General features: G+C 51.6%; 200 protein-coding genes, 2 tRNA genes and 1 riboswitch (2 of these 203 cut by a window edge). Of the genes, 114 read left to right on the top strand and 88 right to left on the bottom strand.

Annotated elements, in window-relative coordinates:
- The 7 genes from B0B12_RS09370 to B0B12_RS09400 all read right to left on the bottom strand — a co-directional run.
- On the bottom strand, positions 1–877 hold the 5' portion of the coding sequence (locus B0B12_RS09370) for a PorP/SprF family type IX secretion system membrane protein (RefSeq protein ID WP_076668206.1). It extends 77 nt beyond the left edge of the window; only the first 877 of its 954 coding nucleotides appear in the window; the start codon lies at positions 875–877; the stop codon falls past the left edge of the window.
- A 26-nt stretch (positions 878–903) separates the two neighbouring features.
- Complete coding sequence (locus B0B12_RS09375; protein ID WP_076668208.1) at positions 904–5100, bottom strand: ice-binding family protein; 4197 nt, start codon at positions 5098–5100, stop codon at positions 904–906.
- A 466-nt stretch (positions 5101–5566) separates the two neighbouring features.
- Positions 5567–6526, bottom strand: a complete 960-nt coding sequence (locus B0B12_RS09380) for a PorP/SprF family type IX secretion system membrane protein (protein WP_076670170.1) — start codon at positions 6524–6526, stop codon at positions 5567–5569.
- A 5-nt stretch (positions 6527–6531) separates the two neighbouring features.
- Complete coding sequence (locus B0B12_RS09385) at positions 6532–10176, bottom strand: Ig-like domain-containing protein (protein ID WP_244554722.1); 3645 nt, start codon at positions 10174–10176, stop codon at positions 6532–6534.
- A gap of 578 nt (positions 10177–10754) precedes the next feature.
- On the bottom strand, positions 10755–12161 hold the full coding sequence (locus tag B0B12_RS09390; RefSeq protein WP_076668211.1) for a T9SS type A sorting domain-containing protein: 1407 nt from the start codon (positions 12159–12161) through the stop codon (positions 10755–10757).
- A gap of 172 nt (positions 12162–12333) precedes the next feature.
- Positions 12334–12406 (bottom strand) — tRNA-Met (locus B0B12_RS09395).
- Between the two features lie 83 nt (positions 12407–12489).
- On the bottom strand, positions 12490–14292 hold the full coding sequence (locus B0B12_RS09400; protein ID WP_244554661.1) for a BamA/TamA family outer membrane protein: 1803 nt from the start codon (positions 14290–14292) through the stop codon (positions 12490–12492).
- 189 nt (positions 14293–14481) lie between these two features.
- On the opposite strand from B0B12_RS09400, the gene hemW reads away from it, so the two are divergent.
- The 3 genes from hemW (at position 14482) to B0B12_RS09415 (ending at position 16879) form a co-directional block, all read left to right on the top strand.
- Positions 14482–15609, top strand: coding sequence for a radical SAM family heme chaperone HemW (hemW, locus tag B0B12_RS09405; protein ID WP_076668213.1), 1128 nt, complete (start codon positions 14482–14484; stop codon positions 15607–15609).
- 76 nt (positions 15610–15685) lie between these two features.
- The gene (locus B0B12_RS09410) at positions 15686–16105 is read left to right on the top strand and encodes a hypothetical protein (RefSeq protein ID WP_076668215.1); all 420 of its coding nucleotides are present in this window, start codon (positions 15686–15688) and stop codon (positions 16103–16105) included.
- A 3-nt stretch (positions 16106–16108) separates the two neighbouring features.
- Positions 16109–16879 (top strand): cyclase family protein, encoded by a 771-nt coding sequence (locus B0B12_RS09415; RefSeq protein WP_076668218.1) that lies wholly within the window; start codon positions 16109–16111, stop codon positions 16877–16879.
- Positions 16880–17105: 226 nt separating this feature from the next.
- Here B0B12_RS09415 and metF read toward each other — a convergent pair whose 3' ends face one another.
- Complete coding sequence (gene metF, locus B0B12_RS09420; protein ID WP_076668221.1) at positions 17106–18062, bottom strand: methylenetetrahydrofolate reductase [NAD(P)H]; 957 nt, start codon at positions 18060–18062, stop codon at positions 17106–17108.
- 31 nt (positions 18063–18093) lie between these two features.
- Positions 18094–21804 (bottom strand): methionine synthase, encoded by a 3711-nt coding sequence (metH, locus tag B0B12_RS09425; RefSeq protein ID WP_076668223.1) that lies wholly within the window; start codon positions 21802–21804, stop codon positions 18094–18096.
- Positions 21805–21876: 72 nt separating this feature from the next.
- Positions 21877–21986, bottom strand: a riboswitch (SAM riboswitch).
- A gap of 393 nt (positions 21987–22379) precedes the next feature.
- Here metH and B0B12_RS09430 point away from each other — a divergent pair.
- Positions 22380–23003, top strand: coding sequence for a hypothetical protein (locus tag B0B12_RS09430; RefSeq protein ID WP_076668226.1), 624 nt, complete (start codon positions 22380–22382; stop codon positions 23001–23003).
- Between the two features lie 136 nt (positions 23004–23139).
- On the opposite strand, the gene rpmA is transcribed toward B0B12_RS09430, so the two are convergent.
- Complete coding sequence (gene rpmA, locus B0B12_RS09435; protein ID WP_076421363.1) at positions 23140–23409, bottom strand: 50S ribosomal protein L27; 270 nt, start codon at positions 23407–23409, stop codon at positions 23140–23142.
- A 71-nt stretch (positions 23410–23480) separates the two neighbouring features.
- Positions 23481–23789: a 50S ribosomal protein L21 gene (rplU, locus tag B0B12_RS09440; RefSeq protein WP_076670176.1), complete on the bottom strand. Its 309-nt coding sequence runs from the start codon at positions 23787–23789 to the stop codon at positions 23481–23483.
- 646 nt (positions 23790–24435) lie between these two features.
- On the opposite strand from rplU, the gene B0B12_RS09445 reads away from it, so the two are divergent.
- From B0B12_RS09445 to B0B12_RS09455, 3 genes are all read left to right on the top strand, one after another.
- A complete protein-coding gene (locus B0B12_RS09445) occupies positions 24436–25395 on the top strand; it encodes a ribonucleoside-diphosphate reductase small subunit (protein WP_076668228.1) in 960 nt (319 codons plus the stop codon).
- Between the two features lie 341 nt (positions 25396–25736).
- Complete coding sequence (locus B0B12_RS09450) at positions 25737–28118, top strand: ribonucleoside-diphosphate reductase subunit alpha (RefSeq protein WP_076668231.1); 2382 nt, start codon at positions 25737–25739, stop codon at positions 28116–28118.
- A 134-nt stretch (positions 28119–28252) separates the two neighbouring features.
- Positions 28253–29011 carry an abortive infection family protein gene (locus tag B0B12_RS09455; protein WP_076668233.1) on the top strand — a complete coding sequence of 253 codons (759 nt, stop codon included), beginning with the start codon at positions 28253–28255 and terminating at the stop codon, positions 29009–29011.
- A gap of 147 nt (positions 29012–29158) precedes the next feature.
- Here B0B12_RS09455 and B0B12_RS09460 read toward each other — a convergent pair whose 3' ends face one another.
- The 3 genes from B0B12_RS09460 to B0B12_RS19940 all read right to left on the bottom strand — a co-directional run bounded on the left by B0B12_RS09460 (position 29159) and on the right by B0B12_RS19940 (position 31924).
- On the bottom strand, positions 29159–29590 hold the full coding sequence (locus tag B0B12_RS09460) for a hypothetical protein (RefSeq protein ID WP_076668236.1): 432 nt from the start codon (positions 29588–29590) through the stop codon (positions 29159–29161).
- 81 nt (positions 29591–29671) lie between these two features.
- On the bottom strand, positions 29672–30094 hold the full coding sequence (locus B0B12_RS09465; protein ID WP_076668238.1) for a hypothetical protein: 423 nt from the start codon (positions 30092–30094) through the stop codon (positions 29672–29674).
- 426 nt (positions 30095–30520) lie between these two features.
- A complete protein-coding gene (locus B0B12_RS19940) occupies positions 30521–31924 on the bottom strand; it encodes a T9SS type A sorting domain-containing protein (protein WP_083704174.1) in 1404 nt (467 codons plus the stop codon).
- Between the two features lie 472 nt (positions 31925–32396).
- Here B0B12_RS19940 and B0B12_RS09475 point away from each other — a divergent pair, with 472 nt between their 5' ends.
- Positions 32397–32783 (top strand): Hsp20/alpha crystallin family protein, encoded by a 387-nt coding sequence (locus B0B12_RS09475; RefSeq protein WP_244554662.1) that lies wholly within the window; start codon positions 32397–32399, stop codon positions 32781–32783.
- Between the two features lie 5 nt (positions 32784–32788).
- On the opposite strand, the gene B0B12_RS20110 is transcribed toward B0B12_RS09475, so the two are convergent.
- Positions 32789–32968 (bottom strand): hypothetical protein, encoded by a 180-nt coding sequence (locus B0B12_RS20110; protein WP_139337789.1) that lies wholly within the window; start codon positions 32966–32968, stop codon positions 32789–32791.
- A 645-nt stretch (positions 32969–33613) separates the two neighbouring features.
- On the opposite strand from B0B12_RS20110, the gene B0B12_RS09485 reads away from it, so the two are divergent.
- The 5 genes from B0B12_RS09485 to B0B12_RS09505 all read left to right on the top strand — a co-directional run bounded on the left by B0B12_RS09485 (position 33614) and on the right by B0B12_RS09505 (position 36316).
- Positions 33614–33919: a hypothetical protein gene (locus tag B0B12_RS09485; protein WP_076668245.1), complete on the top strand. Its 306-nt coding sequence runs from the start codon at positions 33614–33616 to the stop codon at positions 33917–33919.
- A 41-nt stretch (positions 33920–33960) separates the two neighbouring features.
- Positions 33961–34710, top strand: a complete 750-nt coding sequence (locus B0B12_RS09490; protein WP_076668247.1) for a hypothetical protein — start codon at positions 33961–33963, stop codon at positions 34708–34710.
- 9 nt (positions 34711–34719) lie between these two features.
- Positions 34720–35418, top strand: a complete 699-nt coding sequence (locus B0B12_RS09495; RefSeq protein ID WP_076668250.1) for an alpha/beta fold hydrolase — start codon at positions 34720–34722, stop codon at positions 35416–35418.
- Positions 35419–35455: 37 nt separating this feature from the next.
- A complete protein-coding gene (locus tag B0B12_RS09500; RefSeq protein ID WP_076668252.1) occupies positions 35456–35860 on the top strand; it encodes a septal ring lytic transglycosylase RlpA family protein in 405 nt (134 codons plus the stop codon).
- A gap of 90 nt (positions 35861–35950) precedes the next feature.
- Positions 35951–36316 carry a hypothetical protein gene (locus B0B12_RS09505; protein WP_139337790.1) on the top strand — a complete coding sequence of 122 codons (366 nt, stop codon included), beginning with the start codon at positions 35951–35953 and terminating at the stop codon, positions 36314–36316.
- A 154-nt stretch (positions 36317–36470) separates the two neighbouring features.
- Here B0B12_RS09505 and B0B12_RS09510 read toward each other — a convergent pair whose 3' ends face one another.
- The 6 genes from B0B12_RS09510 to B0B12_RS09535 form a co-directional block, all read right to left on the bottom strand.
- On the bottom strand, positions 36471–37226 hold the full coding sequence (locus B0B12_RS09510) for a ZIP family metal transporter (RefSeq protein WP_076668256.1): 756 nt from the start codon (positions 37224–37226) through the stop codon (positions 36471–36473).
- Between the two features lie 6 nt (positions 37227–37232).
- The gene (locus tag B0B12_RS09515; protein WP_076668258.1) at positions 37233–37967 is read right to left on the bottom strand and encodes a class I SAM-dependent methyltransferase; all 735 of its coding nucleotides are present in this window, start codon (positions 37965–37967) and stop codon (positions 37233–37235) included.
- 157 nt (positions 37968–38124) lie between these two features.
- Complete coding sequence (locus tag B0B12_RS09520) at positions 38125–38430, bottom strand: hypothetical protein (protein ID WP_076668261.1); 306 nt, start codon at positions 38428–38430, stop codon at positions 38125–38127.
- Positions 38431–38532: 102 nt separating this feature from the next.
- Positions 38533–39114: a hypothetical protein gene (locus B0B12_RS09525; RefSeq protein WP_244554663.1), complete on the bottom strand. Its 582-nt coding sequence runs from the start codon at positions 39112–39114 to the stop codon at positions 38533–38535.
- 47 nt (positions 39115–39161) lie between these two features.
- Positions 39162–40019, bottom strand: a complete 858-nt coding sequence (nadC, locus tag B0B12_RS09530) for a carboxylating nicotinate-nucleotide diphosphorylase (RefSeq protein ID WP_076668265.1) — start codon at positions 40017–40019, stop codon at positions 39162–39164.
- A gap of 65 nt (positions 40020–40084) precedes the next feature.
- Positions 40085–40507 (bottom strand): DUF4783 domain-containing protein, encoded by a 423-nt coding sequence (locus B0B12_RS09535; RefSeq protein ID WP_076668267.1) that lies wholly within the window; start codon positions 40505–40507, stop codon positions 40085–40087.
- Between the two features lie 319 nt (positions 40508–40826).
- Here B0B12_RS09535 and gpmI point away from each other — a divergent pair, with 319 nt between their 5' ends.
- The 3 genes from gpmI (at position 40827) to B0B12_RS09550 (ending at position 44567) form a co-directional block, all read left to right on the top strand.
- Positions 40827–42359, top strand: a complete 1533-nt coding sequence (gpmI, locus tag B0B12_RS09540) for a 2,3-bisphosphoglycerate-independent phosphoglycerate mutase (RefSeq protein ID WP_076668269.1) — start codon at positions 40827–40829, stop codon at positions 42357–42359.
- A gap of 1 nt (position 42360) precedes the next feature.
- On the top strand, positions 42361–42936 hold the full coding sequence (locus B0B12_RS09545) for a hypothetical protein (RefSeq protein ID WP_076668271.1): 576 nt from the start codon (positions 42361–42363) through the stop codon (positions 42934–42936).
- A gap of 185 nt (positions 42937–43121) precedes the next feature.
- The gene (locus B0B12_RS09550; protein WP_244554664.1) at positions 43122–44567 is read left to right on the top strand and encodes a M43 family zinc metalloprotease; all 1446 of its coding nucleotides are present in this window, start codon (positions 43122–43124) and stop codon (positions 44565–44567) included.
- A gap of 10 nt (positions 44568–44577) precedes the next feature.
- Here B0B12_RS09550 and B0B12_RS09555 read toward each other — a convergent pair whose 3' ends face one another.
- The 4 genes from B0B12_RS09555 to prfA all read right to left on the bottom strand — a co-directional run bounded on the left by B0B12_RS09555 (position 44578) and on the right by prfA (position 48517).
- Positions 44578–45003 carry a secondary thiamine-phosphate synthase enzyme YjbQ gene (locus tag B0B12_RS09555; protein WP_076668276.1) on the bottom strand — a complete coding sequence of 142 codons (426 nt, stop codon included), beginning with the start codon at positions 45001–45003 and terminating at the stop codon, positions 44578–44580.
- Between the two features lie 279 nt (positions 45004–45282).
- Positions 45283–46653 carry a hypothetical protein gene (locus B0B12_RS09560; RefSeq protein ID WP_076668278.1) on the bottom strand — a complete coding sequence of 457 codons (1371 nt, stop codon included), beginning with the start codon at positions 46651–46653 and terminating at the stop codon, positions 45283–45285.
- A gap of 43 nt (positions 46654–46696) precedes the next feature.
- Positions 46697–47260, bottom strand: coding sequence for an LURP-one-related family protein (locus B0B12_RS09565; protein ID WP_076668281.1), 564 nt, complete (start codon positions 47258–47260; stop codon positions 46697–46699).
- A gap of 183 nt (positions 47261–47443) precedes the next feature.
- The gene (gene prfA / locus B0B12_RS09570; protein ID WP_076668283.1) at positions 47444–48517 is read right to left on the bottom strand and encodes a peptide chain release factor 1; all 1074 of its coding nucleotides are present in this window, start codon (positions 48515–48517) and stop codon (positions 47444–47446) included.
- 160 nt (positions 48518–48677) lie between these two features.
- Here prfA and B0B12_RS09575 point away from each other — a divergent pair, with 160 nt between their 5' ends.
- From B0B12_RS09575 to B0B12_RS09585, 3 genes are all read left to right on the top strand, one after another.
- On the top strand, positions 48678–49328 hold the full coding sequence (locus tag B0B12_RS09575; RefSeq protein ID WP_244554665.1) for a Tll0287-like domain-containing protein: 651 nt from the start codon (positions 48678–48680) through the stop codon (positions 49326–49328).
- A gap of 152 nt (positions 49329–49480) precedes the next feature.
- Complete coding sequence (locus tag B0B12_RS09580; RefSeq protein ID WP_076668286.1) at positions 49481–49801, top strand: thioredoxin family protein; 321 nt, start codon at positions 49481–49483, stop codon at positions 49799–49801.
- Between the two features lie 3 nt (positions 49802–49804).
- On the top strand, positions 49805–50047 hold the full coding sequence (locus B0B12_RS09585; RefSeq protein ID WP_076668289.1) for a DUF6952 family protein: 243 nt from the start codon (positions 49805–49807) through the stop codon (positions 50045–50047).
- An 84-nt stretch (positions 50048–50131) separates the two neighbouring features.
- On the opposite strand, the gene B0B12_RS09590 is transcribed toward B0B12_RS09585, so the two are convergent.
- The 9 genes from B0B12_RS09590 to rbfA all read right to left on the bottom strand — a co-directional run bounded on the left by B0B12_RS09590 (position 50132) and on the right by rbfA (position 60622).
- Entirely contained in the window at positions 50132–50740 is a 609-nt protein-coding gene (locus tag B0B12_RS09590) for a TetR/AcrR family transcriptional regulator (RefSeq protein WP_076668291.1), read from the bottom strand.
- A 162-nt stretch (positions 50741–50902) separates the two neighbouring features.
- Entirely contained in the window at positions 50903–51586 is a 684-nt protein-coding gene (locus B0B12_RS09595) for a carotenoid biosynthesis protein (protein WP_076670182.1), read from the bottom strand.
- Entirely contained in the window at positions 51579–53075 is a 1497-nt protein-coding gene (gene crtD / locus B0B12_RS09600) for a 1-hydroxycarotenoid 3,4-desaturase CrtD (protein WP_076668293.1), read from the bottom strand. Before crtD ends, B0B12_RS09595 begins: the two co-directional genes overlap by 8 nt.
- Positions 53076–53205: 130 nt before the next feature.
- A complete protein-coding gene (locus B0B12_RS09605; protein ID WP_076668295.1) occupies positions 53206–53652 on the bottom strand; it encodes an SRPBCC family protein in 447 nt (148 codons plus the stop codon).
- A gap of 500 nt (positions 53653–54152) precedes the next feature.
- Complete coding sequence (locus B0B12_RS09610; RefSeq protein ID WP_076668297.1) at positions 54153–57086, bottom strand: DEAD/DEAH box helicase; 2934 nt, start codon at positions 57084–57086, stop codon at positions 54153–54155.
- A 180-nt stretch (positions 57087–57266) separates the two neighbouring features.
- Positions 57267–57944, bottom strand: a complete 678-nt coding sequence (locus B0B12_RS09615) for a hypothetical protein (RefSeq protein ID WP_076668299.1) — start codon at positions 57942–57944, stop codon at positions 57267–57269.
- A 42-nt stretch (positions 57945–57986) separates the two neighbouring features.
- Positions 57987–59210, bottom strand: coding sequence for an ABC transporter permease (locus B0B12_RS09620; RefSeq protein ID WP_076668302.1), 1224 nt, complete (start codon positions 59208–59210; stop codon positions 57987–57989).
- Positions 59211–59399: 189 nt separating this feature from the next.
- Positions 59400–60209 (bottom strand): class I SAM-dependent methyltransferase, encoded by an 810-nt coding sequence (locus tag B0B12_RS09625; protein ID WP_076668304.1) that lies wholly within the window; start codon positions 60207–60209, stop codon positions 59400–59402.
- A gap of 17 nt (positions 60210–60226) precedes the next feature.
- Entirely contained in the window at positions 60227–60622 is a 396-nt protein-coding gene (rbfA, locus tag B0B12_RS09630) for a 30S ribosome-binding factor RbfA (RefSeq protein ID WP_076668307.1), read from the bottom strand.
- 145 nt (positions 60623–60767) lie between these two features.
- On the opposite strand from rbfA, the gene B0B12_RS09635 reads away from it, so the two are divergent.
- Positions 60768–62132 (top strand): hypothetical protein, encoded by a 1365-nt coding sequence (locus B0B12_RS09635; protein ID WP_076668310.1) that lies wholly within the window; start codon positions 60768–60770, stop codon positions 62130–62132.
- A 16-nt stretch (positions 62133–62148) separates the two neighbouring features.
- On the opposite strand, the gene rpiB is transcribed toward B0B12_RS09635, so the two are convergent.
- The 10 genes from rpiB to B0B12_RS09685 form a co-directional block, all read right to left on the bottom strand.
- Complete coding sequence (gene rpiB, locus B0B12_RS09640) at positions 62149–62586, bottom strand: ribose 5-phosphate isomerase B (RefSeq protein ID WP_076668312.1); 438 nt, start codon at positions 62584–62586, stop codon at positions 62149–62151.
- A 4-nt stretch (positions 62587–62590) separates the two neighbouring features.
- Positions 62591–63436 carry a twin-arginine translocase subunit TatC gene (tatC, locus tag B0B12_RS09645; RefSeq protein WP_076668315.1) on the bottom strand — a complete coding sequence of 282 codons (846 nt, stop codon included), beginning with the start codon at positions 63434–63436 and terminating at the stop codon, positions 62591–62593.
- Between the two features lie 33 nt (positions 63437–63469).
- The gene (locus B0B12_RS09650; RefSeq protein ID WP_076670184.1) at positions 63470–64744 is read right to left on the bottom strand and encodes a serine hydroxymethyltransferase; all 1275 of its coding nucleotides are present in this window, start codon (positions 64742–64744) and stop codon (positions 63470–63472) included.
- 235 nt (positions 64745–64979) lie between these two features.
- Complete coding sequence (locus B0B12_RS09655) at positions 64980–71123, bottom strand: IPT/TIG domain-containing protein (RefSeq protein ID WP_076668317.1); 6144 nt, start codon at positions 71121–71123, stop codon at positions 64980–64982.
- Positions 71124–71818: 695 nt separating this feature from the next.
- Positions 71819–74422 (bottom strand): Ig-like domain-containing protein, encoded by a 2604-nt coding sequence (locus tag B0B12_RS20580; RefSeq protein ID WP_244554666.1) that lies wholly within the window; start codon positions 74420–74422, stop codon positions 71819–71821.
- A gap of 728 nt (positions 74423–75150) precedes the next feature.
- On the bottom strand, positions 75151–76926 hold the full coding sequence (locus B0B12_RS20585; RefSeq protein WP_244554667.1) for a T9SS type A sorting domain-containing protein: 1776 nt from the start codon (positions 76924–76926) through the stop codon (positions 75151–75153).
- A gap of 419 nt (positions 76927–77345) precedes the next feature.
- Positions 77346–78041, bottom strand: a complete 696-nt coding sequence (locus B0B12_RS09670) for a metallophosphoesterase family protein (RefSeq protein ID WP_076668322.1) — start codon at positions 78039–78041, stop codon at positions 77346–77348.
- Positions 78042–78135: 94 nt separating this feature from the next.
- Positions 78136–78375: a hypothetical protein gene (locus B0B12_RS09675; RefSeq protein WP_076668324.1), complete on the bottom strand. Its 240-nt coding sequence runs from the start codon at positions 78373–78375 to the stop codon at positions 78136–78138.
- A 97-nt stretch (positions 78376–78472) separates the two neighbouring features.
- Positions 78473–78784: a hypothetical protein gene (locus B0B12_RS09680; RefSeq protein ID WP_076668326.1), complete on the bottom strand. Its 312-nt coding sequence runs from the start codon at positions 78782–78784 to the stop codon at positions 78473–78475.
- Positions 78785–78860: 76 nt separating this feature from the next.
- Positions 78861–79721, bottom strand: coding sequence for an SDR family oxidoreductase (locus B0B12_RS09685; RefSeq protein ID WP_076670188.1), 861 nt, complete (start codon positions 79719–79721; stop codon positions 78861–78863).
- A 116-nt stretch (positions 79722–79837) separates the two neighbouring features.
- Between B0B12_RS09685 and B0B12_RS09690 the strand changes: the two genes are divergently transcribed.
- The 6 genes from B0B12_RS09690 to B0B12_RS09715 all read left to right on the top strand — a co-directional run bounded on the left by B0B12_RS09690 (position 79838) and on the right by B0B12_RS09715 (position 83931).
- Entirely contained in the window at positions 79838–80083 is a 246-nt protein-coding gene (locus tag B0B12_RS09690; protein WP_076668328.1) for a 4a-hydroxytetrahydrobiopterin dehydratase, read from the top strand.
- Between the two features lie 93 nt (positions 80084–80176).
- Entirely contained in the window at positions 80177–80869 is a 693-nt protein-coding gene (gene rsmI / locus B0B12_RS09695; RefSeq protein WP_076668330.1) for a 16S rRNA (cytidine(1402)-2'-O)-methyltransferase, read from the top strand.
- A 170-nt stretch (positions 80870–81039) separates the two neighbouring features.
- Entirely contained in the window at positions 81040–82278 is a 1239-nt protein-coding gene (locus B0B12_RS09700) for an Lnb N-terminal periplasmic domain-containing protein (RefSeq protein ID WP_083704176.1), read from the top strand.
- Positions 82275–83078 (top strand): inositol monophosphatase family protein, encoded by an 804-nt coding sequence (locus tag B0B12_RS09705; RefSeq protein ID WP_076668332.1) that lies wholly within the window; start codon positions 82275–82277, stop codon positions 83076–83078. Before B0B12_RS09700 ends, B0B12_RS09705 begins: the two co-directional genes overlap by 4 nt.
- Positions 83079–83210: 132 nt before the next feature.
- Complete coding sequence (locus tag B0B12_RS09710; protein WP_076670193.1) at positions 83211–83387, top strand: FeoB-associated Cys-rich membrane protein; 177 nt, start codon at positions 83211–83213, stop codon at positions 83385–83387.
- Positions 83388–83592: 205 nt separating this feature from the next.
- A complete protein-coding gene (locus B0B12_RS09715; protein ID WP_076668334.1) occupies positions 83593–83931 on the top strand; it encodes a hypothetical protein in 339 nt (112 codons plus the stop codon).
- A 57-nt stretch (positions 83932–83988) separates the two neighbouring features.
- Here the strand turns inward: B0B12_RS09715 and B0B12_RS09720 are convergent, their stop codons facing one another.
- From B0B12_RS09720 to B0B12_RS09745, 6 genes are all read right to left on the bottom strand, one after another.
- Positions 83989–84912, bottom strand: coding sequence for a mechanosensitive ion channel family protein (locus tag B0B12_RS09720; RefSeq protein WP_076668336.1), 924 nt, complete (start codon positions 84910–84912; stop codon positions 83989–83991).
- Between the two features lie 36 nt (positions 84913–84948).
- Positions 84949–85971, bottom strand: coding sequence for an SPASM domain-containing protein (locus B0B12_RS09725; protein ID WP_076668338.1), 1023 nt, complete (start codon positions 85969–85971; stop codon positions 84949–84951).
- 89 nt (positions 85972–86060) lie between these two features.
- Positions 86061–87248, bottom strand: coding sequence for a baeRF7 domain-containing protein (locus tag B0B12_RS09730; protein ID WP_076668340.1), 1188 nt, complete (start codon positions 87246–87248; stop codon positions 86061–86063).
- Positions 87249–87442: 194 nt separating this feature from the next.
- On the bottom strand, positions 87443–88858 hold the full coding sequence (locus tag B0B12_RS09735) for a TlpA disulfide reductase family protein (RefSeq protein ID WP_076668341.1): 1416 nt from the start codon (positions 88856–88858) through the stop codon (positions 87443–87445).
- 195 nt (positions 88859–89053) lie between these two features.
- Positions 89054–90439, bottom strand: coding sequence for a DNA repair protein RadA (radA, locus tag B0B12_RS09740; protein ID WP_076668344.1), 1386 nt, complete (start codon positions 90437–90439; stop codon positions 89054–89056).
- 68 nt (positions 90440–90507) lie between these two features.
- A complete protein-coding gene (locus B0B12_RS09745) occupies positions 90508–93447 on the bottom strand; it encodes a CHASE domain-containing protein (protein WP_076670196.1) in 2940 nt (979 codons plus the stop codon).
- A gap of 267 nt (positions 93448–93714) precedes the next feature.
- On the opposite strand from B0B12_RS09745, the gene B0B12_RS09750 reads away from it, so the two are divergent.
- The 13 genes from B0B12_RS09750 (at position 93715) to B0B12_RS09810 (ending at position 103290) form a co-directional block, all read left to right on the top strand.
- Positions 93715–94431, top strand: coding sequence for a hypothetical protein (locus B0B12_RS09750; protein ID WP_076668346.1), 717 nt, complete (start codon positions 93715–93717; stop codon positions 94429–94431).
- 111 nt (positions 94432–94542) lie between these two features.
- Positions 94543–95940 carry a class II fumarate hydratase gene (fumC, locus tag B0B12_RS09755; RefSeq protein WP_076668348.1) on the top strand — a complete coding sequence of 466 codons (1398 nt, stop codon included), beginning with the start codon at positions 94543–94545 and terminating at the stop codon, positions 95938–95940.
- Positions 95941–96221: 281 nt separating this feature from the next.
- Positions 96222–97160 carry a TerC family protein gene (locus tag B0B12_RS09760; protein ID WP_076668350.1) on the top strand — a complete coding sequence of 313 codons (939 nt, stop codon included), beginning with the start codon at positions 96222–96224 and terminating at the stop codon, positions 97158–97160.
- Between the two features lie 452 nt (positions 97161–97612).
- Positions 97613–98635 (top strand): hypothetical protein, encoded by a 1023-nt coding sequence (locus B0B12_RS09765; RefSeq protein ID WP_076668352.1) that lies wholly within the window; start codon positions 97613–97615, stop codon positions 98633–98635.
- 150 nt (positions 98636–98785) lie between these two features.
- Complete coding sequence (locus tag B0B12_RS09770) at positions 98786–99286, top strand: GbsR/MarR family transcriptional regulator (RefSeq protein WP_076668354.1); 501 nt, start codon at positions 98786–98788, stop codon at positions 99284–99286.
- Positions 99287–99334: 48 nt separating this feature from the next.
- The gene (locus tag B0B12_RS20305; RefSeq protein ID WP_076668356.1) at positions 99335–99700 is read left to right on the top strand and encodes a hypothetical protein; all 366 of its coding nucleotides are present in this window, start codon (positions 99335–99337) and stop codon (positions 99698–99700) included.
- 21 nt (positions 99701–99721) lie between these two features.
- The gene (locus tag B0B12_RS09780; protein WP_076668358.1) at positions 99722–100093 is read left to right on the top strand and encodes a hypothetical protein; all 372 of its coding nucleotides are present in this window, start codon (positions 99722–99724) and stop codon (positions 100091–100093) included.
- A gap of 147 nt (positions 100094–100240) precedes the next feature.
- Entirely contained in the window at positions 100241–101017 is a 777-nt protein-coding gene (locus tag B0B12_RS09785; RefSeq protein WP_076668360.1) for an SDR family NAD(P)-dependent oxidoreductase, read from the top strand.
- Positions 101018–101112: 95 nt separating this feature from the next.
- Complete coding sequence (locus B0B12_RS09790; protein WP_076668362.1) at positions 101113–101508, top strand: methionine-R-sulfoxide reductase; 396 nt, start codon at positions 101113–101115, stop codon at positions 101506–101508.
- A gap of 23 nt (positions 101509–101531) precedes the next feature.
- Entirely contained in the window at positions 101532–101819 is a 288-nt protein-coding gene (locus B0B12_RS09795; RefSeq protein WP_076668364.1) for a peptide-methionine (R)-S-oxide reductase, read from the top strand.
- Positions 101779–102318: a diacylglycerol kinase family protein gene (locus B0B12_RS09800; protein WP_244554669.1), complete on the top strand. Its 540-nt coding sequence runs from the start codon at positions 101779–101781 to the stop codon at positions 102316–102318. Before B0B12_RS09795 ends, B0B12_RS09800 begins: the two co-directional genes overlap by 41 nt.
- Positions 102319–102414: 96 nt before the next feature.
- The gene (locus B0B12_RS09805) at positions 102415–102807 is read left to right on the top strand and encodes a DUF6970 domain-containing protein (RefSeq protein ID WP_076668369.1); all 393 of its coding nucleotides are present in this window, start codon (positions 102415–102417) and stop codon (positions 102805–102807) included.
- Between the two features lie 6 nt (positions 102808–102813).
- Positions 102814–103290, top strand: coding sequence for a DinB family protein (locus B0B12_RS09810; RefSeq protein ID WP_076670199.1), 477 nt, complete (start codon positions 102814–102816; stop codon positions 103288–103290).
- A 129-nt stretch (positions 103291–103419) separates the two neighbouring features.
- On the opposite strand, the gene B0B12_RS09815 is transcribed toward B0B12_RS09810, so the two are convergent.
- Together B0B12_RS09815 and B0B12_RS09820 are read right to left on the bottom strand one after the other, a co-directional pair.
- A complete protein-coding gene (locus tag B0B12_RS09815; RefSeq protein ID WP_076668372.1) occupies positions 103420–104214 on the bottom strand; it encodes a DUF4382 domain-containing protein in 795 nt (264 codons plus the stop codon).
- 154 nt (positions 104215–104368) lie between these two features.
- Positions 104369–107395: an AsmA family protein gene (locus B0B12_RS09820; protein ID WP_076668375.1), complete on the bottom strand. Its 3027-nt coding sequence runs from the start codon at positions 107393–107395 to the stop codon at positions 104369–104371.
- A gap of 106 nt (positions 107396–107501) precedes the next feature.
- Between B0B12_RS09820 and B0B12_RS09825 the strand changes: the two genes are divergently transcribed.
- Positions 107502–108515: a PorP/SprF family type IX secretion system membrane protein gene (locus B0B12_RS09825; RefSeq protein WP_076668378.1), complete on the top strand. Its 1014-nt coding sequence runs from the start codon at positions 107502–107504 to the stop codon at positions 108513–108515.
- A 63-nt stretch (positions 108516–108578) separates the two neighbouring features.
- A complete protein-coding gene (gene gldJ / locus B0B12_RS09830) occupies positions 108579–109814 on the top strand; it encodes a gliding motility lipoprotein GldJ (RefSeq protein ID WP_076668380.1) in 1236 nt (411 codons plus the stop codon).
- A gap of 64 nt (positions 109815–109878) precedes the next feature.
- Here the strand turns inward: gldJ and B0B12_RS09835 are convergent, their stop codons facing one another.
- A complete protein-coding gene (locus B0B12_RS09835; RefSeq protein WP_076668382.1) occupies positions 109879–110565 on the bottom strand; it encodes a ComF family protein in 687 nt (228 codons plus the stop codon).
- Between the two features lie 95 nt (positions 110566–110660).
- Here B0B12_RS09835 and B0B12_RS09840 point away from each other — a divergent pair, with 95 nt between their 5' ends.
- The 12 genes from B0B12_RS09840 to B0B12_RS09895 all read left to right on the top strand — a co-directional run bounded on the left by B0B12_RS09840 (position 110661) and on the right by B0B12_RS09895 (position 125930).
- The gene (locus B0B12_RS09840; RefSeq protein ID WP_076668384.1) at positions 110661–111014 is read left to right on the top strand and encodes a carboxymuconolactone decarboxylase family protein; all 354 of its coding nucleotides are present in this window, start codon (positions 110661–110663) and stop codon (positions 111012–111014) included.
- Positions 111015–111101: 87 nt separating this feature from the next.
- Positions 111102–111452: a hypothetical protein gene (locus tag B0B12_RS09845; protein ID WP_076668386.1), complete on the top strand. Its 351-nt coding sequence runs from the start codon at positions 111102–111104 to the stop codon at positions 111450–111452.
- A gap of 88 nt (positions 111453–111540) precedes the next feature.
- A complete protein-coding gene (locus B0B12_RS09850; RefSeq protein ID WP_076668388.1) occupies positions 111541–112302 on the top strand; it encodes an exodeoxyribonuclease III in 762 nt (253 codons plus the stop codon).
- A 184-nt stretch (positions 112303–112486) separates the two neighbouring features.
- The gene (locus tag B0B12_RS09855; RefSeq protein WP_083704177.1) at positions 112487–115795 is read left to right on the top strand and encodes a DUF4175 family protein; all 3309 of its coding nucleotides are present in this window, start codon (positions 112487–112489) and stop codon (positions 115793–115795) included.
- A 31-nt stretch (positions 115796–115826) separates the two neighbouring features.
- Complete coding sequence (locus B0B12_RS09860) at positions 115827–116252, top strand: ATP-binding protein (RefSeq protein ID WP_076668390.1); 426 nt, start codon at positions 115827–115829, stop codon at positions 116250–116252.
- Positions 116236–116664, top strand: a complete 429-nt coding sequence (gene ybeY / locus B0B12_RS09865; RefSeq protein WP_076668392.1) for an rRNA maturation RNase YbeY — start codon at positions 116236–116238, stop codon at positions 116662–116664. The genes B0B12_RS09860 and ybeY overlap by 17 nt, the downstream gene beginning before the upstream one ends.
- Positions 116665–116731: 67 nt before the next feature.
- Positions 116732–118594 (top strand): tRNA uridine-5-carboxymethylaminomethyl(34) synthesis enzyme MnmG, encoded by a 1863-nt coding sequence (gene mnmG / locus B0B12_RS09870; RefSeq protein WP_076668394.1) that lies wholly within the window; start codon positions 116732–116734, stop codon positions 118592–118594.
- A complete protein-coding gene (locus B0B12_RS09875) occupies positions 118595–119482 on the top strand; it encodes a class I SAM-dependent methyltransferase (protein ID WP_076668397.1) in 888 nt (295 codons plus the stop codon).
- 76 nt (positions 119483–119558) lie between these two features.
- On the top strand, positions 119559–121175 hold the full coding sequence (locus B0B12_RS09880) for an Ig-like domain-containing domain (protein WP_076668399.1): 1617 nt from the start codon (positions 119559–119561) through the stop codon (positions 121173–121175).
- A 1649-nt stretch (positions 121176–122824) separates the two neighbouring features.
- Positions 122825–124903 (top strand): cation:proton antiporter, encoded by a 2079-nt coding sequence (locus B0B12_RS09885; RefSeq protein WP_076668402.1) that lies wholly within the window; start codon positions 122825–122827, stop codon positions 124901–124903.
- Complete coding sequence (locus tag B0B12_RS09890) at positions 124875–125381, top strand: DUF4385 domain-containing protein (RefSeq protein WP_076668404.1); 507 nt, start codon at positions 124875–124877, stop codon at positions 125379–125381. Before B0B12_RS09885 ends, B0B12_RS09890 begins: the two co-directional genes overlap by 29 nt.
- Positions 125382–125471: 90 nt before the next feature.
- The gene (locus B0B12_RS09895; RefSeq protein WP_076668407.1) at positions 125472–125930 is read left to right on the top strand and encodes a hypothetical protein; all 459 of its coding nucleotides are present in this window, start codon (positions 125472–125474) and stop codon (positions 125928–125930) included.
- Positions 125931–126252: 322 nt separating this feature from the next.
- Here the strand turns inward: B0B12_RS09895 and B0B12_RS09900 are convergent, their stop codons facing one another.
- Positions 126253–127389 carry a hypothetical protein gene (locus B0B12_RS09900; RefSeq protein ID WP_076668410.1) on the bottom strand — a complete coding sequence of 379 codons (1137 nt, stop codon included), beginning with the start codon at positions 127387–127389 and terminating at the stop codon, positions 126253–126255.
- A 229-nt stretch (positions 127390–127618) separates the two neighbouring features.
- Here B0B12_RS09900 and B0B12_RS09905 point away from each other — a divergent pair, with 229 nt between their 5' ends.
- From B0B12_RS09905 to B0B12_RS09915, 3 genes are all read left to right on the top strand, one after another.
- Positions 127619–129121 (top strand): glycine--tRNA ligase, encoded by a 1503-nt coding sequence (locus B0B12_RS09905; RefSeq protein ID WP_076668412.1) that lies wholly within the window; start codon positions 127619–127621, stop codon positions 129119–129121.
- Positions 129122–129991: 870 nt separating this feature from the next.
- On the top strand, positions 129992–133345 hold the full coding sequence (gene ileS / locus B0B12_RS09910; protein WP_076668415.1) for an isoleucine--tRNA ligase: 3354 nt from the start codon (positions 129992–129994) through the stop codon (positions 133343–133345).
- A 97-nt stretch (positions 133346–133442) separates the two neighbouring features.
- Positions 133443–134063 carry a lipoprotein signal peptidase gene (locus B0B12_RS09915; RefSeq protein ID WP_076668417.1) on the top strand — a complete coding sequence of 207 codons (621 nt, stop codon included), beginning with the start codon at positions 133443–133445 and terminating at the stop codon, positions 134061–134063.
- 57 nt (positions 134064–134120) lie between these two features.
- Here the strand turns inward: B0B12_RS09915 and B0B12_RS09920 are convergent, their stop codons facing one another.
- Positions 134121–134783 carry an HAD family hydrolase gene (locus B0B12_RS09920; protein WP_083704178.1) on the bottom strand — a complete coding sequence of 221 codons (663 nt, stop codon included), beginning with the start codon at positions 134781–134783 and terminating at the stop codon, positions 134121–134123.
- Between the two features lie 105 nt (positions 134784–134888).
- Between B0B12_RS09920 and B0B12_RS09925 the strand changes: the two genes are divergently transcribed.
- The 9 genes from B0B12_RS09925 (at position 134889) to B0B12_RS09965 (ending at position 146720) form a co-directional block, all read left to right on the top strand.
- Positions 134889–136724, top strand: a complete 1836-nt coding sequence (locus B0B12_RS09925) for an ABC transporter ATP-binding protein (protein ID WP_076668419.1) — start codon at positions 134889–134891, stop codon at positions 136722–136724.
- Positions 136725–136896: 172 nt separating this feature from the next.
- Positions 136897–139155: a ribonuclease R gene (gene rnr / locus B0B12_RS09930; RefSeq protein ID WP_076670206.1), complete on the top strand. Its 2259-nt coding sequence runs from the start codon at positions 136897–136899 to the stop codon at positions 139153–139155.
- Between the two features lie 8 nt (positions 139156–139163).
- Positions 139164–140138, top strand: coding sequence for a polyprenyl synthetase family protein (locus tag B0B12_RS09935; RefSeq protein ID WP_076668422.1), 975 nt, complete (start codon positions 139164–139166; stop codon positions 140136–140138).
- 327 nt (positions 140139–140465) lie between these two features.
- Positions 140466–141092 carry a rhomboid family intramembrane serine protease gene (locus B0B12_RS09940; RefSeq protein ID WP_076668425.1) on the top strand — a complete coding sequence of 209 codons (627 nt, stop codon included), beginning with the start codon at positions 140466–140468 and terminating at the stop codon, positions 141090–141092.
- A 96-nt stretch (positions 141093–141188) separates the two neighbouring features.
- Positions 141189–141662 carry a fasciclin domain-containing protein gene (locus B0B12_RS09945; RefSeq protein WP_076668427.1) on the top strand — a complete coding sequence of 158 codons (474 nt, stop codon included), beginning with the start codon at positions 141189–141191 and terminating at the stop codon, positions 141660–141662.
- Between the two features lie 123 nt (positions 141663–141785).
- Positions 141786–142223 carry a hypothetical protein gene (locus tag B0B12_RS09950; protein ID WP_076668429.1) on the top strand — a complete coding sequence of 146 codons (438 nt, stop codon included), beginning with the start codon at positions 141786–141788 and terminating at the stop codon, positions 142221–142223.
- Between the two features lie 182 nt (positions 142224–142405).
- On the top strand, positions 142406–144184 hold the full coding sequence (locus B0B12_RS09955) for an SLC13 family permease (RefSeq protein ID WP_076668432.1): 1779 nt from the start codon (positions 142406–142408) through the stop codon (positions 144182–144184).
- 245 nt (positions 144185–144429) lie between these two features.
- Entirely contained in the window at positions 144430–145848 is a 1419-nt protein-coding gene (locus B0B12_RS09960; protein WP_076668435.1) for an FAD/NAD(P)-binding protein, read from the top strand.
- 206 nt (positions 145849–146054) lie between these two features.
- A complete protein-coding gene (locus tag B0B12_RS09965) occupies positions 146055–146720 on the top strand; it encodes a DUF2490 domain-containing protein (protein ID WP_280173752.1) in 666 nt (221 codons plus the stop codon).
- Between the two features lie 81 nt (positions 146721–146801).
- Here the strand turns inward: B0B12_RS09965 and B0B12_RS09970 are convergent, their stop codons facing one another.
- The gene (locus B0B12_RS09970; protein WP_076668441.1) at positions 146802–148652 is read right to left on the bottom strand and encodes an ABC transporter ATP-binding protein; all 1851 of its coding nucleotides are present in this window, start codon (positions 148650–148652) and stop codon (positions 146802–146804) included.
- A gap of 140 nt (positions 148653–148792) precedes the next feature.
- Between B0B12_RS09970 and B0B12_RS09975 the strand changes: the two genes are divergently transcribed.
- The 4 genes from B0B12_RS09975 (at position 148793) to B0B12_RS09995 (ending at position 152060) form a co-directional block, all read left to right on the top strand.
- Positions 148793–149620 (top strand): energy transducer TonB, encoded by an 828-nt coding sequence (locus B0B12_RS09975; RefSeq protein WP_076668444.1) that lies wholly within the window; start codon positions 148793–148795, stop codon positions 149618–149620.
- A gap of 66 nt (positions 149621–149686) precedes the next feature.
- A complete protein-coding gene (locus tag B0B12_RS19945; RefSeq protein WP_083704180.1) occupies positions 149687–150505 on the top strand; it encodes an energy transducer TonB in 819 nt (272 codons plus the stop codon).
- 139 nt (positions 150506–150644) lie between these two features.
- Positions 150645–151580 carry a hypothetical protein gene (locus B0B12_RS09990; RefSeq protein ID WP_076668447.1) on the top strand — a complete coding sequence of 312 codons (936 nt, stop codon included), beginning with the start codon at positions 150645–150647 and terminating at the stop codon, positions 151578–151580.
- A gap of 27 nt (positions 151581–151607) precedes the next feature.
- Positions 151608–152060, top strand: coding sequence for a hypothetical protein (locus B0B12_RS09995; protein ID WP_076668450.1), 453 nt, complete (start codon positions 151608–151610; stop codon positions 152058–152060).
- Between the two features lie 609 nt (positions 152061–152669).
- On the opposite strand, the gene B0B12_RS10000 is transcribed toward B0B12_RS09995, so the two are convergent.
- From B0B12_RS10000 to B0B12_RS10010, 3 genes are read right to left on the bottom strand one after another with little or no spacing between them, the layout of a single operon-like run.
- Positions 152670–153719 carry a glutathione synthetase gene (locus tag B0B12_RS10000; protein WP_076668453.1) on the bottom strand — a complete coding sequence of 350 codons (1050 nt, stop codon included), beginning with the start codon at positions 153717–153719 and terminating at the stop codon, positions 152670–152672.
- 25 nt (positions 153720–153744) lie between these two features.
- Positions 153745–155619 carry a peptidase MATCAP family protein gene (locus tag B0B12_RS10005; protein ID WP_083704181.1) on the bottom strand — a complete coding sequence of 625 codons (1875 nt, stop codon included), beginning with the start codon at positions 155617–155619 and terminating at the stop codon, positions 153745–153747.
- Positions 155598–156413, bottom strand: coding sequence for an N-formylglutamate amidohydrolase (locus tag B0B12_RS10010; protein WP_076668459.1), 816 nt, complete (start codon positions 156411–156413; stop codon positions 155598–155600). The genes B0B12_RS10005 and B0B12_RS10010 overlap by 22 nt, the downstream gene beginning before the upstream one ends.
- A gap of 232 nt (positions 156414–156645) precedes the next feature.
- On the opposite strand from B0B12_RS10010, the gene B0B12_RS10015 reads away from it, so the two are divergent.
- The 3 genes from B0B12_RS10015 to B0B12_RS10025 all read left to right on the top strand — a co-directional run bounded on the left by B0B12_RS10015 (position 156646) and on the right by B0B12_RS10025 (position 159729).
- Positions 156646–156828, top strand: a complete 183-nt coding sequence (locus B0B12_RS10015; RefSeq protein ID WP_076668461.1) for a hypothetical protein — start codon at positions 156646–156648, stop codon at positions 156826–156828.
- A gap of 65 nt (positions 156829–156893) precedes the next feature.
- Positions 156894–158471, top strand: coding sequence for a rhomboid family intramembrane serine protease (locus B0B12_RS10020; RefSeq protein ID WP_083704182.1), 1578 nt, complete (start codon positions 156894–156896; stop codon positions 158469–158471).
- A 526-nt stretch (positions 158472–158997) separates the two neighbouring features.
- Complete coding sequence (locus B0B12_RS10025) at positions 158998–159729, top strand: head GIN domain-containing protein (RefSeq protein ID WP_076668464.1); 732 nt, start codon at positions 158998–159000, stop codon at positions 159727–159729.
- Positions 159730–159806: 77 nt separating this feature from the next.
- On the opposite strand, the gene B0B12_RS10030 is transcribed toward B0B12_RS10025, so the two are convergent.
- From B0B12_RS10030 to recF, 6 genes are all read right to left on the bottom strand, one after another.
- The gene (locus tag B0B12_RS10030; protein ID WP_076668466.1) at positions 159807–161186 is read right to left on the bottom strand and encodes a M28 family metallopeptidase; all 1380 of its coding nucleotides are present in this window, start codon (positions 161184–161186) and stop codon (positions 159807–159809) included.
- Positions 161187–161348: 162 nt separating this feature from the next.
- The gene (locus B0B12_RS10035) at positions 161349–161906 is read right to left on the bottom strand and encodes an acyl-CoA thioesterase (RefSeq protein WP_076670214.1); all 558 of its coding nucleotides are present in this window, start codon (positions 161904–161906) and stop codon (positions 161349–161351) included.
- 56 nt (positions 161907–161962) lie between these two features.
- Positions 161963–162619, bottom strand: a complete 657-nt coding sequence (locus B0B12_RS10040; protein WP_139337791.1) for a hypothetical protein — start codon at positions 162617–162619, stop codon at positions 161963–161965.
- A 25-nt stretch (positions 162620–162644) separates the two neighbouring features.
- Complete coding sequence (locus B0B12_RS10045; protein WP_244554671.1) at positions 162645–163007, bottom strand: DciA family protein; 363 nt, start codon at positions 163005–163007, stop codon at positions 162645–162647.
- Between the two features lie 172 nt (positions 163008–163179).
- Positions 163180–163722 (bottom strand): sigma-70 family RNA polymerase sigma factor, encoded by a 543-nt coding sequence (locus B0B12_RS10050; protein ID WP_076668471.1) that lies wholly within the window; start codon positions 163720–163722, stop codon positions 163180–163182.
- 363 nt (positions 163723–164085) lie between these two features.
- On the bottom strand, positions 164086–165192 hold the full coding sequence (recF, locus tag B0B12_RS10055) for a DNA replication/repair protein RecF (RefSeq protein WP_076668474.1): 1107 nt from the start codon (positions 165190–165192) through the stop codon (positions 164086–164088).
- A gap of 131 nt (positions 165193–165323) precedes the next feature.
- Here recF and pdhA point away from each other — a divergent pair, with 131 nt between their 5' ends.
- The 3 genes from pdhA to ribH all read left to right on the top strand — a co-directional run bounded on the left by pdhA (position 165324) and on the right by ribH (position 167859).
- Complete coding sequence (pdhA, locus tag B0B12_RS10060) at positions 165324–166370, top strand: pyruvate dehydrogenase (acetyl-transferring) E1 component subunit alpha (protein WP_076668477.1); 1047 nt, start codon at positions 165324–165326, stop codon at positions 166368–166370.
- A 119-nt stretch (positions 166371–166489) separates the two neighbouring features.
- Positions 166490–167209: a tetratricopeptide repeat protein gene (locus B0B12_RS10065; RefSeq protein WP_076668480.1), complete on the top strand. Its 720-nt coding sequence runs from the start codon at positions 166490–166492 to the stop codon at positions 167207–167209.
- A 173-nt stretch (positions 167210–167382) separates the two neighbouring features.
- The gene (gene ribH / locus B0B12_RS10070; protein WP_076668483.1) at positions 167383–167859 is read left to right on the top strand and encodes a 6,7-dimethyl-8-ribityllumazine synthase; all 477 of its coding nucleotides are present in this window, start codon (positions 167383–167385) and stop codon (positions 167857–167859) included.
- A 112-nt stretch (positions 167860–167971) separates the two neighbouring features.
- Here ribH and B0B12_RS10075 read toward each other — a convergent pair whose 3' ends face one another.
- Positions 167972–168568 (bottom strand): DUF3575 domain-containing protein, encoded by a 597-nt coding sequence (locus tag B0B12_RS10075; protein WP_076670221.1) that lies wholly within the window; start codon positions 168566–168568, stop codon positions 167972–167974.
- Positions 168569–168914: 346 nt separating this feature from the next.
- On the opposite strand from B0B12_RS10075, the gene B0B12_RS10080 reads away from it, so the two are divergent.
- From B0B12_RS10080 to recJ, 11 genes are all read left to right on the top strand, one after another.
- The gene (locus B0B12_RS10080; RefSeq protein WP_076668486.1) at positions 168915–169304 is read left to right on the top strand and encodes a TraR/DksA family transcriptional regulator; all 390 of its coding nucleotides are present in this window, start codon (positions 168915–168917) and stop codon (positions 169302–169304) included.
- 12 nt (positions 169305–169316) lie between these two features.
- A complete protein-coding gene (gene scpB, locus B0B12_RS10085) occupies positions 169317–169877 on the top strand; it encodes an SMC-Scp complex subunit ScpB (RefSeq protein ID WP_076668488.1) in 561 nt (186 codons plus the stop codon).
- Between the two features lie 89 nt (positions 169878–169966).
- On the top strand, positions 169967–171733 hold the full coding sequence (locus B0B12_RS20675; RefSeq protein WP_076668491.1) for a pseudouridine synthase: 1767 nt from the start codon (positions 169967–169969) through the stop codon (positions 171731–171733).
- A 4-nt stretch (positions 171734–171737) separates the two neighbouring features.
- Positions 171738–172460, top strand: a complete 723-nt coding sequence (locus B0B12_RS10095) for a type III pantothenate kinase (protein WP_076668494.1) — start codon at positions 171738–171740, stop codon at positions 172458–172460.
- A complete protein-coding gene (gene bamG / locus B0B12_RS10100) occupies positions 172453–173748 on the top strand; it encodes a BamG family beta-barrel-assembly machinery protein (RefSeq protein ID WP_076668497.1) in 1296 nt (431 codons plus the stop codon). The genes B0B12_RS10095 and bamG overlap by 8 nt, the downstream gene beginning before the upstream one ends.
- A gap of 95 nt (positions 173749–173843) precedes the next feature.
- Positions 173844–174380 (top strand): LPS export ABC transporter periplasmic protein LptC, encoded by a 537-nt coding sequence (gene lptC / locus B0B12_RS10105; protein WP_076668500.1) that lies wholly within the window; start codon positions 173844–173846, stop codon positions 174378–174380.
- Positions 174380–174553, top strand: a complete 174-nt coding sequence (locus tag B0B12_RS20310; protein WP_170871846.1) for a hypothetical protein — start codon at positions 174380–174382, stop codon at positions 174551–174553. Before lptC ends, B0B12_RS20310 begins: the two co-directional genes overlap by 1 nt.
- A 13-nt stretch (positions 174554–174566) precedes the next feature.
- Positions 174567–175865, top strand: coding sequence for a hemolysin family protein (locus tag B0B12_RS10110; protein ID WP_076668503.1), 1299 nt, complete (start codon positions 174567–174569; stop codon positions 175863–175865).
- Positions 175866–175939: 74 nt separating this feature from the next.
- Positions 175940–178045: a peptidylprolyl isomerase gene (locus tag B0B12_RS10115; RefSeq protein WP_076668506.1), complete on the top strand. Its 2106-nt coding sequence runs from the start codon at positions 175940–175942 to the stop codon at positions 178043–178045.
- A 141-nt stretch (positions 178046–178186) separates the two neighbouring features.
- Positions 178187–180022, top strand: coding sequence for a tetratricopeptide repeat protein (locus tag B0B12_RS10120; protein WP_244554672.1), 1836 nt, complete (start codon positions 178187–178189; stop codon positions 180020–180022).
- Between the two features lie 561 nt (positions 180023–180583).
- Positions 180584–182299, top strand: a complete 1716-nt coding sequence (gene recJ / locus B0B12_RS10125) for a single-stranded-DNA-specific exonuclease RecJ (protein ID WP_076670227.1) — start codon at positions 180584–180586, stop codon at positions 182297–182299.
- A 50-nt stretch (positions 182300–182349) separates the two neighbouring features.
- On the opposite strand, the gene B0B12_RS10130 is transcribed toward recJ, so the two are convergent.
- Positions 182350–182634, bottom strand: coding sequence for a hypothetical protein (locus B0B12_RS10130; RefSeq protein WP_076668509.1), 285 nt, complete (start codon positions 182632–182634; stop codon positions 182350–182352).
- 87 nt (positions 182635–182721) lie between these two features.
- Positions 182722–183429 carry a glycoside hydrolase family 25 protein gene (locus B0B12_RS10135; RefSeq protein WP_244554673.1) on the bottom strand — a complete coding sequence of 236 codons (708 nt, stop codon included), beginning with the start codon at positions 183427–183429 and terminating at the stop codon, positions 182722–182724.
- A gap of 355 nt (positions 183430–183784) precedes the next feature.
- Here B0B12_RS10135 and lptB point away from each other — a divergent pair, with 355 nt between their 5' ends.
- From lptB to B0B12_RS10155, 4 genes are all read left to right on the top strand, one after another.
- Positions 183785–184516 (top strand): LPS export ABC transporter ATP-binding protein, encoded by a 732-nt coding sequence (gene lptB / locus B0B12_RS10140; RefSeq protein WP_076668514.1) that lies wholly within the window; start codon positions 183785–183787, stop codon positions 184514–184516.
- Between the two features lie 45 nt (positions 184517–184561).
- Positions 184562–184942, top strand: a complete 381-nt coding sequence (locus B0B12_RS10145) for a four helix bundle protein (protein ID WP_076668517.1) — start codon at positions 184562–184564, stop codon at positions 184940–184942.
- Positions 184943–185003: 61 nt separating this feature from the next.
- Positions 185004–186521, top strand: coding sequence for a GH3 auxin-responsive promoter family protein (locus B0B12_RS10150; RefSeq protein ID WP_076668520.1), 1518 nt, complete (start codon positions 185004–185006; stop codon positions 186519–186521).
- 141 nt (positions 186522–186662) lie between these two features.
- A complete protein-coding gene (locus tag B0B12_RS10155) occupies positions 186663–187175 on the top strand; it encodes a hypothetical protein (protein ID WP_076668523.1) in 513 nt (170 codons plus the stop codon).
- A 163-nt stretch (positions 187176–187338) separates the two neighbouring features.
- Here B0B12_RS10155 and B0B12_RS10160 read toward each other — a convergent pair whose 3' ends face one another.
- The 4 genes from B0B12_RS10160 to gltX form a co-directional block, all read right to left on the bottom strand.
- Entirely contained in the window at positions 187339–187542 is a 204-nt protein-coding gene (locus tag B0B12_RS10160) for a hypothetical protein (RefSeq protein WP_076668526.1), read from the bottom strand.
- Between the two features lie 107 nt (positions 187543–187649).
- The gene (locus tag B0B12_RS10165) at positions 187650–188417 is read right to left on the bottom strand and encodes a TIGR00266 family protein (protein WP_076668529.1); all 768 of its coding nucleotides are present in this window, start codon (positions 188415–188417) and stop codon (positions 187650–187652) included.
- 43 nt (positions 188418–188460) lie between these two features.
- Positions 188461–188829, bottom strand: coding sequence for a hypothetical protein (locus tag B0B12_RS10170; protein WP_076668531.1), 369 nt, complete (start codon positions 188827–188829; stop codon positions 188461–188463).
- Between the two features lie 132 nt (positions 188830–188961).
- Positions 188962–190503, bottom strand: a complete 1542-nt coding sequence (gene gltX, locus B0B12_RS10175; protein ID WP_076668533.1) for a glutamate--tRNA ligase — start codon at positions 190501–190503, stop codon at positions 188962–188964.
- 163 nt (positions 190504–190666) lie between these two features.
- Here gltX and B0B12_RS10180 point away from each other — a divergent pair, with 163 nt between their 5' ends.
- Positions 190667–191689, top strand: a complete 1023-nt coding sequence (locus B0B12_RS10180; RefSeq protein WP_076668536.1) for a YihY/virulence factor BrkB family protein — start codon at positions 190667–190669, stop codon at positions 191687–191689.
- A 60-nt stretch (positions 191690–191749) separates the two neighbouring features.
- On the opposite strand, the gene B0B12_RS10185 is transcribed toward B0B12_RS10180, so the two are convergent.
- From B0B12_RS10185 to B0B12_RS10200, 4 genes are all read right to left on the bottom strand, one after another.
- Positions 191750–192343: a hypothetical protein gene (locus B0B12_RS10185; RefSeq protein WP_076668538.1), complete on the bottom strand. Its 594-nt coding sequence runs from the start codon at positions 192341–192343 to the stop codon at positions 191750–191752.
- A 71-nt stretch (positions 192344–192414) separates the two neighbouring features.
- Complete coding sequence (locus B0B12_RS10190) at positions 192415–192714, bottom strand: HigA family addiction module antitoxin (protein WP_076668540.1); 300 nt, start codon at positions 192712–192714, stop codon at positions 192415–192417.
- An 11-nt stretch (positions 192715–192725) separates the two neighbouring features.
- The gene (locus B0B12_RS10195) at positions 192726–193007 is read right to left on the bottom strand and encodes a type II toxin-antitoxin system RelE/ParE family toxin (RefSeq protein ID WP_076670230.1); all 282 of its coding nucleotides are present in this window, start codon (positions 193005–193007) and stop codon (positions 192726–192728) included.
- Between the two features lie 243 nt (positions 193008–193250).
- On the bottom strand, positions 193251–193631 hold the full coding sequence (locus B0B12_RS10200; protein ID WP_076668542.1) for a RidA family protein: 381 nt from the start codon (positions 193629–193631) through the stop codon (positions 193251–193253).
- A 49-nt stretch (positions 193632–193680) separates the two neighbouring features.
- Between B0B12_RS10200 and B0B12_RS10205 the strand changes: the two genes are divergently transcribed.
- A complete protein-coding gene (locus B0B12_RS10205) occupies positions 193681–194364 on the top strand; it encodes a 3-hydroxyacyl-CoA dehydrogenase family protein (RefSeq protein ID WP_076668544.1) in 684 nt (227 codons plus the stop codon).
- A 420-nt stretch (positions 194365–194784) separates the two neighbouring features.
- Here B0B12_RS10205 and glmS read toward each other — a convergent pair whose 3' ends face one another.
- From glmS to B0B12_RS10220, 3 genes are all read right to left on the bottom strand, one after another.
- Positions 194785–196620: a glutamine--fructose-6-phosphate transaminase (isomerizing) gene (glmS, locus tag B0B12_RS10210; RefSeq protein ID WP_076668546.1), complete on the bottom strand. Its 1836-nt coding sequence runs from the start codon at positions 196618–196620 to the stop codon at positions 194785–194787.
- Positions 196621–196714: 94 nt separating this feature from the next.
- The gene (locus B0B12_RS10215) at positions 196715–198097 is read right to left on the bottom strand and encodes a DUF4270 domain-containing protein (protein ID WP_076668548.1); all 1383 of its coding nucleotides are present in this window, start codon (positions 198095–198097) and stop codon (positions 196715–196717) included.
- Positions 198081–198896 carry a glycogen/starch synthase gene (locus B0B12_RS10220; RefSeq protein ID WP_076668551.1) on the bottom strand — a complete coding sequence of 272 codons (816 nt, stop codon included), beginning with the start codon at positions 198894–198896 and terminating at the stop codon, positions 198081–198083. Before B0B12_RS10220 ends, B0B12_RS10215 begins: the two co-directional genes overlap by 17 nt.
- 137 nt (positions 198897–199033) lie before the next feature.
- Between B0B12_RS10220 and panC the strand changes: the two genes are divergently transcribed.
- Positions 199034–199888 (top strand): pantoate--beta-alanine ligase, encoded by an 855-nt coding sequence (gene panC / locus B0B12_RS10225; RefSeq protein WP_076668553.1) that lies wholly within the window; start codon positions 199034–199036, stop codon positions 199886–199888.
- A 314-nt stretch (positions 199889–200202) separates the two neighbouring features.
- Here the strand turns inward: panC and B0B12_RS10230 are convergent, their stop codons facing one another.
- A complete protein-coding gene (locus tag B0B12_RS10230) occupies positions 200203–200784 on the bottom strand; it encodes a hypothetical protein (protein ID WP_170871847.1) in 582 nt (193 codons plus the stop codon).
- 228 nt (positions 200785–201012) lie between these two features.
- On the opposite strand from B0B12_RS10230, the gene panD reads away from it, so the two are divergent.
- From panD to B0B12_RS10260, 6 genes are all read left to right on the top strand, one after another.
- Positions 201013–201360: an aspartate 1-decarboxylase gene (gene panD / locus B0B12_RS10235; RefSeq protein ID WP_007655433.1), complete on the top strand. Its 348-nt coding sequence runs from the start codon at positions 201013–201015 to the stop codon at positions 201358–201360.
- A 9-nt stretch (positions 201361–201369) separates the two neighbouring features.
- Complete coding sequence (locus B0B12_RS10240; protein ID WP_076668559.1) at positions 201370–202413, top strand: lysylphosphatidylglycerol synthase transmembrane domain-containing protein; 1044 nt, start codon at positions 201370–201372, stop codon at positions 202411–202413.
- A complete protein-coding gene (rfaE2, locus tag B0B12_RS10245; RefSeq protein ID WP_076668561.1) occupies positions 202397–202885 on the top strand; it encodes a D-glycero-beta-D-manno-heptose 1-phosphate adenylyltransferase in 489 nt (162 codons plus the stop codon). Before B0B12_RS10240 ends, rfaE2 begins: the two co-directional genes overlap by 17 nt.
- A 13-nt stretch (positions 202886–202898) precedes the next feature.
- Entirely contained in the window at positions 202899–203579 is a 681-nt protein-coding gene (locus B0B12_RS10250) for a zinc metallopeptidase (protein ID WP_076668563.1), read from the top strand.
- A gap of 129 nt (positions 203580–203708) precedes the next feature.
- Positions 203709–204848, top strand: coding sequence for an acyl-CoA dehydrogenase (locus tag B0B12_RS10255; protein WP_076668565.1), 1140 nt, complete (start codon positions 203709–203711; stop codon positions 204846–204848).
- Between the two features lie 158 nt (positions 204849–205006).
- A complete protein-coding gene (locus tag B0B12_RS10260; protein WP_076668568.1) occupies positions 205007–205930 on the top strand; it encodes an AraC family transcriptional regulator in 924 nt (307 codons plus the stop codon).
- On the opposite strand, the gene B0B12_RS10265 is transcribed toward B0B12_RS10260, so the two are convergent.
- From B0B12_RS10265 to B0B12_RS10275, 3 genes are read right to left on the bottom strand one after another with little or no spacing between them, the layout of a single operon-like run.
- Positions 205913–206677 (bottom strand): phosphoglycerol geranylgeranyltransferase, encoded by a 765-nt coding sequence (locus tag B0B12_RS10265; RefSeq protein ID WP_076668571.1) that lies wholly within the window; start codon positions 206675–206677, stop codon positions 205913–205915. The genes B0B12_RS10260 and B0B12_RS10265 overlap by 18 nt on opposite strands.
- Complete coding sequence (locus B0B12_RS10270; protein WP_076668573.1) at positions 206655–207290, bottom strand: hypothetical protein; 636 nt, start codon at positions 207288–207290, stop codon at positions 206655–206657. The genes B0B12_RS10265 and B0B12_RS10270 overlap by 23 nt, the downstream gene beginning before the upstream one ends.
- On the bottom strand, positions 207287–207661 hold the full coding sequence (locus B0B12_RS10275) for a phage holin family protein (RefSeq protein ID WP_076668577.1): 375 nt from the start codon (positions 207659–207661) through the stop codon (positions 207287–207289). Before B0B12_RS10275 ends, B0B12_RS10270 begins: the two co-directional genes overlap by 4 nt.
- A 151-nt stretch (positions 207662–207812) precedes the next feature.
- Between B0B12_RS10275 and B0B12_RS10280 the strand changes: the two genes are divergently transcribed.
- On the top strand, positions 207813–208910 hold the full coding sequence (locus B0B12_RS10280; protein ID WP_076668580.1) for a J domain-containing protein: 1098 nt from the start codon (positions 207813–207815) through the stop codon (positions 208908–208910).
- On the opposite strand, the gene B0B12_RS10285 is transcribed toward B0B12_RS10280, so the two are convergent.
- Complete coding sequence (locus B0B12_RS10285) at positions 208907–209413, bottom strand: TlpA family protein disulfide reductase (RefSeq protein ID WP_076668582.1); 507 nt, start codon at positions 209411–209413, stop codon at positions 208907–208909. The two genes, B0B12_RS10280 and B0B12_RS10285, sit on opposite strands and share 4 nt — an antisense overlap.
- 278 nt (positions 209414–209691) lie before the next feature.
- Positions 209692–209767: transfer RNA gene (locus tag B0B12_RS10290), tRNA-Phe, on the bottom strand.
- Between the two features lie 166 nt (positions 209768–209933).
- Between B0B12_RS10290 and B0B12_RS10295 the strand changes: the two genes are divergently transcribed.
- The 4 genes from B0B12_RS10295 (at position 209934) to B0B12_RS10310 (ending at position 214910) form a co-directional block, all read left to right on the top strand.
- Positions 209934–211307, top strand: coding sequence for a 4Fe-4S dicluster domain-containing protein (locus B0B12_RS10295; protein ID WP_076668584.1), 1374 nt, complete (start codon positions 209934–209936; stop codon positions 211305–211307).
- A gap of 160 nt (positions 211308–211467) precedes the next feature.
- Positions 211468–212286 carry a (Fe-S)-binding protein gene (locus B0B12_RS10300; RefSeq protein ID WP_076668586.1) on the top strand — a complete coding sequence of 273 codons (819 nt, stop codon included), beginning with the start codon at positions 211468–211470 and terminating at the stop codon, positions 212284–212286.
- 166 nt (positions 212287–212452) lie between these two features.
- Positions 212453–212935 (top strand): hypothetical protein, encoded by a 483-nt coding sequence (locus B0B12_RS10305; RefSeq protein WP_076668588.1) that lies wholly within the window; start codon positions 212453–212455, stop codon positions 212933–212935.
- 25 nt (positions 212936–212960) lie between these two features.
- Positions 212961–214910 carry a CHU_0125 family OmpA-like outer membrane integrity protein gene (locus B0B12_RS10310; RefSeq protein ID WP_076668590.1) on the top strand — a complete coding sequence of 650 codons (1950 nt, stop codon included), beginning with the start codon at positions 212961–212963 and terminating at the stop codon, positions 214908–214910.
- 100 nt (positions 214911–215010) lie between these two features.
- Here B0B12_RS10310 and B0B12_RS10315 read toward each other — a convergent pair whose 3' ends face one another.
- Positions 215011–215556: a hypothetical protein gene (locus tag B0B12_RS10315; RefSeq protein WP_076668592.1), complete on the bottom strand. Its 546-nt coding sequence runs from the start codon at positions 215554–215556 to the stop codon at positions 215011–215013.
- A gap of 223 nt (positions 215557–215779) precedes the next feature.
- On the opposite strand from B0B12_RS10315, the gene B0B12_RS10320 reads away from it, so the two are divergent.
- The 3 genes from B0B12_RS10320 to B0B12_RS10330 all read left to right on the top strand — a co-directional run bounded on the left by B0B12_RS10320 (position 215780) and on the right by B0B12_RS10330 (position 218690).
- A complete protein-coding gene (locus B0B12_RS10320; RefSeq protein WP_076668594.1) occupies positions 215780–216949 on the top strand; it encodes an AIR synthase related protein in 1170 nt (389 codons plus the stop codon).
- 153 nt (positions 216950–217102) lie between these two features.
- On the top strand, positions 217103–217777 hold the full coding sequence (locus B0B12_RS10325) for an outer membrane beta-barrel protein (RefSeq protein ID WP_076668596.1): 675 nt from the start codon (positions 217103–217105) through the stop codon (positions 217775–217777).
- Positions 217778–217958: 181 nt separating this feature from the next.
- Complete coding sequence (locus B0B12_RS10330; RefSeq protein ID WP_076668598.1) at positions 217959–218690, top strand: proline and serine-rich protein 1 family protein; 732 nt, start codon at positions 217959–217961, stop codon at positions 218688–218690.
- Between the two features lie 187 nt (positions 218691–218877).
- Here B0B12_RS10330 and B0B12_RS10335 read toward each other — a convergent pair whose 3' ends face one another.
- Positions 218878–219870: a helix-turn-helix transcriptional regulator gene (locus B0B12_RS10335; protein ID WP_244554674.1), complete on the bottom strand. Its 993-nt coding sequence runs from the start codon at positions 219868–219870 to the stop codon at positions 218878–218880.
- Positions 219871–220033: 163 nt separating this feature from the next.
- On the opposite strand from B0B12_RS10335, the gene B0B12_RS10340 reads away from it, so the two are divergent.
- The 3 genes from B0B12_RS10340 (at position 220034) to B0B12_RS10350 (ending at position 226037) form a co-directional block, all read left to right on the top strand.
- Positions 220034–223069: a SusC/RagA family TonB-linked outer membrane protein gene (locus B0B12_RS10340; RefSeq protein ID WP_076668600.1), complete on the top strand. Its 3036-nt coding sequence runs from the start codon at positions 220034–220036 to the stop codon at positions 223067–223069.
- A gap of 27 nt (positions 223070–223096) precedes the next feature.
- Complete coding sequence (locus B0B12_RS10345; protein WP_076668602.1) at positions 223097–224614, top strand: SusD/RagB family nutrient-binding outer membrane lipoprotein; 1518 nt, start codon at positions 223097–223099, stop codon at positions 224612–224614.
- A gap of 79 nt (positions 224615–224693) precedes the next feature.
- Positions 224694–226037 (top strand): PepSY-associated TM helix domain-containing protein, encoded by a 1344-nt coding sequence (locus tag B0B12_RS10350; RefSeq protein WP_076668604.1) that lies wholly within the window; start codon positions 224694–224696, stop codon positions 226035–226037.
- A gap of 162 nt (positions 226038–226199) precedes the next feature.
- Here B0B12_RS10350 and B0B12_RS10355 read toward each other — a convergent pair whose 3' ends face one another.
- Positions 226200–226697, bottom strand: coding sequence for a DUF4293 domain-containing protein (locus B0B12_RS10355; protein WP_076668606.1), 498 nt, complete (start codon positions 226695–226697; stop codon positions 226200–226202).
- A 64-nt stretch (positions 226698–226761) separates the two neighbouring features.
- On the opposite strand from B0B12_RS10355, the gene B0B12_RS10360 reads away from it, so the two are divergent.
- The 4 genes from B0B12_RS10360 to B0B12_RS10375 all read left to right on the top strand — a co-directional run.
- Positions 226762–227961, top strand: coding sequence for a thiolase family protein (locus tag B0B12_RS10360; RefSeq protein ID WP_076668609.1), 1200 nt, complete (start codon positions 226762–226764; stop codon positions 227959–227961).
- A 149-nt stretch (positions 227962–228110) separates the two neighbouring features.
- Positions 228111–228524 carry a hypothetical protein gene (locus tag B0B12_RS10365; RefSeq protein ID WP_076668612.1) on the top strand — a complete coding sequence of 138 codons (414 nt, stop codon included), beginning with the start codon at positions 228111–228113 and terminating at the stop codon, positions 228522–228524.
- A 106-nt stretch (positions 228525–228630) separates the two neighbouring features.
- Positions 228631–229398 (top strand): tRNA pseudouridine(38-40) synthase TruA, encoded by a 768-nt coding sequence (gene truA / locus B0B12_RS10370; protein WP_076668615.1) that lies wholly within the window; start codon positions 228631–228633, stop codon positions 229396–229398.
- A gap of 2 nt (positions 229399–229400) precedes the next feature.
- Positions 229401–230686, top strand: the 5' portion of a protein-coding gene (locus B0B12_RS10375) for a cystathionine gamma-synthase family protein (protein WP_076668618.1). It continues 22 nt past the right edge of the window; the window shows 1286 of its 1308 coding nt (coding positions 1–1286); its start codon is at positions 229401–229403; the stop codon falls past the right edge of the window.

A 230686-nucleotide genomic window follows, 5' to 3' on the forward strand; every position in this document is an offset into this window, starting at 1 on the left:
CGTGCTGGCGCAGCGAGTTGAGGCTCACGTCGTACGAATAGCCCAGTCGCAGCTTAGGCGTTACGTACAGCTGCGCGATGGCGGCCCAGGCGTTACGCTTGTCCAGTTCATACTCGTCGGAGTAGTTGCTGTGCACTTTCACGGCCGTGCGGTATGAGCCTCCGAGCCAGATGCGTTCCCCCAGCAGGAAAAAGGCGTTCAGGTCCAGGCTGGTCGGGCTGTTAAAGTCCTCCTTTACCAAAAAGCTCGGCTTGAAAATCAGCGTTGAGGAAAGGTCCATGACATAGCCCGCTGAAAGAAAATAATGACGGTTCGGCATAGTGACCTCCAGGTTGTCGCCTCCCGTATTGATCAGGTTGGCTACCGAGAGCCCCGTGTAGAAACGCTCGGTGTTAAAGAAGGCACCAATTCTGAAATCAGGCATCATCTCCGAAACTCTGCCCGGATTGAGCGCCTGGTCAGGCCTGGTGTTGCCTGTGTTAAGCTTGCTGCCATCGAGCGTATACTGTGCCATACCTGCTGCAAAGCCGAGTGCCAGTTTGGCCGTTTCGCTCATACGCAGGCGCACCGCCAGGTTGGCGTGCAGCCCCATCTGGCGCTGCGCGCCCAGCTCGTCGTTCATGGCATTGAGGCCAAAACCTAGCAGCCCACTGCGCGAGGAACCGTCTACACTCAGGGTCTGCGTGGTGGGTGCGCCCTCTATACCTACCCACTGGCTGCGGTGGGTCAGGTTGGCGTTGATAATCTCTTTACTCCCCGCATAGGCCGGGTTGATGATCAGCTCGTTGAAGATGTACTGTGTATATTGTGGTGCCTGCTGCGCATAGCCTTCCCAGGACAGCAGCAGTAACACCAGAAGTACCCCTAATTTTCGCATGGTAATCACTTAATTCGTTTGTTTTCTTATCGGACGATCATCACATAACCTTTGTAGGTCTTCTCAGAGCCATCGCACAGCGTGAGGCGGATCAGGTAGTAGTAAGTGCCCTCTGCCAGCTTGTCTCCGTTCCAGTTGTTCTGATAAGCTTTGCTCTTGTATACCTCGTTACCCCAACGGTTCACGACCACCACCTCGTTGTCCGGGTAGTTCGCCAGGTTTCCGATCATCCAGGTGTCGTTCTCCCCGTCGTTGTTCGGTGTAAACACGTTCGGCACTATGAGGTTGGCCTCGCGCAGACCAGGGTCCGAGACCATTGATACCGGGTCGCTCTTACACTCTCCGTTGTCGGCCACCACGGTGATCTCCCCTCTGTTGTTACCCTGCATTACTGTGATCACACTGGTACCCTGGCCTGACAGGATCTCCCAGCCAGCTGGTACTTCCCAGGTAAATAAAGCGCCTGGGCTGTTAGACTCCAGCTCGAAAGTGGCGATGTCGGAGCAGGCCAGCGTGCGGTCCACGATGCGGCTGATGACAGGAAGCGGTCTTGCCGAAACTGCCAGTTTAGTGGCAGCGCTTCTGTCGCAGTCGTTCACGGCTTCCACACTTATTTCTCCTGAGCCTGTGCCTATTTGCACGGTGATCTGCGTGCTGCCGTGCCCTGCAGTGATCGTCCAGCCAGTTGGCACCTTCCATGAGTAAGAGGACGCGTTCGCAACCGGATCGATGGAATAGGTAGTGGTGCGGCTTGCGCATGTCAGTGTTTCGCCCTTGATAGCAGTAGGGGCAAGCGGAGGAGATGTTACGACCTCTACCGTCAGCTTGGACTCGGCTGTGGTGCCGCAGGCATTTTTGGCGCTCACAAATACATCGCCTCTGCCTGTTATTTTCACTTTTATGCTGTTGGTACCTGCTCCTTCCAGTATTTCCCATCCAGTCGGCACTTTCCAAAGGTATGTCTCGGCACCGCTAATGGCAGGTATAGAGTAAACCGCGTCGGTTCTGCCCACACATGCCAGTTCCGGACCTTTGATGGCCTCCGGGTTCATGAGCGGACGCTGAGGCTCTGTCAGCAACTTAACGCTTTGGCTCTTTCCGCATGAGTTCACTGCCACTACTGTTACTTCACCGCCTGCTGTTCCGGCTGTCGCTTTGATCTGTGTAGTGCCTTGTCCGGATTCAATCTTCCAGCCTGCAGGCACCACCCACTCGTAGCTGGTAGCTGTTGGAACGGCTGCGATGCGGAAAGTAAGACCAGTGGCGTTGCCGCAGTAAGACTCGTTACCGCTGATGATGGCCGCTGGCGAAGGCGGAACGGACCCTACAGACTGTACCGTGAAGCCGGTAGCGGTGCTTCTGGTTCCGCAATTGTTCACGGTGGCCACTTTCACCTGACCCTGTGTTGCGCCAGCTTTTACGGTAACGCGTGTTGTGCCCTGGCCTTCTACGATCACCCAGTCGGCGCCCGGGAAGCTCCAGAAGTAAGAGCTTGCACCTGGTACTTCGGCTATCGAATACGTCTGGTTTAGACCGGCGCAGTACTGTGCATTTCCGGTTATAGGTCCTGCCTGCGGAGCTGGCACGTCCGGCACAGGTACCACGCGCAATTTGGCAGGTACGCTGTTACCACAAGGGTTAGAAGCTGTTACGGTAATGTCACCAGCCAATGTACCCACTTTCACCTTGATCTCTGTCGTACCCTGACCTGATATAATTGTCCAGCCCGACGGCACGGCCCAGATGTACTCCAAGGTATGGTCAACTGGCTCCAGCACATACACGGCCTCACTTTGCCCTATACATACTTCGGCAGGACCTTTAATGGCAATTGGGGAGGCAGGCACGGTTGGGAATGGTCTTACGGCCTTTGTTGCCGGGCTGCTCTGACCGCACGAGTTCGTCGCAATCACACTCACATTGCCTGACTGGCTTCCGATTGTCACTGTAATGCGGGTTGTGCCCTGTCCACTCACAATAGACCAGGTTGGAGGCAGCGTCCAGGTATAGCTTTGTGCACCGGCAACCGCGTCTATCTCATACACCGTGGTTTTGTCAGTACAACCAAACTCTACACCTTTTATAGCAACTGGAGCAGACGGTGCGCCGGTTGCAGTGGTTACGTCTTTTCGTGTGATGCCGCTTGCGCCGCATTCATTAAATGCCTGTACGCGCAGCTGGCCACCGCTGGCAGTCTCGCTCAGGGATACGGTGATTTCATTTGTACCCTGGCCTGCCGTAATGGTCCAGCCATCTGGCACATACCAGGTATAGCCGGTGGCTCCTGGCACTGGTGCTACGGAGTACTTTGTACCGACACTGTTCTGGCAAACCGGGAAGGCGCCTGAGATGTCGCCTGGGTTAACAGGGGGACCTGGAACAGGCACGACATTGAAAGTGCGGGATGGGCTGGTTCCGCAGGCGTTTATACCTTTCACGGTCACAGTACCGCCTACGCCGTTCGGGTTGAAGACAACCGTGTTGGTTCCCTGACCGCTGATAATCGTCCACTCAGTCGGGTACTCCCATACATACTCGGCTACATCGCCGCTGGCTGTCACACTGAACGTTACGCGATCTGTGGTCACGCAGAAAGGCAAGGTGCCTGACCCGGAAATGTTGGATGGCTGGTTTGGGGCCTGCAGGTAAGGCTTCACCTCCAGCTCGGCTGCGTTCGGACTCACGCCACAGACGTTCTTAGCCTTTACCGTTACCTTGCCGCCTGATTCCCCAACCGTTACAGAAATCTGTGTGGTACCTTGTCCAGTCACAATCTTCCAACCTGCTGGTACTGTCCAGATGTAAGAAGTGGCATCCTTTACTGGTTCAATGGAGTAGGTCGCGCCTTCTCCGGCGCAGACACCTTCATTAGCCGTAATTGGCCCAGGTGTGGCAGGAGGGTCGGGGTAGTTATTTACTTTCAGACGGCTGGGGGGGCTGGCGCCGCAGCTATTGTTTACGGATACCTGTATAAAGGCCTCATCGTTACGATTCGTTGCCTCTACTGTGATCTTGGTGGTTCCCTGGCCACTTGTGATTCTCCAACCGCTTGGCACGTTCCAGGTATAGCCAGTGGCTCCTACTACCGGCTCGATGCTGTACTCTCCAACAGTTCCCACGCAAAGCTCAACGGCTCCTGTGATCACACCAGCATCTGGCAGTACGGCGCAAAAGTTAATGTCAACTGTGTTGTTCTGCTGAATTTCGTCCTCGGCCGCTCCCGAAATTGTGCCGCGCACAAAGCCCGGTCCTGTTTCGTTGATGGTAGCCGTCAGCGTAAGCGTATAAGTTTGTCCTACTTTCAGGCTCCCTATGTTCCATGTCCAGTTGCCATTTACGAACGAAAAGGTGGCCCCGGGAGCGTCTGTTGTATAGGTATGGTTAGCGCCTGAGAAAAGAATGGGAGTTACCCGTACGTTTTCGTCGTCAACCGGGCCTTTGTTGGTGACGGTGAAGGTATAGGTGATCGTTTGACCGACAATGTAGCGGTCAACGCCGGCATTACCCTCTGTTTTCGTGATTTTGATCTCGAGGTCTGTTGGCAGAAAGAAGTTGTTGTTGTTCAGCCTGACCTCTCCTTGTAAGGAAGCCACACGTCCGCGAACAATTGAACCGTCGCCTATCGTAACAGCCTGTTTTGCCAGGTACTGGCCCTTAATCTCGGCACCATTGGCTACTGTGAGCTCATTTTCGACTACCCAGAATACGTTGCCAATCTTGGCATCCCGGATCAGTTCAATGTCTACTCCGGCTCCTATGTTCAGGCTGCCTTTGACGATGAAGATGAAAACCGCGTTTGGATTGTTGTTTCCGTCCAGTGTAATGTCGTTGGTGACAGTGGCATCGCCATTAAAAACATACACGCCGGAGGTATAGGTACGGCCGCCGAGCTCTGGATTGGTTAGTGTGGCGGTGGGGGCTGTGGCCGCTGCTGTGTTGTAAACCGAAGTGGCCGCGGCAAGTGCTGCGTTGGCTGCGGCATTCACGTTATCAATGCCACGCCAGACAGCACCAGGGCTAAAGTTTTGAGCGGGCCTGCTAACGGAGGCTGCTTTTGCGCGAACAACCGTATTTGTGTTGGCTTGATTGAAAACCCTGTCGCCACCTACAACGTTATAGTCGTAAAAGGCCCCCAGTGTGGGCGCTTGCTGTGCATTTACGCCAAATACAACCAGCCATAAGCCTAGCACTAAGAGCAGGGCTCTACTTGAGAAGCTTGTCATGAAATCAATGAGTATAAGTTTGTTATAGAACCTGGCGTTTAAGTATTCAACAATCTGCAGCTACGGGCGGCCATACCCGAAGCTCTTTTCCTTTCTTCTCACTTAGCCAAATAACCTGCAAGTATATACTTTAAAAAGTACATTGAGAAGCCTCAAAAGTATATTGCATATATTTGGGGTTATATTAAGCTCTAAAATTTAACAAAATTTGTAAAGCGCCAAATTTTAAGTTAAAGTTTAAACTTAATTACGGCAAAATCCTATCTTGCTTATTTAGTATAAAATCTGTGTCGGCACATAGCTGCGGGCATGCCTGATTGGGTCATCTAGGCCATACCTAAATTGTATTTTTCAGACTTGGGCACAAAAGTAGAAACAATTAGGCTTACTCTGTATCAGCAACATAAAAAAATTATTGCGACACAGCCCCGCCTTCATTTGTACTAAACCGAAACAAAATCCTGCTTTACCAAACCCATTGCGGGCAGATGATGCGGCGGTCGTTCAACAGTTTGAAACCGACTACTACCTCGTGGGTTCCGGCGCTTACCCGGTTGAGGCCTGACGTAGTGGCATCGTAGGAATAGGAAATGTCGATCAGCGGGCTCACGTAAACGCCCACCATGCCCACAATTGCGTCGTTGTGACGATAGGAGGCACCCACCCAGAAACGCTCATCGTAAAGGGCACGCAGGTTCACGTCCACCGACAGCGGACTCGGGGCGGCCAGCTTGAACATGACGGACGGGATCAGGTCAATTTTACCTCCTGGGGCAAAACGGTAACTGCCTGTCAGGAAATAATGCCGCTGCAGGTCGAGCGACACGTTGTTTTCTTCAGAAGAACGGAAAGTGCCGGCGTTTTCGAGCAGCTGCGCTCCGGCCAGGCCCACCGAGAAGTTACGGGAGTATACCCACAGCCCCAAGGAAAGGTCCAGCACATTCTGGTTAATCCGCCCGCCACCTATCAATGGCTCTGCCGGATTGGTGAACTCCAACTCTGCGCTGTTTACTGTATTGCGGATCAAACCGGCCGCCACTCCCGCCGACACATTGATGGTACGTGTTACAGGCAGGTGGTAGGCGTACGTACCCGACAGCCCTGTCCGGCGCAAGGGGCCTGTCTTATCGGTATGGAAAATGACGCCTGCCCCGTGATGCGCCAAAGCCTTGGCATACTTGGTACTGGCAGCGCCCTTGTTCAGAGGCATATGGGCAGAGGCGTAGTAGGTAACGGGCGCTCCGTCGAGGCCTACCCATTGTTGCCGGTTACTGATGCGTATGTCGGCGTAATCCTCTATACCTGACAGGGCGGGGTTAAGCAGAAAGTTATTGACCATGTACTGGCTGTACTGCGGACGCTGCTGTGCGAAAGCCTGCGCAGCAAAACCCACCAATACTACCAACAGGAGAGACAGCTTTTTCATAGTCATTATCTGATAATGGTCACGTGCCCTGAAATTGGTTTTTCGGAGCTGTTGAGATAAATGATGTAGTAATAGGTGGCCACCGGCAGCGACTCGCCATTGTAGGTGCCATCCCAAGGGGTGGCATAGCCGGTTGAGCTGAAAATCTGGTTACCCCAGCGGTTGAAGATCTCAATGCGGGCATCCGGATAATTCTGAATGTTTCCGATCTCCCACACATCGTTCACCCGGTCGCCGTTCGGTGAGAAGGCGTTCGGTGCCGTGATGGTAGGTATAACTGTTACGGTTACCTCATCGGTAGCCGTGCAGCCTTCTTCAGTCGTGACGGTCACGGTATAGGTGGTCGTCACGTCGGGCCTAGCCACTGGGTTAGCCACGTTAGCATTGCTCAGGCTTTCTGCAGGTTCCCACGCATACGTCACGCCGCCGGTGGCACGAAGCTCTGTAGGACGCCCCTGTATGATCTCCACATCCGGACCCGCATCTGCTACGGGCTCCACAATGGTCACATTAACGGCTGTGCGGGTAGCGTTGGTGCAATTGTTGTTGTTCCTGGCCTGCACATAGAATGTGGTGTTACCACTAAGTTCCGGCGTAACGAAGGTTGTACCCACAAAGAGCGGCGACCCGCCTGTAGGGGCATCGAACCACTCAATGGTGTTGCCATTGGCATTGGCCACTGTCAGGGTAGCAGAGCCGCCCACACAGGCGCGGGCGTCTTTCACTGTCAGGATAGGCGCGTTTGGCAATGGCAGCATCGAGATCAGCACGGCCTCTGAAGGATTCTCGCAGCCTGCCGAAATAGCCACCCGACGGAACCAGGTGTCGCGCGTCAGCACCGGAGGGGTATAGCCTGCACCTGTATTTTGGCCGGGTGCCGGATTGAAGCCCGCTGTTGGCCCGCTGATGCTGCTTTCCCATCGGTATGTAAAGCCGCCGCTGCCACCCGAAGGAGTCGTGCCCGTCAGTGCCGCCGGCTGTGTGCCTGAGCAGATTTCCTGGGCTGCTGAAATGGTGTTTCCTGTAATGGCAGGCCGTATACGAATTTCGACTACGTTGCTCTCGCTCGGGGTACACTGTCCCGCGCTGACAACACGCCTGAACCAAGTGGTTTGGGTAATGGATCCTGGGGTATAGCTCTGCTGGTTGTTGGTACCGGATGCCGGTGTAAAGTTACCGGTAGCCCCACTTGTGCTCACCTGCCATTGGTAGGTATAGTTGCCGTTGCCACCTGCTGGAGCAGAGCCGGTAATGGTAGCCGGAGCAGTACCTGAGCATTCGTCCTGTTGAGAAGCCGTGATTGCATTGCTGGTGATGGCCGGAGAGACCGTAATCCTGACAGCTTGTGATGGAGAGTCACAGCTCCCTGACGTGACTACTCGCCTGAACCAGCTGTTACCAGTTAGATTGGTAGGTGGCGTGTAGTTCTCTCCGTTGTTGTTGCCTGGCGCCGCCACAAAGCCTGCGTCAGGCTCGGTCGAGCTGACTTCCCAGCGATAGGTATAAGGACCACCAGCCCCGCCGTTAGGCTGTGAGCCCACCAACTGGGCTGGCACATCACCTGCACATATTTCCTGTAAAGCCGGTGTGACGACGTTTGCGCTAGGAGGCACCGGCTCTACGGCCACTACTTCCACCACATTACTCGAGTCGGGGGAACAGTTAGCCGAGCGAACGACACGCCTGAACCAGGTTGTGGCGTTAATGGGCTGTGTTGGGGTATAATTCTGATTATTGTTCACGCCTGGCGCTGCCGCAAAACCTCGGTCTGGCCCTGCTGTACTTACGAGCCAGGTATAGCTGTAAGGTGAAGTTTCATCGCCGCCGGAAGGTTTGGTACCCGTAAGCGCTGCAGATACACCACCCACGCACACACTTCCTGTCTCCTGTCCTCCAATATCAATCAGGTTATTTGTCACGCGTGGGTTAACGGTAACGGTCACTTGCCGGCGAGGGCCTGTGCAGAGTATGCCTTGCGCCGAATCGCGGGCAGCTACATAAAAATTGTTACTGCCAGCTGGCAGTGGTGGCGTCACGAAAGTATTACCTACAAAAATAGGAGTTGCGTTGGGGTCATCGGTATCGAACCAAGCAAAGGAGGGGGCCGTTGACGTTGGGGTTAGCTCCACAAAATCGCCCTCGCAGACAATGCCCGGGTTAGCAATGGTTGGCAGCCCTGGCTGCTGGAGTATGATGACTTGCACCGGCGGCTGTGGTTGCCCCTGGAAAATGGCATTGGAGCTGCCGCATTCGTTCACCGCTTCTACGGCGATGGTATAGGTGCCGGGCCGGTCAAAATCATAGGCATAGCTGAAGGTCTCCGAATTGAAGGTACGGGTTGTTGGTCCTTTCGGTCCGTTGATGGAGATGGTCACCGTGATTTCCTCCCCGAGGTTCTTGTCGATGAACAGACCACCGCCGCCACCTGGAACGCCCCCGCCACCGGTACCACTCAGGTCAATTCTGGTTGGTCCGCAAAATACGCCACCTGCCGGCGGCTGCACCTGTGGCCATCCAACTACAATACCTTGCGAGGCTGTGTCGGAGTCGCACCCGTTGGTGACGATCTGCTCAATGGTATACACCCCGGATTCTGTAAAACGGAAAACAGGATTCGCTTCTGTCAGGCTGCCCGATTCCAGCACGTAGCCCTGATCTGGCGTTACGGACCACACATAGCTTAGCCCTCCACCAGTGGCGGAGTCTTCGGGTGTGACGATGACGGGCACACAGGGGGGTTGTTGATTTTCATCCGCCCGCTTTTTGCCCAGCGAAAACCCGGCCTTGGGCTCTTTGCTGACACTGTATACCTGCGTGAAGGGTTCCGTACAACCATTGCCAGCTACAGCTGATATCGTGATGGTATAATCCCCAACGGCGGTGTATGGTCTCGGATTGGAGATCGGAAAATCAGAAGGGCGGTACTGCACCGGTGCACTGCCATCGCCCCAATCTACGGAGTAGCTGCGGATGTCACTCAGGTATGGCTCTTGCGTAGTGTTACTAATAATGGCTGTTACGCTAATTTCGTCATCTGCAACAGTATCAGGCAGACAGGTGAGAAAGCTGTTTTCTTCGGTGAAAGAGATTTCTGGAAGCGGGCGCACCTGCACTTCGCGCACTACTGGCTCAGATTCACAGCTCGTTTCGCGGCTTGTTGCAAAAACGGTTACATTATAGGGCTTTACACCTGTTTCTCGCAGGTCATACGCATATGTTACATTGGATCCTCGGGCCGTATTGCCATCCCCAAAATCCCAGGTATAAATAAAGAGTGCATCGTCTGCGTTATTTACTGAAAAAGCTAATGCAGTACCCGCACAGGCTGCAGTAGAGGGAGTAACGGTAAAGTTTGGCGCCGCCGGGCGGCTGTTAACAGTGATGGGGACCTCAGAGGAAACACTTACGTCACATGCAGTACCTGACACCTGCACTCTATACCTGCCCGTTTCAGTAACTTGCAGCTCTCTGGTTGTGACCCCAGTCTGAACGCCATCTTTAAACCATAGGTAGGAAAGCCCAGCACCTTCAGGAGCTCTTAAGATAGTTTCTTCACCTTCACACAGAACAGTACGTCCCTCAATCTGTACAGTGTTTGGACAGGGAGCTGCCCAAGCATGGACACTTGATAATAGCAGAAAAGCAAGCAAGCTAAAGAACAGATGCCTGGGTAGCAGTTGGCGCATCGGATCAGGTTTAAAGGGTGACATTTGGCTGTACTGAAACTATAACGATATAATCATTCATTATGATTTATCAGCGCACGACTTTAAAGCAAATATGGCTTAAATATAAGTAAAACAATCAAATAACAGTATATACACCTTATTTAGTGGATGACAAATTTGCCCCCATAATTGGCTTACAAACGAGAAGCTTTAATGTTTAGGATCTGCTCTGATAGTTACCTACAGTAGAAGACCCTTATGTACGGGAAAGGGTATAGTTCTGTTTAAATATAGTGGCGATTATATTTAAACTGCTATAGCCAGGAATTCGAAAGATGATCGGAGGCAGTGACGCGTCCCCCCAGGCTAAAGATAGAAGCCTTGAATCGTTTTTAGCGTGAATCAGCAATATAGCGATGGTCGCTACAGTTTGGAGAAAGAACTTAAGGGAAAGGCAACAGCAAGCGCACGAGCATACCTACGCTTGCTGTATATGATTTGTCGTCAGTTTTAAAGTAAATGCGCTAACCCCGTGTTATGCAGAAAACGCGCTGCTGCGTCTAGCGCTGGAGCAGTACTTTCTTTTTCAGGTATAGGTCTGGTGTTTGAAGCATGAGTACATAAATACCATCGGGCAGTTGGTCTAACGCGAGTGCCACGGGCTTGTTCAACTGCAGCATTTCTTTTCGGTATACCTGTCGCCCTTGCAGATCCGTTATCACCAGCAGTGCCATCGGGAGTGGCTCCTTGGAAGACAAGATCAGCTTCTTCTGGCCCGGGCGCAACGTAACGTTAACCCCAGGCGGAATGACTTCTTCCGGCTGCACCTCCTCCTTTTCTTCCTCCTGCACCACTTCCAGCGCATCTGATAAAACAGAGGAGCATCCCTCGGAATTTTGTACCCGCACCGTGTATGTACCCGCTTCCGTTATGGTGATGACCTGCGTATGCTGCTCCAGCAACACCCCATTGCGCCACCACTTATAGGCTGCTCCCGCCACAGATGTCTTCAATTCCTTTCCGCTCAGCTGCTCAATGGCCGGCTTGGCAGGTATAGGCAGCACCTTTACCATGATCGCGTCGCTAATGTGGTGGCAATCTGCTGACATTACCTTGCGTCTGAACCAGGTGGTTTCGGTTAAGGCTGCTGGTGTGTAATTCTGCTGGTTATGCACTCCATCCGCAGGTATAAACCCTTCGGTAGCACCGTGTGTGCTGCTCTCCCACAGATAGGTATAAGCACCTTCGCCACCGGCGGGGACACTGCCGGTTAGAGCCTGTGGTTGTTGGCCAGCACAAAGCGCCTGCTCTCCCTGTACCTGATTATTGCTCACAGGCGGGTAAACTGTTACAGCCAGTTGAGAAGCGGCACTCTGGCCACACGCGTTCGCGGCAGTTACCCGCACTACTCCTCCTACGTTTGCTGTCAGGATCTCTACCTCACTTGTTCCCTGACCTGATACAATCACCCATCCGGCCGGGATGCTCCATACATACGAACGGGCATCAGCTGTCGCCTCGACTTTGTACTTGGCGCGGCTACCAGCACACAAAGCGGAAAGCCCTGTTATGGCACCCGGCTGCACGGGAGGGTTATCCAGTTGAACTGCCAGCTCGCGGGCCCCGCTTACCCCGTCGTTATTCTCAGCCACTACGCTGATGACGCCACCTTTACTACCCGCTATAACCGATATTTGCCTGGTCGCTTGCCCGGCAGTAATCACCCAGCTGTCCGGAACGGACCATCTGTAAGAAATAGCCCCTGCAACGGCCTCAACACTATAGAAGGTATGATCCTGGCCCGGACAAACCTTTGCAGGCCCGGCTATAGCACCTGGGGTAGCGGGAGGAGCATACGCTATACCTGTCGGATTAGCAAAGGCGGCGTGACTCCGGCTACACCAAGGCAATGTAGAATTAAGAAGTAGTAGGGCAATTAAGAGGAACCGGAGTCGGGCTGGCGTCATGAGGTATAGCAATCATATATTCTTTCCCGAATATAGAAACTTTACTACATATAACGATGCTCCTTCGTTGAATATACCGGGGAAGTGATCGATAAAAGGATAGAAACAGGAATGCAAAGAGGCATAAAAAGCAAAAGCCTTGAACCGTTTTCGATCCAAGGCTTTTCTAAGGTAGCGGGAACAGGACTCGAACCTGTGACCTTTGGGTTATGAGCCCAACGAGCTACCAACTGCTCCATCCCGCACTGTTATTGTGTTACAAAAGTAGTATAAAGATACTTACTACGCAAGCTTTGGTTACTAAAAACCTCAAAAAAATTGCGCCAGCTTAGAATTTACTCGTGATGCCGAAGTGTATCTTCGAGGCTCTCAGCGACATAGGCTGTTGTCCTGATTTTCCGACAGAGTACACCAATTGAAAGATACCGGCACCCGTACTGAAGCTGATGCCTCCGCCAACCCCGAGCGGAAGGCCCTCCGCTTTGGATTGTTCCAGATCGCTGCGGTAATAGGCCTGGTCATAAAAGAGCAGCACATAAGAATCTTCGGCCGTGAACAGGCGGTACTCCAGCGTGCCGATGCCATAGGTAGAAGCGAAAAAGAAATACTCGTCAAAGCCCCGCAAGGAGGACAGCCCACCGATGCGGTACATGTCGTTCAGGAAGATCTGGTCGTTGAGGAGCGCTTCGCCCCGAAGCCTGGCCAGCAGGGCGCTGTTTTTGCCTACCCGGAAAAAGTTTTCAAGCCGCAGGCCCAGGCTGAGTTGGGTCGTGTTCACTTCCAGCGTATCATAAAATTCTTTTTCAAGGTTTGGGTTGCGCAGCAGCTTTTTGCGGCCTGCGGCCAGCTGCAGTTCCACCAGGCGCCCTTTACGCGGGAAATAGAAATCGTCGAGGTTGTTCCAGAGGTAGTTCAGGCCATAGGTGTTGGTGCGGGCATCGGCCAGGTCGAGGGCCCGAAGGCTTTGGGGACTGGCCGTGGAGAGGATGCGGGAGTTGCGCCACTCCGTGAACACACTAAAGCGTCCATACCGGATGGTATTGTAGGCCAGCTGCACCCGCGGCTGTATGGTGATGAAACTGGAATCCTGCTTCAGCAAACCGAAGCGCGTGCCCAGCTCGAAAGGGGTCCCGAAAAGGTTGGGGTGCAGGTACTCGCCGTTCAAGATCACAGAGCCTTTGTTAACCCGCCGCCACTGCAGCCCCAGTTGCTTGCCGCTGCCCTTTATGTTCCGGATGTTCATGTTGGCCTCGCCCGTAATCAGCAGTTTGTTACCCGAGCGACTTGGGTCCGGTAGAAAACCGACCACGCCATCAATCTGGTTTGTTTGGCGATCTTCGAGAAAATAAACGACCCTCGCCTTATCTCGGTAGAACTGCACCTGCGGCGGACGCGTCACTTTCAGGTATGGCAGGGTAGTGAGCATCCGCTGCGAGGCCTCGACCTGGTCCTGGTTATAGGGTTGGCCCGGGTATAGCTGCAGGTAGCGCATCAAAAACTTGGGCTGTGTTTTGCTGCCGCCCATTACCTGTAGGGTATCGTACGTCACCACAAAGGCCTTCTCGACCATCAGGGCTGCGGATATTCTGTTGTTTTTGATTTCGATGGAGTCGAGCCAGACGGAGGCGAAGGGGTAGCCGTTGCGCTCGGCGTAGTCGAGGATGCGCTGCTGCAGCCGGGCGTACTCGGCCGGCTTAAAAGGCACGTTGCGGTAAAACTTCTCACGGAAGCCAGATTCCACCAGAATGCCTTCACTCAGGTTGCCGTTGCGCAGCTCGGCCCAGTCGAAGCGCTTGCCTATGTGCAGTTTCACGTGGAGCGTGTCGTTGCGTTTGTAGGAGCTGTCAGCCGAGGCGAGCAGGTAGGCGTCCTGATGGAGACGGTGCACCAGCGCCGTTACCTCTTTGCGCGCCTCTAGGGTGTCGGCCAGTTGGGTGCGATAGCTATACTGCCGCAGCACTTGCCGGTCCGGGTCGGCCGTGTATACCCGGAGCGCGGCTTTTGCCTGACTGACCAGCTTGGGCGCCGGGGGCTGCACCTGCTGCGGTGGCACAGGCGGCTTGTCCTGCGCCTGCACCAACAGGGACAGCCACACGAATAAGCACCAGACTACGACAGCGATTTTGTACATTTGCGCAGGTAATGTGCTATTGATTTAATGGGTTCATGTGCTAATCTTTTAAGGATGCACTTAAGCAAAAGTAACGATAAAGCATTAAATGTTTCCTGCTTCTTCAGCATTCATGATTGAACAATTCAGCATCTTTATACATTCATTCATTAGCACATGATCATATTACCTTAATTAGCACATTAATAAATGTCCGGCATCTACCTCCATATACCTTTCTGCAAGCAGGCCTGTCACTACTGCGACTTCCACTTCAGCACATCCATGGGACACAAGGATGCCACCATACAGGCCATTGCGCAAGAGCTGAAGCTGCGCCGCGACTATTTGCAGGGGCAGGAGGTACGTACCATTTACTTTGGCGGCGGCACCCCTTCGCTGCTCACGCAAGCGGAGTTATACCTTCTCCTGCAAACTATCAAAGGTTTGTTTAAAGTTTCGGAGGAGGCGGAAATAACGCTGGAGGCCAATCCGGATGACCTGTCGCCGGAGAAACTGCAGGAGCTAAGAGCGGCCGGCATTAACCGGCTGAGCATTGGGCTACAGTCCTTCCACGAGCCGCACTTGCGTCTGATGAACCGCGCCCACAACGCCACCGAGAGCCTACAATGCGTGCGCGACGCGCAGGCAGCCGGCTTCGACAACATCACCGTGGACCTGATCTACAGCATACCTGCACCGGACCATAGCATCTGGCTCGAAGATCTCAAAACACTCTTCTCCCTGAACGTGCAGCACGTTTCCTGCTACGCCCTCACCATTGAGCCCGACACGGCCTTGGGGCGCTGGAGCAAGAAAGGCACGTTTAAGCCTTCGGAGGACGAGTTCACGGCGCAGCAGTTCGAGATCTTGCTGGAGCAGATGAAGGCGCATGAGTATGTGCAGTACGAGGTATCCAACTTCAGCAAGCCCGGCTATGAGTCGCGGCACAACAGCAATTACTGGCGTGGGGTGCACTACCTGGGCGTGGGCCCGAGTGCGCATTCCTTCAACGGGCACAGCCGGCAATACAATGTAGCCAACAACCGCAAGTACACCGCCGCCCTGGCCGAAGGCACTATACCTGCCGAGGAGGAAAAGCTCACCTCAGCCGACCAGGCCAACGACTACCTGCTCACCACGCTCCGCACCATTTGGGGCTGCGACCTCAGCCTGATGCGTGACAGGTATGGCTACGACCTGCCGGCGGAACACGCGCTATACCTGCAGCAGCTTCAGGAAAAAGGATTGGCCAGCGTAGAGGCAGACGTGCTATACCTGACTGACCAAGGCAAACTGTTGGCCGACCAGATTACATTGGATCTGATGGTAGAATAGCCTGTGTGCTTGTTATTTCGGATTTCTTTGTAGATTTGATAGCAGCCGGAACACAGCCCCGCGCTTACGCCACACCATGCAGCTATTGGAAACGCTTTACCAAAACGACATCAGCCGGATTGCCACCGACCCCGAGCACGGCATCCTGACAAATACCTGGCTACGCCCCGTAGAACACAACGAGATGCTCCAGACAGCCGAAAAACTAGCTCAGCTGGTGCAGGAGTCCGGGGCCGACAAGCTGCTGCTAAACGCGCTTGTCATCGGCAAGCTGCTGCCCCACACCAAGGAATGGTTGTCCACCACCTATTACAAATCGCTTTCAGAACTGGGGGTGAAAAAGCTCGCCCGCGTGCTGCCCGAAAATGTTTTTAACAGACTCTCGTTTGAGGCCGTGATAACCAGAGCCGAGGCCCTGGGGGCGGTGACTTTTGAGGTGAGAAACTTTACAAATGACATCGATGCCCTGCGCTGGCTGCGGGGTTATGACAGCTAAACTATGCAAGCCTCCATCACTTACCGCGACCAACCCTATACCTTCGACCCGCTGCAGCCGCTCGACATTTCGATGCCGCTGCACAACCGTCAGCCCCAACCAGAGTGCTTCTGGGCTGAGCCGGTGGCGTTTGATGTGATTCGGGTCGGAGACTTTGTGGGAAGCGTGGCGGAAGGAGGCAGCACCAATTACAAGCGGGTGCACCTGACGCCCCACGGCAATGGCACCCATACCGAGTGCTACGGCCACATTTCGGCCGACGAAAACGCCACCATCCACAACTGCCTGAAACGCTTCCTGTTTGTGGCGCAGCTGATCACGGTTACTCCCCAAAAGCAGGAGAACGGAGATGAGGTAGTGATGTTAGCGGATGTGAAAGCCAAGTTGCAAGGTATAAAGTGCGAAGCGCTCGTCCTCCGCACCTTGCCAAACACGGACGAGAAACTTACCCGCCACTACTCCGGCACCAACCCGCCTTACCTGGAGCACACCATCGGCCAATATCTGGCTGAGAAAGGTATACAGCACCTGCTGCTCGACCTGCCCTCTGTGGACCGGGAACTGGATGAAGGCAAACTGCTTTGTCACCATGCCTTCTGGCAGTACCCCACAAACACCCGCTGCGGCGCCACCATCACTGAGTTGATCTATGTGCCGGGCCAAGTAGAAGATGGGTTATATCTGCTCAACCTGCAAATCGCCAGCCTACAGCTCGACGCCAGCCCCAGCAAACCTGTTTTGTATAAGCTGTCGCCTGTTTTCCCGACTTTGTAAGGTAGGCTATACCTTACATCAGACCTCGCAGTGTGCGCTGCTCCTGCGAGCGTCTCGCCCAATAGCCGCGTCTATACCTATACCTGCTAGCCACCGCCGATGGTTTAGACACTCGCGGGTCTGAAGACACCGCGAGGTCATGCGCAGGTATAGCAAACCCTAAATAAAAAAAGCTGAAGCCAATGGCCCCAACCTTAAGGTTAGGTTTAGTTTAGTTGAGGTTTCTTTAGAATAATGCCTCCGCCACTTTCCGAACAGACTCTGATTTGCCCATCGAGTAGTAATGCAGGCAGGGCACGCCAAACTCCATCAGCTCTTTAGACTGCTGTATCGCCCACTCCACGCCTACCTGCGCTGCGGCTTTGTTGTCCGCACAGGACTCAATGGCATCGGCCAGTGCACACGGAATCTCGACATGGAACAAACTTGGCAATAAAGTCAGCTGCGTCTTGGTGGTCATCGGCTTTAGTCCCGGAATGATCGGCACGTTTATACCTTCGGCACGGCAGCGATTTACAAAGTCGAAGTACTTCTGGTTGTCGAAGAACATTTGCGTCACGATGTACTCTGCACCAAGCTCTACCTTCTTTTTGAGCCAGCGCAAGTCCGAGGTCAGGTTGGGCGCCTCGAAGTGCTTCTCCGGGTAACCCGCCACCCCGATGCAAAAATCGGTACCGTTGTGGTAGGCCTGCTCCTCATCCAGGTAACAGCCCTGGTTCATATTCACGACCTGCCCGATCAGCTCTGTGGCATAGGTATGGCCATCGGGCTCGGGCACAAAGCGCTGCTCGCTCTTCACGCAATCGCCGCGCAACACCAACACATTGTCTATACCCAGGAAGTGCAGGTCAATCAGGGCGTTCTCTGTTTCCTCCTTACTGAAGCCGCCGCAGATCAGGTGCGGCACCGTGTCCACCTTGTAGTGGTTCTGGATGGCCGCACAAATCCCCACCGTGCCCGGGCGCTTGCGTGTGCTGCGCTTCTCCAGCAGGCCGTTCTCGCGCTGCTTGTACACGTACTCCTCACGGTGATAGGTTACGTCGATAAAAGGCGGCTTGAACTCCATCAGCGGGTCGATGTGGTTGAACAGGGTCTTCATGTTCTCCCCCTTAAGCGGCGGCAGGATCTCAAAGGTGAACAGTGTCTTGCCATTGGCGTTCTGGAAATGCTCGGTTACTTTCAATTTATCTGTTAATGGTTAAATGGTTGGTCTTCTATACCTGTTGCGCCACTGGCTTCGGCTCGTAATTCAGGTTCGGTGACAGCCAGCGCTCCAGCTCCTCTTTGGCCATACCTTTCCGATCGGCAAGGTCGGCTACCTGGTCCTCGCCTATCTTGCCGAGGCCGAAGTAGCGTGAGTCGGGGTGTGAGAAGTAGAAGCCGCTCACCGAAGCCGCTGGGTACATGGCCAGGTTTTCCGTTAGTCTCACACCAGTCTCCTCGGCATTGAGCAGGTTGAATAGCGTGATCTTCTCGGTATGGTCAGGGCAGCCAGGATAGCCGGGAGCCGGGCGTATACCTTTGTACTGCTCCTTGATCAGTTCCTCGTTGTCCAATTGCTCGTCTGCCGCGTAGCCCCACAGTTCCTTGCGCACTTTCAGGTGCATCAGTTCGGCAAAGGCCTCGGCTAATCTATCCGCCAGCGCTTTCACCATGATGGACTTATAGTCGTCGTGCTCGGCATCGTACTGCTCCAGGAGCTTCTCGATGCCAAAGCCGGCTGACACTACAAAGCCGCCGATGTAATCTGCTATACCTGTCTCTTTCGGGGCCAGGAAATCGGAGAAGGCGAGGTTGGGCACGTTTGCTCCTTTCTTGCCCTGCTGGCGCAAGGTATGAAACTCGGTGAGCACGTTTTCACGTGAATCATCGGCGTATACCTCGATCGTGTCGTCGGCCTGCACATTGGCGGGGTAGAAGCCCACCACAGCGCGAGCCTCCAGCAGTTGCTTGTCCACGATCTCCTGCAGCATGGCCTGCGCATCGTTAAACAGCTTGGTAGCCTCCGTGCCCAGCTCCGGGTCGTTCAATATTTTCGGGTACTGGCGCTTGAGCTCCCAGGTATGGAAGAAAGGCGTCCAGTCGATGTAAGGCACAATCTCGTGCAGCGGATAATGGGTGTATACCTTGTTGCCAATAAAGTTCGGCTTGGTTGGCGTTGTGGCGGCCCATTCTACCTGATACTTGTTCGCTCGCGCTTCTTCTATGCTGGCAAAAGCACGGTCTTTGGTGCGGCCGAGGTGGTCTGCGCGCAGCTTTTCATACTCTGCCCTCACCTCCGCGATATAGCTGTCGCGCTCACTGCTGAGCAGGCTGCTCACCACCGTCACGCTTCGGGAGGCATCGTGCACGTGTATAACCGGCCCGCTGTACTGCGGCGCGATCTTCACAGCGGTATGTACCCGCGACGTGGTGGCGCCACCGATCAAAAGCGGTATTTTCATGCCGCGTCGCTCCATCTCCTGCGCCACGTACACCATCTCGTCCAGCGAAGGGGTGATCAGGCCGCTCAGGCCGATGATGTCTACCTGGTGTGCTTCGGCTTCAGTCAGGATCTTGTCCAGTTGCACCATCACGCCCAGGTCGATCACTTCGTAGTTGTTGCAGGCCAGCACCACGCCCACGATGTTCTTGCCGATGTCGTGCACGTCGCCTTTCACGGTCGCCATCAGGATCGTGCCCGCGGTTGATTTCGAGGTGTCGGAGGCCAGCTTTTCCTGCTCCATAAAGGGCAACAGGTAGGCCACGGACTTTTTCATCACGCGGGCGCTCTTCACGACCTGAGGCAGGAACATTTTGCCGGCACCGAACAAATCGCCTACCACGCCCATACCTGCCATTAGCGGCCCCTCGATCACGTCCAGCGTTTTAACAGCCTGCTGCCGCGCCTCTTCGGTGTCTTCGTCGATAAAGTCTACGATACCTTTCACCAGCGCATGCTTTAGGCGTTCCTCCACCGGCGCCTCACGCCAGGAGTTATCAGCAGCTGTGGCTGTTTTACCCTTGCCCTTGATGGTTTCCGCGTAGGTCACCAGCTTTTCGGTGGCATCCGGGTGGCGGTTGAAGAGCACATCCTCGATCAGGTCGCGCAGCTCCGTCGGAATTTCGCTGTACACGCCCAGCATGCCGGCGTTCACGATGCCCATGTCCATACCTGCCTGCACGGCGTGGTAGAGGAACACAGTGTGCATGGCCTCGCGCACCACATCGTTGCCGCGGAAGGAGAAGGAGAGGTTGCTCACGCCACCGCTCACCTGTGCATGCGGCAGGTTGGCCTTGATCCACTTCACCGCCTCGATGTAGTCCACCGCATAGTTGTTGTGCTCCTCTATACCTGTGGCGATGGCCAGGATGTTCGGGTCGAAAATGATGTCCTGCGGCGGGAAGCCCACTTCGTCCACCAGGATGCGGTAAGAGCGTTCGCAGATCTCGATTCTGCGCTCCAGCGTATCGGCCTGGCCTGTTTCATCGAATGCCATCACCACCACGGCGGCACCGTACTGGCGCACCTTGCGGGCCAGTCTTTTGAACTCCCCTTCGCCTTCCTTCAAAGAGATCGAGTTAACAATCGATTTGCCCTGCGTGCGCTTCAGGCCGGACTCGATCACGCTCCATTTCGAAGAGTCGATCATAATCGGCAGCTTGGCGATGTCGGGCTCGGAGGCGATCAGGTTGAGGAAGTCGGCCATGGCCTGCTCCGAGTCGAGCATGCCTTCGTCCATGTTCACGTCGATGATCTGGGCACCGCCCTCTACCTGCTGACGGGCCACCGAGAGCGCTTCTTCAAACTTGCCGTCGACGATCAGGCGGGAGAATTTTTTGGAGCCTGTCACGTTGGTGCGTTCGCCAACGTTCACGAAAAGGGTATCGGAGGTGATGGTGAGGGGCTCGAGGCCGCTGTAGCGGGGGAGCGGGGCTACAGGAGTGGGAACGTGCGGTTTATACCTGCGCACCAGGTCTGCAATGACTTTGGTGTGTACGGGCGTGGTGCCACAACAACCACCCAGTATGTTCACCAGCCCTTCTATCAGGTATTCCTCCACAATGGCGCCCATCTGCTCGGCTGTCTCGTCGTAGCCGCCAAAGGCGTTTGGCAGACCGGCATTCGGATAGGCACTGATGTAACAGTCCGAAATACGCGACAACTCCTGAATGTGCGTCTTGAGCTGACGCGCGCCCAGCGCACAGTTAAAGCCCACGCTCAGGATAGGGGCATGGGAGATGGAGTTCCAGAAAGCTTCCACCGTCTGGCCTGACAAGGTACGTCCGCTGGCGTCGGTGATGGTACCGGACACCATGATGGGGAGCTCTTTGCCGCCGTCATTTACAAACTGTTGTATCGCAAACAGAGCCGCCTTGCAATTCAGGGTGTCGAACACCGTTTCCACCAAAAGTAGATCAGCACCGCCGTCTACCAGTCCGCGCACCTGCTCGTAGTAAGCCTCCACCAACTGGTCGAAGGTAATAGCGCGGAAGCCGGGATTGTTGACATCCGGAGAAAGGGAGGCCGTGCGGTTCGTCGGGCCGATGGCGCCTGCCACGAAGCGCTTGTGCGCGGGATCCTTTACTTCTGCTTCATCCGCTGCCTCACGGGCTATTCTGGCCGACTCGTAGTTCATCTCGTACACTACATGCTCCAGCCCATAATCTGCCATGGCAATGCTGGTGCCGCTGAAGGTGTTCGTCTCGATGATATCGGCGCCGGCATCGAGGTACTCTGCATGAATGGCCTTGATGATGTCCGGGCGCGTGATGGAGAGCAGGTCGTTGTTGCCCTTCAGGTCCGAGGGATGATCCGCGAAGCGCTCGCCACGGAAATTGGCTTCGGAGAGTTTGTAGCGCTGGATCATGGTGCCCATGGCGCCGTCGAGCACGAGCACGCGCTCCTGCAGCAAGGTATAGATCGGATGTGATGATGTGATCATGTTCGGTGTTCCCCCTCTTGGTTAAGTCTACATACGCGCTTATCAAGAAGGACACCCAGAGGCAGGCATACTCTCTTATCTTTTCCCGGCCAAGGTATGGCAGAGAAGGGAATTAGCACCAAGCTGGTACAAGGTTGCTAAGACGTCATCGGGCCCTGTCCCTCGGTCTTTCTTGATAAGAACACTGCAAATATACGGCACATATTCGAAAAGAATAATTTTAATTCCCTCTGAATATGACTTTAACAAGTTTGTTTACGACAACAAATCAAAAAGAGCGAAAAGCGGTGGGCATAAAAACAGAAAGGGATACTAAAAAGTATCCCTTTCCTAAAAGAGTTTAATTGTTTTCACTCTATAACTCTTTCTATTTTAGGTATACGGAGGCCGTGTAGGCATGTTGCCCTTTTCTGAATAAAACTTTGCTTTAGAGCGATTTGCCCCGGGAGGCCGTTTCACTCTCAATTCAGGTATAGCCTAATCGTCTATTTAATCAGGCTGTTGGTCTAGTTCTTTGCCAATGTCTTATAAAAGACTATACCTTAATAGCTTAGAACCTCACGGCAGGTATAAACATGAACTACAGAACATTCACGCTCAACGGCATCAGCGTTTTTCTGGGCCTTATCTTCTTTACGTCAGGTATGGCGAAGATCTTCTACGAGCACCAGTTCCCGGGGCTGATCGGGCCGGTGTGGCTGGAGGAGAAACTGGCTGCGTTCAACCTGGGGCTCTTCGCCCGCTTTATCGCCTATTCCCAGATCGTCATCGGGTTCATGCTGCTCACCCTCCGCTACCGCACCCTGGGAGCCATCGCCTTGCTCCCCATGCTACTCAACATCTTTCTGATAACGGTATCGCAGAACTGGAAAGGCACGCCCTATGTGCTCGCCTTTTTCCTGCTGCTCAACCTGGTACTGCTGTTAGCTGAGGCTCCTAAACTGCTGCACCTGCTCGGCTTCAGAACCACCTTTATACCTGTGGTGCACAAGCCGCTGCGCTATGGACTGCTTTGGCTGGCGGGTCTGGGTCTGGTGCTGTGCAGCGTACCACTTTCCTTTCTTAGCCTGACTACTGCTTATGTGCTTTGTGTGGCAGGTATAGCTGTAGGTCTCTATACCTATTTCAAGGGCGGCCGCGCCGGAAGACAGGCCAAGGCACCATCGTCTATACCTGAAGGCACGCTTGTCTCGAAGTAAACATCCAGGCGAACGGTTGATATACCGAACAGGCAGCGGAAAGCATAACCAGGCAGGTATAAAAAAAGAGGGCGCCCGTTCGGGACGCCCTCTTTTTGTTTGTGCCACCCGCAGGTGACGGCATGCGTCTTAAAGCTTAGGCTTCTGCTTCTACTTTAGGAACTACAGAAACGAATGAACGGTTCTTCACGCCTTTTTTGAATTGAACAACACCGTCAACCATAGCAAACAGTGTGTGGTCTTTGCCCATACCCACGTTTTTGCCTGGGTGGTGTGCAGTACCTCTTTGTCTTACAATGATGTTGCCAGCGATGATGTCCTGGCCACCGTAAATCTTAACACCTAGTCGTTTGGAGTGTGACTCGCGGCCGTTGTTAGAACTACCAGCTCCTTTTTTGTGTGCCATTTTCTTTTACTATTTAATTCAGGATAGCGGGCTATACCTGAGAGATTTTACGATTAATTTCCTCTTACTGCTTAACCAATGCTCTCGATCAGGACCTTCGTGAAGTGCTGGCGGTGACCATTCTTCTTGCGGTATCCTTTTCTTCTCTTCTTTTTGAAAACGATTACTTTATCGCCTTTCACGTTGCCAAGGATTTTTCCAACCACTTTAACACCGCTAACGAAAGGAGCACCCAAAGTAACAGTGCCGTTATCATCAGTAAGAAGAACATTGGTGAACTCCACGGCGTCACCATCATTGCCGGAAAGCTTGTTAGCGTAGATGAACTTACCGCTCTCTACTTTGGTCTGTTGACCTGCGATTTCTACAATTGCGTACATCAGCTTCAATGTATGTTTTAAAAAATTTAAGTCTGCAAAATTAGCGGACTTAAATTTAATATGCAAATCATTGCTTCTTAATTCTTTCTGCTTTTCCAAGCCTTATGCACCACCATGTGGATAATGTTGTTGAAATCTACACTCCGTCTTTTTGCACCATTTAAAAACAGGCATAACACCCTAATCTGCAGCACCTTGCCAACCAAAACCAAAAACAACGTTTTCCACAATTACTGAGAAACTCGACCAAGAGCCTGCCGCTAAGAAGCCGACTTTAAGCCGAGCAGTTGGACTCTTCGACTCTCAAAACAGCCTTTACCCTCAATTAGGCGGCCTGTGGTTGCATTTTTCAGGACTCAGCCATGAATTAATATTTAATTTACTATATTTTGTCTTTTATATATGTTAACATCAACATGTTAATAGAGGTGTTGATTTCGGTTCAATTTTCAGAGGATCAAACACTTAGCAAAGTGTTAATAAATTGAACAACTTTAGCCCACCAATTCAAGTTCTTATCACTATATTTGAAATCCTGTTGTTTGAAGGTCGTTCCCATCAGGCGCATCGACCACTGAGTTTAACATCTGATAAAACAGCAACGAAGTGTCGCTGTTAGTTTAAATAATCATTAAAGTTTACGAGCATGGAGCCAATATTACAAGAAAACCCAAATCGCTTTGTTTTATTCCCGATACAGCACGACGAGGTGTGGCAAATGTATAAGAAGGCAGAAGCCAGCTTCTGGACTGCCGAGGAGATCGACCTGTCGCAGGACCAGAAGGACTGGGAGAACCTGAACGATGGCGAGCGCCACTTCATCAGCCACGTATTGGCATTCTTCGCCGCTTCTGACGGCATCGTAAACGAAAACCTGGCCATCAACTTCATGCAGGAGGTGCAGCTTCCGGAAGCCCGCTGTTTCTATGGCTTCCAGATCATGATGGAGAACATCCACTCGGAGACCTATTCCCTGCTAATAGATACTTATATAAAGAAGCAGTCGGAGAAGGACTACCTCTTCAACGCGCTGGAGACCGTGCCGTGCGTGAAGAAAAAGGGCGAGTGGGCCCTGAAGTGGATCAACAGCGAGAAGTTCGTGGAAAGACTGATCGCTTTTGCGGCCGTGGAAGGCATCTTCTTCTCCGGTTCTTTCTGCTCCATCTTCTGGCTGAAGAAGCGCGGTCTGATGCCGGGCCTGACCTTCTCGAACGAGCTGATCAGCCGCGACGAGGGCCTGCACTGCGATTTCGCCTGCCTGCTGTACTCCATGCTGAACAACAAGCTGCCTGAGAGCCGCGTGCACGAGATCATCCGCGATGCGGTGGAGATTGAGCAGGAGTTCGTGACAGACGCACTGCCGGTTGACCTGATCGGGATGAACGCCAAGCTGATGAGCCAGTACATCGAGTTTGTGGCCGACCGCCTGCTCGTATCGCTGGGCTGCAGCAAGATCTACAACGCCACCAACCCATTCGATTTTATGGAAATGATCTCGCTTCAGGGCAAGACCAACTTCTTCGAAAAGCGCGTGGGCGAGTACCAGAAGGCCGGCGTGATGGGCGACAAAGACAAAAACGTTTTTTCACTCGACGAAGACTTTTAACGAACAAAATTACTTTGTAAGTTTAGGAACCAAAGGCGCCGGGCGACAGGTCCGGCCCTTTCTGAATACCTTTATTATCCGGGTGCAGGTATAGCCGATTTGGCGCGCTCCGGCACCGGACTCAAACGCTGGCACCAGCTGCCAGACGGGGCGGCCGCTCCAAACTCTGACAAAGCATTTTGCTTTAGCTGTAATTAATAGCATTTCAACGGATTACGTATATATTCGCGTATTCCCCTATGATAATATTAGCATGTTTCAACCCGCTGCATCGGCAGTGGTTCTCTTATACCTATACCTTATAAAAAACCGGGCTTTGAACCCCGCTAAATGTATACGCTATGTTAGTAGTTAAACGAGACGGCAGACGCGAATCCGTCAAATTCGACAAAATTACAGCACGCATCGAGAAGCTGTGCTATGGCCTGAACATGGACTACGTGTCGCCGATTGAGGTGGCCAAGAAGGTGATTGACGGCATTTACGACGGCGTGACCACGATAGAGCTGGACAACCTGGCGGCAGAGACTGCTGCTTCGCTCACCACCAAGCACCCCGACTACGCGGTGCTGGCGGCCCGTGTGGCCATTTCGAGCCTGCACAAGGTGACGAGCAAGTCGTTCTCCAACACCATGAAGCGCCTCTATACCTACGAGGACCCGAAAACGGGCGAGAACGCATCGTTGCTGGCCAAGGATGTGTACGAGATCATCCGCAAGCACGCCAACACGCTGGACTCGACCATCATCTACGACCGCGATTACAACTACGATTACTTTGGATACAAAACGCTGGAGCGCTCATACCTGCTTCGCCTCGACGGCAAGATCGTGGAGCGCCCCCAGCATATGTTGATGCGTGTGGCCGTGGGTATCCACAAGGAGGACATCGAATCTGCCATTGAGACTTATAATCTCATGTCTGAGAAGTGGTTTACGCACGCCACACCAACATTATTCAATGCCGGCACGCCAAAGCCGCAGCTTTCCTCGTGCTTCCTGCTCACCATGCAGGACGACAGCATACCGGGCATCTACGACACGCTGAAGCAGTGCGCGCAGATCTCGCAGAGCGCCGGTGGTATCGGCTTGAGCATCCACAACGTGCGTGCGACGGGCTCTTACATCAAAGGCACTAATGGCACCTCCAACGGCATCATCCCGATGCTGAAGGTGTTCAACGACACGGCCCGCTACGTGGACCAGGGCGGCGGTAAGCGCAAAGGTGCTTTCGCGATCTACCTGGAGCCCTGGCATGCCGACATCTTCGAGTTCCTGGACCTGAGGAAGAACCACGGCAAGGAAGAGAACCGCGCCCGTGACTTGTTCTACGCCCTCTGGACGCCAGACTTGTTCATGAAGCGCGTGGAGCAAAATGGCGACTGGAGCCTGTTCTGCCCGAACGAAGCACCAGGACTTGGCGACAGCTGGGGACAGGAGTTTGAGCGCCTCTACGAGAAGTATGAGCGCGAAGGCCGTGCCCGCAAAACAGTGAAAGCACAGGACCTGTGGTTTGCTATTCTGGAGTCGCAGATCGAGACAGGCACGCCTTACATGCTCTATAAGGATGCGGCTAACAGCAAGAGCAACCAGCAGAACCTGGGCACAATCAAGAGCTCTAACCTCTGCACCGAGATCATGGAGTATACCAGCCAGGACGAGGTAGCAGTATGTAACCTGGCATCGCTAGCACTGCCACGCTTTGTGAAAGAAGAGAACGGCCATAAGGTGTTCGACCACCAGAAGCTGTTCGACGTGACCTACCACGTGACCAAGAACCTGAACAAGGTAATCGATATTAACTACTACCCAGTGCCGGAGGCGCGCAACTCCAACATGCGTCACCGCCCGATCGGTCTGGGTGTTCAAGGCTTGGCGGATACGTTCATCCACCTGCGTATGCCATTCGAGAGCGAGGAAGCACGCGGCCTAAACAAAGACATTTTCGAGACCATTTACTTCGCTGCCATGACGGCTTCTAAGGATCTGGCCAAGAAGAACGGTGCTTACGAAACGTTCAAAGGATCTCCGCTGTCAGAAGGCAAGTTCCAGTTCGATATGTGGGGTATAACACCAGATAGCGGTCGTTGGGATTGGGAAGAGCTGCGTCAGGAAGTGGTGAAGCACGGCGTGCGTAACTCCCTGCTGGTAGCGCCTATGCCGACTGCCTCTACTGCGCAGATCCTGGGCAACAACGAGTCGTTCGAGCCTTACACGTCTAACATTTATGTACGTCGTGTGCTGTCAGGCGAGTTCATGGTTGTGAACAAGCACCTGCTGAAAGACCTGATCAACCTGGGTCTGTGGAACGACAAGATGAAGAATGCCATTATCGCGGCCAACGGCTCGGTGCAGGACATCCCGAACATCCCGCAGAACATCAAAGACCTGTATAAGACGGTATGGGAGATCAGCCAGCGTACGGTGATCGACATGAGTGCTGACCGTGGCGCTTACATCTGCCAGAGCCAGTCGCTGAACCTGCACGTGATGAACGTGAACTTCGGCAAACTGACTTCGATGCACTTCCACGCCTGGAAGAAGGGCCTGAAGACAGGTATGTACTACCTGCGCACCAAAGCCGCTGTAGACGCTATCAAGTTCACGGTGGAGAAACAAGCCGCCGAAACCCTGCAGCCGGTTTACAATAGCCAGGACCAGAATCGCAACGATATGGCCTGCTCACTAGATAACCCAGACGCTTGCGAAGCTTGCGGATCGTAACTAACTGAATAAGGAGGACTTAGTGTCCTCCTTATTTTTTACCCAAACTAAGTACGTCCTATGTTACTGCTGACTCCCCATCAGCGGTTGGAATACTGATGCTTGTACTTTTAGCTTAGTTTTATTATAGGTTTATGCAAAACGATATGTTTAATAAAGCAATGAGTTTACGAGTACTCCTCACCAGACTAGCTACCGGAGAAGATAAAAGAGAAGATGGAGAAGAGTATGTTAATCTTCGAAACGAATTATTTGCGAACACTTTTACTAAAGCTCTATTACCGGAATTTGTGATTTCATGCAGGATACTGAGTGACTTTTGGCCCTATATCAAGTGTCGGTTCAGCACATATGCTGAAAGAAGAGAGTACATCAGAGAGGAATTTGAGCCTTTACTTGTACATTTAGAAAGTGACAGGCTGTACTCACATGATCATGTGATAAATTATTCAATAGAAAAATTTGATTGTGACTCTGTCAATTACATGTGGGGTAAAGCTCTTGGTAGAAGAGAGGATGACCCTGATGGAGCTATCACTGCTGCAAGATCCCTGATTGAATCAGTTTGCAAACAGATACTAAAAGAAAGAAATATTGAATATGATGATAGCTTTGACTTACCAAAGCTTTTCAAGACGACCGCTCGCAGCTTAAACCTTGCTCCCCAACTACACAATGAAAACATATTAAAGCAGATTCTCAGTGGGATTCAAACTACTGTTCATGGCTTTGCATCTTTACGAAACGAACTAAGCGATGCTCATGGTCAACCGAAAGGTGGATACAGAGTAAGCAAGAGACATTCAGAATTAGCTGTAAACTTGGCTGGATCAATAGCTTCATTCCTTATCCAGACACATCATGAGACATTGCTGAAAAGTACGAGTAATTAATAATCTCACCTCGCGGCGTCCTCACGACCCGTGAGAGTCCAGTACATTACAATACAAACAATTCAACCTAACCCTCAGCTACGGCAACAGCAAAAAAGCCCCTGACAAAGATCAGCGGCTTATGGGCAAGAAGTTAAAATACCAGATTTAAGCAAATTTGGCAGTAGGCGATACTTCCATTGACTCTAGCAGCCACTTCATCGCCTTCTCTTCATCTTCAAAGTCCTGTATTTCCAAGGACAGATCAAGCGTGTATCCCTTGTTAATCATGACTCCGACTGCGGCCTGATTTGATTCAAATTTTGAAGGTATACGAGCCATACGGCGCAAAGAGCTCTTCGCCATTTGCGGCACATGCACATCTAAGCTCCATTTTAGGTCCGCAGGCGATATGTTGCCCATCATGCGGTCATCAGCCAGCCACTTCGTCAGCGAAAAGCGGTTGATCATATCGTGGCAAAGCAGGTAGGCTTCTCTAAGCTCGGGGCCGTGCAGGCGGCCAAACCATTCGGCTTTCCCAAGCCTAAGCGTTCTGTCATATGAAAGCCTGACAAAGCTGTTTTGAAAGTAAAGTTGCATCAAGCGTATTCCCTGTTAGGTATAGTTAGTATTGTTTGTAAGGTATAGAGCGAGTAAAGTTTAAGGCAGCAGGCGTATAAGTTAGTTAAATTTTAGCACAGGCAAAGGTTCATGTAGCCAGGCCACAGCGGCTTCCACACTATCAAATTCTCTGAACGCCATATCTCCCAGAGGATCTGCGCGTTTGATAATCTGTTCAACCGCCATTCTATTAAACAGGTCCTCTGACATGACAGATGCATTGCGTCGAAGCGTGCCGACCGTGAGCCTGGGCACGATATGTTCGACAAACCAATCCTGGTCGGCTTTTCGGATAGCTCGCAGCTTGCGGTTGTCCCCAAGCCAACGCAGTAGCTTATGCTCATCCACCAAGTTGGTGCAGACTTCCGCCGCCTCCCGAAACTCTGAGCTGCTCAAAAAACCATTCCAAACAGCGGTACCAATCCGATGCTCTAGATCATAAGTGATCGTCACCACATCGCTTTGGAAATAAGTAGTCACCATCAGGCTATCCTTTTAACTGCATCTGTGTTGCAAATATAGTCAGTAACTCCATATGGGCAAGGCTAAAAATTGCACTTTAGCTTTAACATGAACTTGCAGGCATATACCATCGCTGTAACAATCCACATTGCAAAGCACTAAAAGCAGCTCTTTTGTGGCTATAGAGGGGCCTTTCCGCCCCGGAAGTTCATGAAAAAGGTGGGATTATTGCTCTGAAGAGGAGATAAGGGCTAAGACAAAGATAGACGCCAGAAGAGCGTTTTATATAACTATACCTGTATAATTTACAATTAACCTTGCGAAAGCCTGTTAGTGTATACCTTAAATAGTTTCTTTGGTGCAGAGCTTGTGGAAGTGCTCCTCAATAAAACAAAAGAGGCCCGCCTTGCGGGCGGGCCTCTTTCTTATCTGTCAGAAAAAATTTAATTAGCGCTTCACGAAGCGGATTACTTCTTTTTGTGTGCCGGATGTTACTGTTACGAAGTAAACACCTTGCTGTAGTTGCTGTACGGGCAACACTACCTGGCGATCCGCAGGGTTCTGAACAGCCAACAGCTGCTTGCCTGCCATATCCGCCACTGCAATTGTTACCTGATCGTCAGTAGAAGCCAGCCTCACAGTGATGTCAGTCGTGGCCAGAGTAGGGTAAACGGTTGCGGCAGATGCCAGTGTTATGTTAATCGCTACGGTTTTAGAATACTCAAATGCCCCGTCAAAGTCAATTTGCTTCAGGCGGTAGTAGTTAGCACCAGCAACAGCTCTTGTGTCGAGGAAACTGTAATGCTGCGTGAGTGAGGTAGTACCTACTTTGCTCTCCACGAAAGCCACTTTTCTGAAATTCTTGCCATCCGCAGATGCCTCCACTTCGAAACCTCTGTTGTCTAGCTCAGAAGCCGTCTTCCAGCTAAGCTGAACCCCCTCTTTCGTCGATTGCGCCTTGAAGGAAACTAGTTCTACAGGAAGGGAAACGATACCCTGCGTAGTGGCATAGAGCATGTATTCCTCGTAACACATGCCATCTATTGCAGTGATGAAAGCCTCATAATAAGTGTTCGCCTCTACATTTGGTACTTGGAATGAAGCTGACCCGCCTTTGGGTGCTTCAGTAAGACCCAGTACGTTTCTGGCACCCGTAACAAAGTTGTAGGCTTCCCAACGGATACTAGCACCGTGGCTTCGATCAAAAACTTCTGAATTTAACTGCAACACTGCTGGCTTACCTACAGTTACATCCTGTCTGGCAAATTCTGTGTTTGCGCTTAGCTGTGGCTTTACAGTGGCGTTAACTGGTACTCTGGCAGTTTCGCAGCCAGTAGCTGTTACAATGGAAACGGCATACTGCCCTGCTTGGGTCACAGACAGGCTCGCTGATGTTGCCCCATTAATGTACTGGCCAGCTGCATTATACCAACGGTAGCTCCCGTTGGCAGGTGCTCCTTGCGCCGTTAACGTAGTGCGGCCGCAGAAAGAAGTACTTGTAACTGAAAGAGGGCCTACAACAGATAGAACACTGCCTTGTGAAACACCACTTGCAGTGTTCGCAACTACTTGTACATTCCCAGCTGTGCTTATCAAATTGGCTGGAACTGCGATTTTTATTTGGGCTTTTGTTCGTTCAACGAAAACGCTAAAAACTTGACCGTTTATTGTTATGGTCGTGCTTCCATTAAAGTCATTACCTGTTAGTCTATAAATAGTAAGTTCAAAGTTTTGATTAGCCAACGTACACTTAGGTTGGATATCAATTGTAGTTTGACCTTGAGCAGCTGCTAATTGAGCAGATGCGATAAAAAGAATAAGGACGATAACTAATGTGTAAACGTATTTCATAACTTTCTTTCTTATATCACTATATATGAAAGAAGTATGCCAGCGTATTTTAAAGCTATTTATTTCCTATAAAGTCCAATCTATTGAGAAACCACAGCTATACGCTTTCCTATAATTTGCTTATAATTAATCATTTAATAGAAACCAACAGAAAAGTGATTTTCATCATATTTGATTATTAACGGCACAGGTAACAGGATACATGCTGGAATTATTCCATATATGGGAAAAATAGCACCGTTTTGGGAGAAAATGTTCGTTGCGAGGAGCTGTTTAATTGCACCAAGTTTATGTTAAAAGAAATACATTTCACAGAAATCAAAACTGAACATTGATTGAAGACTACAAGCCACGAAGGGCCATTTTGACATATACAGGGCGTCTTTAACAGGATTTATCGGTCATTTTGGCGGCTATACCTATTGGCACCTGTTTTGCATCCTTATTCTCTGAAAACTTAGAGGAGAAAGAGATGAAAATTATAAAAGATAAAGAGTTTTTACGATCCATTGCACATCAAATCGACTTACTAAATACAGTAGGCGGAGGCGTGAGTGAGACATACATTGATATTAAAAAGAAAAAGAAAGGTGCTGTAATTAATGTCTGGGCGGCTGGCGTCAATCCGGAGGCCTTTAAAGTAGTGCTGCACCAAAACCAGTTAACCATATTCTCTGTGCTGCAAAGCCAGGAAAACCCACAGATGGCAGTGCCGATGTTCAATCGCGTGTTTATGCTGCCGCCACAAGTTGATCTGGGCCGTATTGAAGCCATTTATAAGGATGGTGAGTTGCGGGTTAAACTGCCATACCATGATGCTGCGCTACATCCGCGCCAGATCGATATCAGACAGCTCTAAAACTGTTACCGGCGTGGATGTTCGTGGCGCCATCCAACCACGGCTATGATGCCCCACACCGCATAGAAGGAGGAGAAGGCTTTTACTAAATAGGGGTCTACTGCCACAGAGACAACTAGCTGGGCCACAAAAGTTACGATAGCGCCCCAAAAAGCAATCTTATAGTACTTGTTCCATTTATTCATAGCAGACTCAAAAAAAATACCCGGCGTTAGGGCCGGGTATTCATTAATCTGAACGCTTCCGCGCGCGATATCTTCTTTTCAACTATAAGCGGCGGATCATCTTCTTTCGATATTACTAACGTGTAGTTGTTGTTGTTATCCTGGTAGTAAATAAGCGTCGTGAGATCCTCATAGCCAATGCTAAAGATCTTACGGGTCTTACCACCGTAGTTAAAATAGTGATTGTCTAATTTAATATTCTTCAATAACCTCATAACCCTACATTCATCTGGTATTTTAACGGGGTCTTGCCCCAAATTTGTTTCATATTATTACTGATGTGCAACTAGATTCTTCTTATCTTACCATAAATTGCACTAAACAGACACAGATCTTTCGACCAATCAGCAATAATTTATATATATGTGCCTGTTAATTAGAAACAAACAGCATGCCAGAATGCATATATACTGTACTGGCAATATGCGATAATTCTACCGTTCCCCGCTCCTTAATTATACGTGTGATCCTAAAAAATGGCACGTATGGCAACATATCGGCATCCTGTTATTATATTTAAGTGAAGAAACGCTAGCCTAAGCAACAGAAACGGCATAGAGAGTCAACATCCGAGGGCGCTATCTTCGTTTATATAAATCCGGCAACATGGCTTCGCAAAAAAGCGACAGGCTCTATGGCTTGTTTTTCTTCCTGGTGTTCGAAGTGGTAGTGTTTTACCTACTGCGCTACCTGGTGTCAGGCATGGGCATGGACGACCAGTACCAGGCAGAGAATACAATTGTGCCGAATTGGGTAAAAGCCGTTACTTTTATACTATTGTATATATTATGCGTATTGATAGCCGTTGTATTGGTGAGCAATATGGTGCCCAGCAAACACAAAGGCCAACTGATGAGTTGGGTATACTTGGCCCTGGCCGGAATGCTCGTCATGCTCGTGGCTATTTTCTAAGCATAAGCCTATTTTGAACTACAGCTGAAATCACCCCATACATGAACAAGACAATCTTTGCACTTTTCGCCTGCCTGCTGCTAAGCTTTGGCCTGCAAGCGCAGGAGTATTCCCAGGAAAACTACCAGCCGCAACGCCAGAAGGGGCGGCATTTTCTGCAGTTGCGCAATGGCCAGGTGGTATACGGTAACAGGATACAGTATAAGTCGCCTATTTTCAAGCAGGACTTCTTCCTGGTTGACGATACGCTCAAGTACTCCCCTGAACTGGTAGATGTGTATCAGAACAACGACGGCTACTTTGCCAGGGTGGCCGCGGGCAACCGCTTCGACTCCTTTGCCAAGCGCATCATGGAAGGGCCGCGCATCTCGAAGTTCTATACCACCACCATCGACTATGCCGCCATGGGATACCATCCGTATGGGTATGGCATGCCGCGCACCAGCCGTCGCCGCATTTACTTCTTCTCCAAGGACAATGGACCGCTGATGACTTTCAACCAGCAAAACCTGGAGCAGGCACTGGCCGACAATGCCTCCAGCGTTGTGCTGATTCAGCGACACAAGCGCGAGAAAACTATTTCGACGGTGATGGGTATAGCGGGCGCAGGTCTGCTTACGTATGGCTTGCTCTCGTCTTCTCAGAGCTCTACCAACCCGAACTCTGTGGATGTCTCGCCTACCGTGTATGCGGGAGCCGGCCTTATAGCTGTGCCGCTGGTGATCCAGCTTTTCCGCAAAGACAAACTGAACCAGGCGGTGGATGTCTATAACTATCAGGTAAAGCAATAACAACAGCACATGCCTGACCTGCTCTTGCTCCATGGCGCTCTGGGCGCCGCCAGTACCCTGTACCCCCTTCAGCAGCTGCTCGCGGCAGACCATACCGTTCATACCCTGGATTTCAGTGGGCATGGCGGAAAAGCTTTGCCGCAAGCGCCTTTCCGGATAGAGCTGTTTGCAGAGGATGTACTGCGCTACCTGGACCAGCACCAACTCCAGCAGGTAGCTATATTCGGGTATAGCATGGGAGGCTATGTGGCGCTATACCTGGCGCTTCGCCACCCGGATCGGGTAAGCCGCATTTTCACGTTGGCCACCAAATTTGCCTGGAGCGCCGAGACAGCCGCAAAAGAGGTGAAAATGCTACAGCCTGAGAAGGTACAAGAGAAAGTGCCCGCCTTTGCCGCTGTGCTCGCCAACCGCCACCAGCCCCAGGATTGGCAGGAGGTCATGCGCCGCACAGCCGACATGATGCAGCACCTGGGCAGTCAGCCTCTGCTCACTGAAGAAACCCTCTCGCGCTTAGCCATACCTGTACGTGTGAGTGTGGGCGACCGCGATAACATGGTGAGTCTGCAGGAAACGGCCTGGGCTTATGAACATCTGCCTGATGCCGAACTACAGGTGTTCCCGGGCACGCAACATCCGTTGGAAAAGGTCGATCTGGGCCAACTGCAGCACGAGATCAGGCAATTCTTTGGTAGAGCTGCCGTTTAGAATTTATTACATTAAACCATCTTTGGTACGAGTACTTATGCGCTTACAACACAGTTGCGGCACCCTGCTTATAGCCTTCACCTTATTTACAGCAGGCGCCTGCACCAGTTCCAAACCTGCCGTAGGGCAGCGCGGCTATACCGAGGCCGGCAAGGCTTCTTACTACAGCAACAAGCTGCACGGCCGCAAAATGGCCAACGGGGAAGCCTACAACCGAAGGAAACTGACAGCAGCCCACCGCACGCTCCCGTTTGGCACCAAAGTAAAGGTCACCAACCTGCAGACGAACAAATCAGTAAAGGTAAGCATAACAGATAGAGGACCCTTTGTAAAGGGCCGGGTAATAGATCTGAGCGAGGCGGCAGCCAAACGACTGGACTATATCAGTGCAGGCATCGTGCCGGTAGAGGTGAAAGTGGTAAAGCCTGCCCCTGTACGTTGACCCACTTTAGAGTAGCTTTCGCTTTAATTTTAAATAAGTCTGCAAATACTCCTATTTATTTCTTGGAATACTGTATCTAAAAGTATAATTTTGGGCATGGTTAAAAAGTGGAAATCCCTTTCAGTGACAGCTCTACTTGCAACGCTACTGTTGCTAGGTGTAACAACTACGCCTAATGCTGCCGATCTGAACAATGGTAAAGCCACAACTGAAACCACTACAGTAGTAGCCCCTAATGCCGACACAACTGTTGCTACAGAAGAGGCAAAGCCCGCAACACCTAAAAAGCAAAAATCAGTTTTAGACGCTGAAGTGCTGGAAAGCCCACTTTCTTTCTTCAAAGACCTGAATTCCGGATCGGATGAGGAAGATTCTTCTGATGTTGCAGTAAAGTCAAGCACGATCGTGTTGGCTTTGAAGGCGCTCGCAGCCACTCTGCTCTCTACTATTATGTAGTTTCCTTTTTACTTCGATGACATAGGCTGATCAAGATCAGCCTTTTTTGTTTTTGGCCGATACCATACCTACCATATCTCTTAACAGAAGTACAAACCAACACCTAAACCGGTCAGGATTATAAGTGAAGTTAAAGGTATAGGACTAGCTATACCTACATCAGATCGGTGAGCAGGGCCAGGCCAAGTCCAAAGAGAGTTGCCAGCAGTTTGTTGCGGTTGAAACGGTGGTCGGGGCTTGTCTCGAAAAGGATGGTAGTGGAAATGTGCAGGAAGTTACCAGCCACCAGTCCGGTAAGCGCCGTGAAGACCAGGTCGCCTCCTACCTTATCCTTGATGATGTAGTTACTTACGAGTATCCCCAACGGTGCGCCGACCGCAAATATGAGCAGCCATAGGAAAGCTTTCCGGAAAGAGCCGATGCGTGACATCAGCACAGACATCAGTGCAAACGCAGCGGGTATATGGTGGATGGCTATACCTAGCAACACGGCGTAAAAGTTCTCTCCGGCATGGTGGTGCCCCGCATGGCGCTCGCCGCCCTCCACCAGTATACTTCCTTCCAGAAAAGAGTGGATGAACAGTGAGCCGAGCAGGAGAAAAGGCATGGAGCCAGCATGTGCGTGCCCGTTGTGGTGGGTGTGCATGTGCCCATGCTCCACCCCATGCGAGAAAAGCTCCAGCACCAGCTGCAGGAAAAAGCCGGCCAGCACCCAGTAACCCACGTGGTGCGGGTTCGGGTTGCCAATGAGCACATCGGGCAGCAGGTGCACGATGGTGATGGTGAACAGATAGGCACCACTGAAAGCGAGCGCCATTTTTAGCCAGCGGCTGTTGTCAGGCGGAAATATCTTAACGAGGAAGCTGGACAGCACCACCGTGAAGAAGAGCACGAGTATAGCTATGATCATATGGCGTTACTTCTTTAGCACGAAAATAATTCGTTCGCTTTTCTCCGGGTCGAAAGCCTGCAGCTTATAGTCGCCAAACACCTCGCCCAGGCGAAGCTGCGCAATGCGGAAGTACTCCAGGAAGTTCTCCTGGCGCAGGGCCCGCACCCGTTCTTCAAAGCAGTATTCTCGGCCTTTGTCCTCGAAGCGGATGGTCTTCACTATAAAATCGTGCTCCACTTTCCGGCTTATATCAAACAAAATGCCCTGCACCTCTTTCTGCTCATGCGACACCAGTCGCTCAATGGTACGGTCGGTGTTCATAAAGTCGATCACCAGTTTGCCGCCGTGCTTCAGGTTGGCGGCGGCGGCTTTCAGGGCCACCACATTCTCGGTTTCGCTCTCGAAATACCCAAAGCTCGTGAACAGGTTCAATACAAAGTCGAATGCCTCGGGTTGGTATACCTCCCGCATGTCGTGCACGTCGAAGCGCAGGCGCTCATTCTCGTACTGCCGGGCGTAGGCAATGCTTTTCTCCGACAGGTCTATACCTGTCACATCGTAGCCCAGTTGGTTCAGATAGCGGGAGTGGCGGCCTTTGCCACAGGCAAGGTCCAGTATTTTATGTTGGGGCTTGGGGTGCAGGTAGGTCAGCAGGTTATCCATAAACAGCCTTGCATCATGATCGTCGCGGTTGCTGTAAAGGATATGATAGTAAGGAGAGTTAAACCAAGTGCTGAACCATTCTTCCTGTTGCGTCATAGGAGCAATGAAAATGCAATAAGGGTGCAAATATACCTTTTATTTTCGGAACACGGGTATACGCAGCTTGCGCCGAGAGGTATAGCAACTCATAAAAAAGTCTGCCGCTACTGTAGCACACAGTAACGGCAGACTTTTTTAAAGGCGTAAGAGCCGCTTATTGCTTGTCGGCGCCAGCTGCTGAGTTCGTAACAGCACTTTCGCGAACGCTATCGCCTGGCTGTATTGTATTAGCTCCCTGGTCGTGATTAGGCATTATTTCCTGCTTTGCGTCATGGCCTTCTGCTCCGTGTGCAGTAGCTGTTTCGCCACCTGCGTCAGACACGTTGTTAGTGCCGCGCATCCCCGGAGGAACTGTGTCGTTAGATACCTTGGCACCTGGGCGCAAATCCTTTGGCGTATCGCACGAAATCATAAACAAACCACAAACTGCGGCGAATACTGCAAGTACGTTCTTATTCATCTCTATTTATAGGTTATAGGTCCTTTATTTTAAAACGCTACTACATAGCGCAGTAGCAAATCCTTTAGTACGACAGGTATACGGGTACGGGTTCTGAAACCACTATGCGATCAGCTCCTTGCGGCGCAGCATCGACTCCAGCAACTTGATGTCGTTCGGGTTGTTGAAGATGCGGAATGGCAGCATCACAAACACCGGTGCCTGGAAGTTTTTGGCCAGCCAGCCTCTCCAACCGCCGGGCAGTTGAGCATCCGTAGGAGGCTTCAGCCACAGCAGGTAGGCCTCTCCCTTGCGCTCCACCGATCCGATCATGTCCCAGGTCAGGGCCATGCCCTCACGGTCGTTACGCTTCAGCAGGATCTGGCGCGAGTCGATCTCATAACTCAGTTTCTCGAACAGCGGATTGCCCTGCTCCATCTGCGTTACCCCCATTACCTGGGCGGAGCGAAGCAGCACAAAGATGAGGGTTACCAAAATGGCACCCGCCACCCACCACCACGAGAAGCTAAATACGGCGGGCAGCATAAACAAAGCGAACGGAATAAGGGCCATCCACCAGTCTTTGCGCCATACCTTGCCCAGCGCTATACCTGTAAAAACATTCTTCTCCAGTTGGTACTTCTTGGTGCGAATGGCATTCGGCGCAGCACTTGACTGCATCCGGTAACGTTGATTTTGTTGCATAAAAAATAAAATAAGCGCCCGCCCTTTACCGGACAGGTATAAGTTCTTTAATAAGCCTTCAGGCTCAGGTCCATGCTCTTGATCGAGTGCGTCAGCGCACCCACGGATATAAAGTCGACCCCACACTTGGCTACTTCCGCGATTGTTGCCTCCGTGATGCCACCCGAAGCCTCGGTTTCGAAGCGACCGCCGATCAGGGCCACCGCCTCGCGCATCATCTCCGGCGTCATGTTGTCGAGCATGATGCGGTGGATGCCGCCTGTTGCCAGCGCCTCTTTCACTTCATCCAGGTTGCGTGTCTCCACCTCAATGCGCAGGTCTTTGCCTTTTGCCTTCAGATACTGCTGTGTCGCCTCAATGGCTTGGCGTATACCTCCGGCGTAGTCCACGTGGTTGTCTTTGAGAATGATCATGTCGAACAAGCCAAAGCGGTGGTTCACTCCGCCGCCGATCAATACCGCCCACTTCTCCATGATGCGGAAATTCGGGGTGGTCTTGCGCGTGTCCAGCAGCCTGGCCTTCGTGCCGGCGATCAGCGTATTCAGGTAATGGGTATAGGTCGCGATGCCACTCATACGCTGCATGCAGTTGAGCACCAGGCGTTCGGCCGTGAGAATGGACTGCGCCTTGCCCTTCACGGTCAGGGCCACGTCGCCATACTTCACTTCGGCACCGTCCTGCAGCAGCACGTCTACCTGCAGGGCAGGGTCTACTTGCTTGAAGATGTAGCCAGCCAGCTCCACGCCAGCCAGTATGCCGTCGCCCTTCACCAGCAGCCTTGCCTGGTTTTGGGCATCGTTCGGAATAGAAGCCAGCGACGAGTGGTCGCCATCGCCTACGTCCTCGGCCAGGGCCTGGGAAATAAAGGCAGCTATGCTTTTTTCTGTCAGGTATGATGCTTTCACGGTGCAAAAATAAAAAAAGGCCCGGTATATTCCCGGGCCTTGCTAAAAATCTCACTATTATCTGCTTAATCTTTTATGAAATCGATGGAATGTATCAGAAACTTGCCTCCTGCGTCCTTCACCCGGATCAAAGTAGTGTAGGATCCGTTGCGGTGCGTGTAGGTTCCGATCACGTAGCGCTTGTCTTTCCGCACGGACTCGCTCGGCGTCGGGAAGTTGTAGGCGAAACCGGTAGGCGGGTTTTTGCTGAAAAAGTTCTTCATCACGAACTCTGCCTGGGTCTTGCTGTAATCCGTGGCCTTCTCGTCGGCAAACGACAGACTCACCTTGCTGTCGAAGTACCTGGCCAAGTCCTTGGCAGAGCCCGCACGCAAGGCCGACTGCACACCATCAAACACATCTTTCTGGGCCACCGCCTGGTTGGAGGCAAGCAATGTGGTGACGAAAGCCAGGAAAAATACTACAGCAATGTTTTTAAAGTTTTTCATAAGGTGTATAAGTAATCTCGCCTCTCTATCAGCCAAAACTATGCCAACAAAAGTCGTTAGCAAGTACCTAAATATAACAGGAATAATCAATATATGCCGATGTAACGGTATAAATATTCCGGACGTTACAGCGGTATAGCTTGCGCAGTGCCCGGTCGCTCAGCCTGGAGAAAATCCCCCGGTCTCCGTCAGTTAACTATTACGTCATTCTCCGGCATCAGCTACAATTTAAGCATTTACAAGCCAGGCTTCTCATCGCGCAGGCACAAATCAGCTGCCGAGGCAGGAAAGGCACCACAGATTATCTTATATTTGCACCATGGACAAAAAGGTAATGCTCATGATTCTGGATGGCTGGGGAATCGCCACCAACCCAGAGGTTTCAGCCATTCACAAGGCACACACGCCCTTCTACGATCACATCATTCAGACGTACCAGCATACCACGCTGCAGGCTTCCGGTGAGGCGGTAGGGCTTCCGGAAGGGCAGATGGGCAACTCAGAGGTAGGACACATGAATCTCGGTGCCGGCCGTGTGGTGTACCAGGACCTGGTGCGCATCAACAAATCCATTGCGGAGCGCAAGCTAGCCTCCATGCCGGCCCTGGCAGGCGCCTATTCTTTCGCCAAAGAAAATAAAAAAGATGTGCACCTGATCGGCCTGCTCTCCGACGGTGGCGTGCATTCGCATATCGAGCACCTTAAGGCACTCTGTACCACCGCCTTCGACTATGGCCTGGACAAGGTATACATCCACGCCTTTATGGATGGCCGCGACACAGACCCGAAAGGCGGCGTGAAGTACATCAACGACCTGGAGCAGCACCTCGACAATACCACCGGCACCATTGCCTCGGTGATCGGGCGCTACTATGCCATGGACCGCGACAACCGCTGGGAACGCGTGAAACTGGCCTATGACCTGCTGGTGCACGGCAAAGGCACGCCTTCGCAGAACCTCATCAAGTCCGTGCTGGACTCTTACAATGCCGGTGTCACCGATGAGTTTATCCAGCCGATTGTAAAAGTAAACAACGAGCAGCAACCGATTGCTACAATCAAGGAGGGCGACGTGGTGATCTGCTTCAACTTCCGCACTGACCGAGGCCGCGAGATAACGCAGGCGCTCACCCAGCAGGACTTCCCGGAGCAGCACATGCACAAGCTCAACCTGCGCTATACCACCCTCACCAATTACGACGACACCTTTGTAGGTGTAGAGGCTATTTTTGATAAAGACAATCTCAACAATACGCTCGGCGAAGTCGTGGCCAAGGCCGGTCGCAAGCAGATACGCATTGCAGAGACAGAGAAATACCCGCACGTGACCTTCTTCTTTTCAGGAGGGCGTGAAGTGCCTTTTGATGGCGAGAAGCGCCTGCTGTGCCCATCGCCTAAGGTGGCCACTTACGACCTGAAGCCCGAGATGAGCGCCTACGACATTCGTGATGCCATTGTGCCCGAGCTGCAACAGCAAACCGCCGACTTCATCTGCCTCAACTTTGCTAACCCCGACATGGTGGGTCACACCGGCGTGTTCGAGGCTGCTGTGAAAGCCTGCGAGGCGGTGGACCGTTGCGCTGAGGCGGTGGTGAATACCGCCCTGGGAAGCAACTACGACGTGATCGTGATAGCCGACCATGGCAACGCCGACTACATGATCAATCCGGACGGTACGCCCAACACGGCCCATACCACCAACCTGGTACCTTGCATACTGGTGAGCAACGACTATACAGGCACCCTGCGACCAGGCAAGCTCGGCGACATTGCCCCGACCATACTGGAGCTGATGGGTATTGCGCAACCGCTTGAGATGACGGGCGAATCACTTCTTCAGAAAGCACAGTAAGTTGAGCAGCTATCGCATCATCGGACTATTGGCCCTGCTCGCGGGACTTGCAGCATGCGAGCGGCCAGCGCCACCGGCTTCTACAGGACAGGCAACGATCTTCGACCTGACGGGCTACCTCCAGGAGCAGACGGCCCGCCTGCAGCAGGAGCAACCGCCGGTACTGAAATCGGTTATCGCGAAAGGGCAGCCGACTGAAACCCTGCAGATGGAGGAGATGGACTGGGAAAAGGAGCTGGCCATTTTCCACGAGGTGGATTTGAGCCGCCCGGCCCTGCGTGACTTTTACAAGGAAGAGCGCCATACCTTGCCCAACGGCAGTACGGTCAGCGTTTTCACGAAAGACCCTGAAGCGGCCACCCCCGTTGACCGGCTGCAACTCACCGTGTCGCCTGCTCAGAAGCTGGAGCGCCTCGAAGCGGTGGTGCTAGAGGAGAATATGCTGTTCTACTCGAAACGAAACATCAGCCTGGATGCGGACGGTGCCTCAGGCAACCTGTCCGGCTACCGGGTGGAGGGCGTGCAGAAGCTTATTTTCGGGGATTCGCTCCGGTACCGTGTCGACGCTAATCTATAGGCAGGTTTTTGCAAGCAATCTCCAGCAGCCTTATTTCTTTCTGAAAGGTTAAATTGCGTATATTGCTCTACTAAGCCGCTCAGGTCATGTGGGTTATCCATACCTGAACGCCCCTGTTGCCTGTTTGATCTGTGCGTATGCGTGTCTATACCTTAGTCCTTTTTCTAGCTTTTGCCTTTGTTCGGTTGTCCTTTGCACAGACGTCGGGGCAGGGCCGTAGCTGCAGCACAGACGCTTACCTGGAAACACTAAAGCGACAGGACCCGGGCTTTGAGGAGCGAAGCATCAGGACCCAACAGGCAGTGCAGCAGCACATGCGCCAGCGCCCTGCCGGCCAGGCCTTGCAGCAGGCAACTATCACCATACCAGTGGTGTTTCATGTGGTGTACAGGGCCGGAAGTGAAAACATCAGCGATGCGCAGGTGCTCTCGCAGCTCGCCGTGCTGAACCAGGACTTTCGCCGCCTGAACGCCGACACTACCAACACGCCAGACTACTTCCAGCCTTTTGCCGCGGACAGCCGCATCGAGTTTTGTCTGGCTGTAGTAGATCCGGACGGCAACCCCACGACAGGCATCACCCGCACTCAGACAACCAAAGAGAGCTTCAGTTATTTTTCGGATCAGATTAAGTCCACGGCCAACGGCGGTGTAGACGCCTGGGACACCAGGCTATACCTGAACATCTGGATCGGCAACCTGGGCACCAGCAGCATTGGCTATGCCTCTTCACCCGACGTCTCGCCTAATCGCGATGGGGTGGTGCTGCACTACCGCACAGTGGGCGCCGCGCCGCTCAACAACAGCCTCTGGGCATACAACAAAGGCCGCACCGCTACCCACGAGGTAGGCCACTGGCTGGGCCTGAAGCACATCTGGGGCAACGGCATGACGTGCAACGACTCTGATGACATCGACGACACGCCCAACCAGTTCTCGCAGACGGACGGCTGCCCAGGCGGAATAGAACTCTCTTGCGACAACGGGCCCTATGGCAACATGTGGCAGAACTACATGGATTACTCTGACGACGCCTGCATGAACCTCTTCACCAAGGGCCAGGCTACCTATATGCAAAGTATACTGCAGACGACACGCCGTTACATGTCAGCGTCCTCGGTTTGCACAGGCGAGTTGCGCTCCCGTTTTAGCACGGCACAGCCGCAGGACACCCTGTTGGCTCCCGGCGACCAGATACAGTTCCTGGGCTCTTTCTCGGGCTTTAAGCCTACACAGTGGCAGTGGGAATTCGAGGGAGGGACACCTGCCACCTCCACAGCCCAGAACCCAACTGTCCGCTATAGCCGCCCGGGCAGGTATAGCGTCACGCTTACCACTTCTAATGGGAGCTCAAGCCACACCCTCACCAAAGAGGACTACATTTACGTGACCCCAGACAATGTGAAGGTATACCCGAATCCGGCGAAAGGCTACATCGTGCTGGAACAGGCAGCCCGTCAGCAGATTCAATCGGTGGAGTTGCTGAACCGCCACGGACAGGTAATGCTGCGCGGGGAAGTAGCGGATAGGGTGATCAGGCTGGATGTGCAGCACCTGCCGGCTGGCATGTATCTCTTGCGCACGACCAGCACCAACGGCACCGCCGTCACGAAAGTAAGTCTTGTAAGATAGTTGCTATACCTTAGTAGCCTTCGCCCTGCAACGTAACCACCACCGTGCGTTTGGAGGCATGGTTGCGGTGCTCGCACAGGTATACGCCCTGCCAGGTACCCATATTAAATTCCCCATCTGAGATCGGCACCATGACAGAACTTCCCAGCAAAGCCGCCTTCAGGTGTGCCGGCATATCGTCGGAGCCTTCCTGGGTGTGTCGGTAATAGGGCGCGTTCTCAGGCACCATCTGGTTGAAGTGACTCTCAAAGTCTTGCCGCACGGTAGGGTCTGCGTCTTCGTTGATGCACAGGCTGGCCGAGGTATGCTTGATAAAGATATGTGCCAGGCCCACTTTGTAGTTCTCCAGCTCAGGCAGCTGTGCCGTGAGCAAGTCTGTAATCAAATGAAAACCGCGTTTCACGGCCGGCAGGCGTATCTCTTTCTGAAACCACATGGGTGTTGGATTTTTGAGTTAGTAATGGAGTGAATGAGTGATTGGATTCTGATTTAGTGGCTGAGTGATCTTTGGTAGAGCGATTGAACAGTAAATTTTTGTGTGACTTTCTGAATGGCTCGATCGTTATGATTCATACGGAAATACACTACTTGAGTAAACTTAGATAAAATCTCCGTGCTTCTTCCGTTAATGTCTCATTGATTAAACACGTCCAACCAAAACTCACTCATTCACTCCATCACTAATTCAAAAATCAGAAATCGCTCATTCACTAACTCAGTCAATACCTCGCTCAAAAGCTCCGATGTCGGGTTTGGTGGAGTTGCGGTTTATACCTTTGAGGTCCTTGTTTATACCTAGGAGGGGTATAGCCGCGCTGGAGGCAGGGGAAAGGGTGTCGAGGCTGAAGTCCTGCTTGCGAATATCCTTGAACTTGGGGTCGATGTTGAGCAGGTTGCCGTTTATGTTGAGCGTGCTTTTGTAGGCATCTGTGCGCAGGATATTGTGTGCCACCTCTGCCGTCAGATCTCCTTCCAATAGCACCTCATTTATGTAGTTAGAGCCCTCGCTGTATACGATGCTGTTCACCAGCCGCAGTTGTGTAGGCTGGTCGCGGATATCAGTGCCAGGTATAAAATCGGCGACTACGAAAGCGGGTGTCTCGCGCTGCAACTGGTTCTGGTAGTTGACGATGGTGGAGTAGAGCACTTCATACTTGCCGCCACCCAGGCCGCCGAAGCTGTACTGCCCACAGTTATTGATCAGCGTATTCACCACTTTCACATCCGACGTGAAGGCCACAATGCCATCCAGAAAAGCATACTGAATCACACAGCCCTCCACCAACGTGCCGCCCTTGCCCGGGTTACCGATCCGGAGGCCACGTACTGTATTCCGAATATCGGCATAGCGGATGGTGTTGTTCTGGCTGGCCGTGAGGATGCGTACACCTTCCCATTGGCCGGGCGCATTGGCATAGGCAGGCTCGCGCCGTATACCTGAAAACGTCACCCGCTCCTCCGGCGTGCCTTTCACCTGCAGCGTCCCGTTTATCAGCAGCACGGCTTTGTTCGTGGCGAAGATGCGAGCGCCTTTCTCGATGGTGAGGGTGGATCCCTCACGCAGCAGCACCGTGTCGAGCAGCACGTGCGGTTTGCCCGCCGCCCAGGTCGTATTGCCGATCACTCCTTTTGGATGGAACACCGCATCCTGCCCATAGGCCACCAGCTTTACGTTCTGCTGGTTTCCGTTTGTCTGAAACAGGATGGAGTCTGCCACCAGAAAAGGCTGGTTCTGAGCCGTTGGGTTGATGTTCACGCGCACCAAAACGTAGAGGCTATCCTGACCGCGCAGCTCGAGGTTGTTGGCGATCGGAGTTTCCTGGCCGTTGATAGTCAATTTGTAAGGAGATGTATTGGCACCGCCCAGGCTAATGCTGCTGATGCGCACCGCTTTCTTTTGTGGGTTGTATACCTTCAGTCGCCGCGTTACGCTGCCCTGCGTCACAAGCACCGTATCGAAGAGCACTGTGTCCGCCGAGAAGCGCAGCACCGCATCTGGGTCGTTGGTCACGACTTCATCCTTGGGTTCGCAGCCCACCATCGAGAGCAGGAACAGGAGGGGCAGTATGGCGAGCAGGTATTTCAAAGGTGGATGATGGCTAAATGGTTGAATATTTATTTACTTCACTTTAATGAAGTTGCTTTGGTCTCCATGCATAATCGAACTTCCTAGCCTGTGGACCGATATTTCCAAAATCAATGGTTACTGTATTTCCGTTTTTGTTATTGCTGAACTGACTGTCAAGCATAAGACAGAAGCCAATGACTAGCTCATGGTTGCTATCGTCGTCAGCTACTATTTTGTAGTTGTCTCCTTCGAACCACGTTACCATCTCCTTATCCCACCAAGCTATCTGAACATCGTTTTTATACACGGAATGTTTATGCCCTTTGTGCCCGAAGATTTCATACAGGTCGGCTCCGTCCCGGCATTGGTAGTAAGACTTCCAGAGTGAGACCGTACCAAATTCGATTGTGTCTCCATCCCATAGCGTCACCTTATACTTCGGGCTGAACCATGACCACCTCTTTCCCATTGTGAGCTTTGCTCGAGAATTCTGATTGTCAAACAGGTGCAGCTTTGGCATAAAGCCTATCAGCTGGGATGAAGCGAAATACGTTTGTTCTCCGTTGATAAATATCCTGTACTTATCTCCGAAAGCGATTTTCTTCTGATTTATGTCAATTACCATCCTTTACTAATTCAAGTACATACCTAACTAATATATAGACGGTCGATGCGCCAATGGATAAACTCGTTCATGATACGATCGTCATTTAACGAGTTCACCAAGTTAAAACAAAAAAAGGAATGCAGCGCAGCTTTCGGCTGCACCACATTCCTAAATATACCTTGGTCAAGAGCGGGTTAGTTGTTACGCGGTGGCACCTTCTTTCAGGCGCTCGGCGTTTTCGGCTATACGCAGCTCTTCTACGAAGTCTTCAATACCGCCGTCCATTACGTTTGGCAGGTTGTATACCGTGTAGCCAATGCGGTGATCGGTTACGCGGCCCTGTGGGTAGTTGTAAGTACGGATCTTGTCAGAGCGGTCGCCGCCGCCTACCATGCTCTTACGCTGGGCTCCTTCGGCTTCCTGTTTCTTGGCCAGCTCCACCTCAAATATACGCGAGCGAAGCACCGCCAACGCCTTGTCGAAGTTCTTCAGCTGCGATTTCTGGTCCTGGCACTGGGCCACGATACCGGTCGGGATGTGTGTCAGGCGAACAGCAGAATAGGTCGTGTTCACCGACTGACCACCCGGGCCTGAAGAACAGAACAGGTCCTTGCGGATATCGTTCATGTCGAGCTCAATGTCGAATTCCTCCGCCTCTGGCAACACTACCACTGAAGCCACTGAGGTATGGATACGGCCCTGCGTTTCGGTGGCCGGTACACGCTGCACACGGTGCACACCCGACTCAAACTTGAGCTTGCCATACACGTCCTCACCGGATACGCCCACAATAATTTCTTTATAACCGCCGGATGTACCTTCGGTGGCATCCATCAGTTCCATGCGCCAGCCCATCTTCTCAGCGAAGCGGCTGTACATGCGGTACAGGTCACCGGCAAAGATAGAGGCCTCGTCACCACCAGCTCCTGCACGGATCTCCATGATGATGTCTTTGCTGTCGTTCGGATCTTTCGGGATAAGCAGCTCTTTCAGCGTGTCTTCCATCGCATCGCGCTGTGGAATCAGCTCGTCGAGCTCTTCCTTGGCCATCTCGCGGAAATCCTCGTCCTTCTCCGTCGCAATCACCTGCTTGGCGTTGTCGATGTTGCTCAGGATGTTGAGGTACTTCTTATACTCTACTACTATCTTGTCAAGGTCCTTGTACTCTTTATTCAGCGATTTGAATTTCTTCATATCGCTGGCCACGTCCGGCTGGATAAGCAGCTGGCTTACCTCTTCAAACCGTTGATTAATGGCTTCTAATTTATCTAACATCGCTCTGTTATGGTTTTAAGCTGCAAAGATACTAAATTGGCGTTTAAGTAATAAAACATAAGTGTTGGTTCACCCCGTTAAATTACTTATTTATCCTACTACAAATTTGTGTTAAAAGATGTTCAAAGCCCGTTCTTTGCTCGCTATTATAACCCTTGCGATGGCCTTTATAGTTTCAGGCTGTGATGTGAAAGTGAAACCGATAGAAGGCGGGAAGGAGATAGCCCAAGAACTGGAGCGCCACAAGATCAAACGCCTCACCAAACAGGACATCCTCAACGCCGCGCAAAAGTACGGCGACTCCATTGTGGTAGTGGCCCAGCAGTTGCACGAAGCACGCATGGCGGAGCACCTGGCGCAGGGCGGTATCGCTGTCGCTATACCTTACTGCCAACCCGAAAACTACGAAGAGGTGGAAGCCCTGCAGTATAAGTTCGGCGCCCTGTCGCGCCGTTTCAGCGAGCAGCCGCGCAACCCGCAAAACCAGGCCAAGGGCAGTACAGCTCAGGCACTGACCAGGTATAGTAGTGGCCAGGAGAAAGGGGCTATGGTGGAGGAACTGAACCAGAACGAGATACGCTATACCTCCCCGATCTACCTGCGCAACGAGACCTGCCTCAGCTGCCACGGCACAGTGGGCCAGGAGGTAAGTGAAACCGATTATACCCTGATCAAAGCGAAGTACCCGCAGGACCAGGCCACTGGCTACAAAAGTGGCGACCTGATGGGGGTATGGGAGCTTACGTTCGACAAGATGGACCTTGTAGCTTTCCTCAACGACCAGCCCAAGAAAAGCCGCCGCCCGCGCTAAACATTCCGCTGGCAGCTCTGTTTTAGGGCCATACAACCGGTTTAAGGTGACATAAGTCACTGCATTTTACGCCTAAAAGGCTTACCTTTGCACTTGGTTTGATCAGGACTCCTACCTGATCTAATGTTTAAACTTTAAAAGATAGATATACTATGGCTGTAATTGTTGCAACCGATAACGATTTCGATAACGTACTCAACTCAAACCAAAACGTGGTGGTGAAATACTACGCTGACTGGTGCGGCAGCTGCCGTTTGTTTGCACCCAAGTTCAAGCGCATGTCCGACGAAGAAGTTTTCGCCAATGTGGCTTTCGTGGACGTGAACGCTGAAACCAGCCCGGAGGCCCGCAAAGCGGCCAGCGTAACAAACCTGCCTTTCTTCGCTGTGTTCAAAAATGGCAAACTGGTAGACACCGTGGCCGCCAGCAAAGAAGAAGCTGTACGTGATCTGATCAACAAACTGACTGCTTAAGAAATGAAGATACCCGTAATAAAAAAACTAGTAGAAACTCAGTCGCTGGAGGCGCTAACCGCGGCCGAGGAGGCATTGATGGAGGAGCAGCCGCTTGCCATTGAGGTGGAAGGCGACGACGAAGGTGAACAGCTGACGCACGTGATTGCCGCCGCCTGGATCCTGACCTACATGAACGACAACGGTGTGGACTTTAAGACCGCCCTGCGCGAATACACCAAGAAAGTACGCGTTTCTATCAGCTAACCCTAGCTGACAAACACAAAAAAGCAGCAGGCCCCGAAACGTAATGTCTCGGGGCCTGCTGCTTTTTATGTTATAGCGACCGATCTACATGTTATTTTTGGCGAAATACGCCTCTGCCAGCTTTCCGCCCAAGTCGGTACAGATGCCGCGCACATAGTACAGGTAAATGCTTCGGAACACTTCGGACAGGTCGTACTTGGCAGGCGGGAAAGACGCCGGGTTGATCATCATGAAGAACTGCTCCAGAATGATCTTGGTAACCAGTTGCAGGTTGATGTCTTTGCGGAAATAGCCTTGCAGGATGCCTCTGTTCAGAATCTCAGCATTCACGTGCTGGTTGTTGTCAGCCACATTCTGCAGGCTCATTTGCCAGGCTTCCGGGTACTTTCGCAAATCGGCAATGTAAACGGGGTTCACTTGCCTGATAGCCTCTATGCCGTCACGCAACAGGAACATGATTTCATCTACAGGATTAGTCGCCTTTGCCAGCATCTCCGCCTGCCTCCTGTTGTTGACCTCTATTTCATACAGGATCACCTGCTTCACCATGTTCTCACGGCTCGAGAAAAGCTCATGAAAAGTTGACTGACGTATATCCAGTTTACTGATCAAGTCCTCGTCCGTGTTCGCCTCTATACCTTCCCGCTTAAAAATATGCAGGAGCTCATCCAGTATGGTTTCTAAAAATGTCATTGAATAGGGTAGGTCATCAGGCTGCTGTATAGAACAAGTACCTATACGCAACAAAAAGCCTGACGTGTATTATAAATTTACATTCGTCCCGTTTGGAACATGCAAATGTAACACAATTAGTTGCGTGCTGCAACCGACCCAGTAGCCGCGGCCCCTGCGGATTTACAGTAGAGTCCAGATACTTATGAAAAAAACAGCCTGGACCAGGTATACGTAGGGCGCCAACCGGTTTTGTTTGTAAATGGGAGCTTTTTGGAAGTACAGCTGAAACAGAAAAGAAAGCCCCAGCCACCCCATAAAGTTAGACAGCGGGATGTGTCCGCCTTCCCAATCCCAGAAATCAAAGGCCACTGCCACTGGCTCTAGAAAGAAATCGAGCCCGACCATGAGGAGCGCTGCCACCAAGGCCCTGACAAGCCAGTGCATATCGATCATGTTCACTAGGTGCCCCGTGGTGTAGACGAGCATCAGCCAGTTTAGCCCGATGAGCAGCGGCACGTCCAGCAACTTTATACCTAGCGATTTGCCGTAAGCGTAGTCTCCAAACAACAGCCCGGTGTGTATGCCCAATACTTCTGCAAAAAAGCCCACCGTCATGATCACCAGCGCGAAAAGCACAAAGGCCGCGTTCCAGCGCCTGTGGAAAGAGAAAAGCAGAACGTTGGTCAGGAGCAGGTTCATGGGTGTGAGTCGCTGAAACTTTTCGGGTTCGCCACTGAACAGAAGTCCCCAAAAGCCCACGGCGTGAAAAATTGCCAATACGCCCAGTGCTGCTGCCAACGCATAAGGTTTAAGACGCTGCTGCAAGGGTATAGCCGGTTGGTATGGATGTGTAGTGTCAGACATGCTGTTTTGGTTCATTAACTGATGTTACGGCGGGCGCCAGGTTAGCCACTATACGGGCAGAGAGCAGACACAGTGGTATACCGCCGCCCGGGTGCACACTGCCGCCGCAAAAGTAAAGCCCCTTGAGTTTAGAGCTGAAGTTCGGGTGCCGGAGGAAGGCCGCCATGCGGTTGTTGGAGCTGCTGCCATACAAGGCCCCCGCATAGGAAGACGTTTGCTGCTCGATCAGCAGCGGGTCCAGCACCTGTTCGCACACAATATTCTGGCGGATGTCGGTTTGGAGCATGCGGCTCAACTTATCGGTTACGGCCTGCCGGGTCGTGCCGATGAGCTGCTCCCAGTCCTGCCCCTGGTGGTGCGGCACGTTCACCATCACAAACCAGTTCTCGCAGCCGGCGGGTGCGTCACTCTTCTCCATTTTGGAGGTGATGTTCACGTAAACCGTCGGGTCCGGACTGATGGACTTGTGCCGGAAAATGTGCTCGAACTCCTTTTTATAATCCTGGCTGAAGAAGATGTTGTGCACGTGCAGCTCCGGAAATTCGCGGGCTATACCCCAGTAATAGATCAGCGCCGAACTGGAGCGCGGTTGCTGCAGGGTCTGTTCCGGCGCGGGCTGGTCTGGCAACAAGCGGCGATAGGTGGGCACCACGTCCATGTTGCTCACCACTACGGCGGCGCTATACCTTCCCGAGCTGGTTTCTATACCTGTGGCCCTGCCGTTTTGCGTGACAATGCGCTCGACCCGCTCGTTATACCTAAAGGCCACGCCCAGTTCTTCGGCCAGCTTCACCAGACTAGAAGCAATGCTGTAAATGCCTCCTTTCGGATAAAAAGCGCCAATGTTGTGCTCCAGGTGCGGAATCAGGTTGAGCGTGCCGGGTGCCTGGTAGGGGTCAGAGCCGTTGTAAGTGGCAAAGCGGTCGAGCAGCTGCACAAAGCGTGGGTCGTTGAACAACTTAGCGTTGGCATCATGCATCGTGGTGGTGAGGCCCAAGTCCGACAGGCAGCCCAGCGCCTTCAGCACATCAGCGCTCAGGTAAGTATCGAGCCGGTGCAGCGACTTGTGCAGAAAAGTATCGGCCGTGCCCTGGTAAAGTCGGGCGCTCCTGGCCAGTACCTCCTGCACATCCTGCGCCTTCACGCCTAGCTGCTGCTCCGCTTCAGTAGCGAAAGCCTCAGCATCGGCATAGGCTTTCAGGCGACTACCGTCGGGCCAGAAGTAGTGCGTGATCGGGTCGAGACGGGTATAGGTGAAGTAGTCGGAAGGGTTTCGGCCTGCCAGCGTGAAGAGCTCGTCCACCAGGTGCGGCAGCGTAAACAGCGAAGGGCCGGCATCGAAGCGATAGCCCTGCAGGTCAAACTGATGCATCTTACCTCCGAACGAGGCATTGGCCTCAAACACGGTCACGTCGTAGCCTTTCACCGCCAGCCTAATGGCCGTGGCTATACCTCCTATACCTGAACCGATGATGGCCGCTTTCGTCATACCCGAATGTAAGCAGATTATTACTCTCCTGCACTTAACTGTGAGGGTGGGGCAAAGGTTTTGAAAAATGCCGGTATACCTGAAAGTGAAAGCAACCTTTTATAGTGGCTATACCTAACCTATCCGGTAGTTATAACTGCTGAAACACCTTCTTGTAAACCGGCCCACGCATACCAAAAGCCGCCAGCATGAAAGGGTATAGCAGGACATCCAGCGCCTTATACCCGGTGCCGTAGTCGATGATGTCGTGGATAATGGCGCCGCTACCGTGTTGCGTGACCAGGTGCTTGTGTCGCCAACTGCGCAGGGGCGGAGGCACTTCCTGTCCTTCGTCTACAAACCAGGCGGCCTTGTCTGTTATTTCCCGCTCTGTAATCAGGCTCGTCCACCGGAAGGCTTTTATACCTGTCTGCAGCTCTACCTCCACTACATCACCCACCTCACTGCCATCAAAGCGCAAGAGTTTCAGGCGTGGATAGGGCGGAGCCAGCTTCCTGAACAGTTGCTCATCAAAAGCGTGGAATACGCTCAGGTAGTCCTGCTGAACTGCTGTCTGGAGGTGGAGGTGGAGGTGCATGTATTGAATGGTTAAATGGTTGATGGTTTAATTGTTGGTTCGCAGAGAGTGCCTTAATTATGGATCGCTGACTTGGTACAGGTATAACTCATCATAATGCAAAGCTCTCGGGAACGAAAACGAGCCAGGTTCAGGTATAGCAGCGATATAGCTGTACCCTGATGTTGTCAACTTAATGATTTTATGTCATTTCGACTTGGGGGTAGGGGACCTCGTTCTGGGAGAAATCTGGAACATTGCTGAAACTCTGAAACAATCCAGATCTCTCCTATCGTCGAGATGACAAATTAGGTTAGAAGCTATTTAAGTTGGCGGCAACGCTATACCTTGTTTGCTATACCTGCCTGCTTACTCAACCATGGCAGGAAGCAAATGTTGCCGCTCTCAATTGGCTATATCTATACCTACAAAAAAGCCGCAACACATTTCATGCTGCGGCTTTGGTAAAATCATACGCTATCGAAATAACAATTCAACCTCAACCATTTAACATTTAAAACCTAACTCAACAGGTTGTCAATATCATCTTTTGTCAGGCTCTTGATAATATTCTCGTCGGTGCTGATCAGGTCTGTTACGAGTTGGAGCTTGCGGTTCTGCAGTGCCAGTATTTTCTCCTCTACGGTGTCTTTGGTGATGAATTTATAAGTAAACACCGTGTTCTGCTGCCCGATGCGGTGAGCCCGGTCCACGGCCTGCGCTTCCACGGCTGGGTTCCACCAGGGGTCCAGGATGAACACATAATCAGCGGCGGTCAGGTTAAGACCAACGCCTCCGGCCTTCATCGAGATCAGGAATACCTGGATGCTCGGGTCCTTCTGGAACAACTCTACCTGCTGCTGTCGGTTTTTTGTGTTGCCATCCAGGTAAGCATAAGTGATTCCTTTCTCGTCCAGCGCCTCCCTGATAATTTCCAGGTGCTTCACAAACTGACTGAACACGAGCACCTTATGCCCTTTCGCCACAATGCTGCGGGTCATGCGCATCACTTCTTTCAGCTTACCCGACTCCCCTTCATAGCCCGGGTCCGTCATGTACGGGTGGTTGGCTATCTGGCGGAGCTTCATCAAGCCCTGCAGGAGCATGAACTGTGTGTTGCCCGGCCCTTTTTCCTCCAGACTGGTCAGAATCTTGTTGCGGTAATACGACTTGGTTTCCTCGTAGGCGTGCTCCTGTTCCTCTGTCATTTTGCAGAAGGTAGTGTGCTCTATTTTGGGTGGCAGCTCGCGGGCCACCTGCGACTTGTGTCTGCGCAGGATGAAAGGCTTGATCAGCGCATGCAGCCGCCGGGTCTTGTGCTCGTCTTTCTGCTTCTCAATCGGCTTCAAAAACTCTTTCCGGAAAAAGTGCTGATTGCCCAGCAGGCCCGGGTTGATGAATGACATCTGCGACCACAGGTCCATAGTGCTGTTCTCGACCGGCGTACCCGTCAAAATCAGGCGGTGGCGCGACTTCAGCGAGCGAACTGCTTTTGAAGTGTTGGAGTCAGGATTTTTGATGGCCTGCGACTCGTCCAGGATGATGTAGTCGAAGTAGTAAGTCTTGAGCAACTCCGTATCCAGGCGCACGATGCCGTAAGAGGTCAGCACCAGGTCGTAATCCTTGAACTGCTCCACGTTCTTGTCGCGGTAGGTGCCGGTATAGGTGAGGATGCGCAGCTCCGGAGTGAACTTCTGCGCCTCGTTCAGCCAGTTGTAGATGAGCGAGGTCGGCATCACCAGCAGGGTGGCTGACTCGGCACCGTTCTCCTTTCGGTGCTGCAGCATGGCCAGCGTCTGCACGGTTTTGCCCAGACCCATGTCATCGGCCAGACAGCCTCCGAACTTAAAGTCTTTCACAAAATGCAGCCAGTTGTAGCCCGCCTTCTGGTAAGGCCGTAACTCACCCTGGAAACCCGCTGGCAGCGGCTTGTCCTCAATCGCGTCGAACTCACGCAGTTTCTCCAGCTTGCGCGTCATGGTCACCTGGGCCAGGTTGCCATTCTGCAGGTCGTTTACGAGCGCCATGTGGTGCTTGCGCAGCGTCAGTTGGTGCTCCCCCTCCGAGAAGGCAAACAGCTCGATGTACTGCGTAAACCACTCCTCCGGTATAATGGCCACTTGCCCGTTCGGCAGCAGGTATTCGTTGTTGCGGGTCAGGATGTGGTTTTTGAGCCGGATAAAAGGCACCTCGAACTCGCCGAAGCGCACCGTGCCATGTATATCGAACCAGTCGTTGTTCTCCGTTATACCTACGTTGACGGAAATCTCGCCAATAAAGTAATGCTTGCCGCTTTTCTCGGCCTGCTCCACCGTGAAGCCAAGCTGTTCCAGTGCCTGCAGGTTATTATTGAGCCACGAGAAAGCAGCGCTCTTATCCAACACCGCCTGCCCGTTCTTCACTTCCAGCTCACGCTTGGCCAGTTCTTTCACATACTGCTTTTCATACACCGCATCGCGTATCAGCTTATGAAAGATGTAGGAATCCTCCGTTTTCTCCATGCTCACACTGATGCGCTTGGCGTCTTGGGCCTCTACCAGGTGGTCGCCATACCTGAACGACAGGTTGAACAGGATCTTGTCAGCCACGGCAGCCTTGTCTGCTTTACTAGCCTCAGTGCCGCCATTGCTCAGCAGCGCAGATACGTTGGCCGATTTTATCTCAGAGAAGTTGAGGTGAGGCTTCGGTGTGAACTGCTGAGGTTTGATCTCAAACCCATTCGGCTTTACATCGAAGGACTCTACCAGCGAAGTCACGAACTTGCGGTAGTAGTTTTCCTCCACAGAGCGCGGCACCAGAATAAACTTTTTATTGAGGAAGGGCTGCAGCTTTTTGCCATCAATGCCACTCTCGAAGCTATGAATCACGCCGTCCACCATCAGCCAGGCCGGTTCGTAGCAAATCAGGGCTGCATTGCGATACTGGAAGTTGAGCTTCTCGCCTTTATACCTGACAGTGGGGTAGTAGTGTGTATTATCGGGGTTCCGGTGAAGGTGAAACCGGACAGTGGCTTTTTCGGGCGCCACCTGAATCTCTTTCCAAGTAGGGTCGCCGTCTTTGCCGATGATGAACGTGCGTCGGTCCTGGAGCATTTCCAGAATCTTGTTCATGCGCACCTGTATGTAGTTGCTTATCGCCTCCTGCATAACTTTATCGCCCTTTTCAGGGTCGTATACCTTCAGGAAGAAATCAGCGGGGGAGAGTTTCTTGTTTGAGAATTTTTTCAGGACGGCGTCCTGCTGTATCTGATCGGTCAGGGGAATCAGTTTGAAGTCCTTCGCGTCGAGGCGGGAAGAGAACTCTTCGGCATTTTTGGCAGAAATATTCTGGTGCTGTAAAGTCAGCTGTCCCTTGGTATTAATCTGCACCACAAACGATTCGAACAGGTATCCCAGGTACTCATGCTCGAACAGAGAATAGATGACCTGAAAAGGCTGTGTGGTGAATACTTTCATACAGGTACAATTTTAGGAGACCAAATTTACCCAAAAATCACCTGATTTCCTACCTTAAACACACGAAACCACCGTCGCAAATCAAAATATTTTCATATTTCCATCATCCATTCACCCACCGCAAGACATTAAAGACTTTTAATCTCAATATATAGTAAAATCTATATACTTAGTTGCTATCTACAGTTCTTCGCCTAGGCCCAATTCACTCCTGACCACTTCCGATTTGTCTACCCTCACCAGTTTTAGAGCATCCTGCTGAATCAAAAAGACATTCTCCTCCGTCCACTCCCAGGCGGCATTCATCGGCAGGTTTACGCCACTTGCACTGAACCATACCTTTATCGTATCGTTTTGCACGGTCAGGTATACCTCATCGAATGTTTGCTGGCTAGAGGCAGTGAAAGGTATCCGTGGACAAGAAGCCAGACGGCCCAGCACTTCCTGGTCGTTTCGGAACCAGTTCTGCAGAAAGCCCAGGTGCTGGTCGGAGCACTGATACCCCAGGTTTAGCGCCGTGAGTGCCTTGCATTTCAGGTTGCTAAATTCCTCGTTTGCCTTACCGTCCCAGTCGCACTCACTTCCTATAAAAGTAACGACATATCCCAAAGCGGCTCGCTCAGCATGCGTCAGCCTGCCAGCCAAAGCCTGATCGATCATAATTGTGCTTACAGAGTCCTGCAGCTCGGCGTCGTATACCTGCTCCCGCCACAGGAAACGGCTTTTGGCTCTAGCGGAGGTATAGGCTTCTGCTTCGGTTGATGCTATACCTGGAGTTTGATCTTCAGCTGATGTATCAGTCTCGACTGCGGAGCAACCGAACGTGAGGAGCAGGAAAAGCAGTCGGATGGCTTTCATAAAAGAGGGGTGAGACGAAAAGATAGATGCCGAGGCTATACCTTACAGGTTGTCGCGCACGGACATGGCGGCTGCTTTGCGGGCAGGGCGAATGGACACCAGCATGGTGATGATCACGATGGCAGCTCCGGTCAGTACAAAGTCCATCAGCTCCAGCTTGACAGGGTAGGAGTCCACAACCGAGGTGGCCATACCCATCGACACAATGCCGAAGGTTTGCTGCAGGTTGGCAATCAGCATGCCCAGCGACAAGCCGTACGATGCCCCGATAAAGGCAACGAGCGCGCCCTCAAACAGGAATATGTTGCGGATCTGCTCTTTTGTGGCACCCATGGAAGCAAGCACCGCAATATCCTTTTTCTTATCAATCACCAACATGGAAAGGGAGAAGAAAATGTTGAGCGAGGCAATAAGCAGGATAAAGGCGAAGGTGATGAACACAAAGAGCTTTTCGACTTTCACGGCGCGCAACAGGCTGGTGTGCTGCTCGTCGCTGTTCTGCACCAAAAAGCCTTCGCCCAGCACCTTCTGCAAAGCGCGTTTCACCGTCTCGATACGATGCCCGTCTTCTACCTTGATCTCAATAGCCGTGCGCCGGCGGCCGTACTCCATGAGCTCCTCGGCAAACTGGATGGGCACAAACACATAGGCATCGTCGTACTGCCGCTCGATGGCAAACACACCGCCAGGCGTTATCTGCAGCGACTTGAAAGCGCCTTCGGGGTTAAGCGGATTGAACTTTGTGTTGCGCGGGTACAGGAACTGCAGGTACGTAAATTCACTGCTCGTCCGGATGGAGAGCTGGTACTGCACTCCCCGCCCGACCAAGGCATAGTAGTTATTGTTGGCGTAAAGATTATAGTGGCCTTCCACTACCGAGGAGCCGATCTTGTTCTGCTCAAAAAAGTTCTCGCTCACGCCCTTTACCTTCACCACCATCTGGCGATCGTTGTAGCGCAGCAGTGCATTGTCCTCTATCACCTCGGTCACCAAAGCCACACCGGGCGTGCGGCGTATGCGGTTCATGAATTCGGTGTCCGTCTCAAAAGACTTGCCTTCCGCAGCCGATATCTTCAGGTTAGGGTCAAAGCTGGTATAGATCGTGCGAATGAGGTCTTCGAGGCCATTGAATACAGACAGCACGATGATGAGGGCGGCCGTACCCACTGCCACCCCGATCATGGCAATGTTGGAGATAATGCTGATGATGTTCCTCTTCTTCTTAGAGAAAAAATAACGTTTCGCTATGAGATAAGGGACGTTCATTTAGCAGGTGTGGGTACTTGGGCTAAAAGTTGATTGTTGATTGTTCTTACACGAAATAATTTTATCGGCTGCCAGCTATACCTTGCTGATGTGAAATCAGGTCTTTACTCTCTTCCTGCCTTTCCAGCAATTTAATCATTTTGCCGGATCAACAATTAGCAATCAACAATTAAGCCATCAACAATTTAATTACTTCCATGCTTTCACGATCAGGCCGGTGCCGGAGTCGTGCTTGCCGTTTACATCGAGCCAGTTTAAAACCAGGCTGATGGGGAAAGTAACCAGGTAGTAGAATGGCAACAGGATGAAGAACGCCTTCGAGGTGTTGAGCATCAGGAGCGGATACTTCATCGACAGTCGCCACGAGATTTGCCCCGGCTTGCCGTAAGAATAACGCGCCTCCACTTTGCTGAAACCAGCCGAGAAGAGTTTATCCTGAATTTCACGGATGTTATAGCCGTCGCGCACGTGCTCCTCAATAAATGAGGTCTCATCGTCGCCATGCACATCCGATCCGCCTTGGTCTGACGGGGTGGAAATCACCAGCATGCCACCCGGCACAAGTGATGCCTGGAAGTTGCGGAACACCTCTACATCCTCCAGTATATGCTCCATCACGTCCACCGACAGAATCAGATCATAGGTATTTTCTTCGCGGTATTTCACCAGGTCGCCGATACGGAACAGCACATTCTGCCGTCCGATGGCCCTGAAAAAGCGGTTACTGTCCGAGATTTGCTCTTCCTTAACATCAACGGCCAGGATGCTCCATTTGTGGCTCTGGCTTGAGAGCCAGTAGGTATACTGACCAAAGCCGGAGCCGGCATCGAGTATGTGCTGCTCGTCGTTTTTGCGGTTGGCGGCCCACTCGCGCAGCTCTTTGTGCACATGCCAGGCACGCAGCAGGAGAAGGTCCAGCAGATTGTAAAATATGCGGCGCAGGAAAGGGGTCTTGTTAAAAACATCGCCCAGCACACGCTTAATCGGGTCGTACTGCATAAGGGTGTTGCTTCTTCTTAGCGGATATAGGTATCGTCGTCCTCGTCCTCCTCAGGAGCCGGGGGTATGTCCAGGTTGGAGAACAGCTTGTCGATTTTGGCGGAGTACTCAGCGGTATCGTCGAGAAAGAACACGAGCTCAGGTATAACACGCACCTGTTTCTTGATGCGCTGGGCCAGCAGGTGACGTATTGTTTTGGTGTTTACGCGCAACTCCTGCAGGAGCATTTCGTTACCGTCTTTGGCATTCATCACGCTCAGGTATACGCGTGCCAGTCCCAGGTCAGGCGACACACGCACGACGCTTACCGATATATAGGCGCCCCCGAACAAGTGTGGCACTTCCCGTAGGAAGATCTCTGCCAGCTCTTTCTGGATAAGGCGCGAAAATTTCTGTTGTCTTTTACTTTCCATAATGAAGATGCAAATATCATATTAATTTCGCATTTTTACCCCAATTGTGCCGTACTCATTTCGGCTCAGGCTGGTGTATAGTTCTTTCTAACTCCGTCTTCCTTTGATTAGTTACTTCCGAAGCATACTGCCTTCCCGCTTATTTTTGCTGGTATTACTGTTCCTGGCTATCCGGCTGCCGCTCATTTTCCTGGGCATACCTGCCACCTCGTCTGAGCTGCTGCACATGCTGGTAGGCGAGCGCATGGCCGACGGCTACGCCATGTACCGCGATATTTACGACACCACAGCACCTCTCTCGGCATTTGTGTACTGGACCATCGATGTGGTGGCCGGGCGCTCATACCTGAGTTACCGGTTGGTGGCCACTTTCCTGCTGCTCTTCCAGGCCATCATGTTCAACGTGGCACTGAACAGGCATCAGGTATACGCCGGCAAAGGCTACATACCCGCTCTGCTATACCTGCTGGTGGGCAGCCTTACCTTTGAGTTTGACATGCTTACGCCGCTCCTGATCGGCAATACCTTTGTTATTCTGGCCCTGCCTTATATTATCACCATCTCACGGGAGGGATTTGAGAATAACCGCTTGTTTGTAGGGGGCTTTATGGTGGGGCTTGCGGCACTCAGCTATCTGCCTTTGGCTTTGTTTCTGTTGGTGGCGGCATTCGGCGTGGTGCTTTTCGCCTCCAACACTTTCCGAAGCTTCCTGTTGATGCTGTGCGGCTTTGCCTTCCCGTATGCCGTGCTGTTTACCTACTACCTCTACACCAACACCGCCTCCCATTTTGTGGAGATGCATTTGCTGCAGCCCTGGCAGTTTGGGATCAACACGCTGTTACCGCCTTCGCACCTGGCGCTTGCCCTGTCACTGCCCGCTGCCATTCTACTTCTTTCGCTCATCAGCACTACTTCACTGCCGCAGCGGCTCGTGTTCCAGGGTAAGTTTCAGCAGCTCATGACGGTGTGGCTTCTGGTGAGTGGCCTGGCACTGATAACCCGGCAAGAGCTATCGGTCGGTTCTTTTGTGGTCGTGCTGCCGCCTATCGCCTACTTCAGTGAGTTTCTATTTACAAGCCGCATGAAGAAGTGGATCCTGAACCTGATGTTCTTTATCCTGCTGGGTGGGGTATTGCTGATCCGCTACCGGCAGGACCTGGGTTTAGCCTCTATTATTAAAATTGATGACTCGGAGCTGCTGCTTCCGAAGGGAGGCGCGAGCGGCGCGGTAAAGGGCAGTCCTGTTTTGGTGCTCGGGGAGGACCTGAGCTACTATGAGCACAACCAGCTGGCCACGCCATACCTGAACTGGCGGCTTTCGCAGCGACACTTCGGCCACCTTGACGAGTACCAGGCTGTGTACGACCTGTACCAGAATTTCCGTCAGGAATCTCCTGAGTACATTGTGGATCTGGCAGGGCTTATGCCGCAGCTAAAACACAAACTGCCGTCCGTTTTCGATGGCTATGCGCCTACGCAAACAGCGGCAGTTTATAAGAAAGTCCGTTAAACAGGCTATACCTGACTTAGCAAACCGGAATCTTGTCTACTCTATTCTGGTGGCGTCCGCCTTCAAACGCTGTCTCCAGAAACACGCGCGTCATGTCAGCGGCCACCTCCTGCGATACAAAGCGGGCAGGTATACAAAGGATATTCGCATTGTTGTGCTCCCTGGATAATTTGGCCAGTTCCGTCTGCCAGCAAAGCGCTGCTCTGATTTCCTGGTATTTGTTAGCTGTCATGGCCACGCCGTTTCCGCTACCGCAGATGAGCACACCAAAGTCAGCTTCTTTGTTCACCACCGCCTTGGCAAGCGGGTGCACGTGGTCCGGATAATCCACCGAAGCGTCTGATCCCGGACCGAAATCTGTTACCTCATGACCGGCTGCCGTCAGTTGCTCTTTCAGCAGGTTTTTATAAGTGAAACCGGCATGGTCGCCGCCGATTGCTATTTTATATCCCATCGTTCTAAGCGTTATTTTCGTTCAGTTTTTTCAGATCGCGTTTGATGATTCTCCTCGACACGCCGATGCTTACCTCATAGAGGAGGATCAGCGGAATGGAAATGATGAGCTGACTGATCACATCCGGTGGTGTGATCACCGCTGACACAATCAGAATTACGACAATGGAGTGTCTTCGGTACAGCTTCATCACTTCCGGCGACAGCAGACCCGCCTTGGTAAAGAAATACACAATAACGGGCAGCTCAAACATAAAGGCGCAGGCCAGGCAAAGTGTCGTGAGCGTGGAGATGTAGGAACTCAGGTCGAACTCATTCAGGATAGACGGATCCACCTGATAACCTGCCAGGAAGTTGATCGAAATAGGCGAAACCACATAATAGCCGAACAGCAGTCCCATCGCAAACAGGACCGACACCCAAAATACGGCACCGCGTGAGTTCTGCTGCTCCTGTGGGTAAAGGCCGGGCTTCACAAATCGCCAGATTTCCCAAAATGCATATGGAAAGGCGCAGGCCAGGCCCAGCACCAATGACACCATAATGTGCATGGAGAACTGCCCGCTCATCTGCCGGCTCTGGATCGTGAACCCCAGATCCTCGATGCATAGCACATCAGAACCTATCCACTGCCCCACCTCGCACATAAATCTGTAGCTCAGGAAGTCTGTGCGGGAAGGAGCCAGGATTATATCATGAAAAACAAAGCCTTTTGCCAAAAACGCGGCAACGGCAAAGATCAGAATAGAGGCGAGTGACCGGATGATGTGCCATCTTAACTCCTCCAGGTGATCCACAAAGGACATCTCCTGCTGCGGCTCTCCTCCCTCTTCCAGGTACGGTTGATCCATCAATCGTCGCTCTTAGATACTCTTATTGTGTAATTAGTAAGCGAAAAGTGGGTAGTCTTTCATCCAGCTGTTCACTTCTTTGCGCACGGCTTCTATTTTGCTTTCGTTCTCGTTGTGAGTCAACACGTCGTCGATCAGCTCCACAATGCGCGCCATGTCGGCCTCCTTTAGACCACGTGTTGTAATCGCGGCAGTACCTATGCGCATACCTGAAGTCACAAACGGCGACTTGTCATCGAAAGGCACCATGTTCTTGTTGATGGTGATGTCCGCTTTCACCAGGGTGTTTTCGGCCAGCTTGCCTGTTATACCTTTCGAGCGCAGGTCGATCAGCATCATGTGGTTATCCGTGCCGCCTGAGATGATGTTATAGCCACGCTCCACAAAAGCAGTTGCCATGGCTTGCGCGTTCTGCTGCACCTGCTTGATATAGCCCATGTAGTCATCAGACAACGCTTCGTAGTAAGCCACCGCTTTAGCTGCGATCACGTGCTCCAGCGGTCCACCCTGCGTGCCCGGAAACACAGCGCCGTCCAGCAAAGAAGACATCATGCGGATCTCGCCTTTCGGAGTCTTGATGCCGAATGGGTTCTCGAAATCCTTACCCATCATGATCATGCCCCCTCTTGGACCGCGCAGCGTTTTGTGCGTGGTCGTAGTCACGATGTGGCAGTGCTCAAACGGGTTGTTCAGAAGGCCTTTGGCAATCAAGCCAGAAGGGTGGGAGATGTCAGCCATCAGCAAGGCGCCTACCTCATCGGCAGCGGCACGCAGCTTTTTATAATCCCAGTCGCGGCTGTAGGCCGAGGCACCGCAAATGATCAGCTTTGGCTTCTCACGACGGGCAGTTTCTACTACTTTGTCGAAATCGATCAGGCCAGTCTCCTGCTCCACGCCATAGAAGCTCGGCTGGTACAGTTTGCCCGAGAAGTTAACAGGTGAGCCATGCGTCAGATGACCACCATGTGATAGGTCAAAGCCCAGGATCTTGTCACCTGGCTGCAACACGGCCAGCATCACAGCGGAGTTGGCCTGCGCGCCGGAGTGCGGCTGTACGTTTACCCAAGTGGCTCCGAAAAGTTCTTTAGCACGGTCGATGGCCAGCTGCTCTGACTGATCCACAATTTCGCAACCCCCATAGTAGCGCTTGCCTGGCAGGCCTTCGGCGTACTTGTTGGTCATCACACTGCCCATCGCCTCCATCACCTGATCCGACACGAAGTTCTCGGACGCGATCAGTTCGATGCCGTGGGTCTGGCGTGCTTTCTCTTTTGCTATCAGGTCAAATATGGCTGTATCTTTCTGCATGGCTTCTTTGATTTTATATTCCTTCAAAATTAAAGCTTGTGCCTGAATAAACCAATGTTTCAAATGTTTATATGGCGGAAGGATAGGCATGGCGGCGGTTATACCTATGCTATACCTTGAATAATGGATTTTACTATACTCCCCTAGGTTGCGCTATACCTATTGGCTATACCTGAGCAAAAAAAGAAGGCCCGCCAATTTGGCGGGCCTTCTTGCTATAAGTTAAGCGTTGGGGCTACTGCTTCATCAGTTTCACCTGCTCTGTCTTACCATTGAACTCTGTCATCAGGATGTAGATACCTGTTGGCAGGTTGTTGTTTAGGTTTAAGAGAATTGTGTTCTCACCTTCTTCAATGTCGTAGCTTAGGTTCTGTACGGCTGAGCCATTCATGTTCACGATACGCACATTCAGCTTACCTGCTCTGTCGGCATTGTATACCAGCTTAGAGTCAGCATTGATTGGGTTTGGATACACTCTTGGGCCAACTGCCAGGTTCACACCGTTAGACGATACGGCTACCACTTTGCTGTACTCAAATGTACCATCCAGGTCCACTTGCTTCAGTCTGTAGTAACGTGTGCCGTTGAAGTTGCCCTTGTGGTTGAACTGGTAGTCCTGACGAAGCGCAGTCGTATTCACGTTGCTCTTCACTTTGCCTACCGCCTTAAACTCACCTTTCAGGTCTTCCGTCATCTGCACTTCGAAGTAGTCGTTGTCCAGTTCAGAAGCTGTCGCCCAAGTCAGTTGAACGCCGTTGCTTTCTTTTCTGGCATTGAAGGCGATGAGTTCTACTGGGAGTGGGATGATTTCCGACTGCAGCGTTACAGTACGAGTAGTTGCTTCAAGTGAGGTATGGTTCGCAAGCACAGTCTGTCTACTGCTTTCATCATTCGCAACTATTGTACTATTATTTCTAGCATAGACAACCTGTGTCAAGTTACCGTTTTCGTCTGCTGGAAGCGTCATACCAGTCATCCATGTACCTTCTGCAGTTGAGTTAGGATTTAGTGAAAGCAGATATGGCATGTTCTCACTTAAGGAGATAGTTAAGTTTTGCCCCACCGCCAGGTTGGTTGCCGTTACAGTATAGCTTTTCACATCGTATGTTGTTACTCCTTCTGTTTCAACTGCAGCTTTAAAGCTTAATACTGCTGGGTCAACTGTAATGTTAGGTCTTACGATTTCAAGTATTCTTTCGCTTGCATCTTCTCCTACTACAGTTGTTACAGTTACGATACCTCTGCTAGCATTTCTAGGTACAAGCAGCTCTAGGGTATGCTGGTCTTCTTCGTAGTAGCCAAATACGTTTCTGCTGCCAATTCTCAAGCTTTGAACACCTACCAAGTTGTAGCCTTTTACATTTACAGTCTCAAGAAGACGTGCTGGTCTGGCAGCATCAATAACGCTGTTGTCAGATGCCCTCTCGAATCTCACTACTACTGGGCTAGTGACGGTATATATTCCATCCGAATCTTTCGCCTGAGCTGTTGTAGTAGTACCAACTTCATTAGCTAATGTGATCACACCTGTAATCGCATCGACTGGAACTGTTACTGTAATGGAACGAGCGGTTGTCAAGTCCTCTGTATTGACTGTTGCATTTAGCTCAATTTGGCTAGCAAGCGGAGCTGGTATTATATCGCCATCGTGTCCTTTGAAAGACACCTTGATTTTTCCATCTACTGCAATTAGGTTTTCACCAGTAATGGTCACAACTGTGCCTGATGGTCCTTGCTTAGCATTGAAGTCATACACAATTGGCGCTTTAACTACTCTAAAGATTGAACTTTCTACAGTTGTTCCTTCTCCACCTCCGAAAGGAGTTGTTACCGCTATTTTACCGATTGTAGCTCCTGTTGGCACCTTAACGGTTATAGAAGTTGAGGTTACTATTGGGTCAACAGCAACTACTTCATCTTCTTCTCCTTCGATACCCAAGAAAGTTACTTTAGTGAGATCATCGAAGAATGTACCGTTGATAGTCAACTCGTCGCCTACAATACCAACTACTTTGCTTAAGCCTGTGATGGTTGGTGTACCAAGAACAGTGATTGTACCAGCTGTACCAGATGATTGACCTACACCGCTCTGGCTTCCTATTCTTATAAAGTAATCTCCTGCCGTAACGCTTGCAGGAATAGTTGCTACTATTACGTCTTCATCTGTTTCGTTCGAACCTTGAGTAAGTTTGAAGTCTGTTATTGCGGTTACAGCTCCGTTGGTACCCGTTCTTACTAAAGATAAAGATGGAGTAGCAGTTGACACTGTACCATTCCAAAATTCGTCGAAACGTGTACCCTTAATAGTAACTGTGTTTACGCCGGCATATACTCTTCTGTCTGCAGGGCTTTCTTTGCCTGTTTCGAATACATTGGAGATTACTGGTCTATATATTGTAAATACATCTGTACTACCTGTACCACTTGTTGAAGTTACTGATAATGTATTTGTTGTATTGTGGTTGATTTTTGGCGCCACGAAGGTAATGGTACCTGTGCCTTTCTCTGTATCAGTTAACACAATATCATAACCAGTAATCGGAATATTGCCATACGACATACTTGTTACGTTGATAAAGTTTGTACCGGAGATTGTTACCGTTTGGCCTGCATAAACAGCTGTAGGTGTAACAGACGACAATACAGGGGCAAGTACGTTAAATTGTACTGGTTCACTTTCACCGCTACCTGATACAACTGTTACACTACCTGTTCTGGCAGAACCAGGCACTGTCACTGTAATGCTTGTGCCATTCTCAGCATAGTTGGTTGCCTCAATCTGCGCTCCATTGAACTTAACAATTGGCGCTTTCACACCCTCGCCCCCTTCATTGCTATTCAATGTTTCATTCCAGTATTGCGTAAATAATTCTCCTGTAATCGTTAATACTGTTTGGGCTGCGTAACCTTCAGTAGCACTGATGCTGGCTATCTTTGGTTCTAACACAGTATAGTCATCAGTACTCACACCTGAACCAGCAGGAGTAGTTACTGTGATTTTACCTGTTCCTGCATCAAACGGCGCCTTAACAGTAATAAGTTGGAAGCGGTCAGCTTCGGTACTGCCTTCAACTTCATCTACCACAGTTATACCTGTAGTAATCTTCTTTCCATTAAAGTCAACTTCTATTGCATTAGTAAAGTATTGACCTCTAATCGTCACTAGCTGGTTCGCATAGCTTTTTAATGGAGTTGCCGTGTTGTTTGTGAATGTGATGGCAGCAGGTGTTGGAACTATGAAGTTCTCATGAGTTGCTTCACCAGCACCTGCATTAACTACTAAGGCGCCTGTAGTAGCCGTAGTTGGTACTGTTACTGTAAGCACAGTGAACGTTTCATTGACCGCAATCTTGGATGCATCAGCTGCCACGTCATTAAATGTGACAGATGTTATATCAATGAAGTTAGTACCTGTTATAGTTACTACTGTTCCTCCAACGCCGCTATTAGGGTTTACTGAAACAATAGTTGGTGCTGGTATAACTGTGAAAATTTGATCTTCTGCTGTTGTGAATACTGGGTTTTCATCCTCACCTACAAACAGAGCTAGTCTACCTGTAGTCGCACCTGCTGGCACTTTTACTTTAATCGTTCTACCATCTGCGCTTGGCGTTACTGAAGCTTTTGTTCCGTTAAAGGCTACGTAAGTTACGCTCTCCATCAACCAACCAGAAATTGATACGTCATCACCTACTTTGCCTGATGCAGGCGTAAAGCTGAAGATTTCTGGGTTAGTTGCAACGATGTAATCTTCACTCGGCTCACTTGAATCTGCAGCGTTTGTTACAATCACCCCCCCAGTAATAGCACCTGTTGGAACCTTTACGGTAATCTGCGTTGGCGTCATGGCTGTAATCTCAGCATTTACACGACTACCGTTAGCACCTGCAAATGACACCGTGATAGGGTTGTCATCATTGCCGTAGAAGTTTGTACCTGTGATAATCACATCATCACCTACTATGCCTCTTTCTTCAGTGAATGAAGTAATCGATGGTTTCTGGATAACGATAAAGTCTTTCGCAACGCTGTTGCCAAATTCGTTGGTAATAATTACAGCGGAAGTAACTGGCGCATTTGCTGGAACCGCTACTGTTATTTGTGTTCCCTCTGCATTAACAGTGAAGCCCTCTTCAGTCAGCTTGATGCCGCCAAAAGTTACTTCAGTCACGTTGCTAAAGTTGTAACCTTCAAGTACCACTATCGCACCAGCTATACCCATAGTAGGCGTCAAGGTGTTTACTACAGGCCGAAGAATCACTTCAAACTCATTTGTTGTAATAACATCATCTGCAGCGTTTCTTACAAGCAGTTTTGTTAAGCCTTGTGGTGTATTAGCCGGCACGTTGAATGTAAGTTCAGTATCGCTTCCGTTTGGTGTAGTAAAAGTTACGCTAGCATCCCCCTCATCTTCTGTGTTGTTAGCTCCTAAGAAAATGACTTCGGTTACATACTTCAAGTTTTTGCCTGTTAGCTTCACTTCTTGTCCAATAGGTCCAGATGCAGGAGTAAAGGCAAGGTCGGCTGGCGCAAGAATCACGTCGAATGTTCCGCCCCATACACCTGTACCGCCAAGTGGTGTTGTTACTGATACTGTACCTGTGGTAGCTTCAGAAGGTATAGACAATTTTATTTCAGTACCTTCTGCATTAACGTTGAAGCCGGAGGTAACTTCCCCATTACCAATTTTTACAGATGTAGCATCCTGGAAATTAGAACCTGTAATGGTAATTGCTGTTGTAACGATGCCGTAGATTGGTGTGACGTTAACAATAACTGGTGCTGGCACAAACTCAAAAATTTGTGAACTCTCCACAGGTTCATATCCATCTGCAATCAATTGAAGCTTTCCTGTGCTGGCATCTGCTGGTACAGTTACAGTCAGTTCCGTGTCGGTATTCTTTACTAAGTTAGTACCATTAGCACCTTCGCCTCCTGCTCCGCCAGGGAACACCACGCGGCTTACGCTTGCTAGGTTTTCACCATAAATTGTAATTGTCTTACCAGCACCCGTTCTGGTTGGGTTAAACTCAAGTACTACTGTTTCCCCTTCAACTGCAATTTCACGTGCTACAATAATTGGCGCTGGCACTTCAAATGGATCAGCACTAGTAGCTGTACCTGCCGGACTGGTTACTGTAATCGGACCTGTGCTCGCACCTAGTGGTATGTTTACAGTTATCTCGTCGTTAGTTTCGTTTATTCTGAAACCTGGCGCAATAACTCCGTTAAACTTTACCTCCGTTACATTATGGAAGTACGCACCTGAAATTTTCACTTCAGTTACACCAGATTTTCCACCTGTAGGGGTGAACGAAGAAATCTCTGGACTTGGCACGGTAAACTCTGGGCTCTCTACACTTCCTGCAGGAGTTGTTAACGTGATTTTACCTGTACTAGCCAGGTTAGGGATAGTGACTGTTATTTTGTTATTGCTATTAACTTTAAATTCAGCTGTGGCTCCATTGAAAAGAACCGCTGTGGCATCAATGAAATTATTACCTAACAGTTCAATAGTTTCACCTGCTATACCTGATGTTGAAGAGAATGCTGGTGTATTAAATGTTGGGGCAGGCACAGTAAATGCAACTTCAGTTGTAGTGCCGTACTGTGTTGTCACAGTAATAGGAGATGATGGTCCTACGCCGTAAGGCACATAAGCGATAATCTCTGTACCTACTGCGTTAACGGTTACTCCTGTTACTGTATTCCCTTCTTCACTGCCATCCTTTATAACTAGTGTTGCAGGCACTGCAATACCTCCGAACTTGACAGTAGCATCATTCAGGCGATTACCTGTAATGGTTACTTGTGTGCCTGGTACACCAGTAGTTGGCTTAATACTTAGTATTTCTGGAGTCTGTATTAACTCTAACGCATCAAACAGAATGTAAGCTTGCGTAGCTGAATTCAGTGTGAACCGAATGTTTGTTGCAGCCGCTGGAATCAAATCCGTGAAACGCTTTGTCTCTCTTGCAAGATCGACCTCTGTTACATTTCGGAGTGTGGTATAAGCACTTCCACCATCTGTAGAGTAACTTACCGTAAAACTCGCGGTGTAATTTCTGGTTGTTGCAGCTCGCAAGCTGTAACTCAACTTAAAATCCGTGCTGCTTGCATTCTGGAAGTTAATGTCGATGTAGGCACCGCCTTCTCTGAACTGTGCAGAGCCGTTGCTTCCGCCTTCTAGGTCCTGACCAGCGATGACGTTGCCGACAACATTCATGCCTGATAGTGAAGTGTTCGTCCAAGGACCATCATGATTGATCGGCAAGGTCGCCTGCGCCATGCCGACGGAGACCATACCCAGCATAAAGACGCACTGCAAGAGCAAGGTACGTATAAGCCGGCTTAACGTGGGATTGTAGAGTTGTGCCATAGCTAAAAGTTAAGGGTTACTAAATTAATTGTGCTGTTTTAATGAAAAGTTAATTGCCACAAAATAAGATAATTTATCTTTCATTTCAGCAATATAGTAGACTCTTTTTTTGTCCGATTTTAATATTAACCTATCAATATGCCTTTTCTGATTTGTAATGGCCTTTTTTATATATAGGCCTATTTGAGAGTCTCTGTACACTTTTTGTTACTAGGCATATTGTTATAGGAATAAAAAGTGTTTATACATTATTCTTTTTACATTGTATTGTAATAGTATATATAGGAAATACTTATTATTATACCTCTAGCTATAGTACAAAATGATACACTTAGGTATTGCACAATTCTAGCAACATTTTGCTTTATAATTATATATAAATATTTTTCAAACATATCCTTGCATACATTAGCTGTGCTATCTATTTAGATTCTATCATATTTAGTAGATACAATTAATCTGATCTGATTCTCTTCAGGACATATCCCCTAGTTGCTTGATCTCTTACTCTACATAACAAGTTTCTAAAACTGACATTCTAGAATCCACTCTTAAATGGGCTACTAATTTTTATCAAGTATTAATCATGGTTCCTTGCTCACAGAAGGAAAGATTTGTGAGTCATTTACTACAAAGCAAAAAGGGCAGCCGCATTAAAATGCAGCTGCCCTTTTAAAATTGGTTGTAGTTTATACTTATCGCTTCATCAACTTAAAGGTATGCTTTGTATCATTGTCAAGTACATGCAGTATGTACATGCCTTTGGTCGTAATGCTGCGCATATCTACCGTTATGGAGTTGCCAGAGGTTTCCTCGGTGCGCTGCTGCAGCACTTTGCCCATCGCATCCATCAGCACTATTTGCACGTTACGAGCTTCTGTGCCATTAAGTGTCACGACAACTGCGTCATCAAACGGGTTCGGGTATGCAGCAACGGTGGCGTTATCCGAGTTCAACGCAACAGCTCTGATCGGTGAGAAGGAGGTCGTGCCGTCAAAATCGATTTGCTTCAGGCGGTAGTAACGTGTACCAGATACTGCTTTCGTGTCAAGGAAGCTGTACTCCTGACGCATTGAAGTCGTTCCTACTTTGCTCTCCACAAACCCAATTACCTTAAAATCCCTGGCGTTAGTGGACATTTGCACTTCAAAGCCTCTGTTATCCAGCTCTGAAGCCGTAGCCCAAGTTAGGTTTACACCTTGAATTTGGGCTTGGGCTTTGAAGAACATGAGCTCAACCGGGAGGGGGATGATTTGGTCATTCCCAACAAAAAATGTGTTTGTAGCACTCAAACCTGTTATACAATTAACTTCTGGATTTAACACTTTTATTTCTGCTCTAACCCCATTCAAGTCTCCTGGCATTGCTTGAAAAGTGAATGTTCTAGACGTTGTTGGTGGAGTCGAAATCCAATCTACTGAATTTGTTCTACGGTATGACCAAACTATATCAACAATCAAATCATCATCAATATTTGATGTGAAACCATAAGTCTCAGGACGTCCTATCACTGGATTAACTGGTTCAACAAGACTTCCTGTCGCTACATTATTATTGGTTGCCTGTACCTCAAGTTCTGAAGTGTAGCTATTACATGGACTTGTTACGGTTACTCTAAGTGTTCCTCTATATGCTGTGTTCGCAGGATAATTAACGGTAATCTGATTTGATGTTGCATTAGATATACTTGGAACACTTGTAAACCCAGTCGCAGCGGTAATTGTCCAAGCATAGGTAGCGCCTGCAACATTTGGCACACTATAAATTACACTACTACCTTGACAAATTGTAGCATTACCGCTTATATCACTAGCTTGTAATACAGGTGACAATGTAATAGTTGCTGTTCTTTTAGTTGTACTTTCACAGCCAGATGCAGTATTTATTTTGCTAACACTGTATACCGTACTTACTTGTGGTGCTTTCGTAACTAATATTGCTCCCTGTCCTAGGAAAGTTGTTTCATCATCTGCTGTCGCATACCAGTTATAGCTTTCACCGAAACTGGCTCCTGATGCTCTTAATGTTAATTGGTCTCCGCATATTACTCCATTAGCATTATTTGTTGGCGCTGTAGGGTAGCCTTGGGCTACACTAAAGTAAGCTGGATCGCTTTCACATCCTGAACCTACAATTTTTACAGCGTAATTTCCTTTATCTGAATTAGTTCTTCTTGATAACGTTGAACTTGAAATGGGTAGGCCGTTAGAATTATTTAGCTGCGTGAGTGTCCCATCTTCAGCAACGCTATACCACCTGTAACTTCCTTCACTGCCTCCACTTGCTGTATATACTTTTGTTTCATTACCGTTACTGTCGCATGAACCGGTAGTCAAACTTACTGATGGTTTAATCAATCCTCCAACACTTGCAGTTACTGGTACTCTTACACTTTCACAAGTGGTTACTGTACTATAAATAGATACATAATAAACCTGTGCTTCACTAAGCGATGGTGTAGTATACTGCGGTCCTGTAGCATTAGCTATCGGTGTTTGTTCAGTTGCACTTGTATACCATCTGTACTCTTCCAATCCAGTTACAGCACCAGAAGCACTCAAAGTAATCGGTACATTTGTAGAGCAACTTCCGTTAGATGTTACTTGCGGTGTAGTTGGGGCACATGATTGAATGATTCTCAAATTATCCAAATATAGCTCAGATTGATTGCCACCAGTTGTTGATAATCGAATTGCGAGATACTGGCTATTGAAAGTATCATTTGCTTTAAAGGTGATACTGTATGTAGTCATAGTTGTTCCTGTACTCTTAAGTACTTCAACGCTTCCTAAAGCTGAGGCACTGCTCGAATTCCAATTGATACTAGGACCAGTTCCTCTAAGAACAGAAATATTGCCAGTGCCACCCTGATTATGGTCAACTGCTCTAGCACTAAAAGATACTGTATAAGTATATCCTTTTAGTAAATTGAATGTTCTACTACTTATAGCAACATAACCATTATAAGCACTATTCCCTGTTGCGGAATGAGCCCTCAATTGCGCTGTGCCTGGCGCTAACTCAATTCGTCCAGTTAGTGTTTCTATGTACAAATTATCCAAGTTATTGAATCTGTTAGGCCCATACAAAGTAGTAGTCTGCCCAAAACTCTCTCCACTCACCAGCAGAAGAAAGCCTAACAACAGCGTCATAAAAATTTTAGTTACCGCAGCTGTCCCAATAGCTTTGGCAGATGGCTGCTGGATGTAAGCGGCCTTGGTTGGATTGTAGATGTGTTTCATAATGAACAAAAAATTAGAAGATTCATTTTGGTAGTGGCTCAACCAGAGCTTAGGCATGGACATGGCAATCCCTTTTATGCTTTTTATAGCATTTTTTAGAGCTCTATTTCTAGAAACCTAACCGGATTGGTATAATTTGACTAACTATAAGGCAATAAGCAGTTTGTTGACTTATAGAATCACTTTATACCTATTAAAATATAAAGGAGAATTGTTTTGCCTTTAAATAAATTAGTATAAATAATTATTAATATAAAGCAATATTAGTGATAGAACAGGTAATATCCATGCAATTATTGTTATTTTTTTTAATGGAAATCTACAAATTGCACTCAATTATCATTCTTAACATCTGTAAATAATTTCAGTGCATAATTATATGCATCGTTCCAAGAAAATGGATATCAATCAGTTATGATCAGGCATGTTAGAATTAATAATTGCACTAAATAATTTTAATTTTTATCTTATTAATTTAATATTTGAATCTTTTACAATTGTTTGCTTTTAAACAGGCAGGCTATCTTTTATAGGTCAGCACTTAAGTTTCTGGATTGGGGCCTTACTAAGGATACAATTATGTACCTGTACTGAAAGCTACATTTTGGCAGTGACTTCATCGCAAAGATGGACTAAGGCTTAATTTCGTTTTGCGTGCTAACTTTTTTGGAGTTAAACTCTCCTATCTATTGAAATTTGTTACCAGCACCTACGAAACTATCACGCAACAAAAAAGGGCTGCAGAAACTGCAGCCCTCTTTTGTTCTGTTATAACACTGATATCACTATCGTTTCATAAGTTTAAAAGTGTATTTGGTATCGTTGTCATATACATGCAGCATATACATACCACTTGTGGAAATGTTATGCGTATTGACACTAATGGAGTTACCAGTTGTTTCCTCTGTAGTTTCGAGCATCACTTTGCCCATTGCATCAGTAAGTGTTGCCTTCACTCGGCGCGATTCTGTGCCTGTTAGCTTTACCATTACCACATCGCTAAATGGATTAGGATATGCTGCCACAGTGCCGTTGTCACCGTCCAGTACGATGGCCCTTATTGGCGAAAGCGAGGTAGTACTATCTAGGTCGATCTGCTTTAAACGGTAATAGCGTGTGCCAGATACAGCTTTTGTGTCCAGGAAGCTGTAGTCCTGACGCAGTGAGGTTGTACCCACTTTGCTTTCTACAAAACCAATAGCCACGAATGTTCTGCTATCTGTCGACATCTGTACCTCAAAGCCTTTGTTATCTAGTTCCGAGGCTGTTGCCCATACTAATTTTGCTCCTTTGACATCATGCTTCACGTTGAAGGAGACGAGTTCTACTGGGAGGGGAATAACAGGGGGCCCAGCTATGGTATAAAGTCCATTATCTAACCCTGTTTTGATAAATGTGTTACCATTAGCGACAACATTATTTGAAAGTGAGAGTTCTGATGCCGACCCTCCATTATACATTTTATAGAGGTTGATATCTTGTGTAAGCTCGTGATTTAAAAATGTCAAGTTTGCACTAATATTTGCGCCAGTACTACCGCTAACTAGATAAGTACGGGTTGCACTTTCCTGACCATTAACATTCATCGGAATTATACCTGTTGTGCGAACAATCGTAATGGTGGCATTGCTGGCAGAATTATTCGTAACACTTGCTCCCATACCAAAATCACTTATCCCTCCATTGGCAACGACCCTAGTAGCCTGTACAAGTCCTGAGATATTATTGTCTTTGTCTTCTGTTGTCGCGATTTTAGCGCCTTCAGCTAGTGTTAAAACATACGGTGTGGCTGGAGTCGTAGAGGTATTAGACCCTGTAGTTAATTTACCTCCGTTAATAAGTGACAAATTTCCATTTACTGTAACGTTTGCCGATAAAGTAGCAGGGGTATTTCCAGTATTATCTACTACCAAGTTGTGGTATGGTTTTGGATTGCCAACAACAGCATTTTGATTTGTACCAGATCTTGGAGCTAAAATATTTGAGCCAGCTCCATATATCACCGTACTATTAGTTTCAGTATTGAAATTATACTTATTAGGACCAGCTGTTATACCCGAGTTAATCTTAAGAGTGCCACCGCTTTTAATATTAACGCTTGCAATTGCACCATTACCATTATTAGCTGCATTAATATTCAGGTTATTCACTGTAAGGCTTCCAAATATGTCGATTGAAGGCATACCTTGTCCGGTCACTGTTCTTAACTCTAGCGAATTACAGGCCGCCACTGTACCAGCAGGTACAATTACATTAAAAGTGATGTTTATAATCACATCATCATTTGCTCCTGGATAATGTACACCAGGCGTTGCAATCTGGCCAGCCGGCACAGTTATACCCCAAGTTGCAGGCACATTCCAGTTACCTTGTGTAATGGCATTAGCCCCACTTCCTGTAGACACAGCAGTAAATGTAGCTGCATTACTCTCCCCACTCACCAGCAGGAAAAAGCCCAATAACAGAAGGGTGAAGAGTTTTCCGCTAATTGCCGTTCCCGTGGCTTTAGCAATTGGCTGTGGTTTATTTGCAGCCGTGTTTGAGTTGTAGAAGTGTTTCATAAAAAGTATAAAAGGTTAGAAGTATCCCTATGCACCTGCTCACAAGCTGGAAAAAAATGGGCAAAGCAATTCCAGTATGCTTTTTCAAGCATTTATAATATCAGCCTCTTAGTACTGATGCTTAAGGTTTCACTACTTCTTCAGAAAAGCACAGTATGCGATAGCTTACTGAAGTAGCCTAATACCTCGTTAAATATTCTGGAATTTTGTTTTGCCTTGCAGCTATTAAGTGTAATTGTTTATAACTATAAAGCAATATTAAGAATTGCACCAGAAAAACTCACATTATTTATGTTATTTTTTTTGTTAGTTTTTCACAAATTGCACAGATTTTACCGATTTATATGCAGTATCATGTGCTTTAATTTCAATTTATCGCCCTACTATAATCATCCTATAATTATTTAAACAATTAATTATCAACTCTTTCTACGGACAGCATATGGACGGTCTAAATTGCACTGAATATTCAATAAATTAGTGTCTAAATCCAAAGAGATAAGGTTGCCATAGGCAGCATTTTTGTAGTAGACACAGCCTGCATCGAGGTTGATACGGGCGCTTTGATGTGCTACGCTTTTCTTAATGGCATGGAGGACAGTAGGTGTATGGCCATGCAGGAGTCTCTTGTTATATAGCCGAACCCAGTCAACTTCGTAATGACGGATATTGAGCATAGCCTCTTTGTCTCTGAACAAATCATCCTGATGGAAGTCGAAACCGGCGTGCACAAGAAAATAATCGGGAAGCTCGAGATAGTAGGGGAGGGAATCTATAAAATTGGCATAGGTGGTGGGGAACTTTTTGAAGTCACGCATCCCAAAGTTTTGGAGTACCATCTGCTTTTCCTGATCCGACAGATTCAGCTCTGACTCGCCTTTGGAGGCAGCCTTGAGGAGCATCTGGTCGTGGTTGCCGCGAAGGCAGTGCACTTGGTACTGTTGTTTCTGGAGGTGGATGATAAAGTCGAGAACGCCTTTGCTGTCGGGACCTTTGTTTACGTAGTCACCCAACAGGTATAGCTCGTCGGTTTTTTTAAGCTGCAGTTGCCCAAGCACGAGTGTTTTAAAAGTGCGGGCGCAGCCGTGAATGTCACTGATCGCATATCGGGCCATGGCGGGGAGCGTCTGGTCTGCGTCGATTTGAACCGGCTAAAAAAATAGCACCTGTGTTATGAGCAGGTGCTATCCCTTTCAGCTGTTTTCTGATTTAGTTATACTTGTTATTGTCTAGACCGGGTTTGTCGTGGTTGCGGTTTGGATTGTTCACTCGCACGTTGGCTCCGGTTTCATCCGCATTGTCCACGGTATACTTCTCTTCAAGTTTCTCGTGCTCAGCCCTGGTGCTGTTCGGATCTACCGGTTTGTCACCGGTACCTTTACTCTGGCCCTTTCCTGTCGGATTTCCTGAGTTTTCTCCCCCAGGCTGGGTATGCTTATATGATGGCATAATGTGTCCTCCTTGTTTTAAGTTAAAAATGAAAGGCAAGCCGCCGCTAGCTATACCTGAGTGCGGCTATACCTTCTATAAAAATTTATGCTGTTGATCAGGTGCCGCGCCCTTCGTCTTCGGTGCGCATGTTGTCGGGTGGTGGCGTGCCGTCATCTGCAAAATCGTTGACGCCAGTGGCTGATGGCCCTTCGGAGGCAGTGTCGCTGCCGAAGCCCTCTTTGCCGTCGCGGTTGCCGAAGCCGCCGCGCTGGTGCTCATTCTTGGGCGGATCTGCACCCGGAATGATGTGCCCTGCCCGGAACTCCTGATCTGTGGTATCATCCTCAATCACGCGTACTGGCCTGTTTCTGGCCGCATCGCTGTGCTGCGATTCCCCTGCGTGTCTATCGTTTTCTTTGTTTTCCATAGTTGTGTATTTAGTGTGCTCCGCTTGGGAGCTATACCTGTTTTTACTCCTTTTCGGCCGCTATGGTTTAATTTGCTTAACTGCCCACCTGTTCTCCGCCGTTCACATGGATCACCTGTCCGGTTATGTAAGAGCCATCTTCCGAGGCCAGCAGCACATAGGCTGGTGCAACTTCCGAAGGCTGCCCGGGGCGCCCCAACGGTGCATCCTGCCCAAATTCCTGCACTTTTTTCTTATCAAAAGAGGCAGGTATAAGCGGGGTCCAAATCGGGCCTGGGGCTACGGCATTCACCCGAATTTTCTTTTCCGCCAGGTTAGCGGAAAGCGAGCGCGTGAAAGCCGTGATGGCTCCTTTAGTAGAGGCATAATCCATGAGATGGTCGCTTCCGCGGTAGGAGGTAACGGAAGTGGAGTTGACAATGGCGCTCCCTTCTTTCATGTGCTCCAAAGCCGCTTTGGTCATGTAAAACATCGAGAAGATGTTGGTTTGGAAGGTGCGCTGCAATTGGTCTTTCGAGATGTCTCGGAGGTCGGTCTGGTCGTGCTGCTCGGCGGCGTTGTTTACCAGTATGTCCAGACCGCCAAGTTCCTTCACAGCTTGCTTCACTGCTTTCTGGCAGAAGGTTTCGTCCCCGATATCACCCGAGATGAGTACCCCTTTTCGGCCTTCCTGCTCAATCAGCCTTAGCGTGTCTTTGGCGTCCTTGTCCTCATTCAGGTATACGATGGCCACATCGGCTCCCTCGCGGGCGAAGTGCACGGCCACGGCACGGCCTATGCCACTGTCGCCGCCCGTAATCAAGGCTTTTTTGCCCTTGAGTTTATCGCTGCCTTTGTAGTTCTCGCGTATGTACTCGGGCTGCGGGGTCATCTCGTGTTCTTTGCCAGGCTGTTCGTCCTGCTCCTGTGCGGGCACTTCTTTTGGTTTGTTTGCCATAGTTTTCATAGTTTTAGTGTGGTATACCTATACGCCCGCATTTTTGGCCTAGTTACCGCAGCCCGGTATCTTGTGAGATTAGCCGGCCGTTTATACCCAAAATACGTCATCAAATCATGTGGAAAGAAACAGAAAATAAGCTCACCCGCAGCCTCGAGTTCAAAGACTTTAGAGCAGCCATGGCATTTATGAATAAGGTGGCCGACGTGGCCGAGGAACTCGACCATCACCCATGGTGGAGCAATGTATACAACAAGGTAGAGATCGAGCTGACCACGCACGACGCCGGCAACACCGTGACAGACAAAGACCTGGAGCTGGCCCGCCGCATCGACGAGATCTACGACAACATGATGGTATAACGCAACCGAAGCCTGATTTCCAGAATTGTATCTAACCGCTCGACAAAGCAGCCAGCCATGTACAATCCGACTTTTAAGTAATACCTTTGCTGCATGCAGGAACCTGAAAAAACCAACCTATACCTGGTGCCGACGCCCATCGGCAACCTGGAGGATATTACGCTGCGGGCCATTCGCATCCTAAAGGAAGTGGACGTGATTCTGGCCGAGGACACCCGTACCAGCGGCAAGCTGCTGCAGCACCTGGGTATAGAAAAGCGCATGCACAGCCACCATCTGCACAACGAGCATAAGGCCAGCGCTCACCTGGCAGAGCGTATGAAGGCCGGCGAAGTGATGGCCCTGATCTCAGATGCCGGCACGCCAGGTATATCCGACCCGGGCTTTCTGCTGGTACGCGAATGCCTGAAAGCGGGTCTCAAGGTAGAGTGCCTCCCAGGCGCTACCGCTTTTGTGCCTGCGCTCGTTAAGTCGGGTTTCAGCACCGACCGCTTTACCTTTGAGGGCTTTTTGCCTTTAAAAAAAGGACGCCAGACACGCTTGATTAGCTTGGCAGAAGAGGAGCGCACCATGATTTTCTACGAGTCCCCACACCGCCTCCTCAAAACGCTCACCCAGTTCAAGGAGTATTTCGGGGGCGACCGCATGGCATCTGTTTCACGTGAAATCTCGAAGATGTTTGAGGAAACGGTGAATGGAACGCTCGACGAATTGATCGAGCTCTTCACTACCAAGGCCATCAAAGGGGAGTTTGTAGTGGTTGTTTCCGGGGCAGGAGCGAAGTAAAGCGGTATCACGACACACGTATCAAGTAGCACTACTAATTTTTATACCTGTGTCGGTGAACGTTAAATTAAACACGAGGACAAGCTTGCCGAAAGCTTGGAACCGGTTTTTATAGAGGAAAATTTACATACGAAAATCGTGATACGTGTGTCGTGATACGAAAAAGAACCATGAAGCTATACCTTAAAAAGCTTTCACTCATCTTTACCTTGCTGCTCCTTGCCCTGCAGGCACAGGCGCAGTTCGAGGGCAGCCGCCTGTCGCCGGAGGCTAAGATCAGCCTGATCACCTGCTCGCCGGGCGAGGAGCTGTACGCCATCTTCGGGCATAGCGCCGTGCGCGTCAACGACCCTGCCACAGGTATGGACATCGTGTTCAACTATGGCACCTTCGACTTCAACGAGCCGGGCTTCTACATCAAGTTCATCCGGGGCAAGCTCAATTATAAGCTTTCGATCGCCTACTTCCAGGATTTCGTCTACAGCTATACCCTGGACAACCGCTCCATTTACGAGCAGCAGATGAACTTTACCGAAGCGCAGAAGCAGCAGTATTGGCAGTTTCTTACCAACAACTACCTGCCCCAGAACCGTTTCTACCTCTACGACTTCTTTTTCGACAATTGCGCCACCCGCATCCGCGACGGTATAGAGGCCACTTTCCCGAACCAGGTTGCGTTCAACATCGACCACCTGGAAAAAAACATGAGCTTCCGCAACCTCATCGACCTATACCTGCCGCCGCAGCCCTGGTCCGACTTCGGCATCGACCTGGCCCTGGGCGCGCCCATTGACCAGAAGGCAACGCCCTACCAATACATGTTCCTGCCCGATTACCTGTCTGAGGGATTCGGAAGTGCCACCATTCAGCGAGATGGAAAGCAGGTACCGCTGGTAGGCGAGCCAACGGTAATTTTCCAGAACAGCCCGATGCCGGCCTCAGCTGGCGGCCTTTTTACCCCTGTGCTGGTATGGTGGTTGTTCTTCGGAGCAGTAGCACTCATCACGTACCTCGACTACAGGCAGCGCAAGCGCAGCCGTATGTTTGATGTGTTCTTCTTCCTGATCACGGGGCTACTGGGCGTGCTGCTGTTTTTGCTGTGGTTTGCCACCGATCACCAGGCAGCCGCTAATAACTTTAATTTGCTCTGGGCATTGCCTACTCACGTCATAGCCGCGGCCTTCCTGGCCCGTCCGGTGCTGCCGGGCTGGTTGCAGAAGTACATGCTGGCGACGGCTGTGCTGGCTTTCATCACCCTGCTGCTCTGGTGGGCATGGCCTCAGCAATTGCATGCCGCTGTTTTCCCGATTGCCTTAGCCCTGTTGACAAGAGCCGCGTATACGGTTTGGGCTGCCAGACAGCCAATAGTTAGCAGCAACACAAACACTAAAATAAAGGAGCGAATATGAACCTGCAGCAACTTTGCCAGAATGCCATTTTCATTGTAAAAAGAGTAGGCGCTTTTATCAAGCACGAAGCAGCCGATTTTGACATGGGCAAGGTAGAACTTAAGGGATTTAACAACCTGGTGTCTTATGTCGACAAAGAAGCCGAAAAGCAGCTGGTCGAGGCACTGCGCGAACTCTTCCCGGAGGCGGGCTTCATTACCGAAGAGGAAACCGACAATACCCGTGGCGAGCGCTTTAACTGGGTGATCGACCCGCTGGATGGCACTACCAACTTTACCCACGGCCTGCCGCTGTATTCGGTGAGCGTAGCCTTGATGGATGGCGACGAGGTCGTGCTGGGCATCGTGTACGAAGTCAACAAAGACGAGTGCTTTTATGCGACTAAGGGCGGCGGTGCGTTCCTGAATGACAGCCCCATCCAAGTGTCGGCTGCGAAAAAACTAAAAGATTCACTTATCGCCACCGGCTTCCCTTATTATGAGTTTGGCCTCACGCAGCAGTACCTGCAGGTGCTGGGCGCTTTCATGGGCAAATCGCATGGTGTGCGCCGACTCGGTTCTGCCGCATTGGACCTTGCCTACGTGGCAGTGGGCCGATTTGAGGGCTTCTTTGAGTTTAACCTGAACGCCTGGGATGTGGCAGGTGGCGCCATCATTGTGCAGGAGGCCGGCGGCCAGGTGTCAAAGTTCACGGCAGACGGCGACTATGTTTTCGGGCGTGAGATTGTGGCCAGCAACGGCAGCATCCACCAGGAAATGCTCGACACCATTGCCGAGCACTGGAAAGAGCAACTCCCTTAATTTTTTGGACACAGGAGTTTTAGACCTGGTAGCAAAAGACTTTTGGATGTAACTCCTTTTGCTACCAGGTCTAAAATCAAAAACGGCGGCTAAACTTTTTGTATCTTTGCGCAGTTGATAGAGCAGAACGATATGGTACAGCAACTCATCATTTTCCTGATTTTCGCGGTGGCAGTGGCTTACATGGGCTGGGTGATTTACCGCAGTTTCATGCCCAACAAAAATGCCGGGTGCGCCAAAGGCTGCGGCAGCTGCTCGGCCATCGACTTTAGCAAGATCCAGAAAGAGCTGGACAAGAAAGCGGTCTAGCTTTTCTCCTTCCTCGTTTCCTTAACCCGGCCCGCAGACTGATTGGCTGCTTCTCCAGGTCTCTATACCTACTGCCTCACAGCAACGCTTTCAGAAGCGATGCAAAGGCTCCCTTCCGAATAATTCCAGCCCCGTTTTCATATCCAAAGCCCGATTTTGCGTATAGTTCTATACTTAATCAGAATATCCCTTAAAACTATACGCTATGCAAGATAAAGTAGAAGAAAGAAGCCTGGTCAATGTGCTCAACCGCCTCCGCAAAGAGGGCTATACCTACGATTTCAAAGTTTCGGGTGAAGGCAAGCTTTGCACCATGGAGGACAAGCACACCTTTGGGCCAGACCAGATTCGAATCGTAGACTTTTACCGCTTCGAGGGTGAAAGCAATCCGGATGATATGTCGATACTTTATGCAGTGGAAACCAGCAATGGCCTGCGAGGCACTATCTCCAACTCCTATGGGCCCTACGCTGATGCGAAGGTCGACGACTTCCTGAAGCAGGTAGAGGACCTGGGCAAAAACCTTGACAAAAGAGACAAATAAAAAAGAGAAAGGACCGGTTAGCGGTCCTTTCTCTTTTTTACCTTCTCATGGCTATACCTACTCTTCTGATACTTTCCGCCCGTCTTTCCCTTGTTGCAGCTGCTCTAAATGTTCGCTGAGCTTCTCGCCTCCTTTTATGGCGAAGTCCAGGGTGCGGATCGGGAACGGGATCATGATGTCGTTTGCATCGAAAGCCTTCTTGATCCTGATGATAGCGTCGCTTTTTGCTGAAACAAAGTCTATCTGGCGAGAATAATTGACCCAGAAACGGACCTTGAAGTTAATGGAGCTGTCGCCGAACGAATCGTACATCACTTCTATGTCACGCGTTTTTACGCGGTTTTTCACGTCCTGCAGGGCCTCTATCGCCACTTGCTGCACCCGCTCCAGATCTTCGGCATACGACACGCCTACGTCCAGATCAATGCGTCGTGTGCCGCCGTTCGAGTAATTGGTCACCGGATTCTCAAACACCATTTTGTTGGGCAGCTTCACCAGTTCGCCCGAGGGTTGTCTCACGTCCAGGGTACGCAACGACACGCGCTCAATCACACCAAAATAATCGTTGGTCTCTATCATGTCGCCAACGCCGAAGGGCTTCTGCACGGCAATGATGATGCCCGAGATGAAGTTGGCGGCAATATCCTGAAAGGCAAAACCCAAGGCCAGACCGATGATACCGACGCCGGCCAGCAGCGAGATCACGACCTTGTCAAGCTGCAGCACGCTGAGCACGAAGAAGAAACCGACGGCCAGCAAGGCAATATACAAAATGGTGGAGATCAGGTTGTTAATGGCTGCGCTATGCGAGATACGCCCTATCACTTTGTCCAACCCGTTGCGGACAAACCGGGCAACCACAAAGGTGATGATGATGAGAATGATCGCTACCGCCATATTGGGCAGCATCAAAATTATGTGCTCGCCCCAGTTCTCCAGTTTTCCCAGCAGCAGCTCAATAGCCTTGTTTATGTTGTTCATATGAGTAAGTTTCTTTTATCAGCCTATGGGGCTGCATCATGCCCAAACCCGCGTGCCTTCGGTGCAGTTGCGGCACATCTCTATCTCTTCCCTTGACTGTAACAGGCTTTTACGGAATTGGTTATAGCCCGGGCTGCGCCATACCTGCCGGAAGCTGTGCGTTTTCACATCGCCCATGCGGTACTCGGCGTCCTTGTCGAAGCAGCATGGCACTACCAGGCCGTCCCAGGTGATGACGCATGAGTGCCACATCTTCCAGCATTGATTCAGCAATTTGTTTTTGATGGAGTAGCTGCCGTTGCCGTTGTTCTTATACCTGGAGTAGTAGTCGATGGTAGGTATAAGCGGGGAGCCCTGCTCGTAATCGTAGATTTGCGCTGTTTTGAACACGACCTCGTCCACGCCCAGTTCATCGGCCAGCGCCTGCACTTCTGAAATCTGGTGTTCGTTGGGTCGCACCACCAAAAACTGAAACATGATGTGCGGTGTGCGCGACCTGAGTTCTTTTTTCCACTTCACAACCTGCCGGGTCCCTTCCAGCACTTTTTCCAGTTTGCCACCCACCCGGTAGGACGCATAGGTTTCCTGTGTGGTGCCATCAATGGATACGATCAACCGGTCCAGCCCCGACTCCACAGTTTTGCGGGCGGTGTCGCTGTCGAGGAAGTGGGCGTTGGTGGAGGTGGCGGTATAGATGCCCCGGTCAGAGGCGTACTTCACCAACTCCAGAAACTGCTTGTGAAGGTAGGGTTCGCCCTGAAAGTAGAAAATCAGGTATAGCAGGCGCTTGTGCAGTTGGTTGATCGTGTCTTTGAACAGATCGGCCTGCAGCATGCCGGTGGGCCGGGTGAAGGAGCGGAGACCGCTCGGGCACTCGGGGCAGCGCAGATTGCAGGAAGTGGTCGGCTCAAACGAAATGCTGACCGGGTCGCCCCAGTGCACCGCTTTCCGCGAAGCCCTTGCATACCAATAGCTGCTTGCCACCTGCAAAGCATTGTAGATGCGCAGCGGCGTCAGTTTCGACAAAAAATTGAGCTTGTCAGTCAGGTGAAGCTTCATGTACAGAGGTATGCAAAAGAAAGGGCAGCCTATAAAGGCTGCCCCCTAAATTATACTTTATGGCGCTAACGGCCAAAATTGTGTGTTGCTTAGTAGCGGAAGAGCGCTTTCACGCCGCCGCCGTCTTCGCTCACCTCAGCCAGCCCGTTGTAGCTACTCACAAACACCTTTCCGCCCTGTGCCAGCGTCTTGATGGCCGCCAGGTTGATCAGGTCGTCGTCGCCGCGCTGGTAGTCTTTGTGCACTTCGGCCACGGCACTCTTGGCATCGTAGCGTCCCCAAACCGGGTTGCTAGGTGTGATAAACAGCGTATCGACACGGCCATGCACCGCCTCGGCGGCCACAGTGGCAATGTCTTCGGACGTAACGCCAGTGCCGGCCACATTCTCGTAGCGGTTCAGCGAGTCGGTATGGCTTTGCTGCATGAGCGGCTTGATCACCTCCAGCGCTTTCTCATGTATCGTCTGCGGGCTCATGCCGGCCATACTCTCGTTCAGGTTGATGTGCTGCGGCACGATGTGCTTGTACTTGCTGAATTTGCGGTACAGGGCACAGTAGTGGTCCACGCCTGCCAGCACAAGCGGTTCGGTGGCGTTGTGCAAAATCTCCTGCAAGCTGTTGTCTATCTCGTGGATGAACTCAATCACCTCGTCATGCTCTTCGTCGCCTTTGCTGGCACCTGCCCCATGCACAATGTTGGAGCCGTTCACGGTGGTAGTAGCGTTATGGAAATCCTGGTCTTTGCCTTTGAGCGTGAACTTGAGCGCCTCGTTTATACTCTCCGGCGCAAAGGCGCTGATGTCGATCTGGCGGATGCGCTCAATAGTGGCTTCATAGAAACCAATGCGTTCGCGGTAAAGCGACAGAATAAAGAAACGGCCGTTCTGGCTCAGGATCGGCAGCATCGGGGTGAAGTAAAACTGGTCGAGCACGTATACCACGTCCGGCATGGTGGTTGGCAAGGTATAGTGTGCCGAAAAGCCTTTGGTCAGAAACACAGCCAATCCCTCGGCCTGGTGGCGCCAGAAGTTGGTGTCGTTCAGTAGCTCTTCGGCAGGCTGCAGGTATGAGTTAATCTCCGCTTCCGGCACATCGTGTCTGGCCAGCAGCGTGCGTGCTTCTCTTAGTTTGTTTTTAAACAGGGTCTGGTCCTGGCCATTCAGGGTTTCGTGGCCGGCGCGGTGCGTAGGTATGTAAATAGAAATGCAAAGTGCGTTTTTGGTGTTGCTCTGCACATTGAGCAGTTTCTCAATGTCGCTTTTGTTGATTAATGCCATATTTTCTTGTGGTTAAATGAATAAGGATATCTCGAACAATCAATTCCTTTACAGTACCCCTGCCAGGGGGGTTAGGCTTTAATTACGCACCAAACAAATGCACGGTTATTTATGCTTTCGGAAAGGGCAAAAACAAAGCCGCCCGTCACGTTAACGCGACAGGCGGCTCTTGAAAAAGTATAAGGTATGGCTGCTTACCTGCGGGAAGCGCGGTTGTCCATCACATGCTGCAGAATTTCTTTCTCAACTTCCCGGTCAATCGGGCGGCGGGGTTTTGTACTCAGGATCGTGCCGTCTTCGTCTATCAGGAAATAGGCCGGCACGTCTTTCAAGCCATACCTGCGGGCCAGTTCGTGGTTCTGACCTTTCAGGTATAGCTGCACACCGCCAAATCCCCTCGACTGCACCACACTGCGCCAGGCTTGCTCGTTTTCGTCCACGCCTATGTTGATGAGGGCCACGTCGTGCGACTGTAGCTTGCGGGCCAGCTCCTGCGCGTGCGGCTGCTCCACCATGCACAGGCCGCAGTCGGTGCGCCAGAAGCTCAGGTATACGATCTTGCCCTTGAAGTCGCTGAGCGATACCTGTTGCCCGTTTATGTCCTGCAGGCTAAAGTCTGGGGCAGTGCTGCCTATACCTAAGCCCGGGTGGCTCTCGTACTGGCGCAGCAGGTTAGCGTGCACGGCGGCTATACCTTCGTTCTGGCCAAAATCCTGCAGCATGGCAGGCAGGTGCAGCACGTTGCCCTGTTGCAGGGACAGGCGAATCAGGTAAGCCTGCGCCATCACGCGTGCCTGGTCCTGCAAGGTATAGCTCACCTCATTGTATACCTTTTTATAATAGTGTATGTCGCTCGGCTCGAGCTGGGCTTGCTGGCCAATAAACCGGATGTAGTTGCGTAGCAAAGTCGGAAAACTGATGGCATCCAGACTGGCAGGCTGTTCCATTTCCAGGTCATCCAGAAAGTCGAAGTAGCCGGCAGAGGGCTGAAGCTGCACGGGCAGTCGCATCTGCTCACGCATCTCGAAAAAGGTGAGGCGGTCGTTGGCATAGCTGTATTCAATCTCTGCCAGTATCATTTTCCGGAAATGATCGCTCACCGGACTCGCTTCTATTTTCTTTTCGAAGATGGCCAGCTGGTCTTCCTTGCGGTAATCCAGAAACTGCAGAAAGGCCTTCTCTGACAGCCGCACGTTGTCGGGCAGGGTCTGGTAGTCTTCCTCCTCGTCGAAACGGTAGGTATGCAGGGTCAGGTAGTTGTTCTCGTTGGCGCCACGCCCGCTGTATTTCAACGTCTTGAGCATTTTGCCGGCCGCAAAGGTTACCTGCAGCTCGAAGCCGGGCTCCAGGTATAGCGGCACAGATTCGTCTCCATACACCAGCTCTACTGTGGTGGGTTTGCTAACCGGCAGCTCGAACCTGAAATGCCCCTTGTTCACTTCGGCAAAGGTGCGCTGTTCTTCCGGAAATAATAAAGAGGGGAGGGAGGCGATGAAGATATCATCCCCCTGGCCTTTTTGGACTTTGCCCGTAACAATAACGGTACTTTGGGCGAACAGGTAATGCGTTGCCAGCATGCATGCCAGCAAAAGGGTAAGCGTCCGTTTCATAGGTGCGAGTGGGGTAGTGGTGTCTTATATAATCTAATTTTGGGTTAGTAAGCCGCGATTTTAGTCTTCCTGCCCATAGCAGCGAAAACCTGGCTAACGCACTCAACATTAATGATATAGATTATAATTCCAATTCCCAACGCCGCCCTCAAAATTATATGAAAGATAGAAAGACTTCCTGTTTAAAGGACAATTTTACCCGAACAGCGAAGCAAACACCTCTTCTAATCGTCCAAAAGCATGCACGTTGATCGAAAATTTGCTCAGGTCCACGCCTTTCTTGTTGTATTTCGAAATGTAGATGTCCCGGAAGCCCAGTTTCTCTGCTTCAGTGATGCGGTTCTCGATGCGGTTCACAGCCCGCACCTCACCGCCAAGGCCAACCTCCGCCGCGAAACACGACGTGCTAGGTATAGCGATGTCCTCGAAAGAGGAGAGGATGGAGGCACACACAGCCAAGTCGAGTGCCGGGTCTTCGACCTTCAGGCCGCCGGCAATGTTCAGGAACACATCCTGCGCACCGAGTCTATACCCGCCCCGCTTTTCGAGCACGGCCAGCAGCATGTTCAGGCGCTTACCGTCGAAACCCGTGCTTGTGCGCTGCGGTGTGCCGTAAGTGGCCGGCGTCACGAGGCTTTGCACTTCGATCAGCAGCGGGCGGTTGCCCTCCAGCGTCGCGCCGATGGCAATGCCGCTGAAAGCATCCTCGCGCTGCGAGATCAGAATCTCGGAGGGGTTGCTCACTTCGCGCAGACCGGTTCCCAGCATCTCGTAGATGCCCAGTTCCGAGGTGGAGCCAAAGCGGTTCTTGGAAGTGCGCAGGATACGGTACGTCATATGGCGGTCGCCTTCGAAGGTCAGTACTGTGTCCACCATATGCTCCAGTATCTTGGGCCCGGCCAAATTGCCTTCTTTGGTGATGTGTCCGATCAGGAAAACGGGTGTGCCGCTCTCTTTGGCAAACTTGAGTAGCTCCGCTGTGCACTCGCGCACCTGGCTCACGCTGCCCGCGCCAGCCTCTATGAAAGAAGAATGGAGCGTTTGGATAGAGTCGATGATGAGAACCTGGGGGCGCAGCTGCTCTATTTGCTTAAAGATGTTCTGGGTGCCGGTTTCAGTGAGGATGAAGCAGTCGGAGGTTTGGGCATTAAGGCGCTCGGCCCGCATCTTGATCTGGTGCTCGCTTTCCTCGCCGCTCACATACAACACCCGCAGCCCGGTCAGGCTCAGGGCAATCTGCAGCATCAGCGTGGACTTGCCTATACCTGGCTCGCCGCCAATAAGCACCATAGAGCCCGGCACGATGCCGCCCCCCAGCACCCGGTTCAGTTCCTGGTCCACGGTCTGGATGCGCTGCTGCTCCTGGTAGTTGATGTCGGCAATGGGCTTGGGTTTGTTGGCCACCTGCGCCGAGCTGCTCGTGTTGCCCACTTTCCACACGCTGGTCGGGGTGAGTTCTTCCCGCTGCACCACTTCTTCCACGTAGGTGTTCCACTCGCCGCAAGCAGGGCATTTGCCAATCCACTTGGCCGATTGGGCGCCGCAGTTCTGGCAGAAATATGAGGTTTTGATCTTAGCCATTCAGCTTAATATCTAGGCAGCCTTTTCAACAAAAGCTGACGTTTCTTAAATTGTTTAATAAAGGAGGGCTATACCTGCTCCTGATTTACGGCTTCCTCTACCGGCGTCTGCTTAAAGTACACCCGGAAGGTCGTGCCCTGCCCCAATTCGCTTTCCAGCTCTATGTGGCCGCCGTTGTTTTCAATAATCCGCTTCACAATGTAGAGGCCTATACCTGTGCCTTCTACGTGGTTGTGCAGACGCTTAAACATGTTGAAGAGCTTTTGTTCCTGCCCTTTTTTGATACCGAGTCCGTTGTCCTGCACGCGCAGCACCACATAGTCGCCCTCCAGGTAGGTGCTAATGTGCACCTCCGGCTGCAGGTCCGGCTTGCGGTATTTGAGTGCGTTCGACACCAGGTTGTAAATGATGCTGCGAAGGTTCTTGCGGGCGTACAACAGTTCCTTCACCTGGAAATCCGCCTGCACATGTGCGTTCGATTCTTTTGCGAGGCTGTCGATGTCCAGCATCACGTCCTGCAGCACCTGCTCAAATAACAGCGGCTCTGCTTTGGCGTGTAGCCCTTTCTGCACCTTGGTGATCTCAGCCAAGTCGGCAATGGTTCGTTTCAGCTTGTCGATCGCATCGGCCAGCATATCGAGCAGTTGCTTGTCTTCGCCCTCCAGCTTGCCCTCCAATATGTCGCGCAGCAGGTTCGACAAGCCCTCCATGTTGGCAATCGGCGACTTCAGGTCGTGCGAGGCCGTGTACACGAAGTTGTCCAAGTCGTTGTTGGTGCGCAGCAGTTCCATGTTTTTCAGGCTGAGCTCCTCGTTGGTAGACACTAGCTTGGTGCGGGCACTTACCAGCTCGGTTACCTCCACCGCAAAGATGAGCACCGCTTCCGGTTTGCCCTTCGCATCCATAAGCGGCTGTATCACGATGTTGAAGTAGCTCTGCGTTAGAGTGCCGTTGTTGTGGCGGTCGACCATTAAGGGCACTTCCTGGCCTACGTAGGGCACTCCGGTTGCAAACACCTTCTTTATCTCTTCGAATACACCCTGAAACTCCTGCTCGGGGTGTGCCTCGCGCAGCGTTTTGCCTACCAGCGGACGGTTTCCAAACAGCTTGCGGTAAAGCGGGTTGGCCAGCAGGTACTGCTGGTCCGAGGCGCGCACAAGCCCTACTAGGGCCGGCACCTCCAGGAACAGCTTCTGCAGCAGCTCGGCGTTTTGCTTCACCTTGCGGTCGGCCTCTTTTATATCTGTTATATCGATTGCCGAACTGATGTGCCCCAGGAAATCCCCGTCGGCGCCAACGCGTGGCGTGCAGGTAACGACCATCCAGCGGTACTGCCCGTCATGGCGTCGCATGCGCACTTCTACACTGAATTCGCTTTCTGAGGCCAGCGCCTGGTTGTACTGCTCTTCAAAGCCCGGCATGTCCTGCGGATGGATGATCTGCTGCCAGCCGAAGTTGATGCTGTCTTCGAAATTTTGTCCACTGAAGTCGAGCCACTGGCGGTTGACGTACACACTCTGCTTCCACACGTCGAGGATGGTGATGATCACCGGAGCATTGTCGGCCATGGTACGGAAGCGGGCCTCACTCTCGATAATGGCTTGCTGGGCTCGCTTCTCTTCCGTAATGTCCCGCACTTCGATGATGGCATAAGCCTCGCGGCTGCCGTCTTTGATCAGGTGAACGGCACAGGAAACGTCGAAGAAACTGCCGTCTTTACGCACGAACACTTCCTCGTAAACCTCTTTTGTTTTTACCCCATGATGCAGCGCATTGCGCAGCGGGCACTCGGCTGTCGGGTATGGCGTGCCGTCCGGCCTGGTATGGTGCACCATCTTGTGCAGCGACTTGTTCTGCATCTCCGAGAAATCATAGCCGGTCATTTCCTCAGCGGCCGGGTTCATAAAGGTACAGATGCCGTTCGCGTCGATGATGAACAGGGCTGCCGTGGCGTTGTCGGTAATCGTCTGTTTGAGGCTGTTGGAGCGGCGCGTGTTGATGAGCGACCAGATGATGAAGAACATCAGCAAGCTGATGATGGTACCGCCCAGCAGAATAAAGTAAGGCAATTCGGTATCGGCGGAGCGCACAAACGAGGGCTTGGCAGAAAAGTACACGCGCCAGGTATGGTTGCCGATGCTCAGCGTGCTCAGCATGCTCAGCTCGGGTTTTTTGGCGGCATGGTAATGCAGCACGCTGTCTGAGCTGTACAACACATCTTCTTTTTTCAGATCGGTGCCGTCGTATACCTCTATGTCCAGGTCGTCGTAGGTGCTCCCCCAGGTGGCCATCATCAGGTCCTTCACCCGGAAGGGGCTGTAGACGAACCCCTTGATCAGGCGTTGGCGCTCTTTAATGGACTCCGGCTGGGCATTGGCTTCGTAAATGGGCAGGTAGATCAGGAAGCCTGCCTGCTCGTCCACGCCTGTTTCCTGCACCAGCCTCACCTTACCCGTCAGTGCTGGTCGGCGCGTGTCGCGGGCAATCTGCATAGCCGAGCGCCTGGTTGAGTCACTGAACATGTCGTACCCAATGGCACGCCGGTTGCGCTCATCGAGGGGCTCCAGGTAAATGATAGAGGTATAGATAGAACGGGGCGTTTCCGGGCGGATGGTATAATCCTGGAAGCCCTCTTTGCGAAAGCGGGCTTTATGGGCAGCGAGTTCTTTGGGTTTCACAAAATGGGTATAGCCTATCCCCTGTATGCCCGGATAGTTTTCCTCTAACCCGAGTGTCTTGTAGTACTTTGCCCAGTCTTCGCGGGTAACGGTATCAGAAGACACGTAAAGACCCTTTGCCCCTACCAGAATCTGGATATAGTCGCGCATGCGCAACTCCAGTGCCTGGGTAGCCTGCAAAGCCTTCAGCTCGAATAGTTTCTCGTTTCGCTCCAGCGCCTTCTTCTTTGTCTCCGAATAAATGAAAAGCGTTAAAAGAAAAATAAGCAGAAAAGACGAGATCGCAATCAGATACTCCCGGACAAACGCTACCAGTTTGGATAGTTTCATAAATGAAATGAACAGGCCATTCAAAAAAACACCGGCCTCGCGCAAAACAACGGCCGGCAGTAGCACTTAGTTCAATGGTTAGGTCATCAAAAATAACGAATTTATTGTATCTGCCACAACATTGAAGGGGCTTAAAATACGGATACGGTGACAGCTCGAATCCGGCCAGCCTCTATACCTCCAGCCACCCTCATGAATACGGATAATGCTGAATTATCTGCACAATATTGGGCTTTGCGTGCTAATTTTACGTCAAACACTTTTACCATGATAGATATTCTGAAAAGCCTGCTGTTGGGTTTCATTGCCGTGGCCGTGCTGTTGCCTGTGCTCCGTTATGCGCTGCGCCGGCTATCGCCCGCGACCCATCAGGCTCCTATAAGTGCCGACGAAGCCCGCTACATGCAAAAGAAAGAGTGGCAACTGACCATTGCCTATTTCTTTTTTGCCTCGGTGCTGTCTATGTTCTTCTCAGGTGCGCTGGCCATGCTCTCGAGCATCATACACCTGTCTTCAGAGCAAATGTTTGTACTGACGCCCAACTTCAGGGCCTTCTTTGCGCCGGGCCTGCTGCTGGGCCTCACCATGGCGCTGCTGCCACTGCGACTTTCGCAGCGAGTATTCATAGGCCAGGACATGGACCTGTACAAACAATACCTCCACCAGCAGGAGGGTCTTCACTCTACGCGTACCTACGGCATCCTGTTTGGCATCATGATCGCCTTCTCGCTGGTGGCACTTTGGTTTGCCATGCGCTGGCACGTGAACGTTGACGAAAACCAGGTGCAGGTGACCAACCTGCTCAACCAGGAGCGCACCTACCCGCATAGCACAATCGAAAGCATCCACTACCTGGGCGCGGAGGGCGAGTACCTGATCACGTTCGAGGACCAGACCACCCTGAACACAGCTTATCTGAAGCCTGTGCCTTTGGACTTGATCGCTCTTTTGTCCGACCGCTCGGGCAAGCGCGTGATAAGGTAGGTTGGCAGGTATAGCCTATACCCTGATTATGCCTGCAAAGCGGCCGTGAAAGAATATTTTTCGTAGTTTTGCCAGAGTTAAAACGATCCTTTAAACCTAAGTATAAACGATATGCAAGTTCGCGTAGAGAAAGACACGATGGGCCCGATTGAGGTGCCTGCCGACAAATACTGGGGCGCGCAGACACAGCGCTCAAAAGAAAACTTCACCATCGGCGGTCAGCAGATGCCGCAGGAGGTAATTGAGGCCTTCGCTATCCTGAAAAAGTCAGCGGCGCAGGCCAATGCTGAGCTGGGTGTACTGGCGCAGGACAAAGCCGACATCATTTCGCAGGTATGCGACGAGATACTGGCAGGCAAGCTGAACGACCAGTTCCCGCTGGTGGTATGGCAGACAGGCTCAGGCACGCAGTCGAACATGAACGTGAACGAAGTGGTGGCCAACCGCGCGCACGTACTGCTGGGCGGCGACCTGATGGATGAGAAAAAGAAGATTCACCCGAACGACGACGTGAACAAATCGCAGTCTTCGAACGATACCTTCCCGACCGCCATGCACATTGCCGCTTACAAGAAAGTGGTAGAGCACACGCTGCCGATGGTAAAGAAACTGCACGACACGCTGAAAGCGAAGTCAGAGGAGTTTATGGATGTGGTGAAAATCGGCCGCACGCACCTGATGGACGCCACGCCGCTCACACTGGGCCAGGAGCTTTCTGGCTACGTGAAGCAGCTGGAGTATGGCATGAAGGCGCTGGAGAACACACTGGACCACCTCAAAGATCTGGCACTGGGCGGCTCGGCCGTAGGTACAGGTCTGAACACACCGGCTGGTTATGCGGAACTGGTAGCAGATAAAATCTCCAAGTATGCGGGTCACGATTTCCGTACGGCTCCTAACAAGTTCGAGGCCCTGGCCGCGCACGACGCGATGGTAGAGACTTCTGGTGCCCTGAAGCAGCTGGCTGTTTCTTTGATGAAGATTGCCAACGACATTCGTTTGCTGGCCTCTGGTCCGCGCTCAGGTATAGCCGAGATCCTTATACCTGAAAACGAGCCGGGCTCTTCGATCATGCCGGGCAAAGTGAACCCAACGCAGGCCGAGGCCATGACGATGGTGTGCGCTCAGGTGATTGGCAACGATGTGGCCATCTCGGTGGGCGGCATGAACGGCCACTTCGAGCTGAACGTGTTCAAGCCGGTGATGATCTTCAACCTGCTGATGAGCGCTCAGCTGATCGGCGACGCTTGCGACTCTTTCGACAAGCACTGTGCCGTAGGTATAGAGCCGAACAGAGAGCGCATCAAGCACAACCTGGAGAACTCCCTGATGCTGGTAACGGCCCTGAACCCACACATCGGGTACGACAACGCCGCCGCCATCGCGAAGAAAGCGCACAAGGAGGGCACTACGCTTCGCCAGGCAGCCATCGAGCTCGGTCACCTGACCAACGAGCAGTTCGATGAGTGGGTGCGCCCGGAAGATATGATCGGCAGCTTGAAAAAATAGGTCCTTGAAACAGAAATTTGACCTGTACAGATAAGAAAAGCAGCTCCGAAAGGAGCTGCTTTTTATTTTCACAAGGAAACACCTTATACTTTATGCAACTATTCTGCTGTAGCTACTGCTGTTTAGGCTAACTTTCGTGTTTTCTATCTTATTTTGGTGCCTGTAGTTAAAAACATCGTGTGCTTAGAACACGATCTGATTAAATTTGCGCACAAAACAGGTTTTGTTCATTACAAATACCTTGTAAGCCTTGTAGCTTAACTAAATCAATAAAGACTCTTATGGAAGTATCTGCTTCATTTTGGATTGGGTTCAACGTATTCGTACTCCTGATGCTCGCCCTCGACCTGGGGGTTTTTAACCGGAAGGCGCACGTCGTTTCGGTGAAAGAAGCGCTGACCTGGTCGGGCGTATGGATCAGTTTGGCCCTGATGTTCAACGGCCTTATCTATTATTGGTTTGGGGAGGCCAAAGCGATAGAGTTCCTGACCGGTTACCTGATCGAGAAATCGCTGAGCGTTGACAATATATTTGTGTTTGTGCTCGTATTCGGCTACTTCGGTATTCCTGCTATCTACCAGCACAAGATTCTGTTCTGGGGTATCCTGGGGGCACTCGTCATGCGTGTGATCTTTATTTTTGCCGGCGTTGCCCTGATTGAGAAGTTCCACTGGACCATTTACATCTTCGGCGCCTTCCTGATCTATACTGGCTACAAAATGTTTACGGAGAAGGGTACCCAGATCGATCCGGAGAATAACCCCGTTATCAAGTTCGCCAGGAGAGTGATGCCGGTTACAAACCAATTGCATGGCGACAAGTTCTTCGTGAAAGTCGACGGCAAGCGGTTTGCAACGCCACTGTTCCTGGTGCTGATCCTGATCGAAACCACTGACCTGATCTTTGCAGTTGACAGCATTCCGGCGATTCTGGCCATCACGCAGGACCAGTTCATCGTCTATACCTCCAACGTGTTTGCTATCCTGGGTCTGCGCTCGCTCTATTTTGCCCTCGCCCACGTGGTAGACCGCTTTGTTTACCTGTCCTACGGCCTCGCCATTATACTCGTATTCGTAGGCTCTAAAATGTTGCTGATTGATGTTTTCAAGATCCCTACTTTTATCTCCCTATTGGTAATCGCCATTGTCCTGATCTTTAGTATCGTCCTGTCCTTTGTAAAGACGAGAAGAGACAACCGAATAAACGGGCAAGGGATGTAATACATAAACCTGCCCATAGCTGGAGCTGTTAAAACAGCCTGCTGATTTGGGTCCTATACTTCTGACTTAGATGATAAAAAAAGCAGCTCTTTCCGGAGTTGCTTTTTTATTGTGCTATAAAGTGCAATTTTATCCTTCCTCAAAAATTCTCCTCCCAAAGCCTGCTTAGCGCTTTCTAAAACATCATTTCGAATAAAATCGTTGTTTTTAATCCAATTTCTCAAACACTTCCATAACAAGTCACGTATCCCTACCCAGAAGCTTCAATCAGACTATATATCCCGTTTCAACACACAATAACCTATATTCGACTAGCTAAAGCGACTCTCAATGGCTGTGCATTAGCTTACTGCACGACTATTATGAATTAAATATAATACAATTTATATATTAGAATTTCTTAATCAATATATAGGCTTCATCATCTTATTTTTCACCCTGTTATTTTCCCTATGAAAACATTTAGTACAAAAATTCTCGCCCTTGCTGCTGCTTCCCTTTTCCTTTTTTCCTGTGAGCGTAACACCGACACGGACTCCGTTGAGCCTATGGCGGCAACGCAGAGCGATAACCTGATCGGCTACGACCCAACGACCTGTAACCTAGTGCAGACGTTTGGTGAAGGCACGTTGCCGCGCACAACTGACTTAATTGAGGAAGACGGCGCCGTGATGATTGTGAAGGCGCAGAAAAGAGCGCAGAATGGCAAGTACCTGCCCGAAACCCCGGCTCTGCTGCTGGATGCGCGCGACCCGGCTACCGACTTGGTGAACTGGATGGATGCCAATATGCTGGCGATAAGCGGCCTGCTCACCGTAGGGGATGGGTCAGGCCAGAAAGCGAATCGCGAAGGCGGCCGCCTGGTGCTTGACTTTTCGCCGGTAAGTTCGGTTACGATGAAGACCATGGTTTTCACTGACATAGCTGCCGAAGACAAAGGCTCTAAAGTGGAACTGTACAGCCGCAACGGCCAGCTGCTGGAGCAGAAAGAAATTCCGACCGGAGAGAAAAATTCCACCGTGATCGTGTCTTTTAACAACGTGCCTAATGTAGCAAAGGCCATCGTGACTTTTGGGGACGAACGCAGCAAAGTGGGCTCTGGCGCTATTGCCCGTCTGCAGCTTTGCGTGGAAGGACAGGGCCGCTACGATGACGCCCGCTACCAGGAGGTCCATACCTTGTGGCTGGAATATACCGGTCAGCAGCCAGCCAACGTCACCGTAAAATCAATGCAGGAAGGAAATAGCGGCAACGTGCTTTTTGAGGCCAAAGGTATGAAGCCCGGCACCGCATTTAAGGTCGCTGCCTCAGCAGCCACCGCATTAGGCGAAACCCTCGAGATCAAAACCCAGCGCGGCGAGCAGCAACTTATACCTGTCAATGCAGACCCTAATGCTTCGCTGAAGAAGCAGTATGGCAGTTTCAGGGTAGTAGAAGCCCGCTGCTCTGATTATCCGCTTAGGTTAGAAGAGTAAATTTGGAAGTATAGAAATAGGAAAGCAGCTCTGGAAGGGGCTGCTTTTTTTATGCTATCGCAGCAACCTTTATGACCAACTCAAGTAAAATAAATTATTATAATTTTCAATAATATTTGAAAGTTATGAAATATCAATTAATATTGTTCCATGCAGTACAGCGAGGCAAAAGAACGGTACATAGAAGCTTGGGGAAGCTTGGGCTCTAGCTGGGGCGTTAACCGCACTATGGCTCAAATACACGCACTTTTGATGATTGCTACAGAACCGCTCACCACAGAAAACATAATGGAGGAGCTGAAAATTTCCAGAGGCAATGCCAATATGAACCTCCGCGCCCTACTCGACTGGGGTTTGGCTAAAAAGGTGCTGAAACCAGGCGAGCGCAAAGAATACTTTGTGACGGACAAAGACCCTATGGTGTTAGCCACACAAGTTGCCAAGGAGCGCAAAAAGAGAGAGCTTGACCCGATTATCAAACTTTTGGAAGAGGTATCGACTGTGCAGGGCGGTAACGAAGAGGCAAAAGAGTTTAGAAAGGTAACCGCCGACCTTAAAGGGTTTGCAAAACAAGCCGACTCCGTGCTTAACACTTTTATTCAATCTAACGCTAATTGGTTCTTTAAGATATTAGGGAAGCTGACGCGCTAATTTTTTTTATTTATATGTTTCAATAATTATTGAAATTACTGAATCAATATGGTTGCTAATCTGAACTTACTCAGCTACGCTATTTACCTGCCTGTCGGGGTATTTGTAACTTACTGGGTAGGGCAGAAGCTTTATATAAACGGTGAGCTATACCTTCATCAAATCTTCAGTCAAAACCCTGAACTGGTCGCGGCCATCAACAAAATTCTGCTCACAGGATATTACTTGCTTAATATCGGCTATGTAGTGATACTGATGGTGCAGCAAGTGCCTATAGAAACAACCCGCCAACTAATCGAAGTGCTGAGTAGCAGGTTAGGTATACTACTAGTGTCGCTGGGCTGTATACATTTCTTCAACTTAGGCGCACTCTATCTCATAAGCCAAAGAAATCATATCCAACAACATACTTAAACATTAAAAAAGAACAAAGCCATGGAAAATGCACTGGTCGTAAAAGGTTACTTCATTTACCTGCCTATCGCACTATTAATGACTGTACTGGTAGCCCGAACGCTGTTCAAGAACAGCCAAATATTCATGCTCGACATCTTTAACGGTAAGCAGGAGATTGCGCTTGCCACTAACAGGCTGTTCGAAATCGGATTTTATTTAATGAACATTGGGGCTGCCCTGCTCATTCTGAAGATGGGCCAGGTACTTACACCTCAGGGTTTGATAGAGACCCTAAGCCATAAACTCGGTGGGTTTTCTATATACCTAGGTGTGATGCTGTTCCTGAACCTATTTTTGTTTTTCAGGGGCAAACGCAAGGCCAAAGAAAAGGTAGAGGCTAAAGCTGCCTAAGGTAACCGATCCGGACAGGGTAAAGTGCCAATCGTACTATTACGTGAAATAGTTTTTCCTCTTCTCAAACAATCAGCTACAGCAGGTAGTATGTGTATGTAAAGTTATGGGTATAGAAGCATATCTTAAACCCCTAAACACATACCTATGGAAAAACTAAAAAACAAAGTAGCTCTCATCACCGGCTCCGACTCCGGCATCGGCCAGGCCACTGCAATAGAATTCGCCAAAGAAGGGGCAGACGTTGTGGTGACCTACCACACCGACAAAGAAGGCGCTGAAGAAACCTTACGTGAAGTGGAAAAGCTAGGCCGTAAAGGGCTGGTACTGCAGGTGGATATCAGCGACGAACAGGCGGTGAAAAAGCTATTCAAGCAGGCCCTGCAGGAGTTTGGTTCCATCGATATATTGGTGAATAACGCAGCAGTAAACGGCTCTGGCATTAACGTAGCCGACATGGACACCGAAGTTTTCGACAGAACAATCAAGACCAATCTGTACGGTACCTTCTTTTGCTCCCGCGCTTTTATCCGGCACCGCAAACAAAAAGGCGGCAAGGGAAAGATCGTCAATATATCGTCGGTGCATGAGGAAATCGTGTCGGCGGGCACGGCAGACTACTGTGCTTCCAAAGCCGGCGTGCGCAACCTGACCCGCACTCTGGCGCTGGAACTGGCTGAGGACGGTATCAACGTAAACAACGTTTGCCCTGGTATGATCCTGACGCCGATGAACCAGGAGGCGATAGACGACAAAGAAAAACGCGAAGAGAGCGAAGAGAACATCCCCATGAAGCGGGCCGGTAAGCCTGAGGAGATCGCCAAGGTAGCCCTTTTCCTGGCCTCGTCAGACGCAGACTACGTGACCGGATCGAGTTACTTTATGGACGGAGGCTTGTCGCAGTACATGGGGCAGGGGGCCTAGCCTATACCTGATCCCCCGGTCATCCTGTCAGAAATTGTCCTTGTGGTGCGTTATTTGTATACCTTCGTATACACAACCAGATTATAGTGAAGCTTATGAAAATTGCAAAAGACCCCTCAGAATACAACCAACTGACTCCGGACGAAGAGCGCATTATTGTGCGGAAAGGCACGGAATACCCGGGCACTGGTGAGTATAATAAATTTAAAGGCGAAGGCGTATACCTGTGCCGACGTTGCAATGCGCCGCTCTATACCTCCGAGTACAAATTTGAGTCGAACTGCGGCTGGCCAAGCTTTGACGATGAGATAACGGGCGCCGTAAAGCGTGTGCCAGACCCGGACGGACACCGCACCGAGATCGTTTGCGCCAACTGCGGCGGCCACTTGGGCCACGTATTCGAAGGAGAGTACCTCACGCCAAAGAACGTGCGCCACTGCGTCAATTCCCTCTCCATGAAATTTGTACCGGTCGAAGACCTGGAGAAGTAAACCGCAGGTATAGCCGCAGGCAAATGTTCAGGCACAGGCAGCAGGTATCGGCCAATGACCGGCAGGATGCAACCGGTACCTATACCTGTGCCTGTTGCGGCTACGCGCTGTTTGAGGCCAGCAGGAAATTTGAGGTCGGATCTGGCTTTCCCAGCTTCAGGGAGCAGATGGAGGATCATGTTTTCCACAGGCCGCTTGGCACTTATGGGCGGGAGCGCACGCAGCTGCTGTGTGGCAAATGCGGCCAGCACCTGGGGCACCTTTTCGAGGATGCACGCACCCCTACGCAAGTTCGCTACTGCATCAGCTAGACTGCCATCCGTTTTACAGATTAAGTCTACAGCGCTATACCTTAACTTTATACCTGCCTGCACAGTAAACCACAGCAAAAACCGAGTATCCACCCTCCTGACAGATGCCAGCATGAGCCGCCCTTCCTACATCAAAAGCCGCTTAAACAGTTTCCGGTTTGCTTTCAATGGTCTTTCGGCCGTGTTCCGGTTCGAGCCCAACATGCGGCTGCATGTGCTGTCCAGCATCGTCGTGCTGGGCATGGCATATGGCTTCGATGTCACCCGAATGGAGTGGTGTTTGCTGATCCTCTGCATCGGTATGGTGTGGGTGGCCGAGATCTTCAATACCTCTATCGAAACGCTCACCAACCTGGTATCGCCGGAACATAACCCCCTGGCCGGCAAGACCAAAGACCTGGCGGCTGGTGCCGTGTTGATGGCCGCCATTACCGCAGCGGTTGTCGGCCTTTTCATCTTCATACCTTATTGGGTCGGGTACGTAAACACTGAATTGTAATTGCAACGGAGGCACTTGCAGGTATAATGTCATTCCATAACCGGTGTTTAGCCTTAAATGTCGTACCTTTGCGCTTCGGTTGAAAAACGGACCCCTATGGCTTCACGCAAACCTTCTTTCTGGGTGCTCACACTCCTGCTGATGACGGCTTCTGTTGGCTGCCAGACAGCAGACCGCCCCGCCACTTCCCAAGTGGAGCAGCAAAAGCCTGCCCCGACTGGCTGGTTGAGCGAGCTTATCCGGGAGCTGGAGCAGGAGGATGTAAGCAATCCGCCGGCCAAGGTATACCGCTATACCTACAAAGGGCAGGAGGTATACTACCTGACCAGCCGCTGCTGCGACATCCCCTCCAAGGTATACGACACCGACGGCAACCTCCTCTGCGAGCCCGACGGCGGCATAACGGGGCAAGGTGACGGTCGCTGCGCGGACTTTTTTGATGCAAGGACAAACGAGACCCTGATTTGGGAAGATAAAAGAGAATTATAATTGAAGATGACTGGAAACGACGTATTAAAGAACCTTTCGGAATACAACATCTGGGCGAACCAGACCATGCTGAACGTATTCGATGCGCTGCCTGAGGTGCCTTCTAACGCGGCACGCCTGTTCAGCCACGCACTCAACGCACAGGCTATCTGGATAGCCCGCATCACCAGCACCGAAAGCCCCGTGAAGGTATGGCAGGAGCACACCCTGGAGGAACTGCACAAGCTGCATCAATATGCCTCTTACAAAATAGCTGAACTGGTTGCCAACTCTGACGAGGAGGAGTTCAACCGCCTGATCGACTACACCAACAGCCAGGGACACAAGTATAGCACCCGCGTACTCGACATCCTGACGCACGCTTTTAATCACGCTACTTACCACCGCGCCCAGGTAGCCACAGACCTGCGCAAGAACGGCCATACCCCACCTAACACCGACTACGTGACCTACGTGCGCGAACTGATGGGGCAGGTATACTAATTTATAGACAAAGGACTTTTAGACGAAAGAAAATTAGACTTTAAATGAAAAAGGGAGCCCTTCACGATGAAGGGCCCCCTTTTTTTGCTTTAGAGATAGGATAAGCTAAGTTTAGCTTGTCTCTAAAACCTATTCTTTTGTTGGCAACTTAACGGTACCCAGGTCTTTGATCTGATCCTGCGATACGCTGATGTTTGTCAGGGTCGTGTCGTTTACAGCTCCCGCGGTGTAGAATTTCACCGAATAAGTACCGGCCTTCACACCTTTGATCAGGAACTCGCCATTGTCATTGGCAAAGCCACCAATCGTATCGTTCTCTGCGGAGATCACATAGATGCCTGGCTTGGCTTCGATTGGCGTTACTCTACCTTTTATACCGCCCGCTATGGCTTGCGTGATCGTGCGGATAACCGGCTTCAGGTTATACTGGCCGTTTCCTCTGGCCACTACCGACTTGGCTGCGTCAAAGTCCAGCAACACCACGTAGGTCACATCTTCGCGCAGGTCGGCGTTTATTTTCAATTTTAGCCCGGAGGTCTGGCCACTTGGCGTCTTCAGGTCGACTGTGCGCCCATCCTTTAATTTAAGCGAGTTGTTCTCGCCCAGCACCAGCCTGATCTGAGAAATTTTCCCTGCCGGCAAGTTGGCGGAAGCAATCAGTGTATCTACTCCATTGGCAAAATTAAGCAGGTTGTATACCTTTGGGTGGACCACGTCAAGCGTTTGCCAGCCGCTTTCGCTATCTGTATCCTCTTTGTGGATCTGCACAGAGCGGATATCTATGTTTACCTCTTCATAGTCACCAGGCGCGTCTGTTAAGCGCACTTCCATACGGGCTGTGCCATTGCTGTCAGACTCGCTGTCACAAGAGCTGAACCATACCAGGCCGCTCATCAGAAAAGGAATCAAAAATTTAGTTCTCATAGAAATTGTATAAAGTTTAAAACCACTTCGGTGCTAAACAGCAACCATTATACGGATAAACGGCATTAAGTTGCACAAAAGTATATAGCTATAAAAAAATATAGGCCGCTGAACTTCACTTAGCGACCTATATTCTATACCTGAACAAGCGGTGCTATTGCTGCACTTTGGTGGTATCAGGTTTGGCAGGTGGTGTGGCCGGCTTGGTTCTAGGTTTCAGGAAGTCGGTGATCTTATCGGTTGCCTGCTTTTTGATCTGCTGCTCGGCTTCCAATCGCTTCTTCTCCAGTTCCTGACGTGCCTTATTCTCTGCTTCTACCTTACGTCTTTCCAACTCGTTGCGCACGCTGTCCTGTACCTGCTGCTTCTTCTGCTCCAGCTGCATTTTCGCATCATCCACTTTACTCTTCACCACGCTTTCCACCAGGTCTTTGGCCTGCCCCTTGGCACTGCCACCCGCCAAGGCCACGCGAGGCTCAGACACGGTGCCGCCAATATTTAGGTTAAGCGTAATGCGGTCCGACGTCTTCAGGGCCTCGTTGCCAATCAGGCTGCCCAGTCGGGTGTTCAGTTCACGGCCTATCTTGCCGGCTGGCACATTAAGCGCAGTTACATAGTCGATGTTGCCGTTCACGTTGTTGGAGCCGCCCACGGTCATCTGCACATCGCCCACTTTCAAATCGAACGGACGAATAACCAGGCTGCCGTCAATGATCTGGGCGTCGATGCGTTTGTTCTGAATCACGAAGTTCTGCAGCTCCTCAAAATGCGTCAGTCGGCTGATCTGGTCCACAATTTTCACATCGCGCACAGCGGCTTTCACCACATCGATGATACCTGAGCCGTCCAGCGTTTTGAAAATCGGGGTCATGTCCTGGCCAATTTCGCCGTTGAAGTTGAACTTGGTAGAGAACGTACCTTCGAGCAGCCCGGCGATAGGCGCAATCGCTTTGATGGTATTGAACGCATTGAAGGCCTCTTTAAAGCTCAGGTTCTGCACATCCAGTTTCATGTCGAAGAGCGGCTGCTTCAGACTCTGCGTGTTGTAACTGCCGCTGGCCACAAAGGCACCGCCCAGCGTGTTGAACTTCACAGCCTCCAGTTTGGCTATTTTATTTTTCACCAGCACACGGCCGCCCACGTTGTTAAGCTTCAGGTTGTCGTAAAGCACCTGCTTGGCGTCTACATTCAGGGTGATGTCCAGGTTGTCCGGAACTTCTACGACACCCTCGGCCTCGGTCGTGGCATCCGTTACCTGACCAGTATTTTCGTCCACCATCCACTCGTTCACATTAAAAGTGTTGGAGCTCAGGTTGAAGTTACCGCGCAACGACTGGTTCTCGGCCATGGCATAGCCGATATAGTTCGACACTGTACCGCTGGCTCTGAAGTCGCTTTGGCCCAGGTGACCGTTCATGTTGTTGAGTTGGATGCGCTCGTTGTTGAACACGGCGTCGGCACTGCTGATCTTTATACCTTGCGGTAGGTCGGTGCTCACAAAGTTCAGATTTTTGATACCCATGGTACCGTTTGCCGTCACGTTGTTATACTTCTCGGCTTCTATATCCGACATCTTACCTTTCGCCGCCACATTGGCATTGATGCGGCCGGTCACGGTCATACCTTCTTGCGGGAAAATCTTGGTCAGCTTTTCCAGGTCGAGTATACCTTTTATCTGCCCGTCGAAAGCCGGGCTCTCTATACCTTGCACCAGCATGCGTCCCTCCAGCGGCTCGCCGTCCAGGGTCATGTTGAAGCGCTCTATGTTAATGCGGGTGTCGTCGGTGTTGCCTGTTTTGTTCAGAATGTTCACCACGGCATTCAGGTTCTGGATAGGAGCGGGAAAATCTTTTGATTTCACATAGCCATTGGTCAGGCGCATATCGGCATCGATCACCGGCATGCTCTTCTCGCTGTAGATACCCTTGGCGTCGGCGTCTACTTTCAGCAAACCGCGCAGCGTCATCCCTTCCACGGGAAACACCTTGGTTACTTCATCCAGGTCGATGCTGGCTTTCACGTTACCGTCTACCTGCATCACTTCTATACCTTTCACGAGCACGCGGGCATCGATCGGATTCTTGCCCATGTCCATGTGGAACTTGCGCACATCCACCACGGTGTTCTCCAGGTCGCCGTCCGGGTTGTCGATGCGCATGTCGACGTTGATGTTGCGGGCAGCCTGTGGCAGGTCAGGGTACTTGAAAAAGCCCTCGGCCACTTTCAGCTCCGTGCCGAAGCCCGGCATCAGGGTATCGTTGAAGCGACCCTTTACATAGCCGTCGAAACTAAGCTGGCCCTCGGTCTGGATGTTCTTAAAATCTTCTTTGAACATACCGGGTACTACCGACAGCACGCTGCGGAAGTCTGTATCCGCGGCCTTAAAGGTCAGGTCGAGATCAATGTCGTCTTCGGGCATCAGGATGGTACCGGCAAACTGCACCGGCAGCTCGTTGATGCGGATGTTGTTGTCTTTAAAGGTATAGAGCGACTTATCCAAGTCCATGGCCAGGGTCACGTCGGCGTCCAGCACCGCATTCTCGATGTAGTTCGCCCCGTCGTAGGTCATCACAAAGCGGTCGGCGGTGGTCTGCGATTTCATGTCAAACACGCTCTTCTCAAAGTCGCCGCTACCGGTATGCTGCACATTGTAGGCCGCCAGCCCGAAAGGAATGCTCAGGTCGTCATAGAATAAGGTGCCGTTGGTGATATCCCATCGCTTGATCGCCATCCGGAAGTCGCTGGCTGCCGTATCGGCTGCAGCGGTTGTGGTGGTATCAGAGAGAAAGATGTCCCAGTTGGCTTTGCCACTCTTGAGCACAAGCAGGCGGATGGTCGGGTTGTCAAGTTTGATGTTGTTGATCTTAACCCGGTTGCCCGTGATAACGCTCATCAGGTCCAAACCCATGCGGAAGGAGGGCACCTTTGCCAGCGTGTCGGTTGCGAAAGAATCCTGGCCGACAACCAGCAGATTCTCCACTCCTAGTGACATGTTCGGGAAATCCCGGAAGAGCGAGAGGCTCACATCATCTGTGGCATACACCACGGTGGCGTCGATATTCTTGGCGATCTCTTTGTCCAGGGCCTGTTTAATTTTATCTTTGAAGAGTAGGGGCACTAAAGCCGCCAGTGCCAGCAGCACTGCTAAAAAGACAAAAAAACCGATAACTACTTTTTTCATATAGGTGGTTGCGTTTAGTAAAAGCTAAGCTATATAATTTTATAGCGAAAACCATGCAGAAATTATACAAGCGCTGCAGTAATAACCGTTCAGGAGTTCTGAAAGTATGCGTGTAGGCCTCACAAAATTATTTTTTTGCCTGATGATTTCCCTTTGCGGCCTGCAGGCAACAGGGCAGGATGCGCATTTTACGCAACAGTACGCCAATAGGCTATACCTAAACCCTGCTTTAAGCGGACTGGGTCGCGACTGGAGCGTGTCCGTTGCCCACCGCAACCAGTGGCCCTCGCTTAACGGCTCGTTCATTACCAACCAAGTCTCTGCCGACTATCGTTTTGAAGGAACCAAAAGTGCAATTGGGATGGTACTGCAGCAAGACCGCGCGGGTATTGGCGGATTACAAAAACTGCAGGCGGCCCTGGCCTACGCCTATCATACCCGTCTGACGGACAACCTGGCATTGGCTGCCGGCCTCCAAACCACTATTGCCTCGCTTCGTGTCAATTACGACAACCTGGTATTTGGCGACCAGCTGTCCGACTATGGCCAAACCGCACTGACTTCGGCCGAAGCCAACCAGTTCGACCCGACTAATTATGTAAGCTTTGCCGTCGGCAGCGTTTTGTACAATAACAATTTCTGGGCGGGCCTCAACGTAGCACACCTCAACCAGCCAAACTACGGCTTCGACGAAACCACCCGGCTGCCCCTGCGCTTTGTGGCCAACGCCGGGTATAAGTTTTACCTTGACACTGGTCTGAGGCGCAGCAATGCCGAATTCAGCATCAGTCCGGCGCTCAATTTCACGCATCAGGAAAATTATAGCCGTCTTGATGTAGCCCTGTATACTATCTATTCGCCTTTGGCGTTAGGAGTAATATATAAAGGAGTACCTGCAACGGGTACCGACCAGGATCAAAGCCTGGGTATAATCGCGGGTGTGAGTCTCAATAGGCTGCGCATCGGCTTCAGCCACGACGTGGGAGTGAAGGGATTTGGCAGGCAGGCGGGAGGGGCAAATGAAATTTCGCTCGTTTTTGAACAACTTAACTTAAATAATTTGTTCACAGCCCGACGATTGTCCAAAATAAACCATAACATTGTTTGTCCGGCATTCTGAATTTAATTATAATTGCACGTTAAATTACATTAAAAGAACCTTATCTTAAGTAGGTCCTAATCTATGAAGCTTATTAAGTATGTATCGGCTGTTGTTGTGGGAGGCGCGCTTCTCGCATCATGTGGCAAAGGTGGCGGCTATCCAACCAGCACTGATCCAGGGGATTACAGCTCGGCCACGGGTATAGAATACAACGAGGACGAAACCGCGTTTCAGGTAAACGACTACGAGGATTTCCCGCAGGCGCCGGGTCTTGTATTTATTGAAGGCGGCCGTACCACACTGGGCTCTATGGAGGAGGACATCGCCATGACCCGCGACAACATTGAGCGCACGGTGACGGTAGCTTCTTTTTACATGGACGAGACCGAGGTGGCAAACATCCACTGGCTGGAGTACCTGCACTACCTCAAGCGCGACTCTATACCTGAGGTATACGTAGCCGCCCTTCCGGACACGACTGTTTGGTCACGTCAACTTTCTTTCAACGACCCTTACGTAACGTACTACCTGCGTTACCCTGGTTTCCGTTTCTTCCCGGTAGTAGGTGTTAGCTGGCTACAGGCCAATGACTACTGCACCTGGCGTACAGCCAAGGTGAACGAAAACCTGGCGAAAGAAGCAGGTGGCGGTTCTACAAAGAGAAGAGGTCTTTTCGGCAGAAACCGTACAGAGGAAACAACAGAGGCAACAGCTCTTTCTATCGAGTCTGGCTATGTGTTGCCGAACTACCGTCTCCCAACAGAGGCTGAGTGGGAGTATGCTGCCCAGGCTTTGATCGGTACACAGTACAACGAAGACGAAAACCAGAACAACAGAAGACTTTACCCTTGGGATGGTCATCAGCTGCGTAACCCGCACGGCAAGAAAATGGGTCAGTTCCTGGCTAACTTCAAGCGTGGCCGCGGTGACTATGCCGGTGTGGCTGGCTCACTGAACGACGGTGCCATGATCACGGACTACATCTACGCTTATCCGCCAAACGACTTCGGCCTGTACAACATGGCTGGTAACGTGAACGAGTGGGTACAAGACGTATACCGTCCGCTTTCGTTTCAGGACGTAGAAGACCTGAACCCGTTCCGCAGAGACGGTTACCAGGACGAAGCTGAAAACTACGACACAGCGGAAGGCTTCCACTCCCTGATCAGCAACGAAGTACGTGTTTACAAAGGTGGTTCATGGAAAGACGTAGCCTACTGGCTGTCTCCAGGTACCAGAAGATTCATGGCGCAGGATTCATCTACAGCAACAATCGGTTTCCGTTGCGCGATGATCAACGCCGGATCTAACAGATAAGAACTAACAGTTAATACTATATTTTAAAGAGCCCGGGGTATACCCGGGCTTTTTGCATTTATACCTAGGCGGCCGCAATGGTCGTCACGCTCACATCACTGCACCCGCTTTGCAGCAGGGTATGGGCACAGGCCTCCAGCGTTGCACCGGTTGTAAGCACATCATCCACCAACAGTATTCGCTTTCCTTTCACCTCCTCTACCTGTTTCACAACGAACACCTGCTCCACATTCTGCCATCGGTCCAGTCGGCTTTTCTTGGTCTGCGAGTCAGTGTCAAAAACGCGTTCCAGCACTTTGTTACTCCACGGGATTTGCAGGGCCTCTGCCAGCCCCTTGGCAAATCCTTCCGACTGGTTATACCCACGCCGGCGCAGCTTCTGGCTGTGGAGCGGTACCGGCACCACCAGATCGAGGTGCGCGGCATACCCATGCTCTGAGAGGATGCTCCCATAGCGCCTGCCCAGATGTTCACCTAGTTCCTGAGCTCCCTTGTACTTGAGTTTGTGAAGCACACGCTGGACACGGCCTTTGGATCTAAAGTGCAGGTAGGAAAATGCAAACCGCACCGGCACCTTGCCCCAGAACCTCTGTTGTAGGTAGTTCAACTCGGTTGCCCCGTGCAGGTGCAAGTCAGTATAAGGCAGTTTCACATTGCACTCCGTGCAGATAAAACGCTCGCCGCGGGTCAATGGCTGGTCGCATGCGTGGCATATCTCAGGGAAGAGTAGGGCCAGTAAATCCTGTAGCATGGCAGGGCAGGTGTGGTTAAGGAATTCTTGATAATTTAGAGTAACTTTATCTGTTATACTTTTAAAAGCATAAAACAGCAATAGCACACACAACAATGAGTCAGATAGAAGAATTCAACGATTATCGTACGCGCATGAACGAGCGCATCATGTCTTACGACAACAAAGTGATCAAGCGCTTTTTTAACCTCGACACCAACACCTACGCAGAGGGCGCTCTCGATGTAAAAACAAAGGAAATGCTCGGCTTGGTAGCCTCGATGGTGCTCCGTTGCGACGATTGCATCAAATATCACCTGGGCAAGTGCTTTGAAGAAGGCGTTTCGGATGAGCAGGTGTTTGAGGTGTTCTCCATTGCCAACCTAGTAGGGGGTTCCATCGTGATTCCGCACTTCCGCCGCGCCGTTGAGTACTGGGAGGAACTTAAAGCCCAGCAGAGCGCTTCTTAAAATATCTCAAATACTGGATTGTTGAATTGCTCCTCTTTACGATAGTAGAGAAACAATTCAGCAATCCAGCCATTTAACAATTAAAATATGGCCGACGAATCATCTAACCTGGAGCACCGATGGACCAATCTGCGGGCTTCCATGATGAGAACTTTCGGGAAAAAACCTGATTTGAATGCAATCCTTTTTCTCATAGGTATACAGGAACTGGGCAGGGGCATCTCGGATTTCACGAAAGAAGAAAAGCAGGACCTGATGCACATCGCTACTTGCAAGGTATTCAGTCTGTCCGGTTTCTATGAACTGGAGCGGGTCGACGAAGATGGCTGGCCCCATTACCGCTCCGTCAAGCCTATACCCTTCACCAATCTGAAAGAACAGGAGAGAATGCTGAAATGGCACATCCTGGAGTACTTCGACAGAGCGGACGACATTTAATATCCTAAAATGAACCTGCACAGGAAGCTTCACTCTCTTTCAAGGAAAGAATAGGCGAGCTGCCCGTGCCTGGATGTGAAACAATATTATGAAGATTATCAGCTATAACGTGAACGGCATCCGCGCCGCTATTTCCAAAGGGTTTCAGGACTGGGTGAAAGCTGCCAATCCGGATGTGCTCTGCCTGCAGGAGATCAAGGCCTGCGAAGACAAGTTTGACCGTGCCATTTTTGAGGACCTGGGCTATAACGTATACCTGCACCCTGCCGTTAAGAAAGGGTATAGCGGGGTGGCCATCCTCAGCAAGGAAAAGCCTAAGCATGTGGAGATTGGTTGTGGCATGGCCTGCTACGACAACGAGGGCCGGGTAATCCGTGCCGACTTCGACGATTATTCGGTGATGAGCGTATACATGCCTTCTGGATCGAGCGGTGACGAGCGGCAGAGCTTTAAGATGCAGTGGCTCGACGATTTCTATGGCTATATTGGTGACCTGAAGCAGACTTTGCCAGGTATGGTGATCAGTGGCGACTACAACATTTGTCACCAGGCGATCGATATCCATAACCCAAAATCGAATGCCAACAGTTCAGGTTTCTTGCCTGAAGAGCGTAACTGGATGACCGGCTTTATCGAGAGTGGTTTTGTGGACAGCTTCCGCCATTTCAACAAGGAGCCGCATAACTACAGTTGGTGGAGTTATAGGGCAGGTGCACGCTCCAAGAACCTGGGCTGGCGCATCGATTACAACATGGTGACCAGCAATCTGCAGGAACGCATGCAGCGGGCAGCCATTTTGCCAGAGGCCAAGCACTCCGACCACTGCCCGGTTTTATTGGATATTATATAGTAGCATACCCAGAACGTATACTAATAGTAGCATACCCAGAACATATACTAAATCGGCCGTACCGGCAGTTTTATAATAGAGATGCTATTATATACTCTTAAATCTCTCTATTTTAACGACTTATACCCTTTAGATTAATTTGTAACTGTAGGCATGGGTTAGCAACGACTAAATAATCAGGCGGATGAATCAGCACGATGCAATGGACAGGCTGTTATACCAGCTGCAGGCCTTTAAGAAAAAGTTCTACCTCAATTTATTGTTGCGGGGAAGTATTTTCGCTCTGGGCCTGCTAATGTCTATCTATATCGTGTACAGCCTGCTGGAGTACATCTTTTACTTCCCGGTGTTTGTACGTGCCTTTCTGCTCTTCTCTTTCGTCGCCCTCACCATTTACGCCCTCGTTCGTTGGATCATTCTTCCGATTTCGGCCTTGGCCAATCTCCGGAAACTGCTTTCAGACGAGCAGGCGGCCGCCAGGGTAGGGGAGCACTATCCGGAGATAAAAGACAAGCTCCTAAATGCTATTCAGCTAAAGGACTTAGGCCGTACCAACGAGCTCATTGCGGCCAGCATCGCCCAACGTTCTTCCCAGCTCGTTAATTACCCGTTCGAGGAAGCCGTTACCTATCGCGAGAACAGGCCGCTGCTTAAATACATTGCGCTGCCCGCTGTCATTATGCTGCTGATCGCACTGCTATACCCTACGATATTTGTGCAAGGCACGGAGCGCATCCTAAACTACAAGAAACACTATACCCCGCTTGCGCCTTTCCAATTTGTGGTGGAGAATGAATCGCTGCAGACCTACCGGGGGGAAGACTTTGAGCTGAAAGTACAGCTGGAGGGCAAGACCATACCCAACGAGGTATACATCCACTACAACGGCCGGCGCCAACGATTGCAGAAGAGCGGTAATGGCTATACCTATACCTTCAAGCAGCTGCAGCGTCCTGTTGCATTCCAGTTGGAGGGCTCCGGATTTATGTCCGATGACTATAACTTGAGCTTGCTCTCTCGGCCTAGTCTGAAGAATTTCCATTTGGAGGTGGCCTTCCCGGCTTATCTGAAACGGAAGCCTGAGGTGATCCAGAATACGGGCAATGCCACTATACCTGCCGGTAGTACCATCACCTGGAATTTCGACGCTACTGAAACGGAGCGTGTTGAAATCAAATTAGAAAACCCCTCTGAAACCCTTGTAGCCCAATCTAAGGCAAACTTATTCACAGCCAGCAAGCAATTTACCGAGAGTCAGAACTACCACGTTGGTTTGCGGAATGCCCACAGTACAAACAAGGAAGAGATCAATTACCAGATCACCACTATACCTGACCGCCACCCGCAGATCACATTGGAGCAGTACCACGACTCTGCCCTATACCGCTTTGTAGTGCTGGCCGGGGAAGTGGCCGACGATTATGGCCTGACCCGCTTGGTGCTGAACTACAAAGTGACCAACGACAAGAACCCGCAGGCCAGGTATAAGAGTGTCCCCATCGGACTGAACCGACAGCAGCTCAACCAGACGTACTATCATCAATGGAACACTGCTAGTCTTCAACTCAGCCCCGGCGACAAGTTGGAGTACTTTGTGCAGGTATGGGACAATGACGGACTGAACGGACCCAAGAGCGCCAGAACGCGGGCCTACGAACTGCGGGTGCCAAGCCGACAAGACTTAGAAAAGGAGCTGATCAGCAATGCGCAGTCAGTGGAAAGCCAGCTAAGCAAGTCGCTGGAAAGGAGTACCAAGCTCAAAGAGGAGCTCTCGCAGTCCGAAGAGAAGATGAAGACCAAGCGCGACCTTAACTGGCAGGACAAAAAGCAGCTGGAAGACCTGGCAGAGAAGCGCAAGCAACTGGAGCAGGACATCTCCTCGATGAAAGAGTTGTTTGACGAGCTTAACAAGAAGCAGAACATGTTCTCGGAACAGGACAAGCAGTTGGCCGAAAAAGCGCAGGAACTGAAGAAACTGATGGACAGCCTGCTAGATGAGGAAACCAAGAAGCTGTACCAGGAGCTCGAAAAACTGTTGCAGGAACAGAAACCGCAGGATGCCGAACTGCAGAAACTGCTGAGCAAACTCGATAACCGCGAGCGCAACCTGGAGCGCGAATTGGAAAGGGCCCTGGAGTTATTCAAACAGCTTCAGTTTGAGCAAAAGCTCGACAACATCACCAACAAGCTGGAGCAGATGGCCAAAGAACAGGAAGAACTGGCCGACAAGACAGCGCAGAAACAGGAAGACAACCAGCAACTGCAGCAAGAGCAAGAAAGTATAAAGCAGGAGTTCGAGCAGCTAAAAAAGGACATGAAGGACCTCAAAGAGCTAAATGACAAACTCCAGAACCCGAACCAGATGGACGAGCAGCAAATGCAGCAGGAACAGCAGCAGATAGAGCAGGACATGGAGCAGGGGCAGCAGCAGCTACAGAAGAATCAGAATAAGAAAGCCAGTGAGTCGCAGCAGAAGGCAGGGGAGAAGATGAAGCAGATGGCCCAGCAAATGGAGCAGATGCAGAACAGCATGAGCATGCAGGGTATGGAACAGAACCTCGACAACCTGCGTGACATCCTCGAGAACCTGATCAAGCTTTCCTTCGATCAGGAAGGAGTAATGAAAGCCTTCCGTGGCGTTAACCAGAGTGATCCGCGCTTCATTTCTCTTTCGCAGCAGCAGCTTTCACTTCGCGACAACGCCAAAGTGATTGAGGACAGTTTGTTCGCCCTTGCCAAGAAAGTGTTCCAGCTCGAGTCATTCGTGACCCGTGAGGTAGCCCAGATGAACCAGAGCATGGACAACAGCATGAAGGAGCTGCGCGACCGCAACGTTGGCCGTGCCACCGCACAGCAGCAACTGGCCATGACTTCGATGAATAACCTAGCGCTGATGCTGAACGATGCCCTGAAGCAAATGCAGCAGGCGATGCAGCAAATGCAGGGCAGTATGGCCAGCAAACAGAAGGGTAGCAAGCCACAGCCGGGCGATTTTGGTCAAATGCAGGATGCTTTGAACAAAAAAATCGAAGAATTGAAAAAAGGTGGCAAGTCAGGTAAGGCACTATCTGAAGAATTAGCTAAATTAGCTGCGGAGCAGGAAGCGCTGCGCAATGCCCTGAAGGAAATGGAGAAGCAGGGACAAAAACCTGGCGAAAAAGCCGGCAATGGTGAGCTGGGAAATATCAGCAAGATGATGGAACAAAGCGAGACTGATCTCGTTAATAAACGTTTGACTGACCAGACCATCATGCGGCAGCGCGAAATCCTGACCCGTTTGCTGGAGGCCGAGAAGTCCATGAAGGAGCGGGAGCTGGACAACAAGCGGGAAGCAAAGAGCGCCCAGGATGTTGCCAGACGGGTTCCGCCCTCATTCGAGAAGTATTTAAGAACAAAAGAAAAACAAACGGAATTACTGCAAACGGTTTCACCGGCGCTTACGCCTTACTACAAGCAAAAGGTCAGCGAGTATTTCCAGCACATGAGTAACTAACAAGCACCTTATAGCATCACTAACAAGTTATATGAATCAGGTTAAAATTCAGATTCCTTCCTTAATCGAGAACATCCGGGTTATAGAAAGCTTCATAGACAATTCAAAGGAAGAATTCGAGTTTGAAGACGACGTGTACGGCAACATCATGGTCGCTGTGACGGAGTCTGTAAACAATGCCATTCGCCATGGCAATAAATTCGACAAAGAAAAACTGGTATACCTTACGCTCCAGATAGAGAACAATCAGCTTCTTTTTGAGGTTGAGGACGAAGGCCCCGGCTTTGACTATGACACCCTGCCAGACCCTACCGCTCCTGAAAATCTGGAGAACCCAGGTGGCCGTGGCATTTTCCTGATGCGCAACCTGTGTGACGAGGTGAACTTCCTCGACAACGGTAAAAAGGTACAACTCATATTTAACATCACTTCATCAGAGAATGGATCATCTAATTGAGTTCTTCAGCGAGGACGTAGATTTCTCGCTGGATAACCCAGAACAGATTTCCGGCTGGATCGCAAACATCATAGAGCAACACGATTATGAACTGGTAAGCCTTACCTACATTTTCTGCTCTGACGATTACCTGCACCAGATCAATGTGGAGTATCTGGACCACGATACGCTCACAGACATCATCACCTTCGATAATGCCGATATAGAAGGCACCATCGAAGGTGATATTTTTATAAGTATAGACCGTGTGCGCGATAATGCTGCTACCCACGGCACCTCTTTCCACGACGAACTTCACCGCGTCCTCATCCACGGCGTGCTCCACCTGCTTGGCTTTAAAGATAAAACCCCTGAGCAGGAGGCGGCTATGCGCAAACTAGAAGATTCTTCCTTATCTTTGCGGAAATTTTAATCGCAAAACAGGGAATTACCATCCCTTCTTTGATGTTTCACGTGAAACATCCCTAAATTCAGAATACATGTTTCCAGAATACGATATCATAGTTGTAGGAGCGGGTCACGCAGGTTGTGAGGCTGCTGCTGCAGCTGCTAAAATGGGCTCCAAAGTTCTATTGGCAACCATGAACATGAACACGATTGCCCAGATGTCCTGTAACCCAGCAATGGGGGGTGTGGCAAAAGGACAAATCGTACGCGAAGTGGATGCACTTGGTGGTATGAGCGGAATTATCACCGACGAGACCATGATCCAGTTCCGTATGCTCAATAAGTCCAAAGGACCTGCCATGTGGAGCCCACGTGCACAAAGCGATCGCATGCGATTTGCGGAGGCTTGGCGCCTAACATTGGAGCAAACAGAGAATGTAGACTTCTGGCAGGAGATGGTAACAGGTATAGAAGTAGAGGGTGGAAGGGCCGTTGGCGTACGCACCAGCTTGGGGATAACTATACGTGGAAAGGCCGTTATCTTAACGAACGGCACCTTTTTGAATGGTATTATCCACATCGGAGAGAAGCAAATGGGAGGCGGCCGCTCGGCAGAGAAATCAGCGAAAGGTATAACCGAACAACTGATTCAACTAGGTTTTGAAGCAGGTCGTATGAAAACCGGAACTCCGCCACGCGTGGATGGTCGTTCACTCGATTACAGCCGCATGGAGGAACAGTTCGGTGACGAAAACCCGTCCAAGTTCTCATATACTGAGACGACGCCATTGGCAAAACAGCGCAGCTGCTTTATTACCTATACTAATACTGACGTACACGAGATCCTAAAGACAGGCTTCGAAAAGTCGCCGATGTTCCAGGGACGTATCCAAGGGTTAGGACCTCGTTACTGTCCATCCATCGAAGACAAGATTAACCGCTTTGCGGATCGTGACCGTCATCAAATCTTTGTGGAACCAGAGGGATGGAATACAGTAGAGGTATACGTAAATGGCTTCTCTAGTTCTTTGCCGGAAGATGTGCAGATGAAGGCCCTGCGAAAAATCGTTGGTTTCGAAAATGCCAAGATGTTCCGTCCTGGGTATGCGATTGAATATGATTTCTTCCCACCAACGCAGCTCAACCTGACTTTGGAAACAAAACTAGTGGAGAACCTTTACTTCGCTGGACAAATAAATGGCACCACAGGTTATGAGGAAGCCGCTTGCCAGGGTTTAATGGCAGGTATAAATGCCCATAACAAGATAAACGAAAAAGCGCCATTTATACTGAAGCGTTCCGAAGCGTACATCGGCGTGTTAATTGATGATCTGGTAAATAAAGGGACGGACGAACCATACCGCATGTTCACTTCAAGGGCAGAGCACCGCATCCTGCTACGTCAAGACAACGCGGATATTCGCCTGACAAAGCTAGGTTATGAGTTGGGGCTGGCAGACGAGAAACGCATGACGGCTGTGGATAAGAAGATCACGGAATCAGCAGATATCATCGCCTACTTAAATAATAAGCCAATTGAGCCGGGAGATATCAACAGCATGCTGGAGCAAATGGGATCGGCCCCGATTGTAGAAAAGCAGCGTGCGGGCCAACTTATCAAGCGACCAAACATCGAAATCAAGCACATTGCGAAAGCTGTGCCTGCAGTAGCAGAATACCTTAGCAAATTCAAATCTGACAGCGTAGAGCAGGCCGAAATTGCTGTGAAATACGAGAGCTATATTGCAAAGGAGCACACCATGGCTGCAAAGATGGGCGAGCTTGAGAACTATAACATTAAAGAGAAAATAGACTACCGCAACATACCTGCCTTGTCAGCAGAGGCACGCGAAAAACTGCTGCGCATTCAACCTGAAACCATTGGACAGGCATCGCGCATCAGTGGCGTTTCACCGGCTGACATATCGGTACTAATGGTATACCTTGGAAAATAAATGAGCTACGAAAGACTGGAGCATTGCCCGATATGTGGCAAAGATGATTTCAAAAACTTCCTGGTAGTGACAGACAATGCGGTCTCGAAAGAGAGCTTCGTAATTGTAGAGTGTGAGAACTGCACCTTTAAGTTTACGAACCCGCGACCTGATGCAGCCAGTATGGATAAGTATTACGAATCTGACGAATACATATCGCACAGCAACATAAAGACGGGCATTATCAACAGAGCCTATCATGTGGTGCGCTCCATTACGACGAAGCAAAAAGTAGAGCTTATCAACAGACATGCTCCGGCAAAAGGAACCATACTGGACTATGGCTGCGGCACAGGCGTTTTTCTGAACGCGTGCAAACAGGATGGCTGGGACATAAGAGGAATAGAGCCCAATTCCCGTGCACGCGAAGAGGCATCTACGCTTACAGGTGAACTCATGGCTAAAGGACTGGAAGAGATTTCCGGTGAAAAATTCGAAGTCATTACACTGTGGCATGTGCTGGAGCATATCCATACGCTAAATGAGACATTCGCAGAACTGATCGACTTACTGCAGGAAGACGGGACACTGATCATAGCCGTGCCTAATGCCGACTCGCATGACGCACAGCAATACAAAGCCGATTGGGCAGCCTACGATGTACCAAGGCACTTGTACCATTTCACGCAGCCTACCATGAAGCGGCTGCTTAAAAAGCACAAGATGCAATTAAGTGAAGTGCTGCCTATGAAATTTGACGCCTACTACGTGAGCATGTTGAGTGAGAAACATAAGGAGGGGAAGACAAAGGTCATCAGTAGTGTGGTGAACGGGTATAAGTCAAACAGCTATGCAGAGAAAAACGGCAACGATTATTCGAGCCTCATCTTCGTAGCAAAAAGAAAATAAACACCACCCATAAGTGTTAATAAATAAGAACAAGGCAAGCGAAAGTTTGCCTGTTTTTCATTTAAACGAATAGTAGATGAAACTTGTCAACAGTATTTTTATCGCTGCTTCCCTCTCTGCGCTTGCTTCATGTGCCAGCATCAACAACCCGGAAGGAGGTCCTAAGGATGAAGACGCGCCTGAGCTTCTGAACAGCAACCCGAAGCCACAAGAACTGAATGTGAGCACCCGCACCATCACACTTGATTTTAATGAAGAGGTGCAGCCAAATAACCTGCAAAAAGAATTGCTTATTACGCCCTTTACAGAGAACAAGTACCAGGTGAGAATGAGCAAGACCAGGCTGGAACTTGTATTCGAAGAGCCATTCGAAGAAAACACCACCTATACCTTCAACTTCAGAAAAGGGATACAGGACATAACCGAAAAGAACATAGCAGAAGGCTTGGGGCTCACGTTTAGCACAGGCTCATTCATCGACTCAAGCCGAGTGAGCGGACAGGTGGTGAGGCTGTTGACACAAGAGCCGGAGAAGGAGGCAGTGGTAGCCTTATACCCGACAAACGATACACTCAGCATCCGGAAAAGCAGACCCTATTACCAAACCCAGGCAGATGCTAACGGAGAGTTTGCGTTCGAAAACATAAAGGACGATGAATACAGGATCTACGCGCTAACAGACAAAAACAATAACTCGCTCTACGATAACGAAGAGGAGTGGATAGCCTATAAAGCGGAGCCGATACAAGTTACAAGCAAAGAGCAGGATGTTGTGTTGTATACGGTACGAATTGATACGAAGCGCCCCCTATTGCAGCGCCGTGAAAGGTATACCGATCGCTTTGTAGCCAACTACAACGAAGGCCTCGAAAGGTTTACAGCCACACCAGCAGATTCTCCAAAAGACACGCTCATCCATAAGATATCGCCGGATGGAAAGATTGTGGATATATTCGGCGACAATCGTTTTGCAGGAGGCAGGGCGATATTAACCGCTCTTGACTCGGCGGCGAACCGAACAGTGGATACAGTACAGATTGCATTTGAAGGGAAGCGAGCACAGCGTGTAAGCGGGGCAAGGCTTGTACCTAATGGGAATGGCACCGGCAATGCCAATACCATTGCAGAAGGTCAGCTGGTCACAATCGAATTGGAAACGCCGGTAAAGATCCAGACAAAAGAACCCGTACGCCTGCTGGCTGACAGCACAGAAGTGGCCAGGCTGTCGTATCCGGATCAGGTGAAGCTAGACCGCTCCGCCACAGAAATCACCTTTACAATGCCCCGATGGAAGAACGCAACCCGAGAGGCAACCATCGTGCTGGACAGTGCTGGGATAGTGCCCGTGCAGGGAGATCAGTTTAGCAAACCTGCCATACAAGTGACTATAGCGGAAGCACGCGGAGCCGGCAGTTTGAGAGGTGCCGTGAAGACTGAGCAAAAAAACTATATCGTTCAGCTGGTAGACGATCAATACAAAGTGAGGGATCAGGTACGCAATACCAGAACATACAACTTCAGGAACATCACGCCGGGTACTTATTTCATCCGGGTAATACTCGATGCCAACAACAACGGCAAGTGGGATGGAGGTGATCCGGAGCTAGTCAAAGAACCGGAACAGGTATACCTCCATGACAAGGCTTTGGAAATCCGGGCGAACTGGGACATGGAAGAAAACATATCATTTTAGTAGAAAAAGGAAGCCAGACTGGCTTCCTTTTTTTATGGACTAACAGGGACCTAGACACTGCCTTGCTGTGGATAGTATTTAGGTATAGGCGCCAGAAGTAACGAATAGGGGGTAAAAGTGCTTTCTTGTCAACAGGAGCGCAGTGAACGTGAGAGGCGACAGAATGCGCATAAAACATTACGCTCAAACGCTGTAGAATGAAACATCTGAGCGCAAGGTTAAGTGGTGAAAGGAAAGGTCAGCGAGGAAGTGAGTTAGTGTATTGCTAAATAATAGTAGGTATACTTTGCCGGAATGACACCCATGCATGGAAATCAACGGCTGGATCAAACAGGTATACTTGTCAAGAATCAAGTACAGGTATAGATAGAAACTGAGCCTCAGCTGAAGGGTCATAGGCTACAAATGCCATGTCTTCCGGATCAACCACCTCTTGTTCGATGAGAGAAAACTCACTGATTACAATCCCCACTCAGAGCAACAAAAACTGTGAGAAACAGAAGAACAAGTATAACCTTGAGATGCCAGGACATTGATAATCCTAAATCGAAAAAAGGACACCTACGGTGTGAGTTCTCTTCACTATAATCAGTAAAAGAAATTCCTCCATTTACTAAACCAATACCTTCCAAGATTTCCCCAACTTCAAACACGGGCAGCTAAGCCGCACACACCAAAAGAAGAATAATCAGACTCCAGTTAGCATACAAATGGCCCGAGGGTGTAAGCCGGTGAGCGTTGCTATACATGTCCTAAACCTCAATAGGCAAGAGTCAAAAAGTATCCGCCCCATTGACAGGTGAAACACATTCAAAGCGTAGCTGTTCGAATTGTGGAAGAGGATAAAACGATAGTGTCGTATCGGTTGGCTTAACTTAATCAGGTTTAGCAGATGAATCCATCTGCAAAATTCCTTTAGGTCAAACGAAGCCTATAGTTGGCTGCAAAAGATTGGCAGCTCGGCAATTCCAAGGGGCGTGAAACAACGCTGGAAACAAAGTATAATCCGTCTCGCAAATAAACTCCTCAGAATACCGTAGTAGGTAAAATCAATTGAATAGATAGAGAAAAATCGTGCGTTTTCCTTAAATCAAAAATCCTGTTTAGAAATCCACAAAAAAGGTGGGTATAACTGTGGACAAGTGTGGAGCAAATCTGATAACTCCACACGACCATGTTCCACAGATATAGCCAAAGGGCTGTGGAACACATAAAAAGTGGAAAGCGGTTGACAAAGAGACATGCAAAAAAGGCTTTTCCACGGCTGGAGGTAAGTGTGAAAAAAGTAATGCACACAAAATGGGTAAAAGTGGATAAAGGGCTTAAGTAACTGAAATCTAAAAATTAACAAAAAGATAAAGTGTGGGAAGTAAGGTGCACAGCCAAGGTATAGGAAATGAAAATGAGGACAAGTCAGAATGTTCCACACTTATCAACTTATAAACAGCCTTAATGATGAAAGAAGATTTATTTAAAAACTTATCTAATTAAAATTAATAAGGTCAGGTAAGATGTGGAAAGCTGGATAAGTTGGCCAAAAAAGGGAGGAAAAAGCCGATGAGCGGACTAGAAAAGCAGAGAGCAGGCAAAGCCAAAAAATTAAAAAGCCCTATCTTTATAGGGAGAAAAAAGAACGCTAAAATAAAACTATGACATTACTATTAAAACTAGTACCCCCCTTCGAAGACCCAGTGCTGATTTTCACGCTGGTGCTCCTGATTATTCTGATTGCCCCCATCATCCTCAATAAATTAAAAATACCAGGTATAGTAGGCCTTATACTGGCAGGAGTCATTGTAGGTCCAAACGGATTTAACCTACTGCTGCGCGACTCCAGCATCATTCTGTTCGGGACAGTGGGCTTGCTCTACATCATGTTCCTGGCCGGCCTTGAAATCGACATGGTAGATTTCAAAAAGAACCGGAATAAGAGCCTGGTCTTTGGCGCATTCACGTTTCTGATCCCTATCACAGTCGGAACGGTCATCTTCTATTACATCATGGAGTATGAGCTGATTTCCGCCATACTGCTCTCAAGTATGTTCTCCTCACATACTCTGATATCTTACCCCATTGTCAGCAGACTAGGTCTAACCAAAAACGAAGCAGTGACTGTGACCATTGGAGGCACGATAGTGACCGACACGGCCGTACTGTTGGTGCTGGCCGTAGTGGCAGGCGGGGCGGCAGGCAACCTGGATGCGTGGTATTGGATAAAACTGGCCATCTCCCTGACCATATTCGGAGGCATTGTCATGTTCGTGTTCCCACGCCTGGCAAGTTGGTTTTTTAAACAGATTGAAAGCGAAAAAGGAGCGCAGTACATTTTCGTACTCACACTGGTGTTTGCAGCCGCCTTCCTGGCAGAGCTGGCAGGGGTAGAGGCCATTATCGGCGCCTTCCTGGCGGGGCTGGCGCTTAATACCCTTATACCGCACAGCTCGGCCCTTATGAACCGCATCGAGTTTGTGGGCAACAACATTTTCATTCCCTTCTTCCTGATCAACGTGGGCATGATCGTGGATTTGAGCGTACTTTTCCGCGGACCAGAGGCCTTGATTATTGCCGGGATCATTGTAGTTGTAGCGCTCTCCACCAAATACCTGGCGGCCTGGGTTACGCAAAAGGTATACGGCTACAGCGCCACACAGCGCGATCTGATATTTGGTTTAAGCAGTGCCCACGCTGCCGCTACGCTGGCCGTAATCCTGGTGGGCTATAACCTTGGCATCATCAACGAAGAAGCCCTGAACGGAACCATCGTACTGATATTGGTGAGCTGCCTGGTGAGTTCCTTTGTGACGGAGAAGGTGGCCAAGAAACAGGCAATCATCGAGAGCCGGCGCAAACCCGACCTGAGCCAGAAGCCGGACCGTATTCTGGTGCCAATCGCCAACCCCAAGAACATCGAGAACCTGATCGATTTGGCGGTGATGCTGCGCAACCCGGATTATCAGGAGCCCATCTACCCGCTGGCCGTCGTGCTGGACAACGAGCAGGCCGAAGAAGAGATCTACAAGAAGAACAAGATGCTGCAGGAGGCCATAACCTACGCCTCAGCTACGGACAACGATGTGCAGCTGGTCGCCAAAATCGACATCAACATAGCCAGTGGCATTTTGCGCGCCATCAAAGAGCTGATGATTACGGAAGTGCTGCTGGGCTGGAACGCAAAGATCACGACCCGCGACCGCATTTTCGGGACGGTGCTCGACAACCTGCTGGAGAACACCGAGCAGATGATACTGGTGTGCAAGATTATGCAGCCGCTCAACACAACGCGCCGTATTGTGGTGATCGTGCCGGCCTACGCCGAACTGGAGAGAGGCTATTTGCGCTGGATGCGCACGGTGAGCATATTGGCGACGCAGCTAGGAGCCAAAGTGGTGTTCATGGCAGGCCACAGGACGATGAACAACCTCAAGTCCACGGTAAAGGGCAGCAAGCCAGCCGTAGACGCGACCTACGTGCCAAGGCCTTCCATGGCAGAGTTCGAGCAAAACCAGACAGGTATAGGCAAGGACGATATGGTAGTGGTGATATCGGCGCGCAAGGGCACTGTATCCTACAACGGTGTGCTCGACACAGTGCCTCGTGTGCTTTCGCGTAACTACAAAGACAACAGCTTTATCATCTTATACCCGGAGCAGTACCCGAACATGTACCAGGACAATCAGTACAAGACAACTGGCTATACCAATGAACCAAGGGAAATCGAAGGCTTTTAACTACGAACTGGATTTCCGGGAAACGGATTTCCGGAAAAATCCGGAGCTGTACCGTATCGGAAAGGGAGAGCAGGGCGTTTTGCTGGTAGAACCCTATAAGTCGGAGATATTGCCGCATTGGCGCTTTAAGACGCCTGAGATCGCACGGGAGTCGTCGGAGCATATCTACGGTCTGTTTTTGGATTACCTTCGTCAGAACGACTTTGTGGGCGCCGACATGGCACGCAAGTTCCTGCAGATGGGGTACACCCGCTCACGCCGCTACGCCAACCACCGCACAGGCCAGAAGTACAAAGGCTCGGTTCCGGATGACAAGAAAGGGCAGAGCGGAGCGCACGGACGGGACCAGTTGCCACTAGATCCGGATCCGGTAAAGGCGGAATCGGCGCGCATTTTCAAGGAGAAGTGGGACCAGGCCAAGGAGAACGAAACGTATAAAAAGCTGATGGCCGAGTTCAGGGCAAAATACGAATCTTAAAAAATCGACGCGAGATTATTCATTTAACCTTTTAATTCCGAAATTAGTAAATCACATATCTTTGCATACAAGATAAAACTAGAGAGCAACATGGTTAACAAAGAAATCAGGTTAGGCAAAGGGCTTGGAAAAATCAAGTTTGGCCTTACAATGGAAGAAGTAGAAGCGCTATTGGGCGAACCTGAAGAGATAGAAGAGTCTGACGAGGAGGATGAGTTTGAGCACCAGGCCTGGAACTACTGGGAGGAGGGTTACTCGCTGTACTTCGACAAGGAGGACGACTATAAGCTGAGCTGTATTGAAACAGCCAACCGCGATGTGAAATTGTGGGAGGAGCGCATTTTCGAGATGAGCCAGGAGCAGCTGAAGAGGCTTTTTGCTGATCACGGTTACGAGGATCTGGAGGAAGAGGAAATGGAAACAGGCGAAACACGCATCTCTTACGAAAAAGAAATGATCGACCTGTATTTCGACGAGGACCAACTGATTGCCGTAAACTTCGGTGTGTTCATCAACGACAACCTCGAGGTGGTTTGGCCAGAGAAATAAGAATAACAGTTACTACATACCGCCCGGCTGCTGCAAAGGAGCCGGGTTTTTTTATGCCAAACTCAAATGAGCAGCCCCGTCAAGTACAGGTATAGAGCAGAAAAACCAGTTAACTATACCTGGTTTAAGGATAAAAACAGAGCCTAACATGTAAGGTGAACTTGGTAAGTGCTATACCTTAGAGATAGGTATGGCACTGTGGAAAAACTTGTCTGAAAGGGCTTGAGCAGGTATAGGAGCGCCAATTTCAAGTATAGCTGTACACAAGAGCATAAAAAAAGCCCGGACGAGCCGGGCTTTTTTTATGCAGTTCAGGTGAACCTTAGTTGAAGAAGAAGTTATAGATCTCCTCCTGTATTTTAGGATTGATGGATACGGCCAGAATAACCGACACGATCAGGCCAATGGTCACGGAAAGAATATCCTTTCCAATCAGGTTGAGCGTCTTCATGAACTTGGTGCTGCTGTCCTGAGCACGCAGGCGCATGCCCAGTTCGCGGCCGGCCAGTAGACCGATGAAAACCCAGGTAGTACTCATCGGCACGTTGTTCACCTCCTTGAAAACGTAAAGGATAAGCGCGTAAACTAGGTCGATGATGGTGGCACTACGCACGTCACGTACCTCTGACTTTTCATTGATAATGTTCTGGATTTTGTCTCCCTTCTTGTAGAACAGGAAGCCAAGGCCAAGGAAAATAAACAGCGTGAAGGCCAGGAATTCATACACATTGAGCTGACGCGGCAGGTATACGGCGATGTTGGCCAGGTCCTGAGCCAACCAGATATACCACAAAAAACCACTGATCACCCACTGCGCCACCGTCCAGGCATAGTGCGCTTTGCCTTTGATGAAGCGCTTGATCACTTTAGTGAGCGTCAGGTAAATAATCAGGGCCGAGATGAAGGCCACGATGTAACCTGCTATACTTTTGTTGAGCATGCTCAGGATGGTGCCGGAAGTGGCCGTGAACACGCTGAGCAGCATGAAGGTAGTGGAAACAGGTATACGGAACCTTGTAAGCAGCAGCAGGATGATCGGGGAGGCCAATTGCAGGTATACAAAACTGGTAGGTGCTACTTCCAGGCCGGGTGTGGCCAGACGCTGGTAAGACACGTCGCCATCAAACACAAACCAGCTGTATGATACCGTAGCGACAAAGATAAGGCCCATAAAGAGCCACTGCCAATACCACTTCTTGTCTTCGTTGGAGCCGATAAACGTACCGATGGTCTGGATGCTGTCGTTGGCAATAGCCGAGTAGCCAGCGAATGCGAAGCCTACCCACATGGCGATGGAGGGATAGGGATAAAGTGCGCCCGCAGCGATTAAGGAGAAGGCGATAAAGTAAAGAAATTTCTTTTCTTTCTGGACCACTACATCCAGAAGGCCAAGTCGCCTTGTAAACTTATGGGGTTGGGTTGGGACTACGTGTTTTTTGCCTTTTTTAGTCTTGGCCATCGTAAATTGGGTGAGTGAGAATAAAAATCGGCGCAAGTTATTACAAAACACCAAGGAAGTAGATAAGCCCTATGTTAAGAAATTGTTAACAGATGCACTTTTCTAAGCAGCAACATGGTGGCTGGCTGATGGTTAGTGTATCGGCTCCAGAGGCAATCAGGCCGTAACGTGCCGAAAAACAATGAAAAGCCTATGGCATAATCACCCTTTAATCTTCTATCTTTGCAGCATGGCGACACAAGAGAAAACCCCTGTAGAAAACGCACAGTTAAAAGATATCATCTCGCACGCAAAGGAGTACGGATTCGTGTTCCCTTCCAGCGAGATCTACGATGGCCTGCAGGCCGTGTATGACTACGGCCAGATGGGCGTAGAACTGAAGAATAACCTTAAGAACCTGTGGTGGAAGTCGATGACGCAGCTGCATCAGAACGTGGTCGGTATAGACGCTGCCATTTTCATGCACCCGCTCACCTGGAAAGCCTCCGGTCACATCGATAGCTTCAACGACCCGATGATCGACAACAAGGACTCCAAGAAGCGCTACCGTGCAGACGTGCTGATCGAAGAGAAAGCCGCCCAGTACGAAGCCGACGGCCACTACGACAAAGCCAGCGAGCTGCTGGTGGAGATGGGTCGTTTGCTCGGCGCTGAGGAACTGGATGCGGTACGCGAGCTGATTATCCGTGAAGGCATCAAGTGTCCGATCTCCGGTACATCTAACTGGACCGAAGTACGTCAGTTCAACCTGATGTTCTCTACCCAGGTAGGTTCCGTAGCCGAGGATGCCAGCACCATTTACCTGCGTCCTGAGACAGCTCAAGGTATATTCGTGAACTTCCTGAACGTGCAGAAAACTGGCCGCATGCGTGTGCCGTTCGGTATCGCCCAGATCGGAAAAGCCTTCCGCAACGAGATCGTGGCCCGTCAGTTCATCTTCCGCATGCGTGAGTTTGAGCAGATGGAAATGCAGTTCTTCGTGCGCCCTGGTACTGAGATGGAGTGGTACAACACTTGGAAAGAGAGCCGCAAGAAATGGCACGAGGCCATCGGTATACCTGCCGAGAGCCTGCGCTACCACGACCACGAGAAGCTGGCCCACTACGCTAACGCCGCCGTGGACATCGAGTTCAAGTTCCCATTCGGTTTCAAAGAGGTAGAAGGCATACACTCCCGCACCGACTTCGACCTGACGCAGCACCAGGAGCTGAGCCGCAAGAAACTGCAGTACTTCGACAACGACCTGAACGAGGACGGCAAGCCATACGGCAACTACATCCCTTATGTGGTGGAGACATCAGTTGGCGCCGACCGCCTGTTCCTGATGACGCTGTGCAGCGCCTATACCGAAGAGGAGATTACAGAAGGAGACCAGACCAAGACGCGTACTTTCCTGAAGTTCCATCCGGCGCTGGCTCCGGTAAAGGTAGCCATCCTGCCGCTCACCAAGAAAGACGGACTACCAGAGAAAGCGACTGAGATTTTCAACTCGCTCAAGTATGACTTCAAAGCAATCTACGAGGAGCGTGACTCCATTGGCAAGCGCTATACCCGCCAGGATTTGATTGGAACACCGTTCTGTGTGGCTGTGGATCATCAGACACTGGAAGACAACACCGTAACGGTACGCGACCGCGACTCGCGCGAGCAGGTACGCATGCCAATCAGCGAGCTGCACGGTTACATCAACAAAGCCGTTAGCTTCAAAAGCATATTCGAGAAGTTAGGCTAAGGTATAGGTATAGCCGATCACACAAAAGCGCCCGCAACAACAAGTTGCGGGCGCTTTTTTTATTAGGTATACAAAGCAAGTAGAGGTTCAAATGAAATAATTAGCCAGCCTTCAATATAAATTGCTATACCTTGTTTAGATAAAAATTTGTCTCAGAATGCTTGAAAGTGCTTTAGTTATGTTAAGTATCGAGTTGTAATATGTGGAACAACGACGATAAAAAATAGTGTATAGCGGTGTAAACGATTGGAAATAAAATAATTAAGTTAAATGCAAGGTGCTTTTATCCACATCTAACTACTTTCTTAAAAGTCTAAAAGGAATTACAAAATCAAACCAGCTATACCTGAGTACTCCTTAACTCTGACAAGCAGGTATAGCTGCATCTTAAAAAGAGTATTTTATACCAAATCATTTGCTAATACTACTGGTAGGTTTAAAGCTATTTCAGGTCAGGAAAGGTGCTACCAATGTGGTGTATAAAACATAAGGAAAAAGCGAAAGGGGATCGTAGAAGCGGTTTTTGATTTAGTATTCCACAACATAGATTCCATGATAGCACCAAGTCAGTGTTCTACTTGTTAGGTATAGGTAGAACAAAAAAATGGAAAAGTCTTTTGAGCGATCGAGCGGAAAGCCTCAAAAATTTAAAAATACTTACCTTTGCATTACAGCGGGAATCTATTAAAGTCTGACGCTCCTTTTGGAGGGTTTGCAGTTAAATTAGCAATCCTGAGTATATTGCTAACTTATTGCATTCGCGAGGCATGTAGCGGCTCTGAAACAGATCCTATACCTGTCCAAAACTGACAGATTAGCTTTATCCAGCTGTTTTGAAAAGAAGAATTACCGGAAGTTTAAGTGCTGAAAATGGCAAAGTATAACGAGTACAAAAACCTGAACTACGCCCAGGTAGGCGAGGAGGTACTGGCATTCTGGAAGGAGCACAACATCTTCCAGAAGTCAGTTGCGACGAGGGAAGGGCACAAGCCTTTCGTATTTTATGAAGGACCACCGTCTGCGAACGGTACGCCGGGTATTCACCACGTGATGGCCCGCGCCGTGAAAGACATTTTCTGCCGCTACAAGACCCTGAAAGGATTCCAGGTAAACCGCAAAGGCGGCTGGGACACGCACGGCCTGCCCGTAGAGCTGCAGGTAGAAAAAGAACTGGGCATCACCAAAGAAGATATCGGCAAGAAGATCACGGTAGAGGAGTACAACCAGCGCTGCCGCGAAACCGTGATGCGTTTCAAGAGCCAGTGGGACGACCTGACCGAGAAGATGGGCTACTGGGTGGACCTCGACAATCCGTATATCACCTTTGAGAACGAATACATCGAGTCGGTATGGGCCCTGTTGAAGCGCCTCTACGACAAAGGCTATTTGTACAAGGGCTATACCATCCAGCCTTACTCGCCGGGTGCGGGTACCGGTTTGAGCTCGCACGAGCTGAACCAGCCGGGTTGCTACAAGATGGTGAAAGATACCACGATCGTGGCGCAGTTCGAGGTAAAGAAAATCACCCGCAACATGTTCCTCTTCGAGTATGAGGAAGAAAAAGTGGCCTTCTTGGCCTGGACGACAACGCCCTGGACGCTTCCTGCTAACACGGCGCTGGCTGTGGGCAAGAACATCAGGTACGTGAAGGTGAAAACCTACAACCCCTATACCTACGAGCCGATCTCGGTGATCCTGGCTAAGGACCTGGTGAGTCGTTATTTCAACCCGAAAGCTGCAGACCTGGCCCTGACTGACTACAGCTCAGGCGACAAACTGATCCCGTTCAAAGTAGTAGAGGAATTTACGGGCGCGGACCTGGCCGGTGTGGAGTATCACCAACTGATGCCCTACGTGCAGCCGGACAAACCCGCTTTCCGTGTGATCATTGGCGATTACGTGACCACAGAAGACGGTACGGGTATCGTGCACATCTCCCCAACTTTTGGTGTGGACGACTTCCGGGTAGCTGCCCAGAACGACATCCCGGCGCTGCTGGTAATGGATGAAAATGGCAAGCCTGCCCCTATCGTGGACAAGCAAGGCCGTTTTGTAAAGGAGATCACCGACTTTGCCGGCATGTACGTGAAGAACTACACCGGCGAAGACGAGTCAGCCGCTGACTATAAGCCGACCGATGTGCTGATCGCGATCAAACTCAAAGAAGAAGGCAAAGCCTTTAAGGTAGAGAAATACGAGCATACCTACCCGCATTGCTGGCGTACGGACAAGCCGGTGTTGTACTATCCGCTCGACAGCTGGTTCATCAAAACCACGGCGGTGAAGGACCGACTGATCGAGCTCAACAAGACCATCAACTGGAAACCGGAGTCTACGGGTACAGGCCGCTTTGGTAACTGGCTCGAGAACCTGGTGGACTGGAACCTGTCGCGCTCCCGCTACTGGGGCACGCCACTGCCGATCTGGCGGACAGAAGACGGCGAGGAAGAGGTATGCATCGGCTCGATCGTGCAGCTGAGCGAGGAGATCGACCGTGCCGTGGAAAAAGGCTACATGGAGGCTTCCGTGGAGATCAATGACCTGCACCGCCCGTATGTGGACAACATCGTGCTGGTGAGCCCGTCCGGCAAGCCAATGTACAGAGAGACAGACCTGATCGACGTGTGGTTTGACTCGGGCGCCATGCCTTATGCACAGTGGCACTACCCGATCGAGAACAAGGAAATATTCGAGCAGAACTTCCCGGCCGACTACATCGCCGAGGGGGTGGACCAGACACGCGGTTGGTTCTTTACGCTGCATGCTTTGGCGGTGATGCTGGAGGACAGCGTAGCTTACAAGAACGTCATCGCTAACGGTCTGGTGCTCGACAAGAACGGCAACAAGATGAGCAAGCGCCTCGGCAACGCCATCGATCCGTTTGAGATGATCGGCAAGTACGGTCCGGATGCCGTGCGCTGGTACATGATCGCCAATGCGCCACCTTGGGATAACCTCAAGTTCAACCCGGAAGGTGTGGTAGAGACGCAGCGCCGTTTCTTCGGTACGCTGCAGAACACGTACTCTTTCTTTGCCCTGTACGCCAACCTCGACAACTTTACCTATGCCGAGGCAGACGTGCCGTTGGAGCGCAGAACCGAAAGCGACCGCTGGATCATCTCCAAGCTGAACACGCTGGTAGCAGATGTGGATTCATACCTGAACGACTACGACCCAACCCGTGCTGCCCGTGCCATCCAGGATTTTGTGGTGGACGACCTAAGCAACTGGTACGTGCGTCTCAACCGCAAGCGCTTCTGGAAAGGCGAGTACAACGAAGACAAGATAGCCGCTTACCAGACGCTCTATACCTGTCTGGAGACCATTGCCAAGCTGGCTTCGCCAATTGCGCCGTTCTATGCCGAGCAACTGTACCGCGACCTGAACCACGTGAGCCGTAAGCACAAGGAAGAATCGGTGCACCTGGCGTATTACCCGGAAGTAGAGCACACGGCCATCGACAAGGATTTGGAAGAGCGTATGGCGTTGGCCCAGACCATTTCGTCGCTGGTGCACTCGCTGCGCAAGAAGCACTTCATCAAGGTGCGTCAGCCGTTGCAGCGTATTCTTATACCTGTGCTGAATGACAAGACCCGTCAGCAAATTCAGGCTGTAGAAGACCTGATCATGAGCGAGGTGAACATCAAGCACGTGGAGTACATCGACGACACATCGGGTATCCTGGTGAAGAAGATCAAGCCGAACTTCAAGAAGCTGGGTCAGGTGTTTGGTCCGAAGATGAAGCTGGTGGCCGCCGCCGTGCAGCAAATGAATCAGGACGACATTGCCCGTCTGGAGCGTGAAGGAGGTATAGACCTGCCGATAAACGACGAGGAAACGGTGGTACTGACGCCGGATGATGTGGAGATTTCTTCGGAAGACATTCCGGGTTGGTTGGTAGCCAGTGAGGGCAAACTGACTGTGGCGCTGGATGTGACCATCACCGAGGAGCTGAAGCAGGAAGGCATCGCCCGCGAGCTGGTGAACCGTATCCAGAACTTGCGCAAGGACAGCAACCTGGAGGTGCAGGATAAGATCCATATCGTGCTCCAGGCTTCTGTGCCGGAGGTAAATGCCGCTGTGGAAAAATTCCGCGACTACATCCAGGCCGAGACACAGGCACTGAGCCTGGAACTAGCTGACAACGTGGTAGATGGAACAGTGCTCGAGGTGGACGATTACCAGGTGAACATCAACATCCGCACCGAAGCGGTAGTAGCATAATATAATTCAAGCCCCGGCTGAAAACCAGCCGGGGCTATACCTTATACCTTTATCCTGCGGCGGTTAGACAGATACCCTGCAGCCTACTAGACGAAACATGAAATATTGGAAGTACTACCTGGTGGCCCTCATCGTCATCATCATCGACCAGGCTGTGAAGCTGATCGTGCACTACAACATGGAAATGGGCATGCCGGGCGAAATCGTGCTATTGGGTGACTGGCTGAAGCTACACTATACCCTGAACCCGGGTATGGCATTCGGTGTCGAGCTCGGTTCTGATTACGGTAAGCTGATGCTGTCGCTGTTCCGTTTGGTGGCCGTGTTTGGTATAGCCTACTACATTTACCATCTGGTGAAAACGAAAGCACCTAAAGGCTTGATCTGGTGTATTGGCCTGATTCTGGGCGGCGCCATCGGCAACCTGATCGACAGTACCTTCTATGGTGTTTGGTTTGACAACCACCCGTATGGCTCGTCAACGCCCTGGTTTCACGGGCAAGTAATCGATATGTTCTACATCGACATCTGGGAAGGCATCGTACCAAACTGGATTCCGATTCTAGGCGGAAAGCCGATGTCGCTGTGGCCTATCTTCAACGTCGCGGATTCGGCCATCTTCATTGGGGTGCTAATCATCCTCTTTAACCAAAAGCGTTTCTTTGCCCATTACGATGAGCCAGCAAAGCAGCCTGCTGCGGAGCAACAAGGTTTGTAAGGTATAACTAGATGTAAGAAAAGCGGCTGTTCCATGTGGAGCAGCCGCTTTTTTGTTTTAGAGAACTCCCATTTTCTCCAGCCGCTTTCTTAACTCCTCCGGCGAGGTGAAATGAATCGACTCGATGCCTAGTTGCTCGGCGGCCTTGATGTTACGCAGGTTGTCATCAATGAAAAGTGCCTCTGAAGGCTGCACGCTGTACCTGTTCAGCAAGGTATGGTAAAAGCTGTGGTTGGGCTTGCGGTCTTTTTCGGTGCCAGACACCACGATGCCGTCAAACCAGCTCAGGAAGTCGTAACGCTCCAGGGCAATCGGGAATAGCTCGGCAGACCAGTTAGTAAGGGCATACAATTTGTGCTCTCCGCGTGCTTTCATTTCCCGAAAAATCTCCACAGATGCTTCAATCGGCCCGCCCAGCATTTCTTCCCAGCGGCCGTAATAGGCTTTTATCTGTTCTTCGTGCTCAGGATTTTTGGCAATTAGGTAGTCGTTGGCCTCCTGTATCGTGCGTCCGCCATCCTGTTCTTCATTCCACTCAAAGGTGCAGACGTTCTCCAGAAAATGGTGCATCTCTGCTTCATCGTCGAAAATTTTGCGGTATAGGTAATGCGGGTTCCAGTCGATGAGCACAGCGCCGAGATCCCAGATGATCGTGCTTTTCTTACCTGCTTCAAAGGAAACTGAACCGGACTGGTGGCTTGATTCTAATTTGTTATGCATAGTTTTTATAGTCGCTTTAAATGTCATGTAAAAAACGGAAACAAGATAAGCACTGCAATCATTCAAAAAACCTTATTTTTACCAGAAGCACCTAGCATATCACCCTTGTCTATACCAACGCCCATACTCCAGGTTACGGATCTGGAGACCACTTTCGCCACACGCCAAGGTATAGTCCGGGCGGTGGATGGGATTTCTTTTGCTGTATACCCCGGTGAGGCAGTGGCAATAGTAGGCGAGTCAGGGTCGGGGAAGTCGGTGACGGCACTCTCGCTGCTGCAACTGCTGGACCCTAATGCGCAGACAAGCGGAAAGGCTATGTTTGAATCAAGACGGCTAGGAGCAGTTGACGTGCTGCAGCTGAAGGAAAAGCAATTGCAACAGGTTCGGGGCAACGAGATCGGGATGATTTTTCAGGACCCCAGGTCCTCACTCAACCCCGTCCATACCTGTGGACAACAAGTAGCGGAGGTACTCTTGTGGCACCAGCGTATTCCCAAAGAAGAGGCGAGGGAACGCGTATTGTACCTTTTTGAACAAGCCAGACTGCCTAGGCCGGAACAGATCTACGACACTTATCCACACCAAATTTCCGGTGGGCAAAAGCAACGCGTCATGATCGCCATGGCCATGGCCTGTAAGCCCAGCCTCCTGATCGCCGACGAGCCAACGACCGCCCTGGACGTAACGGTGCAGTCGCGTATGCTTTCGTTGATTGACGAGTTGCGAGTGAAGCAGAACATGGCCGTGCTGTTTATCAGTCACGATCTGGGCGTGGTGGCCGAGATAGCCGACCGTGTGCTAGTGATGTACAAAGGCCGTGTGGTGGAGCAGGGTAAGGTGCTCGACATCTTCACTAATCCCCAGCACCCCTATACCAAAGGCCTGCTGGCCTGCCGGCCTACGCTCAGTACCAAACCGCAGTCCAAATTGGCTACGGTGGCCGACTTTATGGAAGAGGACAAGCAGGGCATTATCCATGAAAAGAAGCAGCAGGTATACGAGCCGTCTCTGGTGGATGTTGTGAATGCCTATGTAGGCACGGTAACAGGTATCAAGCAACAGCGCGATAACAGCCAAAAGCCGCCTTTGCTGCAGGTGGAGGATTTACAAGTACATTTCCCTATCAGAAAGGGTATTTTCTCCCGCACCACAGGCTATGTAAAAGCTGTGGACGGTGTGAGCTTCGATGCAAAGCACGGCGAGACGATCGCGTTGGTGGGCGAGTCAGGAAGTGGTAAGACTACGTTAGGGCGTGCCATTCTGCAGTTGGTGGAGCCGACGGCGGGGAGGGTTTTGTTCGAAGGAGAAGATCTTGCCAGCATGAAGGCGGAAACCCTGCGGCAGAGCCGCCGCCATTTCCAAATGATTTTCCAAGACCCCTATACCTCGCTCAACCCCATGCACACCGTAGGCGAGGCCATCCTGGAGCCAATGCGTGTGCATAAGTTGTACGGAAGCGACAAAGAACGCCGTGGTAATATGTTGGAACTACTTGAGAGGGTAGGTCTTACGTCAGCGCATGCGCAGCGTTATCCACAGTCCTTTTCGGGTGGGCAACGGCAGCGGATCGCCATTGCACGCGCCCTGGCGCTGCAGCCCAAACTGTTGATCTGCGACGAGTCGGTGTCGGCGCTGGATGTGTCGGTGCAGGCGCAGGTGCTCAACCTGCTCAACGAGCTTAAGCGCGATTTCAATATGACGTACCTTTTCATCACCCACGACTTGGCCGTGGCCCGGCACATGAGCGACCGCATTCTGGTGATGCATGAAGGGCGCATTGTGGAGCAGGGAACGCCGGCGCAGCTCTTTCAAAACCCACAGCATGCCTATACCCGTTCGCTGCTGCAAGCTATACCTGCGGGCGGCCCCGAGGCCATTGTGGCGGCGCAGGAAAAGCGGGAAGTCCTGAGATCAGGTATAGCGCAACATCAGGATTAATATAACCATCCGGATAGTCCTTATATAGACTTTTCTCTATAATTTCACCTGAAATTTAACAGCTTTTAACCTTAGCCTGCCTTGCGGGCGTATAGAGGCAAAACCATTTCAACCAATGCTTATCCTGGCCCAAGATGCGGCATACCTGCACTGGCCAATAGAAACAAGATACATGAGAAGTAAAAGACCAAGCAAAGGCGGCAGAGACAAAGACAGCCGCAACGATAGAGGCGGCTCCCGCAGAGGCGAGTCTTCCAGAAGAGAACCATCAGCCGACAGAGGCTCCCGCAGAGGCAACGACCGCAAAGGGGGTGGCAAAGACCGTTCGGCCAAAGGCATTGTGCTGGAGATGTTCTCCAGTAGCCCCGACACCGTTTTCACGCAGCGCCAGATAACCCGACGACTAGGTATAGTTGACAAGAAAGGCCGCGAACAGCTGCAGGGCATCCTGGTGAACCTGGTGCGAGAAAACAAGGTGCTGCTCATCGACGGCGACAAATTCCAGCTTAACCTGCGTGTCAACATCATCACGGGCCGCGTAGATTTGGCCAACAGCAAGTATGCCTACATCGTGTCGGAGGACACAGAAGATGACGTGCGTGTGTTCCGCGAGCACCTGAAATACGCTATGGACGGCGACCTGGTGAAGGTGGAAGTACTGCCAACGATGCATGGCGGCCGTGCCGAAGGCATGGTGATTGAGGTGCTGGAGCGCTCCCGCACCGAATTGGTGGGTTTGATGGAACTGACCAAAAACTTCGGCTTTGTGGTACCCGATTTCAAGCGACTCTACTTCGACGTGTTCGTAGGCGAGCGCAACCTGAACGGGGCGCAGTCAGGAGACAAGGTGCTGGTGAAGATCATTGAGTGGCCCAAGGAACCTGGGAAGAACCCGACCGGCGAAGTGGTAAGGGTGTTTGGCCAGGCCGGAGAACACGAGGCCGAGATTCACTCCATCATGGCCGAGTTCGGCTTGCCGTTTGAGTTTCCGGAAGCGGTGGAAGAAGAGGCCGAGCAGATCTCGGACAAGATTCCCGCCGGCGAGATTGCCAAGCGCCGCGACATGCGCGACGTCACTACCTTCACCATCGACCCGGCCGACGCCAAGGACTTTGACGATGCACTGTCTATTCAGAAGCTGGAGAACGGCAACTGGGAGATCGGCGTGCACATTGCCGATGTGACACACTACGTGCACCCGCGCAGCCTGCTCGAGAAAGAAGCCTTCCACAGAGCCACCTCGGTATACCTGGTGGACCGGACCATCCCCATGCTGCCCGAGCGCCTTTCCAACAACCTGTGTTCGCTGCGTCCGAACGAAGAGAAGCTGACTTTTTCTGCCGTTTTTGAACTGGACGATAACGGTAAGCTATACAACGAGTGGTTTGGCCGCACCATTATTTACTCCGACCGCCGCTTTGCCTACGAAGAGGCGCAGGAGCGCATTGAGACAGGCAAGGGCGACTTTGCCGAAGAAATCAACATTTTGAATGGCATCGCAAAGAAACTGCAGGCGAAGCGCTTTAAAAACGGCGCCATCAGCTTCGAGACGGTAGAAGTGAAGTTCAGGCTCGACGAGACGGGCAAACCGCTTTCCATCTATGTGAAGGAGCGCAAGGACGCCCACAAGCTGATCGAGGAATTCATGCTGCTGGCAAACAAAAAGGTGGCCGAGTTTGTCTACGGCTTAGGCAAAGGCAAGAAGCGCCCGACCATGGTGTACCGCACACACGGCTCCCCAGACCCCGACAAGCTAAGTACGTTCTCGCTCTTTGCCCGTAAGTTTGGCTATAAGGTGGACCCGGAAGGCGATATTTCGGAAGAGTTGAACAACCTGACGCACGAAATTGAGGGCAAACCCGAGCAGAGCGTGTTGCAGAACTTGGCGATTCGCACGATGGCCAAGGCCAAGTATAGCACCGAGCCGGAGGGCCACTTCGGCTTGGCCTTCGACCACTATTCGCACTTTACGTCGCCCATCCGTCGATATCCGGATATGATGGCGCACCGCCTGCTGCAGCATTACCTGGACGGTGGCACTTCAGAAGACAAAGAGGCTTTTGAGGAGCGTTGCCGCCATTCTTCGGAGATGGAGAAGCGCGCCGCCGACGCTGAACGCGCCTCTATCAAGTACAAGCAGGTAGAGTTCATGAAAGACACGATTGGCAATCAGTACAAAGGAATTGTGTCTGGTGTGACAGAATGGGGTATATTTGTGGAGATTGAAGAGAACAAGTGCGAAGGCATGGTGCGCCTCTCGAGTCTGAACGACGACTACTACGAGCTGGACGCCAACAACTACCGCATCATTGGTCGTCAGTCGAAGCGCATTATCTCTTTTGGAGATGAAGTGATGGTCGAGATCGTGAGCGCCAACATGGCCGAGCGCACCATCGACATGGAACTGGTAGAAACCCTTAAAAGACATTAATACAACCTGTGGATATCACGCAGCTTTCAACCCAGCTTAACCAAACGCTGAATAACCTCCGCTTCGGCGACCAGCCGGCGGAATTGTATGAGCCCATCCGCTACATCATGTCGTTGGGCGGAAAGCGGATAAGGCCCTTACTGGTGCTTCTGGCTGCAAAAATGTACGATGAAGATGTGGAAAACGTGCTATTGCCCGCTGCGGCCGTAGAGGTTTTCCACAACTTCACGCTCATGCACGACGACATCATGGACAAGGCCCCACTGCGCCGCGGACAGCAAACCGTGCACGAAAAGTGGAATGCCAACACCGCCATTCTGAGTGGTGATGTGATGCTGGTGCGTGCCTACGAAATGCTCTTAGGTATAGCGCCCGACAAACTGGGCAAAGTGCTGCAGCTCTTCAGCAAAACGGCCGCTGAGGTTTGCGAAGGCCAGCAACTCGACATGAACTTTGAGCGCCGCGACCAGGTGAGCATCGAAGAGTATATCCACATGATCACGCTCAAGACCGCTGTGCTGGTAGGCTTCAGCCTGGAGCTGGGCGCCATCCTGCAGGGAGCACCCGACAGCGATGCTGAGCACCTGAAGCAATTTGGCGACAACGTAGGCATTGCCTTCCAGCTTCGCGACGATCTGCTCGACGTGTACGGCGACAAGGCCAAGTTCGGCAAACAGGTGGGCGGCGATATCCTCTCCGATAAGAAGACTTTCCTGATGCTGACGGCCCTGGAGCAAGCCAATCCGGAGCAGCTACAGACCATCCTCGACTGGCGCGACAACACCGACGCAGGTATAGCCGAAGAAAAGGTGCAGGCCATTACCGCCGTGTACGACCAGCTCAACATGCGTAAGCAAACCGAACAGCAAATCGACTTCTACTTCCAGCAGGCGCTGGAGCATCTGGACGCCGTGCAGCTTCCTGCCGAGCGCAAAACCATCCTTCATGGACTGGCGCTGCAGCTGATGGATAGGGATAGTTAGAATTGCTAAATTGTTGGATTGTTAAATTGTTAGTTCGCGGAGCGTAGGGCATAGGTACAGCAGAGGACTTTTCAGGTATAGAGAGGTATAGCGAAGCACTCAGCAAGTATAGCAAGGTATATTTGCAGGTATAGCGGAGGGCTTCAGCTTACGATAACTTATATCTGATAATCGAATCAATTGAACAGCACCCGATAAAATTCAGTACCGGCAAACATCAAGCGTTTGAGCATGCAATGAATCACTCATGCACTCAATCACTCATTCAAAAATTAAAACACCCACTCATTCGCTAACTCACTCAATCACTCAATCACTCAATAAAAAATGAGCGTTACCATCATCCTGATCATCATTACAGTGGGCATTTCGTGTTATGCCTGGAAGAACCACGAGCTGATGCAGAACTGGATTTTCCATCCTTACTCAGTGGCCCGTGACAATTCCTGGCACCGCTTCCTGACTTCGGGTTTCCTGCACGCCGACTTCACTCACCTGTTCTTTAACATGTTCACGCTTTATTTCTTCGGTAACGCTGTGGAGATGACGTTCGGGGCTATTTTCGGGGAGACAACCGGTATACTCATCTACTTGCTGATTTATCTGGGTGGCATCATCGTGTCCGATATTCCTACTTTCCTGAAGCACCGCGACGACCCGCCTTACCGTGCCCTGGGCGCTTCGGGTGGCGTGGCCTCGGTGGTTTTCTCAAGCATTCTGTTTTACCCGACGCAGGACATCTGTCTGTATGCCATTTTGTGTATACCTGGCTTCATCCTGGGCATCCTATACCTGATGTATTCCTATTTTCAGGGCAAGCGGATGGGCGACAACATCAACCACGATGCGCACTTTTACGGCGCAGTGTACGGACTTATCATTACACTGGCCTTGGTGCCCAAAGCTGGGCCGATGTTTATCGAGCAGCTGAGTACCTGGCGCATGTTTGGGTAGGTATAATTGTACTCTTCTGCCTTAGATCCTTTAAACCAAAATCCGGCTGAGGAGCGATGAATTTCGTATAAATGCTAAAGACAAGCATTTGTACCGATGAAATCGAAACTCTATTATATATACCTTGGAATAGTACTTTTTATAGCCTTTTTCCTGACAAATAAAGTGGCGGTAGCGCAGGATACGGACTTGCAGCGCACCACCATCATGCAGTACGTCATCAACGAGCGGCCTGTGCTGGCCGAGCTGCTAACCACGGCAGGTATGGCGCCCGCTCTCTCCGGTAGCACATCCTATACCTTACTGATGCCGCCCGAGGCGCGTTTGCAGGAGCTGAAAGGGCAACCCGTGGAGAAGATTCGCGCTGTGATGGCGGCGCATCTCATCAAAGGGGCGCTTTCCGGATCTGACTTTAAAGAGGGAAGCCGCCTGCAGACTTATGGCAACGCCACGCTGAACGTATGCCGCAAGAAAGACGATACCCTTCTGAACGGCGTTCCGCTTCACGCAGCTGGCATCGCCCTGCGCAATGGCAATGTGCACGAAATAGAAGGGCTGCTCCAACCTTAACAAACTAGAGAATAACCTATCCGAAGTCAGGCTTATATGGTTTTACCTCTAATCAGGCTATTTGTCCTTGGATAGGTATAATGCGTTTGCCACTTGGTTGCGTATGCTATACCTAACCCCTGTATGGATAGCAAAGCACCTCATAACGACCCTTCCGCAGCCGCCCGGCAGCATGTAGCACGCAATTCGTGCTACGAAATTAGCTATGACAGCGTACGCAACAGGCTATACTTCAATATTTTGGGCTATTGGAAAAACAACGACAGCGTGCCCGAGTACCTGAAAGACTGGGATAAGGCCCTGCAGTTGGTTTCCCCCGGCTTCACGCTCCTCATTGACATGCGCACCATGATCACGCATCCCCAGCAACTGAACACGCTGCACGAGCAGTCGCAGCGCAAAATGAGGGCGGCCGGACTGGGAAGCATTGCCAACGTGATGCCGACCGACAGAATAGCCAGTCTGCAGGTTGCCGACATCATCAAGCGGGTGGACGTGCCGGTGCAGGATTTTGTGACCTGCGAGGAGGCTCAACACTGGCTGGACAAAACGATGGTTTAATCTTCCAGCTGGGCGATTTTATCTATTTGCGCCAGTTTTTTCCCTTCTGCAAGCTCCCTTTTTTGTAACTGTTTGACGGCAAATGCAGTTATAGCTACCAAATTATTCGCCTCCTGCCTGTGGCAACGCCACACTCCCTGTCTGGCTGCACACGAAGGCGTCTTTGTCCTTAACTATCGAGCATGACATACGAGATTGGCGTAGTTCTATCGGTGATAGCGGTGGCTGTGGTGCTTTTTGTCAGCGAGAAGCTCTCCATCGACACGACAGCCATTCTGGTGATGTGTCTTTTCATGATGCTCGGTATCCTCACGCCTGCCGAGGGACTCGCCGGATTCAGCAATCCCGCCACCATCACGGTCGCCTGCATGTTTATCCTCAGTTCGGCTATTTTCAAGTCGGGGGCGCTGAGCAATGTGGGGGTGTTGCTTACCAGGATAGGGCGCAAAAACAACCTGCTATGTTTACTGGCCGTGATGCTGGTGGCTGGCGCGCTCTCGGCCTTCATCAATGATACGGCCGTAGTAGCCCTGCTTATGCCCATGGTGATACAGGTGGCCCGCGATACACGCATCAGTCCTGCCAAGCTACTCATGCCCCTCTCTTTCGGAGCGCTGCTAGGTGGCGTCTGCACCCTGATTGGCACCTCTACCAACATACTGGTAAGCGGTATAGCGGAGGCGCAGGGAGAGGAGCCCATCGGCATGTTCGAGCTCACGGCAGCCGGTCTTGTGTTTCTGGTGATCGGGATACTCTACATGGTGTTTGCCGGTCGATTTCTGCTGCCCGACCGCAAGGTGGCCGAAGACCTGACAGAGGATTTTAACATGGGCGACTACCTGACCGAGATTGTGTTGCTGCCCAACTCCCCCTCGGTGGGTATGCCGCTCCGGAGCTCCAGCCTGGTGCAGAACCTCGATATCGACGTGCTGCAGGTGACCCGCGACAAGTTCAAGCTCAACGCCACGCCCTACACCATGCTGCGCTCGGGCGATGTGCTGAAGGTGCGCTGCGACGTGGAGAAGCTCAAGAAGATGAAGGAGGAGAAGGGCATCAAGCTGAAGTCGGAGCGAAAACTCAAAGACGAGGACCTGAACAGTACCACCACCAAGCTCTTCGAGGCCATTGTGACTCCCAACTCCTACATGGTAGGCAAGTCCCTGAAAGAGCTCGATTTCAGGGCCTACAACCACGGGGCCACCGTGGTCGCCATCCGTCACCGCGATGAGATCCTCCACGAAAAGCTCACCCATACCCGCCTTTCCGCCGGCGACGTACTCCTGATCTCGGCCGACAAAAACCAGGCGCTGAACCTGCGCAGCAACGAAGACATTCTGCTTATCTCCGAAACAGAGCGTAGCCATTACGACTACAGCAAAATTATACCTGTGTTAATCATAGGGGTAGGGGTGGTGCTGACAGCAGCCACAGGGATGGCGCACATTGTGCTCAGCGCACTGGTCGGGGTGGTGTTGCTGGTACTCACCAAGTCCATTCGCCTCGACGAACTCTACAAATCCATAGAGTGGAAAGTGATTTTCATGCTGGCCGGCGTGCTCTCCATGGGTGCGGCGCTCGAAAAGACTGGCGCGGCAAGCCTGCTCTCAGGCTTTTTGGTAGAGTCGATCGGAAGCTACGGGCCGCACGCGCTTTTGTCTGCTTTCTTCTTCATCACGTTCATGACCACCAATTTCATGTCGAACAACGCGACGGCGGCCCTGCTGGCGCCTATTGCCATTGTGGCGGCCAAAGAAATGGGGGTGAGCGTGCGGCCTTTCCTGATGGCAGTAACTTTTGCAGCCTCGCTCAGCTTTATGACGCCCATGGGCTACCAAACCAACACCATGATCTATGGCCCGGGCAATTACAGATTTATGGACTACCTGCGCGTGGGCACGCCGTTCAACATACTGCTGTGGCTGGTGGCCTCATTCATCATCCCCTTCTTTTTCCCGTTCTGAATTGTTCCACGTGGGACAGGTCACGCTTTTGCACACAGTAGGAGAGGTATAGAAAACACGTAATCAGTTAAAAACCAATGCAGTTAAGCAGCAATACTTACCAACTCAGCCTTTGGTTTGCCGTAAAATCAGGAAGCTGTTTTGAAGCGGGGGCTGCTGCAGACTTTATGCTTGCACCAGCGCAGCTCTAAAGTGCCTGACCACATTTTCGCCCACAGGGAAACTATACCTAAACTATACTATCCATGACAATCGCCATAATAGGAGGAGGGCTAAGCGGCACCTTAACGGCTATCCATCTGCTAAAGGATGCCACGGCAGGTACTACAGTCTATCTGATAGAGCCGGACAGGTATAGAATGAACCGTGGCGTGGCCTACTCAAGCCAGTTGCCGTTTCAACCGCTCAATGTGCCCGCTTCTGCCATGAGCCTCTTCCCAGACCAGCCCCTCGATTTTTATACCTGGCTGACAGCGAGAGCGCCACACTACAGCCGGCAGATCAGCCTTCCCGTGCAGGCCACTGATTTTATTCCGCGGACTATTTTTGGGGATTACCTGAAAGCGCGCTTGCAGGAAGCAGAGGCTGGTGCGGCAACGGGCGTGTCGCTGGTGCGGGTATACGAAGAGGCGCTGTCCGTCTCGAGGCATGGTCGCGGCTTTGTCGTCCGTTGCAGCAACCAATGCACGTTGAGCGCCCGCAAAGTGGTGCTGGCGCTGGGCAACTTCCCGCCGGCGCACTTTCCTATACCTAACAAAAGCTTCTATAAAAGCCATCGCTATATTGCCTCTCCCTGGTCGGCCAAAGGGCTAAGCGGGCTGCAGACCCATGAACCACTTTTGCTAATTGGCTCCAGCCTGACGATGGTCGATTTGGTGGGCAGCTTGCAGGCGCAGGGCCATCAGGGCAAGGTATACGTGGTGTCGCGCCACGGGCTGTTGCCGCAGCCTTTCGATGTCGGCACACGGCCCTACCCCAAGCCGGTAATTCCTGCAGCGGCACATTGGTCGGCTTTGAGTTTACTTCGCTTTGTTCGGGAAGAGATAAGGCAGGCTGAAGCGGCGGGCTATACCTGGCGTGGCGTGCTGGATGCGTTGCGGGATGACTTACCTACGCTCTGGCAGTCTTTGCCGCTAAAAGAGAAGAAGGCTTTTCTGCGGCACGTCCGTCCGTACTGGGAAGTGCACCGCCACCGCATGCCGGCCGCCTCAGCCGCGCTGCTGCAGCAGCTGCAGGCAGAGGGGCGCCTGGAAGTGATTGCGGCCACTGTAGTGGACATGCACGAAACCGGGAACGGCGCGCGCGTCACCATCCGGAGAAGGCATCACCTGGAAGCAGAAGAAGTGGAAGTGAGCCGGGTCATTAACTGCACGGGACCACAAAGCAACTATACCCAAGTGGCAGCCCCGCTGGTGCAGCAACTGCTGGCAGATGGCCTGATACAGCCCGACACGTTGCGGCTTGGCCTGAAAACAGCAGCCGACGGCAGGCTGATTGATGCGGAAGGCATGCCTGTGCGCGGTTTGTTCACCCTCGGACCTCCCCGAAAGTCGATGCTTTATGAGTCGACGGCGCTGCGTGAGATCCGGCAACAGGCAAAAGCGCTTGCCCACAGATTGCTGCGTCAGGGGAAGGCCTCTCTAAAGATCGTAAAAGCTAGCTGACCTCTTACAGACCAATCATGGGAGAAGACCTGTTCCTGATCTTGCTGGCAGTACTGAGTCTGGCCTGTGTGTTACTGGTTTGGCATTTTATGGCAGAGGATGAATAAGATACGTCTTTTTGTGGTGGTGCTTGGGGCAGGTTTGCTGCATGCCGCCACGGGGCTAGCGCAATCACCCGGAAAAGAGGTGACGCACCAGCAACTGGTCTGGTTTTTTATTCTGTTGCGCTTAAGTTTAACAACAGGTGGTCGCTCGTTACAGAAGTGCAGGAATGCCGGTTCATCAATCCTGACAGGCACCACCAGTTTTTGGCGCGCGCACAGGCCCGTTACGCATTGGGCAGAAACTGGGAGGCAGAGCTGGGCTTTACGTATTTCCTGCAAAGCCCCAACGACCCCAAAGCCACAGAGCGGCTTGCCGTGCCCGAACTGAGGCCGCACATCCAGTTGAGCTACGCGCAGCCCCTTGGCAGGGTGAGCATCTCCCACAGGTATAGAGCCGAAAAGCGCTTCTTCCGGAACACCAGCAACGGAGAGCTGGCACCCGGTTACAACACGAACTACCGTTTCAGGTATAAACTGGGCGTGGCATATCGCCTGACCTACCTGAATGACCGGCCGCTCAAACTGGAGGTGAGCGACGAGATTCACCTCAACACTGGAGATAAGATTTTGTACAACCACTTCGACCAGAACAGGATCTATGCAGGGGTGAGTTATGCAGCTTCGGACAAGCTGGAAGTGTCGGCGGGCTATCTGAACTGGTACCAGCAGCGGGATGCGGGCAACCAGTTCTACAACCGGCACATTGTGCAGCTGGCCATCTCCCACAATATTGATTTATCGGGCAAGCGCAGGGAGGTGGTAGAATAAGGTATAGTGGTGAGGTGAGGATAACAGGTATAGCACTTGAAACCTTTTGTCCTTTGTCAAAAATTTCCTTTGTCGGGAAACCTACAAATACCCTTTCGCCTGCAGTGCAAACAGTTCAGCGTATTTTCCGTTCTGCGCCAGCAGTTCCTCATGCGAGCCCAGCTCTTTTAAATGTCCCCGCTCCAAAAACAGAATGCGATCGGCCATGCGCACCGTGGAGAAGCGGTGGGAGATGAGCACAGCGGTTTTGCCGGCAATTAGCTCTGAAAAACGCAGAAACACCTCGTGCTCGGCCCGCGCATCGAGGGCGGAAGTGGGCTCGTCGAGAATGAGCAGCTGGGCGTCGCGCATGTAGGCCCGGGCCAGCGCCACCTTCTGCCACTCGCCACCCGATAGTTCCACGCCTTTGTTGAAGCGTTTGCCGAGCACCTGTTCATAGCCATCCGGCAGGCGCTGGATTACGGGGTCGGCCAGGCTTTTTTGTGCAGAACCCTGTATGCGGTCGCGGTCGCCGATGTTGCTGATCTGGCCGATGGCGATGTTGTCGGAGGCCGTCATCTGGAAGCGCACATAATCCTGGAAAATGATTCCAACCTGGTGGCGCAGGTCGTTGAGGTCGTATTCGCGCAGGTCTACCCCATCAAGCAGGATGCGACCTTCCGAAGGTTCGTAGAGGCGCGCCAGCAGCTTGACCAGCGTGGTCTTGCCAGCCCCGTTCTCGCCCACGAGCGCCAGTTTCTCACCAGCCCGCAGGTGGAAGGACAGGTGCCGCACGGCCCATTTGTCGCTGTTGTGGTATTTGAAGCCGACGTTCTCAAAGGTGAAGCCTTCTTTGATGGGCCGGGGTATCGACAGCGGATTGGCAGGCGGTGTGATTTGCGGCTTGAGCTCCAGGAAATCAAAGAGGTCCTGCAGGTATAGCGCGCTCTCGGCAATCTGCGAAAAGCGGGTCATGATGCCCTGCAGCAGGCCGCGCATGTTGCTGAACGAGCCCGCCAGAAACGTGAGCGTACCCACCGTAATGGCGCCGGCCACTGTTTGAGCCAATATAAAAATGTAGGCGCCGTAATAGGCCAGCGTACCCAAAGAGGAGAGCACGCTCCCCCAGACGGCCCGCCGGATGATCAGGTTCTTGTTCAGGGCATAGTAGCGATCCGAGAGCTGCCGAAACCGCGTAGCCAGAAAACCGGACAAATTAAAGGTCTTGATTTCCTTCGCTGTTTCATCGGAGGCGCCGATGTAGCGCAGGTAGTCGAGTTCACGGCGCTCGGGCGTCCAGGAGCGGGAGAGGGAGTAGGTGCGCTCGTTGAAGTGCGTCTCGCCCAGAAAAGAAGGGATAACGGCCACCAGCAAAATCAGAATGAGCCAGGGGTTGAAGGCAATCAGGCCCACAGCCAGAAAGCCGATCGTGACCATATCTTGTAATTGCGAGAGTACCTGCGACATGAGCACCACCCGCGTGATGGTTTGCCGCCTGGCCCGCTCCAGCTTGTCGTAAAAGGTAGCGTCCTCGAACTGCGCCAGGTCCAGCCGGGCGGCATGCTCGATGAGCTGCACCGAGGTGTTGTTGGAGAACAAATCGCCCAGCAGGCTGTCGAGCAGCGTGATGCCCCGGTTAAAGACATCCGATAGAATGGCCAAGCCGAGCTCCGCCGCCACCAGCAGCCACAGAAAGCTCAGGTCGCGCTCGCCCGTCGCACCAATCAGCCCGATCACTTCGTCGATGATCAGCTTGCCCACGTAGAGCATGGCCAAAGGTATAGCCGACTTGACAAGGCGCAGCAGCACGTTCCCAATCGTCATGCCGGGGCTTGTGTGCCAGATCAGGCGGAAGAATTTGGGCAGGTTTTTCAGGGCGCCCACCTGTTCGCGGAAACTCTTCTTGTCGTCTGCCCCTTTCGCCCCACGGGCTCCTTTGCTCGGTCTGTCCATCGTCAATTCTATACCTGAAACCTATACCTATACCGAAATAACGGGCTTATGTTTTACCCAGCGGCCTGAATCTTAACAAAAGCTGTAGGTTCTCTTTCCTGCTGGTATCCTATATTCAGAATTGTGCTTATTTTTAGCGGATGAAACAAATTTACGCATTCCTGATCATAACCGTGGCGCTCCTGACCGGGTACCAAGCCACGGCACAAACCGTAAAAACAAAGTATTTGTCCGCCATGCGGAAAGAAGTACCGGCCGCCGAGGCGCATTACTTCGAGGAAATAAAAGAGGACGCACTGGGTGGAGGCACCCGCACGCTATACCTGGCAAAAGACAGCAGCAAGGTCAGGACCCTCCACTACAGCGACCTGGACGGAGGTACCTATGGCTTCGGCATCCAGCACGGACCGGTGTATGAGTGGCATCCGAATGGGCAGTTGAAATTGCAGATGGCCTACCACTACAACAAATGGGACGGTCCCTACACCACCTGGTACGAGAACGGTCAGCTGAAGCTGAGCAGCAGGTATAGCCAGGGCACGCTCGTAGACACCTTGAAGGCTTTTTATGAAACAGGCGTTCTGCGCAGAGTGGAAGTATACCAGCAAGGCAAAATGGTGTCGGGTGAGGTATACGATGCGAGTGGCAACAGCATAGATTTCGTGCCGATGGAGGTCATGCCCGAGTTTCCGGGCGGCGAACAGGTGATGCTGCGCTGGATCGGATCGGTGCTGAAATACCCAAAAACCACCCGCAAGGCAAAGGCAGAAGGGCTGGTGATCATCTCGTTTGTGGTAGACGAACAGGGCCGGATAGGGGACACGGAACTGATCAAGGGAATACATCCGGACGCAGACGCCGAGGGAATAAGGGTGATAAAAGCCATGCCCACCTGGAAGCCCGGACTGCAGGAAGGCAAGCCCGTGCCGGTGCGCTATACCTTGCCGTTGCGTTTCTCGCTGCGGTAAGGTATAGCGCAGAAAAGCATTTGCACATCTAAGTAGCTTATTCTAATTTCCTCTCCATCATAACGAATGAAACAACTTTACATACAGCTGATAGCGGTGATCCTGTTGCTACACGGACAGGCAGCCATTGCGCAAATTACTGAAACCAGGTACTTGAATGAACTCAGCCAGGAAGTTGGAGCTGAGGAAGCTACTTTCAAAGAAGTGATAGAGCGCGACGAGGCCGGAGGAAGCGTCCGCACCCGCTATAGCGTGAAAGACAACAGCAAGCTGCGTCAGTTCAGCTACAAGGAGGGGAGCGACGGCAAGAGCCGCAGGCATGGCACACACTACGAATGGTACCCGGAAGGGCAACTCAAGCTTGAGATCAACTACCGAAACGACAGCCTGACCGGTCCGCACACACGCTGGTATAAGAACGGGCAGGTACACGTGAGCCAGCATTATCACGGCTATCAACTGGTCGATACGCTTAAGTCGTATTACGAATCCGGCGCTTTGCGAAGGCTGGAGGTCTATAGCAAAGGCAAAATGCAAAAAGGCAGGGTATACAGCGAATCCGGTAGAGAAATAAAGTACACACCTATGGAGGTGCAGCCTGAATTTCCGGGAGGGGAAATGAAAATGATGAATTGGCTTGCCCAAAACGTGCGATACCCGGCTGAGGCTCAAAAAGCTGGAGCACAGGGCCTGGTAATCATTTCCTATTTAGTGGACACTTCAGGGCGCATCAGCAACATTGAAGTTCTGCGGGGTTTCCATCCGGCAGGTGACACCGAGGCTATTCGTGTCGTAAAGCAAATGCCCCGGTTCAAACCAGGCACCATCGAGGGAGAACCGATCGATATGACCTACATACTCCCGATACGGTTTACCATACACTAAGCAACAGTCGGCAGGTATAAAGGGAAGCGGTACTACTGAATATAGGTTTTTGCTATATTTTTTAAATGCAGGCCCATCTTTTGCAAATGCAGCACGATGTTTGAGCTGTACAAGGTCAGAACATCACGAGTCAAGACCTATGAGAAAAACTGTACTGCTTTTGCTGCTGGCTAGCACCGTTTCCCTGAATTCCTGTTCTCCGGCCCTGTACCCCGAAGTTGACGAGCGACTGACCACACTTCCCACACAGCCACACGCTTACGATATAGAAGTGTTCTTTGCCGGGGAATGGCCAAAGGAAGAATACATTAAACTGGCGGCCCTTGAGACCAGGACCGGCGGAAATGTGCCCTACGCCTACATGATCAAAAACCTGCAGGACAAGGCCAGAGTCTATGGTGCCGATGCAATCATCGTCCAGGACAAGAACTTCATCCCCGATGTGCAAACCGGCGTGATCACAGATGCGGTGTATACCACCAACTTGGGTACCCTTACAGGTATAGCCATCAAGTATAAGAAGTACATGGATACTAACCTGATGCCCAAAACGCAACAGGTAGAGATGTACGACCCCATAACGGGCACCTATCAACCCCTGATCAACCTGGCCTACTGGCCTGATGGAAACCTCCAGGAAAAGGAGGAACTGCGTGAGAATGCGGCCTTCATTTACAGCAACTACATTGGCAGCTATACCATGCGCCACCTACAAGAGCGGGGCCCGTGCTGGTCGCACCGCATGCAGGAGGGCTATGTGGTAGAGCGCGAGCTGCATAGAGACGGCCTATTGCAAAAGCGCATGGAGTTCGACTACGATGTGGCCAGGCGGCTGAAACAGATCCGGATCAGAAACACGCGGGGTGCATCAGAGGAAATAAACTTCGTGTATGACGAGGCAGGCAGACTGAGCCAGCGCATCATTTTCAAGAGCGGCAACCCTTATATAGAGGAGGTATACCGCTACAACGAAGCCGGGGAGGCCGCAGAAGTGCAGGTATACAACACGAATCTGCCGGAAAAACTGCCGCTTCTGCGGAGCACCTATACCTATTATACCCTGGAGGAAATCTAGAAACCCGGTTCTGCAGTATAGTAGCCTATGACGCGCTACCTGCTGCTTTTCCTGACGGGCTTTGCCTACGCCCTCCTGATCCTACTGTACTCCGACCTGGCGGGTGATGAGGCAGTCTTCAACCGGAGGATGGGGCTGATCGCGGCGATTTCACTTTTCGCTTTCGCTTCGTGGCTCACCCTGTTCAGCATGCGGCTGGGCGCGCTGGTGTCGCTGCCGAGTTTGCTCGTGCTCGTTTACTGGAACCTACGAACCGCTAAGCTTATCATAGGGCAGGGTGCCGCCTTCGATGCGGCCATTGCCATCATTCACCTGGTGGTGGGGCTGCTGGCACTGGTCACCTTGCTGACCAGCCTGCGCTACGTGTTTAAAAGGAGGTTGTCGTGGGGAGCGGGCACCCCTTCGCCGGGCCTGTTTTTCAAATTGCTCCTGACCGTTATACCCATCACTTTGGGTACGGCCTACCTGCTCTATGCCTGACATGTATCCGAGAAATAGAGTGGTGAGCCCTTTCAGAGGGCTGCACACAGAAAATACGAACTGAGAAAGCCCTAAAATGAGAAAAGCCCCGTCAAAATGACTGGGGCCTTCTCTCACCTTAAAACAAACTAATCTAAACTTTAACTAACCTTATCTTTATACCTGCCGAAGCAGTGCTTATATCAATTTTCTATAAATGTGCTGTACACATCCAATAAAATTCAAAAAATCGATTTGGAGATTTGCGTAATCGGAAAATGCTTTTCATATTAGCCTTCCGGATATGTGTCTCTCTCAATTCGGGTGCAAAATTATGGTTCTGTTAAGATAAAAGCAAGCAGAATACTCAAATTTTTGCATAATTTTTATATCTATCTGATAATCAGGTAAATAATTTTAATTTCGCCTCTTCTCTTTCCTTGCTTTTTCCTCCTTTTATAGGTTTTTCAGGCTTTACAGAGATGTTCTGTGTGCTATACCTGGCGACTGGATGGTAGTTCGCGCCGCTGAATAAACTTCGTTTACTTTACTCAAGGCATAAAAAAGCAGCCGGCAATGCGTCTTTATCCAGTGCGCTGCCGGCTGCCTCCAATCGATTCAAACTCAGGTTTAGATCATCGCCACTGTTTTATTGTCGATCTGCCCGCCATAGGTTTTCTTGTAATGCACTTTGCGCTCCAGGGCTTCGATAACAGGTATAGAAAAGTCGACTCCCTCCAGGTTGCTGGCCGTTGGCATGCCGCCCGGGCTGAACACGTTGATTTCCATGAGCTTATCGCCCACAATGTCGAGCCCAACCATGAACATACCGTCCTGAATAAGTTTCGGGCGCACCAGCTCTACCAGGTCCAAGGCGGTCTGGGTAATTTTGGCCGCTACGGCAGAGCCGCCGGCGTGTATATTGCTGCGGATGTCGTCTTTGCTGTTGACGCGGTGCATGGCGCAGTACTTGCCTTTGTACTGCAGGGCCTCGCCGTTCACCACAAAGAGGCGAGTATCGCCCTCAGAGGCTTGCGGCAGGTACTCCTGTGCAATCACGTAGCCGTCGCGGCTGATGGCCTCCACAATCTGGTTGAGGTTGGTCGTGTCGTCCTTCTTTACCATAAACACACCCGAGCCGCCTGAGCCCTGCAGCGGCTTGAGGATGATGTTGTTTTTCTGCTCGTTGAAGAACTCCTTAATCTCCTCTTTGTCGCGGGTGATGAGCGTGCGGGGGCGCACCGCTTCCGGGAAGTGCTGAAAATACATCTTATTCACGGCGTCGGAGAGGGAAGTCGGGTCGTTGAGCACAATTACGCCGTGGCGCAGGGCCAGCTGACCGAAAATAATTCCTGCGTTCTGGGCCCAGGCACGGCCCTCGCCTTCCGAAGAGGGATCGTTGCGCAGCATCAGCACATCCAGCTCGGGCGCCGTTACGCGCGTCTGTTTCGCCTTCGGCCCCTGTATGGCCTCCAGAAAAGTGGCTGGCGTCTTGTACTTCTGCTTCGAGTCGGCGAGCACGGCGGTGGCGCCCATGTAGCCGTCCGGGTAGTAGGCTAGGTCGCCCACGCCCATCAGCAGCACCGTATGCCCCGCATTGTGCATGCGCTGCGCCAGGAAGATGGTGGTATGGTCAGGTTTTTCTGTTTTTACGTCGTTTACTACAAATCCTATTGTCATGTCTATATATCAATGTTTATCGGGATTAATTTTCCAGTAGGTTAAATACTGTAATCCCTGCTTTTAGTTTTTCCAATTTGGGTTGCACGGCCGGGTCGGTAAGGTAGCGGGGCCGGATGGGGACGGGCCGCAGCACCTGCCGGTAGATGAGCTCCTGCACAATGGGAATATACTCCTGCCGGATCTTTCCGATCAGAAGCGGCTCCAGCTCGTTGCCCTCTTTCAGGTAATGCAGCAGGTGGACGAGCCCGCGCAGGTATACGGCGTCCTTCGTAAGCCCACCGCCGCGGTGCACGCGCATGGTCACGTTAAAGGCCGTCTCCTCGCTGAACCTGTACTCCTCTTTAAGCCGCAGGAAATTGTCGCTAAAGCTGCAGCCTTTGATGAGATGATGCACTGTCACGACGCGTGCAGCCAGTATGCGCAGTCGGTCTTGGTCGAGGCCGCCCACAAGGTATTCGCTCAGCACGGCGAGGCCTTCCTGTAGCTCTTCGTAGCCCGGCGCGCCCACATACAGTTGCTGCAGCGGCTGGGCCTTGCCATTGAAGTACGTGAGAATGTGCGTGCCCACCTCGTGCTGAATCAGCGCCTCGGCGCGGTGTCGCGGTATTTTGGCATCGGTTCCGATGTTTAGCCTGCCTTTGGATACGATTAGCCCGACAATGTCCTTGCGGATGTCAACCCCCGACTCAAGTGCCGGGTACTGGCTTTTGAGGTAGGCAATTTCGCGCTCGGCCAATGTGGCAAACTCGTCGACAGGTATAAGCGGCACGTCTTTTTCGCGGGCGGGCTCTGGTATGGCAGCCAGTATGCCTTCGGCCACCTTCAACAGTTGCTCGTCCACGCCGCCAAACAGCTGCAGACTGCTGTACAGAAAGTGCGGCGTGTTGCGGTCGGCCAGCATGGTCAGGGTCTTGTCGAGCTCGCGGCGCTTGTCTCGGAACAGATAGGCCAGTGTCGGGTCCTCCACCTTCTCGATGGGAATGTTGTAGAGTTTGCGCTTGAGCAGGTCAGCGTCGATGGGCATGAGGCGGTAGTGGAAGTTGGGAGCCTCTCTGAAGCGTTTCACGCGGAACTCCTCCCAAGCCTCGTCGGCATTGATGGGCGTAACCAGCAGCAGAAACCGGAACTGGTCGCTAATGGAAGTGAGCTGCCGGTCGATGCGCCAGACGGCGGGCACCACGGCCTGCCGGCCCAGCGCCTGAAAGTGCTTGGGATGGTGACTGGTCTGCACGCGCACGAAGTCGAACACGGCCTTTTTGATGGCGCTCGACACATGGCTGCGCAACGTGCGCTGCAGCAGGGGGTATACCTGCCCCGAGCCGGCCTGGCGATAAATGGGTTTGAGCTCGAGTCCGAGCATCAGCGTACTGTGCTTTTTCAACTCCTCTTCGCTCATCAGGCTGTTGGGCCCCTCCAGCAAAGTCTGGTTAGAAGCCGTGGTCACCGTAACGGGCAGGTTGCTGATCTTGATGCTGGCCAGTTCGTTCTTAAGCGTACGAATGGTGGCGGGCAGTGCTTCTTCAGGTCCGAGCACCCGGAAGGTCGAGCTGTCGGCGGCGCTGTCGTCGGGAGCGGCCAGGAGCTCGAGTATCATAAAAGCGCCAAACTCATCAGCCATGGCTTTCGCTATCTCGCCTATCAGCTGCCGCAGTTCGGGCGTCTGCTCTTCGCGGGCAATGATGTAGGCAGCCTCGGCTTTTACGAAGTCGGCGGTGGCATGGTCGGGTTGGCCTGCCGGGTGGCGGAAAAGCACCAGAAAGGGCAGTGGCCGGTCGATGTGCAGCAGACCTCCCTCGGGCAGTCTTCTGCGCACCTGCCGGCCGCGCTTCAAGCTCCGCACAATGCCTTTGATGAAAATGTCAGAAATGGTGTCGGTCATGGCGAGAGGGTTTTGCATACCTGTTCGCGTGCCGCCAAAACAGGTGCTATCGTGCTTTGCAGCGCTTTTCTGATTTCCTGTAGCTGCGCCTCGTCCGGTTTTCCCGTCCACTCGTCCATAAAAAACTTTTTAAATTCGATGGAGATGACGCAGGCGCGGTCCGGAAAGGTGTCATGGATCCAGCGCATGAAGTGGCCGCCCTCAAACTTGACATTCTCGCGCACGTCGAGGTGACGGTCCTGGTAGTTGTAGGCTTGCAGCGTCTGGGTAAAGGCCTCGACCACAGGAGCCCAAAGCTGGCGGTTCATGTTGCCGGTTCCCAGGTTCACTTCGGGGTTTTGCTGCGGGTCTGCCTCGGGCCCTTCGGCGCCATCGCGGCGGTGGTTGTAGGTATGCAGGTCGTACACCACAAAGCAGCCATGGCGGTCGGCTATACCTTGCAGCATCTCTTTCACATCGGCATAAAACCGGTCGTAGCGGGCCAGCGACTCCTGCGCCAGTTCTTCGGGTAGATCGTCTTTCCAGACGGTGAGGCCCCAGGCATCCTCGGGCTTCCGGTAAATGGCTTTCTCGCGTGGGCGGTTCAGGTCCATTTCGAAGCGCGAGTTTAAACCAATGATCTGGTTGTCGGTTATACTTACCCAGCCCGCCGTGAAAGGGTCTTCTTCGCGCAGCCGCTCGTCGGCGTTAAGCGAGAAAAGGCTGCTGATGTTGTCGCGCACGATATGGCCGTCGTGTATGGCAGTGGCGATAAGGGGGCTTTGGCCGGTAGAAAGGGTATAATAGGGTGCGGTTTGCTTCGGATCAGGCATAAAATCTTTTTGGAAACTTTTACCCGATATTTATACCTAAGGTTATTCTACAGGCATGGTTGTTTAAACCTTGATATTCAGTCGCAAACTATTCATAGGCCGGGGCAAAAGCTTAACCTGAAATAGTTTGTAGATTGATCTGAAATAAATAGATTTAAAAGTCTAGAACAAAATTAGTTACTATAAAGTATAGCTATATACCAATTGTTTCACCGCAAAAACAGAGGTCCCTATGCGCCATCTTTACAAAAATGTATTGTTAACCATCGCCATTTTCTCCGTAATCGTGCTGTCGCATAGCCTCAGAACGGGAACACTAGTACTCACAGAAACACTTGCGCTTGTCCTGTGGTTTGCCATCGGGCTGACCGTAGCCCTGTTGGTAGGCAAGGCTATACCTGCCCATACCCGGTAACAACGCTCGCTTTTGCATAATGCATCCGCTGCCTTATCTTTACAGGAAGAGAATAAGGTTTGCAGATGGAAAACAGTTATGCAGCAGTGGCCTCCGAAAAAGAGGATCACCAACTGCTGAAGATTTTAGGAGAGCATGCAGCATACGAGCCGGAAGCTGTACTGGCCGTGATCGCTGAGATTGAGAAAAGAAACCTACAGGCTCCGGATCTGGAGCAAATAAAGCAGGAAACCCTGCAAGCCCTCGCGCGGCAAGAGCAGCAGTTCAACCCCGAACCCACAGGGCCGACCTCTTTCACAGATAAATTGAAAGATTTCTGGACACTCTTTGTGCCGCAACAGCACTACTTTGTCACGCCCATTCTCGTCAATATCAACCTAGTCATTTTTGTACTGCTGGCACTGACAGGCATGCACGTACTCTCGCCCGAGAGTGAGGATCTGGTAAACGCGGGTGCCAACTTTGGTCCCTATACCTTAACCGGAGAGCCTTGGCGCCTTTTCACGTCCATGTTCCTGCACATTGGCATCATCCACCTGCTCGTGAACATGTATGCACTGGCCAGCATAGGCGGTGCGCTGGAGCCCTTGGTGGGGCGCAGGCAGTTTATCACGGCCTACGTGCTGTGCGGACTGGCGGGCAGCCTGGTGAGTCTGTGGTGGGACCAGCAGCGCATCAGCGCCGGCGCCTCCGGGGCCATCTTCGGCATGTTCGGCATGTTCATGACCATGGTGCTGCTGGAGCGGAGCATGACCTGGGCCGAGAAAAAAGGCATGGTGTACAACATGCTGGGCGTCATTGCCTTTAACCTGATTTTCGGGCTGCAGGGAGGTATAGACAATGCGGCGCACACAGGCGGCCTGGTGCTGGGTATCGTGTACGGCGCTGTGCTGATGCTGCGCTCAAAAAGGTACTTTACGCAGCAGTATAACTGGGGTGGCAGCATCGCGACGGTGGCGCTGCTGCTGGTCGCTTTTGTGGGCCTATACCTGCAGGTGCCGACCGAAAACGCCCGTTACCTGACTGTGCTCGACCGCTTTGGCGAGCGGGAAACAGCAGCCATGCAGGTGATGAAGGAAATGGAAGTGGATGCCAGCCTGATCAATGGTGGAAAGTACCTGCCGGGGCTGGAGCAAGGTATAGCCCTGTGGGACGAGAGCATCAAAGAACTGATTGCGCTGCAAGAGTTGCCTGACCTGGGCGAGCAGCAGGCTAAGGAGGTGGAGATCCTGCTGAACTACACGCAACTGCGCAAAACCTCCTATACCATGATGCGCGATGACATCCGGAGCAACCAGCCGTGGATGCACCAGAAGCAGCAGCGCGTCCTGTGGGCCATCGGCACCTATGTGCAGGAACTCAACAACCTGCGCGAAGGCAAGCCCTCCCAACAGCACGAAGGCGTAAACGACCTCCCGCTGCCGGAAGCGCTGGAAGAAGTCTCGGGCCTTCCGCTGGTAGCACAACCGCTCATCGTGCTCGACGGCGAAATACTGGAAGGTATAGCAACAGCTGAAGTTGAGGACTACATCTCACCTGAAGAAATAGAGTCGGTAACCGTGTTGAAAGATGAACACGCCTTAGCCAAGTATGGCGAGAAAGCCCGGAACGGAGTGATTGAAATTGTTTCGAAGCAGGAGTAGGGGGTTACAATAAAGCAGTTGAGGTTTTGGCCTGATGTATTAATCTCTTAAATGTAGCTGCCTTTACCTGTGCTGCCCAGCCCATCAAGTTATGAATGCGCTAAACGCTTGCAAATGCTCTTCGGGACTTCCTAATCCCGAAGAATACTGCTGGCGATGTCCAGATCCCCGTGTGCCGTTATAGGCGGGTTTGGAGACTCGCAGCAGTAAGGGCCTCTATCAGGATTAGTATAAATAACGAATCAGTTTTGCAATTCAGCCAATTCTAAACTCCTAGGTTGGCGGCAACAGTTACACTGTTCCCTTCCTTCCATTCCTATACCTGCACTTCCCACATTTCCGGGGTGGTAACCTACACCTAACTATCTGCTATAGAGGTAGAATCAAGAAAAGTATAATTTTTTCTGAGCTCCAAGCAACCTTTCCGAAATCCGTGCATCTATTAGGCAGTGAAAAGCTTCAGAGAGGTACAGCCTGCTGCTGAGCCAACGCACACCTAACCAAAACCATCAAACAAAATAAAACTATGAACATCATCAACATCTACAAAGCGGTTGTTGCCCTACTTGTAACGTTTTTCGTGCTGACCAGCCTGACGACCCTGGCGCAGGAGCGTCGTAACCTGAAGGGCGAGGGAGAGCCAGTGTCCCAAAACAGAAAAATGTCCGGCTTCAAAGGGATCGATGTGAGCGGCGGCTTTGCAGTAGAACTGACTCAGAGCGGCAGCGAAGGCGTGCGCATTGAGGCCCAGGAAAACCTGCTGGGCAGCATCAAAACGGAAGTAAAGAACGGTGTGCTCCACATCTATACCTCTGACAACATCAGCACCAACAAAGGACTAAAGGCTTATGTCTCCATCAAAGAACTGAATGCAATTGATATAAGCGGAGGTGTGAAAGTAAAAGGCAACTCTACTTTTAAGTCGGATGCTTTTAAGATGGACCTGAGCGGAGGCTCTAACATAACACTGGCTCTGAACACCAAAAAGCTGACCGCCAACATGAGCGGAGCGAGCAAAGTGCTGCTGAGCGGCCGTGCCGACGAAGTGCGCATGGATATGTCGGGAGCCTCTAAAGTAGACGCTGTTGAGCTGGAGGCCAAAAACGTGCACGTGGAAGCCAGCGGCGCCAGCAATGTGAAAGTGTTTGCCAAAAACCAGCTGAACGTAAATGCCTCCGGTGCTACCAAAGTGGCCTACAAAGGCGACCCAAGTGTTACTTCCAGCGTATCGGCAGCAGCCAAAATTTCTAAAATGTAAGAGAATACATCCCGTATAAAGCAGAAAAAGGGCAGCCCACTGGGTTGCCCTTTTTCTTTTGTTCTAGTGAGGTATACCTACTGGCGTACCGGAACCGGCAGTACCGGCAGGCTGGTGTGGCCTAGCTCGTCAGTAGCCTGCACAGCGAAGAAGTAGTTGTCTTTCGAGTATGGCAGCGTTACGTTGGTGTCCTTCACAAAAAACTTCTTGTCCCAGGTCTGGCTGCTGGTTTCGCGCATCAGGATATAGTAGCCCGCCGGTTTTTTGCCTTTGGAAGGAGCGGTCCAGGTCAGGTCTGTTTTGTTGGTGAGATTGGCGGTGAGCACCCCCACTTTTTCCGGGGCATGCGGCGCGCGGCCCAGGTTGGCCATGGTGGCCAGGTTCACGGCGGTGTTCTTGCGCAGGTACTCAAAATCCATGAACTCTGTCAGGTCGCCGTACTGCTTGCCGTTCTCTTTGCGCACATCCTGGTGCTGGTGGTCGAAGTCCTCATTCATCTCGCTCATGCGCACCGCGGCATAGCCCTGCTGGTTAAAGGGCGTGTGGTCGCCGCCGCGCAGGAAGCGGTCCGGGCGGTAGCCGAGCACCACTTCGATCTGGTCTACATAGGCCTCACCGGTCATTTTCATATAGCGGGCCAGGTTGCGGCTCGGGCCATCGTTCTCCGAGCCCAGGGTGCGGCGCAGTCTTGCCTGCTCTTCGGTTTCGTTGGAAGGAGTGGCTTCGCTGAACACCCTAACGCGGGTATTGTCGTGGATGCCCATTTCGGCAGAGTAGGAGTTGCCCACAATGTCGTTGTTGAGCACGGCTACCAGGTTCCAGCCCTCTTTCTTCACACGTTCGGCCATGTGGCGGGAGCCGTACAAGCCCTGCTCTTCGCCCTGGAAGGCCACAAACACCAGCGTGGCTGGGAACTGGCGCGAAGCCATGATGCGGGCCATCTCCATCACGATCGCCACACCAGAGGCATCGTCGTTGGCGCCGGGGGCTTTGCTTTTAGCATCCATCACGTCGGTGGCGCGGGAGTCGAGGTGGCCGGCCACGATGATCACGCGGTCATCACTTGGGTCGGAGCCTTTGAGAGTAGCCACCACGTTGGCCATTTCCACATCCTGCGGGATGCGGCGGCCGTCGGCCTTCACGGTATAGCGGTCCATGTCCACGGTCATGCGGCCATTGGAGGCTTTGGCGTATTTCTCAAATTCGGCTTTCACCCACTCGCGGGCGGCGCCTATACCTACTTTTTTGCTGGTCGTAGTGCTCAGGGAGTGGCGGGTCTCAAACGAAACCATTTTCTCTACGAGCGTTCGCAGGTTGTCTGCCGACACTTCGTTGACCATTTTGTTAATCTCTTCGTCGTGCGTGGCCGGGGCCTGTGCGAACGCGGTTTGGCTCAGGTATAGCCCTGCCAGCATACAAAGCGCCAGCAGTCGGGTGAACTTCGTTTTGTAAGTCATTTGTGTGAAAGGAGGTGAGTTGGGTGCTTCGTTGTTTAGGTTTAGATTCTAAATATAAGCAGCATCCGGAAAGAACGGAAAGAAAGGAAGGAGCAAAGCAAAAACAGGCGCAGGTATATGGGAGAAATTATACTTCGAAAGTAAATCTCCCAAACAATGTGGTCAGGTATAAGCCAGTTGACAACGCTCGCCCTCCAGCTTGTAAAGCTCTGCCTCGACCGCGATACCGTGCTTGGCCTCAGTAAACTCCGACTGGTAGCGCTGCGCCAGTTCGCGCCGCTTCAGCGCTTCCAGAAAACGGCGGGCATCCTCGCGGCTCTCCAAAATCAGGCCGGGTACCTGCGTAGGCTTGTCGTCGTCGCCTTTGGCCACCATGGTAAAGTATGAGGTGTTGGTGTGCTTCACGATGCCTGTTTTCACGTTTTCGGCGATCACCTTTATACCAACCATCAGCGAGGTGTTGCCCACATAGTTCACCGAAGCCATCAGCGACACCAGTTCTCCCACCTCTACGGGCTGCAGAAAATTCACGCCATCCACCGTCACGGTCACACAGTAGTTGCCGGCATGTTTGGCAGAGCAGGCATAGGCTACTTTGTCCATGAGCGAGAGCAGGATGCCGCCGTGTATTTTGCCGCCGAAGTTGGCATAGCTCGGGATCATGAGTTCGGTAAGGGTGGTGCGGGAGTAGGAAACGGGTCGTAAAGCAGGTATAGCCATCAGCATGCAAGGTATGGTATGGCAAGGTATACGAGGCCGGTAAAGGAGGGGGTACGCTATTGCTGCAAATAAGGCCCTACTTCGGAGAGCTTGAACGAAACAGAAGCACCGTCTATGGAAAGGCAAGCTTCAGGTAGGCCGAGGGAGGCGTGAAACACCAGCTGGTCGTCTTCAAAACCAATGCTTAGCTCATCGAAGCCAAACGCAGGTATAGACTCTACCATCGCAAAACAGTCGCTAAAGTCAGGGTCGTCTGAGAAGAGGAGGTACTCAGTCCGGATGCGTTCGTTCACCTGCCGGAGCAGGTCGTCGCGTTTATTGTTGAACAGGGATTCGTTCTTGATGGGCAAAAAGTCGCCGTTTTCGAGCTTGTGCAGGGCATATTCCCAGGTATAGCGGCCCTTGTAATCAGGCATGCCGGTCGCCACCGATCGGTAATGCTGGTAAGTACAGGTCCTGACGATGATGGGGTCTTCGGAGCCCGGGTTGTCCTCGTCTTTCTCCTCGCATGCGGTGATCGTGCTGTCGGCCTCTGGCTGGCCTGCTTGTTCGGTTTCGGAAGCGACCGCCGCCATGGAAGTGTCTAAGGTTGTTTCCTCCGCCGACTCGATCGTGATGCCGTTGGCTTCTGTCAGGCCTCGTTTGCTCTGCTCACAACCCAGGCTCATGCTCAGAAAAAGCACCGATGGGATCAAAAACGCAAGATTTCTCATAAAAGGGAAGCAGCAGGTATAGCGCCTACAAAAATACGACTTCTTTCACCACTTCCTCGCCCATGGTGCGGTTGAGCAATTCCACCACCTTGCTTTTACTCATATTGAGCTCGTGCTTGAGTGGGGCGGAGGTAAGGCGCACAAAGAGCTTTTGGTCTCTAAAGTACAGTTCCTTGGTTTTAAGCGCAATCGGCTTGCCCATGATCTCCTCCCAACGCTGCACCAGGTCCACCTCATTTAGCTTGCCCTGCAGCCGGTAGGCCTTCAGCAGCCCTTTAATGCTGTCGCCGATGGTCTGCACGTCAGCCTTTCGCTTCGCGATCTCCTCTTTCTTCTTGTAGTAGCGCACGGGGGTGGTTGATTTTTGAATGAGCGGATCATTTTTCACAGCAGCATGCATCCGGGCAACTTCTGAAAAACGTCCAGTGGCTTTCCGGCAGGCTTCCAACGCCTCCCCGCAAAGCACAGGCAAAAGTAATCATAAAGCCGCAGAGTTACAGCTTACACGCTGATTATAAGTTGTACAGCAATAGCGTCTGATTAAAAGCACAGCGCTTCTGCTAGCTTTCGAAGCCACAGCGTTGGCAATTCTGCTCCCCCTTCAGCTTGCCCTGCGCGTCTACTTTAAATTGGCAGCATTCCACAAATTTCTCTTTCAGCATTTCTTTCGCGCGGTGCACCCTCGACTTGGTGTTGGCAAGCGACACCCCCAGCAGTTTGGCTACTTCCTGCTGCTTTCTGCCCTCCAGGTTTATCAGCTCGAGCACATTCCTGTACTTTTGGGGAAGCTCGTGGATGAATGACTCGAAGCAGCAGTACATGTCCCTGCTCTCCGGCTCCGAAAGTTTTTCGAGCGTTTTGTCCTGCAACTCAACCGATTGGCCAGCTTGCTTGTAAAAGTCTGTAATTTGGTTTCTGGTGATCTGATAGGCCCAGGCCTGCACGCGGGAATGATCTTTCAGGCGGTGCAGGTTGAGATGGATCTTGATGAAAACCTCCTGCAGAATATCCTCCGCCTCCGCCTGGTTTCTGACTCTTTTCAGAATGAAGCGGTAGAGGTTCTCTCTCAGGCCATTCCAGATATGTAAAGTGTCTTTTTGCATTTGGAGTAATTTTAAAGTGAGAAGAGATTCCCCCTCCTCACCTTATACCTTGCTAACAACAGTTTACGCAGTTTTCACACTCGCATTGGTCGCATGTGCACTGGCCATCGGCACAGTTTACGCAATCGCAATTGGGGCATTCGCAGTCGGGGAAGGCGCAGCCTCCTTGTTTATTTTCGGTCTCTTCGTTGAGCAGCATGATCGTCTTCATAAGATTGAGTTTTAAGTTTATCTGTGCTGTAGACTGCCGAAGCTCCAAAAGGATTCACATTTCGGAGGTATAATTTATTCTGTGGCTCAATCAAATGTCTTTCTACCTGCTAACATCAATCCGAGGTATAAAGTTGAGTGAGCTCTCAACAATCACCCAATCACCTTCACCGTTCCCTCTTTCACCTCAAACCTGCGGATCTGCTCCGACAGGTTCTCCAGAATCTTGTCTGTCCGCTCCAAATGGGTATCTGTCAAAAATATTTGGCCGAAGGTATGGGCGGCAACCATTTGCATGAGCTTGGTGATGCGCTTCTCGTCGAGGCGGTCGAAGATGTCGTCGAGGAGGAGGAGGGGCTTGTGGTGCTGGCGTTCGGACATCACCTCGAAGTGCGCCAGTTTCAGGGCGATCACATAGCTCTTCTGTTGCCCCTGCGAGCCAAAGTGCTTTACCGGATTGTCATCCATCAGGAACACGAAATCGTCTTTGTGCGTGCCCACAGTGGTGCGCTGCAGGGCGCGGTCCTTTTGCTCGGCCTGCTCCAGCAGCTGGGCAAAATTAGCCCCGGGTAGCTGACTTTTGTAGGTGAGCGTCACGGCTTCGTGGCTGTCGGAGATGTGGCGGTAGTGCTTCTGGAACACCGGCACAAAGGTCTCCAGGAAAGCCATACGCTCCTGCGCCAGCTGCTCGCCCAGCGGCACCAACTGCTCGTTGAGGATATGCAGAAAGTCGCGGTCGAAGTAGCGGCGCTCGGCAAACTGCTTGAGCAGGGAGTTGCGCTGCTTCAGGATGTAGTTGTACTGGATAAGCTGCTCCAGGTAGGTATGGTTGAGCTGCGAGATAAGGCTATCAAAATACTTGCGACGCTCCTCGCTGCCCTCCCGGATCAGGTCGGTATCATAAGGCGAGATGAGCACTACCGGAAAACGGCCGATGTGGTCGCTCATCTTCTCATAGGCCACCTTGTTGTGCAGCACGGTTTTCTTCTGGCCCTGCTTCAGGCTGCAGGTCACCGTGTGCTTCTCGTCGTCAATCTTAAAGCGGCCTTTCACCATAAAATACTCCCCGCCCTGCTTGATGTTGAGGGCATCCGAGCTGTTGAAGGCGCTACGCGTCATGGACAGGTAATGGATGGCGTCGAGCAGGTTGGTCTTGCCGCTGCCGTTGTCGCCGATGAAGCAGTTTATGTGCGGCGAGAAACTAATGTTTGCATCGTCGTAGTTCTTGAAAAACAGCAGACTTAGATTTTCGAGGAGCATTAGTTTCTTCTTGATTACTTTTTTCCTTAATTTCGCAAGCTAAAACCAGGCAGTGGGCTGATTTTTCGCCTCTTGGGGCCAGAATCCTGCTAAAATACTGTACGAACATCAATAACGATACTTTAATACCCATGGCTGATACGAAAGAAAAGGCAAAAGCAAAGTCGCAGAAGGCAAAGGTACAGGCTGAACCATCATTTTCAAAAGAGACTTACATGCAGTGGTATGAGTCGATGAAACTCATGCGCCGTTTTGAAGAAAAGTCTGGTCAGCTGTATGGCCAGCAGAAAATTAAAGGCTTCTGCCACCTCTACATTGGTCAGGAGGCTTGCGTGGCCGGTGCTGTTTCAGCGCTCACCAAAGACGATAAGTGGATTACCGCTTACCGTGACCACGCGCACCCGCTGGCGTTGGGTACCAGCCCGAACGCGATCATGGCCGAGATGTTTGCCAAGGTGACCGGCTGCTCTAAAGGCAAAGGCGGTTCGATGCACATGTTCGACAAAGAAGTGAACTTCATGGGCGGACACGGCATTGTGGGCGGTCAGGTGCCACTGGGCGCAGGTATAGCCTTTGCCGAGAAGTATAACAAGACCGGCAACCTGTGTATTTGCTACATGGGCGACGGTGCGGTGCGTCAGGGTGCCTTCCACGAGGCCCTGAACATGGCCATGACCTGGAAGCTTCCGGTGATCTTCGTGATCGAGAACAACGGCTACGCGATGGGTACTTCCGTAACGCGTACTTCTAACGTGACAGAGCTTTACAAGCTGGGCTTGGCGTTCGACATGCCGTCGGAGCCGGTTGAAGCCATGAGCGTGGAGAATGTGCACAACGCGGTGTCAAGAGCCGCTGAGCGTGCCCGCGCCGGAGAAGGACCAACCCTGCTCGAGTTCAGAACATACCGCTACAAAGGGCACTCTATGTCTGACCCTGCCAAGTATAGAACCAAGGAGGAATTGGAAGACTACAAAGGCCGTGACTCGATAGAGGCTGTGAAGGCGACCATTCTGCAGAACGGATGGGCGACAGAAGAGGAACTTGACGAGATCGACGAGAAGCAGAAGCAGATCGTGGCCGAGTCGGTGAAATTTGCAGAGGAGTCCCCTTATCCGGATCCTTCTGAGCTCTACACCGACATTTACGTGGAGCCGAACTATCCATACATCATGGACTAAATGCTAAAAATTTGAAGATTAGGAATTAAAAAACATAAATTTGATGTTCTGGTCTTTGAGATTTGGAACAAATCGCTTTTAATTTCTATTTTTGAATCCCTATTTTTTCAATTAAACTAATGGCAAAAGAGACAGTAAAGAAGCACAGCGAATTTGAGGAGCTGGTAGAGAATCCGGATGCGTTGGCAGAGCGCCTGACAACAGGTTCGGAGGACTTCGTGAAGAAAAATAGAACCATGCTGCTCGGTGTGTTTGCCGCCATTGCCGCTCTTATCGTTGGAGGTTTCCTTTATTATAACCACCGCACGACTCAGAACCAGGAAGCACACGAAGCCATGTTCCAGGCTGTGTACTACTTCGAGGCCGACTCGCTGAACAAAGCCCTGAACGGCGACGGACAGTACGACGGTTTGCTGAGCATTGCAGATGAGTATAGCGGAACAGATGCCGGCAACCTGGCTAATTTCTATGCTGGTGTTGCTTTACTGAAGCAGGGAAGCTTTGCTGAGGCGCAGTCTCATCTGGAAGACTTCAAATCGGACGACTACCTGATGCAGGCGCGTGCCTACAGCCTGACGGGCGATGCCCTCTCTGAGCAGGGCAAGCACAAGGAAGCCGCAGACCTGTATAACAAAGCCGCTAACCACAACAGCAACGCATACTTCTCGCCACAGTACCTGATGAAGGCTGCCGTAGCGTACGAAGCCGCCAACGACTTCAAAGCTGCTGCCAACACGTACGACAAGATCATCAAAGATTATGCAACGTCAGCTGAAGTTACTGATGCCAAAAAATACAAGGCGCTTGCTGAGTCACTGGCCGGCACAGCTGCCAAATAAGATTCTATAGGCAAATGCCTATGTATAGAGCGCTTTTGTCTTTCCGGCAGAAGCGCTTCTTTTTTTAGGCCGGTGAGGATATAACACAGCAGCTATACCTGTGCGGGGTCTGACGCTATACCTATACCTGCAAAAACAACCATCAACAATTTAGCAATCAACAATTCAATCACATGGCTACTTCTCTTAAAAACCTGAACGATTACAAGAAAGAAGGCTTCGGCGATATATCAGAAAAGAAATTCGGCATTGTAGTAGCCGACTGGCACAGCGAAATCACGGATGTGCTTTGTGCAGGTGCCATTGACACTCTGTTGAAACACGGGGCACAAAAGGAGCACATCTTCCGTAACACAGTGCCGGGCAGCTTCGAGCTAACACTGGGCGCACAGTTCCTGGCCATGCAAGAAGAGATCGACGCCGTGATCTGTATCGGCGTGGTAATCAAAGGCGACACCAAGCACGACGATTACATCAATCATGCAGTGGCAAACGGCCTGACGAATGTATCGCTTAAGTTTAACAAACCCGTTTCGTTTGGCCTGGTGACCACCAACAACTTGGAGCAGGCACTGGACAGAGCCGGTGGCAAGCATGGCAATAAAGGTGTAGAGGCAGCCGCAGCGGCCATCCACATGCTTAGCTTCTAAGCTGGGGCAGGTATACAGGAATAACAAAAGGCCCTTGCTAACTTGTAGCAAGGGCCTTTTGAGTTTATAGTGTGAAACGCAGGTATAGTCGGTCTAGAAACTATAACCTGGGCTAGAAGTTAAAGCCGATCGCTATACCTGGCCGAAGAGAGAAGCCGCCTCCTACAAGCATGTCACCGATGATGCCTGCATCAAAGTCTTCTTCTGTCCCTACATTCACCTTTAGGTTGCCACCGTTGTAGCCGGCACCCAAAAACATGTCGAAGGTAAAGCCGCTGTTGAACACCCACTGGTTGCCGATGGCCACGCCAGCTCCTGCTGGTTTGTAGGTGGCGCTGTAGGTGCGGCCTTCTTCGTCCTTTTTCTCGGCTGTCAGTTTAAAACTCCTGATGCGGCCATAGCCGGCCACGTACGGCCCTGAGGGGGCTACTTTGTTTTCAGAAAAGTAGTAGCGCACCTCCGGCGTAAAGCCATACCCTCTGAACTTGACATCCGAAACAGAGATGCCCGTTATGGAGGCGCCCAGCTGCGCACTCAGGTTGTCAGTAATGGCATACTCCAGAAAGCCGGAGCCCGTGGCGGCGAAGGCACTAATGGGATTTACCTTGATAACGGCCCTTTTGGGCTGTTGTGCCTGGGCCTGAGCTTGCTCGGCAGGTATAAAAAGAAGTGCCGCAGCGGCAAAAGCGAGTAGGATGCTGTTTTTCATATAAAGTTGTGCGTATTCCAAATTGACTAAAGCCTGAGCCTGTTTCAGGCTATCAGCAAGTTCCATTCCAGTATTGCGGCTACCCGAATAAAAGAGCGGGAAGACAAATTTAAAATTAAAATAGAGAGGGCGGGTAGCAAAATATAGATATAACTTCTATTTTTGCACGAAATTTAGCTTAAATAATAACCTGAACATCAGTGCGGTTCGATTTTTGGGCTTAAGTTTGAAGAGTAAACTAAATCGCAACCTTTTCTGTTGAGTAGGCACAAACACAAACACGACGGAGGGGCGGTTTTTTTGACAAGTAAGACAAAAAACTATAACCTAGTTCTAAGATAGTATAATGAACACAAACGAAGAGAAACAGCGGTATTCCCGTGAGGAATTGGCAGAGTTTGAAGCGATCATTCAGGAGAAGCTGACAAATGCGCGTAAGGAGGTATCTTTCATAAAGGAGACCCTGAGCCGTAAGAACGATTCGGGTACCGATAACACGGCATCTCCGACCAAAGTACTGGAAGACGGTGCAGACACAGCCGAAAAGGAAAGCCTGAACCAGCTGGCCTCGCGTCAGATGAAGTTCATCCAGCAGCTGGAAAATGCCCTGATACGTATTAAAAACGGTACTTATGGCGTTTGTATTGTTACAGGCAAGTTGATCCCGAAAGAGAGACTGCGTGCCGTGCCGCATACACAGCATACCATCGAAGCCAAGCTTCAGCGTAACGACTAGCACATTTTTACTTTGAATATACTGCAGAACCATATTCAGGCACTGGTTTTTTGTGCCCAATCGCCAATCAGCATCGAAGAAATACAGCGCTGCCTAGCAGAGTCGCTGCAGATGGAGGTGCAGGTGGGCGACGTATTGGAAGCTGTTGAGAACATCAATGAGCAACTAAACGATGCTGGTTTTGCCTTTCAGATATACGCGATCGGGGGCGGCTACCAATTCCTGACCAAACCGGAGTACCAGGAAACGGTGAGCACCTACCTGAAGCACAAGTCAAAAAAGAAATTGTCAGCGTCTTCTCTGGAGACGCTGGCAATTATTGCCTACAAGCAGCCGATCACCCGCTCGGCCGTGGAGCAGATTCGTGGCGTGGGCTGCGACTACGCTATACACAAACTATTAGAGAAAGAGCTTATCGAGATCAAGGGTAAAGCCGATACCATAGGGAGACCCGTCCTGTACGGCACGTCTCAAAAGTTCATGGACTACTTCGGTATTAACCACATCAAGGACCTTCCACAGCTAAAGGATTTCGCCTCAGAGGAAAACATGATCGGCGAAATAGCCGACTAGCGAACCCCCATCATTCATTAGAGTATACTATCTTACATATACTGCACACACAGGTACAGTAGCGATACTGCATCGATAATTATTATACAATGGCAAGAGAAAACGAAAGACCATCCCGCAACGACGGTGAGGGCAGAAGATCGTCTGACAGAAACGGGTCAGGCAGGCCGTACAACGACCGCGGCGAAAAGAAAATCTTTAACAGAAGAGACAAATACGAAGACAGAGAGGGCGAAGAGCGCCGCTCATTCGGAAACAATAGAAGAGAAGACCGCGGAGAGCGTAAACCATACGGCGATCGCCGCGAAGGTGGCGAGCGTCGCAGTTTTGGAGGCGACAGAGAGCGCCGTGAAGGCGGAGAAAGAAAGCCATACGGTGATCGTAGAGAAGGCGGCCAAGGCCGCTCTTTCGGTGGAGACCGAGAGCGTAAATCATTTGGAGATCGCAGAGAGGGTGGCGAACGCCGCTCATTCGGAGGAGATCGTGAGCGCAAGCCTTATGGCGACCATCGCGAAGGTGATGAACGTGGAGAGCGCCGCTTTGACGCAGAGCGCGGCGAAAGAAAGTCTTTTGGACGCGATAACAGAGAAGAGCGAGGTGAGCGTCGTTCATTCGGTGAAAACCGCGAGGAGAGAGGCGAGCGCCGCTCATTTGGCAGCGATCGTCGCGAAAGTGGCGAACGTCGTTCATTTGGCGAAGACAGAGAACGCAGACCATACGGTGACCGCCGCGAAGATGGCGAGCGCAAGCCATACGGCGACAGAAGAGAGCGCGGCGAAGGCCGTTCTTTTGGAGGAGACCGCGACCGCAAGCCGTACGGTGACCGCAGAGAAGGCGGTGAAAGAGAAGAACGTCGCAACTTCGGAGATCGCCGTGAAGGTGGTGACCGCAGTGAGAGACGTTCTTTCGGAGGTGATCGCAGAGAAGGTGGCGAACGCCGCAGCTTTGGCGACCGTCGCGAAGGCGGCGAGCGCAGATCCTTCGACGGCAAAGACAAGTTCAGCAAAGGTGGCGAAGAGCGCCGTGGCCGTAGCTTCGACCGCAGCGATGATTCGGAAAGAGATCCGGAGACGCCAACTTACAACCTGAGCCGCTACAAAGACAACCCGCGCATTAAAAAGACTAACCGCAAGGGCGAAGACGAGGACGGCAGCATCCGCCTGAACCGCTACATCGCCAATGCAGGTGTGTGCTCGCGCCGCGAAGCAGATGAGCTGATCCTGTCAGGCGAGATCAAAGTGAACGGCGAAGTGGTAACCGAGATGGGCTTCAAGGTACAGCCTTCTGACACCGTAATATACGGAAAGAAGGTGCTGAGCCGCGAAAAGATGGTATACGTGCTGCTGAACAAGCCAAAAGACTTTATCACGACGACAGAAGATCCGGAAGGTCGCAAGACGGTGATGAGCCTGGTGGAGAAAGCCTCGAAGGAGCGCATCTTCCCGGTGGGCCGCCTGGACCGCAACACGACCGGTCTGCTGCTGTTCACCAACGACGGCGAGCTGGCTCAGAAACTGACGCATCCGTCAAACGAGATCAAGAAGATCTACCAGGTAGAACTGGACAAGCAGATCACAAAAGAGGACTTCCAGAAAGTAGTGGAAGGTGTGGAGCTGGAAGACGGCAAAGCGATGGTAGACGACGTGGCCATGCTGGGAGACTCGAAGAAGTTCCTGGGTCTGGAGATCCACATCGGCCGCAACCGTATCGTGCGCCGTATTTTCGAGCACCTGGGCTACGAGGTGGTAACACTGGACCGCGTGCAGTACGCTGGCCTGACCAAAAAAGACCTGCCGCGCGGCGAGTGGCGCTACCTCTCCGAAAAAGAAGTGATCCGTCTGAAATACTTTATGTAAGCATATGCGCAGCATCGCTCTCGACTTAGGCAACACAGGAGGCAAATTCGGCATCTTTGAAGAGGATGCCCTCGTCTCGCAAGGCAATTTCACAGAACAGAACGGGCTGCCGCAGGAGGTAGCATCCCAGACGTTTGACCATGCCATAATTGCCTCGGTGAGTGGCGGCGCATTAGAACAGGTAAAAGCAGGGCTGTCAGTGTCCGGAAGCATCATTGAGCTTTCGGCGCAGACAGCCCTGCCTGTTTCCAACGATTACAAGACGCCGGCAACACTGGGTGCCGACCGCATCGCAGCCGCTGTGGCGGCCCATTATTTCTTCCCGGGGCGCAATTGCCTGACGATTGACGCCGGCACGGCCATCACCTACGACTTTATAGACGCACGCGGCCATTACCAAGGCGGAGGTATAGCACCCGGCATCCGGATGAAATTCAAGGCCCTGCATAATTTTACAGGCCGACTCCCGTTAGTACAAGGAATCCACGAAAATTTTCCTTTGATCGGGCAGACCACGCAGGAGTCGCTGGAGAGCGGTGTGCTGGGCGGTACGGTGGCCGAGGTAGAGGGAATTATCAGCGCCTACCGTCAAAAAACAGATAAACTGGTGGTTATACTTTGCGGAGGAGACGCAGGATTTTTTGAAAGTACCATAAAACACCCCATCTTTGTAATTCCTGAACTGGTCCTGATTGGGCTTCAAAGAATATTGAGACATAATGTATAAAACGCTCCGTTTACTCTTTTGCGCATCCGTGCTCTGCCTGGCGCAGGGCGTGCAGGCGCAAAGCATCGGTAACTCGCCTTACTCCCGCTACGGACTGGGAGAACTCAACACCAACTTAGGCAATCTGCGCACTGCAGGTATGGGCGATGTGGGCGTAAGCACCGGAAACAGCTTTCAATCCAATACGGCCAATCCGGCACTCCTTTACTACAACAGCATCACGGTGTTCGACGTAGGTGTGACAGGTAGGTATAAGACCCTGAAAAATGCCAGCCAGTCGCAGCGCGACGGCGATGCCAACCTGACTTACCTGACCCTCGGCGTGCCGATTACCAAGCGCTGGAGCTCTGCCCTTAGCCTGCGCCCGTACAGCTCGGTTGACTATAACATCAAAAACGTGGGTTCTTTGCCGAACAGGCAGGAAGCCGTGGTGATTAGCGAATACAAAGGCGAAGGAGGCATTTCAGAGCTTTACTTTGGGCACGGCGTCCGAATCGCGGACGGTCTGACACTAGGTGCCAGCGCCTCATACCTGTTTGGCACTATTTCGCAGGAGTCTTCCTCCATCGTGGCAGACACATCGATCAGCAACGCCTCGCTGGAGCGCGTAGCCTACGTGGAGCGCACCCGCTATTCAGATTTCATGTTCAGGGCAGGAGCCAACTACCGCAAGAAAATAGCCGACAAGGCCTATATGAGCGCAGGGGCGGTGTACGCACTAGGCACCGACCTGGGCGCAAAACGCAACTCGGCCTACGAGCGCCGCGACCTGGGCGATGGCCTCAAGGGAGTGCCTATGCTGCCCGACAGTGTAGAGTCATCGGTAAATGTGCCGCCAAGCCTGACTGCCTCTATCAGCTACGACAACGGCTCTAACCTAACCATTGCAACAGAGTTTATGACGCAGGACTGGTCCGACTACCGCAACCTGGATGGGGAGCACGAATTGGGCAAAAGCTACAAGATCGGTTTCGGTACGGAGTTCACCCCTAACCCAACGGCCATCGACAGCTACTTTAAGCGCGTTACGTACCGGGGCGGCCTACGCTACGGCCAAAGCCCATACATTGTGAACGGAGAAAACATCAAGGATATGGCCGTTACGGGTGGCGCAACACTGCCAATAGGACGCGGAAATTACTTTGAGCCTCCCTTTCAGTTGAACATCATGATGGGCTATGGCAAAAGAGGCACAACAGATCAGGGCCTGATCGCCGAGAACTACTTTCAGTTCGGAGCGGGCGTTACAATCAACAGCCGCTGGTTTGTAAAACGCCGAATAGAGTAAACCATTTCGACTTTAAAAGCATTATTAAAACAGGCCGTTCTGACGACGGTCTTTTTTAATTTTTAGTATCTTCACTTTCGATAAGGATAAAAAGCATGCCGAGATCTATTTTTTCAGTGCTGATCGCCTTGCTGGCCCTATTGGCGACAAGTTGCGGAACAGACCTGAGAGACCCGGACCAGGAGAAAAAATACGAAGGACCGTTTCGGGAAACAGCCAATGTGCTGACCCTCTACAGCGACTCTGCCAAAGTGATGGTGAGGCTGCAGTCCCCGATGCAGGAGGACTATGAAAATGGCGATGTGGTTTTCCCGGACGGCATTGATGTGGAGTTTCTGGAAGAAGGGGAGAGGGTGACCTCGACGCTGCGTGCCAACTACGGCAAGCAGGAACGTAACAAAGACCTATACCTGGTGCGGGGCAACGTGATCGTGCACAACCTGCAGAAGCAGGAAAAGCTCGAAACCGAAGAGCTCTACTGGAACAAGGCCAAAGCCCAAATCTACACAGACAAGTTTGTGAAGATAACGACCCCCGAGGAGATCCTGATGGGACACGGGCTGGAGGCCAACCAGGACTTTAGCAATTATAGAATCAAAAAAGTAACGGGCGTATTCAGCCTGAAAGAATAATGAACCAAAAACTGGTTAATACCATTTTATTATCGTTGGCCTTTGTGGCCATGGTGATAGGCGTGCACAGAAGCATTGCGGAATCCGACATAGCCAGCAATTACTGGATTTACATGATCGGCTTTATGCTCTACATCGTGTACCACTACCGCAAGAAGAAACAGACCGAGTAGTCTGTAGCATCTTATGATAGACCCCGACCAGATACTGTTACTGCTTTTTGCGCTGCTGGCCTGTGCTTTTTTCGCAGGTATGGAGATCGCCTTTATGGCGGCGAACAAATTGCAGATAGAGCTCGACGAGAAAAACAACGTCCTCTCCGGGCGCATCCTCACCCACCTGCTGCGGCACCCTACCCACCTGTTGGGCACTACCCTGATCGGCTATGTTCTCTCGCTGGTGCTGTACGGCTTCGTGATAGCAGGCATCCTCTATACCTTGTTTCAGGCCTGGCTGCCGGGCGCACTGCAACTGGCGCCGCTTATGCTAGTGTTACAGGTGCTGGTGGCTTCTGTCTTTGTGCTGCTCACCGCCGAGTTTCTTCCCCGCAGCCTCTTTGCCATCAACCCCAACCGCATGCTCGATGTGCTGGCTATACCTATGCTGGTGCTGTACTACCTGCTATACCCTGTGGTCATCCTGTTGATGAGACTGAGCAAGTGGATTGCGGAGCGGATACTCAAGATCGAGTTTTCGGACGAGCACCCGGTGTTTGGGGCAACAGACCTGCACGCCTTCATTAAGAACAGGCTATACCATCCGGTGGAGGAGGGAGCCCCGGAAGTAGACCAGGAGATATTTCATAATGCGCTGGAGTTTAAGAAGGTGCGCGTGAAGGAATGCATGGTGCCCCGGACGGAGGTAAAAGCGGTAGAAGTAAACGATGCGGTAGAGCTGCTGCGTAACACCTTCATCAAATCCGGGCACTCCAAGATATTGGTATACGAAGACACGATCGACAACATCATCGGCTACTGCCACCAGCTCGACATGTTCCAGCAGCCGCGTCACATCCGCGAGATACTGTCGCCGGTAAGCCTGGTGCCGGAAAGCATGCTGGCCAGCGAGTTGTTTTTGCGCTTCGGCACCGAGCACCGCACCGTGGCCGTGGTGGTGGATGAGTTTGGCGGAACGTCCGGCATTGTGACCGTGGAGGACGTGATTGAGGAGATTGTGGGAGAGATACAGGACGAATACGACTACGATGGCCTGCTCGAGCAGGTGTTCCCGGCCAAGCACCTATACCTGCTGAGCGCCCGCCACGAAATCGACTACCTCAACGACAAATACGAACTCAACTTGCCCGAAGGCGAGTACGAGACGCTGGGTGGCCTGATCTTCTCGGTGCTGGGCGAAATACCGAAGGCAGGCGATGTGGTGGAGCTGCGGCCTTTCACGGCTACCATTCTGTCGATGGATGACAACCGCATCAATGCCGTGAAGCTCTTCAAAGACCCAGACTTACAGGCAGATGGCGTATTTTAAACAGATACGCACAAAATTTTGAATTTTTGCACGATTAACCTTATTTTGCACATCCTTTATCATTCGTATAACACATGGCATTAATTAACAAGATTAGAGAAAAGTCGGGTTGGGCTGTTGGCGCTATCGCCATTGGACTTGGCGTATTTGTAGTAGGCGGCGACCTATTAGGGCCAAACTCCAGACTTTTGGGTAACGATGCGACGACCGTAGGCGAAATAGCCGGCGAGGAAATAGACTACCAGCGTTTCGACATGGTGTTCCAGCAGATCAAGGCTCAGTACGAAGGACAGGTGCAGCGTGCCGCCACCGAGAGCGAAATGGCCATGATGCGTGAGCAAGCCTGGAACCAGCTAATCTTCCAGATTGCCCTACAGAAAGAGTACGACCGCCTGGGCATTGAGGTGTCAGAAGAAGAACTGGCCGACATGGTACAGGGTAACAACATCCACCCATCGGTTCGTCAGGCCTTCACCAATCCGCAGACCGGTGAGTTTGACCGCAACCAGATAATTCAGTACCTGCAGAGCCTGGACCAGACAGGTGGCCGCCCAATGTGGGTTAACTTCGAGCAGAGCATCCTCAGCGATCGTATCCAGACCAAGTATAGCAACCTGCTGACCAAGTCGGTGTACGTAACAGGGGCTGAAGCAAAGAAGCACTTCGATGCGCAGAACACGATCGCCGACATGAAGGTGCTCTATATCCCTTACTTCTCGATTGCTGACTCTGCTGTGAGCGTAACAGACGCGCAGCTGAAAGACTACTATAACCGCAACAAAGAGCTATACAAGGTAGAAGACGGCCGTACGTTGGAGTTTGTGACCATTCCGGTTGCTGCCTCTACCGACGACATGAACTACTTCCAGGAAGAGCTGAAAGACCTGACAACGCAGTTCGCGGCATCGACCAACGACTCTGCTTTCGTGAACACGCATTCCGACCTGCCTTACGACGGCACCTACCTGCACACTGCAGAGCTGCCTGAGCAACTGCACAAAATCGCGCCGCTGGAAGAAGGCAAGGTATACGGCCCTTATAACGATGGCGATACCTATGCTTTGTACAAGATCATGGACATCAAGGACGGTAGCACGAACACAGCCCGCGCCAGCCACATCCTGATCAAGCCGGAGAACGACTCACCGGAAGCGAAGCAGGCGGCTCTTGCCAAAGCGAAAGACATTCATACGCAGATCAAAAACGGTGCTGATTTCGCGGCAATGGCGGCACAGCACGGTTCTGACGGTACTGCATCAGTAGGTGGTGACCTGGGTTACTTCACAGAAGGCCGCATGGTGCCAGCTTTTGAGAAAGCGGTGTTCGGCGCTACTGCTGAAGGCCTTCTGCCTGCTCCAGTGGAGACAGAGTACGGTTACCACATCATTAAAGTAACGGCTCCTAAGTCGAAGCGCACGTACAAAGTGGCTGCCGTGCAGCGCTCACTGGATGCCAGCGACGCCACCCGCGACCAGGCTTATGCCTTGGCTGACGAGTTGGCCGGCACAAGTCAGTCGACTGAGGAGTTCAGAGAGAACGTGAAGAAGAACGAAGCGCTTGCCATTGAATCAGTGCCAAACGTAGGCAAAAACAACGTGCTCGTTGGCAACCTGAGCAATGCCAGAGAACTGGTGCGTTGGGCTTACTCCAAAGACACATCAATTGGCGATGTATCGCCTGTGTTCGAGATCAACGACCAGTACGTAATCGCTACCCTGACTGGCAAGCGTGAGGCGGGCTACGCCAAGGTAGAAGACGTGAAAGAAGAGCTGACTGCTGCTGTTCGTAACGAGGTAAAGGCCCAGCAAATCATCGAGAAGCTGAAAGGCGCTACAGGTTCGCTTGACCAGATCGCAGCCAACTACGGTCCGGATGCCATCATTAGAGATGCTGCGGATGTATCGCTTGCCTCTGGTGCTATACCTGGCCTGGGCCTGGAGCCTGTGGCAATTGGCAGCGCCTTTGGCCTGAAGCCTGGCAGCCGTACCGCCCCGATCGAAGGACAGGGTGGCGTGGTGATAGCAGAGCTGGTTAACCTGACAAAGGCACCGGATGCACAGGATCTGTCTGGTGTGAAGGCACAGTTGGTAAACACCCGCACTTCGCGCGTAGAGACCAACGCATTCGAGGCGATCAAAGAGAAAGCCGACATTAAAGACAACCGCGTAAGATTCTTCTAAGACCTGCACGCTAGGTATAAGCAAAGGGCCGTTCCAGTGAGGAACGGCCCTTTGTTTTTGGTGGCTGGAATAGAATTATTCACTATCTTCATTTTTAAGGTATAACCTAAAATCAAAAAGCCCGGATACACGTTGTAAGAAATGATGCCTATACCTGCGAAGACCCGCTATACCTACCTGTTACTAGTCCTAGCCCTGTTCCTGCTGGCTATACCTGGCGCCATGGCCCAAAATCAGGAGCTGGCGCTGGCACGCGAGTACTTTAGCAAAGGCGAATACCAGAAAGCGGAGGCCATCTACAGCAAGCTGATCAACGATGAGCGCCTGTTCTCTGTCGTATACCCTGACTACCTGAAAACACTGCTGGCCCAGAACAACCACAAAGACGCCGAGAAACTGGTGAAGCGCACCATTAAGCGCTACCCCGGGCAGATCAATTACAACATCGACTTAGGCACCGTCTACCAGGCGGCCGGCGACAAAGCGGGTGCAGAGAAGCACTTCGACAAACTGATTGCCCAGCTAAAGCCGGAGGAAGTAATCGTGGCGGCCAGTGTGTTTGTGCAGCACGAGCTGTTCGACTATGCCGAGAAAACCTACCTGCGCGGCCGTGAGCTCAGCAAGAACCCCTACGAACACAACCGCTCACTAATCGCGCTCTATACCTTCCGGCAGAAACATGAGAACCTGATTGGCGAGGCACTCAACCTGTTGCAGGAAAATGAGAGTGAGCTGATTTATGTGCAGAACATGCTCCAGAACAGCATGCAGGACGAGAAGGTGATGGATGCGCTGGAAAAAGAACTGATTACCCGCGTGCAGCAGTATCCGGACCTGCTGGCTTACAACGAGCTCCTGATCTGGCTCTACATCCAGCGCCGCGACTTTTACAGTGCCCTGCTGCAGGCCCGGTCGGTGGACAAGCGCACCCGCAGCGGCGGAACCCGCGTGATGGAACTGGGTGCCATCAGCGCCCGCAACCAGGACTACCAGGGCGCCATTGAGGCCTACGAATACATCATCAAAGAATATCCGGACGGACCCTATTACCTGATTGCCCGGCAGCGGCTCATACACGCACGCGAGGAGCAGGTAGAGAACACTTTCCCGGTTGACCTGGACAAAATCAGGACGCTGATAACCGATTACGAAGCGCTGTTGGCGGAGGTGGGGCGCAATGCGCAAACCGTGGAGGTGCTGCAGCACATGGCCAATCTGTACGCCTTTCATCTGGATGAAAAAGACAAAGCCATCGCCCTGTTGCAGGAGGCCATCGCGATGCCGCGGGCCAAGCCCGACTTTGTGGCCGAGAGCAAACTCACGCTGGGCGACATTTACCTGCTGAAAGGGGAGCCCTGGGAGTCGACCCTGCTGTACTCGCAGGTAGAGAAGTCGCATAAGGAGACGCCGATCGGGCACGAGGCTAAGCTGCGCAACGCCCGCCTCAACTACTACAAAGGCGACTTTGAACTGGCGCAGGCCCACCTCGACATCCTGAAACTGGCCACCAGCCGCGAGATTGCCAATGACGCCATGGACCTAAGCCTGCTCATTACCGATAACACTGGTTTGGACACTTCTACCGTGGCCATGGAGGAGTATGCGGCCATTGAGCTGCTCATCTTCCAGAACAAGCTGGACGAGGCGCAAAACCGGTTGGACGCCATGCTGCAGAAATTCCCGGGCCACAGCCTGACAGACGAGATCTACTTCCTGAAAGCCAGCATCTACGAGCGTACGGGCGCGTTCGACAAAGCCATTGCCAGTCTGGAAAAAGTGGTGAGTGCGCCCGCAGACATCCTGAGTGATGATGCCCTTTACAAGATGGCCTATATTTACGAAGAGAACCTGAAAGACACGCAGAAGGCACAGGAGCTATACAACCAGTTTTTGGTGAAGCACCAAGGCAGCATTTTTGTGGCGGAGGCCCGCAAGCGTTTCCGCAATTTGCGTGGCGATGCGCCCGTGGTCAACTGACAGGTATAGCGCTCAGTCGTAAATGTGATACCACCAGCTGTTTAATCGGGTGTAACCCACAATGCAGTCAACTTAAGCAAAGGTTCATCTAACTGTCATCTCGAATGAAATGAGAGATCTGGATTATTTCAAAACTTAAGTAGTAATTCAGATTTCTCCCAGAAAGAGGGCGCCTACCCCCGGGTCCAAATGACAACAAATCTTTAGGTTGACAGCTTTGGTGTTACCCAGGCTAGTAAACTCTCATCCGCCCGAAGTACGTTTAATGGAGCATGCTATAAAAGTGCTTGCGAAAGGTATAAGCTGTTTTCTGGGCTACATCCTATGCAAAGAAAATAAACAGGAAGAGGATGAAAAGCAGGAAAAATCCATACATGATCAGGTCCAGCGAGTAGTTCTTATACTGCTCGTAAATTTCTTTGATTCGTTTCATGATCTGGTGAATTGTAAAACTGCAAATTACAAAAAATAGCGCAAAGGTGCAGTGTTATGAACGGCGGCAAAGCCAAATCCGGCGTAAAATGACTACCTTTGCAGCCGGGTTTATTTGTGAAGCAGCATATGGAGAAAAGGTGGGTATACAACGAAAGCGTGTCGCCGGAGAAGATCAATCATCTGGCCGAATCGCTCCGGATCAGCACTACGCTGGCCGACGTACTGTGCCAACGCTCTATCTGCACCTACGAGGAGGCCAAGGCCTTTTTCCGTCCCAACCTGCTCGACCTGCACGACCCTTTCCTGATGAAGGACATGCACCGCGCCGTCGATCGGCTGGCGGAGGCGCTTCACCGCTCCGAACGCATTCTGGTCTATGGCGACTATGACGTGGATGGCACCACCTCGGTGGCGCTCATGTATAGCTTCCTTCACACGCTCGCCCAACCCGGCCAACTTGAGTACTACATCCCGGACAGGTACAAGGAAGGCTACGGCGTTTCCACGCAAGGTATAGACTATGCCAAAGAGCAGGGTTTTACGCTCATCATCAGCCTCGACTGCGGCATCAAATCGGCCGATAAGGTAGCTTACGCCAAGTCGCTGGGTATAGACTTCATCATCTGCGACCACCACCTGCCCGATGAGGACATTCCGCAGGCAGTGGCGGTGCTGGACCCGAAACAGATCGATTGCCCATACCCTTACAAAGAGCTTTCGGGTTGTGGCGTTGGCTTTAAGCTGGCGCAGGCTTTCTGTATTCAGCAGGGCATCCCGCAAGAAGAAACGTTTAAGCTGCTCGATCTGCTGGTGGTGAGCATCGCTGCCGACATCGTGCCGATTACGGGCGAGAACCGAATCCTGGCTTACTATGGCCTGCAACTGATCAACGGACCGGGGCCGCTGCGACCGGGATTGGCGGCACTGAAAGAGCTGGCAGGTATAAGCGGCGAGATGGACATTACGAGTGTGGTGTTCGGCTTTGCGCCCCGCATCAACGCGGCAGGGCGTATGGGCGATGCGAAGCGCTCTGTGCGCATGCTGCTGGCCCAGACGAAGGCAGAGGCCTTTGAGATGGCCGATATCATCAACGAGTCCAACAAGGAGCGACGCGACAAGGACTCCAACATCACCAAAGAGGCGCTGCAGATGATCGCCGAGGACGAGTTTTTGCGAAACGCCAACTCCACGGTGCTCTACAAAGAAAGCTGGCACAAAGGCGTGATCGGCATCGTGGCCTCTCGCTGCATCGACCATTATTACCGCCCTACCATCATCCTGACGCAGTCAAACGGCAAGGCATCCGGTTCGGCTCGCTCGGTGCACGGTTTCAACGTACACGACGCCATCGAAAGCTGCTCCGACCTGCTCGACCAGTTCGGGGGCCACATGTACGCGGCAGGGCTGACGCTCCCAGTGGAGAACGTGCCGGCCTTCAGGCAGCGTTTTGAAGAGGTGGTGGCCCGTACCATTACCGAAGACCAGAAAATCCCGCAGATAGAGGTAGACGCGAAAATCAGGCTCAACCAGATCACCCAGAACTTTTACAAGATAATCAAGCAGATGGAGCCTTTCGGGCCAGGCAACATGAAGCCCGTGTTCGTGTCGGAGTGCGTGTACGATACCGGCAGTGTGCGTGTGGTTGGCGACAGTCACCTGAAGCTGCGCCTGACGCAGGACGGCTTCTACGACATCGACGCGATTGGCTTCGGCTTCGGCGACTTCTTCCGGCACATCTCCAAAGGTATACCGTTCGATGTCTGCTATACCATAGAAGAGAACGAGTTCAGGGGGAATGTGACGCTGCAGCTGCGCATCAAGGACATCCGGATGCAGAAGTAGTAAAAAGGGTTTCTCGCTTTTCCCCTAAGGTATAGCATGAGGACTTCATACTAAAAAGAATACCCATACAGCAGGATAAGACAAAGCGCGCACAAACCTATACCTGATAGGCCGAGTTTTAGAGAGCGGTTTCTGTAGGCCAGATAACCCAGCAGCACGCCTAGCGTTTCCAGTGTAAAGAGGAAAATCCGCAGCGGGAGGCTCATGGGATAAGAAAAGGTCTCTTGCTGCACCTCACCGAGCACCGCCAGGCTTTCTTCTGCCAACAGGTAGAAATAGGTAATCACGACAAGCCCAGCCATACCGATCAACACAGAAGCGAATCCCATTTTCATATACCTGCATTACGCACAAGCGGCAAAAATAAACGAATCGGGCCCTGCAGTTGTCTGCGGGGCCCGATTCGTTGAGGGTATGCTATGTTATAGCTGTTCGATGTTGTTGGCCAGGAGCTTCACGGCGGGCAGCTGCTCCAGTTCAGCCAAAATCAGTTTCTCCGGATAAGATATAAGCTTTGGCGGCACGCACATTAGGTTCAGGCTGTTGAGGTCGCCCACGAAGAAGTTCAGGTCGATGGCCGCATTCACGCCGGCTAACCTGCCTGTGTCGGTGTACTGCCAGAAGAGCCACTTGTCTTCGTGGTGAATGTCGGGCTCGATGGTGTTGTAGCGGGCGATCCAGAAATGATAGTCCTTGAAGTGCCCCTGCAGCCAGCGGCGGTAGAAGTTCTGATTGGTGTAGATGATGGGCTTTACGCCATAGTGCGCTGTGACGGCCTCCAACCAGATACGCATGTTCTTGCGCATGTCGGCAGGGGAGGTATGCTTCTCGATCACTTCCACGTCCAGCACGGGCGGCAGGTCGCCTTCCTCCAGCTCCACGGTGTTAATGAACATTTCGATCTGGCCCTGCACCGGGGCGGCAGGTATAAAAAAGTGATAGGCGCCCCGCTTGATGCCCACGCGCTTGGTCTCGGCCCAGTTGCGGGCAAAGTAGGGGTCCAGCCTGTAGTCGTCCTGTGTTGCCTTTACGAACGCAAACGTCACGTCAGCGTCCCGCACCTGGTCCCAGTCCACCTCTTTCTGCCACTTCGATACGTCTATACCTTTCAGACTTGAAGAAGTGATCATCGTCGTCTTGGTGCTAGCACTCGTGCTTTTGGCAGCGGTACTGTTCCTTTTTGCATTATCTGAGTTTCCGGAAGGAAGCCCAGCAAACATTAAAGAGAGCAATAAAGTGGAGTAGGTCACCTTGTGAGCGACCAGGCAAAGTAAAGCAAACATCATAAAGGCTGGTTAATCGGAATTCCAAACTAATAAGAAGACGCGAGACTAACAACAGTGTACCCGGAATAATTTCATTTATAAAATTAGACTTTCTGAATATAGAGAAAAGTGCATCTGCTGTTATACTTGTTTCAGGCAGGTATAAACTTGGCAGGATTCCTGCATTGCAGGACGGAACTAGAATGCGTAAATTAGCCCGATGATATTAAGAGCCGAACATCTATATAAAAAATATAAGTCACGCATGGTCGTGAACGACGTGAGCGTGGAAGTGAACCAGGGCGAGATTGTGGGTTTGCTGGGGCCGAACGGTGCCGGCAAAACCACTTCGTTCTACATGATCGTGGGACTGGTGAAACCAAACGAGGGCCGGATTTTCCTTGACAAGGAAGACATCACCGACCTGCCCATGTACCAGCGCGCCAAACGCGGCGTGGGCTACCTGGCGCAGGAGGCCTCCGTGTTCCGGCAGTTGACGGTGGAGGAGAACATCCTGGCCCCGCTCGAAATGACCAACCGCCCCAAGAAGGAGCAGCTTGAGAAAGTGGAGGAACTGCTGGAAGAATTCTCGCTCACGCACGTGCGCAAAAACAAAGGCATCGTGTTGTCGGGTGGTGAGCGCCGCCGCACCGAGATTGCCCGCGCCCTGGCCGTAGACCCCAAATTCGTGCTGCTCGACGAGCCCTTCGCCGGTGTAGACCCGATTGCAGTGGAGGAGATCCAGAGCATCGTGGCCAAACTCAAGAGCAAAAACATCGGCATCCTGATCACTGACCACAACGTAAACGAAACCCTTTCCATCACCGACCGCGCCTACCTGCTCTTCGAGGGCAAGATCCTGAAATCAGGCACCGCCGAAGAGCTTGCCGCCGACGAACAAGTGCGCAGGGTATACCTGGGCAAGCACTTTGAGTTGAAGAGGAAGATTTAATTGCTGATTGTTAATTGTTGATTGTTTTTCTCGTAGAGTGAAACCATGGACGAGAAAAAGCATCATCAGTTGAATGACATTGAGCCATATAAGGTGGCTTATAACCTGAGCAACTATGTATGGTCAAGAGTAGACTTATGGAGCCATTTCGCCAAGAATACCGTTGGCATACAGTTTACCACAGCTGTCGATAGTATTTCTGCTAACCTTGCGGAGGGCTTTGGTCGATATCACAAAAAAGATAAAATAAAATTCTACCGCTACGCGAGGGGTTCCGTTTATGAGTGCCATGACTGGACAGCGAAAAGCCGTGTTCGTAAATTGTTGAGCGAGGAAGAATATGAGCAAGTATTTGGAGTGTTGCAGAAATTACCCAAATTGATAAATGGTTTGATAAAGCTGACGAACGATAATCTCAAGGATTAGCCTAAAAACAATCAACAGTCAGCAATCAACAATCAGCAATTAACAATTTAGCCATCAAACGTTGGAAATAATCAACTCTATCGTGACGTGGGTGATGAAGAAGCGGATTCATGACATTGATCTGTTTCGGAAATACCCGCATGAAGTGCAGAACGAGCTGTTTCAGGACCTGATCAGCAAGGCAAAGGGCACGGAGTTCGGTAAGAAGTATGGCTTCGGCGATACGAAATCGGTGAAGACGTTTCAGGAGCGGGTGCCGATTGCCGCGTACGAGGATCTGTATCCCTACATCGAGCGGGTGATGAAGGGGGAGCAGAACGTGCTGTGGCCGAGCAAGATCGAGTGGTTTGCCAAATCGTCGGGCACGACCAACGCCCGCAGCAAGTACATACCTGTCAGCCCAGAGTCGCTGGAAGACTGCCACTACAAGGGCGGCAAAGACATGCTCTCGCTCTACGTCAACAACTACCCCAATACCAAGCTTTTCACGGGAAAGGGCCTCTCCATTGGGGGCAGCCACCACCCCAACGAGTTCAATGCCAAGACCTCATGCGGCGACGTGTCGGCGGTGATCATGCAGAACCTGCCCATCTGGGCCGAGGCCATGCGCACGCCCCCGCTTAAAGTCGCTCTCATGGACAAGTGGGAGGAGAAGATCGAGAAGATGGTGGAGGTGACCGTGCCCGAAAACGTGACCAGCCTGAGCGGTGTGCCTACCTGGACCTATGTGCTGCTGAAACGCATACTGGAGGTGACAGGCAAGAAGAACATCCTGGAGGTATGGCCGAACCTGGAGCTCTTCACGCACGGGGCGGTGGCTTTCGGGCCGTACCGGCAGCTGTTCAAAGAGATCATCCCCTCTGCCCAAATGCACTACCTGGAGGTATACAACGCCTCCGAGGGCTTCTTTGGCATACAGGACCAGCGCGACACCGAGGACGAAATGCTGCTCATGCTGGACTACGGCGTGTACTACGAGTTCATCCCGATGGACCAGTTTGACGAGGAAAACCCTAAAACGCTCACGCTCGACCAGGTGGAGTTAGGCAAAAATTACGCGATCGTGATCTCGACCAACGCCGGTTTGTGGCGCTATAAGATCGGCGACACGGTGCGCTTTACCAACCTGAGCCCTTACCGCATCAAGATATCGGGCCGCACGAAGCACTTCATCAACGCCTTTGGCGAAGAGGTGATCGTGGAGAACGCCGAGGTGGCTATTACGAAGGCCTGCGAAGCGACTGGCGCCATTATTTCGAACTTCACGGCCGCACCTGTGTACATGGAGAGCGGTAAGCGTGGCGGGCACGAATGGCTAATTGAGTTTGAGAAAGAACCCGACAGTCTGCAGACCTTTACCAAGGTGCTCGACGAAACCCTGCGCGAGATCAACTCCGACTACGACGCCAAACGCCAGAAAGACATCGCCCTGCAGGAGCCCATCGTGCACGCTGCCCCCAAAGGCACCTTCATGAACTGGCTCAGCAAGAAAGGCAAGCTCGGCGGCCAGCATAAAGTGCCGAGACTAAGCAACACCCGCGAGTATCTGGAGGAGATCCTGAATCTGGTTGAAAGTTAAGATAACCAAGAGCCCCTGCAGCTATACCTGCAGGGGCTTTTTTTATGGCCTTTAGAAATCAAACAAGACTATAATTTTTTATACACCTGCTTTTTCCTGATATTTAAGGTATAGCTCCCTAATTACTTAATTGACAAGCATATGAAAATGGAAAGCATGGTGTTTAGTCAGTGCCGGAGGATGATCATGGTAATGTTGCTCGCAGCACTAGGTATGGCAGCAACCGCTTGCGAAAAGGAGGAGGGAGATGTGATCATCAATACGGCCATAGAGTTGAGGTTCACAGATGCGATTGGACATAATTTATTGGACCCAGCGACGCCTAATGCCTTTTCTCAGGAAGAAATAGAGCTGTATTACTTAGTTAACGGGGAGAGAAAACTAACACTGGATGGTAGCTTAGATTATCCTAAACATTTCTTCGTCTTTCAAGCAGGAACCCAACACATCATGCGGCTTTTCCCAAGTCTTCACGAGGAGAACATGCGGACCCAGACCTACATCAGGCTCAGTGAAACAGATACCGACACCATATCCTGCGCCATCAAAAGATGGGGTAAAGGCAACCAGTCTGCTGCTGTCACCAAGGTGTGGTATAACAATGAACTGGTATGGGAAGGGACAGGTCCGAGGTATGTGGAGGTCGTAAAATAAGGCGATGGGTTAACGTTTCATTTCGAGCAGTAGCGAGAAATCTGGATTGAGTAACGGCTACTATCTCAGATTTCTCATTAACGTTCGAAATGACATTAAAAAACGCCCGGCAGTTTATACCTGCCGGGCGTTTTTGTATTGAGCTATACCTTAGGTATAGCGACTAACTAAGCAAGCCGTAAATCGTTACAGACACCACAAACCCCAGCACCAACAGGAGCGCCACATTCAGGTATACCGGTACCGCTTTGCCTTTCACTTCTTCATAGTTGAAACCTTGGCCGGTAAGCACCATTAATAAGGACAGGTTGATGATAGTCAGCACCTTGTTAATGGCGTTCCAGGTATGCTTGATTTCTAAAGTCATTTTGTATGTTTTTGCCTAAAAGTACTGTGGTCGAAACTCAGATGAATGAGAAATTAAAAGGTCCCTATACATAAGGTTTAGCCAAAATACTCATTAATAATTACTCATTATTCCAAAAAGCTACTCATAAAGCCGCCTTCCTTCTTGGCGTTCTCGCCGTGTGGCATCAGGGCTTGGATCAACTTCTTCACTGGCATGGACTGTAGCCATACCCTACCAGTGCCGCGCAGGGTAGCCAGGAATAGGCCTTCGCCGCCGAAGATCATCGACTTGAGTCCGCCGGCCTGCTGAATGCTGAAATCTATACCTAGTTCAAAGGCCACTACGCAGCCGGTGTCCACGCGCAGGGTTTCGTTGTTGAGCTCTTTCTCTACAATGGTGCCGCCCGCGTGCAAGAAGGCCAGTCCGTCGCCGGTAAGCTTCTGGAGGATAAAGCCCTCGCCACCGAACAGGCCGGAGCCCAGCTTCTGGTTGAAGTGCATGGCCAGTTTGGTGCCCAGCGCTGCGGCCAGAAAGGCGTCGCGTTGCGCAATGAGTGTGTTGCCAGCCAGCTGCTGCAGGTCGATGGGCAGGATGGTGCCGGGGTATGGGGCCGAAAAAGCGACCCGGCTCTTGCCGTGGCCACGGTGCGTAAAATGCGTCATAAACAGCGACTCGCCCGTAATCAGGCGGCTGCCCATGGACACCAGTTTGCCCAGGAAGCCCTGGCTCGGATTGGAGCCGTCGCCCATTTTAGTCTGGAAGTCGATGCCCTCTTCCATATAGACCATGGCGCCAGCCTCAGCTATCACGGTTTCGTTGGGGTCAAGCTCGATCTCGAGTACCTGTATGTCGTTGCCGAAAATGCGGAAGTCGATTTCGTGTGCGTTTCTCATAGTTTTTAGGACTTAGTGTTCAGACAGACAAGATAGCAATTATCTAGTCTTCTTCATCATCCTCGTCCTCTTCCGCACGGCCTTTTTTTCGGCGTGCTTTTGGCAGGTCCTTGTCGTCCTCGTCATCCGATACGGAGCTGGTGCCTTTCACAAAGTCCTCATCGGTTTCCTCTACTTCTTCGCCCTCCTCAATGTGAAACTCCTCTTCTTCGCGCTTGGCCCGCTCGGCGGCGTCGCGCTTCACCAGCTTTTTATCCTCCACATTCTTGTTGAGAAACTCGTTGATCTGGTCGATGGAGTAGTTGGAGATGATTTCACCCTGCTTGTTCACCTTAATTTCGAAACCCTCGAGGTCTTTGTGCACGCGGGTTTTCTTCTTCGAGTTCTTATTTTCTTTTTTATCCTTAGCCATACCTTGGGTCTGTTGCTTTCTGAAGTATAAGGCGAAACGGCCAAATAGTTTCAGACAGGTATAGCGGGCAGGTATAAAAAAGGCGGCTACCCCTCTCGGAATAGCCGCCCTTGTGCAGGTATAAGGTATAGCCTAAGCTGTTGCGTATTGGCTCAGGGCACTGATGGCAGCATCGATGCGGTTGGCGGTTTCCTCACGGCCGATCACCTCGATGATCTGCATCAGGTCAGGACCCGCCTCGGCACCGGTCACTGCCAGACGAAGCGCCTGCATCACCTGGCCGATCTTCATGCCATGGCGCTCTAGGATACTTACCAGCAGGTCTTTCACCGTGTCAGCATTGAAATCGCTGAGGGTAGAAAGCTCGTTGCGGAAGTCAGAGAACACGGCTACCGCCTGGCTGTTCCACTTTTTGGAGGCTACTTTCTCGCTGTACTCGGTAGGTGCCACGAAGAAGTAAGCTGCCTCGCGCCAGAACTCCTGCGGGAAGCTCACGCGCTCCTTCATCAGGCCGGCGATTTTCTCGGCTTTCTCAGGCGAGCAGGAGATGTTGTGTTCTTCCAGCGCCTTGAGCAGGTAGCCTGCCAGCTCGGCGTCCGGCTTGGCGCGCAGGTACTGCTCGTTGAACCAACGGGCTTTCTGTATATCGAAACGGGTGCCGGACTTGCCGATGCGCTCGATCGTGAATTCATTTGCCAGCTCCTCCATCGAGAAGATCTCCTGCTGTGTGCCTGGGTTCCAGCCCAGGAAGGCCAGGAAGTTGATGAAGGCCTCCGGCATGTAGCCGCTCTCACGGTAACCAGAAGAAACTTCGCTGGTGAAAGGGTCTACCCAACGCAGCGGGAATACCGGGAAGCCCAGCTTGTCGCCGTCGCGCTTGCTCAGTTTACCATTGCCGTCTGGCTTGAGCAGCAGCGGCAGGTGCGCGAACTCCGGCATGGTGTCTTCCCAACCCAGGTAGCGGTATAGCAGCACGTGCAGCGGAGCAGATGGCAACCATTCCTCGCCTCGGATCACGTGCGTGATCTTCATCAGGTGGTCGTCCACGATGTTGGCCAGGTGGTAGGTCGGCATGCCGTCCGACTTCATCAGTACTTTATCATCAATGGCAGAAGAGTGTACCATTACCCAACCGCGGATCAGGTCTTTCAAACGAACCTCTTCCTTGCGGGGCACTTTCAGGCGGATCACGTACGGATCGCCGCTCTCGAGGCGCTTCTTCACTTCATCCTCCGGCAGCGTGAGCGAGTTTTTCATCGTCATGCGGGTGATGGCGTTGTACTGCGGCGTGGCTACTTTGGCGGCTTTCAGGCGCTCGCGCATTTCGTCCAGCTCCTCAGCCGTGTCGAAAGCGTAGTAGGCATGGCCGCTCTCGATCAGCTGCATGGCATACTGCATGTACATCGGCTTGCGCTCCGACTGGCGGTATGGCGCATACGGGCCGCCGTTCCATGGGCTTTCATCCAGCTCAATGCCGCACCACTCCAGCGACTCACGGATGTAATCTTCGGCACCTGGCACAAAACGGTTCTGGTCTGTGTCCTCGATGCGCAGAATCATCTTGCCGCCGGTCTTACGGGCCAGCAAAAAGTTGTAAAGGGCCGTGCGGACACCGCCGATATGGAGAGGCCCTGTCGGGCTTGGGGCAAAGCGTACTCTAACTTCTCTTTCCATGTATGGTTATTTCAAAAAGGCATTGCAAATGAAGCCACAAAGGTACAAAATAAATTTTCGTTTCTGTAAGGGTTTGGGGTATAACCTATACCTGTACGAGGCGCAGGTATAAACATAACCTTTCATCTGCGTATCAGTTTTAGGATAGTATCCGTTCCGCTCCATGCCCCGCAAAACGCTGAAAAATATTTGGTGCCTGCTCAAGGAGACGACCCTTGAGTTTATCGAAAACAACTCCTTCCAGAAAGGGGCGGCGCTGGCCTATTATACCATTTTCGCGTTGCCGCCCATTCTTCTGATCATCATCAACGCGACGGGCTATTTTTTCGGGGAACAGGCTGTGTCGGGCGAGGTATACTACCAGATTCGGGAGACGATCGGGGCGGAGGCGGCTTTTGCGGTGCAGCGCATGGTCGAGAGCATCAACGAGATTACCTCCTTCAACTTTGCCACTGTGGTGATCGTGGTCACGCTCTTCATTGCGGCTACAGGTGTGTTCGTGTCGCTGCAGGACTCGCTCAACGAGGTATGGTACGTGCGGCCTGCCCCCAAGCGCGGCTATGTTAAGCTGATTCTCGACCGTTTCCTGTCCTTTGCCATGATTCTGGCCATTGCCATTCTGCTGATCGTGTCGCTGCTGGCCAACACCATCCTGGTTGCCATCGGCGATTTTCTGGAGGCTCGCCTGGCCGGCTGGATCGTGTACGTGATGCGGGGTGTGAACCTGGTGTCGGGCTTTGTGCTGATGACCTTTATGTTCGGCTGCATCTACCGCTTCCTGCCCGATGCCAAGATCAAGTGGCGCGACGTTTGGGTAGGAGCCTTGGTTACCTCGCTGCTGTTCGCCATCGGCCGCGAAATCATCGGGCTATACCTGGGCACGAGCAACATCACGTCTATCTACGGGGCAGCCGGCTCGGTTATCGTGATTTTGCTGTGGGTGTTTTATACCTCCCAGATCATCTTTTTCGGGGCGGTGTTCACGTTCGTTTACTCCCGCAAGTATGGCTTTAACATCTACCCCGCCGAGTATGCCGTACGCTTTATCCGGCAGGAGATAGAAGTAGGCCACACCGCCGTGAACGCCGAGCCGGGCAAGTTTACGAAGGACATTTATGGCGAGGAGGAAGCGAAGGAAGCAGCGGAGTCGGAAGAGAAGGAGAAGTCAGCGGGGGAGGGGATTTGAGGGGAACGTTTCGTGCATGATGTGAGTGAGGCGTAGCCGAAGCCTAAACCATGCCCTTTGTTACCTGCTTTTTTTCTTATTCTTTAAGTATATTTCAACCAATCCATTCTTAGCATTCCTTCCATAAACTTCAGGATTAGGAGTGTCATACATTGCAATATTCTGTATGTCTTCCATCTTTAAATCATTAACTAATTGTCTTGCTTGGTACACCCCTACAGACATACCATCTACAACTACCTGCATGCAATCTTGGCATAAATAGTCACGTATGACAAGCTTTGGAAGATTATCATTTAAGTTAGCTCTGACTTTAGAAAGAATCCTTTCCTTCTCTTCTTCGGCCTGATTGCTACCCGTACTAAGAACAGTCACATATTTGCAATCATGGTTAAAGAATGTTGTCTTTGATAAGTCAACAAGCTCAGTAAAAATAATCTGCTGCTTTTCATACTTCTTTAAAGCGCCGTTGATGCTTTTTTCATCATACACTATTCCTTCAAGGATGTAGATGTCGCACAAGTCTACCTTATCCAAACTTACTCCATACCTTGCTTCAATCAAGCTCTTTATTAATTCAATATTTGCTTTTTGCGCAACCACAAGATTTAGCTGAAAAGCAACTATCAAAACTATAAGTAGGGCTTTCATCATAATTAGAAATTGCAGGTAACGGCTTGTGCAGCCGAAGCCCGAAGCGTAGCAAGGGTTAAGGCTGCATTGGGTTAGGCTGCGTTTTTCTCAAAGCGCTTTATCGTTTCCAGCTCTTTTTGCTTATTTATCATTTCTTCTTCCAAATCATAATCGTCTTGTAGCCCGAGCCAGAACTTAGGGGAATTGCCAAAGTAGTAACTTAATCGTAAGGCTGTGTCTGCTGTTATGCGCCTGTTTCCTTTCAAAATTTCAGACACTCTCGTTTGAGGTATACCAATGTCCTTTGAAAGCCTGTAGGCTGTGATGTTTAGAGGAACAAGAAATTCTTCTTGCAATATTTCTCCTGGATGAATATTAGGTAACCGCTCCATTTAATTCTTCTTTAGTGGTAATCAATAATTTCTACTTCTGACGCTTGGCCGTTACTCCATTGAAAAATGATTCTCCATTGGCTGTTTATCCTGATGCTATAAAACTCTTTCAGGTTTCCCGCTAACTTCTCTAATCTGTTGGAAGGAGGGATTCGAAGGTCAGCAATATCTTGAGAGTTGTGAAGCATTCTAAGTTTGCGCCTGCCGACCGTCTGAATTTCCATAGGCAACTTCGCTACTCTTTCTCCGTTCCAGATTTTTTCTGTTTCCTTTGACCCGAATGATACAATCATGCTTACCTTATGCGTTACTAACGCCAAAAGTAAGTATAAGGTTTAACACTAAAAAGGTTTATGTTTTTATTCTTTGAAATACAGCCTAACTTGTAGCTAAACAGAATAAACTTACGGTTTTTTGTCGATTTTAACAGAAAACCGCAATCGGATTATCGAACATACTATATATGCACAAAAAACCTCCAACCCTATCATCAAATGACAGTGTTGGAGGTATAGCATTTGCTAATCAAAGCTTTTCTACAAAGCCGCGATACAAGAAATCTCCACATTCACATCCTTTGGCAGGCGGCTCACTTCCACGGTCTCACGGGCAGGCGGGTTGGCGGTAAAGTAGCTGCCGTATACCTCGTTTATTTTGCCGAAGTTACCCAGGTCTTTCACGAAGATGGAGCATTTGAGCACATTGTCGAAGCCCATGCCAGCTTCTTGCAGAATGGCGAACAGGTTCTTCATAACCTGGTGCGTCTCCTCTTCAATGGTGCCGCTTACCAACTCACCGCTTTGTGGGTCGAGTGGAATTTGTCCTGAAACATATAAGATGCCGTTATGAAATGTCGCTTGGCTGTAAGGCCCGATAGCGGCTGGTGCTTTGGCGGAATTGATGATGCTGTGCGTCATAGTCTGATTAGTTTTAATGTGTATCTTTACCCATCAAAAGTACAGAAATATGCACATACTTGTTTTGTCTGGCGATGAAATGGCCGCTGAGTTCCGGCAGAAGTTTCCCGAGGGGAGCAATGGCAACACCTATACCTTTCTGCACAGCCGCCACCTCATCGATGACCAGCTGAGGCCGTCTGATATTGTATTTGACTTCCTGCTGCACGAAGAGCCGGAGCGCCTCAGCGACTATCCTCCTGGCCAGATCGTATTTTGCCAGGCTGCAACAAAACAATTGGCCGCGCTGGTACGCGAGTCAGGTATAGAGAACGCCTGTACGCTGTTCGGCTTCAACGGACTGCCTACCATGCTTAACCGGCCAGTGCTGGAAATGAGCCTGTACAAGCAAAGCGACACCGAAAAACTGCACCAGGTATGCGAGCAGCTCGGCACAGAGTACCAGGTGGTGGAGGATCGGGCAGGTATGGCCACGCCGCGCATCCTGTGCATGATCATCAACGAGGCCTGCTATACCTTACAGGAAGGCACCGCCTCCATTCAGGACATAGACCTGGGCATGAAGCTCGGCACCAATTACCCGCATGGCCCCTTCGAGTGGGCCAATGCCATAGGTATAGCCAATGTGTATAAAGTGCTGGAGGCGATGTACGAAGACACCAAAGAAGAACGCTACAAAATCTGCCCGCTGCTCAAGACGAAGTATTTGAGAGGGGAGACGTTTGCGGTATAGAGGGATTGTCTGAACCAGGATTCCCAAGATTAAAGGATTCTCAGGATTTACACAGATGCCGGGTCATCCCCCTACCCCCTTCAAAGGAGGACGAGGTATAAGTTGCATAGCAAAGGCTTGAGCTATCGAAAATCTTCCCAGTCTTTGGGTGGGGGTAGGGGCCCTCGATAAGGAGCGCTTTGTAGATTTCCGGTGACGCGCAGCGGCATTGCGACGCAGGAGCAAAGGGAAGATACACAGCGCGATGCCCGAAGACGATGCCCCGCGGCAAGAGCGCTCCAAGGCTGAAGACGAAGCAATTGGTGTAATAGCATTGGATAGGCCTTAGCTACAAAGCGTATAAAAAAACTGTTTCAAAATATGTGAACAAAAAAAGGGGAAGCCAGTCAGCTTCCCCTTTTCTTTTATACCTACATAAGATTACTCTACTGTTACAGACTTCGCCAGGTTACGAGGCTGGTCTACGTTACAGCCGCGCATCACCGCAATGTGGTAAGAGAGCAGCTGTAGCGGAATAACAGACAGCAACGGCACCAGGTGCTCGCTCGTCTCCGGAATTTCGATCACGTGATCTGCCATGGCAGGTATAGTCGTGTCGCCTTCCGTCACAACTGCAATGATCTTGCCTTTACGCGCCTTCACCTCCTGTATGTTCGATACGATCTTCTCATATGAGCTATCCTGCGTGGCGATTACCACCACTGGCATCTGCGCATCGATCAGGGCAATTGGGCCGTGCTTCATCTCAGCAGCTGGGTAGCCTTCGGCGTGGATGTAGGAAATCTCCTTCAGCTTCAGAGCGCCTTCCAGGGCAACCGGGAAGTTGTAGCCACGACCCAGGTATAGGCAGTTGGTGGCGTCTTTGTACTGCTCCGAAATAGCGATGATCTGGTCGTTCAGTTCCAGTGCTTTCTCTACTTTGGCCGGAATGCTCTCCAACTCCACCATCAGCTGGCGCAGCTTGGTTGTCTCCAATGTGCCGCGCTTGCTGCCTAAAATCATCGCGATCAGCGACAGCACCGTTACCTGCGCCGTAAAGGCTTTGGTAGAAGCTACCCCAATCTCAGGGCCCGCATGGGTATAGGCACCCGCATCGGTAGCACGGGCGATAGAAGAACCTACCACGTTGCAGATGCCGAAGATAGTAGCGCCTTTCGACTTGGCCAGCTCCAGGGCCGCCAGCGTATCGGCCGTCTCGCCGGACTGAGAGATGGCGATCACGATGTCACGCTCGCTGATGATCGGGTTGCGGTAACGGAACTCTGAGGCGTACTCTACTTCCACCGGTATGCGGGCCAGGTCCTCAATCAGATACTCGGCCACCAGACCGGCGTGCCATGAGGTACCACAGGCCACAATAATGATGCGCTCGGCATTCACAAATTTGTTTTCGAACTCACGGATGCCGCCCATCATCATGTGGTCGCTCTCCGCAATCAGACGGCCGCGCATGCTGTCGAGGATGGAGCGTGGCTGCTCGAAAATTTCCTTCAGCATGAAGTGCGGGTAGCCGCCTTTCTCAATCGACTCCAGGGCCATTTCGAGGCGCTGTACGTAAGGTGTTTGCACGACGTCCTCTTTCGTGCGGATCTCCATCTCGCCGTTTTTGATCACCACCAGCTCGTAGTCGTTCACATACACCACATCGCTGGTATACTCGATGATCGGGGTGGCGTCAGACGCCAGGAAGTACTCGTCCTTGCCTATACCCACCACCAGCGGGCTGCCTTTGCGGGCCGCGATCAGCTGGTTCTGGTCATCTTTCGAAAGTACTACGATAGCATAGGCACCTACCACCTCGTGCAGGGCAAGGCGCACGGCCTCGGCCAGCGAGCAGTTGCTGTTTTGCTTAATGTCTTCGATCAGGTTGATGAAAACCTCTGAGTCCGTTTCAGACTGGAAGGTATGGCCTTTCTCGATCAGGAGCTGCTTCAGCGAAGCATAGTTCTCGATAATGCCGTTGTGGATGATGGCAATGCTCTTGGAGCTGGAGTAATGCGGGTGTGCGTTCACATCGTTCGGCTCGCCGTGGGTAGCCCAACGGGTGTGGCCCATGCCGATGTTGCCGTGCACATCCTTGTCTGCAATATACTCTTCAAGGTCGCTTACCTTGCCTTTCTTTTTGAAGATGTTCAAACCTCCGTTCATCAGGGCTATTCCTGCGCTGTCATAGCCTCTGTATTCAAGTCGTTTCAAGCCCTTAAGGACAATAGGGCAAGCATCTCTATGCCCTACGTATGCTACAATTCCGCACATATAGTATAAAATTTCATTAAAAAAATAAAGGGTACCTGCAAAGGTACCCTTTTCTATAATATGTATAAAATTTCTAACTAATATTTGTGGCTTACTACTGCAGCTTCGAGTAATAGATCAGCAGCCTTACCGGATTTGCCTCGTTATTGGTAATGATGGTGCGGTAAGGGCGTACTTCGGGACGTACGGTACCTGCGGCGCTGTTTGTGGCAGAAGTTACGACAGCGGCTCCAAGCAGCAGTCCGTTGTTCGTTCTTTTACCTACCAGTACATCCTGCAGATAAGTAGTGATGTTGATAGTATAGTAGTCCTTGCCGTCTTTGCGGATCATCCTCAAAGCTGCCGGTCGTGCTGTTATAGGCCAGTTCACGCCATCTTCCTGCACGGTGCGCACGGCGCCCGAAATGTCGCGCAAAAACTGGTTTGCATCATTGGTTTCGTACAAAGCCAACTGTGGAGGACCTGGCAGGTTGTTTGCCGAAGAAGCTGACTTAACAGGTATAATCAGTTCGGCCCGGTTGATGATCAGGTTGCCCGGAATGTCCTTCAGCTCATTCATGTAAGGGAAAGTGATCTTGCTGAGCAGTTGTGTGCCTGCCTGTACATATGAGTCACCACCTGTTTCTGTGGCAGGTACAAAGCTTCCGTTACTTTGCAGCGCCGCAACGGTAGTACCGGTGCGGTCCGATGACAGCTGCGTGAAATAATTGCCTGTGCCCAGCAAAAAGTTATGCTGTCTTGCCGTGCCTTCCGCTGTTGTGTAGTGCAGTGTCAGGCTGGAGTTGGTGCTGCTCAGGTTTAGGCCCACGATACTGGCATTCTCTTCCTCAGGCACCGTTAGTGCTACACCTTTGAAAAAGTTGCGGAAGCCTGCCTGGTCGGCCAAACCAGCCTGGCCGGACTGGGCCATGAACTCGTTTGCCAGCTCAGAGCTCAGCTTTATCTTTAGCAGTCGTGTCTTTTTGGTTGTCACGCCGTTGGTCGTCTCCGTGTCTATGCGCGGAAAGAAAGCCTTCGAGCCAACAGGCGTCTGGTCGTAAGGGAAAGGAGTCGTCGTGAAGTAAGACGTTCTTTCGTCGAACGTACCGGTCAGACGATGCACGTTTACCTGCATGGCCTTCAGGGTGTCGGCATACTTAAATGAGTAGTCCAGCGTGAGCACCAGTGAGTCAACTTTAGCGCCTGCGCCAAAGTTCAGGCTGGAGCCGTTAAGCGCCACCTCTGTTATCGTGCTTGCCCGCACCTTGCCCAGCACCGGGTCAACATACTGACCTAGCAGCGGCGACTGTGAACGGAACGAGGGAATCGAGTCCCCCTGAAACACAGTTCCGGTCCGGATGGTAAGGGTATCGGTGAACTCTGTGCCTATCAGGTTTTCATCCTGAAGTTCGAGTCCGATGTCTTTTGGGTCTTCGCAGGCTGTGAGGGCGGCAAATGAAAAGAAGAAAAAAAGTAATCTTCTAGCGGCTGAGTTCATTATATAGGTTGAAGTATGAATCACACAGGTTGTCGTCGGCACTGATGGTATTGATGTTCTTGTTCGTCTCAACAAACTCGTTGAACAGGGCGTCGATGTTCTCGCTGAAGTTCTCGTTCGTCTTGATCACAGAGTCGGCATACTCCATGCCTACTTTGATGAAGCTGTCGAGGTCCGCTTCCTGCAGCGAAGCCAGCATGCTGTTGTCGATGTCGAGCATTTTTACTTTTTCGAGCAGGTCGCCTTCGAACTTGTGCTTGTACTCGTGGTTGTAAACCGTAAAGATAGACTTCGAGTCCTTAAAAATCGGGTCTTTCTTGTAAGTAGTTTTCAGGTATAGCGGAATCAGGCCCGTCATCCAGTCGTTGCAATGCACGATGTCCGGCTGCCAGCCCAGTTTCTTTACTGTTTCGAGCACACCCTTGCAAAAGAAGATGGCACGCTCGTCGTTATCCTGGTGGAAGTTGTTGTTCTTGTCCACAAAAACGGACTTGCGCTGAAAATAGTCTTCGTTGTCGATAAAATATACCTGCAACTTGGCATTCGGGATAGAGGCCACCTTGATAACAAGCGGCTTCTCGTCATCACCAACGGCGATGTTAATGCCCGACAGGCGAACTACCTCATGCAAACGGTTTTTACGCTCGTTTATTATACCGAACTTTGGCACGAAAATGCGGATCTCCATACCTCTCTCCTGCATGCTCTGCGGTAGCGTGTTTAGAAATTCTGCTACTTTAGTGGTTTGGAGGAAAGGAAGGATTTCGGTGGCGGCGTACAGGATTCGCAATTTAGACATGGGTATGTAATTAAAAATTAATGAGCAACAGTAATGGGACGTGCAAAATTAGCATTTTTTATTCTAATTTTCAATTTAATGTTCTATAACCTACTTTTGCCGGCTTTCAGCAATTGCACCATTTAGACCGATTTAATATGGAAGTTATAGAGCAGGTGTCAGCCCTCAGGGCCATAGTAGCGGCGCTGCGTTGCGGCGGCAAGCGCATAGGCTTTGTGCCCACCATGGGCGCCCTGCACGAAGGGCACCTGCAGCTTTTGCGCGCCTCGGCCCGCGAGAATGACATTACGATTTGTAGTGTGTTCGTGAATCCGACTCAATTCAACAACGCCTCTGATTATAAGCTATACCCCCGCACGCTCGAGCAGGACACCCGTCTGCTGCAGACCGTCGGCTGCGACTACTTGTTCGCGCCGAGTGCGGAGGAGATATACCCACAACAGTCTGTGCTGCAGTTTAGTTTCGGCGCGCTGGAAGCCGTGATGGAGGGCGAGCACCGGCCGGGTCACTTCAATGGTGTGGCGACTGTCGTGAGTAAATTGTTCCACATTGTGCAGCCGCACAGGGCCTATTTCGGGCAGAAGGATTTGCAACAGGTGGCCATTGTGCGGCAACTGGTGCAGGGCCTGAGCTTCGACCTAGAGTTGGTCTGCTTCCCCACTGTGCGCGAAGCCGACGGACTGGCCATGTCGTCGCGCAACAAGCGCCTGAGCGAGGCGCAGCGGCAGTTGGCCCCACAGCTTTACCTAGCCTTGCAGACGGCAGCCGCCAATTTGCACCAAAAGCCCATCAACGCCATCAAAAGCGAAGTAGCGCAGCAGCTGCAGCAGGAAGAGGAGATCAAACTAGAATACTTTGAGATAGTGGATTCGCTCACGCTGCAGCCGCTTCAGGACGTAAGCGGGCACGACGAGGTGGCCCTTTGCATTGCCGCTTTCGTGGGTGAGGTGCGCCTAATCGACAACCTGCTCGTGAATCTAAAAGAAATATAGGTTGTTAACACTTATGGGAAGCCTATTTGTTGGGAAAGCTTACAGCCGACAAAAAAGTGCAGTAAGAAGAGGGCACTTGCATCTCACAGTGGCCTCGTGCGCTATATTGCAAAAATAGCCTCTAAGTATCGAAAAGGAAGAAAAAATGCTTTTTGGCTGCATGAGGGAATGCTTGGGCAGCCTTGCACTTGACTAAATTAAAAATAATTGAGGGAGGATATGTATCCTCCCTCAAGGCAGTAACAGCTCAATCGCTAAAATAGGAAGAGGCAGCGTGCGAGACTGAACTGACACAGTAGTAAATTACTCTTAAATTATTCAGGAGCAGGAGTTGGATATGTTATAGTCATTGAACAGCAAGAGCTTTCACATTTAAAGTGAATTGTGCCATTAGGTTCAATCGAGCCACCAACTCTGCAATTAGTACACCCATGACAAGACACTGTCGGCCCTGAACCTTCTTCTGAAGCAGTCATTACTGCAGAAGACTCGCCATCAGCTTTAAGATTTCCTGTATTGCTAGAATGTACTTGTAATTTATTCGTAGAAAACTCTATTTTGCCTTTTCCTATAGCTATGTTTTTTACAAATTCGTCACCTTTAACTTTATAAGAAACAAAGGCAGCAGAAGCTACTTTGGATTCCATATATTCAATATCAACGATTTCAATTGAATCAGTGCTTAAGCCGTTGATCTTAGAGAGCGATTTAAGAATATCCTGCTTGCTTTTAGCAATCGTAAACCCATTTGGAGAGGTAAGATGAAGCTCTGACGTCTTGCTTTCTATAGAAAGTTGATCAGGCTCTAGCTCATCCTCTTTTGTACAGCCTGTAAATGCCGCAAGAGCGATGATAAAAAGCGCAAGTAGTGAAAATTTAGGCAATATTTTTTTCATGATTTTTGTTTTTAAGTTTTTCATAAAATCACTGTCCTCTTATTTGTTCTTTTTCAAGATACGATATATATAATATAAAAGTAATATTATTATGTGTTTTTCCTTCCCATCCGCTCTTTTACTATAGTGGCTTGTTCAGGTCCAGGACTTTTGAAAGTGATGCACAATGTGCTGGTAGTTTATCTGCCGCCAAATGCATAACTTTGCGGCTTATTACAAAAATAAACCATGTATATTGAGGTTTTAAAATCCAAGATTCACCGTTGCAGGGTTACGCAGGCGGAGTTGCACTATGTAGGAAGCATCACCATTGATGAGGACCTGATGGATGCCGCCAACGTGGTGGAGAATGAGAAAGTACAGATCGTCAACATCAACAACGGGGAACGCTTCGAAACCTACGTGATCAAAGGCGAGCGCGGTACCGGCACGGTTTGTCTCAACGGCCCCGCTGCCCGCAAAGTGCAGGTAGGTGATATCGTGATTGTTATTTCATACTGCTCCATTAAATTCGAAGACGCTAAAAACCACCAGCCTACGCTCGTGTTCCCCGACCAGCACAACCGACTGGTGTAGCACCGCTGCATGAGAAAACTGCTCTCTTTTCTGAAGTACAGCCTGCTTCTGGGGCTTTCCGCATTTCTGATGTGGTATGCCCTCAAAGAGCTCGACTTCGAAAAGCTATGGGCGGAGCTCCAGAATATTAACTATACCTGGCTGGCCGTATCCCTGGTGATGGGCCTGGCCGCCTACATGAGCCGGGCATACCGTTGGTACATGCAGATACGGCCCACAGGCTATACCCCATCCTTTAAAAATACCTACGACGCCATGATGGTGGGCTATGTGGCCAACCTTGTGCTGCCCCGCATGGGCGAGCTTGTGCGCTGCAGCATGCTCCGCCGCAGCGATGGCATACCGGTTAACAAAGCCTTTGGCACGGTCATCGCCGAGCGCATCATCGACATGGTCATGCTGCTCCTTTTCCTGGGGCTCACCTTTCTGCTGGAGGTTAACCGCCTCCGCGATTTCCTCTTCGGTCTTTTCACAGATAAGTACGCCAGCCTGGAGCAAAGCTTCGGGTCGTTATACCTGTTTGTCACGCTCGTGATGGTGGTGGGCCTCGTGTTTCTGGTGCTAGGGCTGCTATACCTGAACAGACTGCGGCAGAATGCCTTCTTCCGGAAAACCGTTGCCTTTGTGCGCGGTATGCTGCAGGGCGTTTTCAGCATCGCCAAGATTGAGAACCAGTTTGCTTTCTGGGGGCATACCCTGTTTGTGTGGGCCATGTACTACGGGATGAGCCTTGTGGTGTTCTACGCTATACCTGCCACCTCGCACCTCTCGCCCATAGCCGGACTGTCGGTGCTGGTGATCGGTACGCTGGGTATGGCGGCGCCCGTGCAGGGTGGGGTAGGAGTGTACCACCTGCTGGTACAAACCGTGCTGCTGCTTTATGGTATACCAAAGGAGGCAGGTATGGCCTACGCCCTGGTGGCGCATACTTCGCAAACACTTTTGGTAGTTGCCATGGGAGTGATTAGCTTTATAACAGGAATGTTGCAAAAGCCTGCCGTGGCCGATGAGCTCGCGGAGGCAAACCCGTCTATACATGAACTCGAAAGATAAGATCCTATCCTGGTCGGACCTGCAGGAGCAAGTGCAGGCATGGCAGAAGCAGGGGCAGAAGATCGTTTTCACTAACGGCTGCTTCGATATTTTGCATCTGGGCCACGTCGATTACCTGGAGAAAGCACGACAACTTGGCGATAAACTGGTGCTCGGACTTAACACAGATGCGTCGATAAGTCGTATAAAAGGTCCAAGTCGCCCGCTGCAGGACGAAATGTCACGCGCGCGGGTTATGGCATCGCTTTTGTTTGTGGATGCTGTAGTATTCTTCGATGAAGATACGCCGCTCGAACTGATCAAGGCTGTGCAGCCCGACATACTGGTGAAAGGCGACGATTACAGCATCGAAAATATTGTGGGGCAGGATGTCGTTACAGCGAGAGGAGGCGAGGTGAAAACTGTGCCGCTCGTGAAGGGCTACTCCACCACGAATGTTGTTAAAAAAATTGAAAACCAAAATAAGTCATAATTAGGAGAACGCTATGTTAGGAATTTATTTCATAGGTATACTCTTCATGGGCCTCAGCATGTGGGTGAGCTGGAGACTGAAGAGCAAGTTTAAAAAGTACTCGGAGATTCCGTTGCAGTCGGGCTATACCGGCCGCGAGATTGCCGAGATGATGCTGGCCGACAACGGCATACACGATGTGAAAGTAATATCGGTAGCCGGCCGTCTGACAGACCACTACAACCCCGCCGACAAAACGGTGAACCTGAGTGAGTATGTGTACGAAGCACGTAGTGCGGCTGCGGCTGCCGTAGCGGCGCACGAATGCGGTCACGCCGTGCAGCATGCCAGAGCCTACAGCTTCCTGAAGTTCCGCTCGGCTATGGTGCCGGCGCTGAGCATCGCCTCACGCTACATGCAGTGGATCATCCTGATCGGTATCCTGATGCTGCAGACCACGCCCGTTCCGTTGACGATCGGGGTGGCCCTGTTCGCACTAACCACCATCTTTAGCTTCGTGACCCTGCCGGTGGAGTTTGACGCCAGCAAGCGTGCCCTGGCCTGGATCAGCTCCAACAACATTGTAACGCAGCAGGAACTGGCCATGTCGAAAGACGCGCTGAAGTGGGCGGCCATGACCTACGTGGTAGCCGCGCTCGGCTCTCTGGCCACGCTGTTGTACTACGCATCGCTGCTGATGGGCCGCCGGGACTAAGCTGACCGAGATGCAAATTAATTAAATAGTTAAATCGCCATCCGTTCGTTCAGAGCGGGTGGCGATTTTGTTTTTTTTCATAATTTTGTACTATAATTCATTAATAGTAGTCCTTTTATATATAAAAGCATGAATTTTCAATTAACTGAAGAACACTTGGCAGTGCAGGCTGCCGCCCGCGAATTTGCACAGACTGAATTGCTGCCAGGCGTAATAGAGCGCGACGAGCACCAGAAATTCCCTGCCGAGCAGATCAAGAAAATGGGCGAGCTTGGCTTCCTGGGTATGATGGTGGACCCGAAATACAATGGTGGTGGCATGGACACTATCTCCTATGTGCTGGCCATGGAAGAAATTTCTAAAGTAGACGCTTCTGCCTCTGTGGTGATGTCGGTGAACAACTCACTGGTATGCTGGGGCTTGGAGAAGTATGGCACAGAGGAGCAAAAGCAGAAATACCTGACGCGTCTGGCGACTGGCGAAATCATCGGCGCCTTCTGTCTTTCTGAGCCGGAAGCTGGTTCTGACGCCACATCGCAGCGCACTACCGCCGAGGACAAAGGCGACTACTACCTGCTGAACGGTACTAAAAACTGGATCACGAATGGCAGCACGGCTTCTGTATACCTGGTAATCGCGCAGACAGACCCGGAGAAGAAGCACCGTGGCATCAACGCGTTCATCGTAGAGCGTGGCATGGAAGGCTTCCAGGTTGGTCTGAAAGAGAACAAGTTGGGTATCCGTGGCTCTGACACGCACTCGCTGATGTTCACGGATGTGAAAGTACCTAAGGAGAACCGCATCGGCGAAGACGGCTTTGGCTTTAAGTTCGCCATGTCGACGCTGGCAGGTGGCCGCATTGGTATTGCCGCGCAGGCACTGGGCATCGCTTCAGGCGCTTACGAGCTGGCGGTGAAGTACTCAAAAGAGCGCAAGGCATTTGGTGTGGAGATCGCCAAGCACCAGGCCATTCAGTTCAAACTGGCCGACATGGCCACTAACATCGAGGCTGCCCGACTGCTTTGCCTGAAGGCCGCTTTCCACAAAGACACGCATCAGGATTATGGCATGTCCGGTGCAATGGCGAAGCTGTTTGCCTCAAAAGTTGCCATGGAGACAACCGTAGAAGCAGTGCAAGTTCACGGCGGTTACGGTTTCGTGAAAGAGTACCATGTGGAGCGTTTGATGCGCGATGCCAAAATCACACAAATCTATGAGGGTACTTCTGAGATTCAGAAAATAGTAATTTCAAGAGAATTACTAAAGTAATTTGGCACTTAAACCTTTGTTACTGTGTTATTTAGGCTAAGGATATAGTTTATCTAATTAAAATTAAATATTTAAAATATTTTGAATTTTATAAAGATTGCCCTAGCTTTAGGACAAAATTAAAGGGTTTATAGTATAAAAGTTAGTTGGTAACACACATGGAAGATTACAATAAGATTATTGAGTCGCTTGGGGTGCGGTTCATTAAAGCGAAAAATCTGGTGTTGCAGCAGCCGTTCTCGGTTCGCAACTACTACGACGTAGGCAACAACCTGATTCTGCTTCATAAAGGTACAATTTTCTTTGGTGAGGAGGAACAGATGGTAGAAGAGGGCGAACTGCTCTTTATACCGGGTGGACGCAGCACGAAGGTAACCTATGGTTCCACCGACGGGCGCTCTATCACAAATGACGATCTGATCACCAACAGAGAGAAGTTCTTTAAGAGCAACAACGACCTCGACCTGATCGGCGACGCCGAAGAGAGCCACAGCTATGTGAGCTTCGAAGCGAAGGTGTTCGACTCTGTTAACTTCTTTGCATCACTCGACCTGCCTGCCTTCCTGATCTCAGGAAACAACAAGCTGGCTAACCTGGTGATCAAAGTGGTAGAAGAGACGATGCAGGACTTGCCTGGCAAGGAGCGCCTGATCAGCATCTACACCGAGAACATCGTGGTGGAGATCGTACGCCACATTCTGCGCAACAAAATGTTCGTGGAGCAGTTGGCTACCAACAGCACCTACTTCAAAGACCCGCGCCTCATCGACCTGTTCAACTACATTAAGGAGAACTTGGGCGGCGACCTGTCTAACAAAGTGCTTTCCAATGTTGCCAACGTATCGGAGGACTATGTAGGCCAGTACTTCAAAATGCTGACCGGCATCAACCCTCAGGACTATATCGAATACCAGCGTATGGAGCGCGCCGTGTTCCTGCTTCGCACTACGAAGAAGAGCATCCGCGAAATTGGCAAGGACGTGGGTTACAAAGACACCGCTTACTTCTGCCGTCGCTTCAAGATGATGTTCGGTATACCTGCCGGTAAGATGCGCCGTCGCGAATCAGCGATGAATATCTAAGGCTAGATTATAAGAAGCAATTGTATGAGAAACCTCGGCCAAAAAGCCGGGGTTTTTTTCTATGTGGTTGCCTACCACCAGCACATCGGCACCGGCCTCCAGTGCCGCTTTCGCCTTGGCCGCCGTGTCGATGCCTCCTCCTACAATAATGGGTACCTCCACCGACTGGCGCACCGCTCTGATCATGTCAGGGCTCACAGGGTGCAGCGCACCGCTGCCGCCGTCCAGGTATATGTAGCGCAGGCCAAGCAGCTCGCCGGCCATGGCTGTGCAGGCGGCAATAGCAGGCTTGTCGTAAGGTATAGGCGTGGTGCCGCTCATGTAAGAAGCGGTGGTTTGGCGGCCGGTATCGACGAGCATGTAGCCGGTAGGGTATACCTGTAGCTCGCTGGCCTTGAGGATAGGGGCGGAGAGCACATGCTGCCCGATGAGGAAGTCGGCGTTGCGGCCGGAAATAAGCGAGAGAAGCAGAATGCCGTCGGCCTGCTTGTCGATGTGCAGGCTGTTGCTTGGGAAGAGAATAACAGGTATAGCGCTGTTCTCCTTGATGAGCCGGATGATGGCGGCCTGGTTGTCGGTGGTGATGAGGCTGCCGCCGACAAAGAAAAAATCTACTTGGTGGGTTTCGCTTAAAGAGAGCAAGTTCAGGCAGGAAGCTTCGTCCAGGTTATCGGGATCGATCAGGACGGCAAAGTGCTTTCTGCCTGGTTCATGCTGCTGTCTGTTACAAAGGTTGTTGAATGGCATCCTCTTCTGGAATGGTATAAGCAATGGTCTCTATTTCAGTTACCTCGATAGGTGCTGCTGCAATATCGCTATTTTTAGAAACAGTGCTTAAGTATTCCTCTACCTTTTTAGTCAGGTATACAAGGAGGAGCGCCATTAACTGCTGGCTGATGACCTGCATGAGCTCCGAATTGACAAAGCTTTTGGCAACGCCGGTTTGTGGATGCTGCTCATGCTGCACGTGCGGCATGCGCTCCGAAGACAAGGTATAGGCGTCCTCCTGCTCGTGCACAAACGAGTCGTATCCGGCTATGCCTGCGGTATAGGTGTCGTCCTGCTCTTGCGTATACCTATAAGAGCTTGGTATAGCCGACTCCTTTTTAGAGCGCTTTGGTTGCTTGGCTGCTTTTCCGCCCTTTAGTGCTTTATCTTTTTTTTTACTACCGCTGAACAGGCTCCTGAGCAAAAGACCCGCTACCAGCACGCCACCCGCGATGGCCACTTTCTTGCCGATCTGCTGGCTCTGTGTCTTTAAATGGTCTACATCACCCATCAGCGCTTTTTTGTACTCTTCCTTCTGGCGCTCCAGCAGTTCGCGTTCGCTGTCGAACAAAGGGTTTGTTATCTCACTCATATTTGATTTTCTCTTTTATCGGTTTTATAGATGGTATTGTCCAGAGCTTTGTCGGCCATACCCTGGAACACTTTTTTGTCGAGGCCGATCAGCAGTATAACGAGCACTACCACATAGAACAGGGCAATGATGCCGAAGCCCCAGAAAGAGCTGTCGAGCAGGTGGTTGAGCAGCAGACCCAGGAAAATGCTTACAAAGAGAAAGCTCATCAGCCCGAAAAAACCCAGTAACACCCCATGTATGGTGCTCACCATGGCGGCCTTCATCTTTTCCTGTACCTCAAGCCGTATAATGTCTATGCGGGTATCGATGTACCCCATCAGGTTCTCGATCAGGTTGGTGCTTTTTTCTCTTGTGCCGTTGTCGTTCATAGTGCCGAGCTTTTTAGTGCTTTTTCTGTATACGGGAGCAGATTAAAATATATACGGGCGATACCTGCAGTTCAGATTGTAGTACGGAATTTGCTGTATCTTGTCCGTGTTTACTTAACTCAAGTATCATTTTTTTGTTACATTAGCCTCATTGGAGCATAACCTATATAGCATACTGGGCGTGGATCCCACGGCGACGGCGCAGGAGATCAAACTGGCTTACAAGCGGCTGGCTTTGAAGTATCACCCTGACCGTAACCCGGACAATGCGCGTGCCGAGGAACTCTTCAAGGTGGTGAACGATGCCTACCAGACCTTGTCAGACCCGGGCAAGCGCGCGCGCTACGACATGCGTCTGCAGTACCTGCGCGAACAGCGGCAGGCCATACGCCAGCACCAGCCCTACCACAATGCCCGCTACCGGCAGACCCGTCCGCCGGCTCCCGTGTCGGAGCGCCATTACCAGAACATTCCGCGGCGCGAAGGGCGCCGCTTTGTGCGCAAGGACCTTTACATCACGCTAGGCTTCTTTGCGTTCATGTTCGTGTTCAGCGTGCTGCTCAAGTCCACCATGGACTACATCACCGGCGAAGACAGGTATAAGACGGCCCTCAGCTACATTGAGCATGGCAAGTACAGCAGCGCCCACAGCCTGCTAACCGATGCCATTTATTTCCGGCCAAAGCATGCCGACGCCTACCTGACGAGGGCGAGTATATCCATGAACGTGTATGAAAATTACCGCTCGGCGGTGGAGGACCTGAACCAGGTGATCGCGCTGCAGGACAGGCCCTCTGCGGAAGTGTTTATGATGCGGGGCAAGAGCCTGGCCAAACTGGAAAAGTACATGGAGGCGGAACGAGATTTTGGAATAGCCCTCACGCTCGACAGCACCCTGCACACAGCGCAGCTGGACAGGGGGGAAGTGCGCCTGTTTTACCTGCAGAAGTATGAGCCCGCCATTGCTGACTTTACCAGTTTTCTGCGCTATACCTCTAAAGGAGAATCGTGGGCGAATGCGTTGACTTTCAGGGGTTTCGGTTACTATAAAACCGGCAACTATGCCGCCTCAGAGGCCGATTACCGCCAGGTGCTGCAGGCTGACAACGCCAACGGCCGGGTATACTACCTGCTGGGCCGCACTGAACTCGAGCAGGCGCAGCCCGACTCCGCCTGCGCGCACTTCAACGAAGCCTACCGGCTGGGCTATTCTGCGGCCGTGCTGGAGCTGCGGGCCAATTGCCGCTAAAAGTATTTTAGCAGTTTTTGCTGCATCTTCTCGCTGTCCCAGGCCTGTCCTCCCAGGTAAATCTCTTTTATCTCGCCTTCCGGGTTCAATATATATGTGGTCGGGAAAACCGTCAGTTGTTGGTTGGCCAGCGGGGTGTTGGCCTTCAGGTAAGTGAAAGCGTAGGTCTGCCGGCTCCGGAACTTCAACAGCTTCTCCATCTCCTCATCCGACACCGTCACCACAGCGATCTTATCGGGGTGCAGCTGCTGCAAGCGGTCCATGGAGGGCATCTCTTCGATGCAGGGCTTACACCAGGTAGCCCATACATTCAGCACCACTACCCGGCCTTTGTACTTGTCGATGGAGATGGGCTCGCCCTGCAGGCTGGTGAGTTGCAGCGCCTGCCAGTTCACCTGCTGCGGCACGGTTTGGTTGAGCATGTAAAAGGCAAACACGGCAATCAGGCTGGTTATGGCGAAGCCTACGGCATAGGCAGTCCAAAAAGTTTGGCGGCGGGTCATGGCTTATACCTGGATATTCTGGATGAAAAACATGTAAATGAGCGCAAGTAGGAGTACCGTGCCGATGCCGGCCGACATACCTGCGAAAATGGCGCTCCAGTAGGTTTTTTTCATGGCGGCAATAAATGTTGTAACAGCTAAGGTACTAAAATGCAACCAGAATTACAGCTTGAAAACAATTTAGACAACCAGCGGCTTATTATGAAGTATAGATGGGGCAGTAGAAAACGGAGAGGTATAAAAACAGAAAACCCTCACCGTAAAGTGAGGGTTTATGCTGGTGGTGATGAGTGGAATCGAACCACCGACACAAGGATTTTCAGTCCTTTGCTCTACCAACTGAGCTACATCACCAGCTCTGTTTAACTCCTTCCTGCGAAAGAGTATGCAAAAGTAGTAACCAAATTCGAAGACGCAAACTTTCGGGCAAAAATATTTTAAAAATTGCCCTTGTGTGCGTTTTTTCTCACTATTCTACTATCTTTATCTACGAATTGGTATGTATAACGAATAATTTGCCGTGATTCAACTCGAGAACATTATCTTCCTGATCATAGCGGGCCTGGGGATAGGCCTGTTTGTGTGGCAGATCCGTAAAATCCGCAAGAATATCCTGATGGGGCGCGACGTCGACCTGAGCGATAATCCGTCGGAGCGGATTAACAAAACATTGCTGGTGGCCTTTGGGCAGCAGAAGATGTTCAAGCGTATGTTGCCAGCCGTGCTGCACCTTTTTGTGTATGTGGGCTTCCTGGTGATCAACATCGAAGTAATCGAGATCCTGATCGATGGGGTGTTCGGTACCCACCGCGTGCTGGCCTTCCTGGGGCCACTCTATAGCGCGCTGATGTTCATCAACGAGATCTTGGCTGCTCTGGTAATTGTGGCTTGTGCGATCTTCCTGTGGAGAAGGAACGTGACGAAGCTGCCGCGCCTGGCGACGGGTGTGGAGATGCGCGCCTGGCCTAAAATGGATGCCAACTTCATCCTGATCACCGAGATCGTACTGATGCTGGCCCTTTTTGCCTTCAACATCGCCGGTCTGAAGCTGGTGCAAATGGAAGGTGGCGAAGTGGCCGGCAGCTACCCGATCAGCCAACTATTCGTTAACATCTTCGGCGATAATCCGAGCTCGCTCCACATCATCGAGCGCGCCGGCTGGTGGTTCCACATCATCGGTATCCTGGCGTTTATGAACTACCTGCCGAGCTCCAAGCATTTTCACATCATCATGGCCTTCCCGAACGTGTACTACTCCAAGCTGTGGCCGAAGGGTAAGTTCACCACTAACCCGGCCATCACGCACGAGATCAAGGCCATGCTTGATCCAAGCTATCAGCCGCCTGCACCGGAAATGGACACCGAAGGCAACCCGATTGTGCAGCGCTTCGGTGCCAAAGACGTGGAAGACCTGACCTGGAAACAGCTGATGGACTCCTATACCTGTACCGAGTGCGGTCGCTGTACCTCGGTATGCCCGGCCAATCTGACGGGTAAACTGCTGTCGCCTCGTAAGATCGTGATGGACACCCGCGACCGCATGGAGGAGAAAGGCGAGCACCCGGCTATCTTTGCGCCGAACCACTACAAGGAACTGGGCGTGGAGCGCGTGCAGACAACTGACGAAAAGACGCTGCTGCGTGGCTACATCACCCCGGAAGAACTTTGGGCCTGCACTACCTGCAACGCCTGCGTGGAGTCCTGCCCGGTAAACATCGACCAGCTGTCCACCATCATGGACCTGCGCCGCTACCTCGTGCTGGAAGAGTCTGCTGCGCCGGCCTCGCTGAACGCCATGTTCACCAACATCGAGAACAACGGTGCCCCGTGGGCGTTCCCGGCTTCCGACCGCTTCAACTGGGCCGAGGAGCTGTATGTGCCTTCAAAGAATTAAATTGCTGATTGCTTATTGTTAATTGCTTATAAGTTGACTGTTATAAATTGATTGCGACGCTCGATATTGGGATGCTTATGCCTTTTGATAAGGTATAGCAATACCTTTGGGAGTGTGAAAACAATCATCAATTAACAATCGACAATTCATACCTAATCAGATGGAAGAAAATAAAAGATTAGTTAAAGTGCCAACCATGGCAGAAATGGCCGCGAACGGCGAGGAGCCGGAAGTGCTGTTTTGGGTTGGCTGTGCCGGTTCGTTCGACGACCGCTACAAGCGTGTGACGCGCGCCTTTGTGCAGATACTCGAGCATGTGGATGTGAAATATGCCGTACTCGGCACAGAAGAAAGCTGCACCGGCGAGCCAGCCAAGCGTGCCGGCAACGAGTTCCTGTTCCAGATGCAGGCCATCACCAACATCGAAGTGCTGAATGCCTACAACATCAAGAAGATCGTGACGGCCTGCCCGCACTGCTTCAACACGCTGAAGAACGAATACCCGGACCTAGGCGGTAATTACGAGGTGATCCACCATTCCACTTTCCTGCAGCAGCTCATCAACGAGGGCAAGGTAAAGGTAAAAGGGGGCGAGGCCTTCCAGGGCAAGCGCATCACCTTCCACGACTCCTGCTACCTGGGCCGCGCCAACGACATCTACGAAGCGCCACGCGATGTGCTGGCCGCTTTGGATGCCGACCTGGTAGAAATGAAGCGCAGCCGCGCCAACGGACTTTGCTGCGGTGCTGGTGGTGCCCAGATGTTCAAAGAGCCGGAGCCGGGCAAAAAGGACATCAACATCGAGCGTACGGAAGAGGCGCTGGCAACCCTTGGTACTGGAAACGGTGTGATCGCGACAGCCTGCCCGTTCTGTATGGTGATGATGAGCGACGGCGTGAAAAACAAGGAGCAGGAAGAAAGCGTAAAAGTTTTTGACATTGCCGAGCTGATCGCACAAGCGGAGGGGCTTACGAAGTAATATCTAATTGTTGATTGTTAATTGATGATTGTTTAACCCTGAAATGGATTTATCTATACCTGTTTTTTTAGTGATAAGTGCGAGCAGGTATAGTTTTTCAGGTACGACATCATCAGTGAGCAACGCTTTAAAAACAACAATCAACAACTAACAATCAACAATAAAAATGTACATTCCTTTTGACCAACTGCCACCGCATGCCCGGCTCTGGATCTACCAGGCTGACAGGGCGTTGACGGAGGCAGAGCAAGCAGAAATAAAACCCATGCTGGAGCGTTTTGCTGCTGATTGGAGTAGTCATGGTGCGGGCTTGCAGGCATCGGCCAGTTTGCTGCACGACCGCTTTCTGGTGCTGGCTAACAACGAAACCGTTACCTCAGCCAGCGGCTGTTCTATCGATAAGTCTGTGGCCTTTGTGCGGGAGCTCGAGCAGCGCTTCGGCGTTTCGTTCTTCGACCGCACCCGACTGGCTTTCCTCAAAGACGGTCAGGTGGAGGTAGTGGGGATGAACGAGCTGAAAACGAAAGTGGCCGCCGGCGAGATCGACGCGCATACCTTATATTTTGATACATTGGTAAACAATTACGGAGAGCTGCAGGATGCCTGGCCACGGCCGGCACAGCAAAGTTGGCTCTCCAGGTATTTTTAGATCCGCTAATTCAAAACATACCCCCATGCAGCAGACGCTATCGACCAAGTCAGTGGCCAATTACCTGAAGTTTACGGCAGCCATTCTGCTGCTGGCAGTGGTGCTCAGCTCCTGCGGCGCGGGCATGTACCTAAGCAAGGCCGACAAGCGCTTCCAGGAAGAGCAGTATGAGCGGGCCATCGAGTACTACAAGCAGGCGCTGAAAGGGGCAAAGAACACAGGCGAGATCAATTACCGCATCGCCGAGTCGTACCGTTTGTCAAACCGGCTGGCAGAGGCTGAAACCTACTACAAAGCGGCACTCGACAACAACTACCGCAAAGAGGAGGGCTTCTTTTACTACGGCATGGCGCTGAAGGCCAATGGCAAGTACGAAGCCGCGTTGGGCCAGATGCAGGATTACGCCCGCATCGGCAGCAAGCCTGATTTGAAGGCGTTGGCCTTGCGCGAAGTCGAAACCCTAAGCCAGTTGAGCACCATCCTGAAAAAGAACACCGGCTTTGAGATCTATAACCTGCAGGCGCTGAATACCGAGGGCTCTGATTTTGCCCCTTTTGTGCGAGGCAACGAACTGATCTTCTCGTCCACGCGCGGACCGGGCAAAACCTACCTGGGCAATGGCGAAGGCTTTCTGAATCTGTATGCCACTACGCTGGATGGCGACACAGCCAACCTGGGTGCTGCCGTGCGCAAGCTGGAAGGCGTCAACACCGAAGACCTGCACGATGCGCTGGCTACCTTTGCCGATGAAGGGAACACCATGGTGTTTGCCCGTGGCAACGAAGGCACCAAGAAAGGCCGCCGCAACGTGGACCTGTACATCTCGTTCTACCGCTCCAACGCCTGGACAGAGCCGAAACTGCTCAGTATCAGCGATCCACGCGCCTGGGATTCTTCTCCTGCCTTCGCTCCGGATGGCCGTACGCTCTATTTTTCTTCTGACCGCAAGGGAGGCCTAGGAGGCAACGACATCTACAAAACCACTATCGACGATAACGGTCGCTTTTCCGCTCCTGAAAACCTGGGACCGGGCATCAACACGCCTGGCAACGAGAGTTATGTGTACGTAGGTCCGGACGGCACCTTGTACATCGCTTCTGACGGTTTGCCGGGCCTGGGTGGACTCGATGTGTTTAAGATTGAAGAAGGCAAACCTGTGAACATGGGCGTGCCGGTGAACTCCAGCGGCGATGACTTCGGTCTTTTCTTCCAGGATGCTTTCACAGGCTACATCTCCTCCAACCGCGAAGGCGGCAAAGGAGGCGACGATATCTACGCCATTGCCAAATCGGCCCGCAAGCTGGTGAATTTCTTTGTGGACGGTACGGTATACCAGCGCCGCGACAAAGACAAGCAGCAGACGGTGGTGCCGAACATACCAGTGGTGCTGCAGGACGCCAGCGGGCAGAAGATAGCCGAGACCAAGGCCGATGCCGAGGGCAAGTTCTCTTTCCCGCTCGACAGCGCCACCGCCTATTCACTGGTGTCTGAAAAAGCAGGCTTCTTTGCTGCCCGCCAGCGCATCACGACTGTAGGTAAGATGCCACCGCAGAACCAACTGCCGAACGAAGTGAACGAAGTGCGCCTGACTGCTGACCTGCTGCTGACCGAGATCGTGAAAGAAAAAGCCATTGTGCTCGAGAACATCTTCTACGATTTCGACAAAGCTGATATTCGTCCGGATGCCGCCGTGGAACTCGACAAACTGGTGGAGATACTGGTAGACAACCCGCAGATTTCCATCGAGCTGAGTTCGCACACCGACTCCCGTGGTGTGGATATTTACAACCAGGACCTGTCACAGCGACGCGCGCAGTCTGCCGTGAACTATATCATTTCCAAAGGTATAGACAAGTCGCGCATCACGGCCAAGGGCTACGGCGAGAGCCGCCCGGTAGTGCGTAACGCCAAGACCGAGGAAGAGCATCAGCGCAACCGCCGCACCGAGTTCAAGGTGGTGCGCATACAAGAGTAACAGGTATAAGGTATAGCGCTATACCTGAACACAAAACAGCATCGGCGGCTATAGTCTTGCACTGTAGCCGCCGATGTTGTTTCTATACCTGTGCTATACCTTAGCGGAAGGTGTATTTCAGGCCTATGCCTAAATTACTGGCTCTGTAGTGATCTACAAAGTTTGGTGTTGAGCGCCCATAGCGCAGAAAGGTTGCTCGATAATCGAACGTGAGGGCGAGAGGGATCTTTTTGAAAGAGTATTCAGCGCCGAAAGAAGCAACAGCAACCGGGTTGATATAGGAAGCGGGCCCATCAAAATATGCAGGCGAGGGGTTGTTGGTGCGGAGTATGCCAATGCCTATACCTGCATAGGGCCTAAGGCGGTCTGATGTAGCGAGTTTAGGTTGCCAGATGTAACTGATGGATGAAAGAAACTGACGGGACTCAGGGTTTAGGTCAGAGTAGGCTTCTAGGGCAGACTGCTCCCGTATGAAATATTTGGCTGTTACGCCCAGCGTTAAGCCCGCCGGTCCGGTTGCGTAGCGTAAACCAACCGCTAGTTTATAAGGCGCCGATACCTGTGGTCTTATCTGCAATGAATCCTGGGCTTGCACGGAAAGGCACAGCAACAGGCCTACAAGGGAGATGATGAGTTTTTTGAGCATGTCTTCTATCAGTTTGTTTATATAGAAGAGTCAATATATTCTGAGATGGTTGCAAGGTATGGCAGGCTGCTTTTTCGACAGCCTATACCTTATACCTACCAAATTTGGCCCTGTGAAATGCTGGTTCGATTATTAATTGTGGCTACGGTTGTTTAAAAGCATTTCTTTTTGCCGTATATACAAAGGCCTTTCTTAAATTTGTAAAGCAAGCAAGACCAGCACTATGGAAAATAGATACCTCCGCCGTGGCGTGTCCGCCTCCAAGGAAGACGTGCACAACGCCATCAAGAACATCGACAAAGGGCTTTTCCCGAAAGCATTCTGCAAGATCATCCCCGACATCCTGACCGGCGACCCCGAGCACTGCGTCCTCATGCACGCTGACGGCGCGGGCACCAAGTCGTCGCTGGCCTACATGTACTGGAAAGAGACCGGCGACCTGAGCGTATGGAAAGGTATAGCGCAGGACGCCGTGGTAATGAACACCGATGACCTGCTCTGCGTAGGCGCCACCGATAACATCCTGCTTTCTTCCACCATCGGCCGTAACAAGCACCTCGTTTCAGGCGAGGTGATTGCCGCCATCATCAACGGCACCGAAGAAGTGCTGCAGATGCTGCGCGACAATGGCATCGGTATTTACAGCACCGGCGGCGAGACAGCCGACGTAGGCGATCTGGTGCGCACCATCATCGTGGACAGCACTGTGACTGCCCGCATGCGCCGCGACCAGGTAATCTCGAACGATAACATACAGCCCGGTGATGTCATCGTGGGCTTTGCCTCTTACGGGCAGGCTACTTACGAAGACGAGTACAACGGCGGCATGGGCAGCAACGGCCTCACCTCCGCCCGTCACGACGTGTTCCACTCATACCTGTCGGCCTCTTATCCGGAGAGCTATGACCCGGAACTGCCGAAGGACCTGGTGTACTCCGGCAATTACCGTGTGACCGATGTGGAGCCCGAGACAGGTATAGAAGTAGGCAAGCTGGTACTTTCGCCAACGCGCACCTATGCGCCGATCGTGAAGGAAATCCTGAATCAGCACCGGCAGCACATACACGGCATGGTGCACTGCAGCGGAGGCGCCCAGACCAAAGTGCTGCACTTCACCGAGAAGGTACATATCATCAAAGATAACCTCTTCCCGGTACCGCCGCTGTTCCGCATCATTCAGGAGCAAAGCCACACCGACTGGAAAGAGATGTACAAGGTCTTCAACATGGGCCACCGCCTCGAGATCTACCTGCCGGAGCAATATGCCCAAAGCCTGATCGACATTTCGAAGTCCTTCAACGTGGACGCGCAAATCATCGGCCGTGTAGAAGCCAGCGAACGCAACGAACTCACGATCAAGACGGATAAAGGAGAGTTTTACTACGAAGGGTAAGCACCCAAATACACACATAAAGGAAAACCACAGGTATAGCGCCTGTGGTTTTTTGTTTTGGAGCCTTGAGAAACCAGAATAAAATTTAGCAATAGGCTAAATCGTTCAAAATATAGGTATATATTAAGAATCTGATTCTTGCGCTATACCTATATGAAAACATGCCTTGCCTTTCTATTGATTCTATTATGCTGTTTTTCCGCCTTCGCTCAACAAGAATCATCCTACATCGAGAATGGAAAATTCACTTTAGGCCTTAACCTGCAGACGGTTTCTTACCACATCTACTACAAAGAAGGTAAAACGCAGGGGCCTGTCCGATCAGGTTATTTCACGCCAGTCTTTCTTAATTCAGGATATCAACTTTCCGATAGAGCAAGTGTGAGGCTTGGTTTCGGATTAGGAGGAGACAGGGATCGGCTGACGGAGCAAATACACGAAGTGGAGTACAAGCATGACTCCAAAACTATCGCCATCGTGAGCTCGCTTTCCTTCTACCATACCTTCCTTAACCTTTACAGGAAGGTACCGGTCTACGGTACTGTCTCGCTTGTGCCAGCCTATGGCTTCACTAGTCTGCGAACCACCCACAACGGAGCAGATGGTCCGGTTTCGCATACTGTTAAAGACGATGGACTCAATGTGTTTGCCATGGCAGGAGTGGGCTTCAACTATCAGATCAGCAACAGGCTTTATGGGAATTTGTCTTACTTCTTTTACAAGAAGAACCTGTCCGGGATGAACTCCTCGCATTACGATTGGGATCAAGGCTATGGGTTGAGGAGTATCATCAAGTCTTTTGAGCTGGGAATGAATTATAAGTTGTGATTAAAGATCACTTCGGTGCAGTAATTAAATCAAGAAACCACAGGCTCAACACCTGTAGTTTTTTGTTATACCTACACCTGCAAACCAATGAAAGCCCCGCAGACAAACCCCGCCGCACTTTAGTTCCACAAACTGGCACAATAATTGGCTTGGCGAAGGTATACGCTAAAAGCTATATGCCATGAAAAGACTTCTACTTCCGCTTCTGTTTGTGCTGCTGGCGCTGCCGGCTTTCGCACAACCCACCGTCGTGACCTTTACCACCCATCGGGGCGAACCGTTCCAGATGGCCCTGGATGGTCGGCTGATAAACCGGACGGCTTCCAACTTTGTGCGCATCACGCACCTGCGGCCCGGCAACCATTATGTGGAGTTCCGGATCAGGGGCCGCCATGGCGTGTATAGAACAGGTATAAACGTGCTGGCCCGCGCCGGTTACGAAACGAACTATTCCGTGCGCGTATCGGGTCGAAGAGTGAGTCTGAATGTGATCAGCGAAATACCGCTGGGTCCGCCGCCGGTAGTGGTCGTGCCACCGCGCTACCCCGACCGCTATGAGCCTGCTCCGCCGCGCTATGAGCCGGTACCTCCCCGCTACGAAGAACCCGCCAATGGCTGCCGCAACCTGCTTGACCGTTACGACGTGGACCGCCTGCTCGACGCCATGAAGGGCCGCGACTTTGAGAGCACCCGGCTTACTATCGCCCGTGAGGCCGTGCGCAACAGCAGCATCCTATCAGAAGACCTGCGCAACGTGCTGCTGGCATTTGAGTTTGAGAGCACCCGCCTCGAGTTTGCCAAGTTCGCCTACGACAGCGTGTGCGACAAAGAGCGCTTCTACTACATCTACGACATCTTTAAGTTCGACCATAACGTGCGGGAACTGGAGGACTATACCAGCCGGAGAAGATGATCTTAAGTTAAAAAGGTAAAAAGGTAAAAATTGAGAGCAGCGCAGGGTAATCCAGCGCTGCTCTTTTTTTGTTAGGAGAAGGTATAATCTATGGGAAGGGGAGAATCAAGCTGAAGCATTGGCAATCGTAATGAATCAGGCAATGCAACTAATCAAGAGGCTTATACCTGAGTCACTGCGCAAAGGTCTACGACTTGATTTTCTGTGGCAGGTAGCCGAAGTGCTTTTTGAAAGCAGCCGTGAAGTGGGCAGCGTACTTAAAGCCCAGAGCGCTGGCAATATCACCAACTTTCTGGTCGCCTTCGAGCAACATTTTGCGGGCCTGCTCCATGCGGTACGTGTTCAGGTAGCCAAATACCGTGGTGCCAAACACCTGCTTGAAATGCTTTTTGAGGTAATACTCGTTTGTGCCGACCATGTGGGCCAGGTCGATCAGCGAGCAGGGGCACTCCATGTTCTGAAGGATCAGGTCGCGGGCGTGCAGCATCTTTTCGATATCCGTTTGCTTCAGTCCGCTTGTGCTCGGCACCTCGTCCTGCTCGCATTGTTCAAACTGCAGCATCAGTAACTCGATCACCTTCGCCTGCACAAACATGCGCTTGCAGTAACCCGTGTACATGCAGTTGAGCAGCTCCTGCAGCACCGCCGTTATACGGGGAGTGATCGTCAGGTTCGTTTTTCTGAGCCGGGCAGGCTTACCGGCCAAAATGTTATCGCGCAGCTCTGAAAACGGGCTGCCTGTTTCTGGCAGGTAGTGCAGCAGAAAGTCAGAGGGAATGTAGACCGTCAGCATCTCCACCTGCGGGTCAGGCTTTATCTCTTGTTGTGCCTCCTCATCAGAAAAGAAAAGCAGGTTGTGCTGCTGGGCGTTGAAACTGGCGAAAGGCTTCGGATTTTCGCCGATCCGGAAGGCGCTCTTGCCGCGCATCGAAAAGTACAACTGGGCAAAGTCTTCGCTGTTAAAGCAGCCCACCACTTTCTTGTTCGACAAACTGATCGCCGTATGGCTGAAGTGGATTTCGCCGGAAGGAAAGCGCATGTTAGCCTCGGCATTCGCGCGCGCGTTCTGGCCCTGGCAAACACAGAAGGCAGGCCGCTGCTGCTCGGTTGATTGCTCACAGGCGCCGCTCCGATCACCAATTACTGGTTCGCTCACTTCATACTTCATCTTTTCCCTCATTTGATAAAAGAATTCCCTTACCTGTTACCGAAATAAATTTGGAAGGTCTACTTTTGTGCAAGTTAAGTTTATTTAGACTATATCTAAATAGCAAACAGCAGAAAAAGGCAATTCTTCTCTCAGCGTTGCCCGGAAATCAACTACTATACCTTATAAATAAGATATGTTCAAACATTTACTGGCGTCGGCTTTACTCATGCTCTTGGTGCTCGGAGTTTCGGCGCAGGACCTGGCCGTTTCGGGGCAGGTAGTGGAGCAGGCCACCGGCACAGCGCTACCCGGCGTAACTGTTCGAGTAAAAGAAACCAACAACGGCACCACCACCAATCCAGACGGGGCATTCCAGATCAACGCCAAAGAGGGCGAGGTGCTCGTTTTCTCATACATTGGCTATGCCTCTCAGGAAGTACAGGTAAACGGGAACGCCAACTCGCTGCAGGTGCAGCTTCAGCCCGGCAACACCCAACTATCAGAAGTAATCGTAACTGGCGCACTCGGCATCAAGCGGCCCGCCCGCGAACTGGGCACGGCCAGCGCCCAGCTTAATACCGCCGAACTGACCCAGGGCAAAGTAGTAAACCCGATTCTCGGACTGGCTAGCAAGGTGTCGGGCCTGCGCATCAACATGTTCGACAGCAAAGTGGACCCGGATGTGCAGGTGAACCTGCGCGGCATACGCTCGCATACGGGCAACAACGCCCCGCTCTATGTAGTGGACGGCGTGCCTATACCTGATATCAACCGCCTTAACCCGAACGACATCGAAAGCATCAACGTGCTGAAAGGCGCCAACGCCGCGGCTGTATACGGTTCGGACGGTGTAAACGGCGTGCTGATGATCACGACCAAGAAGGGCCGTGCAGGCACGCAGCGCATCAACTACTCGAACACCACCACTTTCGATAAGATAAGCCGCCTGCCGGAACAGCAGACAGAATTCGGACAGGGCCTGAATGGGGTATACGACCCGCTGCAGTACCAGTCGTGGGGGCCGCGTTTCGATGGCGAGATGCGCCCGGTGGGACCTGTGCTGCCAGACGGCACGCAGTGGCAGCTGCCTTACAGCGCGAATGCAGACGGCAGAAAAGCCTTCTTCAATACAGGCTTCACGACCCAGAACGATCTCAACTTTTCAGGAGGTGATGAGAACTCGACTTACTATTTCTCGCTGCAGGATGTGCTGACGAAGGGCATCATTGAAGGTGACAAAAACAGACGCTCCGGCGCCCGCTTCAACGGCTCCCGTTCGTTTGGCAAACTGAGCACCAGCTACAACCTCAACTACGTGTTCAACAAGAGCGACGTAACGCAGAGCGAGCCCTGGTCTACAGTATACCGCCTGCCGGTTAGCCTGCCTTTCGCCGACCTGAAAGACTGGGAGAACACGCCGCATGCCAACCCGAACTACTGGTTCAGCACGAACCAGCCCAACCCCTACTTCAACGCTGATAACCAGCGCACGGTAAACGAGCAGCAGACCCTGACCGGAAACATCGAGCTCAACTACGAGATCGCTCCCTGGATAAACGCGATCTACCGTCTTGGTCTTTACAGCCGCAACACCGACACCCGCACCACGGTAGGCAAGTTTACCTACACCACGCCGGGCCGCACCAACATACCGGGCAGCGTGAACGACGTCACGAACAACTTCCGCCGCATCAACAGCGACTTCATCCTGGACATGCACAAGGACTTCGGCAAGTTCAACACCCGTCTGCTACTGGGCAACAACCTGCGCACCGACGACAGCAAGACAACCAACCTGAGCGCCTCGGCGCTGGTGGTACCCGGCCTGTTCAACCAGGACAACCGTTTGGGGCAATTGGGCGGCAAGTCAGGCATCAGTCAGAGAAGACAAGTGGCAGTATTTGGTGAGCTGACGGCCGGTTACAACAACTACCTGTTCCTGACCTTTACCGGTCGCCAGGAGGCTGTGTCGGTACTGAGTCCGGATAACCGCAGCTACTTTTATCCAGGCGTGAGTTCGTCTTTCGTGTTCAGCGATGCTATTGATGCACTCAAAAACAACAACACCTTCTCTTACGGCAAGGTATACGCCTCCTACAACAGAACCGGCAACGTGGTGGTGGAGCCTTACCAGCTGCAGAATGTATACAGCCAGACCGACGGCTTCCCATACGGCAACCTGCCGGGCTTTAGCCTGGGCACGTCGGATGCCAACCCGAACCTGAAGCCTGAGTTTGTAACCTCTTTGGAGATAGGTACGCAGCTGAGCTTCTTCCAGAACCGCCTGAACCTGGAGGCCGCCTACGTGGACGCCAAAACCACAGACGGTACTATCCTGGCCGATATTTCTGCCGGCTCCGGTTTCACATCGGCCTGGGTGAATGCCTTCAAGGCGAGCAACAAGATCATCGAATTGAATATTAACGGCGATGTGATCCAGCGCGGCGACCTGGTGTGGAATGTGGGCGCTAACCTCACGCACATCAAGAGCAAGGTAGATGAAATCTACGGCGGCATCGACCAGCTGTTCCACTTCCGGCAAAACTACCTGATCGTGGGCAAGCCTTACAACAGCTACCTGTTCACCGACTACAAGCGCGACCCGGAGGGCAGAGTGATCGTGGACCCGAAAACCGGTAACCCGGTAAGTGGTTCGGAACTCTACTACGGTGGCACCGGCACGCCTCCTTACCAACTTGGCCTGAACACCTCACTACAGTACAAAGGCTTCCAGCTGGGGGCGCAGTTCGACTGGCGTATGGGGGCCGTGGTCTATACCGAGGCAGCCGCCCGCATGATCTCAGACGGCACGAGTCCGCTCACCACGCAGTATGGCCGCGAGCCTTTTGTGATCCCGAACTCTGTGATCGAGACTTCGCCGGGTGTGTTCACGCCCAATACGGATGTAAAGACCAAGGGCGACCGCAACTACTTTGCTAACCACTATGCCACCGTGCAGTCGAACTACGCCGTGAGCGCCGACTTCTTCAAGATGCGCGAGCTGAGCCTGAGCTATACCTTGCCGGCGCACTGGCTGGATGGCCAGAAACTGGTGAAAGAGGCGACAATCGGTTTTGTGGGCCGCAACCTGTTCTCGATCTGGGCCAAAGACAACATCTACAACGACCCGGAGTTTGTGTATGCCGGCGGAAGCAGCGAGGGCTACATGAGTTGGAGACACCTGCCACCAACGCGCACCTTTGGTTTCAATGTAAATGTGGCATTCTAAACAAGAGCATTCATTCTTCTTCGTGATATGAAAAAGTTATTATCCCTTATCCTGATTGTGCTTGCCGGCACTACTTTTACCGCTTGCGACAGCTTCCTGGATACCAATGTGAACCCCAATGCGCCGACCGACGTGCCGGTAGAACAAAAATTGCCCAACGCCCTCGTCAAGACCGTGAACCTCGAAACGGGTGCCTTGAACCAGCTGGGCGCGGTATGGGTAGGCTACTGGGCCAAAGCCACCGACGGCCCGGTGAACACCTCGCTGTTCAGGCTGGAAGAAACCTACGGCGTGGAGGCCATGTCCTTCGACCGCGACGGCCGCCCGATCTGGGAAGACAGCTACACCACGCTGGTGAACTACAAAGACATCGAGAACAGCGCTGCCGCCACCGGCGACCTGGCCTATGTAGGCATCGCCAAGATCATGCAGGGCTGGCACTTCATGCGCCTCGTGGACCTGTACAACAACGTGCCTTTCACAGATGCGTTGCAGGGAAGCAAAAATGTGACGCCGAAGTACGAAGACGGGCAGCAGGTATACGACGGCGCTATGAACCTGATCACAGCAGGTATACAGGACATCAAAGCCGCTCCGGCCTTGTCTAAAAAGCCGCTTACGGACGACGTGATCTTCAAAGGAAACCTGACGCTGTGGGTGAAGTTCGCCAACACCATCAAGCTGAGAGCGCTGCTCCGTCAGTCAGAGGCCGGAAGAGAAGGCTACATCAACGACGAACTGGCCAAGATCAAGCAGGAGGGAAGCGGCTTCTTAGGTATAGGCGAAAGCGCGCTGGTGAACCCGGGCTACCAGGTTACGGCAGGCGGGCAGAATCCTTTCTGGGACGCTTATTACCGGAACCAGGCCGGCGCGCTGACCACTGGCTACAACACCCTGCGCCCAACAGACTACCTGGTGCAGCAGTACAAAGAGCGCAACGACCCGCGTTTGCCAAAGCTTTACAAAGCCGTGAATGGCGATTATGTAGGTGTGCCGCTCGGAGCTACAACCGCCGACTTTAGCATGGCGAAGACCTCTGCTTTGCTAGGCCCGAACGAGAACGGCAACCAGCCGGCGGCGCTGCTGAAGAGCGCGCAACAGCCATCGGTATTGCTATCTTCTTTCGAGAGCCTGTTCCTGCAGGCCGAGGCGGCTGAGCGTGGCTGGCTGAGCGGTGCCGGGCAGCTGTACGAAGAGGCCATCAAAGAGTCTTTCAAATACATGAACGTGCCGACAGCAGAATTCACCGTTTACAATCTGCAGCCATCTGTTAACTTTGCGCTCGCTCCGAATAAAATGGAGCGCATCATCGAGCAGAAGTGGCTGGCACTGAACAGCATCAGTAGCATTGAGGCCTGGAACGACTTCAGAAGGCTGAACTACTTGAGCAAACTGCCACAGTCGCTGCAGAGCCCCTCGTCTGACCCGGATTTCAGGCCTCGCCGCTTGACGTACCGCCAGTCGGAGGTATACACCAACAGCGAGGAAGTGGCCAAGCAGGGCGCTATAGACCCTTTCCGCTCACGGGTGTTTTGGAACAAGTAAATAATAATCGCAATCCTATACCTTCCCTTCCTTGCCTGCAAAAGCGAGGGAGGGATTTTTAGCTAAACTTCTCTCCATCATGAAGCAAAACCAAAAACCAAAATCGGCCTGGCAAAAGGTGCGCAAGCTGTTCAACGACCTCCATTTGTGGATGGGCATTGTGAGCGGCCTTATCCTGTTTGTGGTCTGCCTGAGCGGCACGATCTATACCTTCAACACCGAGGTGCAGGAGTTCATGGAGCCGGAGAAGTTTAAAGTGCAGGTACAACCGGGCGCTACGCCGCTTGCCGCCGAGGCGATTATCGCGAAAGTGGCTTCCGAGACCGGCGGCAAAGTAAGCTCCATTACCATACCTGCCGACGCCAGCCGCACCTATACCGTGAATGTGAAGCTGAACAAAGGCGGTGAAGAAAAAGGCAAAGAAGAAAAAGGCGGAGACAAAGGTGCCGGCGAAAAAGGCGGCGAAGGCAAAAAAGGACCTGAAGCTGCCGCTGCCAAAGGCGGAACGGGCGGTGGTCCTGGTGGCAAAGGCGGTGGAGGCGGTGGTCGCGACCGTGGCACCAACTACCTCGTGAACCCTTACACTGCAGAAGTGATCGGCACAACCGAGAGCCCGACCTCCGAGTTCTTCATGACCATGTTCCGGCTGCACCGCTGGCTATTGCTCGACACCGAAGTAGGCCGTCCGATCGTGGGCTGGGCGACGGTGATCTTCACCCTGATCGTGCTCAGTGGTCTGGTGATCTGGATTCCGCAGAAAGTAAAGAACTGGCGCCAGGGCCTCAAAATAAAATGGAGCGGCAACTGGAAGCGCATCAACCACGACCTGCACAACTCGCTGGGCTTTTATTCGTCTTTCCTGCTGCTGGTGATGTCGCTCACGGGCCTGACCTGGTCATTTGAGTGGTACAAAGAAGGCTTCTTCAAAGTGATGGGCGTAACTCCTCAAAAAGACCGCAAAGAAGAGCCGCTTTTCTCCACCGTGCCAGCTGACCCGACACAAGCCGCAACACCGACGATTGCAGACTATGTGAAAGCCGCTGAAGCCGTGTTGCCTTACCAGGGCGACTACCGCATCTCGCTGCCAACCGATTCAGCAGCTACCGTGTCAATCAGCAAAAACAAAGTGGGTTTCTTCGCGCCAGCTGCTTCCGACAAAGTGCAGCTCGACCAGTACAACGGACAGATATTGAAAGCAGAGATATTTGCCGACAAGCCGCTGAACGAACAGATCACATCGTCCATCAAGCCACTGCACGTGGGCAACGTATACGGCACCTTCTCCAAGATCCTATACTTCATCGCCTGCCTTGTGGCAACCAGCCTGCCCATAACAGGCACGATCATCTGGATCAACAAGCTGCGTAAGAAGTCGAAGAAGAAGGGTGCTATACCTGTGGCCAGAAAATCAGCTGCAGTTTAGAGGTAGTAGCTTAAACTCTCTTGTCATTTCGGGTGCAACGAGAAATCTGGAGCATCACAGGTAACAGATTTCTCACTGCCGTTCGAAATGACATGCGTGGTGCTAAAACAAAAAAGGCTTCTCCGGTTAAGAGAAGCCTTTTTTGTTGCGGGTTGCTATACCTTAGCGGAGTCTGTCTGCAGAGCGCACCAGGTCCTCGTCTTTTTTGATGAAGCGGTTAGCCAGCGCGTTGAGCAGCAGTGCCAGAATAGGCATATAAAAACCAGCTTCGTATTCTCCTTTAGCGCCTGCCGCCATAGTATTGCCTACGTAGTTGGCGTAGTAAAACGAGGTGCCAAACAGCGCGATCAGTACCAGAGAGTTGATCAGGCCGAACTTCATCTGGGTGAGGCGGTTCTTGTATTGGAAAATTTCATAAATCGCCACGCCAGCGGCCACAATGGCCAGTATGCCAATCGCAATGGTGCTTGTGCCGGTCTGTGCGCCAGCCTGCACCGCCTCGCCTTGTTCGTTCACGGTTTGGAAAAACAGGTTCCAGGCAGTCAGCACCACCTCTTCGCCGGTGGCGGCATCTACCTTAGACCAGAGCGGCAAAAACAACAGAGACACCATGGCCACCACGATGAGGGCCAGAAATACGGATTGAATTCTTTGTATCATAAGGGGGTTAATTTAAATTGCAAAGCGTTGCAAAATTAGACAAAGACCTGTAAAACAAAAATTGATGAACACAGCATATATTATTGATATTGCCAGAACACCCGTCGGAAAGTTTACCGGTGCCCTCAGCAGCGTGCGACCAGACGACCTGGCAGCCTTCATTCTGAAAGAGTTGATGGCCCGCAATCCGCAGCTGGACCCGAGCCTGATCGAGGACGTGGTGCTGGGCGCCGCCAACCAGGCTGGCGAAGACAACCGCAACGTAGCCCGCATGGCGCTTCTGCTGGCCGGACTCCCGCACGAGATTGGTGGCGTGACCGTGAACCGGCTGTGCGCCTCCGGTCTGCAGTCCATTATCGACGCCTCGCGTGCCATTGCCTGCGGCGACGGGGACGTATACCTGGCCGGCGGTGTGGAGAGCATGACTCGGGCCCCTTTTGTGATGGCCAAAGCCGAAACCGCCTTCGCCCGTACTCCTGAAATTTACGATACGACCATTGGCTGGCGCTTTGTGAACAATGCGCTCTCTTCGTTGCACTACCCCTACAGCATGGGCGAGACAGCCGAGAATGTGGCCGAGCGCTACGGTGTTTCACGTGAAGCCCAGGACGAGTTTGCTCACAGTTCGCAACTCAAGTACAAGGCAGCGGCCGAGGCTGGCAAGTTCAAAGACGAGATTATACCTGTGCCGGTGCCACAGCGCAAAGGCGACCCGATCCTCTTCGACACCGACGAGCACCCGCGCCTTTCTTCCGTGGAGAAACTAGCTGCGTTGGGCGCTGCTTTCAAAAAAGGAGGTACCGTGACGGCAGGCAATGCTTCGGGTATAAACGACGGTGCTGCGGCCTCTATCATTGTGAGTGAGGAAATCTTGAAGCGCTACGATCTGAAACCGATGGCGAGAATCGTGTCAGCGGCAGTGGCCGGTGTGGAACCGGCCTACATGGGCATGGGGCCGGTGCCTGCCACTCAAAAAGCGCTAAAGCGGGCCGGCCTGACCATCAACGACATCGGACTGGCCGAGATCAACGAGGCGTTTGCGGCCCAGGCTATACCTTGTGTGCAGGAACTGGGCATCAACCCGGAGATTGTGAACGTGAACGGTGGCTCCATTGCCATCGGTCACCCGCTGGGGGCCAGTGGCACCCGTATCTCGGCCACCCTGTTGCACGAAATGAAACGCCGCGACAACGTGCGCTACGGACTGGCTACCATGTGCGTGGGCGTAGGGCAAGGGGCAGCGATCATTTACGAAAGGTTGTAATCAAACACATATCTTTCAAAAAGGCCATTCTGTTTTACCGGAATGGCTTTTTGCTTTTAAGAGAGGTGAGTCTAAAATATTAGGTATAGCTATATAGGCTTTTGGCATATACTTTGAATTGAATGTTTCCGGACTAACATTTAAAGCTTATGAAAAAGGTATTGACGATTGTGCTGACGACCATGCTGCTGGTTTTTGGAGGAGAGGCCGCCCTAGCGAAAGACCACGACCACCGGAAGTGTAAGGACAAACACCACGCGAAAGGAAAGGTGGTGTATGTCGACAAGAAATACCGCGGGTACGACGACTGCAAGCACTGCAAAAGTCACCGCGACAGGCGCTACGAGAACAAAAGCTGCTGCTCACACCACAACGACAGGTATAGCCGAAACGACCGCCGCTGGGAGCGCGACCGCGACCATGGCCGTGATCGTGATTACGACCGCAACCACAGGGGCAGGGTAGAAGACCGCCGGCATGTCCCCACCAGTCGGGAGGAGCGGGAGCGTGCCATCGCCAAAGTTATCTTGGAAGAACGGCACAGAAGCCAAAACAAAAGATAAGGTGCGCTGTTTACCTGATAGCATAACCAAGAGACAAAAGAAGAAGACCGCTACCATAGTTTGGAGGCTGCCTGTACACAGGCAGCCTTTTTTGCTATCTTTGCCCATGCGGTATTTTTTAGAGATAGCCTACGACGGCACCCGTTTCCATGGCTGGCAGGTGCAGCCCAACGCCCTGTCGGTGCAGGAGGTGCTGGACGATTGCCTGAGCAAAGTGCTGCGACAGCCGATCAGTTCCACGGGGAGCGGCCGCACCGACACCGGCGTGCATGCGAGTCAGCAGTTCGTGCACTTTGATGTGGCGCAGGAGCTGGACCCCGAGTACATGATTTACCGCTTTAACCGCCTGCTGCCCGCCGACATCGTAGCCAAAAACCTATACCTGGTCACCGATGAGGCCCACGCACGCTTCGACGCCTTTGAGCGCACCTACCATTACCACATCACGCTGGCCAAAGACCCTTTCAAAAGATACTACGCCACTTACCTGGCGCGGCCTGTGGATGTGGAGAAGATGAACGAAGCGGCGGCCGTTTTGCTCCGTTACGAGGATTTTACGACCTTCAGCAAAGTCAAAGGCGATACCAAGCACTATAACTGCAACATGTACGAGGCCGTCTGGCGGCAGGAGGGAGACGAACTGGTCTTCACCATCCGGGCCAACCGTTTTTTGCGTGGCATGGTACGGCTGGTCGTGGGCACTTTGCTCGACGTGGGGCGCGGGAAAATCTCTGTGGCCGAGTTTGAGCAAATCGTTGCCGGCCAGGACCGAAGCAGGGCCAGTGGAGCGGCTCCTTCCGAGGGGCTATACCTGGCGCGGGTCAATTACCCGGAGCATATTTTCAAGACATCACCCAAAACAAACCCTTTATAAATATGCAATTACCAGAAGACCAGCATGGTCCACACCTGAACGGCAAGCACCTGCGGCCCGAAAGCTTGATGATGAGCTACGGGTACAACCCCGAGTGGTCGGAGATGGCCGTGAAAGCACCTATTTACCAGACCTCTACTTTTGTTTTCAAGAACGCTGAGGAGGGCAAGGCATTTTTTGAACTAGCGTATGGCCTGCGTGAGAAGCACGCCGAAGAACAGCTGGGCCTGATCTACAGCCGCCTCAATAACCCCGACCTCGAGATCCTCGAGAACCGCCTCCGCTTTTGGGACGGTGCCGACGAAGCGGCCGTGTTCGCCAGCGGGATGGCCGCCATCAGTACTACACTTTTAGCGCTGCTCAAGCCCGGCGACCTGATCCTGCACAGCGAACCCATCTACGGCGGATCGGACTACTACATCAAGAATATCCTGCCGAAGTTTGGTGTGCAAAGCATGGGCTTCCAGGCTAGCACGCCAATGGAAGAGGTAGCGAAAATGCTCGAAGAATCTGGTATGGCCAGTAAACTGGCGATGATCTATGTCGAGACCCCAGCCAACCCGACTAACCACTTGGTAGACATCGAAGCCTGCGCCATACTCGCCAAAAAGCACTCGACTGCCGACAAGAAAGTAGTCGTAGCCGTGGACAACACGTTCCTGGGTCCGGTGTTCTCGCACCCGCTCAAGCACGGCGCTGATCTCGTGCTCTACTCGGCCACCAAGTACATTGGCGGCCACTCCGACCTGATTGCGGGGGCTTGCGCCGGTCCGGCCGACCTGATGAAACAGGTGAAAGGCATGCGTACTTTCATGGGTTCCATGGCTAGTCCGTGGACCGGCTGGATGCTGATGCGCAGCCTCGAGACGTTGAAAATTAGAATGGAATGCCAGGCACGTGGCGCAGAAGTGGTGGCGGCTTACCTGAAAGAACACCCGAAAGTAGACAAGATTTACTACTTAGGCTACCTGCAGGACAACCCGCAGCAGCAGGCCATCTACGACAAGCAGTGCACTGCAGCCGGCTCCATGATCTCATTCGATATCAAGGGCAGCGAAAAAGAAGCCTTCACATTCCTCAACAATCTGAAGCTGATCAAACTGGCAGTAAGTTTGGGTGGTACCGAGTCGTTGGCCGAGCACCCTGCCTCCATGACGCACTCCGATATCTGTCTAGCCGACCGTGCTGTGATGGGGATTGGGGAAGGCATGATCCGCATCTCGGTTGGCGTGGAGCATCCGGAGGATATCATCTCTGACATTGCACAAGCGCTGGAGAAAGTAGCGAT

The sequence above is a fragment of the Pontibacter indicus genome (assembly GCF_900156345.1).
GTDB lineage: Bacteria > Bacteroidota > Bacteroidia > Cytophagales > Hymenobacteraceae > Pontibacter > Pontibacter indicus.

What these genes read in the sequence shown, in the direction of transcription:
- B0B12_RS09375 (WP_076668208.1), bottom strand. Translation starts at nt 5,100, where the DNA reads ATGACAAGCTTCTCAAGTAGAGCCCTGCTCTTAGTGCTAGGCTTATGG.
- B0B12_RS09380 (WP_076670170.1), bottom strand. Translation starts at nt 6,526, where the DNA reads ATGAAAAAGCTGTCTCTCCTGTTGGTAGTATTGGTGGGTTTTGCTGCG.
- B0B12_RS09390 (WP_076668211.1), bottom strand. Translation starts at nt 12,161, where the DNA reads ATGACGCCAGCCCGACTCCGGTTCCTCTTAATTGCCCTACTACTTCTT.
- B0B12_RS09400 (WP_244554661.1), bottom strand. Translation starts at nt 14,292, where the DNA reads ATGTACAAAATCGCTGTCGTAGTCTGGTGCTTATTCGTGTGGCTGTCC.
- hemW (WP_076668213.1), top strand. Translation starts at nt 14,482, where the DNA reads ATGTCCGGCATCTACCTCCATATACCTTTCTGCAAGCAGGCCTGTCAC.
- B0B12_RS09410 (WP_076668215.1), top strand. Translation starts at nt 15,686, where the DNA reads ATGCAGCTATTGGAAACGCTTTACCAAAACGACATCAGCCGGATTGCC.
- B0B12_RS09415 (WP_076668218.1), top strand. Translation starts at nt 16,109, where the DNA reads ATGCAAGCCTCCATCACTTACCGCGACCAACCCTATACCTTCGACCCG.
- metH (WP_076668223.1), bottom strand. Translation starts at nt 21,804, where the DNA reads ATGATCACATCATCACATCCGATCTATACCTTGCTGCAGGAGCGCGTG.
- B0B12_RS09430 (WP_076668226.1), top strand. Translation starts at nt 22,380, where the DNA reads ATGAACTACAGAACATTCACGCTCAACGGCATCAGCGTTTTTCTGGGC.
- rpmA (WP_076421363.1), bottom strand. Translation starts at nt 23,409, where the DNA reads ATGGCACACAAAAAAGGAGCTGGTAGTTCTAACAACGGCCGCGAGTCA.
- rplU (WP_076670176.1), bottom strand. Translation starts at nt 23,789, where the DNA reads ATGTACGCAATTGTAGAAATCGCAGGTCAACAGACCAAAGTAGAGAGC.
- B0B12_RS09445 (WP_076668228.1), top strand. Translation starts at nt 24,436, where the DNA reads ATGGAGCCAATATTACAAGAAAACCCAAATCGCTTTGTTTTATTCCCG.
- B0B12_RS09450 (WP_076668231.1), top strand. Translation starts at nt 25,737, where the DNA reads ATGTTAGTAGTTAAACGAGACGGCAGACGCGAATCCGTCAAATTCGAC.
- B0B12_RS09455 (WP_076668233.1), top strand. Translation starts at nt 28,253, where the DNA reads ATGCAAAACGATATGTTTAATAAAGCAATGAGTTTACGAGTACTCCTC.
- B0B12_RS09460 (WP_076668236.1), bottom strand. Translation starts at nt 29,590, where the DNA reads ATGCAACTTTACTTTCAAAACAGCTTTGTCAGGCTTTCATATGACAGA.
- B0B12_RS09465 (WP_076668238.1), bottom strand. Translation starts at nt 30,094, where the DNA reads ATGGTGACTACTTATTTCCAAAGCGATGTGGTGACGATCACTTATGAT.
- B0B12_RS19940 (WP_083704174.1), bottom strand. Translation starts at nt 31,924, where the DNA reads ATGAAATACGTTTACACATTAGTTATCGTCCTTATTCTTTTTATCGCA.
- B0B12_RS09475 (WP_244554662.1), top strand. Translation starts at nt 32,397, where the DNA reads ATGAAAATTATAAAAGATAAAGAGTTTTTACGATCCATTGCACATCAA.
- B0B12_RS20110 (WP_139337789.1), bottom strand. Translation starts at nt 32,968, where the DNA reads ATGAATAAATGGAACAAGTACTATAAGATTGCTTTTTGGGGCGCTATC.
- B0B12_RS09485 (WP_076668245.1), top strand. Translation starts at nt 33,614, where the DNA reads ATGGCTTCGCAAAAAAGCGACAGGCTCTATGGCTTGTTTTTCTTCCTG.
- B0B12_RS09490 (WP_076668247.1), top strand. Translation starts at nt 33,961, where the DNA reads ATGAACAAGACAATCTTTGCACTTTTCGCCTGCCTGCTGCTAAGCTTT.
- B0B12_RS09495 (WP_076668250.1), top strand. Translation starts at nt 34,720, where the DNA reads ATGCCTGACCTGCTCTTGCTCCATGGCGCTCTGGGCGCCGCCAGTACC.
- B0B12_RS09500 (WP_076668252.1), top strand. Translation starts at nt 35,456, where the DNA reads ATGCGCTTACAACACAGTTGCGGCACCCTGCTTATAGCCTTCACCTTA.
- B0B12_RS09510 (WP_076668256.1), bottom strand. Translation starts at nt 37,226, where the DNA reads ATGATCATAGCTATACTCGTGCTCTTCTTCACGGTGGTGCTGTCCAGC.
- B0B12_RS09515 (WP_076668258.1), bottom strand. Translation starts at nt 37,967, where the DNA reads ATGACGCAACAGGAAGAATGGTTCAGCACTTGGTTTAACTCTCCTTAC.
- B0B12_RS09520 (WP_076668261.1), bottom strand. Translation starts at nt 38,430, where the DNA reads ATGAATAAGAACGTACTTGCAGTATTCGCCGCAGTTTGTGGTTTGTTT.
- B0B12_RS09525 (WP_244554663.1), bottom strand. Translation starts at nt 39,114, where the DNA reads ATGCAACAAAATCAACGTTACCGGATGCAGTCAAGTGCTGCGCCGAAT.
- B0B12_RS09535 (WP_076668267.1), bottom strand. Translation starts at nt 40,507, where the DNA reads ATGAAAAACTTTAAAAACATTGCTGTAGTATTTTTCCTGGCTTTCGTC.
- gpmI (WP_076668269.1), top strand. Translation starts at nt 40,827, where the DNA reads ATGGACAAAAAGGTAATGCTCATGATTCTGGATGGCTGGGGAATCGCC.
- B0B12_RS09555 (WP_076668276.1), bottom strand. Translation starts at nt 45,003, where the DNA reads ATGTGGTTTCAGAAAGAGATACGCCTGCCGGCCGTGAAACGCGGTTTT.
- B0B12_RS09565 (WP_076668281.1), bottom strand. Translation starts at nt 47,260, where the DNA reads ATGGTAATTGACATAAATCAGAAGAAAATCGCTTTCGGAGATAAGTAC.
- prfA (WP_076668283.1), bottom strand. Translation starts at nt 48,517, where the DNA reads ATGTTAGATAAATTAGAAGCCATTAATCAACGGTTTGAAGAGGTAAGC.
- B0B12_RS09575 (WP_244554665.1), top strand. Translation starts at nt 48,678, where the DNA reads ATGGCCTTTATAGTTTCAGGCTGTGATGTGAAAGTGAAACCGATAGAA.
- B0B12_RS09580 (WP_076668286.1), top strand. Translation starts at nt 49,481, where the DNA reads ATGGCTGTAATTGTTGCAACCGATAACGATTTCGATAACGTACTCAAC.
- B0B12_RS09585 (WP_076668289.1), top strand. Translation starts at nt 49,805, where the DNA reads ATGAAGATACCCGTAATAAAAAAACTAGTAGAAACTCAGTCGCTGGAG.
- B0B12_RS09590 (WP_076668291.1), bottom strand. Translation starts at nt 50,740, where the DNA reads ATGACATTTTTAGAAACCATACTGGATGAGCTCCTGCATATTTTTAAG.
- B0B12_RS09595 (WP_076670182.1), bottom strand. Translation starts at nt 51,586, where the DNA reads ATGTCTGACACTACACATCCATACCAACCGGCTATACCCTTGCAGCAG.
- crtD (WP_076668293.1), bottom strand. Translation starts at nt 53,075, where the DNA reads ATGACGAAAGCGGCCATCATCGGTTCAGGTATAGGAGGTATAGCCACG.
- B0B12_RS09605 (WP_076668295.1), bottom strand. Translation starts at nt 53,652, where the DNA reads ATGCACCTCCACCTCCACCTCCAGACAGCAGTTCAGCAGGACTACCTG.
- B0B12_RS09610 (WP_076668297.1), bottom strand. Translation starts at nt 57,086, where the DNA reads ATGAAAGTATTCACCACACAGCCTTTTCAGGTCATCTATTCTCTGTTC.
- B0B12_RS09615 (WP_076668299.1), bottom strand. Translation starts at nt 57,944, where the DNA reads ATGAAAGCCATCCGACTGCTTTTCCTGCTCCTCACGTTCGGTTGCTCC.
- B0B12_RS09620 (WP_076668302.1), bottom strand. Translation starts at nt 59,210, where the DNA reads ATGAACGTCCCTTATCTCATAGCGAAACGTTATTTTTTCTCTAAGAAG.
- B0B12_RS09625 (WP_076668304.1), bottom strand. Translation starts at nt 60,209, where the DNA reads ATGCAGTACGACCCGATTAAGCGTGTGCTGGGCGATGTTTTTAACAAG.
- rbfA (WP_076668307.1), bottom strand. Translation starts at nt 60,622, where the DNA reads ATGGAAAGTAAAAGACAACAGAAATTTTCGCGCCTTATCCAGAAAGAG.
- rpiB (WP_076668312.1), bottom strand. Translation starts at nt 62,586, where the DNA reads ATGGGATATAAAATAGCAATCGGCGGCGACCATGCCGGTTTCACTTAT.
- tatC (WP_076668315.1), bottom strand. Translation starts at nt 63,436, where the DNA reads ATGGATCAACCGTACCTGGAAGAGGGAGGAGAGCCGCAGCAGGAGATG.
- B0B12_RS09650 (WP_076670184.1), bottom strand. Translation starts at nt 64,744, where the DNA reads ATGCAGAAAGATACAGCCATATTTGACCTGATAGCAAAAGAGAAAGCA.
- B0B12_RS09655 (WP_076668317.1), bottom strand. Translation starts at nt 71,123, where the DNA reads ATGGCACAACTCTACAATCCCACGTTAAGCCGGCTTATACGTACCTTG.
- B0B12_RS20580 (WP_244554666.1), bottom strand. Translation starts at nt 74,422, where the DNA reads ATGCCTAAGCTCTGGTTGAGCCACTACCAAAATGAATCTTCTAATTTT.
- B0B12_RS20585 (WP_244554667.1), bottom strand. Translation starts at nt 76,926, where the DNA reads ATGAAACACTTCTACAACTCAAACACGGCTGCAAATAAACCACAGCCA.
- B0B12_RS09670 (WP_076668322.1), bottom strand. Translation starts at nt 78,041, where the DNA reads ATGGCCCGATATGCGATCAGTGACATTCACGGCTGCGCCCGCACTTTT.
- B0B12_RS09675 (WP_076668324.1), bottom strand. Translation starts at nt 78,375, where the DNA reads ATGCCATCATATAAGCATACCCAGCCTGGGGGAGAAAACTCAGGAAAT.
- B0B12_RS09680 (WP_076668326.1), bottom strand. Translation starts at nt 78,784, where the DNA reads ATGGAAAACAAAGAAAACGATAGACACGCAGGGGAATCGCAGCACAGC.
- B0B12_RS09685 (WP_076670188.1), bottom strand. Translation starts at nt 79,721, where the DNA reads ATGGCAAACAAACCAAAAGAAGTGCCCGCACAGGAGCAGGACGAACAG.
- B0B12_RS09690 (WP_076668328.1), top strand. Translation starts at nt 79,838, where the DNA reads ATGTGGAAAGAAACAGAAAATAAGCTCACCCGCAGCCTCGAGTTCAAA.
- rsmI (WP_076668330.1), top strand. Translation starts at nt 80,177, where the DNA reads ATGCAGGAACCTGAAAAAACCAACCTATACCTGGTGCCGACGCCCATC.
- B0B12_RS09700 (WP_083704176.1), top strand. Translation starts at nt 81,040, where the DNA reads ATGAAGCTATACCTTAAAAAGCTTTCACTCATCTTTACCTTGCTGCTC.
- B0B12_RS09705 (WP_076668332.1), top strand. Translation starts at nt 82,275, where the DNA reads ATGAACCTGCAGCAACTTTGCCAGAATGCCATTTTCATTGTAAAAAGA.
- B0B12_RS09710 (WP_076670193.1), top strand. Translation starts at nt 83,211, where the DNA reads ATGGTACAGCAACTCATCATTTTCCTGATTTTCGCGGTGGCAGTGGCT.
- B0B12_RS09715 (WP_076668334.1), top strand. Translation starts at nt 83,593, where the DNA reads ATGCAAGATAAAGTAGAAGAAAGAAGCCTGGTCAATGTGCTCAACCGC.
- B0B12_RS09720 (WP_076668336.1), bottom strand. Translation starts at nt 84,912, where the DNA reads ATGAACAACATAAACAAGGCTATTGAGCTGCTGCTGGGAAAACTGGAG.
- B0B12_RS09725 (WP_076668338.1), bottom strand. Translation starts at nt 85,971, where the DNA reads ATGAAGCTTCACCTGACTGACAAGCTCAATTTTTTGTCGAAACTGACG.
- B0B12_RS09730 (WP_076668340.1), bottom strand. Translation starts at nt 87,248, where the DNA reads ATGGCATTAATCAACAAAAGCGACATTGAGAAACTGCTCAATGTGCAG.
- B0B12_RS09735 (WP_076668341.1), bottom strand. Translation starts at nt 88,858, where the DNA reads ATGAAACGGACGCTTACCCTTTTGCTGGCATGCATGCTGGCAACGCAT.
- radA (WP_076668344.1), bottom strand. Translation starts at nt 90,439, where the DNA reads ATGGCTAAGATCAAAACCTCATATTTCTGCCAGAACTGCGGCGCCCAA.
- B0B12_RS09745 (WP_076670196.1), bottom strand. Translation starts at nt 93,447, where the DNA reads ATGAAACTATCCAAACTGGTAGCGTTTGTCCGGGAGTATCTGATTGCG.
- B0B12_RS09750 (WP_076668346.1), top strand. Translation starts at nt 93,715, where the DNA reads ATGATAGATATTCTGAAAAGCCTGCTGTTGGGTTTCATTGCCGTGGCC.
- fumC (WP_076668348.1), top strand. Translation starts at nt 94,543, where the DNA reads ATGCAAGTTCGCGTAGAGAAAGACACGATGGGCCCGATTGAGGTGCCT.
- B0B12_RS09760 (WP_076668350.1), top strand. Translation starts at nt 96,222, where the DNA reads ATGGAAGTATCTGCTTCATTTTGGATTGGGTTCAACGTATTCGTACTC.
- B0B12_RS09765 (WP_076668352.1), top strand. Translation starts at nt 97,613, where the DNA reads ATGAAAACATTTAGTACAAAAATTCTCGCCCTTGCTGCTGCTTCCCTT.
- B0B12_RS09770 (WP_076668354.1), top strand. Translation starts at nt 98,786, where the DNA reads ATGCAGTACAGCGAGGCAAAAGAACGGTACATAGAAGCTTGGGGAAGC.
- B0B12_RS20305 (WP_076668356.1), top strand. Translation starts at nt 99,335, where the DNA reads ATGGTTGCTAATCTGAACTTACTCAGCTACGCTATTTACCTGCCTGTC.
- B0B12_RS09780 (WP_076668358.1), top strand. Translation starts at nt 99,722, where the DNA reads ATGGAAAATGCACTGGTCGTAAAAGGTTACTTCATTTACCTGCCTATC.
- B0B12_RS09785 (WP_076668360.1), top strand. Translation starts at nt 100,241, where the DNA reads ATGGAAAAACTAAAAAACAAAGTAGCTCTCATCACCGGCTCCGACTCC.
- B0B12_RS09790 (WP_076668362.1), top strand. Translation starts at nt 101,113, where the DNA reads ATGAAAATTGCAAAAGACCCCTCAGAATACAACCAACTGACTCCGGAC.
- B0B12_RS09795 (WP_076668364.1), top strand. Translation starts at nt 101,532, where the DNA reads ATGTTCAGGCACAGGCAGCAGGTATCGGCCAATGACCGGCAGGATGCA.
- B0B12_RS09800 (WP_244554669.1), top strand. Translation starts at nt 101,779, where the DNA reads ATGCACGCACCCCTACGCAAGTTCGCTACTGCATCAGCTAGACTGCCA.
- B0B12_RS09805 (WP_076668369.1), top strand. Translation starts at nt 102,415, where the DNA reads ATGGCTTCACGCAAACCTTCTTTCTGGGTGCTCACACTCCTGCTGATG.
- B0B12_RS09810 (WP_076670199.1), top strand. Translation starts at nt 102,814, where the DNA reads ATGACTGGAAACGACGTATTAAAGAACCTTTCGGAATACAACATCTGG.
- B0B12_RS09815 (WP_076668372.1), bottom strand. Translation starts at nt 104,214, where the DNA reads ATGAGAACTAAATTTTTGATTCCTTTTCTGATGAGCGGCCTGGTATGG.
- B0B12_RS09820 (WP_076668375.1), bottom strand. Translation starts at nt 107,395, where the DNA reads ATGAAAAAAGTAGTTATCGGTTTTTTTGTCTTTTTAGCAGTGCTGCTG.
- B0B12_RS09825 (WP_076668378.1), top strand. Translation starts at nt 107,502, where the DNA reads ATGCGTGTAGGCCTCACAAAATTATTTTTTTGCCTGATGATTTCCCTT.
- gldJ (WP_076668380.1), top strand. Translation starts at nt 108,579, where the DNA reads ATGAAGCTTATTAAGTATGTATCGGCTGTTGTTGTGGGAGGCGCGCTT.
- B0B12_RS09835 (WP_076668382.1), bottom strand. Translation starts at nt 110,565, where the DNA reads ATGCTACAGGATTTACTGGCCCTACTCTTCCCTGAGATATGCCACGCA.
- B0B12_RS09840 (WP_076668384.1), top strand. Translation starts at nt 110,661, where the DNA reads ATGAGTCAGATAGAAGAATTCAACGATTATCGTACGCGCATGAACGAG.
- B0B12_RS09845 (WP_076668386.1), top strand. Translation starts at nt 111,102, where the DNA reads ATGGCCGACGAATCATCTAACCTGGAGCACCGATGGACCAATCTGCGG.
- B0B12_RS09850 (WP_076668388.1), top strand. Translation starts at nt 111,541, where the DNA reads ATGAAGATTATCAGCTATAACGTGAACGGCATCCGCGCCGCTATTTCC.
- B0B12_RS09855 (WP_083704177.1), top strand. Translation starts at nt 112,487, where the DNA reads ATGAATCAGCACGATGCAATGGACAGGCTGTTATACCAGCTGCAGGCC.
- B0B12_RS09860 (WP_076668390.1), top strand. Translation starts at nt 115,827, where the DNA reads ATGAATCAGGTTAAAATTCAGATTCCTTCCTTAATCGAGAACATCCGG.
- ybeY (WP_076668392.1), top strand. Translation starts at nt 116,236, where the DNA reads ATGGATCATCTAATTGAGTTCTTCAGCGAGGACGTAGATTTCTCGCTG.
- mnmG (WP_076668394.1), top strand. Translation starts at nt 116,732, where the DNA reads ATGTTTCCAGAATACGATATCATAGTTGTAGGAGCGGGTCACGCAGGT.
- B0B12_RS09875 (WP_076668397.1), top strand. Translation starts at nt 118,595, where the DNA reads ATGAGCTACGAAAGACTGGAGCATTGCCCGATATGTGGCAAAGATGAT.
- B0B12_RS09880 (WP_076668399.1), top strand. Translation starts at nt 119,559, where the DNA reads ATGAAACTTGTCAACAGTATTTTTATCGCTGCTTCCCTCTCTGCGCTT.
- B0B12_RS09885 (WP_076668402.1), top strand. Translation starts at nt 122,825, where the DNA reads ATGACATTACTATTAAAACTAGTACCCCCCTTCGAAGACCCAGTGCTG.
- B0B12_RS09890 (WP_076668404.1), top strand. Translation starts at nt 124,875, where the DNA reads ATGAACCAAGGGAAATCGAAGGCTTTTAACTACGAACTGGATTTCCGG.
- B0B12_RS09895 (WP_076668407.1), top strand. Translation starts at nt 125,472, where the DNA reads ATGGTTAACAAAGAAATCAGGTTAGGCAAAGGGCTTGGAAAAATCAAG.
- B0B12_RS09900 (WP_076668410.1), bottom strand. Translation starts at nt 127,389, where the DNA reads ATGGCCAAGACTAAAAAAGGCAAAAAACACGTAGTCCCAACCCAACCC.
- B0B12_RS09905 (WP_076668412.1), top strand. Translation starts at nt 127,619, where the DNA reads ATGGCGACACAAGAGAAAACCCCTGTAGAAAACGCACAGTTAAAAGAT.
- ileS (WP_076668415.1), top strand. Translation starts at nt 129,992, where the DNA reads ATGGCAAAGTATAACGAGTACAAAAACCTGAACTACGCCCAGGTAGGC.
- B0B12_RS09915 (WP_076668417.1), top strand. Translation starts at nt 133,443, where the DNA reads ATGAAATATTGGAAGTACTACCTGGTGGCCCTCATCGTCATCATCATC.
- B0B12_RS09920 (WP_083704178.1), bottom strand. Translation starts at nt 134,783, where the DNA reads ATGCATAACAAATTAGAATCAAGCCACCAGTCCGGTTCAGTTTCCTTT.
- rnr (WP_076670206.1), top strand. Translation starts at nt 136,897, where the DNA reads ATGAGAAGTAAAAGACCAAGCAAAGGCGGCAGAGACAAAGACAGCCGC.
- B0B12_RS09940 (WP_076668425.1), top strand. Translation starts at nt 140,466, where the DNA reads ATGAGCGTTACCATCATCCTGATCATCATTACAGTGGGCATTTCGTGT.
- B0B12_RS09945 (WP_076668427.1), top strand. Translation starts at nt 141,189, where the DNA reads ATGAAATCGAAACTCTATTATATATACCTTGGAATAGTACTTTTTATA.
- B0B12_RS09950 (WP_076668429.1), top strand. Translation starts at nt 141,786, where the DNA reads ATGGATAGCAAAGCACCTCATAACGACCCTTCCGCAGCCGCCCGGCAG.
- B0B12_RS09955 (WP_076668432.1), top strand. Translation starts at nt 142,406, where the DNA reads ATGACATACGAGATTGGCGTAGTTCTATCGGTGATAGCGGTGGCTGTG.
- B0B12_RS09960 (WP_076668435.1), top strand. Translation starts at nt 144,430, where the DNA reads ATGACAATCGCCATAATAGGAGGAGGGCTAAGCGGCACCTTAACGGCT.
- B0B12_RS09970 (WP_076668441.1), bottom strand. Translation starts at nt 148,652, where the DNA reads ATGGACAGACCGAGCAAAGGAGCCCGTGGGGCGAAAGGGGCAGACGAC.
- B0B12_RS09975 (WP_076668444.1), top strand. Translation starts at nt 148,793, where the DNA reads ATGAAACAAATTTACGCATTCCTGATCATAACCGTGGCGCTCCTGACC.
- B0B12_RS19945 (WP_083704180.1), top strand. Translation starts at nt 149,687, where the DNA reads ATGAAACAACTTTACATACAGCTGATAGCGGTGATCCTGTTGCTACAC.
- B0B12_RS09990 (WP_076668447.1), top strand. Translation starts at nt 150,645, where the DNA reads ATGAGAAAAACTGTACTGCTTTTGCTGCTGGCTAGCACCGTTTCCCTG.
- B0B12_RS09995 (WP_076668450.1), top strand. Translation starts at nt 151,608, where the DNA reads ATGACGCGCTACCTGCTGCTTTTCCTGACGGGCTTTGCCTACGCCCTC.
- B0B12_RS10000 (WP_076668453.1), bottom strand. Translation starts at nt 153,719, where the DNA reads ATGACAATAGGATTTGTAGTAAACGACGTAAAAACAGAAAAACCTGAC.
- B0B12_RS10005 (WP_083704181.1), bottom strand. Translation starts at nt 155,619, where the DNA reads ATGCAAAACCCTCTCGCCATGACCGACACCATTTCTGACATTTTCATC.
- B0B12_RS10010 (WP_076668459.1), bottom strand. Translation starts at nt 156,413, where the DNA reads ATGCCTGATCCGAAGCAAACCGCACCCTATTATACCCTTTCTACCGGC.
- B0B12_RS10015 (WP_076668461.1), top strand. Translation starts at nt 156,646, where the DNA reads ATGCGCCATCTTTACAAAAATGTATTGTTAACCATCGCCATTTTCTCC.
- B0B12_RS10020 (WP_083704182.1), top strand. Translation starts at nt 156,894, where the DNA reads ATGGAAAACAGTTATGCAGCAGTGGCCTCCGAAAAAGAGGATCACCAA.
- B0B12_RS10025 (WP_076668464.1), top strand. Translation starts at nt 158,998, where the DNA reads ATGAACATCATCAACATCTACAAAGCGGTTGTTGCCCTACTTGTAACG.
- B0B12_RS10030 (WP_076668466.1), bottom strand. Translation starts at nt 161,186, where the DNA reads ATGACTTACAAAACGAAGTTCACCCGACTGCTGGCGCTTTGTATGCTG.
- B0B12_RS10035 (WP_076670214.1), bottom strand. Translation starts at nt 161,906, where the DNA reads ATGGCTATACCTGCTTTACGACCCGTTTCCTACTCCCGCACCACCCTT.
- B0B12_RS10040 (WP_139337791.1), bottom strand. Translation starts at nt 162,619, where the DNA reads ATGAGAAATCTTGCGTTTTTGATCCCATCGGTGCTTTTTCTGAGCATG.
- B0B12_RS10050 (WP_076668471.1), bottom strand. Translation starts at nt 163,722, where the DNA reads ATGCAAAAAGACACTTTACATATCTGGAATGGCCTGAGAGAGAACCTC.
- recF (WP_076668474.1), bottom strand. Translation starts at nt 165,192, where the DNA reads ATGCTCCTCGAAAATCTAAGTCTGCTGTTTTTCAAGAACTACGACGAT.
- pdhA (WP_076668477.1), top strand. Translation starts at nt 165,324, where the DNA reads ATGGCTGATACGAAAGAAAAGGCAAAAGCAAAGTCGCAGAAGGCAAAG.
- B0B12_RS10065 (WP_076668480.1), top strand. Translation starts at nt 166,490, where the DNA reads ATGGCAAAAGAGACAGTAAAGAAGCACAGCGAATTTGAGGAGCTGGTA.
- ribH (WP_076668483.1), top strand. Translation starts at nt 167,383, where the DNA reads ATGGCTACTTCTCTTAAAAACCTGAACGATTACAAGAAAGAAGGCTTC.
- B0B12_RS10075 (WP_076670221.1), bottom strand. Translation starts at nt 168,568, where the DNA reads ATGAAAAACAGCATCCTACTCGCTTTTGCCGCTGCGGCACTTCTTTTT.
- B0B12_RS10080 (WP_076668486.1), top strand. Translation starts at nt 168,915, where the DNA reads ATGAACACAAACGAAGAGAAACAGCGGTATTCCCGTGAGGAATTGGCA.
- B0B12_RS20675 (WP_076668491.1), top strand. Translation starts at nt 169,967, where the DNA reads ATGGCAAGAGAAAACGAAAGACCATCCCGCAACGACGGTGAGGGCAGA.
- B0B12_RS10095 (WP_076668494.1), top strand. Translation starts at nt 171,738, where the DNA reads ATGCGCAGCATCGCTCTCGACTTAGGCAACACAGGAGGCAAATTCGGC.
- bamG (WP_076668497.1), top strand. Translation starts at nt 172,453, where the DNA reads ATGTATAAAACGCTCCGTTTACTCTTTTGCGCATCCGTGCTCTGCCTG.
- lptC (WP_076668500.1), top strand. Translation starts at nt 173,844, where the DNA reads ATGCCGAGATCTATTTTTTCAGTGCTGATCGCCTTGCTGGCCCTATTG.
- B0B12_RS20310 (WP_170871846.1), top strand. Translation starts at nt 174,380, where the DNA reads ATGAACCAAAAACTGGTTAATACCATTTTATTATCGTTGGCCTTTGTG.
- B0B12_RS10110 (WP_076668503.1), top strand. Translation starts at nt 174,567, where the DNA reads ATGATAGACCCCGACCAGATACTGTTACTGCTTTTTGCGCTGCTGGCC.
- B0B12_RS10115 (WP_076668506.1), top strand. Translation starts at nt 175,940, where the DNA reads ATGGCATTAATTAACAAGATTAGAGAAAAGTCGGGTTGGGCTGTTGGC.
- B0B12_RS10120 (WP_244554672.1), top strand. Translation starts at nt 178,187, where the DNA reads ATGATGCCTATACCTGCGAAGACCCGCTATACCTACCTGTTACTAGTC.
- recJ (WP_076670227.1), top strand. Translation starts at nt 180,584, where the DNA reads ATGGAGAAAAGGTGGGTATACAACGAAAGCGTGTCGCCGGAGAAGATC.
- B0B12_RS10130 (WP_076668509.1), bottom strand. Translation starts at nt 182,634, where the DNA reads ATGAAAATGGGATTCGCTTCTGTGTTGATCGGTATGGCTGGGCTTGTC.
- B0B12_RS10135 (WP_244554673.1), bottom strand. Translation starts at nt 183,429, where the DNA reads ATGATCACTTCTTCAAGTCTGAAAGGTATAGACGTATCGAAGTGGCAG.
- lptB (WP_076668514.1), top strand. Translation starts at nt 183,785, where the DNA reads ATGATATTAAGAGCCGAACATCTATATAAAAAATATAAGTCACGCATG.
- B0B12_RS10145 (WP_076668517.1), top strand. Translation starts at nt 184,562, where the DNA reads ATGGACGAGAAAAAGCATCATCAGTTGAATGACATTGAGCCATATAAG.
- B0B12_RS10155 (WP_076668523.1), top strand. Translation starts at nt 186,663, where the DNA reads ATGAAAATGGAAAGCATGGTGTTTAGTCAGTGCCGGAGGATGATCATG.
- B0B12_RS10160 (WP_076668526.1), bottom strand. Translation starts at nt 187,542, where the DNA reads ATGACTTTAGAAATCAAGCATACCTGGAACGCCATTAACAAGGTGCTG.
- B0B12_RS10165 (WP_076668529.1), bottom strand. Translation starts at nt 188,417, where the DNA reads ATGAGAAACGCACACGAAATCGACTTCCGCATTTTCGGCAACGACATA.
- B0B12_RS10170 (WP_076668531.1), bottom strand. Translation starts at nt 188,829, where the DNA reads ATGGCTAAGGATAAAAAAGAAAATAAGAACTCGAAGAAGAAAACCCGC.
- gltX (WP_076668533.1), bottom strand. Translation starts at nt 190,503, where the DNA reads ATGGAAAGAGAAGTTAGAGTACGCTTTGCCCCAAGCCCGACAGGGCCT.
- B0B12_RS10180 (WP_076668536.1), top strand. Translation starts at nt 190,667, where the DNA reads ATGCCCCGCAAAACGCTGAAAAATATTTGGTGCCTGCTCAAGGAGACG.
- B0B12_RS10185 (WP_076668538.1), bottom strand. Translation starts at nt 192,343, where the DNA reads ATGATGAAAGCCCTACTTATAGTTTTGATAGTTGCTTTTCAGCTAAAT.
- B0B12_RS10190 (WP_076668540.1), bottom strand. Translation starts at nt 192,714, where the DNA reads ATGGAGCGGTTACCTAATATTCATCCAGGAGAAATATTGCAAGAAGAA.
- B0B12_RS10195 (WP_076670230.1), bottom strand. Translation starts at nt 193,007, where the DNA reads ATGATTGTATCATTCGGGTCAAAGGAAACAGAAAAAATCTGGAACGGA.
- B0B12_RS10200 (WP_076668542.1), bottom strand. Translation starts at nt 193,631, where the DNA reads ATGACGCACAGCATCATCAATTCCGCCAAAGCACCAGCCGCTATCGGG.
- B0B12_RS10205 (WP_076668544.1), top strand. Translation starts at nt 193,681, where the DNA reads ATGCACATACTTGTTTTGTCTGGCGATGAAATGGCCGCTGAGTTCCGG.
- glmS (WP_076668546.1), bottom strand. Translation starts at nt 196,620, where the DNA reads ATGTGCGGAATTGTAGCATACGTAGGGCATAGAGATGCTTGCCCTATT.
- B0B12_RS10215 (WP_076668548.1), bottom strand. Translation starts at nt 198,097, where the DNA reads ATGAACTCAGCCGCTAGAAGATTACTTTTTTTCTTCTTTTCATTTGCC.
- B0B12_RS10220 (WP_076668551.1), bottom strand. Translation starts at nt 198,896, where the DNA reads ATGTCTAAATTGCGAATCCTGTACGCCGCCACCGAAATCCTTCCTTTC.
- panC (WP_076668553.1), top strand. Translation starts at nt 199,034, where the DNA reads ATGGAAGTTATAGAGCAGGTGTCAGCCCTCAGGGCCATAGTAGCGGCG.
- B0B12_RS10230 (WP_170871847.1), bottom strand. Translation starts at nt 200,784, where the DNA reads ATGAAAAAAATATTGCCTAAATTTTCACTACTTGCGCTTTTTATCATC.
- panD (WP_007655433.1), top strand. Translation starts at nt 201,013, where the DNA reads ATGTATATTGAGGTTTTAAAATCCAAGATTCACCGTTGCAGGGTTACG.
- B0B12_RS10240 (WP_076668559.1), top strand. Translation starts at nt 201,370, where the DNA reads ATGAGAAAACTGCTCTCTTTTCTGAAGTACAGCCTGCTTCTGGGGCTT.
- rfaE2 (WP_076668561.1), top strand. Translation starts at nt 202,397, where the DNA reads ATGAACTCGAAAGATAAGATCCTATCCTGGTCGGACCTGCAGGAGCAA.
- B0B12_RS10250 (WP_076668563.1), top strand. Translation starts at nt 202,899, where the DNA reads ATGTTAGGAATTTATTTCATAGGTATACTCTTCATGGGCCTCAGCATG.
- B0B12_RS10255 (WP_076668565.1), top strand. Translation starts at nt 203,709, where the DNA reads ATGAATTTTCAATTAACTGAAGAACACTTGGCAGTGCAGGCTGCCGCC.
- B0B12_RS10260 (WP_076668568.1), top strand. Translation starts at nt 205,007, where the DNA reads ATGGAAGATTACAATAAGATTATTGAGTCGCTTGGGGTGCGGTTCATT.
- B0B12_RS10265 (WP_076668571.1), bottom strand. Translation starts at nt 206,677, where the DNA reads ATGCCATTCAACAACCTTTGTAACAGACAGCAGCATGAACCAGGCAGA.
- B0B12_RS10270 (WP_076668573.1), bottom strand. Translation starts at nt 207,290, where the DNA reads ATGAGTGAGATAACAAACCCTTTGTTCGACAGCGAACGCGAACTGCTG.
- B0B12_RS10275 (WP_076668577.1), bottom strand. Translation starts at nt 207,661, where the DNA reads ATGAACGACAACGGCACAAGAGAAAAAAGCACCAACCTGATCGAGAAC.
- B0B12_RS10285 (WP_076668582.1), bottom strand. Translation starts at nt 209,413, where the DNA reads ATGACCCGCCGCCAAACTTTTTGGACTGCCTATGCCGTAGGCTTCGCC.
- B0B12_RS10300 (WP_076668586.1), top strand. Translation starts at nt 211,468, where the DNA reads ATGGAAGAAAATAAAAGATTAGTTAAAGTGCCAACCATGGCAGAAATG.
- B0B12_RS10305 (WP_076668588.1), top strand. Translation starts at nt 212,453, where the DNA reads ATGTACATTCCTTTTGACCAACTGCCACCGCATGCCCGGCTCTGGATC.
- B0B12_RS10310 (WP_076668590.1), top strand. Translation starts at nt 212,961, where the DNA reads ATGCAGCAGACGCTATCGACCAAGTCAGTGGCCAATTACCTGAAGTTT.
- B0B12_RS10315 (WP_076668592.1), bottom strand. Translation starts at nt 215,556, where the DNA reads ATGCTCAAAAAACTCATCATCTCCCTTGTAGGCCTGTTGCTGTGCCTT.
- B0B12_RS10320 (WP_076668594.1), top strand. Translation starts at nt 215,780, where the DNA reads ATGGAAAATAGATACCTCCGCCGTGGCGTGTCCGCCTCCAAGGAAGAC.
- B0B12_RS10325 (WP_076668596.1), top strand. Translation starts at nt 217,103, where the DNA reads ATGAAAACATGCCTTGCCTTTCTATTGATTCTATTATGCTGTTTTTCC.
- B0B12_RS10330 (WP_076668598.1), top strand. Translation starts at nt 217,959, where the DNA reads ATGAAAAGACTTCTACTTCCGCTTCTGTTTGTGCTGCTGGCGCTGCCG.
- B0B12_RS10335 (WP_244554674.1), bottom strand. Translation starts at nt 219,870, where the DNA reads ATGAGGGAAAAGATGAAGTATGAAGTGAGCGAACCAGTAATTGGTGAT.
- B0B12_RS10340 (WP_076668600.1), top strand. Translation starts at nt 220,034, where the DNA reads ATGTTCAAACATTTACTGGCGTCGGCTTTACTCATGCTCTTGGTGCTC.
- B0B12_RS10345 (WP_076668602.1), top strand. Translation starts at nt 223,097, where the DNA reads ATGAAAAAGTTATTATCCCTTATCCTGATTGTGCTTGCCGGCACTACT.
- B0B12_RS10350 (WP_076668604.1), top strand. Translation starts at nt 224,694, where the DNA reads ATGAAGCAAAACCAAAAACCAAAATCGGCCTGGCAAAAGGTGCGCAAG.
- B0B12_RS10355 (WP_076668606.1), bottom strand. Translation starts at nt 226,697, where the DNA reads ATGATACAAAGAATTCAATCCGTATTTCTGGCCCTCATCGTGGTGGCC.
- B0B12_RS10360 (WP_076668609.1), top strand. Translation starts at nt 226,762, where the DNA reads ATGAACACAGCATATATTATTGATATTGCCAGAACACCCGTCGGAAAG.
- B0B12_RS10365 (WP_076668612.1), top strand. Translation starts at nt 228,111, where the DNA reads ATGAAAAAGGTATTGACGATTGTGCTGACGACCATGCTGCTGGTTTTT.
- truA (WP_076668615.1), top strand. Translation starts at nt 228,631, where the DNA reads ATGCGGTATTTTTTAGAGATAGCCTACGACGGCACCCGTTTCCATGGC.